We start from the raw sequence: 230,686 nt of genomic DNA, 5'->3' as shown, positions 1-230,686 counted from the left end.
GCTTACACATCGCCTTGGATAGTGAACACGAACAGTATTGAAGACACTTACGAGGTAAATGATGCCTCACAAATCATCTACTCTGGTGAAATGACACGCCGTACTTATGATTACACCGTACAAACAGCATTATTGTTTTATGGTCTGTTTGAGTTGCTTGCGGGTATGTTTGTCTGGACATCTCGTCTGTCTCCCACCATCCACCTTTCAACCTACCTTGCACGCAACAAACGTGCAGAGTGGAAGCCTCTTACGCCAAAGCGCTTTGCTTGGAGCTTAGGAATCACTTTGGTAACTTTATGTTTGGTGTTTTTCAACCCGGATGTATTCGCCAATTGGGTCAATGCGTTGTTCGGTGCTGAGCTCTTACCGACTACCTATAACTACATTCCCTATTGGTTTCCAGTGAATCTGGTTTGGGTTTGCATTGCACTCATGTGGTTTGAAGCTGTACTTGGGTTTTGTTTAGGTTGTAAAATACACAGTCTATTGGTTTGGATGGGCATCATCAAAGAACCTTGCTATGCTTGTCACAATATTGATTGGGATGAGATTAGACGTAAACACGAAGTAACATAATACGAAGTAATAACACAGAGACACATGACAACAAACAATACGCAACAACGCATCTTAGAAACCTCTGCCGAACTGTTCGCCTCAAAAGGCTATGATGCGTTGACCATGCGTGATATTGCTTCGGCATGCAATATCAAAGCCCCTTCGCTTTACAATCACTTCAAAGACAAGAATGAACTCTACCGAGCATCTTTAAAATATGTTTTCTGCAAAGAAGACAATGTACTGGTTGCTTGCCTGTCTTCGAGCCTCCCTGCAGATGAAAAGCTAGACCAATTCATTGCCCTGGCCTGCAACCAAATGGTGAGCAACCAGACTTTTCGTCAATTGTTTATCCGTGAGCTGTTGGAGCAGGATGAAGATCACCTGAAATTCCTAGCGGAAGATGTAATGTCGAATACTTGCCATGCACTGCATGCCGTTTTTACTGAAATTGATCCCGACTGTGACCCCCACTTTTTGACAACCAGTTTGATGGGGCTGTTGTTCTTTCACTTTCAAGTCAACCCTGTTCGCATCTACTTGCCGGGTGGCAGTAAAGAAGCTCAATCCACCGAGTATTTAACAAAAAGCATTCAACAACTCATGCGTCACAACCTAAACACTCAATAACCTTAACCCACAAGAGAAAAATCTATGTTTGCAGTTGTTATCACTTATAAATGCCCTATTGAAGATGTTGAAAAATATCATGCTGAGCACGTCGAATTTTTAAATAAACAATATGAAGCAGGTGTATTTATCGCTTCTGGTAGAAGGAACCCAAGAATTGGCGGCGTCATTCTTGCATCAGGAGTCGACAAAGAAAGCTTGGAAAGCATTCTGTCACTTGACCCTTTCAAACGAGAAGGTCTAGCTGATTATGATGTCATCGAGTTCATTCCAAGCAGAATGCAGCCTGGCTTTGAAGCTTTTGTAAAATAATCGCCCCCCATTTTCATCTATTCAAACTTTTGAAGGCATTTAGTCATCCGGACACGTTATGATAAACGCTACAAACAAAACCGGATGAAATAACATGAATACCAATCACAATGAAGTGCTGAGTAAAGTCCCAGAAGTCACACTTGTTTTCTGGATCATCAAAATATTTGCAACCACTCTGGGTGAAACTGGCGGTGATGCCCTTTCCATGTCTTTAGGACTCGGCTACCTGGAAAGCACTTATATCTTTGCAGGTGTGTTTATTATTGCCGTTGCCGCACAAATCTACTCAAAAGCATTTCATCCTGTCATCTACTGGATCACCATCATTGCCACCACGACTGTCGGCACCACTATGGCAGACTTTGCGGACCGTTCTTTGGGCATAGGTTATGCGAGCGGCTCAACCATTTTGTTACTACTGCTTTTAAGTTCACTGTTTATTTGGCGTAAAACACTGGGAACAGTTTCCATCAATAGCGTAAGTTCTCCTAAGTCTGAAGCCTTCTACTGGGTCACCATCATGTTCTCGCAGACACTGGGGACAGCATTGGGTGACTGGGTCGCAGATACGCAAGGGTTAGGCTATGAAGCCAGTATCTTTATCTTTGGGGGTGCGCTGGCATTGATTGCTGTTGCCTACTACAAAACCAAAATTTCGCATGTTGTGCTCTTCTGGCTGGCCTTTATTTTGACAAGACCATTGGGTGCCGTGGTCGGTGACTTCCTTGACAAGCCAGTAGCGAATGGCGGCTTGGAATTGAGCAGATTTTCAGCAACCGCCACACTCCTGTTGCTGATTATTTTCTTCCTGTTCGCCTTTAAGCAACGCGCAGCGAAAAGTAGTCACTAACCCCAACCTGGCAGATTTTTTATAAGACTTAACCCTCGGAAATTTCTCGGAAATAGGCTACCGGCGGTTTACCCAGTTTCTTACGAAACATGGCGATAAACGCGCTGGGGCTGTTATAACCCAAGTCAATCGCAACGTTAGTCACCGATTGCCCCTGCCCTAGTCGATCTATTGCTTCAATCAAGCGTAACTGATTGCGCCATTGCCCAAAATTCATTCCGGTTTCTTTATTGAACAACCTTGCCAAAGTCCGGCTGCTTGCCCCGACAAAAGACGCCCAGTCGTCCAAGGTTCGATTACTGTCAGGATTTTCCAATAATGCCTCAATCACCTTTTGAAGCCTTGGATCTTTTCCCATCGGTAAGTGCAAAGTTGTGGATTGTGCCTCTTTAAGCGTGTCCAAAATTACCTGCATGATTCGGTATTCACTTGAGTCTGGCTGATACTCGTTACCAATTGAAACCGCTTTCAATATCAACTCCCGCAGCAATGCCGAAACGTTAAACACGCAGACATTTCTGGGCAAGTTTTCGGTTGCCGAAGGGTCAATGAAGAGATTGCGCACCGAGACTTTATTCACTGCCAGTGTTTCATGCATAACGCTGGATGGAATCCACACCGCCTGTGTTGGCGGCACAATCCAAGTGCCTTCAGTTGTCAGCACTCTCACCACTCCATTGATGGCATAAATCAGCTGTGCCCTTGGGTGATTATGTAACCGGGTTCTTCTCGCCTTTTGCATTTCAACGGCACGCGCCAATACTGGCTTTGTCTCATCCAAATAATAAGACGCCGGAGAGGGTGGCTCTATGACCTGTTGTTCGTTTGTCACTTTTTCGACATTCATTGTCAAATTGTAGCAAGACAGACCGAAAGATTTTCGAGAAAATAATCATAACGATTATTGTTTGGAACCCTATCATGTCCTCAATCACTCAAACCCAACCAAATTACTTGTCCTTTTCCAGCTTGGTGACTTTGTTTGCAGCTATCCTGGGCATCACCATCATGTTTTTCCCTGTTTTAAACTTGCCTGTTGAACAGCGCCATGTTGCTGGATTGGGCATCATCATTATCAGCCTATGGGCAACCGCAAAACTCCCCGAACACCTGACTGCCGTCCTGTTTTTCCTAGTCGCGATGTTGATGGGACTTGGCACGCCAACTGTGGTATTTTCTGGGTTTTCCTCTTCGGCATTCTGGATGATTTTCGGCGGGTTAGTCATTGCCTCCGCGGTAAAAAATACTGGGCTGAGTGATCGTATCGTGCATAGCGTAGCAGACAAACTAAACGGCAGTTATGCACGTCTGGTCTTAGGTGTGATTGTGGTTGGTATCTTACTGGGCTTTGTCATGCCGTCTGCAACTGCACGCATTGCCTTGCTGATTCCCATCATTATTGTCATGTCAGAAGGATTCGGCTTTCACAGCGGTTCAAAGGGCAGAACCGGGTTAGTGCTGGCCGCCATTTTCGGGACTTTCTTCCCGACCTTTTCAGTACTGCCGAACAACGTCCCCAACATGGTTTTAGTGGGGAGTATTGAAACGCTTTACAACATCGAGCCGCTTTATGGGGAATACCTGATGTTGCACTTTCCAGTGCTTGGCGTGCTAAAAGCCTTGGTGATTTGGGGATTGATTGTCTGGCAGTTTCCAGACACGCCAAAGGCCTATGTTTCTCCTCACGAAACCACACCACCTTTCACTCGGGCACAGTTCAAAATGTCAGTGATTTTGGCTGTCACGGTCGGGCTTTGGTTAACGGATTTTATTCACCACATTTCTCCAGCATGGATTGCCGTGGGCGCAGCATTTTTATTGCTTCTACCGGGCTTTGGCTTGGTGAATGGCAAGCAATTCAATGATGACATCAAACTGCCGCCCTTCTTGATTGTTGCCGGTATATTGGGATTAGGCGCCTTACTGTCGAGCTCAGGACTCAGTAATGTCATTGCCCATCAACTGACGCAAACGTTACCCTTATCATCAGGACATGACTTCATGAACTTTATGTCCTTGGCATTAATGGCGATGACGACTTCCGTGGCGACCACTGCACCTGGTGTTCCAGCGGTACTAACACCACTTGCAGAACAATTGGCACACGCCGCAGGGCTGCCTTTAAACACAGTACTGATGACTCAAGTGCTTGGATTTTCCACCCCGATTTTTATCTACCAAGTTCCTCCTCTCGTCATAGGGATGCAACTGGCAGGGGAAAAGATGATTCATGGCGCAAAAATGGTGCTGATGTTGGCTATCACCAGCGCATTGGTACTGTTGCCATTGGATTACCTCTGGTGGAAACTGCTAGGCTGGATATAGATATCCACTAAATGTGATTGCCATAAAAAAGCCCGCGATTGCGGGCTTTTTGTTGATGCATTTCAGTTTAAGGCGTGACGATGTTAAACCAAAAGTGTTGATTTAAGTCATCCAAACTTGCAACGAAGTCAAGAAACTTGTCTGTGTCGCCATCAACCTTAATATCACCTGACTTAATAGCTTGCTGATACGTCATTTTGTTAGAGAGAATCTCATTCAAAACTTTGCGATCCATGCTTACTGTCACATCCGCTTTAGGATCTTGGTAATCAGCCCATTCGTTGAGTACGGAGTCCTTCAAGAATAGCGTATGCTTTTCTTTTGTATCAGGGATTTGCCAGTTAATAACAATATCTTTGCCCTTGGCTTTATCAACATCCAGTTCGACCCCCATGTAGGCAAATATCTGATCCAAAGTCATATTGGCAATAATGTCAGGTGAAGCGGTATTGGGTGCTGGTAACTCCTGAACACCTTTTCGCAACTCAGAAGCACCTGTTAGATAAAAATCACGCCAAGGTCCACTCTCTGCTTGATACCCCATTTGCTCAAGCGCATCCGCCAACAAGTTTTTTGCATCTTGGTTTTTAGGATCAGCAAATACGACTTGCTTAAGCACTGTAGCAGCCCAACGATACTTTCCTTTTTGAATCGCGTCATAACCAACTTGCATCATTTTATCTTTACCAAAAGCATCAACCATATCTCTGGCTTCTTGCTCTGGAGGCAAAGGATTCAAGTCCGCAGGGTTGCCGTTGAAGTATCCTAGATAGAAGTTGTAGACAGCCCGGACATTATGACTTTTACTCCCGTAATAACCATGTGAGCTCCAATCATCAATCAAAGCTTTTGGCAGTTTCACCATATCTGGCAACTCATTCATGGTGTAGCCCATATTGGCAAAATGCAATGTTTGGTCATGAATGGTTTTGTATAAATCTCTTTGCGACTCTATATGCTTAACCACATTTTCATTTCCCCAAGTCGGCCAATGATGCATGGCAATTTCCACTTGAACATCACCGCCAAATCTGCGCAAAACGTCATTTAGATAACCCGGCCATTTTTGTGCATCACGAGTTTTTGCGCCACGAAGAGAATAGAGGTTATGCATGGTATGACTTGAGTCTTCCGCAGTATTGACCATCTTAAACTGAGGCATATACCACATCATCTCAGACGGTGCTTCAGAACCTGGCGCCATAACGAAAATATATTTCAACCCATCTATCGTTCGGGTTTCACCGGTTTTTTGAATAAGGTCAGTTGGTTTGATTAGTGTAACCTCACCACTTGAAGTGGTGATTCCCAACCCTGCAGTGACTTGCCCTTCTGGGGACTTTGGCAGTAAGTTGCCATACATATAACTCGCACGTCTCGACATAGCCGTACCAGCCATAACATTCTCAGCAACAGCATCCATCGTAAACCCTTCCGGAGCATAAATATGCACCTTACCGGATTTCACATCGGCTTCTGAAACGACCCCTCTGATACCACCGAAATGATCAACATGACTGTGGGTAATGACAACCGCGACCACAGGTTTCTTAGGCCGATGTTGATAATATAAATCCAGGGCATATTTTGCTGTTTCCGCTGATACAAGAGGATCAAAAATTGTGATTCCTTTTTCACCTTCCACAATCGTCATATTTGAAAGGTCTGCACCACGAACTTGGTAGACGCCAGGTACCACTTCAAACAACCCGGAATACATCAACAATTCAGCTTGTCGCCAAAGGCTTGGATTAACCGTATCAGGTGACTTTGTTCCCTCTTTTATATAAGACAGGTACGCTCCTAAATCCCAAACAACATTTCCTTTGGCATCCTTTACAACACCATTATTGGGCAGCGGCGCAATAAAGCCTTTTTTCGCATTTTCAAAGTCTGTTTTGTTTGCAAACGGTAATGTTTTATAAAGTGCGTCATTCATTGATACCGTGTACTTAGACGCTGATTTAACTTCGTTATTTGTACTTATGTTTTGTATGGAAGATTCTGAAGCCGACTTAGAGTCATTGTTACAGCCTGACAGCAAAACCGGAATTATCATCAAACTTAATGCTGTTTTTTTCATGTCACCACCCTCTTGTTTTCAGTATTTGCAAGGATTACCTAAATCAAAGTAGAGCGAAGTCTAAGCCGCTTTCTAAAAATTTTTGGCAGACCTTATTCTGAGTATAGGCTTCTTTTTTAGCATTACTAATTAATTGTTTTTATTAACTTTTTATTAAAACTTGCTCAAAAAATTGAAACAATTAACACTATATCAATGAGCTTGTTTTTATAGAAACTTACTCTATAGCGGGCGATATCTGTCCTTGCCTAACATTTTTATTTGATGAATCTCATTGACGATTTTCAGCAATGCCAAGTCGGTTTCGTGATTCCAGTTCACCGCACAAGAAATTCTGAAAAAGTGATCGTATTTGTTGGTTGTGGAAAAAATCCGTCCCGGCGCAATACTGATTTGGTGTTTCATCAATCGATTCGCGAGCTCAAAGGTATCAACCTTAAAGGGTAGCTCTATCCACAATACAAAACCGCCTTTAGGACGTGTTACTTTAGTGCCAGTGGGAAACAGCTTGACGATTGCAGCCGTCATTCGCTCTACCGCATAGGCGTATTGACTGCGGATTTTACTCAGGTAGCGATCGTACTTGCCTGACTGAAGCACTTCTGCAACTGCCAATTGTGAAACAGAGGCTGTTGCCAAATTGGACACGTACTTGAAATACTCCAACTTGTCATAGTAGCGCTTTGAGACCACCCAGCCGACACGCAGCCCCGGCGATAAAGTTTTAGAAAAAGACGAGCAGTAAATCACCCAATCATCTTTATCAAACGCCTTCAGGGGTTTTGGTCTTGGACTTTCATGAGAAATTTCCCCATAAACATCATCTTCAATAATTGGAATCTCTCGTTTAGAGAGTAATTCAACCAACCGACTCTTTTTATCATCCGGCATGCTCAAGCCTAACGGGTTACTAAAACTGGGCACCAGCACGCAAGCTTTGATTGGCCATTGTTCGATTGCCATCTCCAATGCTTCTATGGACATGCCTGTATCTGGGTCTGTTGGGATTTCTATCGCCTTCATTCGAAGTGAATGAATGACCTGCAACAACCCGTAAAACGTCGGTGATTCAATGGCGATAACATCGCCCGGCCCCGCACAAGCTCTTAATGCAAGACGAATGGCTTCCTGACATCCGCTGGTAATCACAACCTGTTTAGCAGACACATCACAAGCGTTGCCCACCATTCGCCGTGCAATCTGCTTGCGCAACTCTGGCAACCCTGGTGGAAAAAGATAATCATTCAGAACAGCCATGTCGTTCTTTGCGGCTTGCCTTACCGCTTGAGCAATTAACTGAGTGGGTAGATAAGAGGCATCCGGGACTGCGGCACCAAATTGCATCATTTCAGGATTGTTAGTGGCTTTGACCAGATGCAACACCATCTCTTGCCCTGTCACGACAGTAGGCACGGCATCCGGCTCACTTTGCGATGGTCGGTCAATTTGCTCTTGATAAAGCCGTTTGACATAAAAGCCGGATTTGGGGCGTGCTTCTACATAGCCCATGGCTTCAAGTTGATAATAAGCCGACACCACTGTGGCAATGCTCACGCCCTGCTTCTCGGCAAACCGTCTTATCGGCATGAGCTTATCGCCGGGTTGATAAAGTCCATCGCGAATCTGTTTGGCAAGCTGTGTCGCCAATTTTTGATAGAGAAAATCCGCATTTTCATTCGGTTTAGAAAGCTTAAGGTTCATGACATCATCCAAATACCAGTACAGAATTTTTCAAAAATACCAGTACAAAACTATATAAAGCCAATCTGTACCGTAAAAATTTTATTTTTTTAAATCTGTATTTAATATATCACGACCGCTAGACTAAATATCTATGATTTTTAAGGAAAAATGCAATGTCGTATTGGAAAAAATCATTGTTGTGGTTATTCATCATTTCACTGTTGTTGTTTCTGTATTGGCAGGCATTTGTCGACCCAAGCCCCCACGTCGGCTACGCACTTCGTGAAAACTGGTGGTGGAACATTCATTAATTGACACAAATAGGAAAAGCGATGGAAGAATTTTGTTGGCTTAACGGAGACCTTGTACCTGTTGGCGAAGCACATATCTCAGTATTGGATCATGGCCTGCTTTATGGCGATGGTGTATTTGAAGGTATGCGAGTTTATAACGGCCGTACTTTTAGAATACGTGAGCACCTTGTTCGTTTACAGCAGTCCGCTCAGGCATTGAAGCTGGTCATCCCTTATACCCTTGATGTTCTGACACAGGCTTGCGAGGCCTTAATTACCGCCAACAAAATGGACAGCGGCTATATCCGTCTCGTCGTAACTCGAGGCGAAGGGTTTTTGGGACTTGATCCCAGAAACTGCGACACACCAAATGTTTTTATTCTGTATCGTGGCCTGAAAATGGGTGAAGACACTATTCAGCAACATGGCGCTAAATTGATTACCACTTCGGTTCGCCGTGCCCCATTGGATGTGCTTGATCCGAAAATCAAAACGCTTAATTACATCAATAATATTTTGGCTAAAATGGAAGCGAATCAGGCTGGCGCAGATGATGCCTTGATGCTGAACCATAGCGGACAAGTTGCCGAAGCAAGTGCTGCAAACTTGTTTATCGTCAAAAACGGCGTTTTGTCTACACCACCTTGCGAAGCTGGCGCTTTACAAGGCATTACGCGGGATGCCGTAATGGAATTGGCAATTAGGTCAAACATCGCTGTCGAAGAAAGCCCCATGAGTCTGTATGATGTTTACAACGCGGATGAAGCCTTCCTGACAGGAAGCGGTGCAGAGCTGATCCCTGTTGCACAAGTCGATGGACGCCAACTTCAGCATGCTGTCGGCCCAGTGTTTCTGAAATTGAAACTGGGATTTCACGAACTGACGCACAAATAGGATTCTCACTCAAACTTGGTGGAGATAACAAATGACTCAAGTCGAAAACTTTCAATGGCAAGCGCACTATAACCAGGCAATGAATCGTCAGTTTTATGCTACCTGTGCCGCCATGTCGGATGAAGCGCGAAAACGCGATATGAAAGCTTTTTTTGAGTCGATTCACGGCACTTTGAACCACCTACTGCTCACGGATAAAGTTTGGTTAGGTAGGATTGAAAGCCAGCCTTTTTCGGCAAGCAGTTTGCGTGAAATTCTCTATGAAGATTTTGACGAGCTACGTGCCGAACGCGAACGAACGGATGAACGCATTATGATGGTGGTTGGCAATCTCAATGAGCAGGAGTTGACTCGTGTGATTTCATACCACAGCATCATGACCAATAGCCCTCAGGCGTTTAGCCTTGGGCGAGTTTTCACCCACTTGTTTTTGCATCAAACCCATCACCGAGGGCAAGTTTCAACCCTTATCGGACAGCTTGGCTATGACTTCGGTGAAACCGATATTCTATGGATTGAGTAATAGCCTCAAGACCCCAACCTGGTAGATTTTAATGCTTGAAACTACTTTTCTACCGGGCGTTTTTGCAACTTTCTTTGTAGGGTTCGGCGGTGCATGTTCAACGCTTGCGCGGTTGCACTGACATTACCGTCATGCTCGACCAAAACCTTTTGGATGTGCTCCCACTCCAGACGTTTGACGGACATGGGTTGAAAATCTTCCGAGGGCTCATTTTCGATATCATTTTGCTCCAACACCGTTTCTTCAGAGGCTTCCAGCTTTAATGCCTTGATGATGTCCGATACGGATGCCGGCTTACACAAATAATCCATCGCGCCCAAGCGCATGGCTTCCACCGCAGAAGCAACACTGGCATAGCCCGTCAAAATCAGTACCTGACAGTCCGGTTGTAGCTGCAACAATTCTTTCATTAAGTTGAGTCCACTATGCCCGTCGATATTCAAATCCAATACTGCATAGTCGAATGTTTGCTCGCGAATAACCGCCAAAGCATCATCAGGTGTACGTGCCGATACAGCCGGAACATCCGCATGCTTCAAAGCTTGCTGTAGCACTCTTAGAAAGGTTTCATCATCATCGACGATTAAAATCGGAGAAGTTACCATTTCACTCATTGTCTTCGTTTGATTGATCTTTTAAAAATATCAGTTGTTTGGGAAGCTGTATCTCAGCTTTCAAACCGGCTTTATTATCTACTTCATCCACATAATTATTGAACGACAGTTTGCCGTGAAAGCGTTCAATAATCATGCGACTCAAGAACACGCCCATACCCAATCCATGACTGTTTTCCTGTGGCTGTTTGCCCAATAGTGATAGTTCAGACTCCGCCACCCCGCCGCCGTGATCTCGGATTGATATGAGCAAAGCACTATCCGTAACCTGCCAACTAATCAAAATGAAATCTCGACTATATCTTGCTGCATTGTCCAGTAAATTCAACAGCGCCAACTTGAGACTTGGGTCGGTTTGTAACACAAAATCTTCCATCGGTTTAAGCGCTTCGTCCACCTGAACTCTAAGCACGCTTTGTTGTTGAATCAACGCAAACTCTTGTTTTAACTCCGACAAGAATATCGGCAATTCAACCGGATTTCTTTGCGTCTGTTGCGCGTAATCGGCGCGATTTCTCAGTGTCTCAAGTGCACGGTTACACACTGCTAACTGCTCGGAAAAGGTCTCAATGTAATCTTTGCCTTCCGGCGTGCTGACTTCATGTTTCATCAATTCCGTCAGCAACGCCATGGTGTTAAGCGGTGTACTAAGTTGGTGTACGGATGACAATGCCAACCCGGCAATGGACATGAAATATTCGTTTTGCAGTGCCAGTTTTTTCTGGCGCTCCAAGATCGCTTTTTGTTTTTCCAGACGTTGCTTCAGAGGCAGAATGAACAACGCCAAGAACAAGACCAACAACATGAAAACCAATACAGAACCGTGAAGATACCAAGCGAAAAACGCTTGTAAACTCTGCACCTTCATCGACATGATCGGCACATAGTAAGTGCTCAGGAACACATAGAAGAATGCCGAAATGACCGCCAAGCCGATGAAGTATTGCAACGACAGCATCAACATGCCCAAAGCCAAAGGCAACAAGAGCAAGTTGATCAGCGGATTGATGGAGCCACCGGTTTCATAAAGCAAACCCGCATTCAGGAACATGGTCCAAACCAACAGCAGCAACCAACCACGCTTAAAGCCGGAAATATTGCTGTCTTGTAAACTGGGAAACGCTTTCAGAAAATAACTGCCAACCAATGTTGCCAACAACAGAGCAAACCAAATACCGGCATCAAGATGGGAATAATTGATTTCAAGGAAGAAATTAAACCAGAGCAGTGTTATCGACCAAATAACACACAAGAAAACCAACATCCCACTGAAGTATTTCTGTTCGTGGCTATAGTGTTTAGAGCGAAAAAAATTCACAAAGTTCAGAGTCAAAATGAGTTCTCTACCAGCGTCTAAGAATCAATTAATAGGTAAAGATTAGATTATAGTGCCAAGGACTGAATATGTCGGGCTAAATCCACTCTTTATTTAGGGTTTCATTATCCTTCATCCCACATGTCTTTTTAAGCCCTGCGTAGCGCCATTAAAAACAAAAAAACCGCCACTAGCACGCTATGGGCGGTTTTAAGGTTTGTTTGTCTAGTTGGTGTAGCAGGAAATAGTAACTATAGTTCAACTTTGAAAGTGTCAAAAAGCACATCCATCGCCATGTTTCTAGCGCCATGCGCAACAGCATCGTAAATATCCTTGTCTGTCCAATCCAGGTTTCTCAGTGCTTCCACATCGTCAGCATTAACGGATTTTGCCGCTTTGGTTGCTTTTAGCACAAACAGTAGCATTGCCTTGTCCTTTTCATTCAAAGGCGCATTTGATGCGTCAGCTTTGGTGGCGGCAATCTGATCTTGGGTAAACCCTGCTTTGTTGATTAATAGCGCCTCATTCAGATTAATGCAGTATTCGCAGGCATTGTCAGTTGAGACCAACATACGAATCATCGCCAACAAGGGAAATTTCAAGGTTTTGTGTTCCATGAAATAGCTGATGTTACGCCAGTTATCATCGAACAACTCGGGGCTGATGCTGTGCAGTTGAAAGCCATTCGGCACGCTACCGAAAGTCCAATTAATTTCATCATAAATTTCAGCGACTCTGCCAGTAGCCTTTTCAGGGGTAACCAAACTCAATAAAGACATCTTTTATCTCCTTTTAAGCACACAATTTAAACAATACCGACCGTCCGGTATGTCATTAAGTTCAAAAAAATGGCGAAGAACCTAGGTTCATTCACCATCGTTTTTCGACCTAAAATTACTGGTCGTTTTTCAAACCGGAAACATAGTCATGCAACCGATCAATGCAACTTGCCAACACCTCGGCAGATTGCATATTTTTTGCGGCACCGATGCACCCTTCAAAAGCAGCGAAAATAAATAATGCCGTATCCTTACAGTCAATGTCGGCGCGAATCTCACCTAACTTTTGGCTGCGTAGCAAAGCCTCTTCAACAATACCTTTCCAGATTGTTACGACTCTGACCAAATGATCTTTAAACTGCTCATCCAAAGGACTCATTTCTTGAATCAGGTTGTTCAACGGACAACCCAACTCCACACGAATCAAAGCCCGCTCTTTGGTTCTGTCGATGATTTCCAATAACGTCTGCAAAGGCGTATCAGAATTTTTCAAGGGGCTGAAAAAGCGTTCTTCCAAAGCGCGGTAAATCACCTCATCAATTACCGCCAACCCTAGGTCTTTTTTGGTCGGAAAGTGATGATACAGCGCCCCTTTGGTCAACCCCGTTTCAGAGAGAATTGCTGAAATACTCGCAGACTGAAACCCGCATTTATAAATTTCCTGAAATGCGCTATCCAGTAATTTTTTACGACTGTCATCTGATGTACTTTGTTTCATGCTTTCTATTACATACCGGTCGGTATGTTACTGTCAAGAATTTATTTTCTTCGGCCAGAGAATCATCACCAAGGCAGCCATAATAAACAGGATTCCAAACATCTCAAATTGATTTGGTCGCTCGCCAAGTTGAACCCATGCGCTTAATACGCCAATGGTCGGAATCAATAATGAACCAAACCCTGCAACCTTGGTCGGCAGGTTGTGCAATGCGTAAAACCAAAGTAACCAGCCCAATGCACCTGCGGGAATCAGATTGTAGAAAAGCACCCAACCTAAATGCAGGTTCCAATTAAAGTGCCAAGGGTCAAATAACATCGCTGCGGCTAAGATGACAATTCCACCATAGAGCATTTGCCAAGCGATGACATTGATCATGTCCAGTTTGTAGAGGTGGCCGTATTTCTTCTGCCAGATTGAGCCGCCCGCCCAGGTCAAACCAGACAAAACAGCCAATAGGCTAGATGCCATTGCCAAATGTCCTTCCCAGGGTGCAATCATCAGGAACAATCCAATAGCCGCCACTCCCAACGCCATCCACTGTAACCTTGAAAGATGATCATGCAGAAACAAATGCGCCATCAGCGTTAACCAAAGCGGCATCGTGAAAACCAATACGGCTGTTTCTCCTGCCGCCCCGCTTTTCAAAGCCCACATCATGAACCCGACAAACCCAGCAGTTTGCAGAACCCCAAGCGGCAAAGCAAATTTCAGTGGCGGTGGTGCCATGGATTTCCCCATTATTGGTAATAGGAGAATCAAGAATAAGGCAGGCACAATGGTTCGGATGGCGCCAAACCAGAGAGTTGCGATGTCTGACAAACCGCCTTTCATCACCACCCAGTTATAACCCCATAGCAATCCAAGCACAAACAACGCGAGTAATGGACGAAAAGCAACTTTCGGGGAGGACATATATAAACCCTTCTTTGGATTAAAGTAATCGCGGTAGTAGTAACAGCTGAAACCGCAAAGCCAGCATGCTCCTTGAATCAAGCAAGCTGCAAAATAAATAGTGTAGCATACGTTACATTTAGTAAACTAATGCTATATGAGCAAATGCTAAAATATTTTCACCCTACTCAACCAAGCCTTATAAAAATTCATAAAAAACTTTAATAATCATTCGCTTACAAATAGTTAAAAACTTCATTGACTAGAGTTTGCAACCCTTCTAACATGCTAGACAACACCACTAAAACCAAACAAAAAGTGAGGTCATAGTATGACTGTCAGAAAATCCATTCATATCCTTATGGGAACATTGCTACTACTCGGCCTCCTTTTCTCCTCTGCGCAAGCCTGTACCGGCATCCGTCTCGTCTCTGAAGATGGTGCGACCGTTTATGGTAGAACCAATGAATGGGGTGCCTTTGATCTCAACTCAAGAGTCGCCGCCGTTCCAAGTAACTATCATTTTAGAGGGTTAACGCCTGATGGCTTCAATGGCAAAAAATGGGGCGGAAAATATCGCTTTTTAGGGCTTGATGCTATTGGTAAAGATGTATTCATTGACGGTATGAATGAAAAAGGTCTCGCCGTCGGATTCTTTTACCATAAAGGCTATGCCCACTACATGAAATACCTCAAAGCAAAAGCCAACAACACCATCACTGCGACCGATATGGTGAGCTATCTATTGTCTCAATTCAAAAGTGTTGATGAGGTTGAAAAAGCATTAAAGCACGTACGCGTGGTAGCGGTGAAAGAAGCTTCTCTAGGCATTCCCGCCTACGCGCACTGGATGGTCACAGAGGCTTCTGGAAAGTCCATTGTTATCGAGTATCTGGATGGCAAACTGAAAATCTATCCTAACCCATTGGGCGTCATCACCAACAACCCAACTTACGATTGGCAAATGACCAACCTTTGTAATTACCTAAACCTAAGCATCAATCCAGCTCCTAACCGGAAAATAGCCGGCATAGAGTTTACGCCACTTAGTGGTGGAAGCGGTATGGTAGGACTACCGGGAGATTTCACTTCAACCTCTCGCTTTGTTCGTGCTGCGATCTGGTCGCATACGGATCAGCCGTTAAAAAATTCCAACGATGCAGTTTATGAGCTTTTCCGCATTCTTGATAATTTTAATGTGCCTTTAAAATCTGCCGAGGGCTCAGACAACAAAGACAAGAATGTGTCGGGAATGCGAAGCTCAACCCAGTGGACAACCGCTTGGGACCTTAAACACCAAGTACTCTTTTTCCATACTCAGTACAACCGAAGAGTTCAAGAAGTCGATCTTAATAAGGTTAAGTTTACGCCCAACAAAATCATCCATACGCCTATGGATCCGACAAAACAACAAGATATACATAACATCACGGCGAATCTGAAATAAGGCACTTTGACTGACATCGATAGATAATGGATATACTGTGATTTAAAACGATTTTTCCGCTTATCACCACCTTATCATGATCGCCACTTTTGCCATCATGTCACCAATTGGTTTAGCTTTGGGAACAGCGTTTTCAGCTTGATGGTGATCATTGCGGTTTGGGCTTAAAGATTGCAGTCATCATTTGAACTGCCGCAACAACCGCCCCCAATATCAAACCAACAACCAGGGTAAATAACAGCTCATAAACGATTGTCATCCAATGACTGTTTACTGCCAAAGCTTCATACCAATGGTGTAAAAATGCCAAGTGATGAACCAAAATACCACCGCCTACCAAGAACATCGCCACCATACCGATTACTCCCAAAGCCTTAATCAACTTGGGTGCAGCCACAACCAAACCTCTGCCAATAACATGCCATAGTTTTTGAAGGCTGCCCTTTCCTTCCGATTGCAGCATCGCAAAGCCAATATCATCCAGTCTGACAATCAACGCCACCACTGCATAGACCCCCAAAGTGACCGCGAAGGCAATTAAAGAAACCACCAGAGCTTGATAGACAAAACCCGCTTCTTGAACTGTGCCTAATACGATGACAATGATTTCAATCGACAAAATAAAGTCTGTGCGAATGGCGCCACGGATTTTTGCTTTTTCCCACTCTGCAGAGGTCTTTTTGGAAAACTTAGGGAACATGGATTCTTGCGGCTCTTTTTGTTTTTTATGCTTGCGATGCTGCCAATCGTGCAATAGCTTTTCAAAGCCTTCATAACAAAGGTAGGCACCCCCTATCACGAGAACAATGGGAATCAACCAAGGCATCAACGCACTGATTAACAAGGCAGAAGGCACGAGAATGACTTTATTGAGCAGCGAACCTTTTGCCACTGCCCAGATAATCGGCAACTCCCGCTCGGCTGCAACCCCGGAAACTTGCTGGGCATTAACCGCCAGATCATCTCCTAGTACACCGGCTGTTTTTTTGGCGGCTATTTTCGAGTAAGCCGCAACATCATCCAACAAACTGGCGATGTCATCCAATAAAACCAAAAGTCCTGCTGACATTTTTTATCCTCTGCAAATGCTTATGCACAGTGTAACTGATTCCAGACAAAATCTGCCAGGTTGGGGGTTAAGATAAAAGGCCATCGACAACCATGAATTTTATTTGTCGCGTCATCTTGTTTCTAATGATGCTTTCACTAGAATAGGCAGATTATTTTCTTGTTTGATGATCCAAACTTATGACACGTGCCCTGTTTATCAAAACTGCCATCTTCACATTGCTGTCCATCACCGCTTTTGCCGCCAATGCGGTGATTTGCCGCTGGGCATTAGATGACCAATGGATTGACCCAGTCAGTTTCACCAGTTTGCGACTGGGTTCCGGTGCGGTAATGCTATTTATCGTCATGGGTTGGTTTGCATGGCGAAAATCACGCCATCTTGCGACACCGGATGCCATGGCAACCACCGTTTCAAAAGGAAGCTGGAAAGCCGCCTTGATGCTATTTGCCTATGCAATTGCTTTCTCGTTCAGCTATGTCACTGTCACCACGGCGACCGGTTCTTTAATATTGGCTGCCATCGTGCAATTGACGATGCTAGGTTATGCTGTACGTGCGGGTGATAAGCTGCATGGCGCCGAGTGGATTGGGGTTGCGTTAGCTTTGGCAGGCTTGGCTTACTTGATGTACCCGAAACTGACTACCCCTTCCTGGTGGGGCTTGGTGATGGTGTTTATTTCCGCCTACAGTTGGGCGCTATATAGCTTGAATGGACGCAAATCTAAAAACCCGATGTCCGACACCGCCTATAACTTCTACCGTACCTTGCCAATGATTGCTGTTGCGAGCTTATTGGCGATGTTGTTTGAAGACCATGTTTATCTGACGCAATATGGTGTGCTGTTGGCGGTTATCTCCGGTGCTGTCACCTCTGGGTTAGGCTATATTCTTTGGTATACCGCCTTACCACACCTGTCGTCCAGCTTAGCGTCCGGTTCACAATTACTCATGCCGCTGATTGCCGCTTTCGGCGCAACCTGGCTGATTGATGAGCCTTTGACTGTACGCTTCTGGATTGCATCCCTATTGATGCTAGGTGGGCTAGCGCTAGTATTGATGGGCAGACACCAGCACCGTAAAGCGGCATTAAAGAACGCTTAAGACAATATGCTAGACATGCTGGAAACGTTGTTGCCACTTGGCTTTTTGGCGCGCCTTGTACCACTCATGATTCAGCAACAGTAGTATTGGGAAAGGAATCAACAACCACAGGTCTTCCAGAGGAACCGTGGCGGTATTGAACACGGTTTGCACTGCCGGTACGTAAAGTATCAACAGAATGAACACCCCTTCCATCATCACCCCGAACCAAATCATCTTATTGGTACGTGTCAGATTCCACATGGAGTCTTCCCAAGAACGCAGCGTGAAGACGTTTGCCATCTGACAGGTAATCGCTCCCAGCAAAGTCATTGTCATGGCTTGGCGGTGAAATTCGTTATCGATATTCAAATCACCATAAGTCCAACCGTTAAGAAACAAAAAGCCTAGGAACGCAAACATCGCCGCCGCGCCTTCAAACATCCCCGACATGAAATAGCCGCGCTTGAAAACCTCCCAATCCAGAATCTTCTCGTTGCGCCCAATGGGTGGACGTTGCATGATGTGTTTCTCCGGTTTTTCCGCCCCCAAGCCTAAACCGGGCAACTGGTCAGTTCCCAAATCAATCAATAGAATTTGGATCACCGATAACGGCATGGGAATCTTCAGGAAAAACTGCAACACATAGGGCACAATTTCCGGCACATTGGAGCTGAGAATATAGGTAGTGAGCTTTTTGATATTGAAATAAACCGTGCGCCCTTCTTCCACGGCCGAAACGATAGATTTGAAATTATCGTCCAATAGAATCATGTCGCCAGCTTCTTTGGCGACATCCGTGCCCGAGCCCATAGCAATGCCTATGTCCGCCTGTTTCAATGCAGGAGAATCGTTAACGCCATCTCCCGTCATGGCGACCACTTCACCATTTGCCTGCAACAATTCGGCAATTCGTAACTTTTGAGCAGATGCCATACGAGCGAACAACATATGTTTATGCTGTAGCTTCTGCTGCAAGATTCTATTGGAAAGATGCTCCAATTCAGGCCCGGTAATCACCTCATCGACATTCAAGCCAATTTGATGTGCTATCGCGCTGGCGGTAACCGGGTTGTCACCGGTAATCATCATAATGCGGATTCTGGCGGAGTAACATTGTGCAATCGCTTCTTTCACCCCCGCACGCGGCGGGTCGATAATGCCCACCAAACCAAGGAAAATCAGGTCTTCTTCTCCATCGCCGGGCTTCATAGCGATAGCCAATACTCGGTAAGACTGCTCAGCCAGCAAGCGATTTTTCGCCTCAATGCGCTCAATGGTTTCTTTGGTTAACGGAATCACAGCACCATCTTGCTCATACTTGCATAGCGGCAGAACACTCTCCATCGCCCCTTTCACAAAAAGCTGCTGTTCGCCATTAACACCCACCAATGTCGACATCATTTTGCGCTCTGAAGAAAAGGCATACTCCTTGAGCTTTTCCATTTCGGGCACTGCCCCCATCTTATTGGCAGCAACGACCAATGCCAACTCGGTCGGATCTCCGATTGCACTACGCTGCCCGACATTGACGGTAGCGTGCGTATTGAGTGCCGCAGCAGTGAGCAACTGCTGTAGATGCTGCTCACTGTCTTCGGAAACCTTGGTCTCGAAAGTCATCTCACCAGGTTGGAAGTAGCCGTTTCCAGACACGGAAACTTCACTGCCGTCTGCAAGATAAACAGTTTTCACCGTCATTTCGTTTTGCGTAAGTGTTCCGGTTTTGTCGGTACAGATAACCGTTGCCGAACCAAGCGTCTCAACCGAGTTGAGGTTTTTAATCAGTGCGTGGCGTTTCGCCATCCTTTGAGAAGCTAAAGACAACGATAAGGTAATGGTTGGCAACAGCCCTTCCGGAACGTTGGCAACAATCAAAGACAAAGCGAAAATCGCAGAAATCAGCAGCCCTCGGTCTGAGAACCATCCCAGGAGGAAAAACACCAAACCGGCAGCCAACGCCAATAAGGTCAGTATGGTGGTCATGTGTTTGATTTCTTTTTCAATCGGCGTTTCGGTGATAGCGACTTCTGCCGTCATACGCGCGATCTTCCCAAACTCGGTGGCATCCCCCGTGGCTGTCACCACTGCCAGACCATTACCATTACTCACCGAAGAACCGGCAAACACCATGTTTTTCGCATCCAGTTCACGCTTGGCGTCCCCCGCCGTAATTAAACGCTCCGAGGGAGTTGACTCACCATTCAACACCGAAAGGTTCAAATAGAGGTCATTGGATTCCAATAAAATACCGTCTGCGGCAACTTTCTCCCCTTCTTCCAAACGCAGGATATCACCGGGCACCACTTCAATGGCATCTATTACTTTCCAATCGCCGTCTCTTAACACATTGGCTTCGGACTTGATAAGTTTCAGTAAAGCTTCCATTGCCTTATCGGCTTTGAACTTTTGCCAAAAGGTAAAGGTGGCATTCAGGAATACTGCGGTGAAAATGGCATAGGCAAGAATATTATTACCTTCTCCCGGCTGAAAATGGTCTGCGACCAATGCCAATATGCCGGCGATTTCCAACAGAATCGGGAAAAACGAGACATACTCTTTCAAATACTCAATGCGATAGTCTTTTTTCTTTTTTTGACTGATTTGATTGAGACCAAAAGACTCGAGTCGTTTAGAAACTTCGTGCTTGGTAAGACCGGATTCGGAGGCTTGTAAGGTTCGTAGGATTTGAGCCTTGGGTTGTTGAAAAAGCATTCAGACGCCTCCTCAGCTTATATTTGCCAAGGATAAAACAGAATGCTGTTGATACTGGAGTCATCCGTCACTTGGTTCAACAGTTTTTGTGAATAATCCGACGCAGTATAAGCCGCCAGATCGTAATCGTTTTCCACCAGATAGTTATTGATACGTTCCGGACTAATTGGCTGCAGAACCTGCACGACATCCACTTCTTGGTTCAACATATTGGCGATTTGCATAAAGGGTTGCGATTCGTATTTCAAGCCGGACTTGGTTGAGGCATTTTGTGCCGAATGACTGTTTTGCAGATACAACTTGCCTTTGGCTTCATTCCCCATCACCAAACCTAACCATAGCAAATAAGCGTGCGGGTTGATGCGCTCGCCGGATACCAATAAAACACGTTGATAAGCACGAACCTGAGGTACGTTCTTCACCTTCACGACGGCGATATCGGTTTCCAAGCCGGCTCTGACGATTTTGTCACTGAATGAATGGGAGTTAGACAGCTTACGGGTAGCACAAAATAAGGTGTCGATAGAATAGAGCTTGGCATAATGCTGAAGCTGACTGATAACATCGCCCTCCAACATCACTGCTTCGGTTTTGACACCATTAGCTTCGGCGATTTCTTCCAGTGTAGCAATGGAGGATTCAAGCTTTTCCAACGACTCTTTGCCGTTGTCTATAAACAAGAAGCTCAAAGGCAGTTTGATTGCCTTGGCATAGGCGATTGCATAGAAACTCGCCGCTTCGGACAATAGAGAACCGTTTACCAAAGACACAACGCGCATAGCCGCCTCCTCTGCAATCTTTCCTCCATCTTAAAGGATAAGATTCCAACAACACAATATTGCAAGGAAGTTTTTCTATGACTTTTTGATGAAAATCTGCCAGGTTGGGGTAAAGAGCAGCCGGTTAGCTACTCTTTGTTAATGAAAGGATTATTCAACTAGATAAGACATTAAGTGAATATAAAGCTTTTCCAGTACTCGGATGTTGTATTCCGTCACCTCAACATCACAATCGGGGTGCGTCAATGCCTGTTTGTTCATGTGCCAGAAACGCTTACAAGTATGAATAGTCGTACACAACTCATAAGGTGTTGGATTTCCGACTTCCGCCCAATCGCCAGGCATCATGTCTACTTCTTTAAGCTTGAATGACACCACATTGCTCAGTGTCTTCTCATTTTGCGCAGAGGTCTTCCGACTTGGTGCAGAAGCTTTTTTATAAGCAGGCTTATAACTAGTGTCAGGTTCTCTTGCGTATGGCATAACTATCTCCTTGATTTGACGAGTGAAATCGACAATAGAGATTCAATTCAGGCTTCCCCGAAAAACCAACCGAATCTGTTACTAAAGTATCACAGCATTTAGTGTTCCAATATTTGGATTATCTATCGAATCGATAATCAACTATCTATCTGATATGCAAGACAGACTTGGCTTTTTGAGGTTTCTCACTTACACTTTTGTCTCATCAAACCTTATCTCAAAGGACGTTATATGGATATTTGGACAAAAGCATTTCTCTACGGTGGCGCAGCAATCGGCGCAGTGATGCTCATGGTGGTTATTATGATGCTCGGTCATGCCGAAAACGGCGTATTGACCGTTCAGAGCCTTGACCAGATGGCAGGCCCATTGCAGTCTTTCTATGCGTTCTTCAAATGGTTTGTCTATGCCTGGTTGATTTCTGCCGTGGTCGTCTTTGTACGTTTTATTCGCGGGCTATTCCGTTAAACTCAGCCCTCCCTCCTTGCTGCGCGAACAACCTTAAAGGCTGGTATAATTCGCGCTCAGACTCTCGTTAAGCAAACTATTCAGGACAACAATATGCAAATCCAATGGTATCCAGGTCACATGCACAAAGCGCAAAAGGAAGTGCGTGAAATCCTACCGCAAGTGGATTTGATTATCGAAGTGCTTGATGCGCGCATTCCCTACAGTAGTGAAAACCCGATGATTGCCGAGTTGCGGGGTGACAAACCTACCATCAAGATTTTCAACAAGTCTGATTTGGCGGATGATGAAAGGACCGAAGCTTGGCAAGCGTATTTTGAGCAACACAAAAACATCAAAACCCTAGCGCTGAACGCTCAACAGGCAGATCGTAAAACGCAGATTTTCGACTTGATCAATCGCATGTTCCCACGAGAGAAAGATTCCATCAAAGTGATTCACGCTTTGATTTTAGGGATTCCGAATGTCGGTAAATCAACCTTGATCAACACGCTTGCCAGTCGCCCGATTGCCAAAACAGGTAATGAGCCTGCTGTCACAAAAATGCTGCAACGCATCAAGCTTGAAGACAACATCACTTTATTCGACACCCCAGGGATGTTGTGGGCAAATATAGAAAACCCACACTCTGGCTATCGCCTGGCGATTACCGGCGGTATCAAGGAAACCGCTTTCGAGTTACCGGACGTTGCCAGTTATGCTGCGGAATACCTGCTGAAAATGTACCCGGACAGGTTGTTGGTGCGCTATCAACTCAAAGAACTACCTTCTTTGGATAACCCTTATGCCGATGTTGAGCTCCTTGAAGAGATCGGACGCATGCGTGGCTGTTTGGTGGGCGGCGGCAGAGTCGATATGGATAAGGTTTCACGCATTTTGATTACTGAAATCCGTGATGGCTATTTAGGTAAAGTGACTTTCGAATTACCAGACATGATGGAAGCCGAACTTCAGGAGGTGGAAGTTCGCCGTGCCGAAAAAGAAGCTAAGAAACTGGCACGAGAAGAAGCCAAAAAACAAAAAAAGAACAAACGTAACCGAAATCGCTAATCAGGAAAGCTTTCATGCTCAGTTATCTACACTCTTTTCATGCCGGTAATTTCGCCGATGTGCTTAAGCATATGGTGTGCGTTCATACCCTGCGTTACATGACGCAAAAAGACAAACCTGTTTTTTATCTGGACACCCATTCCGGCGCCGGCGCTTTTACTTTGAGTGATAACGAAGCGCAAAAAAACCGTGAGTATGAAAACGGCATCGGCAAACTCTGGGCACTAGATCGTGCAAACTTACCGGAAAGTATCATTCAGTATCTGGAAACCGTTGAGGACTTCAATACGGGTTCTGAACTCAGTCATTACCCTGGTTCACCTTGGTTTGCACAGCACCTTTTGCGGGATTATGACCGTCTTTCCTTGTTTGAACTGCATCCTCGTGAATATCAAACACTGAGCAAAAACTTCAAGCAGGATCGACGCATCCACATAGCCAATTCAAATGGCTTTCAAGCTTGTATCAGCCAGCTTCCGCCAAAAGAAAAACGTGGTTTTATCTTGATGGATCCGCCTTATGAAGTGAAAGATGACTATAAACAAACCGTTGAGTCTCTCATCAAAGCACATAAAAAATTTGCGACGGGAACCTATGCGCTTTGGTATCCAGTGGTGGAACGCCAACGTATCACTCAGATGGAAAAAGCATTTGTGAAAAGCGGTATTCGCAATATCCAATCTTTTGAGTTGGGACTGACCTCAGACAATGGTTCTCGTGGGATGACTTCAAGCGGCATGTTGTTAATTAATCCGCCATGGACATTGTATGCAGCCATGGAAGAAGCACTACCTTTCCTGGCAAAAGCTCTCGGTGGTTCTGATGGCGTCTATCGCATCCAACAACTGGTTGCTGAGTAAGACAGTCTAGAAGAATGATTTTAGATTAATGCTGGTCTTTTGATGAGCTATTGGCTTTTGACGACAGCATGTATTCATCTGCCAACTTGATCGCCTCTTCCGCACTCAAACCTTGATGCATAAAGTCATAGGCAATTTGCTGAGCTTCGGTCAAGAAACGGGTTTCAAAATCTGAAATAAGGGTTTTCCACGCCAAGCGATGCTGTTCAATATTTGGCGTATGCGCAAGCAGCTTGGCTAAAGTCGCAAAAGCAATCGTGCTTTCGTTCATCGTACCCAAGTGGCCTTTAAAAGCATCGAACTCTTTTTGAAGATCCGCCAACTTCAGTTCAGCCTTGGCACCGGTACGCATAATCGACTCGACATCGACAATAAAGCGCTCAATCTCATGCTGGTTTCGTTCGGACTGCGACACGGCAAGATTCAACGCTAAACTGGCTTCCTGAAAATCAGCTTCATCCTTTGACAGCTCGGAACCATCTTCAACAAAGTTGAACTCTGACAGTTTGGATGTCTGCATGGAGACAACCGCCGTTTGCGCATCAGTCATGACTAAACGGTGGTGTGCCAGTAATTGGTTGCTGGTCACTTTAGAAATATGGCAACCGCAAATGAACTTGCCATCGTCCATATCAGAAGACTGCAAGTGAATGACCTGCACCCCTTCCAAGCAATAGACTTCGTCCGTCTCAGTATTTTTGACTCTGAGACTGACTTCTTGGCTAGGTAAAAACAAATCCTTTGAATCGACGACAAATCCAAGCCCGGTTAAATTGACGTCAAAACCTTCAAATGGATCAGAAAAATCAACATCCTCGTGATCCGTTACCAAAAATGGTCGGAAGAAACGATGAGATTGTCTTTGCTCTAAATCCATTTGAATCATGGCGCTTACTCTTACTTGATACTTTTTTGAATGGCTTTATCGTAACCGAGTGCTTCACAATCTGCTTGAGGGATCCACCCAAGGCAACTTCTCACTCGAAGCGACTGATAATTACGCCATATTGGCATAACCGTCAAAATTCCCCAACAAATTTCATACCAATGCCAACCAATAGCAGACGGTTGTCTCGCCCACCATAGGTTGTTCACACCAAAATGCTTGGTTTTGAAAATCAAGTGAATTGCCAGTCGCCAGTATTTCAATCCAAAAGTCAGTTGTGCTTTATTCATATCAATGGCTCTTTAAATTATTTGGCTTTGTCTTTCGAGTTCATTTCGTTGAATTTAGCCATAAAGTCTTCCAACATCTTTTGGTCTACCATCCCGGTTCTTGCGGCAACCACTTCACCTTTAGGGGTCACCATATAGGTTGTCGGCAAACCTTTCAACGGACCAAATACCGTACTTCTACCATTCGCTCCACCCTTCTCACGAACGATAGGATAGGAAACCATTTGCTGGCGAGCGAAGTCTTGAACATGCTTAACATCACCCGTTTCATAGTTCACACCCAGCACTACCGCGTCTTTATCTTTGTGCTTCTCATAGAACATCTCCAACTCAGGGATTTCCATGCGACAAGGAGGACACCACGTTGCCCAGTAATTCACAATTATCCACTTACCTTTATAATCAGATAACTTAACTTCTTTTCCATCCAATGTCACAAATGCCGGATCATCCGATGAATCTGCTGCCAAAGCGTTGGTTTGCGACAATGCCATTACACCAAAAGATAACAATAGGGCTGATAAAGTTTTTTTCCAATATTTGGATGAAGCGTTAGAAAAGCTAGATAAGCCGACCGAATCCAGACCGTGCATTATGTTTCCTTCGTATGTTTATTTATCGTTTTCTATTAGCATATTTTACCCTAAATTCAACGTTCTAACCGCTGAATAAAGTCTGACTAATTCGTACTGAGCATAGCGCTCAGTCGAATTTAGGCATTAAGATTTGTTTTGCAAAAGGTAAGGTCACTCGGCGTTTTTGGACGATAGAGGCTTCAGCTAACAACCCCAGTACGGCGAGTAATTCCTGCAAGTTTTTGGAGTATTGTTTGATGAGATAATTACAAACTTCTACTGACAGGTGAAAGCCCAACATTTCCGCATGCTTCTGTAAGGCGTCAACAAGAGCTTTGTCAGTTGTGATTGACTCAAGCGGAATGGGTAAGACATTCACCATTGCTGATGCCAGTTCCTTGGTGATGATTGTCCATTCGTGTATTGGTTGATTAGATGCAAAAAACACGGCATGTCCCATGTTTTTAGACTTCATCAACAGATTGGCCAGCGCCAACTCCCAGTCTTCTTGCCCTATCACCAAATCAATATCATCAACACAAACCAGATCAACCTGTTCCATACCATCCAGCACCATCGGAACAAAAGGTAAGGTAACATCTCCCAAAGGCAGATAAACGCTAGCACCAAAAGACCGCACACTATTTTGTTTCGCAGCATCGGCCTGATTTTCTATTTGAAAACGACAAGCCGCCTGCAACAAATGTGTTTTTCCAACCCCCATAGGCCCAATAAAACAACAGGCCTTGGTTCCCAGCACAGAGCTTTCAGACGGTCCATGAGTGTTTTTATCCATACCACCCAGAGCTGACTGCAAGGCGCTCAACGTGTTTTGCAACCCTCCGCTTTCGCAAACATAAGTCGAGAAACGCGCTTCATCCTTAAGCTCAATTTTCAGCGGTAGTTGTGCATACATCATGGCGTTGTCACAGTGAAGATAGTTGGTATGGACATTGGTTTAAACTCGTCAAACATTCGACATTAAGGTGCGATGGATTCGCTTTTTGGCATGGTTTCTATAACAGCCCCTTCGGTTTGGACATCATTACCTTTTTCAAGCTGAGGACTTTGTGAAGCGGAATTACCGGAAGTCTGCCCAGGTGTCGCTAAAGGCGTGCTACTCGTTCCAGCGGGAGTGACTGTATCTGGCGCTACGCCTGTGTCGGATGAATTAACAGGTTGGCTAGGTTGGGCTTCTTCAGACCATTTTGCCTGAACGACACCGATAACCGTATCGTTATCAGTTACCAAAACATGTGGAATCTGCTGAATTTTGGTTAACAGGTTACTGTAAATACCTTGGTAAATAATTTCGAAGTTCGCCTGATTGTTTTGCAAGGTGTTCAATCTCACGGAATGGACGACCGGTTTTAGGTTGTTCAATGCGGCCTCTACCGACTCCAAATCCTCCACCTGCTTCACATTATCCAGCGTCAAGGTAAGTGATCCCAGAATATCGGCTTGAGCACGATAGCCTTGCGAATAGTAATCCAAGAGCCTTGCAAAAATGTCTTTCAAATTATCCATGGCAAGCGTATTGTCGGCTTGACCATCTAGAACTTTTTGACCCTGCTTGTCAAACAGCTCCCAATGAAAAGTTTTGTCACCAGTTTCCGACACTTCTTCCTGGTAGGTCATCAGGTAGTCCGCTTTAGCTTGAGACTCCAAAAATACAACCTGTTCAGGCGAAGCGTTTTGCAACGGGTAAATCCACAGAGAAGAAACCACTGCATCAGAAGGCTCCAAAACAGGTACTCCCATACGTTCCGCGGGCTTTCTGTAATCCAAAGCAGGATTATCTTCCAAAGCGTCAGAATTCAGATTGACTGTGTCGTTACCCAATTTCTGAGACCCGAACACCAAGGTGTTGGGACGATTGCTATAAGGCCACAGCACAAGATTGTGCTTCTGAAAATATTGGTAAATATGCTTTCTATCGAAGCTAAATTCTATTTGCGTTCCAACCGCAACCCCTTCTTGAACAATAGGTTGATAGCTATAGCGGCTCAACCAATCTTTAGGGTTTTGTAACAACTCTTGGAACTCGTCGTCGTCATTGATATCGAGACGCCCAGTCAAACGCATCAACTCCACACGTGAAGCTTCCGCCAAGGCTTTATCAAACTGGTCTTGCTTCGATAAATTGGCATCGGAATCCGATATTGGAATTTTGACATCGAAAAGCTCATCTCCGGCGTGCGCAGCACTCCCTACAAAAAAGGCAGACATGACGAATAACATCGCCACGACTTTTTGAACTCTTCTACAATTATTTTGCCAGACGCCAAGCATCAAAGTTTCCTGCTTATTACTTAAATTTTAGTTACAATATGTTATCCGATTTTTTGACACTTAATAATATTTAATAAACGCTTTTTGGGATGAGTTTTAAACTTAAGCTTGCCCCGAAAATCAACGCGATTAACAAGAAACATACGTATGACAACAGAAACCCAATCGATCAGTTATAAAGATGCCGGCGTAGACATCGACGCAGGTAATGCCCTAGTAGAAGCCATCAAACCTATTGCAAAAGCGACTCGTCGCCCTGAAGTATCAGCCTCTTTAGGTGGTTTTGGTGCTTTGTTCGAGCTTCCGATGGATAAATACAAACATCCACTTTTGGTTTCAGGAACTGACGGTGTTGGTACCAAGCTTCGTTTGGCGATTGAAAGTGGTAAACACGACCAAGTGGGTATCGATTTGGTGGCCATGTGTGTGAACGACCTGATTGTGCAAGGTGCGGAACCGCTATTCTTCTTGGATTACTATGCGACAGGGAAACTTGATATTGCCGTTGCAAAAGACGTTATTTCCGGCATCGGCGAAGGTTGTTTGCAGTCTGGTTGTGCGTTGATTGGTGGTGAAACTGCTGAAATGCCGGGCATGTACCCAGATGGCGATTATGATTTGGCCGGCTTCTGTGTTGGTATCGTGGAAAAAGCGGATTTGATTGACGGTACCAAAGTAAAAGAAGGCGACATTATGTTAGGCCTTGCCTCTTCTGGCCCTCACTCAAACGGTTATTCATTAATCCGCAAAATCATTGAAGTCAGTAAAGTTGACCTTCAATCGGATTGTGATGGTCAACCATTGATTGATGCATTGATGGCACCAACCCGTATTTATGTTAAGTCTGTATTGGAGTTAATGAAAAGCGTCGACATTCATGCCATTTCACACATCACAGGTGGTGGCTTACTTGAGAACCTACCTCGCGTTATGCCTGAGAATACTCTGGCGAAAATCGACACTTCAAGTTGGAAACGTCCTGCGGTATTTGACTGGATCCAACAGGCTGGGAATGTTGAATTCCACGAAATGCACCGTACGCTAAACTGTGGTATCGGTCTCGTGATTGTGGTTGACGCTACGGATAAAGATAAAGCCATAGCGGCACTCAGCCAAATGGGTGAAACAGTGGTTGAAATTGGTAAGATCGAAACATCAAGCCAAACTGAACCACACGTTGAATTGCTTTAATCCATCCGTTTAACCCAACTTGATATAACGCTAACGCATCGGTCTCTGGCCGATGCTAAACGGATATGACACAAACATCTCAAAGAACTCCTATCGCTGTTTTAATTTCAGGCAATGGCAGTAACCTGCAAGCCCTGATTGATGCACAGCCTCACTCTCACTACGACATCCAACTCGTCATTTCCAATCGTCCCAATGTCAAAGGTCTTGATCGAGCTAAATCTGCCGGCATTGAAACCTTAGTGTTAGACCATAAAGCCTATGACTCTCGTGAAGCCTTTGATCTGGCTATGATTGACGCACTGGATGCCAAGCAAGTGCAAGTGGTTATTTTGGCTGGATTCATGCGCATACTAACGTCAGCATTCACCCATCACTTTTTGGGACGTATGCTGAACATCCACCCTTCATTGCTGCCTAAATACCCTGGGCTTGATACCCATCAGCGAGCATTAGAGGCTGGGGATAGCGAACACGGTTTAAGTATTCATTTTGTCACTGCTGAACTAGATGGCGGCCCTGTTATCCTTCAAGCAAAAGTCACGATAGAGCAAAACGATAGCGTAGAAACCCTACGTCAAAAAATTCACACGCTTGAACACCAAACTTATCCTTTGGTTGCAGACTGGCTGGCATCTGGTACATTGACACTAGAAGACAATAAAGTGCGTTTTAAAGGCGAATTACTGACAGCACCGCTTGATTTCGCTGAAATCACGCAAAGAGAACGCTAGGCGGCACCATGTTTTTATTCAATAAACCCCATCACCTAACCCTCACTTTTTTAGCTTGCTTAGCCCTATTCTCTGCGCCATCTCGTGCGGAAACACTTTACCCTTTCAAAGCGACGTTCAATGTGCGCGTGTTTGGGTTTAACGTAGGCGAAGCCAAGCAGTCCCTAAGCTGCCAACAACAAAACTGCCTACTAACAAGTGAAGCCTCACCACCAAAATGGGCGCAGCGCTTTATCAACGAATCCGCTATCGAAAAAATCAAACTGATTCAGAACGACAAAGAGTTCAAATGGCTTGAGTACAAAAAGTATCTGACCCGCCATTATGATGACCACACCGTGCACAAAACCTACACCCTCATTCGCGACGATGCGAAACATCGTGTGCATTATGTGGAAGAAAACAAAAACTGGCCATTGCACAAACTGGTGTATGACACCATTTCCATTGCTTATGCAATCCAGTACCGTGTGCTCAATCATTTGCCACTCAATAACCTGTACTTCCAAGACAACAAGATACAACAAAAAATCCTGTTTTCGGTAACCAACCAGCCAGACGAAATTGATCTGGATTTTAAGGATGAGCTACAAACGAAGCGCTTTGAGTTCCATAATGATAAAATGAGCGTTAAATTATGGCTTGTACCGGAAATAAGAGATTTTCCCGGACAAATTGAAATTGAAAACAAAGCGGAAAAGAGAACAATTACGCTTGAATTAAACAGAGTCCCCGACTTTTCCAACTGATAGAAAAAGACTATGAAGTTAAGCGATAGAGATATTATCCAGCATTTAAAAATCGGCAAAATCGGAATCGAGCCTATGCCTGATCAGAGCAAAATCAAAGGCATTAGCGTCGATTTAAGGCTCGATAACAAATTTCGTGTCTTCAATGATCATACCGCCCCTTATATCGATCTGAGTGGTCCAAGCAATCAAATGCAAAAAATCATGGACACGATAATGGGCGATGAAATTACCATTGCTGAAGGTGACGCTTTCTTCCTGCATCCAGGAGAATTGGCATTGGCGGCGACATTTGAGTCCGTCTCTATTCCGGATGATTTGGTCGGCTGGTTGGATGGGCGCTCCAGTCTGGCCAGACTTGGCTTGATGGTACACGTTACCGCGCACCGAATTGATCCAGGCTGGAATGGACAAATCGTATTGGAAATATTCAACAGCGGTAAGCTGCCATTGGCACTAAGACCTGGAATGGATATTTGCGCCATCAACTTTGAAACCTTGTCCAGTGCTGCAATTAAGCCTTACAACAAACGCGCAGATGCAAAGTACCGCGACCAGAAAGGCCCAACTGCAAGCCGCATCACTCAAGATCAAGCTCGCAATATGGACGAGCGCCAGCTTGACCTACTAAGCTAAACGCTAACAAATAAAAATCAAGCTAAAATCTACCAGGTTGGGGGGTTACCTCCCTTCCAAATGCCAGCAACTCTAAAATTTAACCTTATGAGGACGTTACCATGAGCTTCCTAAAAAAAATATTCTCTTCCGCTCTCAGTGAACCTCTACAGAATGACTTGGAATCCGCCATTCACAACCTGAATATTGAAGGGGTTGATAGCTCTGTCTTTCATGACAAAATACTAAAAGATGCCAGTTTTAAAAAAGGTATTCTTAGCCTTGATATCAGCTTGCCTTTCGCTGCGCGCTCATTATGGCCTGCTCTGGAACAACAACTCAGTCATACGCTCCTTCAGAATGAAGAAGTTAAAGAAATCAAAGTCAGTTGGGCTACTGACATTATTACCCACCAAACTCAAAATCAGTCGCAACCACTGGCAGGGGTTAAAAACATCATTGCAGTGGCATCCGGTAAAGGCGGTGTTGGTAAATCCACAACCAGTGTGAACTTGGCGTTAGCACTTCAACAAGAAGGCGCAAAAGTTGGAATTCTAGATGCTGATATTTACGGTCCAAGCGTTCCGACAATGCTTGGTATTCACGATAAGCCACAGACATTGGATGGCAAAAGCATGGAACCTTTAGAAGCCCACGGCCTTAAGCTGATGTCTATTGGCTTTTTAATTGACCCTGCGGAACCAATGATTTGGCGTGGGCCTATCGTCACACAGACACTTATGCAGTTGTTGAAAGAAACAAACTGGTCAGACTTGGATTATTTGGTAATTGATCTTCCTCCAGGAACGGGAGATGTTCAACTTACCTTATCACAGCAAATCCCGGTGACGGGTGCGGTTGTGGTAACAACCCCACAGGAAATTGCTTTAATTGATGCTCGCAAAGGTTTGAAAATGTTTGAAAAAGTAAATATTCCAATTCTAGGCATTATTGAAAACATGAGTACACATGTCTGTAGCCAATGTGGGCATGAAGAAGCTATTTTCGGCGAGCATGGCGGTGCCACTCTGGCAACGGAATCCAATACCAAACTGCTTGGACAACTTCCACTAGACAGTCATATCAGAATTGGAATGGACACAGGAAAACCTGCACTGGTTGAACAACCTGCTGGAGAAATTGCCGGTCGTTACCGCCAAATGGCCTGGGCAATTGGCAGTGACATTGCTTTACAACGAAAAAGCTATGCATCAGTGTTCCCCAACATCGTGGTGGAGAATAGCTAAGACTTTAAGGCATTTGATGAGTGGATAAAAGAGATGTGGCATAGCCGCTTTCTTCTGAGAAAATCTGCCTAAAAACTCTAGGCTTCGTTGAGTGCCTCAGGTTGTTGCCAAACAAAAACGGCGGTTGCGGTTGCATTATCCAAGTCCAACGTCAGAGATTGACACAGTGCTTTCACCAACAGCAACCCTCTCCCGGAAAACGCGTTTTCTTTAGCTTCAGCCATTAACTGTTTTACACTCTGATGGTCATTTTCGGACTCGCTGAATGAAGAATGAGAAACTCGAATCTCTATCTCTCCAGAATGCTGACTTTTCGGAACCTGTTTGACACAGATGGTGATTTTACCGTCTTCCAACGTCGACAAACGTTGGTTCTTAAGTTCGCTAAACTTACTGAACCCGTCTGGTTGATCCTTAATGGATGAATCAAGATTCAATAAACCGTGCTCCACCGCATTGGCATAAAGCTCAGATATCACCAAGTACAAGTCTTCTTTAAAAGAAATCAACGGCTGCATGACCATAATGGCGTCCACAATCCCTTCTGTTGGATTGCCGTTAACGCGAATATTCTTATGACAAAAATCAAACGTTAACCGCCATTGTGTTGACGGCTTAACCTCAATATTAGATGACCTCAAAAACTTTTGTTTGTTCTCACTAAGAATCTCGTTCATTGATAACTTGATAATCGTAACATCATCTTCAAACAAAGGCTCGGCACTAAAGAGTTTTGCCGACTCGACCAAATCATTAATTGTAGGATTATCATGCGATGATATTTCATGGACTAGACGCTCTAAGCCAAACATTTTGCGCTTGGCATCCATGACCTCCACAATACCATCCGTGTACAAAAAGAAACAATCTTCTGGCTCCACCTCAACACGTAAGAAATCCAGCGACATCTCATTGGTATTCAAGATACCCAAAGGCGGTGAACTCGACGCATACTCCTCGGTTTCTCTTGTTTGAGTATTCAACTGGATAATAGGCTGCATACCGGCGTTAAAGATAGAAACCAACTTTCGATCCGGTTGAATCTTAACCATGATGCAACTGAAGAAAATATGCGTTGGCAGTATTTCTTCCAACTTGCTGTTGATAACACTCAACACCTCGGAAGGTGTACGCCCTCTTCGCACCATGGAATAGAAAACTTCCGCAACAGGAATCGCGCCGATTGCTGCTGGTAAACCATGCCCAGTAAAATCTCCCAGCAATACCAATACACTTCCAGAAGGCATCACTGTAGAAAGAAAGACATCTCCGTTAAAAATCGAAGCTGGCTTAATGTGTGTTTCCAAACCTGGAACCAACTTTCCAGGACCATGTACAAACTTCTCGAAAATACGCTCAGCAGAACGGTGTTCAAGCTCCAGGTTTTTGTGTAAAGAAGAAATGGTTTGATTCGACTTATAAAGCTCTGTCGTCAACTGTTTCATGCGCAATAGAGACAATATCTTGGCTAGAAACAACTGCTCGGAATAAGGTTTTTGCAAGAAGTCGTCAGCACCAACTTCAAGGGCTTTTTGTATCGCCTCGGAACACACTTCGTTCGTCAAGATAAAAACGGGAATCATTTGATTTGACGAGTTCGACTTAATCTTCTCAACCAAGTCGTATGCGCTCATAAAAGGCAAGGTTAATTCAGAAATAACCAGATCAACTGGTTCTGACTCGAAAATTTGATAGGCATCCAAACCATTGGATGCAAGCAGAACGTCATAACCGTTTTTTTCAAGAACGAGCTTTAAATAAAAACGGTTTGTTTCGGACGGGTCAACTACGAGAATTCTCAAAGCAGCCCTCTCAATTACTGCCAGCTAGACAATCGTGAACAATTGGTCAAATTTCGCCACCTTTAGAATATTCATTACTTCTGGAGTCACATTGGTAAACTCGATTTTCGCAGGATTACCGCCTGTTTTCTCTCGAAGCAACAACAACATACCAAGTGCCGAACTGTCCATATAAGTGGTCTCTGACAGGTCTATCACGAACTTGGATGCCGAATCTAAGTGCTCATTCAACGTCCTGTTGAAATCATCGTAGCAACTAATATCAAAATTCCCTTTAATGTAGATATTCACCACACCATCATTCACCTGAGTTTTTACACCCATGATTAAACCTCCCCTGTAGCACAATGCATTGTTTTGAGTGCGTAACGACACAATCCATTTTAACACCTGATAAAACCAAGGTTAATGCCGCTTTGGGTCATATTAAATCAGACTTATGCCGACTGCAATTAAAACTTCACCAAAAGTCACTCTTCAAACCATAGTTTTTTTGATTGCACCATGCGCAGCTTTAAGTATCGAAAAAAACCCTTACTTTCTGCTTCTTTTGGCAAAAAACGTCCTCAAAAAGCATATAATGTTTGTCCAAATTTTTAGATAAATGATTCAGAAAACAATGACACAAACAGCTAGCCGAAAAATCCTGATTACAAGCGCGCTTCCATACGCAAACGGTCCTATTCACTTGGGGCACTTGGTTGAATATATCCAAACCGACATTTGGTCTCGCTTTCAGAAAATGCGAGGAAACGAGTGTTATTACGTCTGTGCAGACGATGCTCATGGAACCCCGATCATGCTACGCGCACAAGCCGAAGGCATTGCGCCTGAAGAGTTGATTGCACGCGTCTCTGAAGAACATCAACGTGACTTTGCCGGCTTCAACATTGCTTTTGATCATTATCACTCTACGCATTCACCGGAAAACCGTCATTTTGCTAGCTATATCTATGAACAGCTAAAAGCAAAAGGTCATATTTCACGTAAAACAATTACCCAGTTTTATGACCCGGAAAAACAAATGTTCTTACCGGATCGTTTTATCAAAGGAACCTGCCCTAAGTGTAAAGCAGAAGATCAATACGGCGATAACTGCGAAGTTTGCGGGGCAACCTATAGCCCAACCGAACTTTTGAACCCAAAATCTGCTGTATCAGGCGCCACGCCAGTTGAAAAAGAAACTGACCATTTGTTCTTTGAATTAGATCACTTCGGCGACATGCTGAAAGAATGGACTCACAAAGGTCACCTTCAAACACAAATCGCCAATAAACTTGACGAGTGGTTTGAGTCAGGACTTCGTGGCTGGGATATTTCACGTGATGCCCCTTACTTCGGATTTGAGATTCCAGGTGAACAAGATAAGTTCTTCTATGTGTGGTTGGATGCACCAGTCGGTTATATGGCAAGCTTCAAAGCGCTTTGCGATAAGACCGGTATCAACTTTGATGACTTCTGGAAACAAGGCAGTGACGCCGAACTTTACCACTTCATCGGTAAAGACATCATCTACTTCCACGCTCTTTTCTGGCCTGCAATGTTATCCGGTGCGGACTTCAGAACACCAGATGCTATTTTCGCTCATGGCTTCCTGACGGTTGACGGACAAAAAATGTCGAAGTCCCGCGGTACATTCATCATGGCAAAAACCTACTTGGATCATCTGAATTCAGAATACTTGCGCTACTACTTCGCTACCAAATTGAACAGCCGCATCGACGATTTGGATTTGAACATAGAAGACTTCGTCCAACGCGTCAACTCTGATCTTGTCGGTAAAGTTGTCAATATTGCAAGCCGTTGTGCCGGATTCGTGGTGAAGAAATTTAACGGCAAATTGGCTGACGACTTTTCGGATAACGCCAAGTCGCTTTACCAGTCTTTTGTTGCTGAATCAGAAATGATTGCTTCACTTTACGAAAAACGTGAATACGGTCAAGCGATGCGCGAAATAATGGCATTAGCCGATAGAGCTAACGAATACATTGATGAAACAGCACCTTGGGTATTGGCAAAACAAGAAGGCAAAGAAGCTGAACTTCATGAATCCGTAAGTGTCGGCATCAACCTGTTCCGCGTACTGCTGACTTATTTGGCGCCCGTTCTGCCAGAAACCGCTGAAAAAGCACTCGGTTTCTTACAGCTCAACACTTTAGACTGGAATGCGATTGAATCGCCATTGATGGGTCATACCATTCAAAAGTTCCAACCACTAATGACTCGAGTTGAAATGGATGCCGTTGAAAAAATGATTGAAGATTCCAAACAAAGCATGCCTGCGGCTCAACCTCAAGCAACAGCGCCTGCAGCTGCAAACGCGGATATCGACCCTATTGCACCGGAAATCACATTTGACGACTTTGCCAAGCTGGATTTTCGTATCGCAAAAATCGTCAATGCTGAAGCAGTACCGGAAGCTGATAAACTATTAAAGCTGACACTGGATATCGGCCTGGAACAGCGTCAGGTATTTGCCGGTATCAAATCGGCCTATCAGCCTGAAGAGTTGGTTGGCAAGCTGACGGTCATGGTCGCCAACCTAGCCCCAAGAAAAATGCGTTTTGGCATGTCCGAAGGTATGGTCCTCGCTGCCGGTCCTGGCGGCAAAGACTTATTCATCTTAAATCCTGATGAAGGCGCTCAACCTGGAATGCGTGTAAAATAAGCTATTGCGGGCTTTCACTTAAGCTCGCCAATAATCTTTACTTATGCGTTGGTCTTTAAAATCTCAGCTGTTTCTGTGCAATTTTTTTGACTATACTGTGTTGTTTAAGCTTGCTTCGATAAGGCTTTAACGAACTTAAAGCAAATAACGACGGAATAATATGACAGAGTATTTTGTAATCCTAATCAGTACCATTTTGGTAAACAACTTCGTGCTGGTTAAATTCCTAGGGCTTTGCCCGTTCATGGGTGTTTCCAAGAAGACCGATGCCGCGGTCGGCATGGGCTTGGCAACTACCTTTGTTATGACGCTGTCTTCCGTTTTAAGCTACCTAATCAATACCTATTTACTGGTTCCCTTCCACCTGGAATTTTTGCAGACCATCGGTTTTATCTTGGCGATTGCCGCCGTGGTTGGTTTTACTGAAATGGCTATCCATAAAACCAGTCCAGTTTTATATCAAGTATTAGGCATCTACATCCCGCTGATTACCACTAACTGTGCTGTACTAGGGGTTGCCCTGTTGAATGTGGGCGAACGTCACAACTTCTTGGAATCTGCACTCTATGGTTTTGGCGCGGCAGTTGGTTTCTCTTTGGTCATGGTGCTATTCGCATCCATTCGCGAACGCGTTGAGTATGCAGATGTTCCTAAGCCTTTTCAAGGCGTTCCAATTGCTTTGATAACCGCTGGACTCATGTCCATTGCCTTTATGGGCTTTGGCGGTCTCGTCAAGTAAGGAAAAACACATCAAATGATTTCCGCCATACTGATTTTCTTAGGGCTTGCATTGGTTTTCGGCTTATTGCTGGGATTTGCCGCTGTCCGCTTCAAAGTTGAAGGCAATCCAATGGCGGATCAAATCGACAACATCCTGCCGCAAACGCAATGCGGACAATGCGGTTTTCCAGGCTGTCGCCCTTATGCGGAAGCGTTGGCAAATGGAGACTCCGAAGTGAATCTGTGTGTTCCGGGTGGACATGAAGTCATGATTCATATCTCGGAAATCACCAACCGTGAACCCAAAGAAATGGAAGAAGTTCCGGAAGCTGCAGAGGGCAAAATTGTCGCCATTATTGACGAAGACACCTGTATTGGCTGCGTCCACTGCATCAAGGCATGCCCTGTGGATGCAATTGTCGGCGCAACAAAACTCATGCATACCGTTATCGAATCCGAGTGTACCGGTTGCGAAAAATGTGTACCCGTTTGTCCTGTAGACTGTATCACCATGATTCCGATAGAGCCTACATTGCAAAACTGGAGCTGGGCAGAACCTGACCCAACGGCAAGTACTCGCCCGTTAATTGAGAAGTTTTCATGAAAGTCAGTTTCTTTAAATTTCTTGCCAAAATCTATCCTATGGCGAAGCGTCGACTTTATCGTTTCAGTGGTGGCGTTTTTCCTCGCTACAACAAAAGCTTGTCGAAACAGCACCCTATTCATAAGAGCTTTATCCCGGACGAGTTGATTCTGCCTCTTCACCAACACGTCGGTGTCGAGACTGAACCAAAAGTTCAGGTGGGTGACAAAGTTCTCAAAAACCAATGTCTTGCTGAAAGCAAAAAAGGTCTAAGCGCCCCAGTGCATGCACCGACATCCGGTGAAATCATCGCCATTGAGAATCGTACCCTTCCTCATCCATCCGGATTGACCGGGCTTTGCATCGTGCTGAAACCGGATTTCAAAGATGAGACCATTGATAACATTTTGAAAACCGATGGCAAAACACCATCGGATCCTAAAGCATTAAAAGAACTGGTTTACCGAGCAGGTATCGTGGGCATGGGCGGAGCCGGCTTCCCTACTTTTGCCAAAATACCGGATGAAAAAGGCAAAATCCACACCCTACTGGTCAACGGTGCTGAGTGTGAACCCTTTATCACCTGTGATGATATTTTGATGCAGACGCATCCTAAGGACATTATTCGTGGCGCGATGATTGTCGCCGAGGCTTTAGGTTGCGAGCGCATTATCTGCGGCATCGAAGACAATAAACCTGAAGCCATTGAGTGCATGCAGGCAGCCGTGGCAGAACTCGCCCCCCCCAACCTGGTAGAAATTCAACCTGTTCCAACGGTTTACCCGATGGGCGGACAAAAACAGCTGACACAGCAACTGACGGGTATTGAAGTACCTGCACATGCACATGCGGTCGACATCGGTCTATTGATGATGAACGTCGCCACCTTTGCTGCTATTTTTCATGCCGTACGTCACGGCAAGCCTTTGACATCACGTTATGTGACGGTTTCCGGTTTGGGGCTGAACCGCCCATTCAATATCGAAGCATTGATAGGAACGTCCTTTGAGGATTTAGTTGAGCTTGCAGAACCAAAAACCAAACTCAATTATCCCCTTGTACAGGGTGGCCCGATGATGGGCTTTGAAATGCCAAACAATCATGTACCGGTCATTAAAACCACTAACTGTATCCTGGCGAATCCACCGAAGCCCGCCGAAATGGTGATGCCTTGTATTCGCTGTGGAGAATGCATGGATGCTTGCCCGGTCAATCTATTGCCTCAACAACTGTACTGGCATGCTCGCAGTCATGAGTTCGACAAGGCAGAAAAACTCAATCTATTCGACTGCATCGAATGCGGATGCTGTAGTTTTGTGTGCCCAAGCCATATCCCACTCGTACAATACTACCGCTTTGCCAAAGGTGAAGTGAAAAAGAACAAGCAAGAAACTTTGTCGACCCAACGTGCGAAAGAACGTCATGAGGCAAAATTGGCACGTGAAGAACGCATCAAACAAGAGCGTGAAGCGAAACTGAAAGCCAAAAAAGAAGCCGTTAAGCGCAAAGCGGCAAGTGAAGCCGGGCAAGAAACTGCTACTCAAACGCCCGAGAAAAAAGCACCTGCTGCTGTGGTAGCCGCTAGAGCGGCGGCCGCTCGTAAAAAAGCTGCACAATCAAATGATGTCACAGCCACTGAAGAAATGAAAGTTTCTGCGAGCGAAAAACAGTCTGATGCACCGCTATCTGCAAGGGAAAAAGCAATTGCCGCAGCCAAGAAACGCGCGCAAGCCGCTACAGATAAATCTGAGTTGACACAAAATTCCTCTAGCTCCGATAAATCCGCTTCGCCTGCTATGTCCGCACGCGAAAAAGCGATGGCTGCCGCCAAAAAACGTGCACAGGCAGCTAAAAAGTCGGAAAGCATGGTTTCACAATCCGAAACCATAAAAGATGCCACACCAGATACTTCTGATGAGAATGAGCCAAAGTTGGATGCAAAGACCCGAGCACGTTTAGCGGCACAGAAGCGTGCTCAGGAAATGGCTGCAAAACATCAAGCACACACAGACCAAACGGAAATACCTACACAGCAAGAAAACACTGCGGAGGTGGAAGAAAAGCCAGTGGTCGACAAGCGTAAAGCAGCAATGGAAGCTGCGAAAAAACGTGCCGCCGCACGTAAGAAACCCCAGCCTGACAATACTGAAACATCAGGAAGTGATTCATGAGCGATAACTCATTATTTAATACCGCAACCTCTCCTTTTACGCATGATGTCGTTTCTGTGCGCAAAACCATGATTCAGGTGCAATATGCCGCCTTCCCAGCATTAATGGCGCATATTTACTTCTTTGGTTTTGGTATCATCATCCAATGGGCGCTGGCTGTTTTAACGCTTTTGGTTGTTGAAACGGCAATGCTTAAGCTTCGTGGTCGCCCAGTGATTCCTTATCTAGCCGATCTGAGCGGCTTGATTACCATCACCGGTATCGTATTTTGTATTCCGCCAGAAGCCCCTTGGTGGATCATTGTGTCGGGCGTAACCTTTGCGCTGATTTTCGGTAAGCATCTCTATGGCGGATTGGGCTACAATCCCTTCAACCCGGCTATGCTCGGCTATGCCTTCCTATTGATTTCATTTCCAGCGCAAGTCACCCAATGGACACTGCCTGCTGAAGTATCAGGGCATCACCTCAGCTTCATGGAATCCGCATCGGTGATTTTCTTCGGTCACGCGGATATTGCTATCGACCAAATCACTGGCGCAACCCCATTGGGAGAAGTGAAAACAGCGCTTTCTACAGGTATACCCGTCGGAGCAACACTGAACAGTGCCACTTTCGGAAAAGACGCTTTCCCAATTGGTTGGGGAGAAGTCAACTTGGCTTTCTTATTGGGCGGTTTGTGGTTGCTGTATAAACGTACTATCCGTTGGCAGTATCCAGTTGGCTTTCTTGGTGCATTGGCAACCATGGCGTTTATATTCCACCAAATCGACCCAAGTACCTATGCGCCAGTAAGCTACCACTTGCTCTCTGGTGGCGTAATGTTGGCGGCTTTCTTTATCATTACCGACCCGGTCACTTCAAGCACCACTCCAAGAGGGAGATTGGTCTATGCGATTGGCATCGGTATTATGGTGTATATCATTCGTAACTGGGGAGCTTTCCCAGATGGCATCGCTTTTGCCGTATTGATCTTGAACATGTTCGTTCCTTTGATTGACCAATACACAACACCGCGCGTATTTGGACACAAAAAATAGAGCTTTCACTATGACAGAGACAACGGAAACACCCAAAAACACTCAAAAAGCTTCTATCTTCCAGCAGATGTTTAAGTCTGCAAGAGTATTGAGCCTCTATGTGCTGCTCGGTGTTGGTTTATTGTTGGCGGTTAAATTTGTCACTCAAGAGTTGATCGACAACGCGGAAAAAGAAAACAAACAGGCGGCTTTTAACGAAGTGCTACCCGCATCCAGCTACGACAATGATCCTCTCAAAGACACCAAGAACCTCACCAATGAAGCCTTGTTGGGTTCAGAAACCCCTGTCACCTTCTATCGTGCTCGAAAAGACGGCAAACCTGCCGGCGTCATCTTCGAAGCGGTTGCACCTGACGGTTATAGCGGTAAAATCACAGTCTTGATAGGTGTGTATCCTGATGGTCGCATTTCTGGAGTGCGTGTTTTAAAGCACAAAGAAACCCCAGGTTTAGGCGATAAAATAGAACTCAGAAAATCCAACTGGATACTTTCTTTCAATGACATGAACCTTCGTGATGACAACGCTGCCAAGTGGCGCGTGAAAAAAGACGGTGGTATCTTTGACCAGTTTACCGGTGCGACGATTACGCCAAGAGCAGTCGTCAAAGCAGTGAGAAAAGCACTGACATTCGTCAATCAGCAAGGAGCAAAACTCTATGACTGACACTACGCAGAAAACTTCTTGGAGTGATTACTCCAAAATCGCCCGCAACGGCCTTTGGGACAACAACCAGGCACTAGTTGCCATGTTGGGGCTTTGCCCTTTGCTTGCCGTCACCAACAACACCGTCAATGGGCTTGGACTTGGACTTGCCACCATGGTTGTTATGGTGATTTCAAATGTTTTGGTATCACTGATTAGAAACCACGTTTCGCCGGAAATCCGCATTCCTATTTTCATTGCCATCATCGCTTCGGCAGTGACAATTATCGACATGATGATGAATGCTTACCTTCACACACTACACGGCATTCTGGGCATTTTCATTCCCTTAATTGTTACCAACTGTACCATTCTCGGGCGTGCTGAAGCCTATGCTTCCAAAAACCCAGTTGATAAATCTTTTATCGATGGACTTTTCATGGGGCTTGGTTTCACTGCCGTTTTAGTCGTACTGGGCGCGATGCGTGAGATTATCGGTAATGGTACTCTTTTCGATCAAATGAACCTGATGTTCGGTGACGCCGCTAAAGGTCTAACCCTTTATATGCCATCTGACTTTCACCCGATGCTGTTGGCAATTTTGCCCCCGGGTGCATTCATCGGCTTGGGTCTGTTGGTGGCGCTGAAAAATGCCATCGAGCAAAGACGTCTTGCAAAGAAAACCAATGCACTAGGTATACAAGTTGCAATCAACCAATCCTAATCTATGAATAAACAAAAACGCCTAGAGATTTTTCAACGTCTCGCTGAAGCCATTCCAAACCCGGAAACCGAGCTGAACTACTCTAACCCTTTCGAGTTATTGATTGCCGTTATTTTGTCGGCGCAAGCGACCGACAAAGGCGTCAATATCGCCACTGCCAAACTCTTCCCTGTCGCCAATACGCCAGAAGCGATCTATGCACTTGGTGAAGAAGGTTTGAAAGAATACATCAAGACCATTGGCTTGTTTAACAGCAAGGCAGCAAATATCATCAAAACCTGCAAAATGCTAATAGACCTTCACGACTCCGAAATTCCACAGACGCGAGAGGCGCTTGAAGCACTACCTGGCGTCGGCAGAAAAACTGCCAATGTAGTCTTGAACACAGCTTTCGGACACCCCACTATGGCAGTGGATACCCATATTTTCCGAGTCTCAAACCGCACAAAGATTGCACCGGGGAAAAATGTGCTGGAGGTCGAAAAGAACCTGTTGAAGTTCGTACCGAAGGAATACTTGATTCCCGCACACCACCTTCTGATTTTGCATGGGCGCTATACTTGCACTGCGCGCAAACCAAGATGTGGTGCTTGCTGCATTTATGACCTGTGCGAATACAAAGACAAAACCGAATAACAAAGGAACATGACCATGTGGGATGATCGTTACGCTGTTGAAGAGTATGTTTATGGCACTGCACCCAACACCTTTCTTGCCGAACATTTCCAGCAATTACCAAAAGGCAAAGTACTCTGTTTGGCTGAAGGAGAAGGTCGCAATGCCGTTTTTCTTGCTGAACAAGGCTATGACGTCACAGCGGTAGACAACTCTGCAATCGGGCTGGAAAAAGCACAAAAACTTGCCCAACAACGTGGCGTAGAAATCGAAACCATCGTTGCCGACCTTGGTAATTTTGACCTAGGTGAATCCAAATGGGATAGCATCGTGTCCATTTTCTGCCATTTGCCACCCGCCATGCGACAAGGTGTTCATGCACAGATCCCAAATGCACTGAAACCCAACGGCGTCTTTTTATTGGAAGCCTATTGTCCGAAACAACTAGAATACAAAACCGGCGGACCACAAGTCGTCGAGATGACCGTCAGCCTAAAGAATTTAGAAAACGAAATCCAAGGTTTGGATTGCTTAATGATGCACGAAACTGAAAGAGATGTTACCGAAGGTATTTTTCACACCGGATTGGGCGCTGTCGTCCAACTGATTGCCAAACGATAAGTTGCATCTCTTTGTCCACATGGCGCCTAAATAACGACACCATGTGCTTAACCTTGCAAGAGGAAACTTTATGAAAGCATTAAAGACTGTCAAAGGAACGATAGCGTCTTCTTTCTTCACCCTATCATTATGGCTATTTATCACGACGGCTCATGCCGATAGCTTGAAAAGTGCTCAAGTAAACTTCAAGCAGCAAATCTCTGAATTAGAATCCACCTTCGGTGGCAGACTAGGTGTCGCAGTTTGGGATGCAAGCAGCGGATTTCAACTACAATACCGAGGCAATGAACGTTTTGCCATGTGCAGTACCTTCAAGTTCCTGTTAGCCGCTTCCGTTCTTGCCAAAGTAGATGCTAAAGAAGAATCCCTAAATCGGGTTGTCACCTACTCCACTTCAGACCTGCTGGATTATGCCCCCATCACTCGAAAAAACCTTCGCAATGGCGAAGGCGAAATGACCATATCACAATTACTGGCAGCCGCACTTCAATACAGCGATAACACTGCCGCTAACTTGCTGTTTGAACCTGTTCGAGGCCCTCAAGGGCTAACGACCTTTATGCGTAGTTTTGGTGATAAGGAAACCCGTGTTGATCGCATTGAACCCCACCTCAACACCAATATACCTGGTGATGAACGCGACACCACAACGCCCAACGCCATGTTGAAAAGCATGAAAAAAATCCTTCTGGGACATGTGTTGTCAGAAGCTTCAAAAAATCAACTGACACAATGGATGTTGAATAACACCACCGGTGCCAATAAGCTTCGTGCCGGTATTCCAACCTACTGGCCTGTTGGCGATAAAACCGGTTCTGGGAATAATGGTGCCATGAACGACATCGCCATCATGTGGCCGGATGCCGATGACCCGATTTTGGTGGCGGTTTATTACACTGGCAGCAAAGAACCTTTTGAAACCAAAAATCATGTGCTTGAACAGGTGGGCAGAATTATCAGCCAACAGTTTTCGCCGCACTAACTATTCCAACGAGAAAGACCCCAACCTGGTAGATTTTCGATGTAAAAACTTCTTTGCGTTTAGAAGTGCGTAGCAAACCCTAGGACGAATAGTGGTTGCTACCTATGTTCAAGAATATGCGCGCCGTTAAATTTTAACGGCAATCAAATTACGCCACCATCCTAGTAGTCTTTATTGAACTCATCGTTCAAATCATCATCCAATTCATCTTCTAACCTATTTCCCAGATTATCATCAAAATCTTCAGCGAAGTCATCTTCTTCGTCATATTCATCATCGTCTTTGTACAAATCGTCATAACTTAGACCTTCTTGATTCATAAGGTCTTCTTCGTCATCGTAGATACCTTGATCCAGCATCTTTTGATATTCATCATACATTTCACCCATCACACGACTCCTTAATGAGCTTTAATCGACTATCGTCATAAATCACTAGCAAAAAAGCGTTCAAACACTTCTCCTCTAATATTTTACTCCTGAATATTTCTAAAAGTTAGTCTGACAATGTTCTGAATAAGATTAAAAAGTAATGGTCTGGCTTCTTTGAAACAATCTTCAAGTGCCAAAGGTCTGTCGGTAATACTAAAGATAGCATCAATGCCGAGTTTATGGATATCGGCAATCGGAAAATCAATGCCGCCGACAATACCGACAACGAATACATTGTATTTTTTGGCAAGCTTTGCAACCTCAACCGGCACTTTGCCGTATTGGCTTTGCTCGTTGAACTGACCTTCTCCAGTGATGACCAAATCGAACTGATGTGTTTGAAACTGTTGTTCCAGTTGTAGCAGTTCTGAAACGATTTTAAAACCAGAATTCAACTTCCCGCCAATAAGCATTAGCCCCGCACCCATTCCACCTGCTGCGCCCGCGCCGGCAAGTTCCGCAACCTCTAACTGCAAGTCCTTCTTGACCACGCGCGCAAAGTTTCGCAATCCCTGATCCAATAATGCCACTTCTTCCGAACTTGCACCTTTTTGTGGACCAAACATATAGGCCGCGCCCGTTTCGCCATACAGTGGATTGGAAATATCGCAAGCCACCTGAACGCTAATACTGTCTAAATCCAAGCTGCTCGGTGGAACAATGCTTTCCAGAGCCAACAGACCTTCGCCATCCAAAGAGACATGTTCTTTATTAGCGTTGAGGAATTGAAAGCCCAGTGCCGACAAACACCCAATACCGGCATCGGTAGTGGCACTGCCGCCCAACCCTAGAATGAAATGCTTGGCACCTCTGGAAAGCGCATCTTGTATAAGCTGGCCTGTGCCATAGGTTGAGGTTTTCATCGCCTTACGTTGTTTGGGTTTCAATAGCGGTAGGCCTGATGCGGCGGCCATCTCGATAATGGCAGTTTGGGATTCTTGAAGATAGGCATAGTTGGCGGTAATGGCTTTGCCAACCGGGTCTTGCACTATGGCAGAAATGCGCTCGGCACCGTCAAGACTGGATAGGGTATCGACCATACCTTCACCGCCATCTGCCATCGGTTGGCTGATAACGTCGGCTTGAGGATAAACACTTTGGATGGCTTGCGTGGCAACTTCACAAAAAGTAACCGCTTCCAAACTGCCTTTGAATGAATCAGGCGCAATTAAAATCTTCATAAACGATGCCTTTGCTTACAGTTTGTCAACTGTGGTTAAACCTAAAGGACACAGCCTGTAATCAACGATCAATCGTTATGAACGCTTGGGAACCAAGTAGACTTTTCGACTTGATGGTACAGATTACGGTATTCGTCTTTCAGGTTCTTTTCCAGTCCTTTGGATCGGGCTGGTTGACAACCGCCCATCTTGGCGATGCTCTGATAGACACGATTAACGATTTTCTGTTTCACGTCTCTGGGGTCGTTGGCGTCCTTCGACATATAGTTCATCATATAGTCGTTCATGGTGATACCGAATTTGTTCAAAAACAAACGGTTCACCTTGGACTCGTTATAGGCTGCACTCACCCCTCTGCATCGTTGGTTGAAGGTGTCGTACTCAATGGCCGCAGTGACCAGTTGAGTGTGTAAAGCTTCATTGCTTAATTCTGCTTGAATCTCAGGACTGACCAGCCCAAGAGGATGACTTTCCAATATTTCTTCCGCGGTGCTTTCTTGCGAGAACGTCGGTGAGGAAAACAGCGTTAAACCGACCATGACAGCGAAGAAATAGCGCACACGAAGACTCGTATGAATTATTTTTAACGATAACCAAGGTCTTTGTAACAAGAGCTCTCTCCCAGTTTGAATGCAAGTTTACGCGTATGAATGGTTCTGTTATTTCATCATTAATAATGATTTTAGCAGTTTCAGTTCAGTTTAACAGGTTCAATGTCAGTCTGCCGCATTGCCGATTACTTTCCAACCCGGTAGCGTAATTCGTTAAAATAGCGTTAATACCCACAGAGTTACAAGATTGAAATGATTTACACAACCGAAAGAGACCGCCTACGTCAATTTTACGTGGACACTTGGCAAAAGGCACGCAACAACGAGCCTCTGGATGCGATGGAAACCCTCGTCGCCCGCGTCATCGAAATGCACCCTGAATACCATGCCATGCTGACGAACAGTAAACACCTCGGCAACAACTATTTTCCTGAGATGGGCGAAACCAATCCATTTCTTCACATGGGAATGCACTTGGGATTGCAAGAACAAGTCTCCATGGATCGCCCGGCAGGCATTCAAGACGTTTACAAGAAATTAGGCGAGCGCCTAAGAGATGTTCATGAAACTGAACATGCCATGATGGAATGTCTGGCGGAAGCCATGTGGCAAGCTCAACGCAACCAAACTGAGCCAGATGAACAAGCTTATTTGAAATGCCTACAGGCACTGCTGGAAAACTAACCCTTTAGAGGAAACATCATGCTTCAGTCCCCTTTTAAACGAGCATTGAGAAACAGCTTGTTGATTATGTTCATTGTTGGCCTAGCGGTTCATCTGCAAGGCACAACAGTTGCGGCAAGCATCATGTCCATGATCTATGCGCTGGTTATCGTTTTTCCGATTTTATGGATTACTTATCGCTACACCCATCAAATTCGTGAGAAATATGAAGCTGAGCGCCAAGCCGAAGAAAACAAACAGGACAACATTAACGAAGCGCCTTAATCCATAGCACTCTTGCCTTTAAAATCTACCAGGTTGGGTATCAAACTTATTCCCCCCAACCTGGCAGATTTTGTTCAACTCATGCCCCCAAACCTCTATTTTGCCGATTTGCCTCTTTACCCTACTGAATTCTTCGGTAGAATACACGTTTTCTGGTGCTTGCTGTCTCATAGACATGCAGTTAAACGGGAAACTCGTGCGATAACGCAAAACCACATCAAATCGAGTGCTGCCCCCGCAACGGTGATAGAAAAGACCTGACAACAACCCATTGGAGTTGCTCACTAGAGCTTCCGAGAAGGGGTTAGGAAATTGTTCTTCAGCCCGGATACCGGCCAGAAAATAGGTCTACGTTTGTAGCCGAACTTTTGAACCGATTGCGGTGGGCAATACGGAAAAAGAGATTTTTTGTGTCGTCAGGCATTACCACTCTTTTTTGTTCGGGCGCTTGTCCCGAATCCGTTGTTGCCTTCGTATAAACATTACGAAGGAATTTTATGAACCCTAACAAAATGCGCTTAGCCAAAACGCCGATTGCGTTGGCTATTTTTTCAATTTGTTCTGCCAGCTTTGCTGCAGATGACAAGAACCTTGATTCGGTTATTGTGACTGCCAATAACACGCCTCAGAACATCGGAAGCGTCACCTCAAATGTCACGGTAATTACCGCTGAAGACATTGAAAACCACCAGTACCAAACACTGCAAGATGCCATGCGACAAGTTCCAGGCTTGACCACCTACTCAAATGGCGGCTTGGGAACGGCAACCAGTCTTTTCATGCGCGGCATGGGCGGAAAGAATATTCTCGTGTTACAAAATGGCATGCAGTTGAACGACCCGACACTCACAGACGGTACCACCAACTTTGCCAATATCATGTTAGATGACGTTGAGCGAATCGAGATTATCAAAGGTCCGCAATCCGGTGTTTGGGGTGCAAACGCCTCCGCCGGCGTCATCAACATCATCACCAAAAAAGGTGGCAAGCGCGCAAATGCAAATCTGGAGTTTGGTAGCAACAACCAGAAAAAATTGGCTGCCAGCTTGGGCGCAGCTAATGAAAAAGCCGATTTCGCATTAAACTTCAGCGACTTATCAAGTGATGGTTTTACCTCGATCAAAAAATACAAAACATCCGGTAAAGGTGATGAAAAAGACCCTTTTGCACAGCAGGAAGCCTCTTTCCGTTTAGGCATTAACTTTGCAAAACAACAGCGTTTGGAAACCTTTATCAAGCATAGCAACGGTGATTCTGAGTCGGATTACAGTACACCGAATACTTCTTCACACAGCACTTTTGAAAGCACGTTGAGACAGCTACGTTATTTGGCAACCTTCGGTAAAGTTGACACGCAACTTTATGCACAAGATTCCCACATTCGTAGAGAGTACCCTGCTTATTCTTCTGTTTACGAAGGTAAAGTGAATCAGTTTGGCGCACAGGCGGACTGGCATTATGCCGACAAACAACAAGCGAGTTTCGCGGTAGCTTCAAAACAGCTTGAAGATATTAAAAACAACAACAGCTATTACAACCGTTCCGCCGCAGTGAACAACACCAACCAATTGTTTGGTGAGAAATGGGTGATTACCGAAGCGCTTCGATACGATGAGTACAATCGTTTCGACAATAAGACGACGGGAAAAATCGGTACCAAATATCATTTCATCCCAGAAGTTTTCATCAGCGCTAACTATGGTACGGGCTACAATGCGCCATCACTCTACCAGTTGACCAATTTATCGACACAAACCACGCAACTGACACCTGAGTCCTCGACAGGTTATGATGCGACCTTGGGTATTTACGGCTTGGAGCTGACCTACTTCAATAACGAAATCAAAGATGAATTGGTAACAGATGGCAGCTACAAGTACTACAACCAGAAAGGCACCTCTAAGTACCAAGGCTTTGAAGCCAACTACAAACGAACACTGGATGCAATTGACAGTGATCTGTCACTGAACTTTACACAACAGACAGCAAAAGACAACGCTGGTAAGTGGCTGGCGCGCCGTCCTGAACAACAAGCAGGCTTAGGCTTTGATTACTATGGTTTAAGTCGTACGCATTTTGGTATCCAGACAAAATATGTTGGCAACCTGTATGACAAGGCGGATAAAAAAGGCGCGAATATCGGTAACTACAGCACCACAGATTTGGTCGCAGACTACCAATTCAACCCGCATGTCTCCATTTACGGTAAAGTACAAAATCTATTTAATGAAGACTACACACCGGCGGTTGTCAGCTACGAAAGCGATGGTGTCACGCCAAAGTATGTCTACAACAATGGCGGCACGCTTTTGTTCGTTGGCGTGCGAGGCAAACTGTAAATCGCAGAAGTTATGATGACGACAAACACTTCCTCCCAAAGCCCCAACCCTTCCCACTGTTTGATGGTGCAGGGTTGTACGTCTGACGCGGGAAAAAGTACGTTAGTCGCCGGACTTTGCCGCGTCCTGGCGCGGCAAGGTTTATCGGTTGCGCCCTTCAAGCCACAAAACATGGCTTTGAACAGCGCAGTCACAGAAGATGGCGGGGAAATCGGCCGTGCACAAGCACTACAGGCTTTTGCCGCCGGCGTGCCTACCAGCGTACACATGAACCCCGTTCTTCTTAAACCCAATTCCGATGTCGGTGCTCAGGTCATTATTCAAGGCAAGAGCATCGGCAACTATAACGCACTGAATTATCACGAATATAAACCCACTGCGGCCAATGCCGTGTTGGACTCCTTTGCCTGGTTACGCCATCGCTTCAGTTACATTGTTGCCGAAGGTGCCGGCAGTCCTGCCGAAGTCAATTTGCGCGAAGGCGACATTGCCAATATGGGGTTTGCCGAGTCCATCGACTGTCCGGTCATTCTAGTAGCAGACATCGACAAAGGCGGGGTATTTGCCCATATTGTCGGTACACTCGCCTGCCTATCTGACTCTGAACAAAACCGCATCAAAGGATTTGTTATCAACAAATTCCGTGGCGACTTAGCGCTATTGAAAGATGGCTTGGATTGGCTGGAAGCCGGAACAGGTAAACCAGTTTTAGGCGTGGTGCCCTATCTGCATGGTTTGTTTTTGGATGCGGAAGATGCCGTTGACTTTCAACAAACTGAAAAGCCTCAAACCACTCTCAGAGTCATAGCCCCGCTGTTACCGCATATCAGCAACCACACCGACTTTGCGCCTTTACAATACCACCCGGATATCCACTTTCAATGGGTTAAGCATAATGAAGCCATTCCGCCCGCTGATTTAATCATCTTGCCGGGAAGTAAGAATGTCGCATTCGATCTGCAATGGTTAAAAACTCAGGGATGGGAAACCCATTTGAACCATCACCTACGTTATGGCGGTAAGCTGATAGGCATTTGCGGTGGTCTACAGATGTTAGGACAAGCCATTCATGATTCTTACGGCATTGAATCTGAAAGTGGCGACAGCCAATCCGGGTTGGGGCTATTAGACTATGAAACAACGCTCATGCCGAAAAAGACCCTGAAAAATAGAACAGGCCACTTCATATCGGATGAAACAACGAAAGTTGTCGGCTATGAAATTCATTGCGGTCAAACCAACTTATCCGAACTCACTCCGGCCATCACTCTGGAAGACGGCAGTGTTGAAGGTGGTTTCAGTCAAGACAACCAAATTTTCGTCACCTATTTACATGGCGTGTTCGATCAATCATCCGCTATCCAATTTTTGATGAACTGGGTGACGGAATCAGACAATACTCCTGTGGCAACACAACCCGAACTTGACGCCGACCAACAGCGCCACGCACAATTAGAAGTATTGGCCAATACCTTGGAGGGTTGTTTGGATATGGACAAGTTATTAAATATACTGGGAGTACAAAGTGACCGATAAGAAAAATGCCTATCATAAAGTCCGTATGGAACGAAAAAAGACTCAGATTGATGCTTCCATCGCCAAAGCCAACATCGAAAAAGGAATTTTATTGGTCATCACCGGCAATGGTAAAGGTAAGTCGACTTCTGCATTCGGCATGGTAGCCCGAGCACTGGGTCATGACTTGAAAGTTGGCGTATGCCAGTTCATCAAAAGTCGTACTGATACCGGTGAAGAAGCCTTTTTCAGCGCCCAACCAAACTGTGAATGGCATGTGCTGGGTGATGGCTTCACTTGGGATACTCAAAACCGTGAACAGGATATCGCCACATCAGAACGCGGGTGGCAAATTGCAGAAAAAATGTTGTCAGACCCGTCCTATGACTTGGTGGTTCTTGATGAGCTGACTTATCTACTGAGCTATGATTATATTGACAAGCAACGGGTACTCAGCGCACTACAAGCCCGTCCTGAGATGCAACATGTAGTGGTTACCGGTCGTTCAGCCGCCGCCGAGCTAAAAGAGATTGCCGATACAGTTTCAGAAATACAGGAAGTCAAGCATGCCTATAAAAGCGGTGTCAAAGCGCAAATCGGCGTAGATTTCTGAGAAGGCAACGTCATGATCCTGTCTCGCCTGCCCGCCTTTTTGCTTTGCCTGTTATTGGTGATTTCCCCTCTTTCACAGGCCGGAAGTTTTAGAATTGTTTCGCTGTCCCCTCATCTGACCGAAATGGTCTTTTCCGCTGGCGCAGGTAAATATCTGGTCGGTGTTGACCGCTATTCAAATTATCCGACTTCAACAACTAAACTACCAAAGGTCGGCGATGCCTTTCACTTGAATTTCGAACAGATAGTCGCCTTAAAACCCAACTTGATTCTGGTTTGGCAATCTTCCATCAAACCACAAGATTTACAACGGCTTCGGGATTTAGGCTTGCGTGTTTTTGTGTCCAATATCCAGACACTCAATGACATCCCCAATGAAATCGAAGAAATCGGTCGCAGAGCGGGTACACAACGCCATGCTTTTTCGACTGCGGAAGAATTGAGACATCGCTTGACGTTTTTAAGACTGCAATACGCCTCAAAGAGACCCATTTCTGTGTTTTATGAAGTGTGGAATCAACCCCTTACCACCATCAATGGACAACAGTTCATTAGCCAGGGTCTGGCTCTATGCGGGGCACAAAATGTGTTTGCAGACCTGACACCCTTAGCGCCACAGATCAGTCGGGAGAGCGTCTTGCTGAAAAACCCTCAAGTGATTTTACTGGGCGGTGCCAAAGACAAACAGCCTTCATGGCGCCGTAATTGGCAAGCTTTCCCAATGCTACAGGCTGTTCAGCAACGTCAAATCATTGGGGTCAATAGCGATTTATACCAACGCCCGACGCAACGCTTTATTGAAGCCCTGCCTGAGCTGTGCAACCAAATAAATATTGCGAGAAAAGCCTATTCCCAAAAATAGACACTTGTCCGTTTAGGTATTTAGGACATATTCCAGAAATGGATAATGAGATATAGCGCGTAAATTGACAGCAAAACAATACTGAAAACCGTAATCGGTCTTAGCCCTTTCTGTTCAATAACAATGCCTTGCTGGCGTAATTTTCTTTGATGGAAATAGCGTTTGATCATCCAATAGCCAAACGCAATCAAACCAATTAGTGTTAAGAAATTTAGAAGTTTAGACATGAAATATTTTGTGTTTAAAATCTGCCAGGTTGGGGCATTTCCGTTATTCGAGTTTAAAGGTTATGCCTTTTCTGACATTAGTCGACGAACCTTATCCAGGTCTTTTTGAGTGTCCACACCAATACCGGCATCGCAAAGCGCGTCCAACACCAAAATTGATTCACCATGCCATAAAACACGCAACTGCTCCAAACGCTCTACATGCTCCAAGGCGCACTCCGGCCAGGCAACATAACGTTTAACGAACCCTGCACGATAGGCATACAAACCAATATGACGCTTATAATCCCAGTTCTCAGGTAAGGTTGGCGGCTCATTGGAAAAAGTATCTCTCGACCAAGGCATTGGCGCACGCGTGAAGTTCAACGCGAAGTTCTTTTGGTTACGAATCACTTTCACCGCATGAGGGTCGAAAACCGTTTCAACATCATCAATCGGCTCACAGAGCGTCGCCATTTGTACGCTTTCATGGGTAGACAGCCCATCTGCAACTTGGACGATTAATTCAGGCGGCAACATCGGTTCATCGCCCTGAACATTGACGATAATGTCATCATCAAAAAAGCCTAGCTTTTCGACCACTTCGGCAATACGTTCTGTACCGGACTGATGGCTCATGGAAGTCATGCAAACTTCTGCGCCAAAGGCTTCACATGCTTGCTTAACGGCTTCGGATTCTGTGGCGATGATAATACGCTCTGCACCAGATAATTTGGCTTGCTGCCAAGTCCATTGAATCATCGGTTTACCGCAGATGTCCATCAGAGGTTTGCCGCATAGGCGACTGGACTCATAACGAGCGGGAATAATGACAACAAACCCCATACTTAAGCGTGTTGCCCTTTTTGTTTACGATAGGCTTCCACTTCTTCCGGCACGAGTTCGCGGGCTTCGTTTTCAAGCATAATCGGAATACCGTCACGAACAGGATAAGCCAGATTAGCCGCAGTGGAAATCAGCTCTTGCTTGTCTTTATCAAACAACAGAGAGGTTTTGGTGACTGGACAGACCAGAATGTCCAAAAGTTTTGGATCCATGAAATCAACTCTTCCTTAGTTCGCTTATATTCGTTTTGTATTCTTTGCGTTTTTGCCCGTCTTGAAACCGGTTCAAAGACGACGTAATTTTTTGATGATTTGCTCGGCAAAAGGCTGACTGCACTGAGGCTTGATTTCCAAGTACCACCAATCATCTTCAGCAAATGCCACACATTTTACCGCATCTTTCTCAGTCATCAGTAACGGAATTGCTTCCTTTTGCTGTTTTAGCCACGAAAAATCTTTTGGTTGGTACGCCTGATGATCGGCAAAATCCCGAGACTCTACAATCGCCCCTAAGCGATTCAAAGCACGGTAAAAACGTGCCGGATTGCCTATCCCTGCAATAGCATTGACCGCTTGGTTTTTGAACGCTTCAAGTGACAAGGTTTTTTCCGGGTGCTTCACATTACGAAAACAAACTGGCGTCAAACGCATAATTTCAATGGTGTCGGCAATCGCTAAAGGATAGCGCAATGTGCCATTACTGACGATGAAATCCACTGTCTTAAGACGACGTTTAGATTCACGCAAAGGGCCTGATGGCAAACACATGCCATTCCCCAACCCTCTTTCGCCATCGACCATTACGATTTCCATATCACGCGCCATCGCATAATGCTGTAGACCGTCATCCGAAATAATCACATCGAGATGACCGCCTAGTGCCTTGACGTTTTGTTCAAGATATCGAATCGCTTCCACTCTGTTCGGTGACACCGCCATCGGTACTTTCGCCTGCTTGACGAGCATCACTGGTTCGTCGCCCACCCATTTCGGATCAGAATCCGGCGTAACCATTTGCGGCCAGGTTTTGGCTTTACCGCCATAGCCTCGACTCACGATTCCACAACTAAAACCTTGTTGCTGCAATTGCTCAACCAGCCACATGATAAAAGGCGTTTTACCGGAACCGCCCACGACGATGTTACCGACAACGATGACCTTCGCCTCAGTGACTTTTGGTGGATGCTGTGTTTCAAATGCTTGGAGACGGCGACGCGCCACACGGCAAACCAACCGGGAAATCGGCAACAGCAAACGGCTTTGCCAAGCAATGTGATTGTGATCGGCTCTCAGCCAGAAACTCGGCCAACTCATAAGATCCTCGGCGGTATGTAGTCATAAGGGAAAACGAAAAGATAGTAAAGCTTAATCGGTTGGCGATTATGGCGCTTTACATTGGTGATGATACCAAGTTTTATGGTCAATGCGTTGACGATTTTCGACTTGAAATTCATTTGGTGTCATTTTTAAGGTTATGGCGCCATTGCATGCCGTATTGAGCATGGCAATTCCCAATTTATTTATCCGCTCGACAACCGGTTTATTCGGAAAATGATAGCGATTCAAATACCCTGCTGAAAACAGTACCAACTTGGGTTGCACGGTTCCTAGCCAAACCAAGGATGTTGCCGTATGGCTGCCATGGTGACCAGCAACCAGCACCTCGGATTTCAACGCCATCTTTCCCTGCTTCCGATAGCGTTCAATCAAGTGCTGCTCAATCGTTTTTGAAGCATCTCCCATCACCATCATCGCTGTCTTGCCGGTTGAAACCCGTAACACGCAAGACGCATCATTATCATCAGGCGCGACTGCGCCCTTTTGCGGCGATAAAACGTCAAAATGAACTTGATCAAATATCCAGGATTGCCCCGCAAAACATGGCATGAATTGAGTCTTAATAGCTTCTTTTTGTAGCCTTCCATTTAATTTTTTTGGCTGCCCTAAAATGGCATGATCCACCTCTACGTTTTGCAATAGCGTTTGTGTTCCTCCTGCGTGATCCATGTCGGAATGGCTCACCACCAGTAAATCAACGCTGTTACGTTTTTCATGGGAGAGATAAGGCAATAGTGCCATACTGGCACCATCCAATGCTTCACTGAATTTAGGTCCGGTATCGTAAACTAACGTATGGTGACGCGTTTCAAACATCATGGCTTGCCCTTGTCCAACATCCAACAACGTCACTTTGACTTCTCCCGGCAACAATTCACTCTTGAATTGGCTGTAACCAACAGACACTAAAAAGAACAGAGCAATCATCATGACCGCACCAAGCCATCGATAAGATTCTCTCCAAGGGTATGTCTTTCCTTTAGAGCTGAACTCAGTTGGCCACTTAGTTGAAACCCAAAGCGCCAATCCAGCATAAAGACAAATCAGTGCAATCGGCGAGATAGCTCCCGGCATCCAATAAATTACGGCATGTTGGCCTAGCTTCAATATCTCGTTCAACCCCCACCAAAGCCATTGCCATAGTTCGTTATTCATTTCCATGACAAACTCGGCAACTCCGGGTAGCCATGCGCCAAACAACAGAATAAAAACCGCCGACAACATCAACAATGGTAGCGCCACCAGTGTGACTACTGGAACAGCTACTAAGTTAGCGAGAACACCAATGGTAGGCACTTGACCATAGAACAACGTCAATATTGGCGCCATCCCTAAAGTCAGTGCGAGTTGCAACAGTAAAAACTGCTGCCATGTCGCGCGTCCCTGAAAACCGGGAGAAGCGATAACCGCATAGATGATGGCGACGGCAATAAAAGACAGCCAAAACCCTTGGCTGAGTACTGCTCTTGAATCCGGTAACGTGATGAAAAATGCCGCCAGTGCCAGTGCCGCCCACACTTGGAAACGACGGCGAAACACGATGAAAATCAAGAGGATGAATACCATCAACCCTGCTCTCACCGTGGGTATGGCAAACCCGGCAAGTGCGATATACATAAATGCAAAACCACTGGCGCCAAGGCTTCCCCAAACCACTTTAGGCGTACGTGAAATACTCTGTCTTAAGGCGGACAGTGGCAAATACAAAACGAGCCATTTCCAAATTGATGCAAACAACCAAAATCCGATTGCTGCCATAATGCCGATATGCAATCCGGAAATCGCCATGAGATGGACAGTACCGGTTTGCCTGAAAACTTGCCATTGCGGTGCGGTAATCAGGGATTTATCGCCATAGAGCAATGCCCCGAAAACACCACCAAACGCACTATGTTGAAACCAAGGATTAAGTCTTTGCCAAATCCACTGCTGCAAGCTGAAGTTAGATGGCGGTGCCAACCGCTGTGCGGTAGCGAAGGTTCTCGCATTCAGTACATAACCAACCGCTTGAACATGCTGTTGGAATAAATAGGTTTCGTAATCAAACGCACCGGGGTTCAAGCTGAAATGATTTGGCTTGAGTTTGATATAAAAGCGCCACTTCTCGCCGGATTTCGGCAATGATGTCAGGCTGCTGGCAGTTTTATTAAAATACCAAGACAGCCGGATTCTGGATGAAAAAATCTGCCAGGTTGGGGGTAATGACAGCTGATTAATGCGAGACAGTTTCAAGGTGAATTGGACTTTTTTCTGACCGAAATCGGTTTGTTTTTCAGTGGACAAACCGACAATCTCGCCTTCCACCCAAACCTTCTGGTTAAACGCCGTTTCAGGGATTTTTATGGATGTATTTTCGACATAAAAGCTCAACAAAAATGCAATAAGTGCGCCGAAAATAAGCTGTATAATAATTTGGTTGAGCTTGGTAAAGAAAGAATACCGAGGCATTGAAAAACGCAATGCGCCAACAAATAACAATAGGGAAAGCGAGAACAAGCCCACGGTAACGCTTGTCCATGGCGGTTGAGACAGATGATAAATGCCGACTAATGCGCTGATAAACCCTAAAACAAAATAACGAAACATAAAAATTTTAGTAACTCGACCGCTATGCCGAAAAAACTCATCAAAAAATACGCGCCCAACCCTGAAAAAATTCGCCAAATAAAAGGCATTGGCTTTCTCGCCAAATGGATAGCAAACCCGAATTTATGGCACGTTCATCGTCATAATACGGCAAAAGCCTTTGCAAGTGGCTTATTTTGGATGTCGATTCCGATTCCCTCTCAGATGCTGACATCAGCCATCACCGCGATTATTTTCAGAGCAAACCTGCCGATCAGTGTCGCTTTGGTGTGGATTAGCAATCCTTTGACCATGCCGCCGATTTTCTATTTCAACTACTTGGTGGGAACATGGATTCTAGGAGATAAAGCACAGTCTTCGGAAGCTTTTGACTTGTCATTTGATGGTATATTGCATACCTTGGATCAGATTTGGTTACCGTTGTATTTGGGCAGTACGGTCGTCGGTGTTACGTTGGCTGTTTTCAGCTACTTCGGCATCCACATTTTCTGGCGTTGGCATGTCGCCAAATCATGGAAAATCCGTCGTCAGGAACGTCGCAAAAACCAGGAACAATAAAATTAGTGACCAAACCCTCTAGTCGGGTTATGGTCGAGTTTGACCTGCTTTAAATCAACGCTTAATCATCATGACTTTCGTCATGCTTTTCGTTCATTTTTTCCAGCGCTTTAATCACTCTATCGTTAACGCTGCCTTCCGGGAACTCACCCTTATCGTTGACTTTGCCAACAGGCATATCGGTAAACAAACCTAGCGCATCATCAATATGGCTCATCGCGTAAATATGGAATTGACCTGACTCCACCGCTTCACGCACTTCTGCGTTCAACATCAGGTGTTTGGTATTGGCTTCAGGAACAACCGCTCCCTGGGTTCCTGTCAGACCACGAGCCTTACAGACCTTGAAGAAGCCTTCGATTTTCTCATTCACGCCACCAATGGGTTGAATTTCACCAAACTGGTTTACCGACCCGGTAATCGCCAAATCCTGACGTAATGGGGTTTGAGAAATCGATGAAATCAATGCCAACAATTCTGCAGAAGAAGCACTATCCCCTTCAACGCCATCATAAGTTTGTTCCATAACGATAGAAGCACTAAAGCCCCACGCCTTGAACTTCATATAACGACCACGTAAATAGCCGGACAATATCAACATCCCTTTAGAATGGATGGGGCCTGCCATTTCAACTTCACGTTCAATATCCACCACCCCTTCATCACCTGATGAAGCCTGAGCGGTAATACGGACTGGCTGACCGAAAGATTGGCGTCCAACTGTCAATACCGTCAAACCATTAACCTGCCCAACATGCGAGCCTGTAACAGAAATTAACACCTGCTCTTCGATAATCGCTCGGTGGAAATAATCTTCCATCAACCCGGTATGGAAATCTCGTTGCAGAATCGTTGCTTCGATCGTACTTCTGGTGATTTCGGTTTCGTCATTTGCTCTGGCAAAAGCGTTTGCTTCGGCAAGCACATCACGTAAAATCGCTTTGTTGGTGTAAAGGCGGCTTTCCGACTCTGCCAGACGTGAAGCGTATTCAATCAATCTTTCATAAGCAGAAACAGAGACAGGTAAGTCATCCCAATCCTTGATTTCGTTTTCTAGCTGTTTCGCCAGCACCAATTCATGTTCTTCAGTACGTTCCAGCTCAACTTCAAACTCGACCTGCACCTTAAACAAACGACTGAATTGACTGTCGATTTCCTGTAATGCGTAGAAATGAATTGCACGCCCCAACAGAACCAAAGTGACATTCAAAGGATAATCCGGCAAATGGTAAGGCACTACACTGCTTGAAGACGGAATTTCAAACGTCAGTTTCTTACTCAATAATGCGGCTTTCAAGTTCGACCAGATTTCAGGGTCTTTCAGCAGAGATTCAACATTCAACAACAAGAAACCGCCATTCGCTTTTTGTAACAACCCGGCTTGATGGTTCATTGCCAACGTTAGGGTATCCGTTGCATTGGCACTGGCTGAATTGATGGTATAACCGAACAGTTTCGGCATACTGGCATTTTGTTCGTAAATAATCGGCGCATGCTTCAGACCGCTATGATCGACCAATAAATTCACTTCAAAAATCGAAAAACCGTGCTGTTCTGCCAACAGGTCTTCCATGGAATTCTGTGTGGTGCTGGTGACACTTTCACCGGACTGATCCCAAAACAGATGTAACTTGGAAATCACCGCATCTTTCAATGATTCCAAATATTGTTTTACAGAATCATTTTCTCCAAACTCCATCTTCAAAGCATCAGTCAATGGTGCCAGATGGTCGTTGGCAAAACGAGTGTTCAGCTTCTTACCAGCATCCATATATTCATGCTGCAAGAATGGGAAACGGGTCAAGCCTTTATTCAACTCTTCCTCAACTTGATCCAACGCTTCAAGAAAATGTTTTTGCAAAGGTTCTTCCAAATTCTTCAATTCGGACATACGCAATCGTTCGCCATCGACTACCGCCAACAAAACAAAGTTATTTTCAGTTTGCTGAATCTCAATACTCAACGACTCCGCTAACTCGAATGCCGGCGTCAACGCAGCTTCTTGCTTTTGTGCAAGATCATTTTCCAACTGCTGGTTTTTCAGCTGGTAGACATGCCCATCAAACACGACCGGCAACTGCGTTTTCAACTGCGTAATAAACTCTTCCATGGCCGCTTTAAAAGCATGCCCGTGTCCAGCCTTAAAATAAAGATACTGTGTCTTGTTAGACTCACTGAAATCGGACACCAAAACGACATCCTGCGGAATATCTCTTCTGGCGGCGGCATCACGTAACACGGATTTGGTCATGCCGATACGACCAACGCCAGGTTCCCCCATAATGAAAATATGATTCTGATTACGTTTGAGGTGCAACCCAAAATTTAGAGATTGATAGGCACGAGGATGAAAGCGTTTCATGAACGCATTGACATTCGTCTCTTGTTCTTCAAATTTTTCAGGGTTGATAGTGGTAAAACGGTAGAGTTGATCAGCAGAAAGTTTGCGCATAGTCGTCGATGAGTCAGTTTATATTCTATAAATATCCAAGCCGGATACAAGAATAGCACAAAAAAACCCGCTTGGATAAAGCGGGTTGTTTTTAATTAAAATAACTTAGATTGTGTTTGTTTCAGCCGATGAATAAACCGGCAAAACGATTCAAATAAAATCAATAAGTTACTGAATCAATACTCATCTCTCGGTGGATTCGCATGGATTTTGTGAATCGTCAAATCCGCACCTTGATGTTCTTCTTCTTCTGATAGACGAATGCCAAAGAACACATCAATTAACTTGTAAACGATGTATCCGCCAATCAAAGCAACGGCAACCCCCATCAAAGTTCCAATAAGCTGAGACATAAAAGATACGCCACCTAGACCACCAAGGGCCGTGCCTCCGAAGATACCAGCGGCAATTGCACCCCAAACACCACATAAACCGTGTAGCGGCCAAACCCCAAGAACATCATCAACTTTCAAAGTTTTTTGCGTCCAGACAAATGCCTTAACGAACAAAGCACCGGCAACCAAACCGATAACCAATGCGCCTAATGGACTCACCACATCAGAACCAGCACAAATCGCTACCAAACCAGCAAGTGGTCCGTTATGCACGAAACCTGGATCTTTGTCGCTCATGAATGTCGCAGCCAGGATTCCCCCGACCATCGCCATCAATGAGTTCATGGCAACCAAACCTTGAATGCCCGTGATTTGCTGTGCAGACATCACGTTGAACCCAAACCAACCAACGGTCAGAATCCATGCACCCAACGCCAGAAATGGAATGCTTGACGGTGGATACACTTGCTTAATGTTGCCATCTTTACCATAACGGCCACGTCTAGCACCCAGAACCATAATGGCTGTCAATGCAATCCAACCACCAACGGCGTGAACGACAATCGAACCTGCAAAATCATGAAAAGGTGCGCCATAGTTTGTTTTCAGCCAATCCTGGATACCGTAGTTACCGTTCCAAGCAATCCCTTCAAAAAACGGGTAAACAAAAGCGACGATAAAGAAGGTAGACAATAGAATCGGGTAAAACTTCGCACGCTCTGCAATACCACCGGAAACGATGGCTGGAATCGCCGCAGCAAACGTCATCAAGAAAAAGAATTTAACCAATTCATAACCGGACTTTTCCGTCATCGCCTTGGCAAGCTGTCCATCCAAGTTGAAGCCTAAGAAAACCCCATAAGCAACGCCATAACCGATAAAGAAGTAAGCAACGGTCGACACGCCTAAATCCGACATGATTTTGACCAGAGCATTGACTTGGTTTTTGTGTTGTACCGTTCCCACTTCCAAAAAAGCAAAACCGGCATGCATGAACAGGACTAAAATAGCCCCTAAAAGGATAAATAAGACATCTAAGCTGGTGGTTAAATGTTCCACGCGAACTCCTCGTTGAATCGAATAGAATTTTATAAAAACGTGAATTTTACCAACTCTGTCGCGTTAAGGGTCAAATTTGTCTCAGAAAAAACTAATGCACCATCAAACTGTTTTATCCAGACTCGATCATCCACGTTTTTCCGATAAGGGAATTGACGTTTGGATAAAGCGGGATGATTTGAACCACCCTACCATTCAAGGCAATAAATGGCACAAGCTGAAGCTAAATCTTCAGCAAGCGCGACTTGAGGGGAAAACAACACTGGTCACTTTTGGCGGCGCTTACTCAAACCACATTGCCGCAGTAGCCGCCGCCGGAAAAAATTTAGGATTTGAAACCCATGGTTATATTCGCGGCGAAGAGTTACGAGATACTCCGAATAAATGGAGTCTCACTCTCACTGAAGCTGCCCGTAAAGGCATGCTGCTACACTTTATTTCCCGTAGCGATTACCGGCTAAAACAATCTCCTGAGTTTTTATCGACCCTCAATACTTGCCACCCAAATGCCTACATCCTGCCGGAAGGCGGCACCAATGAACTTGCCATCCTCGGATTCAAAGAGATTTGTAAAGACCTTGAAACTCAATGTCCCGAGTGGACGCACCTCTATACGGCTGTCGGCACGGGAGGAACTCTTGCTGGGTTCATTACCAATACACAATATCAAGCTAACAGACAATTACTTGGTGTATCGACATTGAAGGATTCCAATTATCTGATTGAAGACATTTCCACTTGGGTTGAGAAGGCTTCGAATCACCAGACAAACGCCTGGAAACTTTTACAAGATTACCATGGCAATGGTTATGCAAAATCATCTCAAGACATGGAAGATACGGAAACCTGGTTTGAAGAGAACTTTGGCATCCTGCTTGATCCGATTTATACCCGAAAGCTGATTTTCGCCTTTCTTGCTGAATTGGATAAAAATCATATTCCTTCGGGATCAAAAGTCATTTTGTACCATTCCGGTGGACTACAAGGCAGAAAAACAAAGCATTAACCCTAGAGCACCCAGCCTCATAAAACCTTCTATTTTGAATTTGATTGAAATAAAGGTTATATTTCGCCCGTAAAATTAAGGCATTTCTAATTGAAACCGAATAAAATGCCTACACATAGCAAGTTTCATCAAACTTATTTGGACACAGTTGTTAGAGATCGCAGGACGCACATGCTCACCATAAAAGAACAAATAGAACATGCGAAAACGCTTTTTGAGATTGATAAGATTCCCGCACTTCCCAAGGAAATCCTCAAATTAAACGAGCTCCTGTCTGGACTACAACTTCCCGAAACCAATGAAATTGTCAAACTGATTTCTCAGAACATGAACTTGACTGCCGAAGTCATCAAAACTGCCAACTATCCCCTATTTTCCAAACACAGAGCAGCCGACGTCACCAGCATCCGCGATGCGGTTGACGTCATCGGCGTAAAAAGCCTGAAAAGCCTGGTGATGGGAATTTATTACAGCATGGAATATCTTGGTCGTGCCCGAACCGAAATTAACCAGCTCAGTTTGAACACCGCATCACTTTGCGGTTTTTTGAGTGAGCGTGTGATGCATATAAGATCTGACCAAGCTTACCTAGGCGGCCTGTTCTATAACTCCGGTTGCATTATTTTAGCGACCAAGTTCAAAGACTATGATGAAGTCTTTATGGAATGTTTAGCGGCACCCTATCACACCAAACAGATTGAGAACGAACGTTATACCTCAAGCCGAAATGTAGCGGGATTACTTCTGGCAAAGAAGTGGCAGTTGGGAAAATCGATGGGACATATCATCTACCAAGCGCACAAAAAGCATTTACCAGAAATAGAAGACGACAGTATCCGAACATTAGTCGCGCTGGTTCAACTCAGTGAGGCTTGTATTATCGAACATGAAATGCCGGAGTATTTCACCGAAGAAGTGGCTTTGATGCGTGAAAACGCCAATCAAGAATTGATGATAGCGGAAGAAGATATCCGCGAAGCCATTGACTACCTCTTCCCCCAACCTGGTAGTTTTTAATCGTTCGCACCGCCTGATAACAGCGATGCGAATCGAATCCTAGCTTTACAACTTAGCAATATATGCTGCGACAGACTTAATATCTTCTTCACTTAATTGCTGAGCGTTAGGAATCATCATTGAACTCATTGGACCGAATGACTTACCTGCTTTATAAGCCTTGAGCTTGGCAATAATATCATCTTTCTTCAGACCTTTTAGTTTAGGGCCCACTCCACCTTGACCATGATCGCCATGACAAGCTGAACAGGTCGCAAAAATTTCTTCTCCCGTTTTTACTGCTGGATGCGGTTCGTTGTCGATAGCGGTTTTCTCAGGTTCTGCCCTCTCAATATCTTCAGCAGGTGCCGTGGTTTCCGCAGGCTTAGCAGCCGTTTCATCTGTTGGCTTTTCTGGTTCACTCGTTGTCAGATTCTGGGTTTTAACATCCATCGTAGAAGTTTGCTCACCGTTTGGCGGCATCAAGTTCTGATCTGCGGTTGATGATTTCAAAGCCTCTGCTTGCTTAGAAGCATTTTCAGAGGAGGATGTTTGGTTATCAGAATGTCCACAACCAACCAATGCCACACTTGAAACACATAGTAAGGAAGAAAGAAAAAGTGTTTTTAACTTCATTTGAATTTCCTTGTTTTTTTTAACCCGATGTTTAATGAATTCCGTATCTTTTGGAATAAATTGCACAAAATACCGAAAGTTCCATTGGCATAGAACTCAAGCAACAAAATGTTCCATATTGTTTCAAGACTTGAATTCATTTAATATTCAGCCAAAATTCGCCTACATTAAGTCACGAAGTCATTGAATTTGCAAGCAATTAATCACACGTTCGCGTTTGAACTTCTTCTGCCACCTTTCAGCAGGATTTACCCCATTTTATTCGTGGGATTCAATTGACAAAATTCACTTTTGTGGTATTATAAATAATAATTATTTTTATTTACTTTAACCTTATTTAACGCCGACGTTCACGTCCGGTTTGGAATAGTGCTTTTATGCCAGACAAAAACGCCATTCGACTAGATGAATGCCATCAGGATCAGACCTGTACTATCGTTGCCCTTACTGGCGACCTAGAGACTAAACTTCACCTGGTAAACCTTGGATTTCATACCAACAGCCACATAAAAGTTTTATTGGTACGTGGAGATAGCTACATCTTAACCGTGGATGGTAGCCGCTTCGCCGTCGATAAAAAAATCGCTCATTTTATTAAGGTTCACCCTCTGTCATGACCGTTACTGATTTACCCATTGCTAATGTTGCAAAAAATTATCAACATCAAATCGCCCTAATTGGAAACCCAAACTGCGGAAAAACCACCCTGTTCAATCGTCTGACCGGCTCTCAGCAAACAACGGGGAATTGGCCAGGAGTAACGGTTGAGCAAAAAAACGGGCAATTTGCAATAGGCTCAGAAAAATACAAGCTTATCGACTTGCCGGGTGTGTACAGCCTAGAAAATTCTTCCCGCTCTGGTCTGGATGAAAAAATCGCTCGCAACTTCCTTCAATGCCAGCCAGCAGAATTAATTTTGAATATTGTCGATGCCACCAGCATTGAACGTCAGCTATTTTTAACAGCGCAATTGTTACACATGGGCTTGCCGGTCGTGGTCGTGCTCAATCGTATGGACATGTTGCACGAACGTCATTTGTCTATTGATATCGACACCCTTTCAGAAAAATTGGGCTGCCCAGTCATCCCGATTTCCGCTTACTTCAATCAAGGCGTTGACGAGCTTAAAGAACAAATTCCAGAGTTGCTAAACAAGCGTTCTAACTTACATTTCGATCTACCGGACATGTTGCATGAATGCGTGCATGACATCCGTAACTTGCAACCACACACGAACGAATCCTGCTGGAAGACGTTGCAAACCCTGCTCAAGCCAGAGCAGGCACCCTTAGAGTTGCGCAGCTATGCGATGGCATCGAAAAGAAAGTTGGAAGAACATTATGAAGAAGACCTGGCGATTGTCGCTACTGACCTTTACTTCCAATTTGCACATGATGCAACCCATGCCAGCTTGACTCATACTGATCAATTTACCCGTAACACGACGGATATTTTGGATAAATGGGCGCTGCACCCGGTTTTGGGAATGCCAATTTTCCTAACCGTCATGTACTTGGTATTTGCCCTCTCCATAACGCTGGGGAATGCGTTTTTGGACTTTTTCGACCAAGGCGCTCAAGCCATTTTTGTCGATGGCCCTACTCACTTACTACAAGCTATCTCCACGCCTGAATGGCTGATTACCCTTCTGGCAACGGGTATCGGTGGTGGTATTCAAGTGGTTGCTACGTTCATTCCGGTTATCGGTGCCTTGTTCCTTTTACTGTCGATTCTCGAAGAGACGGGCTATATGCAACGTGCCGCGTTGATTATGGATCGTTCCATGCGTCGAGTCGGCTTATCCGGACAGGCTTTTATTCCGCTGGTTATCGGCTTTGGTTGCAACATTCCGGGCGTCATGGCTAGCCGAGTCCTGCCTGACGAACGTGACCGCATCATGACCGTGATGATGACACCATTCATGTCTTGTAGTGCCCGTTTGACGGTTTATGTGCTCTTTGCGACTGCCTTTTTCTCAGACCATGCAACCCTGTTGGTTTTCTCACTTTACTTGGTGGGGATTGTTGCTGCGGTACTGACCGCTCTGGTTCTGAAGAAGACATTGCTGCCTGGCGAAGCGCCTAGTCTGTTGATGGAACTGCCTATTTATCACAAACCGGCCTTCATCAATGTAGTGCTGAATTCTCGAAACAAACTTAGAGGCTTCATTACCGATGCCGGTAAAGTCATTATCGTCGTCGTGCTGCTAATTAACTTCTTCAACAGCCTAGGAACCGACTGGACTTTCGGTCATGAAAACCAAAACAACTCGGTTTTAAGTGAAGTCGCCAAAGTCACCACGCCAGTATTCGAACCACTTGGTGTGACGGAAGACAACTGGCCGGCAACGGTTGGATTGATTACTGGTATTTTGGCAAAAGAAGTCGTTGTCGGCTCTTTGGATGCACTTTATCAGAGCAAAGAAGAAAACAAATCCACAGAAGACAGTTATGACTTTATCGGTGCAATGAAAGGTGCTTTTGCCACTATCCCTGCAAATATCACCGGCATCTTCACTAACTTGGACGATCCTCTAGGGTTGGAAGCGCTTAAACACGTAGAAAACACTCAAGAAGCTGCTCAAGAGTTGGATGTAAATGTCAGCACTCTACAAAAAATGCACCAGCATTTTGGTGGTGAGGTTGCTGCTTATGCTTACTTGCTGTTGATTCTGCTTTATTTCCCTTGTGTGGCGACTGTCGGTGCCATCAAGAAAGAACTCGGTTGGAAATGGGCGATTATGAGTGGTAGTTGGAGTTTATTCCTCGGCTATACTGTAGCGGTGAGCTTCTATCAAATCATGACATTCATGGAGCATCCGCAATACTCCCTCGCGTGGCTGTCCGCTATCGCCTTGGCATTTATTGGTTTATACTTAACCTTGAAGCGTATTGGTATGCAAAAAACCGCGCCCACGAAAAAAGTAGCACAGCACTAGCCAGTGCACTGCTGCTAAGTCAAAGGAGTCTAACTATGATTCTTTTAGAAATGAAGCGTTACATTCGCGAACATCAACAGGTCAGTACCGACGATTTAAAAAATCGGTTTGACCTTGACGATAACGCGTTGCAAGGCCTGCTTACGCCATTGATTGAGCAAGGTCATGTTCAATTGGTATCTTCAGACGGTGAAAGCTGCTCAACCGGCAACTGTAATAGCGGTTGTAGTTCTTCTGCCAAAGAAATGGTTTATTGGACTGCCAAACGCCTAAAATCTCTCAATATCGCTGTTCAGGTTCAACTTTAAGCGTTAATTTGACCAAATGTGTGCGATTAAAGCTGTCTAAAACATCATTTTAAAATAAACGTTTGATTTAATTTGACTTTCATAGAATAGATCTTATACTGTCACTCACAGGAAGAAATTGCCTTTGTTTACCTAGTTCTACCTCTCGTTTTCGTTGTGTTAGTCATAATTCTCCGTCCCGAAATAGAAAATCAGTACCAAAAAAATTTTTTCCTTATGTCCTTAGAAGATCTTAGGACGCGTTTAGTAATTTTATTTTTATAGGAAAAGCATTATGTCTACTACACAAACTGGAACAGTTAAGTGGTTCAACGAATCTAAAGGATTTGGTTTCATTCAACAAGAAAATGGTCCAGATCTTTTCGCTCATTTCAGCGCAATCTCTGGTTCAGGATTCAAAACTTTGGCTGAAGGTCAAAAAGTTGAGTTCACTGTTGGTCAAGGCCAAAAAGGTCCTCAAGCAGAAAACATCGTAGCGCTATAATCTAGCCCGACGTTTAAGCTTATAAAAAAAGCGAGCTTTGGTTTTCCAAGCGCTCGCTTTTTTGTATCTACTAAAAATACCTTCAACACCCAACCTGGCAGATTCTTGCCACACTTCTATTAGAATTCTTTGAGTTGTTTTTCCAAGCGCTGAATAGAAACCGGCTTTAGGGTTTTCATCGGCTGTGCAAATAATGAAACGCGCAACTCCTCCAGCATCCAACGAAAATCTACCAGGTTGGGGGCATTGGCATAAGCAGGTTCTTGAGCCAGTTTTTCATAAGAATCCAACAATGGCTGAATCTGACGAATCGCCACTTGATCCTTCGCTGGGTCCAAATCGAGTTTTTCCAAACGTTTTTCCAACCCTTGTAAATACCTCGGCAATTGTGCCAACCATGTTTCCGGCGTGGTTCTGACAAAGTCTTTGGAAATCAAGCCATCCAACTGATGTTGAATATCAGCAATAGACGCCAGCCAACGTGGATTGACCTTGCCTTTGACCTGTTTAGCTATTTTCTGATGAGCCGTCAAAATCTCACTGACTTGTTTCGCGACTTTTTGCCCTTTCTCCACCCATTGGCTACGCACCAGTTCAAGCGTCTGCTCAAACTCCGATTGCTTACGTATAGCTTGTGGTTCTGGTACCAATTGCGCCAACGCACGGTCAATAATCTGCTGCGTCAAATCCTGACAGGTGCCATAAGGCGCATAGCACAGACAAGCTTTTTGAAGGGGAAGCTGTTTGAAGAGGTATTTTTGTTTATCCGTCAGCAGCTGCTTTATCAATGTCAGAACGGCATCACCATGCGTTTGCTGTGCTGTCGATTCATCGCCAATCAATGCGATTTCAAAACCATCTGACGTCGTTTGTAACGCAGGATAAACCACCATTTCCGCACCAGATTTTCCCGTTGCCAAGGTTTGAGTTTCTGCCAAATCACCAAAATTCCAAGTTTCGACTTTTTGATTTTCGGTTCTCGCGGCTCTACCAGCTTGGCCTTGATGTTTTTCAATCAACTTATCAACCAAGTGTAGGTATTCGGCTTTGATCTTTTCAAGATCGGAACCTTCCGCCAAGAGCTTGCCTTTTTCATCTTCCAGTAAATAATAAGGCTTCAAGTAATCCGGCAACTCGACGGCTTGGAAGTCATTCACAGATACTTTATCCGCCGCGCGGCGATTGAGCGCCCACACCAACTGACTAAGGAAAGGTTCAGCAGCAACACTCCCCTTATGACGTTTCTCCGGCGACATTTCCTTCAACGCCAACTCAGCATAGTTCGGCGCGGGAATAAACTGTTTACGAAGCCCTTTTGGCAAGGCTTTGATGTAGCAGGCGACCTTCTCTTTGATCAAGCCCGGCGTCAACCATTCAAAATCTTCCGACTGAACCAAGTTCAAGTTTGATAGCGGAATATGCACCACCATGCCATCTTGCATTTTGCCCGGTTCAAAGCGGTAATCCACATCCAGCTGAATGCTGTTCTGTAAACCAATCTGGTCAGGAAATTCCACATTTAAACTACTGTCGATGGATTGCTTCAGCAAAAACTCGCGCGTCAAAAATAACGATTCAATCAACTCAGGCTGTTTTTGTTTGGTGCTTTTCACCCACTTTTCAAATGCGGGCTGACTGTAAATGTGCTCAGGAATTTTGTCTGCATAAAAGTCATACAGTACATTGTCATCTACCAGAAAATCCAGGCGACGAAGCTTGGACTCTATTTGCTGGATTTCAGCAATGAGCTTTTGGTTGTGCACAAAGAAATCGACACGACAATGCATGTCTCCCTCCACCAAACCATGGCGCAGAAAAATCTTGTGGGCTTCTTTTGGATTGATAGGTCCGTAGTTGCACTGGCGACGATTTACAATCGGCAAACCATAAAGGGTAATGGATTCATAAGCGCCCACCTGCCCTGCTTTCTTCTGCCAATGCGGATCAGCGTAGCTATGCTTAATCAAATGCTTGGCGAGACTTTCTACCCAGCGAACATCAATGGTCGCATTGTTTCTGGCGTAAAGTTTGGTGGTTTCGACCAGCTCACCAGATAACATCCATTTGGGTTTACGTTTGAATAACACCGAGCTTGGATGGATAAACAGTTTAGTATTACGCGCGCCGAGATAAGTGTTTTCATCATCTCGCATGGCGATATTACCGAGTAAACCGGTCATTAGCGCGCGATGTACGGCAATAGAATGTAAGTCAGACAAGCGCTCACCGACCACTTTTCCGTGTTGAGATACTTCTTCATAAAGATGCAAATCGCCAACCTTGGTACCGATGCGTTTCAAGCTGACTTCTAACTGGTAAAACAAATCATGCCACTCTTTCATTCGCAGATAGGACAGGTAGTTGGTTTTACACAATTTACGTAATTTGTTCTGGCTCAGGTGGCGGCGTTGCTCTTCATAAAAGTGCCAAAGATTGAGGTAAAACAGAAAGTCCGAGCGTTCATCTTCAAAGCGTTTATGCGCCTGATTCGCAGCTTGACGGTTGGACTCGTTCATATCTCGTGGGTCTTGAATACTGAGTGCCGACGCAATAATCAGCACTTCCGCCAACACATTGTTTTTTTGGCCTTCCAGCACCATTTTCGCCATGCGAGGATCAAGCGGCAACGTCGCCAACTGCTTACCGGATTCGGTCAGTTGCCTTTGCTCATCCAATGCACCGATTTCCTGTAACTGACGGAAACCATCATTGACTGCTTTGTCTTCAGGCGGTTCGATAAACGGGAAATGTTTGACTGCCCCTAAACGCAACGTCGCCATCTGCAAAATGACCGATGCCAAAGACGTACGGTGAATTTCCGGCGGCGTAAATGCCGGTCTTGCCTGAAAGTCTTCCTCATCATACAAGCGAATACACACACCGGAAGATACGCGTCCACAGCGCCCTGCTCTTTGGTTGGCAGAAGCCTGGGAAATCTTTTCAATCGGCAGACGTTGTACTTTTGAGCGCACACTGTAACGGCTGATGCGCACTTGTCCCGGATCAATGACAAACTTGATGCCCGGCACGGTTAAAGAGGTTTCCGCAACGTTAGTCGATAAAATCACTCGACGTTTTTGCGAGGTTTGAAATACCTTGTTCTGCTCAGCCATCGATAGGCGAGCATAAAGCGGTATGATCTCGGTATTTTTCAGGTTTTGCTTACGTAGGATTTCAGCGGTTTCTTTGATGTCTCGCTCACCGACTTGAAACACCAACACATCACCAAACGGGTCTTCCAACGCCAACTCATCTAGCGCATGAGAAATTGCCAGTGGAATGTCCTGTTCATATTCGTTGCCGTCATCATCTTCGAGTTTAATCAAAGGCCGGTAACGAATTTCCACAGGGTAAGTTCGGCCACTGACCTCCACGACAGGAGCGCCTTTGAAGTAATCGGCAAAACGCTGGGTATCAATGGTCGCTGAGGTAATCACCACTTTTAGGTCAGGACGCTTGGGCAGCAGTTTCTTCAATATCCCCAATAGGAAATCGATATTGATTGAGCGCTCGTGTGCCTCATCAATAATGATAGTGTCATACTGGTTAAGAAAGGGATCGTTTTGGACTTCCGCCAATAGGATCCCATCCGTCATCACTTTAATCAGGCTTTGTTGATGCACCTGATCATGAAATCGAACCTGATAACCAACCAACTGCCCGATGGATGAACCTAGCTCTTCTGCTATACGCTCTGCAACACTGCGCGCCGCCAAACGTCTCGGTTGGGTACAACCGATGCGCCCGAAAATTCCTCTTCCCGCCTCCAAACAAATTTTTGGAATTTGCGTGGTTTTACCGGAGCCGGTCTCCCCTGCAATCACTACAACCTGATGTTGCCCAATCAGTTTTCTAAGCTCTTCTCGACGCTTGGCAACGGGCAGGTTTTCGTCGAATTCAATCTTAGGCACTGCCTGACGATTAGCCGCCACCGACTCACGAGAGCGTTGCCATTTACTGACAAATTTCTGCCAGGTTGGGGTTGCCTGCAAAACTTCTTTTTGCGCGTCGTCCAAGGTGTTGGGCTTGAATCTTTCCCATTGTTTTTGCAGGGCAAAACGATCCCTCGACAAGACCTCTGTTAAGGAATCGATAAAATCGTGATTCGACATTTTGAGAAGCGCAGAACTATCAGACATAAATATGGGGTGGTAAAGTGACTTTAAAACCAGAAAAACAAAGCCAGAAAACAATTGGCATACCGAATAATCTTAGCGCGCATTTTACGCTAGATAGACCGCGAAGACCAATTTTGCGCAGTGATTCTGCCCGTGCAGTTCTTAAGCAGCCCGTTCTCGACAAAATTTGGGTAGAATTCAGCTATTAAGAATATTCCGGAAGACAATGATGAACGATACTTCTCAAACATTCACTAAAGTCAAAGCTCGCCATATCCTCGTGGCCGATGAAGCGCTGTGCAACTCACTTAAAGCACAAATTAACAGTTTTGAAGATTTTGATCGGCTAGCAAGAGAATACTCCACCTGCCCTTCTGCAAAAGTTGGCGGTGACTTGGGGATTTTCGGTAAAGGCGTGATGGTTCCGGAGTTTGACGAAGTAGTATTTTCAGCACCACTAAACGAAGTACAAGGTCCTGTCAAAACCCAATTTGGGTATCATCTTATTTGGATAACAAACCGAAAATAACATTGTCGCAAAGTGTTGACCAAAGCCAACATTCCGCAACATTTTGCAGCGATTTTCTTTGACATTGCTATACATTCCCTCCCCAAAAAAACACAAAAGCGATTGTTTTTATTGGACATTTTCTCTTTGGCACCCTATTAGCGTTTACTTATACACGTTATTAATGCAATAATAAGAATCTTTATAGAAAAAAATTGACTCTCGTGCCAATGGAGGACAAGATGAAAATTCGTCAACTGTTTGATTACGAAACCTGGACTTACACCTACTTGCTATGGGATGAAGACACAAAAGAAGCTGCCGCCATTGACTCGGTTGCTGAACAGGTCGAACGTGATATCCAACACATCGAAGAACTGGGATTGAACGTTAAGTATTTGCTTGAGACCCATATCCATGCCGATCACATTACCGGTGCAGGTCCAATTCGCAAGCACACAGGCGCAAAAATCGTCGTACACAAAAACTCTGGTTCGGAGTGTGCTGACATTCTTGCCGAAGAAGGCGACAGCTTCATGCTTGGACAACAATCTATTCGGGTACTGCACACGCCAGGCCACACCAATAATGACATCACCTACCAAATCGACGGTGCCGTCTTTACAGGGGATACCCTGTTGGTAAGAGACTGTGGTCGTACCGACTTCCAATTAGGAAGCAATGAAGCCATGTATGAATCTCTGACAGAGAAGCTTTTCAAACTGTCACCTGACACCTTGGTTTTCCCTGCTCACGATTACAAAGGGTTTTCACAGTCGACTATCGGTGAAGAGATTGAGTACAACACAAGAGTGGGCAAAGGTAAGTCTTATGAAGACTTCGCGGTGATTATGGACAACCTTAATCTACCCAACCCAAGAAAAATTGACATCTCAGTGCCTGGCAATATGCAGTGTGGTAATGTCGCTTAGCTTGCAACATGTCAAGCCCAGGTACCCAACCTGGCAGATTTTGTTTTCAAAATCTTCATAAAAAAAGCCCCGCGTTGCGGGGCTTTTTGTCGCTATGTTTTGAAAGGCTTATGCAACTTCCAAAACTTCTACTTTGTAGTTCAAGGTTTGATTCGCCAATGGGTGGTTACCATCTAGGAAAACTTTGTCTTCGTCGATTTCTACAATGCGGAAAGCGATGATTTCACCATCAGGGTCTTCCGTTTCGACAACTTCACCAACCTTGATTTCAACATTGTCATCAAAGTTTTCAGGAGAAGCATAGACGATCAAGTCCTGACGCGTTACACCATATCCTTTCTCGGGTGGAATGGTGACCTTAGCTTCAAACCCTGGCTCTTCACCTTCTAGCAACTCTTCCAACCCTTCGATAATCTCACCTTCACCATGTACATAATGAACTGGCTCACCACCGAAGGTAGAATCCAATAGTTCACCTGACTCATCGCGTAGCTCATAATGAAAAGTAACTTCACTACCGTTTTTAATTCTCATGAATCTGTCCTTTATTCTCCAACGCCGTATCCGAAATGTCAGATGAACGTCTTCTTTATATTTCCTTCAACAAAAGGATGTTGAGTTACAATAGCGCATATTCTAACCGAAAGTGACTGTGAGTCTATTAGAAATGCGTCAAATCATAATGGATACGGAGACCACCGGTCTTGACCCGAAAAGCGGTGACAAAATCATCGAAATCGGTGCCGTGGAACTCGTCGAAAGAAAACTGACCCACAAAAATTATCATCAATATATCCAGCCTGAGCGTGATGTGCCAGAAGATGCGATCGCCGTACACGGTATCACCAACGAATTTCTTGAAGATAAGCCTATTTTTTCAGATGTTGTCGATGACTTTATGGCGTTTGTCGCTGGTGCTGAGCTGATTATCCATAACGCACCCTTCGATGTCGGGTTCATCAACCATGAACTGTCTCAATTGAAGAATAACCGTTGGGGCAAAATTGAAGATCACTGTACCATTACTGACAGTTTGAAAATGGCGCGTAAGTCCTTCCCTGGGCAGCGCAATACGTTGGATGCCTTGTGCAAACGCTTCGGTATCGACAACTCCAACCGAACGCTCCACGGGGCTTTACTCGACTCCGAAATCCTAGCCGACGTCTACCTGGCGATGACAGGTGGACAAACTGCCCTATCACTCCATGAAGAATACGAAGGCAATGTATCAGGCAACGTTGTACAACTGGATGTCAATCGACCGAAGTTAAAAGTGCTGAAAGCAACCGATGATGAACTGATGCGCCACCAACAAAAGTTGGAAGCGATCAGTAAAAAATTTGGTGAAACGCTTAGCTGGTAGAAACTAGTGGTAACGGGTAGTGGCTGACAACCAAGGTGGTCAGTGACTAAAAGTTCATTGCGAACTATTTGGAACTGGCCTGCATTGCAGGTTCTTTTTCATTCAATACCAAGGCAGACGGTGATACCTTATCACCGGGCTTCAAATCTGAAATCAGCACTAACGACGGATCCAGCCTGACATTAAACCAACTCATTCCCCAATGAACATGCGGCCCAGTCGCTCGACCCGTTTGCCCGACTTCACCGATAACCTGTCCTTTTTTCACAAAGTCGCCTTGTTTAACAAACACCTTATGTAAATGCATCACTGTTGAACGTAATCCATAACCGTGATCAATCATCACCGTATGACCACTCAGCACCATGTCTGCACTCAAGGTAATTTTTCCATCTGCCGGTGCATGCAATGGCGTGCCTTGCGGTGCGGCGATATCAACCCCCAAGTGAGGGGCTCGTGGTTTGCCATTCAAAATGCGTTGGCTGCCGTAAATCCCGCTAATTATTCCTTTAGTCGGCCAGTCAAATCCGCTGTCGAAATAAGGCGTTGGTAGATTGATTTTTCTCGCCGCTTTTGCCTCGGCAATGTCACGATAGATCAACTTCAAAGTAGCTTTATCAGGTGACACTTTGTTTTTAGGCAAACCATTGATGCGCTGAACCGTATAACTGCGCTTGGCAATTTTTAACGTTTGTTTTTGCTTTTTGCCATCCGACTCAATCAGCGTTAGTGTTTGCTTAACCCCATCGTTTCGAGAAAACCCGATCAGTACACGACCTTCTGCATCCGGCTTAAGCAAGTGATGTTTGTAACTTACTTCATAACCAGGAGAGACTTTGAGTATGACAAACCCACCCTGTTCCAAAGTTCCTTTTTCAACTTCAACACCGGGTGTTTGCGCAAAAACCGCCTGGCACAGCGCCAAGCCTGCGACAAAAATCGTTTTCTTCATATAAGACAAAAATCCGTTGTTATGCATTCGATAATTCATCCATTGCGAGGTTGGCCAACTCATCCGCACGCTCGTTTTCGGCATGCCCTGCGTGCCCTTTTACCCAAGCCCATTCCACTTGATGCTGCAGAATGGCTTCGTCAAGTTGTTGCCATAAATCCTGGTTTTTGACAGGCTTTTTCGCAGCCGTTCGCCATTGGTTCTTTTTCCAATTTGGAAGCCATTGCGTAATGCCATTTTTAACATATTGAGAGTCAGTTGTCAGTAGGACTTTGCATGGGCGCTTCAACGCCTTCAAGGCTTCGATTGCTGCTGTCAGTTCCATGCGATTGTTGGTGGTATCCTTTGCCGCGCCTTTTAATTCTTTTTCATGTCCGCCCATTCTCAGCAGCGCTCCCCAACCACCAATTCCGGGATTACCTCGACATCCGCCATCGGTAAAAATTTCGACTTGTTGCATCTTCTATCTCTTAAATTTTGGTTATTAACTCGTTTTCTTATCATTCACACTTGAAGAACGATGGTGTACTTCAGAGTTGGCAATTACCCGCCCTTTTTTCACTGTTTGCCAAGGTGCGAAGCGCCAGTTCAATCCTACCGGCGTTGGCGAGCCGACTTTTTTCCTGGCAACAATACAGTAAACATTACCCAAGTCCAAACCAACTTTATCCATCCAGTGCTCCAATATCAGTAGAAAACTACTAGGTTGGTAATTCTCAATATCCTTTGTGACACAGCTCAACGAGCTATAGGAAATTTTCTGGATTTCGTAGCCCAACACATTTAGCCAATCAACAACTCGGCTTTCTTTAACCAAATTGGCTCGCTTGAAAATTTGACTGTTTTCTCCAAACTTTTGACGTATGACATGACAACCAAATGGGTTGAAACCGGTAATCAAGACATGCCCTTCAGGAACAAGCATTTTATCCACCTGCCTTAGCAAGTGATAAGGATCGGAAACGGATTCCAGCGTATGCGGTAACAGCACAGCATCAATCGAATCATCCTTGAACGGCAGATAATTCAAATCCGTGAGTACGAATGCTTGGACTTTCTCCGAGGATAAATGTGATGGCCTAATCGCATCAGCAAACACCTTGCGACTAACGCGGCTGTTTTGTACAAGATCGTCCTCACAACTGATGCCCAGCTGCAATAGATAGTAACCAAATACTTTTTCTAAACTACGCTCAAGCAACAGCTTCTCGTCATTTAGAAGAGAAAGTCCCTTCGGAGTCTTATAAAAACGTGACAAAAATGTCTGGAACGTCGGATTCTGCATGAACATCTGTCATCAGATTTGTTAGAATTCTGTGATTATAACAGCTATAAAGGTCTGGAATGAACATCATTGGTTTGCCTACTGATTACGACAATTACATCTGGGTGATTCGCTCAGACGATGCCAATGTTCGTGAGGCTTGGATTGTCGATCCCGGCGAAAGTCATCGCGTTGTTCCTTACTTCCAGGAAAATCAGCTTTCTCTTGCCGGTATCTTGTTAACCCACCACCACTATGACCATGCTGATGGTATCCAAGATGTATTGAAAGCGCTTGGTGATGCGTCAGTGGTCAGCAACCCGAGAGGTCCATACAAACATGTGACCTATCCGGTTTTGGAAGGTGACAAGGTTCAAGTGCTTGATAAAACATTTGAAGTCTTGGAAATCCCCGGTCACACACATGAACATGTGGCATTTTATCACCCGGAAGCTTTGTTCTGCGGTGACGTCCTCTTTACAGCGGGTTGCGGCAAAACCTGGACGCAATCCCCCAAACCGATGGCCGAGTCTCTACTACGCTTAAGAGACCTGAACGATGACTGTTTGATTTACTGCGGACATGAGTACACCTTTGCCAACATCAACTTTGCCGCCATCGCCGAACCAGACAATGAAGCGGTTCAAAAGCGTAAGCAAGAGGTCTGGGAAAAAACCAAAGCCGGCATTCCCTGTGTACCAGAAAGATTGGGTGTTGAGAAGCAGACCAATCCATTTTTACGCTTTGATACAGAAAATTTAAAAGAAACCCTTATCAAACGACACCAATCCTTTTATAATTTTAAGTTGGATTCGAATGCTAATCTTTATGCAACTCTGCGTTCGTGGAAGGATTCGCTCGATAAGACCGGCATTTTAGAGTCTGGATTGGACTGATTTTTAAACTATGAGCTTTGTTCAAAAATATTTTTTTCTGTTAGGTTGTTTGGTTTTACCATTCGTTATGAATGGCTGTGCCTTAACACCTCTAAAATCAGAACCAAACGCCAGCGGGCAGACATCTAACTCAGGTGATGGTGACGCTACGACTGCTGAAAATGACGACGACGCAGATCCAAAACTGCCTATCGCCATGCCATCTGAAATGGATGATGCCGAAAGCTTGAGCTTTGAGCAAACCATTCAAAAAGCCACACTGGAAAAATACGACCTTGCTGAAACCGACACGCAGCGCCTAAAGAATTTTGTACACGCCCCAAACACTGAAGAAAACGACAACTTGTGGGAAGTACTTAGCCACAACTTCTTTCTAGCGCCTGCGCATGCAGAAGAATACAAGTCCTATATTGAATACTATCTAAAGCGCCGTAAATATCTAAAACGCGTTTCGATTCGTGCCAAACCCTATCTCTACTACATTTTGCAGGAAATCAAAAAACGCAAAATGCCGTATGAAATCGCATTATTGCCGGTTATCGAAAGTGGTTACTACCCATTTGCCCGCTCTTACGTCAGTGCTTCTGGTCTCTGGCAGTTCATGCCATCTACAGGACACCTTTACGGCCTACAGCATAACTGGTGGTATGACGGTCGTCAGGACATCTATAAGAGTACTCAAGCTGCCTTGGATTACCTACAGCAACTTTACGTCATGAACGACTATGATTGGTTATTAGCCCTTGCCTCGTACAATGCCGGATTGGGTAATGTACTGAAAGCCCAAAGAAAATATTTGAAGAAGCACTCTAACGGCAACCCTAACTTCTGGAACATCCGCCGTTATTTACCTCAAGAAACCAAACGCTACGTTCCTCAACTATTAGCCATTGCCTACCTAATTGACCACCAATCCGAATACAACATTCACTTAGAACCCATTGAGAACGCGCCTTACTTTGATGACTTAAAGCTAACACAGCAAATCAACTTAAGAAACGTTGCCAAAGCAACGCAAACGGATCTGCAACTGCTAAAAGTTTTGAACCCTGGTTTCCTTCGCGTGGCAACCCCCCCCAATGCCAAGCATCGTTTACTGTTGCCGGCTGACATTGCCAACGATTTCAGAAAACAATACGAAGACAACCCTGAAAAATTCAAAGTCAATTGGGCGAGACATGTCATCAAGCCAGGCGAGAGTTTGTTAGTCATTGCACACAAATACCACACCTCAGCGAGCGAGATCAAAAAGCTGAACGGCTTGAACAACAACTTGATTCGCGCAGGTCACACCTTGCTGATCCCAGTTCCTAAAAACCAAATTACCGCCGTCCGTCTAGCCGAAAATAAGAAAAAACCCTATAAGGGAAATAAGTATTACCATACCGTCCGCCCTGGTGAGAGCTTGTGGACGATTGCCCGTTACTACAATGTTTCAACAAGAACACTGTGCGAATGGAATCGCATTAGTATCCGCACACCACTTCGTAAGGGACAGAAGCTCGAAATACGCTCAAACAAATATGGTAAAAAGTTTACTTACACTCTGAAAAAGGGTGAGAGTTTGTGGATTGTCGCGCAGAAATACTCTGTTACCACAACTGAATTATGCAACTGGAACGGGCTCCGGAAGTCACAGGTTGTTCAACCTGGAACGAAGCTAGACGTCTGGGTTAAAAGTTAGCGTGATTGTTAAGCAGATTATCGAAAGTACTCTCAAAAGAAATGCTGCTTCACTCTCCCTACTGCTAACGATTGCCGTTTTTTCGGTTTTCCTCTCGACAAACACCTACAGCTCTACCGGCAACCTAGATAGAAGCAAGCTCACAAAAGATCAAAGAGATTTCCTGAATGGCTACGAAGCCATCAAAGCAAATGATCGCCCATTGATAGCTTTCTACAAAAAAGAGCTACAAGATTATGTGCTCTACCCCTACTTATCTTATTTGGACATCAAATACCATCTCAAGTCCACTCCAGAATCGCAGATAGACCACTTTCTAGAGCGTTACCCAAACAGTACTCTCACCCCCTTCTTGATTAAGCACTACCTAGAATACCTCGGAAAAAACCATTACTCGGAACGCTATCTCAAATATTACAACCTGAGACCACAAAGCGATTCCAAACTACAGTGCTACTACTTTGATGCTCGCATCAGACTGAATCAGACCGATGATGTATTGGCACTTGGCGCTCGTTTTTGGCGTAGTCAGGAAAAGCTGCCCCACACCTGTCGCCTACTCGAGAAGGAACTTCATAAAGCCAATCGCATTACCGGCTCTATGGTATGGGAACGCATCCAACTCAATATGCTAAAAGGACACTTGATCCAATCCACGAGACTGGCAAGGCATCTTTCTCCACAAGGTAGAAAAACGCTCAAGTACTGGATAGCCGTTTATCGTTCCCCGGAAAAAGTCACTGAAAACATGCCTAGTTATGTGCCTGCAGTGATTCGGAAACCCATTTTTAAACAGGGGGTTACCCGTTTATCCTATTCCAATCCAAAACTGGCCATGCACATGCTCCAGCATCGTTCTGAACAATACGGACTTAGCCGTCTGGAACAACAAAAGCTTTCCCGCCAGATTTCATTGCGCTTTGCTTACCAATATATGCCAGAAGCCCAAGGCTACCTCAGAGATTTGGATCAAGCCGTTCAAAGCGAGAAAGTCATGAACTGGCGCCTACAACTTGCCATCCGTCACTCCAACTGGATTAACTACCTTGACCTGTATGATTTGCTGCCAGACGATATGCAGCAACAAAATCGCTGGCGCTATTGGAAAGCGCGTGCTTATGAATCTCTTAACGAATTCAGACAAGCTAAGCCGATATTTCAAACACTGGCGAAAGAACGCAACTTCTACGGTTTCATGTCTGCTGACAAACTCAACCAGCCTTACCGTTTCAACCCTGCGCCTGAAAAGTCATTTGATATGGACAAACTCACGCAAAAATACCCTCAACTCAACGCCATTAAAGAGTTGATTGCCATTCATTGGACGCACAGTTTAAAACGTGAGTGGTATCACCTGCTACAGCGTGTCGAGCCGAACGATATCGAAGCTGTCGCAAACTACATGTCAGACTCGCAACAACATCACCTCGCCATCCAGACCATTGCCAAAGCAAAAATGTGGGACGACTTAGAGTTACGCTTCCCAACACCTTATAGACAACCTGTTTTAAATGCCGCTAAAAAGCATACAGTTGACCCTGCTTGGGTATACGGCGTTATGCGACGAGAAAGTGCCTTCTCCCCTACCATTAGCTCTCACGCTGGTGCGACAGGTCTAATGCAACTATTGCCTAACACTGCTCGCTATATTGGTAAGAAAATCGGATTTAAACGCAAACAATACACGCATCTGACAAATGCAGAGTCAAACATACAGCTTGGCAGTGCTTACTTAAGCTATCTGGAAGATAAGTATGATGGTAATCGCATTTTAGCGACGGCTGCCTATAACGCAGGACCGGATAGAGTAGACAGCTGGATTCCAAAAGATATGCAAATCTCGGCCGATCAATGGATCGACACCATTCCCTTTACCGAAACACGAGATTACGTCAAAGCCGTCATGGAATACACCACTATTTTCAAATCGGTTTTAAGCAAGCACTATGATCGCCTGCGAAACTTCATGAAGCCTATTGGCTCAGGCAATAACAAATTAGTCGCAACTAACGATAAGAATTGAGGACTGGTAAATTTTAGATAAAAAAAAACCCTAGGGACAAACTAGGGCTTAAATAAAATTATTTCTTGAATTATTTAAGAAATAATCAGAGGAGGATACTCATGAAGAAACATGAATAAATAAAGTATATGAGTTTTCTCTTATATTGTCAAACATTAATATGTAAAAAAGTTATTAAAAATTATAAACTTACTTAATGCAAAACCATATTTTTAAAAAGGTTTTTACTATAAAATGCTTATAGACAGAGGCTTAGCGAGCCTGGCGATTGTTAAATTTTTATGATTTTTTTATCAAAAAAATATTAATCACACTTTTCTCCAAGTAGTACCTTGAGGAGAATCTAGCAACTCAATTCCTTGCGCTAACAATTCATCACGAATTTGATCCGAACGAGCAAAATCTTTATTCTTTCTTGCTTCCGCGCGCTCATCAATCAAAGACTGAATCGCATCATCCGTCAAATCTGATTGTGAAGGCTGAGATTTAAAGAATACAGTTGCATCCTGCTCCAACAAACCAATTTGGTTCGCCAGTTTTTTCAACAAACCGCCCAACGTTTCAGACTTGGTCTTATTCACTTCTTTCGCCAACTCAAACAACACTGCCATCGCCTGAGGGGTATTGAAGTCGTCGTTCATCGCATCGTTGAATTCAACTTCATAGTTTGTACCCTCTTCGGCGGCGGTCAACTGTTCTGGCGTAAAGCTTTCCAATGCCGAATATAAGCGCGACACACTGGACTTCGCGACTTCTAAATTATCTTCCGAATAATTCACAGGGCTGCGGTAATGACTCGCCAATAGGAAATAACGGATCACTTCCGGGTGATACAACTTCAACACTTCACGAATGGTGAAAAAGTTACCCAAAGACTTGGACATCTTCTCGTCATCCACGCGTACAAAACCACAATGCATCCATGTATTCACATAATGCTCGCCCGTCGCACATTCCGACTGAGCGATTTCGTTTTCATGATGCGGGAAACTCAAATCCATCCCCCCACCATGAATATCGAAGTGGTTGCCTAGACATTTGGTAGACATGGCCGAACATTCTATATGCCAACCCGGACGCCCTTCTCCCCAAGGTGAAGACCAAGCCGGTTCGTTTTCTTTTGAAGCTTTCCAAAGCACAAAATCCAAAGGATCTTTTTTAACTTCATTCACTTCGACGCGAGCACCGGATTCCAAGTCATCGATGTTTTTACCCGACAAGCGGCCATAGTCTTCATCAGACTTCACATTGAAATAAACATCACCGTTTTCCGCTGGATAAGCATGCCCTTTTTCAATCAACGTCGAAATCATGCTCTCAATATCTTGCATGTGCTCTGTCGCAAGTGGCTCGATGTCGGGACGTAAAACATTCATCGCCGCTTCGTCTTCGTGCATGGCATCGATAAAACGACCCGTCAAAGATTGGATGCTTTCACCATTCTCCAATGCACGCTTAATGATCTTGTCATCGATATCGGTAATATTTCGCACATAGGTCACGTTATAACCCAACGCTCTCAGGTGGCGCACAACCGTATCAAAAACGACCATGACACGTGCGTGACCGATGTGACAATAATCGTAAACCGTCACCCCACAAACATAGATACCGACTTCATTGTCGTGGATCGGTTTAAAGGTTTCTTTTTGACGGGTTTCCGTGTTGTAAATCTGTAAGGACATGCTGTTTCCTGTATTTCAGAAAAGTTGTCAGGCGTGTAGAAAACACGCCTTCCAGTGAATCATAGACTTATTGAGCTTGCGTCCAGGTGTCGCGCAAGCCAACTGTTTTGTTGAAGACCAATCCTTCTGACTTGTTGTCACGGCAGAAGTAACCTTCTCGTTCAAACTGATACGCGACTTCCGGGACAGAATCTGCCAGGTTGGGTTCAACAAACCCTTGCATTATTTTCAAAGATTCTGGGTTCAATACCGACTCAAAGTCTTCTGACTTGCCAGGGTTTTCAACGGTAAATAAACGATCATACAGCCGGAACTCAGCCGGAACGGCTTTAGTCGCCTCAACAAAGTGAATAACCCCTTTCACTTTACGTCCGTCTGCTGGGTTTTTACCCAGGGTTTCCGGGTCATAAGAACAATAAAGCGTGGTGACATTGCCTGCTGCATCTGTCTCGAATCTTTCCGCTTTAACGATATAAGCGTTACGCAAACGTACTTCTTTGTCTATCGCCAAACGCTGCCATTTCTTATTTGGTGCTTCTTCAATGAAGTCCGCTCTATCGATGTACAGCTCACGGCTAAAGAAAATCTCACGTTTGCCCATCTCTTCATTCTGCGGATGAACTGGCGCTTGAATCGATTCAACCTGACCTTCAGGATAGTTTTCGATAATCACCTTGATTGGGTCGATAACGCCCATTGTTCTCGGTGCAACCACATTCAAATCATCACGAATAGACGCTTCAAGAATGCTCATTTCCGTCATGCTGTCGACTTTTGAAATCCCGATACGTTCTGCAAAGTCACGTAAAGACGCAGGCGTATAGCCACGGCGACGCATACCAGAGACTGTCGGCATACGAGGATCGTCCCACCCAGAAACCAGCTTATCGTCAACCAACTGGTGCAGCTTACGCTTTGACATCACGGTATAAGCCAAGTTCAATCTTGAGAACTCATATTGATGTGGACGATCCGGCTTGTTAAAGTCGTCCAAATTATCCAGCACCCAGTCATATAAACGACGGTTGTCTTGGAACTCCAACGTACAAAGCGAGTGGCTAATACCTTCAATCGCATCGGAAATGCAATGCGCAAAGTCATACATAGGATAAATACACCAAGCATCGCCTGTTTGATGATGTGTTTCGAAACGAATACGGTAGAGCGTTGGGTCACGCATGCACATGAAGCTAGAAGCCATATCAATTTTGGCACGCAGCACGCACTCACCTTCTTTAAACTCACCTTGGCGCATCTTTGTGAACAACACCAAGTTTTCGTCTGCAGAGGTATCACGGTATGGGCTGTTTTTGCCCGGCTCTTTCAAAGTACCACGCGCTTCACGCATCTCTTCTGGTGAAGAAAAATCAACATACGCCAAGCCTTTGTTAATCAACTCGACGGCATAGTCATGAAACTGCTGGAAATAGTTTGACGAGTAACGCGGCTCGCCTTCCCATTTAAAGCCAAGCCAAGCAACATCACGCATGATGGACTCAACATACTCGATATCTTCTTTGGTAGGATTGGTATCATCAAAGCGCAGGTTACAAGCGCCGTTATAGTCTTCCGCCAAGCCAAAGTTCAAACAAATCGACTTTGCATGGCCGATGTGCAAGTAACCGTTCGGTTCAGGTGGAAAGCGCGTATGAACGTGATCGTGCTTGTGTGAGGCTAAGTCTTCGTCAATGATATGACGGATGAAATTGGTCGGTTTATCGATTGCTTCGTTTTGACTCATTATGCAAAAACCCTTTACTCCAATCCTTTTGAATTTTCGATGCTGATTAATAATCGAAAAATTATAGCATTATCAGCCGCGGCAAAGCGGGTAATTCATGTTAGAATCACACCAATTTTATGCCTCGACGGCAGCGCGAAGTCATTCATAAAACTTCACAAGCTCGTCGACTCTCGCATGACAATTTTCTCAACGAACTTCGGCACTCAAACCGAATGCGACCGCTACGAGGAACGCTTATGACACAACCAGTGAAACAACACTCTTTGCTAAACAGACGCGTACTGTTTACCGGACTCTTCTCAACATTCTTTGCTTTAGCAACACTTGGCTTGATGTTCTCACCCTTTTCAAAGGCCAATGCAGATGGCAGCGCTTATGACAACGTCAAAACCAATCCTCATGTTCTGATTCAAACCAACATGGGTGACATCACCGTTGAGCTGTTTCCAAACAAAGCACCTAAAACGGTCGCCAACTTCCTACGTTACGTGAACGAACACTTTTATGATGGCACCATCTTCCATCGTGTCATTCCTAACTTCATGATTCAAGGTGGTGGGTTTACAACGGATCTACAGAAAAAGCCAACCCATGAACCGATTCCAAACGAAGCGGACAACGGCTTGCGTAACCGCATCGGCACCCTTGCGATGGCAAGAACCAATGACCCTAACTCGGCAACAGCACAGTTCTTCATCAATGTGGCGCAAAACACCTTTTTGGATTTCCGTGAAAAAACTGACCGTGCTTGGGGCTATGCCGTATTTGGTCGCGTGATCAAAGGCATGAAAGTCGTCAACCATATTCGCATGGTCAAAACCGGCTTCAAAAACGGTATGGGGGATGTACCGAATAACCCAGTGGTTATTATCAAAGCAACACAAATTCAATAATAGCTGGCACCCCCAACCTGGCAGATTTTGTTGAAAAACAAAAATCTGCCACTACTAACTATTCGACAACTTTAAAAAGACAACTTAGAAAAAGAAGAAAGGAAACAGCATGACTCAAGTCACCTTCAAAACCAACATGGGCGACATCACTGTCGAAGTCGATTACGAAAATGCACCCGTCGGTGCAGAAAACTTTGTGCACTATGCAATGGAAGGATTCTATAACGGTACCATTTTCCACCGAATCATTCCAGGCTTCATGGTGCAAGGTGGCGGTATGCTTCCAGGCATGGAAGACAAACCTTCAGGTGACCCTATTGAAAACGAAGCGGACAACGGCTTGAAAAACGTACGTGGCTCTGTCTCTTATGCGCGTACCATGGAACCTCATTCAGCAACCACTCAGTTCTTCATGAACTTGGTTGATAACGCTTTCCTGGATCACACGTCAAAAGACGTTCACGGTTGGGGCTATGCCGTATTCGGTAAAATCGTTGAAGGCATGGATGTGCTAGATGCCATGGCAAAAGTTGCAACAACCAGCCGCCGCGGTCATCAGGACGTACCTGTAGAAGACATTATTGTTGAAAAGACCATCGTAAAAGAAGACGACTAACCTCTTCGAAGAAAGTGCTTGGTGGCAAACCGAGCACTTCTCCCATCTCGCAACTTAACTTTTTCTGTTTCTCAGGCTAGAATGCTTAGAATTCCAGCTAAAGACAATCATTACATGCCCTTTTCTCTGATTACCGCTGATATCCATTTACAACCGGATGAAACCCACCCGATCAACCAAGCGTTTTATCGTTTCTTAGAAGAGGATGCGCCGCAAGCGGAAGCCTTGTATCTGATTGGTGATATTTTTGAAATGTGGGTGGGTGACGACGTTGGCTTGGAAACCTTTCCCAAAGCGATTCAACACCTCTCTGACCTGGTAAAAAAAGGCACTCGCGTGTACTTAATGTTCGGCAATCGTGATTTTCTGATGAAATCTGCCTTCTGGAAGGCAACTGGCATTCAACCGCTCAGCGACCCCAACCTGGTAGATTTTTATGGTGAAAAAATCCTGCTGAGCCATGGCGACAGCTTGTGTATTGACGACAAGGAATATCAAAAGATGCGCCGCTGGTTCCGTAATCCGGTCATTCAATGGTTGTTTTTGTGTTTGCCAAAAGCCAAGCGTCTGGCAATTGGCGAAAACATGCGAAAGAAATCTCAGCAGTACAATCAGAATAAAGCGGACAACATTATGGATGTGAATCAGGGCGCTGTAGAAAGCCTGTTGGCTCGCTATCCGGAATGCAATCACTTGGTTCACGGCCACACGCACCGCCCTGGAGAACAAACCTTTATGGTCGAAGGTGTAGAAAAGCACCGTTGGATATTGGGAGACTGGCGCCCAGAAACCCAATTACTTAAGGTCACTGAACGCCCAGGACAATCGCCTGAAATTGAATGGCTATTCTTAAACGGAAATTAAGTTCCCGAGACCTAGAGTTCCAGTTTCAAAAACTTGAAGGTCAAAGCCCCATCAGGCTCTAGTGAAAAGCGAACCTTTTCTTTCACCCGCCCTTCTTCCTGCGTGCCGGAGCATGTCCAGCCGATTTGCCAATCATAGGAATAATCACAACGGAAAAGATTGTCTTTCACGTAAACCACATCATCTACCGTCAGGTTGCCGGCATAGACCGCTGCTTGGCTGATATGTGACATATCCTGAACCATCTCAGCTTCTAGCTCAGCCTGTTCCATTTGCGCCAATTGTTTGGTAATACAGACCTTCAACCTTGCGACTAATGACGCAATGTACTCTGCTTGTTCGTATGAAGTCGACAAGACATCCGTCTCGCTGACCAATTGCATGCAATGAAGTTTCATAGAAATGCACTCACTAATAATACTGAGTGCATGATACTGAAAATGACGCTGAATTACAGGAAAAGCTTAGTGAAAAGCAATGCTTGGGAATGCTTGTGATTAAACCGTAACGCTCTCTTTGTCGTCAGCTTTAGTACTCACATCGTCTTGAGATTCGCCTGCTGGCTCATTTGAAAATGCCGCTTTGGTATTGTGATCAATATCTACCCAGCGTAACAGTTTCATCTTGCCTTCAGTGGTTTCAACAATCGCCGTGCAGCTTTCCACCCAATCACCACAGTTGTAGTAATCAATCCCCTCGATATCACGAATCTCAGGATGGTGAATATGACCGCAAACAACCCCTTGGTAACCGTGCAAATGACAATCTTTCACTACCGCTTCTTCATAAGCGGTGATAAACGCCACGGCAGATTTCACCTTTTGCTTCACATAAGAAGATAGCGACCAATAGCGCATACCAAACAACTGGCGAACCTTGTTAAAATGGGTGTTGAAACGCACCAAGGTTTCATATCCCCAATCTCCAAGCACCGCCAACCATTTACGGGTTTGCACTACACTGTCGTACTTATCGCCATGAACCACAAGTAGGCGATCGCCATTCACACAACGATGTTCTGTCTGATCGGTCAGTAGAATGTTTCCGAAATCGATACCGGAATAACGACGTAAAAATTCGTCATGGTTTCCCGTGACGAAAATCACTTTTGTGCCACGTTTGGCTTTCGTCAAAATACGTCGAATAACGTTAGTGTGTTCTTGGGGCCAGAAGATGCGTTTTCTCAAACGCCAACCGTCGATGATGTCACCAACAAGATAGAGTGTCTCGCAATGATTATATTTGAGGAAATCGGCCAAAAACTCGGCTTTCGCCCCTTTGGAACCCAGATGCACATCCGAGATGAATATGGTTTTATAATGCTGATGATGGTGCGTATTTTCCGCAACAATCAAATCGTCTTTAGCAATGGAAGCCATCCAGTCTGGCATACTATCGAGTTTTTGTCGGTCTTGCATTATCCACACTTCCTCAATTATTTGCGTCAGTCTAACCATCAAAAGTTGCATTTTCATCACAGTTAAATGTCGGTTAGATGACAACAACAACTTTGTTGAAATCGGTTTCATAAATCTTTCATTTCTTAGTGTATTTTTTCGATTACCTTACCCACCTAACGCGAACTCAAGAAAAGAATAATAAGATGCATGTTGAATCCCCTATTCGTAAATTTGCCTTAATCACTGATGCCTGGACACCACAAGTAAATGGAGTCGTCACCACCCTGACTCAGATGGTCAGAGAACTTGAGCAAAAAGACATTACTGTCGAGGTGTTTCAGCCCAACGATTACAAATTTTTTCCGATGCCGACCTACCCTGAAATCCCGGTTGTCTGGTCAGCTGAGAACCTTGAAAGACGCCTGTTGGATTTTCTTCCTGATGCCATTCATATCGCTACCGAAGGTGGTTTGGGATGGCGTGCTCGCAACATCTGTTTGAAACACAAACTGCCGTTTACCACGGGTTACCACACCAAATACCCTGAGTACATTCATCAGCGTTTTCCCGTGCCGGCGAGTTGGATTTATTCCTTATTAAGACGCTTCCACAACAAGGGGCAGATGACTTATGTCCCTTCAGAGTCAACACTTAAGGAGCTGAAAGAACATGGTTTCAAGTCTTTGACCGTTGTCACCCGTGGCGTCGATACCGATACCTTTAACCCAAACCGCCGTATTGAAATGGATTTTCCTAAGCCTATCTATCTATCGGTTGGCCGCGTCGCGCCGGAAAAAAATCTGGAAACCTTTTTGGATTTAGATCTACCCGGTACGAAGGTGATTGTCGGTCGAGGACCGATATTGGAAGAACTCCAAGAACGCTATCCTGATGCGGTTTTTGTCGGCGCCAAATTCGGTGAAGAATTGGCGACCTATTACGCCAGTGCAGATGTCTTTGTATTCCCATCCCTAACCGATACTTACGGCGTGGTAAACATTGAAGCCATTGCGTGTGGATTACCGGTTGCCGCCTTCCCGGTGACAGGGCCAAAAGACATCATCACCCAAGGGCTGAACGGCTGGATGGACAATGACCTTAAAGTCGCCGTTGAAAAATGTTTAACGCTAGATCGCAGCCAGGTTGCGGACTCTATCGGCGGGTTGACTTGGGATGAAGCGGCAGATCAATTCCTCAGCAATCTGAGCTATATTGACTGGAACGAAGACTGATTTTTTTGTTGATGCAAGCCGAAGATGTTTTTTCGGTTTCGCTGTCATATTCCCATCACAAATTCGTCATATAACTTCTTTGTTTTGGTCACGGTTTCTTCATATTTGACGGTTAAGTTATTGTCTAATGCAATTTAGATGAAAGTGAGAACCATGAGCTTATCCAGCCCAACCGTTGAAACCGGCTTAGAAACCACCCCTGAAAACGAACAACCAACCAAAGCGACTAAAGAACTACTCAAGTCCGCTGTCAACAACACCTCCATTTTCAGCCGCAAAGGCTTGTTGGACAGACTGTTTACCAAATGGTTCGATCGTTTGGTCTACCCTCAAATCTGGGAAGACCCTGAAGTAGATATCCAAGCACTAGGGTTAGACGAGCATTCTCACGTTTTCACCATTTCTTCCGGTGGTTGTAACGCATTGAACTACCTGACGGTAAAACCAGAATCCATTACGGTTGTTGACCTTAACGAAGCGCATATTGCTTTAATCAAACTAAAGCTAGCGGCGATTCAACACTTGGAACAAGAAGCATTTTTTGACTTCTTCGGTAAAGCTGACCTTACCAAGAACCTAGATACCTACTACGGTAAGCTTTCTCAACACCTAGATGAAAAGACTCGACAATATTGGGAAACCAAAGAAAACTTCTGGTCAAAACCTCGCATCCACTATTTTACAGATGGCTTTTACCGCCACGGTTTGTTGGGGCGTTTTATCGGCTTGATTCACTGGGTATGTAAACTCTACGGTTATGACATCAGCAAAGTGATGCTAGCGCACACTGCCGAAGAACAGCAAGCTCTCTTCAACGAACATGTCGCACCCGTATTTGAAACACGTCTATTGAAATTCCTATGTAGCCGTTCGATTGTCATGTACAGCTTGGGGATCCCACCCGCTCAATTTGATGAGATGGACAAAGAATCCAAACAGATGAAGCTAGGCATGCACGAGTTGATGAAAGAGCGTGCTCGACGTCTAGCATGTGATTTCCCTCTGGAAACCAATTATTTCGCATGGCAGGCTTTCAATAGAAGCTATGACTTAAAACGTCGTCTTGCGGTTCCAAGATATTTGATGGCTGAGCACTATGACACACTTCAGCAAAATCTGGATCATGTTGCCGTCTTCCATCAATCCATGACAGACAGACTAAAAGCCATGCCGGACAATAGTTTGAGTTCTTATTTGTTCCTGGATGCACAAGACTGGATGGATGAAAACCAATTGACCGAACTATGGCAAGAAGTCAACCGTACTGCCATGCCAGGTGCTCAAGTGGTCTTTAGAACCGCAGGTGAAGTGTCTCCTTTGGAAGACAAGCTTCCAGAGCACATTCTTGCACCATGGAAAACCGACATCGAACAAAACCGTGCTTGGACATTAAAAGATCGTTCAGCAATCTACGGTGGTGTCCATGTCTATCATCACCAGTAAACACCCTCTTTTGAACGATAAACATGATGCAGCGCTTACTAGCGCTCATCATGAACCTGAGTTGAATACTTCAGCCATTGAGTTCCTATCTAGCCTGCAGGCTGAAAAGTATGTCGATCTCATTCGCCAAACGCCAATAGACAACATTCAAACCGACTATAAGCTGGTAACCATAGGCAACACCCTCTTGCCGATGAGCATCAATGATACCGAGTATGAAAACAGCTATGTCTGCTCGCCTTATACTGCTTATATCAGCTATGCAAAAGACGAACTGGGGTTGCTTAACAATCCTCTACTTCAAGGCTTGATTGGCACAGGCATGAGTGTTGCCGGCAGCTTTCTGAAACTCGCTAAGCTCAACCGTACCTTGTCGTTGAATAATTGGCTGGTATCGACCAATCTATTGCCCAAGCTCAACCCTTATGAGCTGAATAAAACCACACAACGTCTGATTAAAGATTTCCCAACCCACTCGTTGAGTATTCGTTCTTTAAATGCGACTCACAATCCTGTCTTGATGCAAACGTTATCCGATCAAGGTTGGTTATTGATTCCAGCACGTCAGGTCTATTTGTTCGAACCTCATCAAACCTGGTGGAAACGTAATCACACTAAAAAAGATCAATCCTTACTGCGTAAAGTCGAAGCTGGCAAAACGTCTTTAACCTGGCTTAAGCCAGAAAGTTTGAAGCCTCATCACTTTGCAGAAATCGCACAGTGTTTTCATAAACTTTTTATTGAAAAACATTCACGTTATAACCCGCAGTTTGACACAGATTTCTTAAAGGCCATGCATGACAATGAAATGGTTGAATTCCACAGTTTCACTGATGAAACCGGGCGTATCATCGCTTCCATCGGATTGTTTACCCAACAGAATATCATCACCACACCGATTGTTGGCTACGACACGGATTTACCGCAAGAGTTAGGACTTTACAGATTGCTGATGGCGGTATTATTACGCTTAACGCATGAGCGTAAGCAACCGATGAATTTGAGTTCTGGTGCAGGTGGCTTCAAAAGAGCGCGCGGCGGTGAGCCGACACTGGAATACACAGCCTTTTACTGCCGCCATTTACCTTGGCATCGCAGAGTGATTCACTCAGGTTTTTCTGGGCTGGTGAATCGTTACGCACCGCAAATGTTTGAACAACACCAGATTTAAACTGTTACTTAAGATTGATTTGAGTTTTGCTGTACGGGCTTGTGGGCTTCTATAGTGTCAGTTTCATCAGCAGGTTTTTCTTTCTTAGCTTGTTTGCCCGTCCAAACATAATGCACTAACCAAGCCAAGATTGCCAAAACCGCAATACCACCCAATAGCCACATTTCATATTTCTTGATTTCGCCCATCACACTTTCAACAACCTGACCGAACAGGTAACCCAAAGTACCGACGGTAATCGCCCAAATCAAAGCACCAATCATATTCAAAATCAAAAAACGCACTGGCGATATGCCGCTTGCGCCTATCGCAAAAGGCGTCACACTTCTCAGCCCATACAAAAAACGAAATCCCAAAATCAGTGGTACCTGATGACGGTGTAATAAATCAAAGACCTTTTTGGTCGGCTTGTGCCAGCGTGGGCGCTTCTCGATAAAATCCATGCCCTTTGCTCGCCCGATATAGAAATAAAGCTGATCACCACTCAAAGAACCGATAAATGCTACTGCGATGACGGTTGTCAGATCTAGGTAACCACTGTGGGCGGCCAAACCACCTAATACAAGAATGGTTTCCCCTTCTAAAAAAGTACCCACGAGAATGGCCCAATAGCCATATTCCGAAATAAGAGACGTTAAAGACATAGTTATGAATGAAATTCTTTATATGAAGGTTAAATGTAGGTTACGCAAGCACTACAGCTTTGTAGCATTCGGGACAGTCTACCGCAGAATTACGACAAGATGATGACCAGAAATTGAATTTACCCGATTTAACGCACTTAGTAAGGAATCTTATCGGTTTTTTGCTTCCACTCTTCAAAAGGTTTGATCGCTTCATCCGCCAAGAGTCTTAATGTTGGAATGACTCTTTCTTCAACGGGCTTAGGAATTTCCCGGTAAAGCATTTCATCGTCAAAGCCGATATCCGCAGCATCTTCACGGGAGTTGGCGTAGTAAATCTTATCCAACCTAGCCCAATAAATCGCGCTCAAGCACATCGGACAGGGTTCGCAACTGGTGTAGATTTCACAACCGGATAAATCGAATGTTTCCAGCTTTTGACACGCTTTGCGAATGGCATCCACCTCGGCGTGCGCAGTCGGGTCATTGCTTGATGTTACTTGGTTAAACCCTTCCGCAATGACGTCACCGTCTTTTACAACCACCGCACCAAAAGGTCCGCCAAATCCGGCTTCCATCTTTTCTGCGGATAGCTGAATCGCTTTTCGCATTAAGGATTGTTCAGAGACACTAAAGCCTTGCTCACATTTACACATAGGTTTTCTTTCCAACTACTCTATGACTAGCTTTCACTCAAGATACTATTTTCGACTCAGAGACGAAAATTCAAAATATGAGGGATATTCTACAATCAACTCGCAAAGATAAACGGACAATCACCATAAAAGGCAAACGTAAGGAAGTTAAGGAAATAATTGGTACGACCGAGTGGACTCGAACCACCGACCCCCACCATGTCAAGGTGGTGCTCTAACCAACTGAGCTACGGTCGTATAGAGAGGAAAATAAATGGTACCAGTGGGCGGACTCGAACCGCCACGGTGTCACCACCAACGGATTTTGAATCCGTCATGTCTACCAATTTCATCACACTGGCATGTAAAGAATGGAGCGAATTATAGAGAGTCTAAGACATGAAGTCAAACGATTATTCGCACTCTCCTCGCCATTTTCGGGAATTTATTTGACTCTTGAACTTAAGTCTTTGATTTTGCGAATCCATGGCGAAATACTAAATTTCGACTTATAGGTGCTGGCGGCATTTTCTGCCTGTTGGCGAGTAGCGTAACTACCGGTTACCAAGACATAGTTTTGCTCACCATTTCGTTCCTGAGGAATGATTTTAGTGCCCTGCAATCCTTTGTTCTCAACAACCTTTTGAATTGAAGCACGGTCGCCCATACTGGCTAGCTGAAGGGTAAAGTTAAATGCTGGTTGTGACATCAGCCATTTGACGTCTTGCGTATAGTTTTTCAGTGGTGCTGCAGCGGCCTTTGGCTTCTCTGGTGCTGATGGTTGTTTTGGCTCTGGTGCTTTTTGCACTAGGCGAACCACAGGCTGATCCATCGGCTTGACGGTTGGTGCTTTAGGTTCTGCAACCTGTTCATCCGCTTCTTCTTTGCTGACGGTGACTTTTGACTGAGTTTCCTCATCTTTGGCTTTCGCAGGTGTAGCATCGTCGTCGTTCATCGTCAGGTTCAGGTGTTTGAGGATTTTTTCCAATTTGGCATCAATACCTTTGGTGTACTCTTTAAGCTTGGCATCTAGCACATCCGTGGTGACGACATTGTTTGGCAACTGAGCCGTGCCGACAACGGCAACACTTTGCTTGGACATCTTCTCTTGAAGGGATTTAAGCTCTTTTTCCAATAACGCTACACGGTTCTGTAAGTCTTCAAACATTTGCCCCTTGCCGCTTGCTGCTACGTCTGTCTGTAGTTTCTCAACAGATGCCTTGAGCTCTTTGATCTCTTTCACCGCATCGACTTTGTTCGCCATAACGGTTTTCAGCTCGTTATGGATGCTGGTATAAGCGATATATAACACGCCGAGAATCGTCAACAACAACGCCAACATGATAATCACGCCGAAAAACGATGCGCGATTGTTTTTAGTTTGATTGGCTTTGCTGTCTTTTCCGGAAGCCGGAGCAGATTGCTGGGATTGTGAGGTACGGGTTCTAGGATTATTCGGCATAACTTCCTCTGCGGCGTTTAGCCAATCTTGTAGGGTATGTTCTGGGGAGTCTTCACCGCCACCACGTGTTGATGACATGGTCTGCGCTTGGGTTTCGATTGCTTTGAGCAATTCGGCTCGTTCTTTTTCGAGCTCAGAGATGGTTTGGGCCATTGATGTTCAAAACTTCTATATTGAATTAACTGCAACTATTGTAGAATGTACCAAAGATTTTAATCAATGGAAATAGAAGAAAAACTTTCTTTACGATTTCTTCGTATTTCAAGCAATTAAAAGATTTCGGCAGAAACTTATGTGCCGTTTGATCATAATAATAGAGGTGTTTTTGTGCATAGCATAGGGATGGAAGAAGTCACTTCCGCTTTAGGCATTACGTTTGGCCTGTTGGTAGCATCCATATTAATCGTTGGCGTATCCGTTTGGTGGCTGTACCGCGTCTTTAAAAACAAAGATGAAGTCGCTGAAGATATGGAAGATAAGCCGACTGAAGATTAACACTTTGACATATAAAGCGGTCAGAATTGATCGCTTTAAATAGCCCGCTAAGCTAGCTACTTTAGCTATCCCTCTACTTTTCCGTCTAAATAGACCCAGTGATGGTTCTCATCACGAATGAAGTCACTGACTTCCTCCATGACACCTGAATCCAAGACCTTTCCAGATTGATCTTTCACTTGATAATGCGCTTTAAAATGCACTTTTCCAGTGTCATCAAACGGCATACCCCGCTGTGTTGCAACGATTTCAAGCCCTGTCCAAATGAGGTTTGATTCCAAGTCCAGTGATCCCAACCTGGTAGATTTTGCCCAAGTGTTTTGTAGATAGTCCGTGAGCCCTAGTGCATAAGCAACATAACGTGAGCGCATCAGCTGCTCTGCGGTAGCAGGCCAACTTTGAGATAGATGATAAGGTTGACAGCAGTTTTCATAAAGTTGCCCGGAACCACAAAGGCACGCCTTGCCTGTTAAGTCATTCAACTTGTTCACACCAACTCCCCTTTTCTGCTCAGGTGGCGAATCAAGTGCGCTACTTTGATTTGCAACGCAACTGCCGAGAAGACGAACCCCAGCAAAATGCCTATCCAGAAACCTGCAACCCCCAAAGGCGCATTGTAAGGAGAACCGAACGTCAGCAGATAACCACCACCGAGCCCAACAACCCAATAACCAAACAAGGTAATCCACATCGTGGTATGCGTTGAGTGTAGCCCTCTGAGCGCGCCTGCAGTGGTAACTTGAATAGCGTCAAACACCTGATACAAAGCGGCAATGACCAGCAAGCTCATCGCTAACTGAATCACCTGAGTATTCTCGGTATAGAGTTCAATAATTGGTAGTCTTAAGAAATAGGTTAATAGTGCTGTCACAATCGCAACAAGAATGGCAAAAATCACCGCAGAGTAAACTCTTGTTTCCACTTCCAGTCGGCTGCCTTTACCATAAGCCTGCCCACTTCTAATTGCCGCGGCTAATGAGATACTGATGGGTAACATGAACGCCAAAGAGGAATAACTCAACGCGACTTGATGCGCAGCAATCGCTAACGTACCGAGCTTAACGATCAAAATGGCGATTAGGCTGAACAAGCTAGCTTCAAACAACAAGGCTAAGGAGTTAGGCACCCCAATCGCCAACATAGACCGAATACGGCCTTGCCATTTGGGCGGGTGGAATTTGCTTAAGTCCATTTCCTGTCGTTCTGGATTGCGAGCCAGACGTCCGTACACAAACCACAATGCCGCCAACAACATACACCACATGACAATTGAAGAGGCAATACCGCACCCTGCCGCACCGTAAGCTTTTATCGGCCCCCAACCATAGATGAAAAGCGCATTAAGAGGAATGTTCAGTACCAGTGCGCCGAGGCTGATAACCATTGTCGGCATGGTTAGACTGAGCCCTTCCCAAAAGAAGCGATAGGCAAAGTAAAACCCTAGCCCTGGAAGCCCCCAGGCAATGTAATCCAGATAATCATCCGTTAGATGAAACACTGGTGGCGATAAAGGAAGAAACTTTAAGAAAAGGTCTGAATAGGTTAAGACTCCCCACATCAGAAGTCCTATGGGAATCGATAACCAAATGCCTTGTGAAAGGTATTCTCCTAGAGATTGAAAATCGCCTTTGGCTTCCAGCTTGGCAACCAAAGAAGTCAACGACATCAATATACCAATGGCAATCATCATTACTGGGAACAACACGCTACTCCCTAACCCTATTGCGGCGAGATCGTTGGTACCCACGCGCCCCGACATAATGGTATCGACAACGCCTAACCCCGTGACAGCGAGTTGTGCAATCAGGATAGGCACGAAAATCGTGATGAGTTTTCGGGTTTCCTTCAAAAAGGCATCAAAGGAAAAAGTCAGTATCCCATTCATGTAAACCTCAAGAGGGATTAAGAATGTGGCTTGTCAGAGTCGTGCTTGCGAGAATCGGGCTTAACGGAATGCGGCTCTTCGTCATGCGCTTCCATCCAGTAATTCTCACCTAGGCTAGGATCCGGCATTTGATCTTCTTCTGAAGTGTTGTCGAGCTTTTCGATCATTTGCGGCCAAAGCATAATCACAATGAATTTAAGCAACCAATAAACCATGGCGTAAATGACAATGCCGAATATCAATACGATTGGCAGACCCAGCAACAAATCAATAAACAATGACTGACCGCTTAAGAAATTTTGCAGGAAAGATTTTTCAACGAACGCAAAATACAGCCAATAGACAACCGGAGCCATACTCGCCAGCCACACCCAAAGGTTCAGAGGGTAGATAATTTTGGAGTTACGAAATAAACAAAACATGGCTTCTTTACCAATCGCTAAAAATCAAAATAAGGGGTTCAGTTTCTGAAAAAACAACCATTGCAGAGCAATAATGGTGCTGGCAACATTGAACTCGGCTTTCTTGAGTTTTTGTTTCGCCTCTTCAAAAGAATACTGGATGATGCGAATATCTTCACCTTCGTGTTCCAACCCGGCATATTCCGGCAACTGGGTCGAATCAATGTCAGCCGCATAAAGATGCAGAATCTCATCACTGCCGCCTGGGCTAGGGTAAAAACGACAAACGAACTCAAACTCTGCAGACTCAACGCCCGCCTCCTCTTGCGCTTCACGCTGACAGGCATCCAACGCCTCTTCACCCTCGTCAATCATACCTGCAACCGGTTCAATCAACCAAGCTGTGTGTGATTTCTCAGCTTCTCTACCAAGCCCTGCTCTGCCAAGCGCACCGGCTCGGCATTGCTCAATCAACACGACCTTCTCGGCTTTGGGATCATAAAGCAGCACAATGACGGCTTCACCGCGACCAAACAATTCTCTTTTCAGCACAGGTGACCAACCACCGCGATAAAGCGTATGGCGGAAAGTGATTTCATCTATCTTGAAAAAACCATCAAAGTGACGACTTTCGGAAATCAACTCAAGCTGTTTTGTCATGCTTTGCTCTTTTATTATTTTTTAAACTTCAATTTTTTTAAACTTCAATTTCTATACGCGGTACACGAGGCGTTACCTGACATAACAACTCATAACCGATGGTGCCGCATTTTTCGGCTACTTCATCAACGGTTACGCCCTCACCCCAAAGAATGGCTTCATCACCCATGCGAATTTGGTCGGCAATCTCGGTGACATCGACGGTAATCATATCCATCGACACTCTTCCGGCCAAGGGTACTTTGCGGCCACAAATCCAGACAGGCGTTCCCGCCGGCGCATGTCTTGGATAGCCGTCACCATAACCGACAGCAACCACCGCCAGAAGTGTTTTTTGTTCTGCTTGCCAGGTATTGCCATAGCCGACGGTTTCTCCAGCATCCACCCACTTTAGGTTCATCACTTTTGATTTAAGCACCATGGCCGGTTTCAAATTTACCGTCTCATCTGAACCTTCAACACCTGCGCTGGCACCATACAGCATAATGCCAGGACGAACCCAATTCATGTGGGTTTGCGGAAAGCGCTGGATACCGGCTGAATTGGCAATACTTTTAGGCGCTTGAAAGCGCTTGTCAATTTCCAACAGACGATTAAATTGCTTCATGGTGAAAGCTTCATCTGTATCCGCACTGGAGAAATGCGACATCAAATGGATTTGAGTCGAGCACTTCAACTGTGACAACCGCTCGGCTATCGCATCACTGTCCTCAGGATAAAACCCAAGACGATGCATGCCTGTGTCGAACTTCAGCCAGATTGAAATATGTTGTGATGCATCCAACGACATCAACCAGTCCAACTGATGAAACGCGTGTACCGCAATGTCCAGTCGGTGGTTAAGCGCTTGAATAACTTCCGCTTCGGAAAACAAGCCTTCCAGCAACACAATGCGATGTAAAAATCCGGCTTGACGCAAAGTAATGGCTTCATCGATAGACGCCACGCCATAGGCATCACAAGCAGAAAGCGCATTCGCCGCACGTTGAATACCATGCCCGTAACCATTGGCTTTAATGACAGCCATCACTTTAGATGAAGGCGCAAGTTTTCTCACCTGCTGCAAGTTATGTTTTAAGGCGGCTAAGTTGATAATGGCTTGCGCGGGACGGTAAAGCGTCATAGTGTCGTCCGAGATTGTGAAGCTTTTCGCTCTTTCGGCTTAAGAGTCGCTAACTTAATAAGGATCATCATCCAAATCCATATGGGCGAAGTTCTCAAACTTGGTGTACTTACCAAGGAAGGCCAAGCGCACGTTTGCCAAAGCACCGTTACGGTGTTTCCCAAGAATAATTTCCGCAGTACCTTTGTCTTGGGTATCCGGGTTATACACTTCATCACGATAGATGAAGATGATCAAATCCGCATCCTGCTCGATGGCTCCGGATTCCCTCAAATCTGCCATTTTCGGACGTTTGTCCGGGCGGTTTTCCAAGTTACGACTCAACTGAGACAGGGCAATAACGGGTACATTCAACTCTTTGGCAATGGCTTTCAAACCACGCGAAATTTCGGAAATCTCGTTTACACGGTTGTCGGTATTGGTGGAACCGCGCATCAACTGCAAGTAATCGATTACGATCAAACCGATACCCGTGACATGACTTTCAGGGTTTTCCTTACCTTCTGCCACTGCTTGTTTATACTGCTCATCACGAATGTCTTTATCAATACGACGAGCGCGCGCTCTCAAGTCGGTAATCATCAGCGCAGGCGTATCATCAATATACATTTTGGCTTGAGACAATACTGTCACTGCACGGTTCAGGCTGGTGAAATCTTCCGGTTCAAAGTTCCCTTTACGAATTCTTTCCGCATCGATATGACCGATAGAACTGATCATACGCAGCACCAACTGCTCGGCAGGCATCTCCATACTGAACACTGCGACAGGCGCAAGGCTTTTAACCGCGGCATTTTCCGCAATGTTCATCGAGAAAGTGGTTTTACCCATCGAAGGACGCCCGGCAACGATAATCAAATCACCGTTTTGCAAACCGGAAGTCACACCGTCAAACTCGGCCAAATGGGTTTCCAGACCAGTAATCGAACCATCCGAATTGAAACGCTGGTCAATGGTATTGACCGCTGAACTCAACAATGAAGTAAGGGTTTGGTATTCTCTTTGTTCACCAGCGCCATGCTCGGCAATACCCATGATTTTGCGCTCGGACAAGTCCAAAATCTCGCGAACATCACGACCTTGTGGGAAATAGCTGGCTTCGGAAATTTCATTGGATGCGTGAATCAATGAACGTAAAATGGCTTTCTCACGCACGATATCCGCATAGAAGTGGATGTTGACGGCGCCTGGCGTATTCGTCACCAAATCCATCAAATACTGCTTATCACCCGCGTCCTGTAACTTACCGGTGGAGTGAAGCTTTTCCAGAACCGTTACCAAATCAAATGGCTTACCGGCTTGATGCAACTGGGTAATTGCCGCATAGATAACTTGGTGCTGCTGAGTGTAGAAATCCTGCTCATGCAACTGGACGGCAACATCCTCAAACTTCTCATTATCAAGCATCAAGCCGCCGATAACGGACTGCTCTGACTCTATGGAATGAGGTGGGGTTTTAAATAAGGATTCTTCTGACATCGATTCTGAAAATTGTTATAGGTTTATATATCCCATTTCCAGGATAAAAAAGAAAATCTATTATAACCGCGGGAACAAAAAATTTGAGATTCTTGTTACTGAATTTTATCCCGCGTCATTACTTACCCCCCAACCTGGCGGATTTTGACAATGCTCTCTGGATTTTAGGCATAAAAAAAGCGAGGACAAGCCTCGCTTTTTTTAGTTGATTAGTAATTAAGCTTCCGCAGTCGCTTTTACTTCAACAGTGATAGATGCAACTACATCAGAATGTAGCTCAACATCGATTTCGAAAGTACCAACGTGACGTAGTGAACCTTCAGGCATACGTACCGCTTTACGCTCAACATCGAAACCAGCTGCTTGCAATGCATCAGCAATGTCAGCAGTACCAACCGAACCGAATAGTTTCCCTTCGTCACCTGCAACAGATTCGATAGAAACAACTGTTCCGTTCATTTTTTCGAAAATTGCTTGTGCAGCAGCTAGTGCTTCGGTAGCTTGTTTTTCAAGCTCAGCACGACGCGCTTCAAACTCAGCAATGTTGTCTTTAGTTGCTGGTTTCGCTTTTCCTTGTGGAATTAGGAAGTTACGCGCGTAACCAGATTTAACAGTAACTTGGTCACCCAAGCCACCTAGTTTTTGTACTTTTTCAAGCAGAATAACGTTCATCGCTCAAACCTCTATTTAATCTTAACTATCTTGCGACCAACGGCTTTTGATATCTAACCAAGTATCTATCAAGCCTATTGTCGCCAAAATCAAAATCGTTTGTGGAAACAGAAACAATAATACGTAAAGGCCAACTAACCAGCCATTTCCCATTTTCTTAACCGCTACCGCATGGTGTGCTATCGCTAGGCCAGGGAACATCAACCCTGCCATCATCACGCCTGACAAGTCCTGAACTATTCCTGACTTGAACACAAGTCCGGCAACCGCCAGCACCACCGCCAAATACGCCAAGTTCTTAGGCAATCGAATCTGATAAAAATCCTGTTGAAATTGACCAGGATGATACAACCTGCCTTGCCACCATCTACCCAATAACAGGATAGAGAACCACAGTACGACCATAAACATGGCCAGCAACATGGTCGCCACTTCTGACAGGGTTGCAATCACGTCTGCCGGCGCTTCTACCCCTGCTTCTTTCACATAAGGTAATAACGCCGTATTCATCATGTTCGACCACCAAGCAGTTGTATCCCCCACCATCATATGGAAAGTGATAACCACTGCACCGGTCATTAACATACCTAAGCTTAGCGCCGATGTTAATGAATTGGTGCTTCTCAACACCCACGCCATCAACCAAACCGGCACCATATACTCCACAATAGCGACTATCGCCGGCAACGATGCGCCTAAAAACGCTTGTGTTGCCACTAAATTGATCGCTACTGCTGCAGTTAAAACTTTCAACCCTTCGCCAGAACCGACTCTCAATGTCACCAGTGCGATAACCGCACCAAGCAACATTCCCACCGGACCGAACCAAACGGTCAAAAGCGCTAAAATTGCTGTCGCTATGTAGGCCGGAAGTTGACCCTTCATGACATAGTTAGCAATAAATAGCATAGGACTTCCTATTGTTTCCTTTCAGCCAAACTTATTTATGCTGATCTGTGTAAGGTAACAACGCAATATAACGAGCACGCTTGATAGCAGTAGCAAGCTGACGTTGGTATTTTGCGCTTGTTCCAGTGATACGACTTGGAACGATTTTACCTGTTTCAGTAATATAGCTTCTTAAAGTATCTAAATCTTTGTAATCGATTTCTTTAACGCCTTCTGCAGTAAAACGACAGAATTTTTTTCTTCCGAAATTTCTAGCCATTGTTTTCAACTCCTCTACGCTTGTCTTCTTTGTAGTTAGCCATTACAGAAGGCTCTGTAACTGCTTCGTTACGCTTGATAAACATATTACGAAGAACTGCATCGTTGTAGTAGAACAAGTTTTCCAACTCACTAAGAGTATCTTGATCACACTCGATGTTCATTAGAACGTAATGCGCTTTGTGGACTTTGTTGATAAGGTAAGCTAATTGACGACGTCCCCAGTCTTCCAAGCGGTGGATAGAACCACCTTTCTCTTCGATTACACCACGGTAACGCTCGATCATTGCTGGCACCTGTTCACTTTGATCAGGGTGCACTAAAAATACGACTTCATAATGACGCATTAATGGATCTCCTTATGGATTAATAAAAAAGCCTCCCAACTCACGAATCAATGTGGATTCAGGTCAGTGAAGCAAGGAAATTCAGATATGTATGCTCTGAAAGGGCGAGATTATACGACTTTTTATTGGAATAACAAGCGAAAATCGCTGGTTTTTAAGAAAAAACAAGAAGATAGTGATAACAGGAAAGAGAAATTTGATGCTGGTTGGCAAAACCAAAAATCTACCAGGTTGGGGCTGGTAGATTTTCATGAAATGAAAGCTTAAAACTCCATTTCTTCCTTAATTTGATCAACCCATTGGTCGACACGTTCAGCGGTCATTTCTGGCTGCTGGTCTTCATCAATCGCCAAACCAACGAAGAACTCACCGTCTTCGGTAACCGCTTTTGATTCATCGAACTGATAACCGTCTGTTGACCAATAACCAACTGGAATCGAGCCATTTTCCAATGCAACGTCATGCATAAGTCCCATCGCATCCAAGAAATATTCTGCATAATCCGCTTGGTCACCCAAACCGAAACAAGCAACTTGTTTGTTGGTGAAATCGACTGACTTGAAGTCATCCCAGAAGTCATCCCAGCTGCTTTGCAGTTCACCATAATACCAAGTCGGCTGACCTAGAATAATTTTGTCGTACTTTGCAAAATCCGCAGCACTTGCAGAAGCGATATCGTAGACATCAACCTTGTCAGCACCGATTTTGTCTTTAATCATATCTGCGACGCGTTCAGTGTTTCCAGTATCAGTACCGTAGAAAAGACCGACTTGAGCCATAATCAATCCCTTTTTATTTAAGATTATTTCAATTTAAACAATATAAAATGCATTAAGCAATGCACACTGCCTAATCTTTGCTTTAAAATTAGTTTAAAAGCATTTCTTTCAAATTTTGCAAAATATTAGCATAACAATTATTAATTGCGACTTAAAAAAATTTATACCCTAGAATGAGTACGGTTAATCCAGATTCAAACTTTGAACCGGTAGATTGTTTTAAATGCCGACACTTTTTTGTCACTTGGGATAATGCAAAACCCAAGGGATGTCGTGCGTTTGGCTTTAAGACACAAAAACTGCCAAGCGTCGTGGTCTATGAAACCTCGGGAGAACCCTGTATGCGGTTTGAGCCGAAAACAGACAATTCGCCAACCTCACCTTCAAAGAAAAATAACAACGGCGGCGGCTGGATTGCTTAACCATTTAAGCCTTAGTATCCGATGATCGAATTGCCGCCCACATGAAATAAGGGCCGGGATCAGTTTTTCTGCCGGGTGCAATATGCTCATGCCCTGTCACCGCATCCTTCGGAATAGAGGGATAGGCTTCCATAATCGCCTGAACGGCTTTTTTCAGTGCTGAATATTGTGATGCGGTATAAGGCGTGTGATCCGTTCCTTCCAGCTCAATGCCTATCGAAAAATCATTGCACTTATCTCGCTCTTGATAACGAGAAACCCCTGCATGCCACGCTCGCAAATGAAAAGGCACAAACTGAATCACCTCACCTTTTCGATTGATAAACAGATGGGCAGAGACCCTCAATCCTTCTATCGTCTTGTAATAAGGATCCTCTTCAGGATTCAGTCGATTGGTAAAGAGCTGCTCAACGCCTTGCCCACCAAATTGACCCGGCGGCAGACTGATGCCATGAACCACAATCAAATCAATCTCTGTCCCCTCTGGACGCTCGTCACAATTCGGGCTGGGAACAAAATTGGCCTGCTTTAACAAGCCGGTTTCCAAGTCTACTTTCAATACCATTCCAAAACTTTTAGATACAGGGTTTAAAACAATCATTGTACACAGAGTTACTTTCTTTGCTAGATTTCACACATTGATTGCTCACTTCCAATCGTTCACAACCACACTTTTAAATACTGAAAACGGTTTTATTTAATGTAAAAATATTTAAGTCTGATAGCGTTCAAAATCAGTATTCAACGTCCTTCTCAGGTACAATATTCCAAAACAACTTACACACAATAACTTCATGCCTGAATTAGATTACTTCCAACACCTTGAGCTAAATATTGAAACTGCATTAAAAGAAGACATTGCCACTGGTGACTTAAGTGCTTCTCTGATTGCTGCGCAGCAGCAAGCCAAGGCACACATTATCACCAAGGAAGATGCGGTTATTTGTGGAAGACCATGGTTTGATGCTGTTTTCAAACATTTAGACCCGGCAACCGAAATCGTTTGGCACTGTAAAGAAGGTGAATCTGTCAAAGCTGGCACGATATTGTGTGAATTGAATGGCAATGCCAGAATCTTATTATCCGGCGAAAGAAGTGCTTTGAACTTTTTACAGACGCTTTCGGCAACTGCGACTGAAACTGCACGTTATGTCGAGAAGCTACAAGGTTCTCATACGCAATTACTGGATACGCGAAAAACATTGCCGGGATTACGCCTAGCACAAAAATATGCGGTACATTGTGGTGGTGGAAAAAACCATAGAATCGGGTTGTACGATGCTATTCTACTGAAAGAAAATCATATTATGGCGGCGCACGGCATTCAAAACGCTGTTTACTCTGCCAAGCAGTTATACCCCAATACCACAGTAGAAGTTGAAACTGAGACACTGGATGAAGTCAAGCAAGCCTTGGAAGCAGGTGCGGATATCATTATGCTGGATAACTTCAGTCTTGAGATGATTCGTGAAGCTGTTCAAATGAACAATGGGCAAGCCAAACTTGAAGTCTCCGGCAACGTCGAATTGGAACAACTTTCTACGCTTGCTAGCACGCAAGTCGACTTTATTTCTACCGGCGCTATTACAAAAAATATTCGCGCCGTGGATTTATCTATGCGATTCGAGTTCTTGTAACTCAGTCTTACCGATAAATACCGAACTCACAGACCTAACTTTGCACAATTAAACCGCTTCAAGACGGTAACTTTTGACATTATCATTAGTAATCAATACATTAAATGATAAAGTTAAAATCAACTTAATTACACTTTCAAACCATTAACTAGGAAAAACATCTTTATGGCCGATCAACATATGTTCGTTAAAATCGTCTCGATTCTGATTTTAACGGTCGTGCTGATTTCTATTTCCCGCAGAGCCCATATCCCGGCAATATTGAACTATATTGCTGTTGGCGTGGTCGTAGGCCCTTTTGGGCTTGGATTTATCCACAGTGAGGAAAATGTTAAGTTTCTCGCCGAATTCGGGGTGGTTTTCCTATTGTTCGCCATTGGTTTGGAATTCTCTTTGTCGCAGATGATCGCGATGCGAAAAGCTGTTTTCGGACTGGGCGCTATGCAGGTTTTCGTGACTGGTCTCGTGGTTTATCTGGTGTCTCATTTCGGTTTTGGGTTGAACTTTGAAACCAGCTTCGTCATTGCCAGTGCCTTTGCCTTATCTTCAACGGCAATCGTTATCAAACAGCTAACTGAACAATCCGAAATTCAAACACGCCATGGTCGAGCAACCGTTGGTATCTTGATCTTCCAAGACATCATGGCAATCCCCTTATTGATTTTGATTCCGGCATTAGCTTCCGCAACAGGTGACGGCTTAGCCGCGGAGCTTGGTGTTTCGCTAGTAAAAGGGCTTGTCGTTGTTGTTGTTATTCTTTTAGTCGGACGCTACATCCTGCGCCCTATTTTCCATGAAGTTGCCTCTTCAAAGTCACAAGAACTGTTTACGCTAACGGTTTTGACCATGGTACTAGCCGCGGCGGCATTTACCGAAGAAATGGGCATTTCCATGACACTAGGGGCTTTCATGGCGGGGATGATGTTAGGTGAGACAGAGTATCGCCATCAAATCGAGGCAGACATTCGTCCCTTCCAAGATATTTTGCTTGGGCTGTTTTTCATCACAGTGGGGATGATTATTTCGCCTGAACTGGTGTTGGAACATTTCGTTTCCGTCATTCTGATTACATTTGGCATTATCCTGCTGAAAGTAGCCGCTATCTTCTTTGTGATGAAGTATGCAAAACACCCTGAAGGCGTTGCATTGAGAACAGCTCTTTCTTTGGGGCAAGTTGGTGAATTCGGTTTGGTGCTGATTACTCTTGCACTATCTAACAACTTACTTTCTTTAGAGCTCAGCCAGCTGGTGCTGACCGCGGCGGTATTGAGCATGATTGCCTCACCTTTCATCATCAAATTCAATGGCACCATTGCCAAAACCGTTTGCAAGGAAAGTTATAGCTCCAATTTCGCTGACATCGAAAAAACCATTGAAGAAGACTCTAAATTCCTTAAAGATCACGTGGTTATTTTGGGCTTTGGACGTGTGGGACAAACCACTGCCAAGTTCCTAGAGAAGTCTCACCAACCTTTCGTTGCGCTCGACATGGATATACGTCGTGTACAAGAAGCCGCGCAAAGTGGTGAACGTGTCTACTTCGGGGATTCCGCTAAAGAAAGCGTGTTGCATGCCACAAACATTCATAATGCAAAAGTCGCGATCATCAGTTTCCATGACTATCATGCGGTCATCAAAACGCTTAAGACGTTGAAACATGTCGCACCGGATCTACCAGTATTGGTGAGAACACAGGATGACACCCACCTACAAGAACTGATTGCCGCAGGAGCCACCGAAGTTATTCCAGATACCTTTGAGTCGAGCATCATGTTCGCTTCACACTTGCTTCTGATGCTAGGTCACCCGCCCAGTCAAGTCATTAGACAAACGAGAGAGGCTCGCAAGAATCGCTATGGTCTGCTGGAAGGGCTTTATCCCGGTGAAACGGACATCACCCCTTTCGACCAGTCTCAAACGGGTCAGATCATTCAGTCGATTTATATCAACGAATCTGCTTATGCGGTTGGCAAGACACTTGAGGAATTGGATTGTGAAAACTTCAATGTCACATTGAAATCGGTCAAACGTGGACACGTTCGTGGTGACGATCCTGACCCGAAAACCATGGTCAGAGTGGATGATGCCTTAATCATTCAAGGCCTTCCTGAAGAGGTTGAACGTTGTGAAAGCTTTATCAATAGCGGCCTGAAATAATTTAACGATCACTTAGAACATTTAATCAAACTTTAAAAGGTTTAATCAGCATCTAACCAGATCAGGGTCGCCATGCGGCCCGTCTCTCCATCTCTACGATAAGAGTAGAATAATTCCTGCTGTGCATAGCTGCACAACCCACTTAAAGAAACCTCACGGACACCACATTCATGCAAGATAAAATCTGCCAGGTTGGGTAAGTCCGCAAAATATTTCGAAGGGTCTGCTTCCGATTGTTTAAAGAAGTCCAGAGCGCCCACACGTTTTTCAACGAAAGCATCCAATACCTCTCCACCTACCTCAAAAAAAGACTGTGAAATTGCAGGACCAATCCATGCCTGCAAACATTGAGATTCAACAGGAAGCTTTGCTAGGGTATTCTCAATAACCCCCTCTGCCAGCCCTCTCCAACCGGCATGAATGACAACTACAATTGATGCGTCATCGTCTACCAAAATAATTGGCAGGCAATCAGCTGTCATAACCGTTAGCACCTGACCTTTTTGCTGTGTCCAAGCTGCATCAGCCACTGGCTTTTGATCACTTAATGCGTCCGAAAAAGCGACCGCGACTGTTGTATGCTGCTGATCAAGCCAAAAGGGTTCTGAAGGAAGGTTGAGTGTTTCTTTTAGTTTTTGACGATTAGCATGAACAGCTGCCATATCATCGTGAACATGCGAGGCAAGATTGAAAGACTCGTAAACACCTTCGCTCCGCCCTGACAAGCGAGTGGTGCAAAAGGCTTTTACTTTATTGGAAACTGTCCAATTTGGTTGGACAAGCGTTAAATCCTCAATCTGCAATATCGGCATCGGTGACCCACTCAACTTCTACGCCGTTATCATAGTCGTAGTCATACTCGTCATAACCATGAAACTGAGCTTGGAAGTCATCCATATCGTCTCGAAGCATGTCGATCAAATCCAACATATCGTCAGGCATCGGTGCCTTCCACTTCATCAGCTTACCGCTAATCGGGTGAGTTAAACTGAGCATTCCGGCATGTAATGCTTGGCGCTTGAAGTTACGAAGATAATCAACAAACTCCGGCATCATACTTTTTGGAATGCGTAAGCGCCCGCCATAAACCGGATCACCAACCAAAGGAAATCCGATAGAAGACATATGCACGCGAATCTGGTGAGTACGTCCTGTTTCCAACTGAACACGGACATGAGTATGCTCTCGAAAACGTTCCAACACACGATAATGGGAAACAGCCGTTTTCCCCCCAACGCTCAAAGCCGCCATACGCTTACGATCCGTTGGGTGTCTACCAATATTTTTGGTTACCTTACCACCGGAAATGACCTTTCCAACCACAACGGCATCATAAACTCGCTCTACCGCATGACGCTGAAGCTGCTCAACCAAATGCGTCTGGGCAGGAACAGTTTTGGCTACTACCATCAAGCCGGATGTATCTTTGTCTAACCTATGAACGATCCCCGCTCGTGGCACTTCCCGTAGCGCCGGAGAATAAAACAACAAGCCATTCAGCAATGTGCCATCAGGATTTCCTGCGCCAGGGTGAACCACCATTCCTACAGGTTTGTTGATAACCAGGATATCGTCATCTTCATAAATAATATCCAGCTCCATTTCTTGGGCTTCATAAACGACTTCGTCATCCAGCTCTGCTTGCAAGACCACTTTTTCACCACCCAATACTTTGAAATTTGGCTTTTTCTGAACCTTGCCATCCAACGTCACATTACCGACTTTGATCCAATCCTGAATTCTATTACGGGAGTAATCTGGATACAGCTCAGCAAGGACGGCATCCAATCTGGATGAAATCTTGTCTAATGGGATGGTGGTGGTTAATTCTTGTTGCGTCAAAGTCGTTCCTTCTTACATCAATATCTTATTGTTAGAGACATCATGACAAAGTTATTAAGAGGCACCGAATAGTCTATGACTATTTTTAGCCTGTGCTATAATTTGTGTTTTGCATATTCTAACCGAATTCTAACCAACTAGACTAAATGAACTCACTATCGATGCGTTTCCGCAGCCCGTTGAAAACCTTCCTGATTCTTTCTCTATTGCTTTCCGTTTTTGCGCTTAACGGTTGCTCTTCATTAGTTGAAAAAGACGAATCCAAATGGACGGTTAAAGAATTTTACGATCACGCAAAAGAAGCCTACAACAGCGAGCAATGGGAAACAGCAATCAAGTATTATGAAAAATTGCAGTCTTACTTCCCGTATGGAAAATATGCTGAGCAGTCTTATTTAGAGCTTGCCTACGCTTACTACAAATACGACGAACCGGAATCTGCTAAGCGAGAATTAGCCGAATTCATTCGCCTATATCCTAAACATCGCGCTATTCCCTATGCACTTTACCTGAAAGCACTAGCAGCAGACTCCATCAATAAAAGCTGGTTTGATAGCTGGTTGACCGACCCTGCTTACCGAGACATGGCTTCAACAGAAGATGCGTATCAAGACTATATGGAGTTGATTAACCGTTTTCCAACCAGCAAATATGCCGCTGCATCTAGAAAACGCTTGATTATTCTACGCAACCGCCTAGCGCGTCACGAGTATCAGGTCGCCACTTATTACTACAAGCGTAAAGCTTACTTGGCAGCAGCAAATCGCGCAAGACTGGTTGTCACCAACTACCCTAGATCAATTGTTAACATGGACTCTTTGATTCTCATGCGAGACAGCTATCAGAAACTGGGCATGAAAACCAATGCTGACAATGTCCAAAAAGTTATCGACTTTAACCAGAAGCGTAACAAGAATTCAGAACTAGATAGCGCAAACCAGGACGGCGCTTAAACACCTCTATTTAAGCGTTTTCAGACTTGTATAGAAAGGCTTCCATTTCAGGAGCAGGTATAGGTTTCGAGAAGAAGTAGCCTTGAAGATAATCAACGCCCAACTCAGATAATAGCTGACTATGAGCTTCGGTCTCAACCCCTTCAGCAACGACGCTTAAGCCCAAGCTTCGTGCCATGGCAACGACCGCCTTACTGATTTCTAAATCATTGAGATCCGAGATAATATCCTTCACCAAAGACTGATCAATTTTGATCTTATCTACTGGGAACTTCTTTAGATAACTGAGTGATGAGTACCCGGTTCCAAAGTCGTCAATCGCAATACTGATACCGCGCTTTCTGACAGAATCCAACAAGGAGATAACCTCCTCCGCATTTTCCATCAAATAACTTTCCAACAGTTCAAACTCAAAGTGACTGGTCAATCCTTGATCTTCTATCATCCCCATTAATTCATTAATGTGTTTATGGTTGAATTCTCTACCGGAAAGATTGATGGAGACTCGATGCAGGGGAAGGCTTTTAGCTTTAAGGTCATTCAAGAACTGCAAAGTATGCTCAACCACTATGCAAGAAATTTGAGGAATCAAACCGGCTTCTTCCGCTAAAGGAATAAATACCGTTGGCACAATCAAGCCCTTTTTGGGATGGTGCCAGCGAATCAATGCTTCCATAGAATGGATAGTTCGACCATCCGCTTCCATAACAGGTTGATAAAATACTTCAAATTCATCATCTCTAACAGCTCTATGCAGATCCCTTTCAAGTTGCACTTGCTCTTGTACCTTATCTGCCATTTGCGGTGTAAATACCGCGAAATTCTTATCTTTCGACTCTTTGGCTGCATACATCGCAGTATCGGCACGTCTCATCAACTCAGAAACAGTATCACCATCACCCAATGGGTAGGCAAAACCAGCACATGCACGTATAAAAAATTCTGCGTCGTTAAAACTGAATGAAGGATTTAGTACGATCTCAATTTGTTGCGCCAAAGCTTCACAAGCCTGAAGACTTTGAGGACTTTCAATGGCTATGGCAAACTCGTCCCCAGTAATACGGTAAACGCCTAGAGCAATATTACAGCTTGTGGATAGACGCTTCGCCACTTGAGACAAAACATAGTCCCCTGTCTCATGCCCATAGGTATCATTCACTGATTTAAAACGATCCAAACCAACAAAGACCAGAACAAACTCTTTTCCTTGCGCCATGAAAGTGTTCAAATCCAACTGTAACTTTTCACGGTTAGACAATTTTGTTAAGGAATCAAAGTAGGCAGCATCAACTAAGCGCTTTTCAAGCTTTTCACGTTTTAAAATAATACTCACCAGAAAGCTACAGGTATCCAGTAGACGGCGATGAAATAAGGAAGGCGCGCGTGTTTCAAAGCTGGTTAATGCAAAGGTTCCTACCAGCTCATTCTTTTCCGTTCTTACTGGAACAGACCAACAGGCTCTTAGCCCGAAATCTTCCGCGATAGGCATTAAGTCTTTCCAGCGGTCATCGGTAAAGGTGTCGGTTACAAAGGCTGGTTTTTCTCTATAGACTACGTTGCCACAAGAGCCGGAGTTTGGTCCTGGTTTCAGGCCATTTAGACGCTGAATCCCTTCTGGCGGAACACTCGGAGCACAATAAACAAACAGTTCGTCATGCTTCAATAACATTACGGAAGCGACGGAATTGGGTAGGATTTCTTCTGCGAGCTTACAGATTTTGTCGACAACATCGTAAGCATTTCTTGTGATGACAATATCTTCGAGCACATCACGCTGCAACTGTAACAACAGCTCCGTTTGCTCTAGGGATACGGAATCCGATGGATCGATCGGGCACTGTGGATCATTAAGATACTGAATTGCTCTCTTAGAAACCCTCTGGTCGATCATAACAAAATCTCACTCCCGATATTGGTTTGTGATTGGATAACGCCTGTCTCTGCCGAAAGCTCTTTTGGTGATCTTCACGCCAGGCGCCGCTTGTCGCCTTTTATACTCGCTACGATTAATCATTCTAACAACAGATTCCACTTGTTTGGCTTCAAAGCCGAATTCCTCTACAATTTGTGTAGGTGATTTATCGTATTTTACATAGTTCTCAATGATTGAATCAAGAATATCATAGTCTGGAAGCGAATCTTGATCTTTTTGATCAGGGCGAAGCTCCGCGGAAGGTGGTCGAGTAATGACTCTTTCCGGGATTACTTGAGATAAGGTATTACGATACTTCGACAAGCGATAGACCAACGTCTTTGGAACATCTTTCAGTGGTGAAAAGCCGCCAACCATATCACCATACAAGGTAGAGTAGCCCACTGCCACTTCAGACTTGTTACTGGTCGCCAACACCAATTTACCAACTTTATTGGAAATCGACATCAACACAGTTCCACGAATTCTCGCTTGAAGGTTCTCTTCAGTCAAATCAGGTTCATAGCCTTCAAAACGAGTGGCTAATGCCGACTCGAACGCGTTGTACATATCTTCGATTGGAATCGAATGATAATGCACACCAAGAGCATCTGCTTCCAATTTTGCATCTTCAATACTGATGTCGGCGGTGTAACGGAAAGGCATCATCACTGCCTCGACTTTATCTGCACCCAGCGCATCAACTGCAATCGCCAGTGTTAGAGCAGAATCAATACCTCCCGAGAGTCCAAGGAGCGCACCATTGAACCCATTCTTTTGAATGTAATCGCGAACCCCCATCACCAATGCTTGGTACACTCGCGCTTCATCTTCATAAAGCTCCGCTTGTTCGCCCGGCATAATGGCAACAGAGTTACCCTGTTTTAACAAAGTGACTGGGGTCAAAGCTTCTTTAAACTCAGGCGCTTGAACTTGCACTTCGCCCTCGGCACAGGTTGCGAAAGAACCGCCGTCAAACACCAGTTCATCTTGCCCACCGATTTGGTTAACATAAATCACGGGTACAGAAACTTCTGAAATGCGGCGTTTCACGACATCAATTCGGTCTTGGTGTTTTTCAGAAAAGAATGGTGAAGCATTCAAGATCAACAACGCTTCCGCGCCAGAAGCCACTGCTTGGCTGGCTGGTGAAATTTTCCAAATATCTTCGCAAATCAACAAACCAAAGGACACGCCTTTGTAAGTCACGACACAAGATTGATCGCCTGATTCGAAATAGCGCTTTTCGTCAAATACGCTGTAGTTTGGAAGGTTTTGTTTGATATAGCTGGCTTGGATTTGCCCCTTTTCAATCCATGCAGCCATGTTGAATCGTTCACCCAAGTCGTCCATCATTGGATAGCCAATGACCACCACCACATCTTGTACCGCTTCACAGATTGTAGACAGCGCAGCATCTACCTGAATGTAAAGCGCTTGCCTAAACAACAAGTCTTCTGGCGGATAGCCAGTAATGGTCAGCTCGGGGAAAACGACAATATCAGCTTCATGTTGTTGCTTTGCTTGCTGAGCAGCCTCGATAATCATGTGCACGTTGCCATCAATATCCCCAACTATTGGGTTGATTTGCGCCATGACAATCTTGATTTGTTCAGACATCGCTTTGCCTCATAAATACCGACACTTGATTCAATTAAGCCAATCGCTTTTCGATTGCCGATCCTAGATCCGCAGGTGAACGTACCACCGTCACACCTGCCGCTTCTAGTGCTGCAAACTTAGCTTCTGCTGTGCCTTTTCCACCGCTCACAATGGCACCGGCATGTCCCATACGTTTTCCTGCAGGTGCTGTAACACCGGCAATATAGGCAACAACCGGTTTGGTGACATGCTCTTGTATGAATTGTGCAGCATCTTCTTCTGCTTGACCACCAATTTCACCCACCAAGATGATGCCTTCAGTTTGAGGGTCTTGCTCAAACAGACCCAGGCAGTCAATAAAGTTCATACCTTGAATCGGGTCTCCACCAATCCCAACGCAGGTTGACTGTCCCAAACCATTTTGCGTGGTTTGATGAACCGCTTCATAGGTCAAAGTCCCTGAACGGGAAACAATACCAATCTTCCCGGGAAAGTGAATATGTCCAGGCATAATGCCTATCTTGCACCCTTCTTTACCGTCGCCAGGGGTAATCAAGCCTGGGCAGTTCGGTCCAATCAGGTAAGCGTCAGACTTATCCAATACCGCACGCACCTTCAACATATCATTTACCGGAATACCTTCGGTAATACAGGTAATCACCTTGATACCGGCATCAATGGCTTCAATAATTGAGTCGGCTGCAAACGCAGGTGGCACATAAATCATCGATGCTTCAGCACCCGTTTGAGCAACCGCTTCCTTTACTGTATTGAAAACCGGCAAATCAAGATGGGTCGTTCCACCTTTACCAGGCGTCACACCGCCAACCATTTTGGTTCCATAGGCAATCGCCTGTTCGGAGTGGAAGGTTCCTTGTTTCCCAGTGAAGCCTTGGCAAATAACTTTGGTGTTGCTATCAATCAAAATACTCACTAGATAGCTCCCCCGTCTTTTGCTGCGGCAACCACTTTTTGCGCTGCATCCGCCAGTCCGTCTGCTGTAATAATGCTTAAACCGCTTTTCGCCAGTTTTTCTTTTCCTAATTCCACATTCGTTCCTTCCAAGCGTACGACCACAGGAATGGTTAAGCCAACTTCCTGCACCGCTTGAATGATACCGTCCGCAATTAAATCACAACGGACGATACCGCCAAAAATATTTACCAAGATAGACTTCACGTCAGGAGAAGACAAAATCAATTTAAACGCTTCTGACACCCGCTCCGGCGTTGCTCCGCCACCAACATCCAAGAAGTTCGCCGGCTCCCCGCCATTCAGTTTAATCAAGTCCATCGTGGCCATTGCCAAGCCAGCACCGTTTACCATACAACCGATATCACCTTCCAAAGCGATATAGTTCAATTGGTGGTCCGCCGCCTTGGCTTCACGCTCGTCTTCTTGAGTTGCATCGCGCATCGCAACCAACGCAGGTTGGCGATACAACGCATTTGAATCAATGTTGATTTTCGCATCCAGTGCAATCAAATTGTTTTCCGAAGTCACCACCAAAGGGTTGATCTCTAGTAAGGCAATGTCTTTATCCAGCGCCAAACGATACAAGCCTTGCATCACGCCCATCAGTTGTTTGAACGCAGTACCTTGAAGGCCTAGTGCAAAACCAACTTCACGGCACTGGTAAGGCATCAAACCAACGGTTGGATCGATATGAACGGTCAGAATTTTTTCAGGCGTCGCTTCGGCAACAGCTTCAATATCCATTCCACCTGCTTCAGAAATAATGAACGTATGCGTTTTGGAGACACGATCTACCAATAAGCTCAAATACAATTCTGTTTGGATATTAAGCGTTTGCTCAATCAGCAATGAATGAATAGGAAGTGCTTTACCCGCGGTTTGAATAGTTGCAAGAGAGCTGCCCAACAACTGCTCAGCGACTTGATGCGCTTCTTCTCTAGAGGCTACCAGCTTCACACCACCCGCTTTACCACGCGCACCGGCATGAATCTGCGCTTTCACTACCCACTGATCTCCGTCAACTTCGGTCAGTGCTGCATCAAGCTGAGCCATGCTCGAAATCATAACGCCTTGAGGAATGGGGATTTGGTAATCGGAAAACAAAGATTTTGCTTGGTATTCGTGTAAGTTCATTCGGTGCCTTAATCCAATAATAGCCAATTAAAAATAGCTGACGACTCCCTTGATATTATTACTTACCGTAACCAATTGAAAGCCGTTTTATAATATTTAAATGTAGCGGATCATTTTAAAGTTTTTATCGGAAAATTGCATTAAAAATAGCCCGTTTTAAAGAGGCTTACACCCCCAACCTGGCAGATTTTTACACTATTTCCATCAACATCCGATGCATCAGAAATGCTTTTCAGTCAGAACGTTTGTTTCACCTTCAGTACGCGCAATAATAACTGCGCCAACAGAATCACTGAAAACATTCACTGCCGTTCGCATCATATCCAACAAACGATCGACGACCAACAGCAACCCTATCGCCTCTGCCGGCAGCCCTACCGCTACGAGGATGATACTGATTGCCACCAAGCTTGCAGAAGGAATCCCGGCAACGCCGATAGAGGTTGTCAAAGCGACGATCACAATCAATAACTGTGTCGACCAATCCAAACTGATACCAAACATCTGTGCGATAAAGATAGCCGCAACACACTCATAGAGCGCCGTGCCATCCATATTCACTGTTGCGCCCAACGGCAAGACAAAACTCGAAATCCGGTTGGAAACCCCAGCACGTTTCTCGACGGACTCAATCGTCACTGGCAAGGTCGATGAAGACGAGCTGGTTGAAAACGCCGTCAACAACACCGGCGCCATGGCTTGATAATGCAACCAAGGATTCTGCACTTTACCGATGGTTTTCAACAAAATTGGCATCACCACAAACAAGTGCACACCGAGTGCCAAAGTAACCGTTAGGAAGAACATAGCGAGGTTTTCAAATTGATCGAACCCGGTTTTCGCGATAGAGGCCGCTACCAAACCAAACACCCCAATAGGCGCGAATTTCATTACCCACTGGGTAATCAACATCATCACTTCAAATACACCATTCCAGAATTGTGACAAGGTTTGCTTAAAGTCGGACTGGATTCGCGTCATAAAATAGCCGAACAACAAACTGAAAAAGATCAAGCCAAGCATTTGCCCTGTTGCCGCAGCATTGACGACATTTACGGGAATCATTCGCAAAAAGACCTCAACAATGTCGCCTGCGGATTTGCCTTGAACGGCCTGCATAACCTCTGCATCGGTATGAAGAACGGGAACACCATTTCCAGAAACGCCCGGATGAATTACATTCACCAACGTCAGCCCCACAATAATGGCTATGGATGATGTCATGAGATAATAACCAACAGTTTTTGCACCCAATCGTCCAAAACCACCTTGTGAACCGATGTTTGCCACACCGGTGATAATCGCAGACACCACCAAAGGCACCACAATCATCTTCAATGCATTCAAGAACAAAGTTCCGATAAAAGTAAAAACCGATAACCACAGCACACCAAAAATCGCTTTATCTGTTCCTGCCCAACTGCCCATCAGTGCGGCAAGCATCAGTGCGATCAGGATTTGCCAATGTAATGCGATTTTCATACTTTTCTCCGAACAATTTTCGCTCTTAAAAAAAAAGTACCCTAAGGTACTTTTTTCAACAATATTAACTTGTCACATCATTGCAAACAAGCTTTACAGAACCTGTTCTTACATATCAGGACATTGATACCAAGATTGGTAAGGCCCCATGTTATAGACTTCATCAAACCCTAGTGACAACAAAATCTGCATTGCCATGTGTGAACGTTGCCCAGAACGGCAAAATACAATAACCGGGATATCCTTATCTAACATACTGTCACCAACTTGATCAATGTCCTGCAAAGGAATATTGACCGCACCAGGCAGTTTGCTCATGGAAAACTCTTCTGGTGTTCTTACATCAACAAATTGTGCACTCTTTTCTTTAATGAGTCGTTTGGCGTCTTCACACGAAATAAACATTTTACGTCTCCAACCTAATTTTTATTTTTTTCTTTAATTTTTAATGCTTTGATTATTTACAAAATTATCCCTTATCCGCCTGTAAAAAACTAGGCTAACAAGTGAAACACTGCCCAAATAATGATTATGCTATAACAAGCTGCGATTATGTCATCCAACATAATCCCCAGGCCGCTCGCTACCTTTCTATCTGCCCAGCTAATAGGCCAGGGTTTTACAATATCGAAGAAGCGAAAGGCAACAAAAGCAAATACCCAATATTGCCAACTTTGCTCAGGCAAAAACAGTAATACCAGCCAAATGGCGACAAACTCATCCCAGACAATTCCGCCATGATCATGAACACCAGACCAGTCAGCGGATTTTCCGCAAATGAAGCTACCCAGGAACAACCCAGTAACGGTCAAACTCCATGCAAGAGCAGAGTTCCAAAGCATTAATGGCAAAAAAACCAAACCACCGAACAATGTCCCAACCGTTCCCGGCGCTTTTGGTGAAAGCCCTGAGCCCAAGCCGTACCCTAGAAATAAAACAGGGTTTTTCAACAAATCTTTAAACGTCGGGGTTCGAGTCATTCGTAGAGCCTTTGTTAAAGCTTAATATAAAAAAACCGCCTGTTATCCCATGAGATAAACACGCGGTCTTTCCATGTTTAAATACTTATTTTAAACGTCTTTTTGCAGCCGTTCTCAAACGTAGTGCATTCAACTTAATGAACCCTTCTGCATCTTTATGGTTGTAAGCGCCACCATCTTCTTCGAAAGTGGCAATGGCTTCATCGAACAAACTGAACTCAGATGAGCGACCAACCACAACAACGTTACCTTTATAAAGTTTCAAGCGAACTTCGCCTGTAACAAATTTTTGTGATGCATCAATCAATGCCTGAAGCATTTCACGCTCTGGTGTAAACCAGAAACCGTTATAAATCATTTCCGCATACTTAGGCATCAACTCGTCTTTCAAGTGTGCCGCGTTACGATCCAAAGTCAAAGACTCCATCGCACGGTGCGCTTTTAGCATGATGGTTCCAGCTGGTGTTTCATAACATCCACGCGCCTTCATCCCAACAAAACGGTTTTCAACGATATCATCACGACCGATACCATTTGCACCGCCAACTTGATTCAAATATTCCATCACCGTCGCAGGTGACATTTTTTCACCATTGATTGAAACGATGTCACCTTTCTCAAACCCGATGGTTAGATAGGTTGCTTCATCCGGTGCGTTCTCAGGAGAAACCGTCCACAACCACATATCTTCTTCAGGTTCATTTTCAGGGTTTTCGATAATGCCGCCTTCATAAGAAATGTGTAGCAAGTTGGCATCCATTGAATAAGGTGATTTCTTACCTTTTTTCTTCTCAATGGAAATGTTGTGCTCTTCAGCATAAGCCATCAATTTTTCACGCGACAACAAATCCCACTCACGCCAAGGCGCAATCACTTTTACATCTGGCATCAAAGCATAGGCATTCAACTCAAAACGAACTTGGTCATTTCCTTTACCTGTCGCCCCATGAGAAATCGCATCCGCGCCGGTTTCTCTTGCGATTTCAACCAAACGTTTTGAAATCAATGGACGTGCGATAGACGTTCCTAAACGGTACTCACCTTCGTAAATGGCATTGGCGCGCATCATAGGGAAAACAAAGTCACGGGCAAACTCTTCACGCAAATCTTCAATGTAGATTTCCTTGATTCCCATCGCTTCAGCTTTTGCACGTGCTGGCTCCACTTCTTCACCTTGCCCAATATCCGCGGTGAAGGTAACAACCTCACACTGATATTCTTCTTGCAACCACTTGGCGATAATTGAAGTATCCAAACCACCTGAATAAGCTAAAACGACTTTTTTAACTTGCGACATTTTGTTTTCCTTTGAAATCCCTGCGAAATATATAGTTCTGTTAAACGCGCGAATTATACATTAAAATCGGTTTATTTTCTCAATTACCTGGAATGATTCACCGGGATTACCAACAAAGATTACAGAATGAGTTTGATTGATTTTATTAAAGTCTCGCCGCAATACATTTTGCCGCAACACCTTGCTTCCAAGGCCATGCATTGGTTCATGCGAATTGAGCAACCGTGGGTGAAAAACACCACCACCAAATTGATGATTAAGGCATTTGATATCAATGTCGAAGAAGCCGAGTATGAAGATTTGGACTACTACGCCAACTTCAACGCATTTTTCACCCGTGCTTTGCAACCTGGTGCGCGCCCGATCGACAGCACGCCAGATGCTTGGTGTAGTCCAGTGGATGGCGTTGTCAGCCAATCCATGCCAATCAACGGCAACCGTTTGGTACAGGCAAAATGCCACGAATACACCTTGGAAGCTTTAGTGGGTGGCGATATCGAATACGCCAAACAATTCCAAAATGGAGATTCTGCGGTTATCTACCTTTCGCCTAAAGACTATCACCGTATTCACTGCCCGACCAATGCAACATTACAATCAATGACCTATGTACCGGGCGACCTGTTTGCCGTTAACCCATCTACCGTTCGTACGGTTGAAGGTTTGTTTGCCAGAAATGAACGTTTGGTACTGCGCTTTGAAAATGAAAATGGGGCTTTCTGCCTAATCATGGTAGGCGCAATTTTCGTTGGCAGCATGGAAACCGTGTGGCAAGGAAAAATTACACCGGATTATCGTCCAACCATTGAGCATTGGGATTATTCGGATCAATTACTTTCCTTTGCCAAAGGTGATGAAATCGGCCGTTTTAACATGGGTTCTACCGTTGTTTTACTCACAACCGAAGGGCAAATGCCGGATCTGGGCAAAATTCCAGAAAATACGCCTGTTAAAATGGGTCAACATCTGGCAAACTATGCAAAACCGAACTTTTAAGAAAATATGACAAAAGTCTTGAAACCGAAATTTACTCAAAAGGATTCAGCATGATGAAAATGGTAACTGCGATTATCAAACCTTTCAAATTAGACGATGTCCGTGAAGCACTACACGACATTGGCGTACATGGCATGACGGTGATTGACGTCAAAGGCTATGGTCGTCAAAAAGGTCACACTGAAATGTATCGTGGTGCGGAGTACGTTGTTGATTTCCTTCCTAAACTAAAATTGGAAATCGCCATTGCAGAAGACAAGGTCGATCAAGTTATCGAAGCGATTACAACCACTGCACAAACTGGTAAGATCGGTGATGGTAAAATCTTCGTTACACCTATTGAACAAACCATCCGTATCCGTACTGGTGAAACAGGTCCTGAAGCGCTTTAATTCGCAATCAAAACCTGTAAAAAAGCCCGCCTAAGCGGGCTTTTTTGTTTATGTATTTTTTGCTCATAACTTCTAATGAACCATCTCATCAAACGCTTTTGCCAACTCAGGGTTAGCCTCCACTTCTTCTTGAAAAGGTATTTCCTCTTCAAATCGAAACACATTTAACTCAATCGCAAAAAAGCACAGTATCCACAATAGCGCATCATAAAAATCCAGCCATGCGCCTTCGTAATTCTCCATCCCCCACAGCAATGCAATCACAATCAACGCTGCATACATAACAATCTTCAAGGCATTTCTCAGCCACCATTCCCACTTACGGTAATACCCTGGGAAATACACGTCATATTCCAACGCGATCACCACGCCTAACCATATCCAACTGTTGTACATATCCAGGCGGCCATTTTCAGCGATATAGCTTGCCGTGCTGTACTCGATAGCAGAAGCCACCACAAACACATAAGCAACTAACCTGACTAGGTGAATGCCATACTTCTTCCACTTAGACAGCGCTGGCTTGCCCAATTGAGAGGTTTCCCACTCGAACAATAGTAGCAAGACCACCCATGCCAAGGAGTCGATTCCTTCAACCAAAGTTTGCTCCGTGAAAAACAGGTAAACGTTAATCGACAGCAACGCATAAACCGTCCACTTAAAATAAGGAAAAACTTTATAAACCCAAGAAGTTTTGGCAAAAACGAAATGCATTCAACACCTCACACGGAAAGTACACCCAGAAAGAAATTGGGCCAGGATCAGAATGTGCAAAGTTTACTGGAAATGCTTAAAAAAAAGCTATGAAAAAATGCGGGAGAGAAAGAAAAATAATGAAAATCTACCAGGTTGGGGGCAAACAGATTCACCTACCCAACCTGGCAGATTTTAAGAACTTATTGGCAACTAGGCTGCATCGACATGCCAAGTATTTTCATCCGAGGACTTTCCTCGCCAAGGCATAATCCACATCTGATACAAAGAAGTGAAAATCATAATGGTTGAAGCCAAACTGTAGCCAAAACCGCCAATGATGACAAACCATGCGAATTCAGGGTTCCACTTAGTTAGCCACCAAGACGCCACATCCACCACCAAGAAGGCAAATGGAATGAAGACAAGCGTGCCTTTCACCCAACGGTTCCAGCCGACAGTCATGGAAAAAATCAGTCCCACAAAGAAGAAAATAAATGAAATCCCAAATAAGTGAATATGTGCAACGCGAACCATGGACGCTTCAGTTGCACCATGATCCACTTTGGCAAAGAGCTTGATAACATCATACTTCGGAAGATCAGGAATGCCCGCTAACTTACCGTGACACTTTGCACAGTATTGGTCGACGATCGGTTTGATTTTAGGTTCCCATTCTGATTTTGGCGCCCCATCACGTGCCCACTGAATCAATGTAAAACGTTCTTGTGGCGGTGCATTCATTTTCATCGAACCATTCAGCTTAGCTTCCAGTGTGGTGCCCGTTTGATTTCCGTAATAACTGTAAACAATATCATTCACCGACAAACCAAATTTGCCATCGGCCATACCGTGAGTCAACATGATCTGTGCGCCAGCCATCAACAACCCTAGACCGGTGACCATTAAATACCCTGTAAACAATGTTTTTACAGGAAACGACAAACTTGGCAAATTGAGCCATGAAGTTTTATCCACTTATCCTCTCTCCCGAAGTATTAAATAATTATTATTAGTTGATATAGATCAAGCGCCAGTTTAAGTCGATTCCGTAAAAAAACTAATCAATAATTTTTATTTTGAGAAATACAAAAGCCTGATATTTTCTACAGGCTTTAACCCGCCTGGCTTTCTTCTTCCAAAAGCCTTGTCACAACGCGTCAATCTCAAATCTTTCTCCAGGTTTTTATGCTGCTTGAATCATGAGCAATCAAAATAAATGTGATTTTTTACGTTTTTATTGGCGAATGTTTTTCAGGGGGTAGATGGATAAGCATCGTCAGATTTTCTTCAATGCATTCTATGATTCATCGAACAACTATCAGTTCGGCATCAACTTTAGCGCACAGCTTCTGTGATAATTGGATTAGCGCCAAATAGTCGCGCCAACTTGGTTGATTTGGGAGGTTCTGTTGGTTGATTCCGCTAGGGGAATCACTTCCCAATCCCATGAAATTTCTGCTTCCGGTAACGGGACATCCCATGCAGGATCAAATCCATCAACCTGATTGCCTGAAACATCATACTCCGTTATCCAACGGTCAGAAATCAAACACTTAACGCCAGAAAAACCATTCAGCAAGGCAAGATGCTGCTCGACCATTTCCGTGCCGAATTTTCCTGCCGCTTCGGTTTGAAGGTTATGCTTCTTCATCAACCAACTGATAGGTATCAAAGGTAATTGGGTCGTGAGATTCAGAGAAACCACACAGTCGATCTCCTCAACTTTATCCAGCCAAGGCAATGATCGGTCACAATGCATTTTCCCCTGAAAAACGTGCTCAAGGCACCCCGTTACATCCGCTTCAATGAGCACGACATTTTCAAAGGTAGCAGCCTGTTTTCTGGCCGACCTCAGAAACACCAGATCAACAAGGTAAACCTGCTCAAATTGCTCCGATAGCGTTGACAGAGGGATATCTTTAAGCGAACCTGCCCCCAAGATAAGAATGCTGCGTTTTTGTTCGCACTTGACGACGGCTTTTAAAATCGCCTGCTGGCAATATTCGAAATGCGATTGCCATTGATGCTTGCACCGATGGTAGCGTCCATCCATGGCAATGGCTTCGTAGAGAAACCCCATTTTTCGAACCCAAGGGACAAAATATGGGGTGGTAAAGAATTGAAACAGCGCTTTTAACACACTATACCTTTAAGTATGCGCCGACACCGGCTAGCCATTAATCAGAAGATGGCAATTCATCACGCTCTTCCAATGCTTGAGTCTTTCTGGTCAAAGTGTTTCGCCCCCAACCCAGCAATTGCGCTGCCTTCTGACGATGATTCATGCTGGCACGCATCGCAGCATCAATCAACACTTTCTCAAACATCGGTTCGGCTTCGGTGTGTAAACCACTTTTACCGGATGCCAGAAATGCTTCTGCCCAATGTTGTAATGGCGTTTGCCAATCGTCTGTACCGTTGCTACCAGAGGCAGACTCTGTGACCGTGCCGGATTTCAACTCCAATGGCAGGTCTTCCATATGCACAGTTTTATCTGGTGCCATAATCGTCAACCAAGTACACAAACTGCGGATTTGACGTACGTTACCCGGCCATGGTAAGCCTTCAAGGTATTTCTCTACTGGACGGCTCAGTTGTTTTTCTTCCAAGCCATAAGTTTTGGCCTCTTCAGATAGGTAATAACGCAAGATAGGAATAATATCTTCTCGACGCTCGCGCAATGCCGGAACTTTTATGCGAATAACGTTCAAACGATAAAGCAAATCTTCACGGAAGCGCCCTTGTTTCACAAGCTCGCGCATGTTTTGGTGAGTCGCTGCGATAATACGCACATCAGTTTTGATTGGTGTTTTGCCGCCGACGCGATAGAAAGTTCCATCATTTAAAACACGCAATAGACGCGTTTGTAAATCTACCGGCATATCACCGATTTCATCCAAGAACAGCGTACCGCCATTCGCTTCCTCAAAACGCCCTACACGTTGTGTCAAAGCCCCCGTAAAAGCACCTTTTTCATGACCGAAAAGTTCAGACTCCAGCAAATCACGAGGAATCGCCGCAGTATTGATGGCAACAAAAGGTTGGTTCGCCCGACTACTCAATTCATACAACGCTCTTGCAACCAACTCTTTCCCCGTACCGGTTTCGCCGTTGATTAAAACGGTTACATCCAATTGGGATACACGCCCCAAAATACGAAATACTTCCTGCATCGATGGTGCAGAACCAATGATGTTCAAAGGCTGTTTCGTCGTTTTCGTTTTTCTTGGTTTCTTGCCACCCGATAAATGGCGTTTAATCGCGCGGTCAATAACCGTTAAGGCATCATCAATCTCAAATGGTTTCGGCAAATATTCAAAAGCACTGCTTTGCAAAGAGCGTACTGCAGTATTCAAGTCAGCATGAGCGGTCATGATAATCACAGGAATTGACTTATCAATCTGATGAATCTCTTCCATGAACTCCAAACCACTCATTTCCGGCATACGGACATCCGAGATAACGACTGTCGGCGGTGCTTTGTCGATATTTTTCAGTGCTTCCAGAGGAGACTCAAATGCATGAACCTCATAAGATCGATCTTCCAGAGCTTCATTCAACACCCAACGAATTGATGCGTCATCATCAACAATCCAAACAACGGGTTCTTGAAATTCAGACGTATTTTGATGATTCATAGTTTTTCCTGATGACTAATTTTTTGTGCTTCTTCTCTATTATGATCGAAAGGCAAGTAAATATTAAAAACAGTATTTCCTGGTTCGCTCTGCGCAACGATCAAACCACCATGCTGACGTACGATATTCTGAGAGACCGGCAAACCTAGCCCCGTCCCCTCTTTTTTACTGCTAACCATTGGGTAGAAAATCGCATCAAAGACTTCAGGATCAATTCCGACTCCTTCATCAATCACACTGATTACCGCTACCAATGGGTAGGTTTTGGTTCCCAAGGTAAATTTCGACTCAACGCGTGTTCTAATGGTCAACAACCCGCCATGATCTTCCATAGCTTGAATACCGTTTTTGACCAAATTCAACAGTGCTTGAACCATGGCACCGAAATCCATTGAAATCTCTGGGATACTCGGGTCATAATCAAGTTTAACAGCAACGTTTTCTGGCTTTTCGCCATTGATCACTTCCAACACATAAGCAATCAATTCGTGAATATTGTGAGGTTCTTGTTCATCATTGCCTTTTGGCCCAAGCATCCTATCCACTAAGCTTTTCAGGCGATTCACTTCATTGGAAATAACATCCAAAAACTTTTCGGCTTTTTCATTGTCTGGAAAACGCTTTCTCAATAACTGTGTCGAGCCATAAATACCCGCTAAAGGGTTCTTAATTTCGTGAGCCAGCGTTCTAACCAACAGGTTTCCAGCTTCATATTGATGCCAACGTTCGTCTTCTTCCGCAATACGATGATGACGCTCAGTATCGTAAAGTTCGATCAGCCAACCATCTTCATTATCCATCTCATAGTAGGAAATAGTACAGGTCACATGCGATTTCTGCCCATCCGGCAAGCGAATACTATATTCATGAATGGTTAATCGTCCTGTTCCACAAGCATGGATATCATCCAATAGTTTCGGCAAAATATAACGCCAGTTTACACCGATAACTCGATACTGACTCAATTGCAGTAATTCTGCCGCCGCAAGATTGATAAAACCGATGTTTTCGTTTTTATCAATCCATACCACCGCGGTCGTCAAACCGGAGAGTATTTCCGATTCCGAAACATTTTGCTCAATCTTGTTAAAGTTCAAAGCACATCACTCCTAAACATCAGCGTACAAAAATTGACTGCGCCAAACGAAAATCCAATGCATGGGAATCGTTTTCCACTTCTATCGAAAGTGGACCGTCGAATGGCGCTTTTTCGTGTACTTTGACCTTTGCATTGCGAGTCAACCCAATGGAAGACAGATATCTTAATTCTTCAGGGGTTCGGTTTTGAATACGCACCACAGTCTTCAACTCCCCAACCGTTACCTCAGACAAACTTTCACCGCTTTCGCCGGACATTTTTCCCTCTTCATTTGGGATTGGTGAACCATGAGGATCTCGGGTCGGCCTCCCCAACGCATCCCACATGCGGTTTGTTAGACGGTTAGAGACTGCATGTTCAAGCACTTCTGCTTCCGCATCAACCTCATCCCAGGAGTAACCAAGCTTTTCCACCAAATATTGTTCCAATATCCGGTGTTTACGAATCATATTCAGCGCGATCTTATTGCCTTCTTCCGTCAGCATCACGCCATAATAAGGCTCATAGCGAATAAGCGCTTTATCCGCGAGCTTCTTCAACATATTGGAAACGGAGGCTTTAGAAATTGCCAAACGCTCGGCGATGGCCGTCGTGCTAACCCCCTTGTCGGCGTTTTCCGGTAAGGATTCTTCTAGCTTATAAATGATTTTCAAGTAATCTTCAAAGGCTTTGCTGGTCAAAGCAATCTCCTACCAAATAACAGCATAAGCTAGGAATGCGCCACATCGCTTGCCATCATGGATTTCACCACCGAAGGGTCAGGAAAGGCAAACACGTACAGCACCGCGAATATGATCAAAAAAACAAATCGTCCTACGCCTGCAAAGCGAATGGCAGGATGCGAAATAACTGCAAACCCCAATGCACTAACAACGCCACCCCAAGCGGACAAGGTAGCTGCCAGCATCGCCATTAGCGCGCCAAAAGCCATCAAATAATAATGCCATGTAAATTTTGCTTTTTGGGCATTCATTGGTAATATCCTTTCCCAAATTATGACGATTTCCCGAACCAATATGCAACCGCCACAATCAGCGGTAATACGGGAAGTTTAAACACTATGCACTATTTTAAAACAAAGTTATTCAAAAAAGGGGCATTTATGCAAAATCCAATCATTGTTGTCGGTATGGGAGAGCTAGGGAGCGTCTTCGCTCGCGGGTTTCTAAAACTGGGTTACCCGGTGCAAGCCGTTAACCGTCAACAATCCATGCAAGACATTGCTGAAAGCATCCCCAATCCTGTCGCGGTTTTAATTGCTGTCGGTGAAGCCGACATTCATCAAACATTGACGGACTGTCCAGCACAATGGCAGGAAAAAACCATCCTGCTACAAAATGAACTTTTGCCTCGTGACTGGGAAGCAACCAACATCAAAAACCCAACGGTTATTTCCGTTTGGTTTGAAAAGAAAAAAGGCATGGACAGCAAAGTCGTGCTGCCGTCTCCAGTGTTTGGTCAACATGCCAAACTGGTGTTTGATGCTCTGGCAACCTTGGATCTACCTTGTGTGCAACTCGACTCTGAAGAAGAATTACTGTACGAATTGGTTCGAAAAAACCTGTATATTCTGACAACCAATATTGCTGGTTTGAAAGTTGGAGGGAATGTTTCTGAATTGGCCGAAAACCATGCCGACGTCATGAATTCAGTTGCGCAAGACGTTTTAGATATCCAAGACACCCTAACCCAATCTAAACAACCAAGAGAACCATTAATTGAAGGTATGCTGGAAGCATTTGAAGGTGACCCACAACATGGCTGCATGGGTCGCTCTGCTCCAGCACGCTTGAAGCGTGCATTAGGCTTTGCTGATAAAGCAAAGCTTGATGTTCCAATCTTAAGAGAAATTCAAAACACGCTTTAATTTTCTCTTAAAATCTGCCAGGTTGGGTGGCTGATTACTTACCCAACCTGGTAGATTTTTTTGCATCAAACACAGGCAAATCTTTGCGGTTAAGCAACTTGTGAAATATTAGAAGTTTGGGAGAGTAAATGGTGGGTCGTGCGCGATTCGAACGCGCGACCAATTGGTTAAAAGCCAACTGCTCTACCAGCTGAGCTAACGACCCATTTTGAAATTATGCGAGAGCATAAAGAAAGTGTGATTCCAGGCGAATGGTGGGTCGTGCGCGATTCGAACGCGCGACCAATTGGTTAAAAGCCAACTGCTCTACCAGCTGAGCTAACGACCCTCTCTGGAATGGGGCGTATTATACAAGCTGAAAACGAATTGGCAAGACATTTTAGCCATCTTTTGACAATCTTTTTGTGATTCAATGTGAAATCAAAGGCTTGTCTGTTTCAGACAAAATCCGCAAACATCTGAGCAACAGATTATTAAGCGGAATAATACTGTGTCGGGTCTGCTACACCAGCGTCTGAAAAGCCTTGTTTTCTTAGACGGCAAGAGTCACAAACACCGCAAGCTTCGCCCTTATCATTCGCTTGGTAGCATGAGACGGTTAAGCCATAATCCACACCTAGCGAAGCACCGGTTTGAATGATTTCGGCTTTAGTCATGGAAATCAATGGCGTTTCGATATGAATCTTGTGTCCTTCTACCCCTTTCTTGGTCGCCAGATTTGCCATCTTCTCAAAGGCTTCGATGTATTCGGGGCGACAATCCGGATAACCAGAATAATCCACCGCATTCACGCCGATAAAGATGGTGTCGGCGTCAATAACTTCCGCCAACCCGAGTGCATAGGATAGGAAAATGGTATTACGCGCCGGTACATAGGTCACAGGAATGGTGTTTTCTTCAACACCACCTGTTGGTACATCAATATTGTTATCGGTCAGTGCTGAGCCCCCTATCGCGTTCATATTCATTTGCATGACACGATGCGAAGCCACCTGACACGCCTCGGCAATGCGAGCGGCAGCTTGTAGCTCCACCTGATGGCGCTGACCATAATCAAAACTCAAAGCATGACATTCATAGCCCTGTGATTGAGCAATGGCCAGAACAGTGGTTGAATCAAGACCGCCGGATAATAAAACAACAGCGCGTTTGTTGAGTGTAGTTGGTTCCATGTTTAAATCTGTAGAATTTGTTATGTATTTATTTGCCAAGCGTCTCTAAGCGTTTTTTCGCTTTTGCCGCCATTTTTGACTTAGGGTATTGCTTGACCAGTTGTTGATAAGCCGCTTTTGCATCTGCTGGCTTGGATTGGTTGGCATAAGTATCCCCCAATCGCAATAGTGCCGCAGGTGCCTTTGAAGAATCAGGATAACTTGCCGTCACATCTTGGAATGCTTTGATTGCGTTATCGTTTTGCTCCAACACCAGATAAGATTCCGCTGCCCAATAGGATGCATTACTGGCCAAGACACTTTTTGGATATTTGCTACGGAAGTCCGCAAATGCTTTCGCCGCCCCTTTGTATTGGGAGGATTTAATCATGGCAAATGCATCTTGGTAAGCCGCATTTTCCGCTTTGGTTGCCGCATGTGTCACAATCGGTTTAGCAGTATCATCAGAAGCTTTTTTAGTCGCCTCAGCCACTGGCTTAGCGTCCTTAGAAGAGGTCGTTTTTGCCACAGCAACCGGTGCTACCACTTTCGCGGTTGGTTTAGCACCGGTAGCAGCAGGCGCAGTCGTTGACGCCGCAGTTTGTGGTTGGCTAGCCGCAGCGCCTGTGCCCACATCTGCGCCAACGTCTTCGTCGCTATCTGCTTGAGTACCTTGAGCCTGCTGCTGAGCGGTTGACTCCAATTTACTCAACCGGTCATCCGTTTCTTTATAACGTTCATCCTGTTTTTTGGTGAGCTGATCCATTTTATAATTCATACGATCAATCAGATCATGCAAATCCTGAATTTCACGCTCTTGCTCACCAAGTTGACGACTGAGTTGAATCAGAACCGGGTTATTCGCCATACGCTCCAAACGCGCAACACGATCCTCAAGAGATTGTTCCTTGGCGAAGGCTTGTACGGAAAACAGAGAAAGCAGTACAACCCCTAAACCACTTAAGACTAAAGCATTCCCTTTTTTACCCATCATTCTGTTCCTATCCTGCTGTCAAAACGATTAACGTTTATTGTTTGATTTCAATCTGAACGCGGCGGTTTTTTTCCCATGCGGCTTCAGTATGACCATCTACTGCCGGTTGTTCTTCACCCATGGAGACCACATCAATTTGCGCCTGAGATACCCCATAAAGCATCATGACTTGAGCCACCGCTTTGGCGCGTTTTTCACCTAATGCAAGGTTATACCCCGGTGTACCACGCTCGTCGGTATTACCGATTAATTTTACAGATTCTTGCGGGTTATCCACCAAAATTTTTGCATAGTACTTGGCGATATCAACTCCTTTGTCATCCACTTCAGACTGGTCGTAACCGAAATAGATGATTGGCTCGTAAACCTTTTCTTGCTCCGCGCCATTTTGACCTGCTTGTTCACCGTTCAGGTTTGAGCCGTTGATATCTTGGCCGTTCAGACCGTTCGCACCACTGGCCCCAATTACTTCAACGCCTTTCTTTTCATCAGCAGCTGAAGAACCTGCCGCGCCACCTTCCTCTTGAGAAGCTGCGGTGTCATCGCCTGCACCCGACGACTTTTTAGGCAGGGTGCTACAACCACTTAAAGACATGACCGAGAAAATGGATAAAGCACCAATTGCCATCAAGGTTTTACTGGCGGATTTCGCTCCAAAAATTTTTGTCATCATTTGTGTTTGCATACTCTTCTCCCGTTTCATCTTCTTCGACAAATTGTCGGCGGTTATTCGTTGCTATTCGCTATCGAGGTAAGGCCCCCATGAAGGCGCTCTTACTTCTCCATCTTTGACGCTCAACACCTGCGTCACACTGTTATCAATGGAAACGACCGCTAGGCGAGCCTTGTCGTTTTTATTCATCGCATAAAGAATCATTTCACCATTCGGTGAAAAACTTGGCGACTCATCCAGATACGTTTTGGTGATCACACGGAAATCATTGGTGTAAAGATCCAACAAACCTATTTTAAAACCATTGGTATCACTATTACCGCCATTAACCATGGCAACATAACGTCCATCCGGTGAAGCCGCAGGGTTGGCGTTATAACTACCGACAAAAGAAATTCGGCGAATCTCACCAGTATCCAAGAACACTTGGAAAATTTGCGGCTTGCCTCTGCGATCCGAGTTAAAGAACAATGAGTGACCATTCGGAGCCCAAGCTGATTCTGTTTCGATGGCCAAATTGCGTGTAAGTCGTCTTAGCTTGCCGGTTTGCATATTCATGACATAAATATCCGCAGAGCCGTCTTTGGATAACGTCAAAGCCAATTGTTTGCCATCTGGTGACCAAGCTGGCGCTCCATTAATCCCTTTGAACTGCGCGATAATCTTACGCATCTTGCCGTCTAAGCTCTGTAAAACAATTTCAGAACGTCCGTTTTCAAAGGAAACATAGGCGAGTTTCTTGCCGTCAGGCGACCAACTTGGTGACATAATTGGTTCTGAAGATTTCAAAATCGGTTGTGCGTTGTAGCCATCAGAGTCGGCAATTTCCAAACTATACTGTTTTTTGCCATCAACTTTTCTAAGCGTGACATAAGCGATCTTGGTGTTATAAGCACCACGAATACCGGTCAATTCTTTGTACAACATGTCGCTGATTACGTGTGCTACCTGGCGCAATAATCTTGCCGGGATATTCGTCCACTTTTTACCAATCACCTGTTCTTGACGCAGGATATCGACAAAACGCATTTCAATGTCATAGTTCCCTTGTGCGTTTTTCTTGATGCTGCCAATCAACATATTGTCCGCACCCAATGCTCGCCAATCCGGGTAATTGATATCTTCCAGCTTTGAAGGTCTCGCTGGCAGTTTTGCATCGTCAATCGGACGAAACTTCCCACTTCGATAAAGGTCAGAACCAATAATCTGAGCCAAATTTTGAGGTGGCGCATCATTCGGATCATTCCATTCGAAAGGCACTATCGCAATCGGCGCCGCGTTGTCGGAGCTATGGTCGATTTCGATTGTCAAATCCGCTCTGGCGATGGAAAACCAAGCGAATAAAAATGCAAATGTAATGAAACGATATTGACGATTTATGCGGTACAAGGACATAACACTCTCTTAAACTGTTCTGATAATGGTTCTTAACAGATTTTAGGGTTTGAATTTAAACTGAATGTTTCGGTCAAACACTTCTTTCACAGGAGGCTGCGGCAAAGGTTGTGAACGCAACACAGCACTTTCAGCATCCTTTCTGAACTGCGCATTTGCAAACTGATTACAGTGGTCGACTTTTACACTACTGACCATGCCGTTAGGCGTTTGAGTAATGCTGATAACACATTCTGCCTTATCGGAAATTCTGGCAGCAGTGCGCCATTTTTGCCTTACATTTGAAGCAATGGAATTAACATAAACCTCTTTCAAGTTTTGCAATTCCTTGGCTTTGGCTTGCTCACGTTTTTTGGATTCTTCAGCAGCGATCTGCTGCTGAATTTGTGCTTCCTGCTCTTCCTGCTCTTTTTGCAAACGCGCTTTCAAAGCTTCTTGTTCCAGCAGTTTTTTCTCTTCCGAATGTTTCTTGATTTGCTCTTGTAGCGCTGCTTTTTGAGACTCTGCTTGAGCGACAAGCTTCGCGGCTTCCTGACGTTGTTTTTCCGCCAGCATTGCTTGTTGCTTGGCTTTGTCAGCTTTTTCCGCTTCAGCAATGGCTCGTTGCTTTTCCGCCTCGACCTTTTGTTTTTGGATTTCAGCCAACTTAGCCGCTTCTTCCGCTTTACGCTTCTCAGCTTCAGCTTGAAGTTTGGCCTGCTCTATCTTCTTACGCTCGGCATCTTTCTGTTGTTGCAACAACGCAATACGGCGTTTTTCTTCTTTTGTTTGCGCTGCCAACTCTTGCTGCTGGCGTTTCTTATCAGCTTCCTGCTGTTTGACCTTGTCCAAAGCTGCCTGTACGGTTTTCGCATCTAACAAGGTTGTTTTCATCGGCTGCATTTTTTCAACCGTGTTTTTTTGGTCTACCGCATTTTCATCAGGAGACGTCAAAGTCACCTTGATGGTGTTGTCATCGGGAGTCATGAAGTTTTGATAGGAAAGTCCTAGCAAAATAATGATATGTAGCAGTATCGCCAATGCAAACGCTACAGGGTGTCGTGAAATAAATCGAATCATAATGCTGTTTTCTGAAACCTATACACAATTATTGTTCAGGTTGCGTCACCAAGGAAACCTTATCAACACCGTTAGCTTTCAACGTCACGAACAATCGCATAACGTTTTGGTATGGCGTTAACTTGTCACCTTGAATGGTAAATAGTTGGTCTGGGTGCAACTGTGATCGTGCCACGATTTGTGCTGCAATCTCATCAAAACTCAAAAGCGTTTTCGTGTCATCCGAGGTTTTGTAATACCCTTCTTTGGTCACAGTAATGACAAAAGGCACCTGATTGGAAACTTTGTTTTTGCTTTTGTTGACGATCTTCGGTGTCTGTGGCAAATCCACCGTCACCGCTTGCTGTACGATTGGCGCTGTAATCATAAAAATAATCAGCAGAATCAGTGTCACGTCGATATAAGGCACGACATTCATCTCTGACATCAATTTTTTACGGTGACCACCCCTTAGACTTGAACGCATTGACATAATAACTCCGTTATTCCTTGTCTTTTGCGTGTTCAGCCATATGTGCCTGACGTTGGATAATCGTCAAGAACCCTTCGGCAAAGTTTTCATATTGCGTGATCAACTTATCCGCTTTGACTGTCAAACGGTTAAAAGCGACCGATGCTGGAATCGCGGCAAACAAACCGATTGCCGTCGCAATCAACGCCTCGGAAATCCCAGGTGCAACAGTTGAAAGTGTGGCGTTTTGTACATCACCCAGTGAAGAGAATGCATGCATAACCCCCCATACTGTTCCGAAAAGCCCGATATAAGGTGAAGAAGACCCTACCGTTGCCAAAGACGCAATGCGGTTTTCCAAAATCTCAGCCTGCTTGGTAAAAGCGACTTTCATCACACGCTGTGTTCCTGTCACCAAATCTGAAGTATCGGTAACACCTTGCTTCTTAAGACGTACAAACTCTTTAAACCCGGCATCGAAAATCAATGAAGAACCTGTCATCGGCACTTCACCGTTATTCAACTGGGTATAAAGTGTTGAAAGTTCTGGTGTATTCCAAAACAATTCATCAAATTCGTTAGCGGCTTCTCTGGCTTTTTTCAACTGAAAAGATTTCGCAAAGATAATCGCCCAAGACATAATCGACATCGCCAGCAACAATGCCATGACACCTTGTACAACCGGGCTGGCATTAAAAACCAATTCTGTTAAAGACAAACTATCACTCATTCAATCCAATCCTTTTTCAAACTAATGCGTTTCGAATAATGCTTTACTCAAACAATTCTTTTTCCGGGTTTTCTAACCCCAAGTGGGTATAAGCATGACCTGTGACGACACGACCGCGCGGTGTTCTCACTAAAAAACCATGCTGAACCAAAAACGGTTCTATCACGTCTTCGATGGTGCCACGCTCTTCTCCCAACGCCGTCGAGATACTGTCAATACCCACCGGGCGCCCTTCAAACTTATGAATCAACAATTCCAAAAGACGGCGATCCATCTTATCCAATCCTAATGGATCGACTTCGAGCAGATTCAATGCGGCATCGGCGATTTCTGCGGTAACAATACCATTGCCCTTCACCTGCGCGTAATCACGCACACGGCGCAACAAACGGTTGGCGATACGAGGTGTTCCTCTGGAACGCTTGGCGATTTCAATTGCCCCTCTATCATCGGATTCAATCCCTAAGATATTCGCAGAGCGGCGGATGATTTGAGACAACTCCTCCACCGAATAAAATTCCAAACGTTGTACGATACCGAAGCGGTCTCTCAGCGGAGACGTCAGCAACCCTGCACGCGTGGTGGCACCAACTAAGGTAAAAGGGGGAATATCAATTTTGACGCTTTGCGCAGCGGGGCCGTCGCCGATGACGATATCGATCTGAAAATCTTCCATCGCAGGATAAAGCACTTCTTCAACAATCGGGCTCAGGCGGTGGATTTCATCCACGAACAATACATCATGCGGCTCTAAGCGCGTTAAGATTGCTGCCAAGTCACCCGGCTTTTCAATGACAGGACCTGAAGTTTGACGCAGTGTCACCCCCATTTCCTGAGCGATGATATGCGAAAGTGTTGTTTTTCCTAGCCCTGGCGGACCATAAAGTAGCACGTGATCCAAGTGTTCGCCGCGCATCTTTGCCGCAGAAATAGACAGTTGAAGCTGGTCACGAACAGCTTGCTGGCCGATATAGTCGGAGATGATTTGAGGACGGACACTTGGAGACACATACATGTCTTCTTCTTGAGCTTGACCTCCGACAATTCGATCCGTTTCAATCATTCGTAATGAGTCCTTTATTCCGTCTTCTATTTTGCGTGTTGATTCTCATTTAACAGGCATCAATTATAAACATTTATGCCGTGATATTTGAGGCGAATTTTATGACAAAAAAATGAAGACAAGCCTAAGAATAGGTAGTAAAACCTATCTTTTCCATGCCCCAACCTGGCAGATTTTTATCTAAAAAATATTAAAGCTTGATGGACTGTAATGCTTTACGGATTGTCTCTTCCGTACTCAGCCCTTCTGGAACGGCTTTGACCATTTGTTCTGCTTGTGCAGGTTTATACCCAAGGGTAATCAGTGCCTGCACCGCCGTTGATGTAGCACTGTTCGTTTGCACCGATGCCGTGGCGACAGAAGCATTAGATTTCGTCAAGCCCATCCAAGCATCGCCCTGCCAGCCTTTCAAACGATCGCGCATCTCAATCACCAAACGTTCCGCTGTCTTTTTTCCAACCCCTGGAATCTTCGTCAATGCAGCGGTATCAGCGACTTCCACCAATCCGACAAACTCATTAACCGTCATCGCCGACAAGATGCCAATCGCCATCTTAGCGCCAATACCATTAACTTTAATCAGCTCTCTGAACAAGCTTCTTTCCAACTCCGTCGCAAAGCCGAACAGCAACATAGCGTCTTCACGTACATGCATATGTGTGACCACCGTAACCTGTGCACCAAGCTCACCCAGCGCGTAGAAAGTCGACATGGGTGCCTCAACCTCATAACCAACGCCATTGACATCAATCAACAGCATTGGTGGTTGTTTTGCATGGAGTTTACCGGATAAAAAGCCAATCATATCTATTCCTAAAATTTAATCCTGGAATCTTACTCTTAAAATTTCGTTCCCTTGGAAATATCTTCGGGGTTGATTCCCAAGGTCAGATAACGGTCATGACACAAGGCCGCCGCTAAAGCATCCGCCGCATCTTCCTGCGGGGTTTCCGAGAGTTTTAACAAGGTCTTCACCATATATTGAACCTGATCTTTGTTAGCGTGACCGTTACCAACCACGGTACTTTTGATCTGGGTCGGAGTATATTCCATAATCGGCACATTTTTCATCGCCGCGGCGCAGAGTATTACCCCTCTCGCCTGTCCGAGCTTGATAGCAGAGTTGGGGTTTTTGTATACGAAAACTTTCTCGATCGCCATAACATCAGGCTGATATTGATCGAGAATCTGCATTACCGACTCAAAAATGGTTTTTAAGCGCTCTGCACCTGAGAGCTTTTCGACACGGATGACACCGCTAATCAGATAGTTAGGATGATAGCGCCCTGATTCAATGAGTCCGAATCCCGCTTTGCGTGATCCCGGGTCGACACCTAGTATACGTTGAATCTTCGGCACTTATTCTCCTGTTTAAGGCTATTTGTTCGCCTTCACCAAACCTGCTTGTCTGGAAAACTCTAGCATACGGTTTACCGATGCCAAAGCTTTTTGGCGAATGTTCTCTTCAATCAGGATTTCACCTGTGCTGTCACGAAGACAATGATAGAGATTTTCCAAGCCGTTCATGGCCATCCACGGACAATGTGCACAACTGATGCAGTGCCCATCTTTGCTCGCAGTCGGCGCAACAATCAGTTTTTTCTCAGGCGCCAACTGCTGCATCTTGTAGAAAATCCCCAAGTCCGTCGCGACAATAAACTCTTGATCCGGCAAATCCCTCACCGCTTCAATCATGACACGCGTCGAGCCAACTACATCCGCCAAATCAACCACTTCTTCAGGCGACTCAGGATGCACCAATACCTTGGCATCAGGATGTTTTTCTTTCAGGCTTTTCAACTCGTACACCTGGAATTCATTATGAACAATGCACTGCCCCTGCCATAGAATCATATCCATGCCGGTTTCTTTCTGAATCCAGTGACCCAAATGACGATCAGGCGCCCAAATAATCTTTTCACCCTGCTCTTTCAGATGGTTGACGATATTCAGGGCATTACCCGATGTCACCACCCAGTCAGCAATCGCTTTAACTTCAACACTGGTGTTGGCATACACCACCACTTTACGGTCAGGATATTGTTTGCAGAACTCGGCGAACTCTTTCGCCGGGCAGCCGATATCAAGAGAACAGTTCGCCTCCAAATCCGGCATCAGAATTGTTTTTTCCGGGCTCAACATTTTCGCTGTCTCGCCCATGAAACGTACCCCGCAAACCACCAAAATATCGGCATCGGATTGCGCGCCGAAATTTGCCATTTCCAAAGAGTCTGCTACTTTCCCGCCAGTTTCTTCCGCCAAAGCTTGCAGCTCCGCATCGACATAATAATGCGCAACGATTTGAGCATTCTTTTCTTTCAACAAAGCTTTGATTTTGGTTTTGAGAGAGTCGCGCTCTGCTTCGCTGAGAAGTTTTGCAGGCGTAGCGGACTGCGCTAATTGGTTAATACTATTAACCAATTCAAGCGGAACGGATTTTGCCAAGCCTGAGGCTTGTTGCGTAGGAGATAATTCCGACATAGTTCTTCCAAGTGAATAAACTTAAGGCGTAAATGTCATTCACGCCTTTGATTAATTGTATGCCCTTTCCGTGATTTGGAGAGGTTTTTAGATAACGGGTATTGTGCGCTTAATCGCGTGCTGGCTTACGGAAACGCAAATCCAAATCTGCCAATTGTCCATCATCAACCACACCTGGTGCTTCAGTCAGCATACAAGCAGCAGATTGTGTTTTCGGGAAGGCAATAACATCACGAATCGAATCACGATTCGCCATCAACATGACCAAACGATCCAAGCCGAATGCCATACCCGCATGCGGAGGACAACCATATTTTAAAGCGTTCAATAGGAACCCGAACTTATCTTTGGCTTCTTCATCTGAGATGCCTAGCATCTTCAAGACAGCAGCTTGCATTTTGGTGTCATGGATACGCACTGAACCGCCACCCACTTCGATACCGTTGATAACCAAATCATAAGCGCGAGACAACATCAGCTCTGGCTTGTCATGATTCAAAATTTCTTCTGTTGTGGCTTTAGGCTGCGTGAATGGATGGTGAATTGCAGTCAATCTAGCGGTTTTCTCATCCATTTCAAACATTGGGAAATCAACTACCCAAACTGGCGCCCATTCTTTTTCGATCAAGCCAAGATCTTCACCCAGCTTGCAACGCAATGCACCCAATGCTTCGTTAACGATCTTCGCGTTGTCCGCGCCAAAGAATACGATATCACCATCTTCCGCGCCCACACGCTGCATGATTTCCATCGCTTGATCAGGGAAGAATTTAACGATCGGAGACTGCAAACCATCCAAGCCTGCCGCAAGATCGTTGACTTTGATGTACGCTAAACCTTTTGCACCATAGATGCTTACAAACTTGGTGTAATCGTCGATTTCCTTACGGGAAAGTGTACCGCCTTGTGGCACACGCAATGCCGCAACACGACCCATAGGATCTTTTGCAGGACCAGAGAATACTTTGAACTCAATATCTTGCAACAAGTCAGCCACATCAACCAACTGCAAAGGAATACGCAAATCAGGACGATCGATACCGTACTTCTCAATCGCTTCAGAATAAGGCATACGAGGGAACTCATAGTCGAAATTCACATCAACCGCTTCACGGAAAATGGTCTTTGCCAACCCTTCCATCATGTCCATGACTTCTTCTTCCGTCATGAATGAGGTTTCGATATCCAACTGAGTGAATTCTGGCTGACGGTCTGCACGCAAGTCTTCATCACGGAAACAACGCGTGATTTGGTAGTAACGGTCAAAACCAGACATCATCAACAATTGCTTGAACAACTGAGGTGACTGAGGCAATGCAAAGAATTTATTTGGATGCGTTCGGCTAGGCACCAAATAGTCACGCGCCCCTTCCGGCGTAGATTTGGTTAGGATTGGCGTTTCCATATCCATAAAGCCGTTATCATCTAGGTAACGACGCATAGAACGTGTCACTTTATAACGGGTTTTCATCGCTTGCTGCATTTCATCACGACGCAAATCCAAATAACGATAAGTCAAACGCACTTCTTCCGAAATATTTTTGTCGTCCAACTGGAAAGGAATCGGATCAGAAGCACTCAGGATTTCAATGCTATCCGCAACAATTTCAACCTTACCTGTCACCATCTTAGGGTTGATGGTTTCCGGTGTTCTCGCGCAAACCTGACCTTCCACTTTCAACACATACTCTGAACGCACTCTTTCCGCTTTAGCAAATTTGTCCGCATCATCCGGATTTACCACTACCTGCACCAAGCCGCTACGGTCACGTAAGTCGATAAAAATAACGCCACCATGATCTCGGCGTCTATGCACCCAGCCGGCAACTGTGACTTTTTGACTTTCTAAGACTTCTGTAACTTGTCCACAGTAGTGTGTACGCATCATGTGTTTTTTACCTTTAAATTGAAAATTGTTTTTAATAAAATTTATTTTTCGCTTGTCGGCGCTAGATTCTGTTCAGGGATGGCAACTTCCGGTGCGACGTCTGGTACAACTTCTGGCACCTTCTTCCACGGCGGAACAACTACCCCACCTGATATCACCATTTTCAATGCATCATCTACACTCATATCCAGTTCGAGAATTTCATGTCGAGAGGCAATAAGAAAAAATCCTGAAGTCGGGTTTGGCGTAGTCGGCACAAACAGGTTCACAGCATCAATCAACCCTGTTTTCAATTGCGCTTCACCATGGGTACGACTGGTTTGAAATGCCAAGGTCCACAGGCCTTCACGTGGATACTGAATCAAATACACCTTTTGGAAAGTTTCCGCGCCAGAGCCAAACAATGCTTCCGCAATCTGCTTGACTGCCATATAAATTGAACGCACCAGCGGAATTCTTGCCAGGAACTTTTCCCACCAACCATATAGGTAACGACCAAAGAAATTGGCGACCAACATTCCCGTAATCAAAATCAACAAAAACGATAGGATGACGCCAAAACCTGGAATTTCATATCCTAGCCAGTATTCCGGGCGAAGGTGTCTCGGCAGCAAAACCAAACTCTTATCAAACAGATTGACCAGAAAAATCAACGCCGCAATCGTGACACCCAAAGGCAGCCACACAAGCAATCCAGCAATTAAATAACGTTTAATCAGAGACATGGCTAAATGAATTCAAAACCCGAAAACAAAACTCGAAATAAAAAGAATGGCTTATTATATAAGAATTGAATGGTTTTATCGAAATTAAAGCATTCATTTATGGCTTGGGCATCCAACCGAAATATTCTAAGATGACAAGTATTGAGATTCACAAACAATATCTGGCAAAGTTACCCACAAAAACACCGACATGACTTCAAACTCAAACCTAACTATTTTCATTACTGGCTGTTCTACCGGCATCGGTCATTACACCCTTAAAACCCTTCACGCCAAAGGCTATCACGTTATCGGTAGTTGCCGGCAAGAAGAAGATGTCGCCAAAATCCGCCAAATGGGCATTAACTGTTTGAAGTTGGACTTAGCCGATTCGGACTCTATCCATCATGCTGTTGATGAATTACTCACAATGGCCGAGGGTAAAATTGATGTCTTGTTCAATAACGGCGCTTTCGGGTTACCGGGTGCTGTGGAAGATTTATCTCGCGATGCATTACGCTACCAGTTTGAAACCAATGTGTTCGGCACACAGGAATTGACCAATTTACTGGTGCCGGTCATGCGACAAAACGGCGGTGGCAAAATCATCTATAACAGTTCAATTCTGGGGTTTGCCGCTATGGCGTACCGCGGTGCATACAATGCGAGTAAATTCGCAATTGAAGGCTTGGCAGATACCTTAAGACTTGAGCTTAAAAAAGACAACATTCACGTGAGCTTGATTGAACCGGGGCCAATTTTATCAGAGTTCCGCGCCAATTCATTCAAGCAGTATCAGCGCTGGATTGCCGGCAAACCAAGTGCACACCAAGACAGTTACGACTCAATGATTCAGCGGCTTGAAAAAGAAGGTGCCGCAGCGCCTTTCACACTTGGACCTGAAGCAGTCAGTGATGTTGTTGAACGAATCATTTCCGCCAACAAACCCAAGATTCGCTACCCGGTAACCATCCCCACCCATCTGTTTGCTTGGCTGAAACGAATCCTCCCCAATCGCTGGTTAGATGTACTGCTTCTCAAGGCAGGCGGTAACGGAAAGCGCTGACAATGATAGGCGGCATAATGAAACACTCCCTGCTTATCCTGCTAATAATCAGTGTTCAGTTGTTTTCTTATGCTCATGCCAGCGAACTTCAAACACCTTCAACTCCTGTACAACCCACACCGGGCCCAGAGGTAAAAGGCGAAAAAACGCCTGAACATGTCCGCCCGAAAATCGGGCTGGTGCTCGCTGGCGGTGGCGCTAGAGGGCTTGCCCACATTGGAGTCATCAAAGCGTTAGAAGCCAGACACATTCCTATCGACTATATCTCTGGAACCAGCATGGGCGCATTGATAGGCGGTCTCTATGCTGCAGGTTTACCCATTAAGCAAATAGAGCACTTCGTTACCCATGTCGACTGGGAGCAAACTTTCAATGACGATCCAAAACGTTACTACCAGTCGTTTCGACGTAAGCAACAGCAGTTTGGTTACTACATCAAAGGCGAAGTCGGCATGCATGACTGGACTTTCCGTCTGCCCAACGGCTTGATTCAAGGACAGAAACAAGACGTCCTACTGGAAAGCCTGTTGCTCAATACCGCGCCGTCGGAGAACTTTGACAAACTCCCCATTCCTTTCCGAGCAGTTGCTACCGATATTGCCACAGGTCAAAGCGTTGTTTTAAAACAAGGAAACCTGTCTCAAGCATTGAGAGCTAGTATGTCTGTACCGGGTATTTTTGCACCGGTTAAAATCGGAAAACACCTCTTGGTGGACGGAGGCATTACCGACAACACCCCCATTGACGTGGTACGAAAGATGGGCGCAGACATTGTTATCGTTTCCGATATACATGACGAGCGAGCACACCGTGACAAACTCAAAAGCTTTGTCGACATCACCAATCAATTGATTACCGGTCTAACACTCAACAACAGCTTGCAACAGCTTTCTACACTGACTTCGAAAGATGTCCTGATTTGTCCTGACTTAACTGGGTTCACCTCTACTGACTTTGACAAAAGCATCTTATTTATCGAACGTGGCGAGCAAGCTGTAACCAAGCATGATAATGCACTAAGAAAACTGGCACTGCCTGAGCCTTACAGTCCACCTAACGAACATCGCAGTCATTCTTTGCTTGTCAAAACAATCGAACTAGACAATAAAACAGGCATTGCTAACAACGTTATCCTGCATTATATCCATCAGAAAACCGAACGACCGCTAGACAGAACCCAACTGGAAACGGATCTCTCATATCTGTATGGTTTGGGTTTTTTCAAAAATGTCAGTTATGACTTCATCAACCACGAAGGTCAAGGAAAGTTGGTGATACATACTTCCGAACCTGAGTGGGGACCAAACTTCTTTAAACTCAAATTTAACCTGGCTTCAAACCTTGGAGACGACACCCAATTCAACTTGGGCTTCAAACACACCTACCAGCCAGTGAATGATATGGGGGCTGAATGGAAAAATGAATTACAGATCGGTGAGATTCAACATGCACGCACTGAGTTCTACCAGCCCATTACCCAAGGACAACGTCTTTACGTCAAACCCTTCGCTGATTACCAGGACGAAAACTACCTTTATAACAATGCATCTTTCGGAACCTTCTCTATTGCTCTAGATAAAAAGCGCATACAAACCGGCTTGGAACTTGGCGTTAACATCACCACCAACAACAGACTGTTCACCCAGTATTACTATGAAAGTGGTGAGTTGGTTATCGGGCACAAAACCTCAAAAGAAATCCGCGACAAATACCACCAAACCGCCACCACCGTCGGGCTTGCGCATGACACACTAGACCATGTCGCTTTCCCAACATCCGGTACGCTGCTATATTACGGTTTTTCGGGCATTTCCAGCAAATATGAACCTTCATTGGAAAGCCACACGGATGTTTTCAAGCTCTCGAGCTACCGCTCTTTTCACCGACATACCTTCAATTTCTATGCGGAATACACCGATATGAACGGCCCTATCGGTTTTGAGAGTAGTCAGTTTTATACTTTGGGTGGTTTCCAGAGGTTATCCGGATTTCGTCAAAACGAGTTGATAGGTAACCAGATCGTCTTTGCTCGATTGAAGTACATCTACCGCCTGCTGGGTGAAAGCAACTCCGTATTTCACTTTCCGCTTTATCTGGGTGCTACCATGGAAGCCGGGAATGTATTTGGTAGCTATACAGCGCCAGAGAAAATCGACTGGGATAAGACTAAACAAGCTGTCAGTGTTTTCCTCGGCATGAATACGCCTTTAGGACCTGCATATCTTGCCTACGGATATCACAATCCAAGTAAGCAATCTATTTACTTCTATTTTGGAAAGAGCTTTGACTAGCGCTTGTTAAGAGAATTAATCTGGCTTAAATGAAAGACCCCAACCTGGCAGATATTTGTGTGAAATCTGCCAGGTTGGGGTGAAAGATAGTAGCGAGATTAAGATTAATCTTCTACTTCAACGTTGTGATAGATTTCCTGAACATCATCAAGGTCGTTCAACAAATCCATAAACTTCTCAAAAGTTTCTAACTCTTCGCCTTGCAGCAAAGTGTAGGTTTGAGGAATAAAAGTGATTTCATCGGTTTCAAACGCCACACCCGGGAAAGTGTCCATCAATGCCGTTCTTGCCTTGAAGTATTCTGTTGGTGGGGTCAATACGCGAACCAAACCTTCTTCCGACTCAACATCCGACACATCAACATCCGCTTCCATCAAAGCTTCCAATACCGCGTCTTCATCGTCATGCTTGAACTCGAACACTGCACGGTGGTCAAACATATGTGCGGTTGTGCCCTGCGTACCCAACTTCGCTTTAATTTTGTTGAATACCCCCCTGACTTCGCCAAACGTACGGTTGTTGTTGTCGGTTAGACAGTCAACAATCATCATACAGCCGCCTGGACCGAACCCTTCGAAACGAACCGTTACGAAATCTTCACCACCTGCACCAGAAGCCTTTTCCAGCGCTTTATCAATAACGTGTGCAGGCACTTGGTTTTGTTTGGCTTTTTCAATCAAATGGGACAATGACAAATTAGCCGTCGGATCTGTCCCGCCATTTTTGGCGCTAACGTAAATTTCTTTACTGAACTTTGAGTAGACCTTCGCTTTCATATTGGAGGTCTTTGCCATGGAATCCTTACGGTTTTGATAGGCTCTTCCCATCTGATATCACTCTCTTTCGAATAAAAAATTATTAGGGGTTAATTGGGCAGGCATTTTACTGAGATGTGCAAGTTTTGTCTATCTGTTAGCACTCATTACCAACGTAAATCGGCGATTTATAAGCAGAAAAGACTCTGGAAGCTAAAAACGGGCGTAAAAAAAACCACTCATAATGAGGGTATTATGAATGGCTCAATGGAGGTGATAATGACTAAAAAAATCAGATACTATCGTTGCATATTAAACATCCAGATGAACCTCGCATAAATTCAAAAAGATGCAACAGATAAACTCTTGATTAAGTTAAAAAAATCCCGCACAAAACAATCATTCGCTTTGTGCGAGCAAGGCACTCTAACTTAACACTTATCATATAACAATCGACATGCCTAAAACTAAATAAACATTTAAATTCAACAACTTAAATTAAATTTATACTTTTTTCAATCATTTTCCCTCAATAATTTTGTAATATTTGCTTCATGGTTATGCATTCGTGTATTAAAGCGGTGCAAAGCTGATTAAGGTGTAAACGGCGCCCACAGAGCAGAAACACTATCAACGGATTCCGGCATCAACCAAATAGATTGATACGGCTGAATCACGTACTTCTCTTCTTGACTACTAACCCCTTGATTATCCAATAGGTTCACCCAGTAATTGTGTCGCTCTATGCCCGCTATCTCAGATAAGTTCAATATTTTGATGTCATTCGTCAGGTTGTGAATTGCCAACAACGGGAAAACTAACCCCTCCCCATCTCTCCATAACGCAAAGAAATCACTTCCCAAATCAACAATCTGCTGCGGTGTATCTGGATGGAATGCTTTATGTTTTTTACGTCTTTGCAGAATATTCGTCAGACGCTTAATGACCTCAGCATTAGAAGTTCTACCACTTTCGATCAATGCTTGAAGGTATTCATAGTCCCACTTACGACGGTTGATGGAACGCGTTCGCCCTGTTTTCTCAACCCCATCCAAGTCATTGGGTGTCGCCACCAAGCTATGAACATAAAATGCGGGAATTCCCTGTAAGGTCATCATAATATTCTGGGAACAAATAAAACGATCCACCTGCCATTGATCCGGTCCATTGGACATATGCGTTTCGCGGAAAGCACTGAACAAAGCGATATTGATTTCATAAGGGCTTTCCGTACCATCAGGGTTACTTTTCATGGATACGAATCCACCCAAACGGTGCATACCGGTAATCAGATCATCCACTTCACGTTTTGGCAAAATACCTTCAATTGGGCGCACGCCAATTCCATCATGTGAAGCGGTAAAGTTTAAGAAAGTACAACCTTCCGGCGGTTCACCCAACTCACTCGCCCATTGCGTCAGATACTGCCCGTCACCACGGTGCAGCGCATGCAACACCAATGGCGCCAAAGCAAATTGGTACACCATGTGGGCTTCATCCTGGTTACCGAAATACGACAGGTTTTCCTGATGCGGCACATTGGTCTCTGTCAGCATAATAGCTTCAGGGCGCGCCACGGACATAATGTCTCTAAACAATTTCACGGCAGTATGGGTTTGCGGCAAGTGAATACAGTTACTTCCCAACTCTTTCCACAGGAAAGCAATGGCATCCAAACGAATCAGACGCGCCCCTTTTTCCAGATACATCAAGAGCACTTCGACCATCTTGATCAAGACTTCCACTTCTTTAAAGTTCAAGTCAATTTGATCGGAGCTGAAAGTCGCCCAAACCATCTTGCGTCCACGGTGTGTATAGGCTGGAACCAGTAGCGGAGAGTTTCTTGGACGCGTTACTTGAGACACATCCTCTTTACCTTCCATTTCAATAAAGAAGCGATTGTAGGGCTCCCTGTCCGCCTTATAGTCGGTAAACCATAAGCTTTCACGAGAGACGTGATTCACAACAAAATCGAACATCAAATCATAAGCTTCTTTCAAGCCTTCGACATGTTCCCAATCGCCCAAATCAGGATCGACCATTTTATAGTCGATAACCGAAAAACCATCATCCGAGCTGTAAGGAAAAAACGGCAGGATGTGAACAGTATTGATGGCATCTTTGATATGCGTCTGTAAAAACTTCTTCAAAGTTTCCAGTGGTGCCAAATCTTCTTGTAGGAACGTATCGCCATAGGTGATCAACAACGCATCTTCCTGACTCCAACGCTCTCCTTCGAAGTTTGACTTAGGAAAGGCTTCTATCATTTCGACGATACGTTGGTAAGCATAAGCCGCCTCTTTTTCAGGATAGAGTGATTGCAGTTTGGTTTCTATCTGACGAAGCGTTTCATTACTCATACTTTCTCCGGTGCGTTTCTATACATTTAGTCTATTTAATCCAATTAGGCGTTATCCAACTCTACAGCCAATTTGATCTCTTCGAGAATGGTCGGGCAAGCACTGACAACACGATTCCAGTTCGGCATAAACGGCATTTCTCCCGGGTTGTCGATAAAACCGACGCCGGCATCCATGATGTTTTTCGCGAACAATTCAATCACCTTCTCTTCCGAGTGCAAATCCAACCTTAAACCGTTCATCTCCGCATCGAATGCATAGGATTCAAGCTGATCCAATGCCGTTCGGTAATACTTGGCGCGAATCGTTCTCAAGGTACTGCGAGAAAACTCATGTCCTCTCACGGCCAGTTTTCTGAATAGCGATTTGGCAATATCCTGACTCATTCGAGACAACCCAGCCGTTTTGTCTTCAAATGAAACATTCTGATGTTTATGATCGTAAACATCTGCAATGTCCACTTGGCAAATACGGCGATTTGAATAGTTTCTCAAGACCTCCGACATCACCCCGATTTCCAAGCCCCAGTCGTATGGAATGCGAATTTCTTTCAAACAATGAACATCCATCGCAAACTCACCTGCCAACGGGTAACGGAAGCTGTCCAGATAATCCAATAAGGCATCATCTCCCACGACACCTTTCAAGGCACGTAACAGCGGCGTCACCAACAAACGCGAAGCCCGACCGTTAAGTTTGCCATCTGCATATCTTGGGTAATAACCCTTTGAGAAAACAAAGTTAAATGTCGGGTGAGCCACAGGGTAAATCAAACGTGCCAACAAGCTTCTGTCATAGGTCAGTACATCGCAATCATGCAGGGCGACCGCCTCCACTTGATCTGACGCCAAAACGTAGCCATAGCAGTTCCAGACATTACTGCCCTTCCCTCGTTCCAATGGTGCTAGGTCTTGTTCTTTCAGCTTGGCAGTCATGGCTTGCATACGAGGACCATCATTCCAGACAATTTTGACATTCCCCAATTCAGCGAAATATTCCTTGGCAAAAGCAAACTGCTCAGCATTGGCTTTGTCCAGACCGATAACAATCTGACTGAGATATGGCACTTTTTTCAATTCGCTCACGATGTGTTTCAGCGCAGGCCCTTCAAGCTCGCTGAATAAGGATGGCAGGATAATACCGAGTGGTTTGGATTGACTGAAATTGAGAAGCTCTCTTTCCAACTCTTCAACCGGCCTATCCGTTAGATTATGAAATGTCGTTACTGTTCCGTTTTGAAAAAAATCACCCATAACTCAAAGCTCCTATGCTTTTTCACTTTAACTACTTCGCCATTTATAACCCTACAATCGACTCAACAGCTTTCACCCAACCTAGTGGCGCATGATCTTCAACATAAATCGCACCTGCCACCTCCAGTTTTTCACCCGAAGCCGCCGGCAAAACCACCGCGGTATCGGCATAATTCAACATCGCCAAATCATTATCACTGTCACCCAATGCAATAATTTTGCATAGACTGCCACAACTGAAATATTCCTTATTCACCAAGAGTTGCATGGCATCGGCTTTGTCATGCTTGCCCATCACATGGTAAAAACGTCCACCTTTCTTCAGGATCAAATCTTCTTTTTCCAACTCGATTTCAAACTGCTCTAAAGCCTCTGGTGAATCCTTCCAAATAATCGGTTCGGTTACTTCACGCTCTTTTGCCAATGCAGCCTCTTTGACCTTCAAACCGGTTTTGTTCATCACTTCTGCCACCGTCCAGTCGCCAAAACCTTCAAAATCCCAATGATGTGACTTCCTCAAGTGCTTCAAATAAGAGCGGATTTCGCTATAGGGCCTGCCAATCAATATTTTTTTAGGCCCTTCATGGGAGGGCAATAGCACCACGCCACCATTTTCTGCAATAACAGGCGGATCAAGCTTCAGCAGTTCTTGCCAACGGGCCAGTTCATCCAATGTCTTGCTTGAATTCAAGATCACCGGAATCCTCATCTCCTTTAGCTTAACCAGAAGTGGACAAATCCCCTGATAATCATAGTTATGATGATTCAGTAGAGTTCCATCCAAATCGGTGAAAATAACCATTTGACTCATAAACGCCAATTCCTAATCAAAGCGGGAAGTGCTTCACTTGAAGCTTTAATTTTCCGGCTTCTTAATGACAAACTTGTTATAAAAGGCCAGTGACAAAATAATCAATGCAATCCCAACAATCAAATACAGGGCGTACAGCATTTGAGCCGGATCGTTCAGTGCCACCTTAAAGACCACCATCAACGCCTCTATCGACAAGGCAATAATGATTGCCGTCAAAAACTTTGCCAGCAAACGAGCGTCGTCTTTTTTGTCAGAATATGCCTTAAAGAATACTTCCCTTTCCAATAGGGTTTTCGCCAAATCGAAAATCGCCAAGCCCATCGTCAGAGAAATGATCGGTTTGAAAATACTCTCTAGGCTATATTGTTCGAGGTGATTCAACTGAATCACATAATCATAGAAGGCATAGCCTATCGACATAATTGAAAAGAACATCAACGACAGACCTATCACCAAATAGAAGCTCTTAGTGACCAAGTTAAACAATTGGTGGCGCTCCACCAACCCAAAGCGGGTCAACAAGGTCGGTAGATTAAAGTCGAAAAAGTAATAGTAATCGCCGTCCGCAATCATGACAGTCACGCACGACTCACCTGTTGCAGAACTGATATAGGGTTCACTAATGGAAACCAATTCATCACGAGATTTAACTTTAGAAACCAAGTAATCCCGGTTTTTGCCCACCGCGGACTTGTTGGTCTTGTTCTTGAAGACATTCGGTGAAATTTGGACAAACGACTTGTCGGTGATATACACCAGTTCAAGGCTTGGTAGAATGGAGAAGAAACCTTTCATCCCGACGACATGAGGCTGCAGGCATTGCCCGTTGTTTCGAATGGTTTCGATCAGAAACTTTTCGATTTCAACCCGGTGGTCTTGATAAAGATTAATAAATTCCTGCATAAATCTCCCCTTTTACCCTATCAAAGCGAGAAGGAGACCTGTTCTTAAATTTATGTTATATATCAGCAATTTATTATGAAATTTAGCGAACAAAACCTAGCAATTATGACAAGGCATTTGTTCGATTTTGGTGCATATCTATCTTTGCCTTAAAGCCCACACAAAAGATAGGTTAAACCGATATCTGAACGCTCTCTGTAGATTTGTCGACATAGCTGACATCAAAGCATGCGACAAAGGGGTTTTCATTGATATACACCACTTTTGAAACCGTTAGACATAGCTGCATATCTATCAATGACCGGTAAGGCTCCGAAACATACAACCTTCCCGGAGACTGTATCGCCTTGACGAAATAACGGCGATTCTTCCAGCACAGACCTTTACCTTTCTTCAACACACTAACTTGTTTGACTTTGTCTTCGACATTGTACTCATCGCTGACCTGATAACCTTCTTGATCCAAGATAAAAAACCTTTTCACAAAAGATAACGTCAGCAATTTTTCCATCTGTAGTTCAAGTTCCGCCAAGTTCGGCATGCCCAGGAAACTTTCAAATAAAGTTTCGTATCCTTTCCTCTGAATTTGTTTTAAGAATGCTTTTTCTTCAATATAAGCCGGGTATTGCTCAGTCACTTCCTTAATGCAAGACTCACCTTGCTTGATGCGATCCAACAACTGGCGAGGGCGTGCAAAATAAAAACCTTGAACCAAATCAACGCCAATGTCCATCGCCAACAGCGCTTGCTCTCTATTTTCGACACCTTCCAGCAGGCAGATACTGCCTGCTTGCTTAATAAGATTGGTCAGATTACGTAGCACACTTTGGCTTCTTAAGCTCTTAGTTGCTTCAAGCAGCACTCCTCGATCCAGCTTAACGATATCTGGTTGCGCCTTCCAGATACGATCCACATTCGAATGTCCGGCACCAAAGTCATCCAAGGCAATCAAACACCCCAAATCTCTAAGTGTGTTAATGACTTTATCAAACAACCCTTCGTCTTTGATCTCGCTTTCAACAACCTCAATAACCACTTCATGGCCTTGCATCTTGAGATCTTTGAGAAATTCGGAAATGTACAAGTCACCCAAAGAGGTCACACCTTCAAAATCCAGATTTAAAAACATCCAATTATCCGGGCGCTTCAATTTTGCCCAGTTTTCAAAATGCATACGATTCAATTGGTGGCTGAATTCGGCTTGTGTTAAGCCCTCCGGCACTTCCAAGCAATTATAGACAGGTACCTGAAAGCCATTTTCCAACGAACGCCCTCTTACCAAGGCTTCCGCACCAACGCAAGCCTGATTAGAAAAACTATATATCGGTTGAAAAACTGAATACAGCTTGTTTTCCAGGGTGTTTAACGTCGACAGTTCCGACGGGTCTATTTGATCCATATCCAACCTATTTAAATTTTCCATAATTTATAAACCTGTCTACTTAACGACCAAACAAACCAACGGAATTCCGCGCCCATTATTATTTTATTTAGAGACAAAAACGCATTTCAGATGAAATGCGCCTTCCGTATCAAATCAAGCTGGTAACTGCTTGTTTAAACACTTGTCATCGTGTTTTCTAATGCCGCAACAACGTCGCATATTTCATGCGCAATCGTTGAAATTTTCTTCCCCTGATCCATCGCCATTTTTCGCATAGTCTTATAGGCCTGATCTTCCGACATATTTTTATGTTCTATCAACAGACCTTTGGCTTTCTCAATAATTGCTCTTTGTGACAGCTTATCCTTAACCTGCAACAATTCTTTCTTCACCGCTTGGCATGCATTGAAACGCAGCATTGCCACTTCGACAATCGGTTTCAATCTGGAAACATCCTTTCCTTCCACTATATAAGCGGCCACACCAGCTTTTACTGATTGCTCGATAACTTTGCTATCACGCTCTTCACTAAAGCAAATAACCGGCTTTGGACAATATTCATTTACCAAGCTAAACTGTTCAAAGAGTTTCGCAGTTGGTTTTTTAACATCCAATACCATCAAATCGACCGGCATTTCATTTAGCGCTTTCAAAATGTTTTGCTCTATTGGCAATACTTTTACTTGATCTGCACCAATTGAAACCAGTCCTGCCTCAAGCTCGCTAACGTCATCGCCATCCGAGACAATCAATACATCAAACTTTGAACGCATCTTTGCACCTCCGAACTAAATGTCGCCTACTGGTAACAATTAACATTCCAAATACTATTTATAGAAATTAATCAAGGACTTAATATTTTTTATGAGAAAGTAGGTGTTGCAAATAAAACAGGAATGAACCAAATTGGTTCATGAATGAAGCGATATTTTTACGCCCATAAAAAGAAAAATAAGCGTCATTTTATATGAAAAAATACAAGTAACCAGATGAAAAACAAGGAAATAATTTCGAAATATAATTAGTAAAAACACTAAATATTGATACTAAACAACGGACGATAAACAACACCACTTGATGACGACTCACTACTAAACACCGAGACTGAATCAACTACCAAATGAACCTCGTTATTTTGATGCCACTCTACCCCTGTTATATCAAACCCTTTCAAAGGCTTGCCCTTATGACGAGCAAGCGTGATATGCGGTAAAAAGGGTAAATCTGGCGCATCAAACCCTAACCTCATCAGTCCAGCATTGACTCTATCCGCCATGTCTTGCAATGCCTGAGAGTTTTCAAACGCCAATGTCACCACCCTCACCTTATCATCACTAGGTAAAAGATTTAACTTCTTACTCCCCACACTCAGAGCTTTGCAGTCAGATACCCAACCTGGTAGATTTTCAATTATGCTCTCAACCTGAGCAGCCTCAACCTGCCCCAGAAATCGCAGCGTTAGATGAAAGTTGTATGGTTTTGTCATGCGCCATCTTTCCCCTAAAAAAGGATCCGCATTATGCTGCCAAGACAACATAGCATCTTTCAATTCACCATCACAAACTTCAATACCGATAAAAATGCGCATAAACTTACTTAAATTAACATCAATTAGTTTTGTTTTAGAGATTCCATTAATAAGATTTATTAGATATAAATTATATTTATAATTATTATCAATTCTTCATTTAAACCTATTTCATAGCCCGAACAATTAGGAGGCTAGCATGCAACAGCAGTTCTTCCAGGAAAAGTTTCCAATCTACAAGATTCAGTTTAACAAGTCCGAATCGAAATTCGCTACTGTAGACGACATCATTGCACAACTGCGGTCAGAAATCGAAGCCAACCCAAAAGCGATGCTGATCGCCATTTTCGACCACTACAGCCACACACAAAGCATTGAAGGTGACATCCGTGGAGACATCAAAGACGCCAAAAACATTATCTTCTGCTTCGGCATGAAAATCCCTAACCCCGAAGTTTTGGCAGTACGTCCGCGCTCTATTGCTGTGGTTGATCTAGGCGATTCGTTTATGGTCAGCTTTATGGAACCACCCATGCAAGTCGCTACCGACTTTATGGAAGACTGGTGCAAAGCGCTAGTGAAATAAGCAACACTAAAACAAAAAAGGTCAGCAATGCTGACCTTTTTTATTTCCATTTAATGCCTAAGCCTCTGAAACAACAACCCTGTTTCGACCTTCTCTTTTTGCTTGATACAACGCCTGATCTGCTCGATTCAATGTCACCTTATAGTCTTGATCCGCTAAGGCACACGACATACCAACACTAAACGTCATTCTTTTATTAAGCGTAGAAGGCGAACGGTACAATGCATGCAAATCCATTACCCATTTCTCAGCGTCTTCCAGGGAAGTTTCCGGCATCATCACCATGAACTCCTCACCTCCCATTCGGCCAATCAAGTCAGATGAACGAATAGACGTCTTTAAGTAGTTTGCCACATGGACAAGCGCCTGATCTCCTATTTCGTGACCATACTCATCATTGATGGACTTAAAGTAATCTATGTCAATAATCGCTATACACAAGGGAGTGTCGTGACGTCTGGCATAATCATGGTATTTAGGTAGTTCATTATCCAAGTACCTTCTATTACCAATGCCCGTTAACGCGTCTGTCAGGCTTTGCTTTCGTATTTTGTCCGTCAACATCATGAGTTGTGACTCCATGATGTAATGCGCTGTCAGGTCTTTAAAAACCCAAACCAACCCCACATACTTACCGTCTTCAAAAATTGGAATAAAATCCCTTTCCAGAAACTTGTCCCCCACCATTTCAACCAATTCATGACGGACAGGTTCTTTATTCCTCAATATTTCGTTTTTTCTTTCAATAAAGAGTTCGGGGTCTTTAAATAGATGCTTTGATTGCTGTGCCGAATACGCACAATCAACGCCAATAATCTCTTCGGGTGATGCTGTGATATTGAACAAATCACAAAAGGCTTGGTTCGCTAGGGATATCTCACCATTCTCGTTCTCAACAACAATGGCATCGTTCATGTTTTCGATGAATGTCTTAAACCTATAACAATCTGAAGAGCTAAAATCCACGCCTAACTCCTTTTGAGGTGGCTTAGTTTCTGAAAAACCATATTAGCACAACTTTGACAGAAGCAAATACAATGAAATTTATAGGGAAAAGGGTTTATTTGAGAGACAACAATGGAATAAATAATTACCCTAAGTGACTGATTATAAAACTAAGATAAATGGCGCGCCCGAAGAATGTCAAACAACAGTCCAGCCTGTAAAAATAAGTATTATTTTTCATAATGTTACAATAAAACACTGTCTCACAAAGTCCCATGAAGCCCATTGAAATACCGTAAATTTTACGGTATCTTTTACGGTATCTAACAACATAGGACGGCACAGATGAAACGAGCATTAACAGATGCCAAAGTAAAAAACCTAAAGCCGAAAGACAAAGCTTATAAAGTAACTGATGGGGGTGGTCTTTATGTTTATGTCACAAAGGCAGGCAGTAAATCTTTTCGCTTTGATACAAGCTTAAAAGGAAAGCGCTTTACATTAACTTTTGGCACTTATCCCGAGATATCTCTAGCTTATGCCAGAGAAAAACATGACAATGCACGAGCCTTAATTGCCAAAAAAATCGACCCAAGAGAAGCAGAACAACAAAGAGATTTAAAAATTAAGCCCTTCAGCTTTTACGCATTAGAAATGCTTAACACCCAGGAATTACGCCCTACTACTGCAAAAAAGAAATTGGCAAAAATGGAACGCCATTTATTCACCCACTTAGATCAAAAACCTGTCACAGAAATAACAGCCGTCGATTTATTGAACCTACTCAAACCTATTGCAGATGCCAATAAGCGAGAAACAGCTAAAGACCTTGCAACCTATTGCCGACAAACCTTTAATTATTTACTTAGTTTACAGTTAATAAGTAACAACCCAGCTGCCACCATTGCCGATCTATTACCAAAACCGAAAAAGTCTCAAAACTTTGCCCATATTACAGACCCGAAAGATTTTGCCAACTTTCTCAAAGGCCTTGATATGTATAGCGGCGACTATTCCGTAAAAAAGGCTTTACAGTTTGCCTCATTATCAATGCTAAGACCGTACAACATTCGTTTTTTGCGTTGGGAGTATATCGACTTTAAAGAGAAGCTAATCACCATTCCAGCCGATGAAATGAAAATGGACAGACCACATAAAGTACCACTATCTGAACAGGCATTAACCATTCTTAAAGACATGAAGCAACTTACTTCAAACAATGAGTTCGTTTTTCTCTCAGCTTGCGGCCAAAGAACGGGCAAACCAATGAGCGAAAACACACTAAATCAGGCCGTTATTCGCATAACAAACCCAAATACAGGAAAACCTATTGGCAGAGGCATTATGACATCACACGGCTTTAGACACACAACCAGCACATTTTTAAACGAAATGGGGTTTAGTGCGGACGCCATCGAATTACAGCTAGCACACGCCTCTCAGGATCGAATCAGGGCAACCTATAACAAAGCTGAGCTTATGCCAGAACGAATGAAAATGATGCAAGCATGGGCAGATTATCTGGGCGCACTAAAAAGCGAGTCTAATATTATTCCGCTTAAACACAGTGTTTAATCACAATGAAAGAAAATCTACAAAAAAATCTTATTGAACGATTGGAATCATCTTTGATAACCATGCTTGAAAGTCATTATGGTGACTCTAGAAAATGGGAAACAAACCATTTTAAGCATTATCGACAATACATTACTTGCATGGTTACACAAGTAAAGGAAATGACTGATGAAGATTTTCTAGGCAATCCTGAACACCACCGTCTGAGACTGGGAATCGAAATAACGGAATCTCTAGCCCTAGCAATAGATGATTCCGACATTCATCCTAATGCAAAAAAAATGCTATTTGAGATACTTCACGAAAGAGCAATAAACTTTGAGGAAGAACTGATAAAAAAACGCTTTCACAAAGGCAGAGGCAAGCCGCAACAAACCTATATCCAAAACTTTATCTGCTACCTACATGAACACTTAGGAAGCTATGAAAAGGCAGTTGCATATACTTTAGACACCCCATACATCTATAAAGACCAAAAGAGACCAGATTTTGAAACCCTCCTACGGGAGAATAGAAAATACAGGAATACGCACAATTAACAAGGGGCTTAAAAAAGATTTTTACCCCCCTAACATTTCAATATCTCAATCCATAAAATCGACTCCGTAGCACAGATAAAACTATATTTGATTTATAAAATTTCTATGGAGTCATATCATGCAAAAATTATTAAGACTTAAACAGGTCATGGCTGAAACAGGCCTTAGCCGTTCATACGTTTACGCTCTTTCCAAGGATGGAAAATTCCCTAAACCCGTCAAACTTTCAGAAAAATCAGTCGCCTGGATTGAAAGTGAAATCAAAGAGTGGATAGATCAGAAAATAATTGACCGAAACCAAGGCTTGGCTTAAAAAATAGCCACATAAGCATCACAAATTAGTGAACATTGAATTGATGGACAACTGGAACAATCCAGAAGCATTTTCTGATATAGAGACCAGAAATAGCACCCCTCGTCCTCAAATTCTTAATGAGATCATATCAGGCATCTACATCCCTTTTGATTGGTACAAAACCAATTATGAGGGAAAGCCTGCTCTAGTCCTCAAACTTTATGGAAAAACATCTAATGAAGAAGTCGAATTATTTTTTAATAACTTTACGCTTTCCAAAAACAAAAAGAATTACAAAACAGAACGCACAAAATCAAAATTTGCTTGCACCTATCGTCTCTGCTTTGGAATGGTAAATAATGACCGGTTCTCGAAGTCTGAACAGTTAATTCAACATTTCGTAGATATTCAGCCAGAACTTAACTGCAAGGCTAAAATACAATTCAGAGCAAAGAATCATGACAGCTTTTATTGTGTCAAAGAGTTTAACCCATGCTCACCAGTTTATGATGATGCTTACTCAAAAAGAGGTGTACTTATAAACAGAAAACGAGGTGCATATAACTCACAACCTGGAAAGAAACTGGAAAACATCAGGAAAGAAGCTGGAAAACATCAGGAAAGAAGCTGGAAAGAGAAACAGACCTCAAACCCGCATAAAAACTTGGTTTGTACTGGTCAAGCAATTTCGGACACATCACGTTTATAATTTTCATATTCAATAGGACTCATGTCACCATTGCTTGTATGAAGCCTTTCTAAGTTGTAATAACGCATATACGCTTTCACATCGTCAATCATATGCTCATGGTTAGGTTGATGTACTTTGAGCAGCCAGTCATGCTTTAAACTGCCAAAGAACCTTTCAACCACGGCATTATCCCAACACGCGCCAACATCGCCCATTGAGGCTCGGATTTTGAATTGTTTCAGCTGCGCTCTAAATGCGTCACTGGTGTATTGTGATCCACGATCACTATGGAAGATCACCCCTTTGGGCGGCTTTCTAAGCCAGTAGGCTTGCTTGAGCGACTCAAGCACGAGTTCGGTGGTCATGCGCGGGCTGATTGACCAACCGATAATCCGGCGTGAGTACAAGTCCATCACCACGCTCAGGTATAGCCAACCCTGTGCGGTTTTTAAATAGGTGATATCACCGGCCCACACTTGATTCATGCCTGTGGGGTTAAAGTCCATGTTCACAAGGTTATCTGCCACAGCGTGGCTTGGGTCCCGTTTTGTGGTGACTTTGAATGCAACACGCTGTTCAACCTTTAGGTTTAAGATTTCCATTAACTTGATGACTTTGTGGCGCCCAACCTTAAAGCCTTCTTTACGTAATCGCTTCATCAGTTCTCGTGAACCGAGACTGTTTCGACTGGCTATAAAAAGGGCTTTAGCTCGCCGATACAGTCGCAGTTGTTCTTCGGTAATAATAGCCTTGGGACGCTTGATCCAATCGTAATAGCCGGAGCGGCTAAAACTCATCACCTTACAGCTTAATTTAACCGAGTAGCCTTCTTGCGCCAACGTATGGATAAACTCAAATCCTAGTGCATTTCTCGGGCGAAGAAGGCTGAGGCCTTTTTTAAAATGTCTTTTTCCATTCGAAGCCGCTTGTTTTCAGCTCGCAGCTTTTTGAGTTCTTCACGCTCATTATCGCTTAAGGCCGCACCATTGGTTTGCGCTTCAAGCTTGTCTTTCCACTTGTAAAGCAAGTTTGGATTAACGCCTAGCGCTTGCGCCGCTTCAGCAACGCTATAACCTTGTTCAGTGACAAGCGCGACCGCTTCTTGTTTAAATTCTTTGGTGTAAGTTTTATAAACTCGCTTCTGATTCATAACCACTCCTAGATTCGACAACATCTATTGTCTCTCATTGAAGTGTCCGTTTCCATTAGACCAGTTCAGTTAGTAACAACATTTCATCTACTAATTACTTGCTAATAGCTAATGAGGTACTAGCTAATAACGCTTCCTTATCTAATAAAGAATATATGGTTAGAAATGAAAGTGGCGGCTTTGACTTCATCCAAATGCCAAATGAAACAATGGATGAATTGTTTGACCGTGTTTTAGATACAACTTGGTAGAAGTTGAAAGTAATGTGTAACACTAATCTACTAGACAAGGTTTTACTGCTAAACTAAAACCAATAAGTTAAAGTAATAACAAGTATATTTTCCATTGGCTAAAACATGAAAAAAATCATTTTGATATTGTTAGGCTTTTCTATCTCTTACTCCTCAAATCTTTTTGCATCCGAGAATGTTCACATTTGTGCTAAATACCACACTCAAGACGGCTGGTCACACGGCTATAGTGTTAACGCAACATTCATAGATGGTTCTGAATTAAATCTCAAAACAAGCTCTTTCAAGTACAACTCTTTATACAAGTACATAGTAATTTTTTGGAAACCTAATGAGGCTAGTGTTATAAAAATGGATTTCCCGTTTCTCACGCCAGTTGGCGTTAATGGTTATGATCAAAATGGAAGGCAATGGGAAGTATCTAATTCGAACTTATGTTATTAATTCTTGCTCTAGCTTCTTGCGAAAAAAAGAGGACAAACCACAATAAGCACAAGCAATGTTGCGACACTAATTAAAAGAAAAATAAGAAGAGAAGGTTGCACACAATATGAACCCACTATCTGTTTTTAAGGACGAAGCAATATCATGTGGCTAAAAAAAGTTTTTAAAATAATCTTGTTTATTGCCTTATTCACTATGACTTTTATTGCTTTCATAATTGGATATAACAAGTATCAAGAGAGTAAACGTGAAGCCGCTGAATTAGAATTTCACGCAAAAGCTCCTTGGAAGTGGCATAAAAAATTGGATGGGGTGCAGATTCAGACGAAGAACGGGAAGAGCACTTTGCGGAAAGTCTACCTGAACCAAAAGTTAGTAGTTTTTGCAACTTTGGATGACAACTACAAATTAATTGCGACAGCTGTTTTTGAGCAGAAATGTCGACCGAATTCCCTTATTGTTACTACGCAAAAATTTTCATCAGGGGAGCAAAAAATTCTCAGGTGCTTGAGCAGTGGTGCAGGCTTGTTTTATTCAACAACATTTGCAAACACATCACAAAATTATGACATCACTTGGGATGAGGATTTAGATGGATTTAAAGTTCATACGGACTTTTCTTTTTGGAACTTCGACAAACTAAGACAAGAAGTCACCATGAACAAACAGTTTGACATAATAAAGAATAAATGAGTGGTTATAAAAAATAGCATCAACTAATACACTTAAGATAGCCAACACAAAGGCTCGAACTCCCTAAAAAGCTAATCTTTATTCCCACCCACAACAACTTTAAAAGTTTCTTGCGACCATAAAAAGAGTTTTCAGAACAACATACGCAAGCATTTTGCGACACGATAAAAAGAACAATTCCCAATAAATGAACAAAGAAAAATAAGACATCCTCAAAAGGTTGGAAAAGCAAAAATTTAGACTAAAAAATTCTTAAACTTTATATTACCTAAAAATCGTCCAACAGAATAAATGGGAGCTCGTGGATAATGATACAAGAAACACAGCAATTGATTGATGCCATTACTAGTCTGAAGCCAGAAAGCAGTTTCACTAAAGACTATTTTTTTCCAATAGCTAGTGCTTTTTTCTCATCTATGCTGGGCGCGGGTATTGCGTATGGCACTCTAAAACATCAAGAATACCTTCAAATAGAAAAAGACAAGCTAAATATTGCAAACAAGTGGATGCTTAATATTTCTGATGCCCTCTCCGCTTTAATAGCCATCAAGGCTAACTACATAGGAAAACTGAAGGACGACCCTATTCAAAGGATAGCTTGCATTAAACAAGCTATAAATATATATAAATATTTCGAAAATGATATACATGAACTATCTTTCATAATTCCCTCTTCAATTGAGGAACAGGAACAGCAAAACAATAAATGGTCTCGCATTGCTAAAATACAATCAATGACAGCCAACTACAATCTAGCTCTCGAAGTTTGGAAAAAAAGAGATGAGTTATACGAAGAGTTTGGAAATCTATTGATGGCAAAGCACGATAACAATGCATTTGCTGAAATCACCCTAAAAAGCGCCATCGAAGATACAAACCAAACCATTGTAGCCAAGCTAATTGAGGTAAATGAAAGTGCTATAACTATGACCGACGAGCTTATAATTCAGTTTCTTGATTTTTCAAAGAACTTTCCAGCGTATGCGGAAACAAAAATCGATACAAAGAAACTTAAACGCTATGGACGAATCATCCGACACCAAGACCAAGATATCTATACAATTGCAGAATCGCTCAAAGAAAGATCACCTAAAGTTAATCTTACTGAAATGAATGAATTATTGAAAAAAACTCAAAACTAGCAATATTAAATCATCAGCCCTTAAAACAAAATACGGTATTTTTTACGGTATCAAAAAAAATAAAAACAAAAAAAGTCTTTAAATAACAACCTGATAAATAATGTAAATGGCGCGCCCGAAGGGAGTCGAACCCCTAACCGCTCGGTTCGTAGCCGATAAAACAATACTTTAAAATCAATTACTTACAATTACTTTTCCCACAAGTTTGGCCTGTTTACCCCCTTTTTATATGCGGTTTCAAGCAATTCTTGTGGGAAATTTTTTGCACTAAAAACCATGGCTTAAAAGCCCACCAGTATCGACCATCAAATCTGTCTTTCTATCAGTCTCAACTCGAGCAATTTTCACCGGCTTATCAGAGTCAATTTTCAAGTGTACTGTGGACTGTGATTTTGTTGCTGTATCATTCTGGCCATTAATTGATACATTGTTATTTGCAAGCGTTGTGCCTGAACCTGGATTAAGCGGTTGTACTTTTGCCAGAGGTTTGGCATTTTCTGATGATGGTCCATTTAGTGCCAACTGGATCCCATGCTTTTTATAGCCGGCCATTTTCTTATCAAGGTCTGATAGGAATTTATTTGTGCCAGAGATACCTCCGGCAATACTATCCGGCAGCATTGATTTAGGAATTTTAGACAGTAATCCAAACAACCATTTAACTGGCTTGATAACGCTTGAGATGATAACGCTTCCAATAGTTAAAAAACCACCAACTAATCGTCCTGTAAACCCGATCATACCTTTTCCAATATTAGTCAAAACTGACCAAACACCATTGATGATGTTTCGGAATTTTTCTGACTTGTGATAGGCATAAATCAAACCGGTAACCAATGTCGCAATAGCCGCAACAACTAAACCGATCGGATTAGATGCCATGGCAGCATTCAGAGCAATCATTCCTATTTTCAGCATGGTTATTCCAAGGATAACTTCAGGTAAGTGGTTGTTAAGGAATACAAAGGCTCCACCAACTGATGTCAATACGGTAAAAATCTGCATGAGTACGATTTTCACTCTCTCAATGGTATTTTGTCTCCAGTCTGCATTTTTGAACTGTGTCAAAAACTGATTAAGCAGTGTTGTCACTTGTCTAAGTACCGGTGCGACTGCAGCATACTTGATTGACTTCCATACCTCTGCAATTTTTTGCATGGCATCGTCATAGGCCTCTGCTGATTTAGCGTCTTTTGTTGTAACTCCTCCACCAAGTGCGTTGTATTCTTTTCTAGCGTCTGAAAGGCCTTTAGTGCCCTCTTTAAGCATGATAAGCATTCGGCGTCCATCCTGACCGAATGCAGCATCAGCAAAAGCCATTTTCTGTTGGTTAGTTTTAAGCTTAGAGAACGTTTCAAGAATCTTTTGATAGGCTTCATCTGTTGTTTTAGCCATTTTCAACTGTTGATACAGTGGGCTTTTGCCTTGCTTCAAGAATGATCCAAGCGCACCGGCGCCAGTTGTCTGTAAAACACCTAATCGTTTAGTGAAACGAATGAATGATTTATCAAGTGTTTCATTTGCAATACCGGCATGCTCTGCCTGAGATCGATATACTTGCAGTTCTTCAACCGGCATATTCAGGTTTTGTGCCGTCTTTGATAGTTTATCCATCTCTTGTGCTGTGCTATTAACACCAAAAGCCCAACCACCAAAGATTCCGCCGAACACTAGAGCCTGATTTTTTAGGTTACCAAATGAGAATGGCTTAGATATTTTATCTCTAGCCTTTTGAATTAGGTTATACCGTCCTTTCAGGCGATTTAACACTGAGATTGACTTATTGTTTTCTCTGTTTAGACGTGATTCTTCAGCAGTTAAGTTTTTGGTATTTACACCTGCTTTTTTTAGGGCCTGCCCTGTTTTTTTCAACACCTGCAGATAACCAGTTCCATTATCTTGCAGATCGCGTAATTTTGCTTGCTGCTTGTTGTATTGTGCTGTCAGTGCTGCACTAGGTACCTTTGAACTCTTAATTCTATTTTCAAGTTGTGCCATCTTTTCTTGAGCCGCATTAATGGCATCTTTGTTTGCCATATACTGCTGTTGCACTTTTTTCAAAGACTGAATATTTGAAATAGCGTCAGCATTGCTTTTCATTGCTTTTTGAACAGCTCGAATTTTTGTTGTAAACTGACCATATTCACCGGACATTTGTTTAACTGGACCAGATACCTGGTCAATAATGCCCATTACGACAGAAAGGTTCAATTTAGCCATGGCTTATTCCTTATTCAGATCGTTAAAATCTTTAATTCTTGGCGTTATCATCTTCGTTGCTATGATATTTTTTGCCGTATTTCCAAAATTGCTAGTTATCCCTGGCGTAATTCTATTTTTTTGGGGTACTAAAAAAATCGCTGACTATTTCAATGGCGTAAATACAAAAAAGGCGGATTAATCTTCATCCGCCTCTTCATCCGCTTCATTGCTTCTTGATGGACTATTACGATCTGCCGCTTTATCTCTCCACATAGCTAATTCATCAAGTTTGAACCTATCCAAGCAAAATGGATCCCAGTGAAAAACCGTGGCGATGTCTGCGTAATAATCCTCTACTGTGTCATGACAAAGAACTAAACCGTTACGAAAAAACCCACAACAGTAATACACACCTTCAAAAGATCTGATACCTTGAGTTTATGCATATCTGTTTTAGTTAAGTTTGAAATACGCGGTACCAGTTCAAACATAGTGTCCATGTCCTGTGCCATTACCATAGAAAGCTGAAGGCCGCGCAAACTACCAGAATCTGGTTCTTTGATTTCAACCGTTTTAAGTGCGGATTTTTCATCCCCTTTTACTTGCTCGATCGGAAAATCAAGTTCAACTGTTTCTGTTTTCTTTTCCATCAACTTAACCCTTTGCTTTCGCTTTTTTAAGGTCAGTTTTAACGCCGGCCTTATCGTTGTACTTCAATGCCTTCTCTAAGCTGTCAATGGCAACCTTGTTGTCATCACGTGCTAATGCCAATCTTCCATGGCAGACGTAAAGTTTTGACTTAACAGCATCGTTTGTGATGACTTTCCCAGATTCAAGCATGGCGATCGCACCATTCAGATATGATTCATCAAAATCTGCACCTGACTTCATGCCTGCTGCAGTAAAGTCTTGAACGCTATCAAGATATAACGTAGCAAAGTCTCTGCTGAATGGTTCTTCAGTTGTCAGGCCTTTTTCAACACCTACCAACATATCAGCTTGAACAGGTTCAAAGCCTTCAACATCAAGGCGCCACATGATCCACCAGAATACGAGTTTTTGACCTGCAAAGCTGCCATAGTCTTTCATGATTTCCATGACAGGCTGACGGTACTTCTCGATTAACTGCTTTTTCAGTTCATCTCGGTCTTTGTGATCAGGAATTGCTCGTAATGCTGTCAAATCTGCATCTAAATCAGTCGATGACTTAGCAAGATCAGCCTGTGTTAATACTGGTTTTTCAACAGTACCTGTTTCAAGTGATTCTGGCTGTTTTTGTTCAGCTTCTTGTTGAAGCTGTCTCATTTTGCGTTTGTGTGCTAATGCAATGCTCATACTACCTCCAGATTATTGTCTAACCAGTTTTTTGCCCATAAAGATGACTTCCAAGTCACCTTCATTGGTATCAACTTCAAGATCATTTGATACCCATGCGCCAGTTAGTACGAAACTTTGACCGTTATTTGTATGTAAAACGACGGTTTCATTTGAGAACTCCCCTAGAGCATCCTTGTCTACAGCATCAGAATCTGCCAAAGTGCAGGTAATGGTAGGAACATTCTCATTTTTTTCAGTGTGGCCAAGAACACCACCATTACCGAATACTGCACCTCGTGTTTTTTTTCCAAACTTGTATTTGGCACCAGGCTTTACCGGTAAACGACCAAGGCTACCGGCATCAATAAGTGCTTCACTTGTGATAATTCCCATAGGTTTACCCCTTATCCTTCATTAATTTTTACGAAAACGAATCTTGCCGGCGTAGATCATGAAGCCATTCACAAAGATCGGCTCATCTACCAGGTTAATTCGATTCGGGTTATTAGGATCGATTTCGACATACATGGTGTCTTTGTAGTTGTCGGAATCCTGAACGATAGCGGCATATTCCATTTCAAGATAAAGCGCAATCAATGTTCCTCTAATAATTGATGGTGTTACAACCGCTTGACCTGGTGCAAAATCAGTACCATCTTTTGCCAGTTTATGGCGAGGGTACTTGCTTAAAATTTCACTGCGTTGACGTGCACGGACATACATTGCAGTGAAAACCGTCTCAATATCCAAGTAACTATCATCGGCAACACCTGCAGCATTTTCCTGATACATAGTGATGGCACGTTCGATAAAAATTTCTTTTGCATTATTGGTTCGGTATGTAGACATGCCTGAATACAAAAGCAAGTTGCGTTCGCTGTAGATCCACTCTGTCGAAGCACTTGAGTAAAGCCCCATCAATTGCAGGGTTTGAACTGGCCTTGCAGGGTCAATTGAAACACTTTTGCTTACTTGTCCGGCATAAGCTGCTGCAACTTCATAGTCTTCAACTGCATCACCATTAATATCAGCAACGCTATTGATAGACATAACTGTGACAAATGGCGAGTTTTTTGATGTTCCAAAGGTAACAAGATTTGCATTCGTATCTTTCTTAGCAGCGTATGCCTCACCAGGGATTTGCTGTAATGCAGAAAAACGGTCCTTCAAGAAGACATCAAGCGCGTTTAGCGTAGTGTCATCAGTGTATTGGCAGATAATGTGATGAAACTGCTTACTACCGATAGCGGATAATGCTGCGGAAATATCCGGCGTTACCTTATCCAATGCAATAGCAGACATCGGAAGTACCTTGTTTTGATCATAGAATCGAGAAGCCATCTTATAGATTGGGCTATCAGCACCAAAATGTGTTGCCGCATCATCTGGCAAGGTAGTTTGCGTTAAAATATTGATTGCTACATCACCGCCGGTACCGATATCACCCAGGATCAAAACTTCCTGTTGATCTTCGGCGTTATTTGCCAGTGAGTTATCAATCTCAATATAGGCACCAGGAATACGAGTATTCGCCGGAACTTCATTAAAACTAACACCGCTCATTCAGATGTCTCCTTCTTAATTGATTTTATGATAACAACGTCACCGTCTTTCAGGCGGCGAAGCCAGTATTCATCGCGTGGTTTTTCTTCACCCGCCTCATCTAGCGGATCGCGTGTTTTTGGATCCAAGACCTGAAGACCTTTTTTTGCTGGCTTGATCTTAAATGTTTGTCCTGTCATGGCTTAATCTCCATAGCTTTGATGATTTTTGTTGTAATTTGCTTCTCGAGTTCTTGCGTCCAACCGATAAATGTTCTTTCTGGCATTCTCACCTGCATTTTTCGTTTAACGCCGCCTTCCCACTGATTGGTTTTTGAGTTGAACCAACCATGCATTCTTGTTGGAAGCGTTACGGTTTCACCATCGTTATGAACCTTTGCAATCTTTCCGGCTAAACCGGCAAGGCCAACCTCAAAACCATTTTCATCAGACATTGCTTTCATCATTCTTGAGAACCCCAAGAACATGCTTAAACGAGAGTGTACTTTCCCGCTTTTTGATGCCTCATACTTGCGCTTTCTTCGTGGTTTGTATGACTTACCATAAATGTCTTTCTGTTCACGGATCTGTTCGTGGAAATAGCGCCTAGTTGTGTTGGCTAGGTCTCTATTTAGTTTTTTTCGTTCTGATGCAGGCAAATCAACGCTTTTAAGCAACTGCAGTACTTGTTCTGGCGTTGAAATGTTTTGCATCAGTTAGTCAACTCTGTGTCTTGTGTTACCGCGTCGAATTCAAGCAATTCACCAAATGATTCTGGCTCTTTGTAATTAGTCTCTATGGACATTTTCACGCCGCCAATATCCCACTTCCCTGTTTCACTTGGTACAAATTTGCAGGTCTCTTTAAACTGAATTTTGTACCCTATGTCATACTTTCCACCATCAAGCGGCTGGCAAAAAAACTGCGGTTTATCGAGTTTTTTTCCATCTCTACCTGGATCATAAATTTGCAACCATGACAGCACCAAAGCATCAAGTACGTTTGGATCCATTCGGACTGATGACATCTCAAAATTTGCGATGTACGTTCTCTCGAATCCATCCTCTTTGAATGTCATTGTTGTGGTTAACTCACCGTCTTCAGCCCAACTTTCTAATCTTTCAGGCGGCACACCATTCTTAATAAGGTGATCTGTAAGTCCTTGCAAAAAGTCCATTTCAAACCACCTTCATGGTGTAACCAGTGCTATCTGGTTTTAACTGATCAATAGCCCGTCTAAACATATCAAGCAAGTGATCCTTACGCTCTATCAATGCTTGCTGACGGTCTGCACCATCTTTCGTTGCATCAGTTGCCATCCTATTACCTATAAGATTTGATGCAGTTAGGCAAAAAACAGCTTGTTGGTAAAGTGTCGCTGCCGTTGTGTCATCACTGAATATTGTTTGTGACATAGCTTCCAGTGTTGAATAGGTAGAAACAAGCAATGACAGTTCTTTATGGATCGAAACACGATCAACTTTCATTTGTTGCAATATTGCCTCTTCTGAAAACGTGTCTTTAAAGGCAAACATTTGCTGAAAATCAGCAATCTTTAAGCTTGGGAAAAACGCGGTTGCCGGCAAATCAGAACTGTAGTTTCCAGTTGTATCACCTGTATATGTCGCCATGCTCTTTCCAAGGTTAAAGGTTAAAAAAGCGGGCTTATGGCGTCCAAAAAGACTTCAACAAAGTTCGGTCAATTTGGACACCAACACCCACGGAGGAGGTAGAAGTTAATACCAGGCTGATGTAGCTTCGTTCCACAACTTAACGTTTTTGAACTCAATAGCTGCCATTTTTCCTAGCTTCTCGATTACGTAGTCCATGTTTTGAGACTGGAAAGTATCAACACGGTCATAATCAGGGTTATCTTTTACACGACGACGCATTGTTCCATTCTGTTCGTAGATTGATAGGTTACTGAAAGATGTAACTACAATTCCGCGACCTGGGAACTTTGGTGTTTTATAGGCAGGCAACCCGCCATAAGTTCCAATGACCTGCATATCTTCGATTTTTGATTTTTCAGATGGCGTATTGCCATGATCCGAATAGAACTTAGCTTTTTCATAACCAAGTAACTCAGAACCGATAATGACTACTAAATCTTCATCATCTTCAAATTCTGTATCAATCATTTGCTTGACATCATTCACCAACAAATCAAGGTTTTTGAAGTCAGTAGCATTTGCACCACCATCAACACCTAGACCGATACGGATCTCACCAGGTGTCGTGCCTTCAGAAAGGAAGTTTTCTGCATATTGCTCACGCAACTTCTGCAACCATCCTTTTTTGACATCTTCACCTTTTGTATAGGTATTCGGATCTGTGGTTGCGGCTTCAGACTCACCGTACCAACCGATCTGAATTTTGTTCAAGGCAATCAATTTACGGATTTGCTCTGCAACGATTGATTTGAAGTTTTTCTTGTGTGCCCAGGCATCCATTTTCGCGTAAGAAAGGAATGTATCCGAGTTTGTTTGTGTACAGTTATAGTCTGTACCAGACATACTAGTAGGATCACGAGGAACACGAGGATTAGCAGATGTGTCAGTTCTGCCCATAATCATGCCGGATGCATCAAGACCAATTGCTGTACCACTTTGTTGGTCAACAGTAATCGTGTTGATCTTGTCTAGGAAGTCGATCTTTTCCTTAGTAGCCGCGATGATTTCCTGGTGTTTTGATGGTGTTACAGCAAATGTTTGTGTTACATCTTCGACACCATACTGTTTAGCCATTGCTGCAGACAATGCATTAAACTGAAGTCGGGTATTTTGATTCATTTCTTTGTTCCTTTTATGAGTTCAAATAAAGTTGACTGTTATTACAAGCAACCAGACTCTTCGTCTGCAGATGCACCATTTGCAGGTTGACGTGCAGGCTCATCTGTTTGGGCTGAGAGTTTCGTAATAAGGTCATTCACTGTCTTGTTAGATTCAGCAAACGCCTTAACTGCAGTGTTCAATGCAGTTGTCAATTCCTGCATTTCTTCTTTAGTTGCAAACTCTTTGTCACCTTTTTCAGTGGCATTTTCTTCTGTGCCATGGTTGTTATTTTGTGCAGTATCTTCTTGGTTTCCACCTGGTTTTCCTGCAGTTAATTTTTCTGTCAACTCAAGCAAAGCCTCGGTGGTCTTGCTCTGTTCTTCAGCTACTTTTGTTAGCAATGCTTGTGTTTCTTTACTCATTGATTCTTCCTCATTGGTAAGTGATAACAGTTTTTTGAAGATGTTCTTTTCTTCTTTTGAAGATCCTTCAATAACTTCATCTGTTGAGTAGAAGTTTGAATCTGGATCATTAGAAGAAAGTTTGATAATTGATGTTCCAAGGCTTGCTGGCTCATCTGTTAATGCTAGGCCGGTAAGGTAATAACGGCCTGTGTTGGCAAAGTTCGGTCGGATTTCACATGAAGTGTGAAGTTTTTGACCTGACTGGATAACAGACAACATATAAGCATTTGGCTCCAACATTGCCTGAAGTTCAGTTACGCCATTATTTTCAACAGCCTGCAACTCAAGAACAGATCCGAATTTTGTTGCAAACTTGGCATGGTCGATATTGATGCGGGCGTTGTACTTTTTCTGATCATAGTCTTCAGCCATTTGTTTGATCATTTCTGGAGTGATCTCACGCTTATCAGCAGTAAAACCAGATGTGAGAATAACCAGCCAACCAAGTTTCAACATTTCAAATTTCCTCTTATCGAAAAACTGTGTTTTATTCGTTAGGCCTTAGTATCTGACGAGCGATAAGAGATTGAAACTGAATGACTTTTTAAATCTGCATCTTAAAAGACGGACAAGAATATATAAGTGGTGTTTCGTTGCATAATTCAGGCATGGATAACGCAATCGAAGAAACGATTTTATATTCACAGGAACAGACAAAAGCACTGGCTTTATATCTGCAACAGTTGAATACACGTGAAATAGCTGACCGTATAAAGGTAGGTCAGAGAACTGTACAAATTTGGATAAACAAATTCAAGTGGAAGCAACTACGAGATGATTCACCAACTGAATTAGCAATTAGACAACGTATTGCTTACTTGCTTTGGCAGGATCCAAAATCAGATTCACAAATGCGTGAACTTGATATGTTGCTAAAGCATAACCTTGGTGATCCACAGAAAAAGAATAACAAAGCTAAGGATGGTTCAAATCGTGGTAGGCCATCTAACAAAGTTAAAAATGATGTGTCTAGCATTACTAAAGAAATGTTGGATGAGTACCGAGAAAAGACATTTTTCGAGTATCAAAAACAGGCTTGGCGTGTAAAAAACAACCCTCTTTTAAGTTGGGTACGATTCTATTTGAAGTCTCGCCAGATCGGTTTGACATACTATTTCGCGTACGAAGCTTTTGAAGATGCTGTATTGACAGGTGATAACCAGATTTTCATATCAGCATCAAAGAAACAAAGCGAGATCTTTAAAAATTACATCAAAGACTTTGCCATGGAACTCGGTGGTATAGAGTTGAAAGGAAAAGATGAGTATCAGCTTGGAAATGGTGCCACGTTGTACTTCTTGTCGACAAACTCAAGAACATCGCAAGGGTATCACGGTCATTTGTATGTTGATGAAGTTTTTTGGATCAATAAATTTGCTGAGTTGGATGATCTTGCCGGTGGTATGTCAATTCATGAGAAATGGAGAACGACTTATTTGTCGACACCATCAAGTGTTGCTCATGAGGCTTATCCGAAATGGTCTGGTACCAAAGAGCAGAATATCGACATAAGCCATAAGGCATTGAAAAAAGGTGCCATGGGTATTGATGGAATTTACAGACAAATCATCACTGTAAAAGATGCGATTGCCGGCGGCGCAAATTTCTTCAATATGAAGAAAATTGAAATGCGATACCCGATTAAAGAAGTATTCGATAGCCTGTTCATGTGTAAATTTAGAGATGACTCTAAAGCAGCATTTGCATTGAAAGAGTTGATGGCATGCAAGGTTGACACGGATAAATGGAAAGACGTAGACCTTGAAAGCAAACGGCCTGTTGGAAATACACCTGTTTGGATTGGTTATGATCCTTCAGGTATGCAAGATGAAGCTGCAATTATTGTCGCGATACCACCGACGACTTTAAAAGGTAAATTCAGACTGATTGAAAAAATTAGATTGAAAGGCGTTGTTTATGAAGACCAGGCAGATGAGATTAAAGCATTAACTGAGAAATATAACGTCACTGAAATTGCGATTGATGTGACAGGAATCGGTGGTCCTGTATGCAAGTTAGTTGAAAAATTCTTCCCGCGTGTAACGCCAATCATCTACAGCATTAATACAAAATCGAACATGGTTTATAAGGCCAAGCAAATTTTTAACGATGCAAGGGTTGAGTTTGATGCTGCGTGGGATGACTTAGTTCATGCGTTTTTGATGATTAAGCGAGTTGTTACACCGAAGAGTAACCAGGTTACATTTGCCGCGACCAGGACAAAAGAGAACTCTCACGCAGATTTAGCAATGGCTGCAATGCACTTATTCTCGCTTGAGCCAATGGATAGTTCTTTTGAAACAAAATCGACTGTTAAGGTCATTTAAAAGGAAATAATATGAGCGTAAAATTTGGCGATCCGGTATCAGTACGAAATGAAAGCATATTGGATTATGCTGAAAGTGCCTTGTTTGATGGCTACTATGAACCACCGATATCACTAGAAGGTCTTGCTCAATCAACCAGAGCAAACTCTACTCACAGTTCTGCAATATTTGCCAAGCGCAATCTTCTATTAGCGGTCATGCAAATAAAATCAAAAGATCTATTATCAAGAAAGGATTTGAAAAACTTCATTCTTGATTTCAGAACTTTTGGAAACGCTTATCTGAATATCATCAGAAATGGATTTGGAAAAATAGTCAAACTTAAACACTTGCCGGCGCTCTATATGAGACGTGAAGAGGATCTTGAATCACATTCATTCAGAACAAGCAACCAAACCGTCTACTATCCTCCAGGTACTGTTTGGTCATTCAATGAATATGATGTCACGCAAGAAATCTATGGCGTACCTGAGTGGTTCGCAACGCTAAGTGCTGTTTGGTTGAACGAAGACGCTACCCTATTTCGCAGAAAATACTACATGAATGGCGCACATTCAGGGTTCTTGCTGTATATGAACAATGCCAACTTATCCGATAAAGATGAAGAGGAAATTATAAAGGCATTGAACTCTCAAAAAGGACTAGGTAATTTCAAGAACCTGTTTATTAACGGTAAAGGAAAAGATACCGACAAAACAAAGCCTGAATTGATACCCGTTGGAAAGATAGATGCTCGAGATGAGTTCTTGAACATTAAGAACGTATCAAAGGGAGACATTCTAACCGCGCATAGAATACCGCTTGAATTGATGAGTGTTGTACAAGATGGTTTCAATACATCAACAGACTTGAATAAGGTAGACAGGATCTTCTACAAGAATGAGTTGTTGCCGATCGCGGAATCTTTAATCGAAGTAAATGATGAACTCAGAATTGACTTATTGGACATCAACGAATATCAAGCGGTTGAATAGGCTTCTAACCTTTTTGGGGTTTAAAAGTGCCAAAAAGTGTAATTAACGGTTTTTTTAAATGCAAGTAGTTGATAAATAAAGGATTTAAAATTACAAAAAAGTGTAATTATTTGTAATGAAAAATTACACTTTTTTATAAGTATATGATTTGTTTAAGTTTTTTTACTGTTTTGTTTTTAAAATAATTACACTTTTAAAGTGTAATGTGATTACAGTTTAAATACTTGATAATTACTATTAAATTACACTATTTTTTTTTAGATATTCTTTTTATAAATCATTTGGTTATGTTAAAATTTATGCTGTAAAAAGTTAAAAATTACACTTTTTATTAAACACCCATGCCGTGGAATTTTTCAATAGATTTCACCTAGCCGAAGGTATGAGAAGTTAGCCGATTTTAAAGGATGGTTTCTTATGCTTATACGCTGCCCGCTTTGTCATTCAAAAGCAAGAATAGCTGCATCAGAACAACTTACATCAAGCACAAGATACATTTACATTCAATGCTTGAATATAAGATGCTCTGGAACATTCAGGGGTTACCTTGAAATTCAAGAAATCATCAAAGCACCGGATACTGGTTCGCAACCACCTGATCCGACGAAACAACCCGAATTAGCAAACAACCCTGATCAAATGGATATTTTTGGTGAAACTACCGAATATAGGCTAGTTTCAGAGGTTGCAAACGTCTAAAAACACTTCGCTTCACCATTTCGCTCTTTTTGTAAGGACTTTTTGAGCGGAGGAGGAGGGGAGCGGAATCGAGGACGTTAGCATTGACGGGGAAAAACGCGAGATGATAAGGCTTGAAAGCCACTGTTTATAAGGGTTTCACGTATGTGGGAAACAGAGTTTGAAAAAGCGAAATGGAATGGTATAGAGTTCAACCTGCTTTCAACAGGTAAGAACCAAGGTCGCCGCCTGCAAGTTAGCGAGTACCCTGGATCTGATGAACCAGACATTGAAGACCTTGGTGCTAAGACACCAACAATAAATATTAAAGCTATTTTCGTTGGCCCTACCTCACTTAAAGAAGCAAATAACTTCATCAGCATTCTTGAATCAGAACCAAACGGAAAAATTGAACACCCATACGAAGGTGAACTTGATCTGGTTTATGAAGATAGCAGCATCAGCTATTCAACACTTGAGCAAGGTGCTGCCGTTGTCGACATAAAATTCTATAAGGCTGGAAATCCAACAGAAATTACTGACTTCTACCCTACAACCACAGATGACTTGACTAGTTCAGTTATTGAGAAGTCAGCAAATCAGTTTGTATCAGACGTCGACAATGCATCTCCAGATGAAATAAATACTATTCAGTCTGAGTTCACTAGTTTCATTTCAAGCCTTCAAAGAATTGCTGAACGTGTTCAGGCGCCTAATGATGTAATGGACCAGATCCATACTCAAGTCAAAACAGCAACATCTGCTATTTCAACCATTGCAAATGAACCTCGCACATTCTTGAATACATTCGTGGCCACACTGCAAGGTATTTCAAACGAAGTAAATGCGATCACTATTCAGGATCAAACCAATCCTGATAATCCACTATTGATTACTGTTTCACCAGAGCGTGTTGCTCAATATGAATTTAAGAATACAGAGGATAGCAGTACAAATAATCACATAAAACTTTTGGCAACAACTGCAAGTATCAACACAAACAGATATTTAATGGCCATCAATCAAAGTGGACAAGATGGTATTTATCAATACAGTGCAGATACAGTTTTACTCGAGATATCTGCATTAAATGACCGCGTGTCTTCTCGCATTGATGAGTCAACACAAAGTGCTACATATGAATCACTTGATTTACTAGATGCACTTCAACAACTCAGCGTTAATATTTCTGATCAAAAAACAAAGGTTGAACAACTGATTGAATCAATGAAAACAAAGGACCAGTTTTCACCGGTTCCACTTTTGTCTTTATCACAAGAACTTGGATCCAAAACAACAACCATGCAATCGCTAAATTCCATCACTCACCCACTATTTGTTAGTGGACAAATCAGGTGGAAAGAAGATGTCTAAACTCAATTTATTCATCAACAACGAACTGGTAAAACATACATCTTTATCAGTGACATTCAGTATTGAACAGCTTGCACACACCTTCGCTGCAACCATAAAAAAAATGAAGGTAAAGCAACCACTTCCTATTGAAATAAAACTGGACAATACAACTATTTTTAAAGGCCAGATTGATGAACGAGACAGATCAATTGACACTAGCGCAAATAAGATGTCTATTTCTGGTAGATCCTTATCAGCAAACCTCATTGATAGCCGAATTAAGATCAATGCAATCTATACGCAAAACTTACTTCAGATCCTAAAGCAGATTGTTCCTAAGTTTGGTCTTGGCGCAAAATCAGATGTAACTAAATTGCCACTAGTACCAGAGTTCCAGTTGAATGCAGAAAGCCCAATACCAGGGCTTTCACAAATTGCAAAACAACAAAAGCTTATGCTGATCGAGAGAGATGGAAACCTAGTTATTCAACAGCCTGGTCAATTCAAGGTAACTAATTTAAAACTGACAGAAGGGATTAACCTAAAAACTATCAATGTAAAGGAATCATTCGTAGACCTCTTCTACCACTATGAAGTGCAAGGTGCATGGGATGAATCCTATGCTGTTGTTAAATACGCAGGCGCTAATACCTGCAGAGAAAAAATAATCATATCGGATAAATTGCAAAACCAAGAAAGCTGCAAGCTTCGTGCAGAATATGAACGTGACCTAGCTATCGCAAAAGGACTTCATGTATCTGGAACAATACCAGGTCTTCACTCAAATATGACCGGAGAAGAATTAAACAAGTTGATCCAGGTTGATATACCAAGCGATGAAATAAATGAACAGCTTTTGATTAAGACAATAACCCTATCTGAAACAGGTACTACAAGAAATACACAGATAGAGTTTATGAGGCCATTCCATGAGTGATCGTATTGAACAAATTATCCAGCGTTTAAAGCTGATTTTCGGTACTGGAATCACGCAGCGTGCAACCACGTTTATTGTTCAGTTGAAAATGGCTACCGGTGTGGTGAATGATCGCATAAAGCGTGTACACAATTATGGATTTATGAGCCGGCCACTTGAAGGTAGTAAGGCTTATACCCTATTTGTTGCCGGAGACACCTCAAGAGGTATTGCTGTTTGCATTGAAGATGAACGCTATCAAATGGAATTACAACCAGGTGAAGTTGCCATTCTTGATAACAAAGGAAACTTAGTACATTTCACAGATCAAGGGATCAAGGTAAAAACACCATTTACGGTTGATATTGAAGCAACACAGAACGTCAATGTAACTTGTGAAAATGCCACGGTAAAAGCTACAAAAACCACTATCAATTCAGAAACAGAGATCAACGGAAAAACCACCATAAACAATGATCTTGAAGTGAATGGAAAGGCAACTGTTACTGATGTTTGTTCGGTTGGTGGACTAGCCGCTGCCGGAGGTGGTGCAGTTCAGGCTGAAGGTGGTATGGATATGATAGGCGGTGACATCACTGTCGATGGAATAGGCGTGAAAGGTCATCACCACGAAGATTCTCTTGGTAATCCAACTTCACCATCTTTGCCATAGCGAGGAAGAAATGAGCGATAACAAATTTGAGTTTTCAGCATTGTATGAGCCACTGTCAACACAAATAGGTCTAAGGCATGCCATATTGCAAAGCCTACTGAATTTCGGTAAGGCTCATGCAAACGATGATCTTGAACCTGACAAAAGCAAACGCGGATGGTGGGCAAATGAATTTCTATCTGGAGTTGACTGCAGGGACTGGACTTTAGAAAGATCAAAGCAAACTGATGAGACAAAAAGTAAAGCAATTCACTACACAAAAGTAGCACTTGATTGGCTAATAACGAATGACAATGCAAAAGCGATCGATGTCACTGCATATTACGATAAAGACTGGCTCATTCGTGTCATCACAGTAACCCTAAAAGACGGAACAAAATTTGAGGTGAAAGTATGAGTACAAAACCAAGTCTTCAAACTCTGATTGATCGCGCCAAAGCATCTATTATTCAGAAAACTAAAGCACAAAATCCTGCAACAGATGCCATTGCCGCTGCTTTAGGCGGTGGAACTTATAGTCTTTATGCCTATCAAGATTATTTAGCAAAACAACAGCACCCAAGTTCATGTGATGAAGATTGGCTATATGTCTGGGGTGCCAGATTAAAAGTAACCAGAGTTCAAGGAACCTATGCAACTGGAACAGTCGTTTTCTCAGGCCTTACGAATATCGTTAGCATACCGGCTGAAACAATCATCAAAACTCAAAGTGGTGTTGAATACGAAGTCACTGCAGAAACACAATCAGACCAACCGGTACCAGTTCAATGCCTATCTTCAGGAACAACCGGAAATATCGCTGCAGGTGTCAGTCTATTTTTGGTAACTGCGGTAACCGGTTTGGATCCAGATTCAATTACATCGAATGATATTAGCGGCGGAACAGATATTGAAGATATTTCGCACTATCGTACAAGAGTTGAAGCTGCTTATAACGAACGTTATGCCGTAGGTCGCCCTGAAGACTATAAAATTTGGGCGATTTCATCTCATCCAGATGTAGATTTCGCAAAAGTTGCAGATTGCTTCCCTGATGCTGGAAATGTAACCGTTTATATCGGACAGAAAGAAAATGATCCGGTCCTAACAGATGGCGTTAAAGATGCAGCGCAAATATTTATTGATAGTCAGCGAATTGGCGGTGTCATCGTTTATGTTCTACATATAAGCACAAATTCATTATCTGTCACTCTTGCAGATGTCAGCGATGTAACAACAAGACAAAGCATTGAACAGGCACTACAAACCTACATAAATGATCGCATGGGTGATGATGATCCTATAACACCTGGTCAACTGGTAATTGAGATCTCTAAAATAACTGAAACATTCAGTCTCATTTCACCAACAACATCTGTAACACCTGCAAAAAGTGAAGTCATTACGTTTGGAGGTGTTACATGGCAGTAGATACACAGGAATATACACTTCAAGACTACCGTAATGCCGTAGAAAAGCTTTTTCCACCTGGTAAATATTGGGAACAACCAGAGGATGATAGTGATTTGGATAACCTCTACTGGGCAATCGCTCAAGAGTGGAAAACCACAGCAGATGAACTAAAAACAAACATTTTATTTGGTGCTAATAATACGCTGTTTGGTTGGAAAATTTCAGACTATCAAAGACTATTAGATGAGAACGGTATTGATGGAACAGTATTCGATGATAAATCAATGCCAAGCTACATTTATTTCAACATCAATAACCTAGAAGACTCACTAGCAGTGTTCAACCAGGTAAATGAACTCAATCTATCTAATATACGAGTTGTATGGATGAAAACAGGCTATCTAGGCCTTATTGGAACTTGTAGAACAATGATCTACAGAAGACTAGAAGCAATAGAAGCCCCATATTCTGGAGGCATAGGATTTGAAGGGTTTTCTAGACCTATGAACTTTTTAAGATTAACCGCAACAGAGGCAACATGATATGTCAGCTATTAGTTTAATTATTACCGATGCAGGTCGTGCAGAAGTCATCAATGCAGACAATACAGGTACCGGTCCTGTTGTCTTATCACAAATTGCTTTCGGAAGTGGAACAAACGCAAGCGATCCTTCACAAACAGAACTTCAAAATGAATTTAAACGTCTAAACAGTATCAGTGGTTTAGCTGTATCTGCAGACACTATTCATGTAACCGTTCAAGACTTGACAACAGATGCATATAGTTTCAGTGAATTTGGTGTATTTACTGACAGTGGTACTCTATTTGCAGTTTACTCAGCACCAAGCGATATCATGCAAAAGTCAGCAGATGGAACACTAAATATGGCAGTTGACATTGTGCTTGGAACACTGGATGCAAAAAATCTGACGTTTGGTGATACTTCGTTTTCAAATCCACCGGCGAGTGAAACGGTTAGCGGTGTGATGAAAATCGCAACGCAACAAGATGCATCGGATCTGTCAAATGATACAAAGGCAATGACCCCTTTAAAAACCAAGCAAGCTATTGATGCTGCAAATCCACTAAGCGCAACACACAAAATCGTAACCGTTGATACCGTGGTTGCTGCTATCAAAATGATCTAAGGAACCATCATGATTAACACACCAAAAATGCTTCAAACCAAGCAAGACATTGATAATGCTATTGCCAATGCAGGCACAGCGATTGAAAAGGCGAAAATCATCGACTTTTTGAACGGCTTAATCGAGAGCGCCTATCAGTATGACTTTGATAGAAATCTTGGTGATACTGAGTCGCCAGATGGCGCGGAGCCTGATTATATCGTCGTTGAAAACACAGATATGAAAACCAATGTCACTACACGTCAGCAATTAAAGCGTGCAGAGAACACTACTGCACGACTTTTCAACCTTGGCTATCAAGTAGCTGACGTTCAATCCTTAATTATCAGCTTGGAGGCATAGCATGCAATCAGGAGATTATTCAATTATCCCAGCGATGGCCGCTGGTTTTATCAGCCTACAAGGTCAAATCGCCAAAAACGCAGATAACACACTCTCCATCCCAGAAGGTATGGTGAATATCGGCGGTAATGGCTATGGCTATATTTTGCAGGCTGATGCTGCATTTGACCCATATAATTCTGCCAATACAGATGCATCTTATTCCGGCGTAATACTTGGTGATGATATTTACATTTATGCTTGCCAAGCAGCAGGCTCACCTTATGCAAAATTGGTTTGCTCAAAAAATGCAACCTACCCTACTGGATATGATGCTACCAATTCGCGAAAGATTGGCGGCTTTCATGTCGGTCGAACCCGACCAATTGCCAACCGATTTGATACTGCTTATGTGCCAACGGTTGAAATCGTACCAAACTCTGTTTGGGATGAAGGACATAGACCTGAAAGCTTAACAGAAGGCATGGCAGAGATTGCACCTGGACTTTGGGCATCTATTTATCTTTTAAGCGTGGTATCTGGCACTTGGCCTGACGTTAGGTTTGGCAGCGTGTATGGCGCAACACCTGTACGCTCAGCTGGTGGATATTGCGAAGCTGACTTGAATAAAGGGCTGCGTGCCAGCGGCTACTTTGAGCCGACTTATGACGATTGGAAAATCGGCGCTTATGGCGCACCACAAGGTAATGATGGTGATAATACATTGGCATGGTCAATGACATCGAACACCGGTCCATGCACTACCGGTTATGTTGAAAAGGCAGTCTCCTGCCAAAACATAGTCGATACCTCTGGCAACCTTTGGGAAAGACTTTGCCATAACTTCGACCAGGTTGGCACCTACAACTGGGATACCAGTGTTGTTAATACTGGTCAAGATGCTGCTTATGGCCGTGGCGCTGTTTACCACTCCGCTTGGCGCTACGCTCTCGCTGGCGGCAATTGGAATGAGGGTGCTCGCTGCGGCTCCGCTTGTCTCTACTTGAATGCCGGTGCCTGGTCTACCGCTGGCTATGTTGGTGTGCGCGGCTTCAGTCGATCCCGTCGCGCATGATGCCATCTCAAGACGGCCACGGCAGTGGTCGTCATCAAATTTCAAGAAATAGCCAAGACTTAATTACTAGGTCTTTGGCGAAAAGATTAATCACCAAAACCCTACCCATGCTGGACAGAGTGCATCGCGCTCAAAGGTATCGGTACGTGTCAAGATTAGAAGGAGTGATGCATGAAGTTTTAAAACTATCAATAGAAGCGCCGAGAGCAAAGACCATCACCAAGTGCGCAGCACTGGTTGATAGCATTGATTTACTGCATGATATGCTTGAGATTGGCGCAGCTAATAAGTTGATAAAAGGCGGCTATATAGCATCTATCATGCAACCAAAATCAGATGAACATCCGGGTGGTGAATTATGGCAGTTAGCCGCTATATCAAGGTCTATGCTTAACAAGGCAAAAACGAAGAAATAGGATGGTATGGGTTTCGTAAGCTACGCTATCGCTGGCGGCAATTGGAATGAGGGTGCTCACTGCGGCTCCGCTTGTCTCAACTTGAATGCCAATGCCTGGAATACCAATGGCAATGTTGGTGTGCGCGGCTTCAGTGATGCATTATCTAATAGAGAGAGTCTTGTTTTACAGGCTACCTAGAATCCTATGGATCAGCCATGCCATCCTGGCCACATGGTCAAATATCAAAAACCGATAGCGTACCGCATGTACCACACAAGCCGTGCGCTATTACAGAGCAATAAAATGACACTTATCGAACAAATAGCCGACTGGGATAACCTACTACTCGCCTACCAAAAAGCCAGAAAAGGAAAATCCGGCATCAATGAAGTAGAAAGATTTGGCGCCAACCTTTGGCTTAATCTCGGTAATATCCAGCTACACCTATTAAGCGGCACTTACCAGATAGGCACATACCGAGAGTTCGTAGTTTACGAACCCAAGAAAAGACAAATACTCGCTGCACCTTTTAGGGATAGAGTAGTTCAACATGCCATGCTCAATATTCTTGAAGCACAATGGGATAAAAGACTGATTGATGACACCTACGCCTGCCGAAAAGGAAAAGGCACACACCAGGCGGCAACCCGCATTCAACACTGGCTGAAAGGCATGGCAAAAAACCAATCGCTTGAAAACATCTGGATAGTTAAAACCGACTACAGCAAATACTTTCAAAGCCTGAATCATGACATACTGAAACAAGTAGCAGCAAAAGGCATCGACTGCCAACTTACGCTAAAAGCAATATTTAACATCATAGACAGCGTGCCATCACCCGGCATGCCGGTTGGCAACCTGCTATCACAATGGTTGGCGAATCTAGTCGGAAATATCATTGACCAACACGTAAAGCGCAATTTACGAGTGAAACGCTACTTGAGATACATGGACGACTGCGTGGCAATATTTGGCTCAAAGATAGAAGCGCAACTCTACTTTGCCGAACTCTCAAAACTCAGCGAAAGTCTTGAGCTTAAATTCTCAAAAGTCAGCATACATAGAGCAACACAAGGCGTGAATATGGTTGGCTATCGCATCTGGCCAACCCATAAGCTACTGAGAAAACGCGCAATAGTACAGTTCAAACGCGACATCAAGTTCATCAAAAAGCACTACCAGAACCCAGAGCAACAAGCTAAACAAATCAATAAGCGCACCAAAGCGTTTATTGCTCATTCTAAACATGCGGATGGCGCAAGACTACTTAATAAGCTTGTAAACTCTAGTTTTAACAAAGCCATTTAAAAACTTATTAAATTGATAAAAATCAAATATTTATAAAGAATTAACTTAACAGTTAAACAGGTGCCAACATGACACAACAAACAGACAACGAACAACCAAAAAGCCCACGGATGGAAAGGCACGTGCAAACTATCCTTGTCAGCATCATTACAGCCGCAATTTTGTGGTCTGCAGTCAAACTCACTTCATATCAAGAACTATTCGGAAGACTTGATGAGCGTATTATCGCACTCAGTAATAAGCTTGATGATGTCGTCAAAATGCGAAACGATGTCGAAAGCCTAAAGGTGCGCGTTTCAATCCTTGAATCAAACAAGAAAGAACACCGGTGATGGACGAGGTACTCGACAGCGTAACCCAGCATGAAGGCTTTAGAGAAAAGCCATACATTGACCCTTTGGTCATGCGCGAGATTCCACATACCGAAAAGGTAATCATACTCAAATGGTTTGACCGTCTGAAAATCACTTTCGGCTATGGCATGACATTCATCACCGAAGAACAAGCAAGAATGTGTACGGCCATGATGCTGTACGATATCCGTCATGAGTTAGCCAGACGGAAGTCTTTTTTCACTTCCATGCCAATCAAAGCCCAGGACATTTTTGTCGAGATGGCATATCAGATGGGAATTGAAGATTTGATGGACTTCAAAAATACATGGCGTTATGCAGAACTTGGCCAGTGGGAAAATGCAGCCAATGAAATGCTTGATTCAAAGTGGGCTAGAGAGCAAACACCAGATCGAGCAAAGCAACTATCAGACAAACTTGCAGCACTTGGAGAAGACAATGCCTGACGAAACATTAACACAAGGACCACTTCGTCCACTGCCATCAGAGCAACCAAAAATACCGGCGTTTCCGGCAACCTATTGGGTACACCGTCGCGCACTAGCATACGCAAGCCTTGCTTTTGGTGCTATATATGCCATAGCTTGCCTTCTGGTGTACCACTTCACCACGGTGAAAGACTTCCCATTCGTAGGGGTTTCCGTCATTCTTTACCTGTTTCTTTTGGTGCCGATCATCATCTACATGACCGGCGCGAACCGTGAAGATCTCACCAAGATTCAGGGCATTATTGAGATTTTGAAAAAATGATTATTGAATGGTTAAAAGCCCGAGCAAAAATAATCGGCGGTATCGCCTTAATAATCGCCATTACACTGGCAGCACTGAAAATCTACCAGGTTGGGTATAGCAGCGGTTTTGATGCCAGAGACAAAACTGCCAAAGAAGACCAAATCAAAGAGCAAAAAGAAAAGCTGGCCAGCATCAAAAATGCCATTGACCAGGCAAACGAAATTAACCAGCAAAACAATGAGATCTCACAGCAATTTTGGGCAGATAGGCAAGCAGAAAAGCCACAAGCTCAAGCCATAGAACAAAAGGTGACAAAGTATGTTGAAGACAAAGCAAAACAAACTCCAAAAGCTGGCGATTGCAATACTGGTGACATCAGCACTGACGAGCTGCGCATCCTCCAAGACCTTACCAGATTCGCAAACGGAACAAAAACTGCAGATGATGCAAAACCAGGTGGATAATTCATGGCTGTTGCCATGTGCGGATCTGCCAATGCCAAACAGCACAAAAGACACCGACCACCTGCTATGGAAAAAGGCAGTTATCCTTGAGTATAAGGATTGCCGCACTAGGCATAACGCCCTGATAAAGACCTACAAAAAGCCTCAATAATAGGCTTTTTTATTGGCACCAATTTGTTTTCGTTCCGCCTTCGTATGCTACTGCAAGCTTTCTCTGCAGTAGTTCTTCAGCAAGACTTTTTCCGTCGACATAAACATCGGCTACCAGGCGAAAGTATTTTCCACGCATGATGTTCTTCAACTCGATTACCTTTGCCGATCTAAGCTGACTAACGGTGAACTGTTTTGCTTGTCTTGCAAGATCCTTTTCAAACTGACATTTCCCTCTCATTTCCGGCGTATCGGCGCCATTCAATCTGATTGGAATATGGTGGCCAACGACTGCAGGCCAACCATTGATATTTACACGAAATGTATCACCGTCATAAATGCTTGTAACTTCACTTACCATGGCACTTCCATAAGTTTTTTCAGTGGCAAACGAACCCACTGAAATAACCATTAAAGCCATGGCTAAAAGTAAGCGCATTAGAAATGCCCAGCCTGGTAGTTTATATGCACTGCACTTGGTGAATATCTTGCAACACCTATAGGGAGCCAAATTTCTTTTCCAGTAGGTGTTTTATTTGGAGAAATCATAGTCGCTGAAACTCGAATACTAAACCCTTTGTCATCAGGTGACTGTCCTATTTTGACAAGATACTTTATCGAATTCTTAGCAATACTAAGAATCATATCTCTATCAAACATCATCCTATCAACCATGTACTCTTTACGATGGTCTGGAATGACATTCAACCTTATCACTAGCAAATTGTCTTTTAGCTTATCCATGTCGATTGATACCTTATCAACCCGACCTTTCATATAACTCATGTCTTTAGGCAAAGAGTTTTTCAATACTGCATTCAAGTCTATACCAGCAGTTTCAAGATACGCTTGCTTAACCGTATCATTAGATACGGCGTTTTTCTGTGACTGTTCATCTTCGGAAACCGATGCAACTGCAAACATCAACATAAAGAACAGTGCTAATAAAAAAAAGATGATGGCAACAGTAACCCACTGCGCTTTTCTACTCATATTTGTCGCCCTTGGTATAAATTTTGTTAATAAAAAGTTGGCAAAGTGTCTAAATTGCTATTGCAGAGTTTCTCGTTGACCCATAGCCATAATCTCAAGCCGTTTGCTCCGACGTAGACAAATCCCGCAGCTTTTTCTCTTCAGGTTTTATCTGGTCACTACCAGTATTTTCAGGCATATCATCCAGCATCAAATACATGGTGTACTCAGGGAATGACTCGCAAACTTTTTTGACGGCATCAAATGCCGGCTGTCTATCGCTATTTTCGTAATTGATGATGCTTCTTTTTGGAATACCAGTCTTTTCAGCCAGTTCACTTTGAGATAAGTTTTCGGCTTCTCGTATCAATTTCAGCTTTTCATTAAATTTTTTGTTTGACATCCTGTTACCTCTTTCGGTAATATCTAAAACAGTTACCGCATACGGTAATAATTTAATGGAGCCGAACCCATGAATATTTCTACCACTCACACACAGAACAACTGCAAAACAGCCATTCAAAGCATGGTTAATGGTTTTTTACGTGTGGGAAAACAAAAGACTTCCGCAATCGCTGCAGACCCGCTAGGAACGGATCTAAGGTGTGAGAATGAAGTCCACTGCTTTCTGTTTGCGAATGCTTTTTCTCCAACGATTTTGGCATTCTCAATCTACTTGGTATTGGGTTCGGCTCCAGTTTCCAAAAAAGTAGTGGGCTTCATTGTCACACTTTTTTTCTAGTTTCGTCAATGCATAAGGGGCTGTCATGTCACAACAAATACTGTCAATTCATGCCATCGAATCTCACCTTGAGATGCTGAAGAACAAGCAATCAGAACTGAAAAACATCAAATTCTCTGATCTACGCGATCTAAACCAAGCTTTACCAATCATTGCAGATTTGTATGACCTAACAGGTCAAATCAAAGCGTTCAATGCCATCTTAAATGGCATACCAACTATTCAGGAGTAAGCCATGCGCCATGAAATTTCCTACATTGTCGACGGCGATTTAAAAGATAGATATGAACCTAAAGCAAACCCGCTTTCATGCTTTAAAGATCAGTGTGATATGCGCCGCCATTCTTACCAAGAAAGCATCAACTATCGTGCGTTTAGCGATAAAAACGATCATTCATTCAATCTTTGGTCAGAACTGTTGGAGTTTTTAAACGGTGATTCTGATGGCGAGAAGATCCATACCATCAGAGGCTATGTTTTCGGCAACCGCCGGAATGTTTTTGTCGAGTTAAAAGCAATAGAAGAATAAAACAATGCAATCAAACCAATACCATCCAATTGACTATGATTCGGTTGTCGATCGCTTAATTACTGATTTCAGTTTCAAGCGTTCTGGCAAACACCTTTCACAAGGGCGATGCCCTGAATGCGGTAAAAAAGAACTTCATACCCACGTTGAAAAACCATTTTCTATCAAATGCAATCGCATCAATAACTGTGGATATGAAGAAACGATCAAGGATCTATACCCTGATCTGTTCGAGCATTTCACCAAGAAATACCCGCCGACTGCAGATGACCAAAACATCACCGCTAAACAATATCTAAGCATTGCACGTGGGTTTGATGTCTCTAAGCTTGAAGGATGGTTCGAGCAAGGTTTGATGTTGCATGATAAAACCCATGTCACTACAGCCACGGTAAAGTTTTGGCTAGACAAAAAGAAAACTGTGTCCTGGGAACGTTTGATCGATTACACAGATGCAGACAATTTCGATAAAAAAGCCCACTTTAAAGGATCATATAGCGGCCTTTATTGGGAACCTCCAACACAAAAGCACATCGACCCTGAACGTCCACTCTATTTGGTTGAAGGCATTTTCGATGCAATCGCATTATGGTTCTGCGGTGTCCAGGTTGTCAGCATTATGTCATCGAATAACTGGCCAGAAGAACTGACAAAAAAACTTAAGTCAAACCAGATTGTCATATGGGCATTGGACAATAACAAAGCCGGCATCAATGCCGCCAAGAAATTCCACAAGACCAGTACAGAACGCGGTTATCAATCATTCATTGCCATACCGGACAACACAAAGGACTGGAACGATATTTACAAAATTCGCGGTGAAGATGGCATGCACGATGTCATGGATAAAGCCCTATGGAATGGCGCGGCAATCCAAGCGCCGACAGCCGGTGACACCGCCGCCATCTATGTCGCACAAACCCGTAGGCCTTACCGCATATTCCAAAAGAACAATGCCTATTTTGAAGCCAAATACAGCCGCAATAAGCTGGAAAAAGACGTAGGCGACAAAGACGACCCTGAAATGCTTAACAGCTACTTTAACCGAGACACGCTTGAAGTGCTGATGGACGATAAATTTCTAAGCCAGATCAGAAGCGCGATCTCAATCGAGAAGCTATCCAACTGCGTGGCAAAGTTTGAATACCAACAGGTTGACCAATACAACGACCAGGACAGATTGAACTATTTCGAGATCTCATACGAGAACGGATCGCCAAAGTCTACCATCAGCATTCCTGGTACCGCCCTTGCGGATGCCGGATCATTCAACCAGGCACTATTGCGCCATACACCTGGTGCGCGTTTTACCGGTGGCAAGGCTCATATAGAACACCTACATGAAAAGGTCTGGTTTTATAAGCCGGCCAAAGAGGTTAAAACTCTAAATTTCATCGGCTACGACAAGATCAGTGGCACCTATGTCTATAACGACACGGCATTCCTAAACGGCAAACGCGAACAGATCAATAAGCAAGGTTTCTTCGATATCAACCGCACCACAGCAATCAAAACAGTCAATAAGGACACTCGCCTTAAAATATCAAATAGGTTCAATGCCAATACCTTCCTAAACCACTTTCAAGGTGCATACGGTGAACGTGGTCTGCTTGTTTTAGCCTGGTGGGTTGGATCCTTATTTGCAGAACAGCTTCGTGATCACTTCCAGGGCTATCCATTCTTTGAACTGCAGGGTCAGGCATCATCAGGTAAGTCGACATTAATCAAGATCCTATGGAAGCTATATGGCCGCTCTGACTATGAAGGGTTTAACCCGCTTAACTCATCATTCAGTGCTATCGACCGTAACTTTGCCAAAGTATCAAACCTACCGGTTGTCTTGATCGAGTCAGATGCCAACGATGACCAGCGCAACGGCAAGAAATTCAACTGGGAACACATGAAAAACGCCTATACCGGTGAACCTCTCAAAGAACGTGGTATTCAGAACGGCGGGAATGAAACGGTATTCAATCCATTCAGGGGAACCCTAATGGCAGCACAAAACACAGCGATTGAAGGCTCAGAAGCTATCCTATCGCGTTTCATTCACCTACCGCTTGACAGAACACATCATCTACCAGGTGGTAAAGACCATGCAGAGGCTTTGGCTAGAACTGACGTTGAGGACCTATCCGGATTCTTGCCATTCATGCTGCAGCATGAGAAAGCCTTTGTTGCAAAGATAATCGAGCGCACACCGGTTTACTACAAAGACATGGATGGCCTGAAACTGCGCATCGATAGGATCCGTGACAACCACGCCATGCTTGCAGCTATATTGGAGACATTGGCAACTATCTTGCCGATAGACAAAGACCTAATCCCTGCCGCCTACTCACTCATTCGACAACGTGCGGTGCAACGTCAGCTTGATACCCAGGTCGATCACCCTGCTGTGCATGCCATGTGGGACATTTATGAATTTCTCAATATCAAGGAAGACAGCAACGATTATGGCGGCGTGAAGCAATTCATCAACCACAGTAAGAACACAGACACCATTGCCATCAACCTGGTTCATTTTGAGCGCGTCTGTAGAGATCAAGGTGTCAAAGCACCTGACATCACAGAACTAAAGCGTCACATCAAGCAATCTCACAGACACAAATTCAAGGAATACGCAGTGGTTAATTCAGGCATACAGGAAGGCAAAAGCGTCCGCTGTTACATATTTGAGGAGAAGAAATGATGAAACAAGGTGATCTATTCGGAACTAAGCCAAAAGCACCCTATTTGAAGCGTATGACGGTTATTGATGCCGGTGAGGTTCATGGTGTTAATAGCGTCCGTTATCAGTGTTTTTGCTGCAACCTTGAAACTAGCTGGATGGTAGAGAAAACCATCACTAAAGCAAAGCGAGGTATTCCATGCCTACAGTGCAACCAAGACAAACTCAGAATCCTGCACTTGAACCTAAAAGAACAATGGTGGAATGAGATCAATTCCGGCATCAAAACACTTGAGTACAGACTAAGAAATCAATACTGGTTTAAACGACTGGTAGGTAAGCAATACGACTTTGTTTTCGTAAAGCTTGGCTACCCATCAAAAACACAGATTGACAGGATCATAGTGTTTGTCTGGAATGGCTACTTTCCAATGATAGTAAAACACCCAGAGTTCGATGGAAAACAAGAAGTCTATGCCATCGATCTAACTGAAAGAGTTTGGGGAATCTAACTTAATAAAACATCCATAAACAATGCGAGGTAGAAGTAAATGAACCCACAAACCTATGACGACAAACTGGCAGATAGAGCGCGCCGTCTTGAAGAACTGGCTGATGATGAAAACGACATCATCAAAGACTTTCTGGATGAGGCGGTAAGCCTGAATCTTATCGGCCTTGTTCAATTCGCAAAATTAACCGAACTACTTGAATCAAAAAAAGGAGTAACACATGGCAACAAGAAAGATTAACGACCTAGCAGTGGCGATCGAGACTTATAAGGATCCGCAAACAGGGCTGGATAAAAACAAGTACCTGAATATCGGCGTAGAGATGGAAACCGATGACGGTGGCCGTTTCATTATCCTTGAATCTCATATCAACCTGGCAGCATTACCACGTAAACCAGGTAAGTCCGGCGTGATGGTTTCAAAATATCCGGTTGACGGCCGTAACGATAACAACGGCCAACAGCAAACACCACCACAGCAACATTCTCCGCAAACACAAACATACGTGTGGCCACACAATAACCAACCGATGACACCGCAAGAAGTCAGCCGGTACCAAAACCAACAAATCAACCCACCGCTATTTCACAACGATCAATGGTCATGGTCAGACGGCCAACAAATGACACCAAACGAAATAGCACACTTTTCAGCGCAACAACCGCGCTAACCAAGCCTGGTAGATAAGGAGCAAATCATGCAGCTAGTAGAAGCAGTAATTAGAAAGGATGGTATTCAACTGACCATACCAACTGACTATTTGAAGCGTCAATTTTTTGCCGGAGTAACAACAAATGATAGAGCAATTATCACTGATGAAAATGACATGCTTCATTATTTTTGCAAGCAATTTGAAAACTTTGATGATGATGCAAAGTTTGGACGATTTATTGACTCTGTTTGTTCAGAAGCAATAAACAATGGCGAAACATTCTTAGAGCCGGTAGAGGAATAGACCATGATCGACCTACTTCAATATTTAGGCGCACTCTGCGCCATCATTGGATCCATTTGGTTGACTCACAAGCTACCAGGATTCACCTATGGATGGGTGGCCTTTCTACTCGCTAGTGTGTCGATGGCAATTTTCTTTTTATACAAAGAACTCTACCCTGCTTTCATCATGGAACTGGTCTTTGTCTATTCAAACCTTGTCGGCATCAAGACATGGATATTCAAGAAGGCCTGATCGATGTCGAATAGCTTCCTTGTGTCATTTGATGATTTGCAGATCTGGACGGGCTACAATAGAAAAGCAGACATCATTAATTGGCTTGAAAATAAGCATATACCCTATGAGGTTGCGTTTAATGGAGAGCCGATAACGACACATCAAGCTATAAACAAAGCATTGCTAGGAGAGCCGAACCATGAGCAATGGAACTTCGATACGGTGCAAGCGCGCACCTAAATACTGTTATTTTAGAAAAGGTCGCTGGGTTTATTACCCTTCTATACCTGGACAACCACGAAAAGAAATAACGCTTCAAAAAAATAAAAAACCTCTACGAGAAGACACTCCGTGTCATGTCCTTCATGAAATGATTCATGAAATGTTAGAGGCGCCATCAAAGACTATTCAAATTCTTTTAGATAAATACTTGAACAGCACACACGTTCAAGGATTATCTCAATCAACAAGGGATGGATATAGTTTCTATTACAAAACAATTACTGAAATGAAAATGTCAAATGGTAAAACATTTGGTGAGATGCCTTTCGGAATCGTTACACCCGGGACAATAAGAACTTATCTTGATATTAGGGTTTCACAAGGTGTCACAACTGGTGCAAATAGAGAAGTTGAATTACTTAGCGCTGCTTATAATTGGGCATACGAAAGAGACATTGCAACAAAAAACCCATGTGAAGGCGTTCGCCATAACTCTGAAAAACCACGTGAAAAATATATTGAAGATGATGAATATGAAGCCTTGCTTGAAGTTACTGAAGGAAAGCCGCTCAATATTGCTGCAGAGATTACCTATCTATGTCGAGCAAGGGGATTTGAGGCCTGGGATATAACGCTAGATAAAATAGATGACAATAAAGGGATATTCATTCAAAGGACTAAAGGATCTTTGCCAGAATGGACAACATGGACACCACGACTTCGATCAGTCATTGATAAAGCACTGAAGCTTAGAAAGAAAACACAGTCTGAATTGAAGCGCAAAGGTAAAGCCGTTCCATTAAATAATCATCTATTGATCTCACAGGATGGGTTGCCATTCAATAAAAGTTCAAGGTCATCTGCATGGCGATCAGCGTATGCAAAATTAGTAAAACTTGGAAAAGCGAGTAAGGATCCAGATAAACGGTTCACGTTTCATGATATTAAGGCAAAAGGTGTGAGTGATCATGCGCTGAATGAATCAGGCCATAAATCAGAAAAAGCAAAGGCCGTTTATATGCGAAAAGTGAAAGAGGTTGAAGCTACAAAATAGACTAAAATTCTATTTTTTTGTTCAATTTTGTGGGAAATCTTGTGGGAAAATGCAAATATAAGTAAATGGTGAAACGCTTGAAACCCGCATGGGTAATGGCGCGCCCGAAGGGAGTCGAACCCCTAACCGCTCGGTTCGTAGCCGAGTACTCTATCCAATTGAGCTACGGGCGCTTATTGAGAACTTTGTAACGAAGGTTCAAAGTAAGCTGTGAATTGTAAGGATTTTTGACGTTGCGTCAAGTTTTCTTCCAATTCGGTTTGTTCCTATTTCTCGTTGCGAAGCATTGAAAAATGGCGGTGGACTAGGGATTCGAACCCCAGGTAGGCTACTAACCTACAACGGTTTTCAAGACCGCCGCCTTCAACCACTCAGCCAGTCCACCGGAACAGGTGCGTATTATAGAGTGTGGCAAAATAATTGCAAGCAAATAACGCACTTTTTTGAATTTTTATTACAGGCTTGATTAAAGCGTTTCAACCCCACCAAGATAAGGTCTTAATGCGGTTGGTACAGTAACACTTCCGTCTGCATTCTGATAGTTTTCCAAAACGGCAACCAACGTACGCCCTACCGCCAAACCAGAGCCGTTTAGGGTGTGTACCAACTGAGGTTTGTCTTGACCGCTTCTATAACGCGTCATCAAGCGTCTTGCTTGGAAATCCTCGAAGTTAGAGCAAGAAGAAATCTCACGATAAGCAGATTGTCCCGGCAACCAAACTTCAAGGTCATAGGTTTTGGCAGATGAGAAACCGATGTCGCCAGTACAAAGCGCCATTACACGATATGGCAACTCTAGCTTTTGTAGAATCAACTCGGCTTGCTGCGTAAGCTCTTCCAACGCTTGGTAAGACGTTTCAGGCTCAACCACTTGTACCAACTCGACTTTCTCAAACTGATGCTGACGAATCAGGCCTTTGGTGTCTTTACCATAAGAACCTGCTTCAGAGCGGAAACATGGCGTGTGTGCGGTAAATTTCAACGGCAATGCGGCTTGATCGATGATCTCGTCACGTACTAGGTTGGTAACAGGCACTTCCGCGGTTGGAATCAAATATAAATCACGGTCAGAGGTATCATGCTCTTCATGCTTGTCGATTTTGTACAGGTCCGCTTCAAACTTTGGTAACTGACCGGTACCGCGCAAACTGTCTTGGTTTACCAAGAATGGCACATAGACTTCTTCATAACCCGCTTCCGCGTGCGTGTCTAGCATGAACTGGGTAATGGCGCGTTGTAGCTTTGCCATTTTCCCTTTTAGAACTGAGAATCTTGATGAGGTGATTTTCACAGCTGCATCATTGTCATACCAACCACGTGCTTCGGCAAGATCAACATGATCTTTCACTTCAAAATCAAACTGTCTTGGCTCACCCCATTGGCGTACCAATACATTGTCATCTTCACCACCGCCGATTGGCGTACTTTCGTGAGGAAGGTTTGGAATACCTGCGTAAATATCTTCTATTTGCGATTGGATAGCGTGACTGGCTTCTTCGGCTTCTTTCAAACTATCGCCAAGATTCGCAACTTCATCCAACAATGGTTGAATGTCTTGTCCAGATGCTTTGGCTTTACCGATTTCTTTGGAACGGCTGTTGCGTTGCGCTTGCAATTCTTGTGCTTTGACCTGCAAGTCTTTACGCTGCACTTCAAGCGTTTGGATATGGGCAACATCCAAATCATAGCCACGTGTTTTCAGTTTTTCCGCGACTTGTTCCAGTTCTGTTCTCAGTAGCTTTGCATCTAGCATGGTAATCTCTTAGTTTTCTTTCTATTTTTAATTAATAAATTCTTAATGGGCGTATTGTAAGTGAGCTTTAAGCATCTGCCAATTGAATGTCAGCAATCAATTCATTGGCAATGGCTTCCAGTGCCTCTTGAATGTCGTTACGATTCACATCCAACGGAATCTTCAGCGATAGCTGAGCCTTGAACAACTGCTCTCCAGACATACTGGCTTCAATCACTTCAGACTCCAAACTCTCAACGCTGCCGCCAAGTCTTGCCAAAGCATCCGTTAGGCGATGGACAATACCTGGACGATCTTGCCCAATCAACTCAATGTCGTATCGTTTGAATGCATGAGCAGCTGTTTCGGGTTCAGACACTTCATACATCACTTTCAGCCCTAGGTTTTCGGACTCAAGCGCCTTGGTAAAGCCTTCAACTTGCTCTCTAGGCAGATCAACACGTAGGATGCCGGCGAATTTACCCGCCAAGCTTGCCATGCTACTTTCCACCCAGTCGCCATGATAGCTGACAATCAGTTTGGATAATGCCGCGACCAAGCCCGGAGAGTCTTCACCCAACACACTGACTACAATCGATTGTCTCATCTCATCACCTCTTGTTTTTGTATTGGGACGTTACTCATAAGCCGATACTGGCAAACAAGAGCACACAAGATTCTTATCACCATAAACGTTATCGACCCTTGCCACCGGTGACCAGTATTTTTCACGCTTCAAGCTTTCCAACGGATAAGCCGCCTGTTGTCTTGAGTAACTGTGCGCCCAGTAATCGCCTGTGACTTCCAGAGCGGTATGAGGCGCATTCACCAATGGATTATCTTCCGCAGTAAACTGCCCTTCCATCACTTGTGCGATTTCGTATTTGATTTGAATCATAGCGTCACAGAAACGATCCAACTCCACTTGTGATTCCGACTCGGTCGGCTCAATCATCAAGGTTCCTGCAACTGGGAACGACATGGTAGGTGCGTGGAAGCCATAGTCAATCAAACGTTTGGCAATGTCATCGACAGTAATGCCTGATTCTGCTTTGATTGGACGTAAATCAACAATACACTCATGAGCAACATGACCGTTTTTGTCGGTATACAAAATCGGGAAATGCGGCGCCAAACGATGCGCAATATAGTTGGCGTTCAAAATTGCATTGGCAGTTGCTTGGTACAGCCCGGTTTTACCCATCATGGCGATATACATCCAACTGATTGGCAAAATCCCTGCACTTCCCCAAGGAGCGGCAGAAACCTGTCCTACACTTGAATCCTGCTTAGGCGTGCGCGGCAAAAAAGGTGCAAGATGTTTACCCACACCGATTGGTCCGACACCTGGCCCACCGCCACCATGTGGAATGGCAAAGGTTTTGTGAAGGTTCAAGTGGGAAACATCACCACCAAATTCACCCGGTGATGAAACCCCAACCATCGCATTCATGTTGGCACCATCGATATAAACCTGTCCACCTTGTTGGTGTACCATGTCACAGACAGTTTTCACATCTTCTTCAAACACACCATGCGTTGAAGGATAGGTAATCATAATCGCAGAAATATTTTGCCCGTGCTGCTCACACTTGGCTTGAAGATCAGCAAGATCAATATCGCCTTTTTCAGACGTCTTAACGACCACAACCTTCATCCCTGCCATGTGTGCAGAGGCAGGATTGGTTCCGTGAGCGGAGGCTGGAATCAAACAGATATCACGATGCCCTTCGCCACGGCTTTCATGGTAAGCTCGAATCGCCAACAAACCGGCATATTCGCCTTGTGCGCCTGAGTTAGGTTGTAGGGAAACCGCATCATAGCCTGTGGCTTCGCAAAGCATGCGCTCCAAGTCTTCAATCATTTGCTGATAGCCTTGCACTTGGTGCAAAGGGGCAAAAGGATGGATTCCGCTGAATTCTTTCCAAGATACCGGCATCAATTCTGCAGCAGCATTCAACTTCATGGTACAAGACCCTAGCGGAATCATTGCTCTATCTAGCGCCAAATCCTTATCGGCAAGATGACGCATGTAGCGCATCATTTCCGTTTCAGAGTGATAACGGTTAAAGACTTCATGCGTTAGAAAATCTGATGTGCGCTGTAGTTTTGCTGGTAAAGCATATGGCGTGTTATCCGCAATCTCCGTAGATGCTTTCAACACACTCAATAGGGTTGTAACATCTTCTAAAGTCGTGGATTCATCAAAAGATACCCCAATTAGCGTATCGTTAATTTTTCTTAAGTTATAACCTGCTTGCTCAGCTATTTGCAAAGTCGCATCAGCAGAAGCGACTTCAAAAGAGACCGTATCAAAGTAAGTGGTATTTTGAACCTTGATGCCTGTTTTATTGAGCGCATCAGCAAAAGCTGCGGTTAGCTGAAAGACTTTATTGGCGATACGTTTTAGACCTTCTGGCCCATGATAAGCAGCGTAAAAGCTCGCCATCACCGCCAAGAGTGCTTGTGCGGTACAAATGTTACTGGTCGCTTTTTCGCGACGGATATGTTGCTCACGCGTTTGTAGTGCCAAGCGATAAGCCGGATTGCCTAAACGATCGACAGATACCCCAATCAAACGCCCCGGCATGGAACGTTTAAAGTCATCTTTGGTTGCCATAAAGGCAGCATGTGGTCCGCCATACCCTAAAGGCACGCCAAAGCGTTGTGAGTTACCAATGGCGACATCCGCCCCCATTTCACCTGGGGATTTCAACAACGTCAGTGCTAGCAAGTCTGTTGCAACGGCAACCAAGGCTTTCTTTTCATGCGCTTCATCGATAATGGCAGATAGCTCTTTTACATCACCATAGGTACCCGGATATTGCAGCAAAACACCGAACAATTCCAAGTCTGCAAACCCGTCTTCTGGATTGCCAACCACCACTTCAATACCCAATGGTTCAGCACGGGTTTTCAGTACTTCAATATTTTGCGGATGACAATCTTCTGCAACGAAAAACACATTGCCCTTCGATTTTGACATGCGTTGACATAAAGTCATGGCTTCGGCACAGGCTGTAGCCTCATCCAACATGGAAGCGTTGGCAAGCTCCATGCCGGTCATATCAGCAATCATGGTCTGAAAGTTCAACATGGCTTCCATTCGACCTTGAGAGATTTCCGCTTGGTAAGGTGTATAGGCTGTGTACCAAGCCGGATTTTCCAATACGTTACGTAGCACCACCGGCGGCGTTAGGGTATTGTAGAACCCCATGCCGATAAAAGATTTAATCGTTTGATTTTGGCTTGCCATAGCCTTGAGTTTTGCCAAAGCATCATGCTCTGACAAACCTTCACCAAGCGCCATCTCAGACTGACGACGAATAGACTTAGGTACCACCCCGTCCAAAAGCTGCTCAAGAGAGTTATAACCTAATGCAGACAACATTAATTGTTGTTGCTCGTTATTTGAACCAATGTGACGCTGACTAAAATTATCGGTCGTCATCAAGTCTGCAATTTTTCCGCTCATAATCTTCTCTTAATCAATTTGCTGTCAGTACATATTACTTAATGAGAGTCGAGTTACTCGATACAAGCTTGGTAAGCTGCTTCATCCATCAAATCTTCCAACTCTGATTCGTCAGCGATTTGAACTTTGATAAACCAACCAGCGCCCATTGGGTCTTCGTTGACCTTTTCAGGTTCATCTTCCAAAGATTGGTTTGATTCGATGATTGTTCCAGAAACAGGTGCAATCAAATCTGAAGCGGCTTTTACAGACTCAATAACTGAAACAGCTTCGCCCTTGGTAATTTCAGAACCTTCTTCAGGCACTTCAACGTAAACTAGGTCACCTAGTTGTTCTTGAGCGAAATCCGTAATACCGATAGTCGCTGTACCATCACCATGAATTTCAATCCACTCGTGATCTTCTGTATATTTAATTTGACTCATCACTTATCTCCTCTGAATCAATAAACTGTTCTATTAAATTGTTTTAGCGTGCTGGTTGAATTTATCATCGAGCACCGCGGTAATAATTTTGTTTAACAAACGGCAAAGGCGTTATCTCAACAGGAATCGCCTTACCTCTAACCATTGCAAATAACGGTTGTTGACCTTGAGCTGCATCCTTATCCAATAACGCCATCGCTATCGGCACATTCAAACTAGGGCCAAAACCACCACTCGTCACGATACCGACAAGAGTTTCACCTTCTGTAACGATTTCCGCGCCATCGCGCACAGGCATCTTCCCTTGCGGTAGAATCGCAACGCGTTTGCGCGGTGCGCCAGACAGCATTTGCCTGCCAATCACATCCGCCCCCGGGTAACCACCTGCTCTGGCACCATCTGGACGTCTTGCTTTGGAAATTGCCCAGTTCAAACTGGCTTCAATCGGCGTGATTTCAGTTGTCAGCTCATGTCCGTACAAGCACAATCCGGCTTCCAATCGCAAAGAATCACGTGCGCCTAAGCCAATCCACTCCACAGCGTCTTCTGCCAATAGCATTTTTGCCAAGGCAACGGCTTGATCATTGGCAACAGAAATTTCAAAACCATCTTCACCGGTATAGCCGGAACGTGTCACAAAACACTTAATACCACCAATCTCCAAAGATTTGGCTGTCATAAATGTCATGGATTGTGATTCTGGCGCTAGCTTTGCCATCACATTTTTAGCTTCCGGGCCTTGCAAAGCCAACAAGGCTTTATCATCCAATACTTCCACTTCGACTGAGCCATCAAGGTTGGCTTTCAGGTGCGCAATATCCTGTTCTTTACAGGCTGCATTGACGACCAAAAACAGACCATCTTCAACACAAGTGACCATTAAGTCATCCAGCACGCCACCCTTATCGTTGGTGAACAATGCATAGCGCTGTTTCAATAATGACAGGTCAATAATGTCGACTGGCACCAGCGCTTCTAATGCTTGGGCTGCTTTTTCACCCTTGAGCTTGACCTGTCCCATGTGAGAAACATCAAACAAACCCGCTTTTTCTCGCGTATGCAAATGCTCCTTTTTAATGCCCATCGGGTATTGCACCGGCATATCGTAACCCGCGAAAGGAACCATTCTGGCACCTGCTTCGACATGAAGGTCGTAAAAAGGGGTTTTTAGAAGGTTGGTGGACTCTGTCATGGCGTCTCTCTAACTGACGTTAATTTGCGAAAATTTGAAGTCAAAAGTTTATCAAAATGTGAACTTATGGAGAAAAAATATTCGTTAAATTCTTTAGGGTTTCTTGTTGAAAACTTCTCAACAGAAACCTTCATTTACAACAAGAACTGTTTGCCTGACCAAACACCAAACCAAACCATGTAAACACACAGCACGACATTGGCGACAATGTTCATCATCGCTTTTTCAAACAAACCTTCCTGTAAGAACAGCAGGGTTTCAAAAGCGAATGTCGAAAACGTTGTAAAAGATCCCAGAAAACCAACAATCAATAACGCACGCCACTCAAGGGCAAGCTGTAATTTATCAATCATCAAAATCGTTAAAAGCCCGATTAGAAAAGAACCCAAGGCGTTTACCGTCAAAGTTCCCCAAACGAAATCACGCCCCCACCAGGCATACATCTGGTTCGACAGCAAAAAACGGGACATGGCACCAAACGTACCTCCGATCCCGACAGCGAGTAATTGCATCAAGTGAAAACTTTGCACAAAAATTCTCCTAATCTATTTCAATCTGTACTATGTCAATCTATTCTAGTTTTGTATTCAGCGACTTATGGTCGTCTTTTTTGTGGTGACTGCAAATTCATTTGTTTGAGTCGAGTCATTTTCTCGCCAATTTTTATCTCCAACCCTCTCGGCACTGGCTGGTAGTAATCGCGTTCCGGCATGTCTTCGGGGAAATAGCATTCTCCCGCAGCAAAGGCTTCAGGTTCGTCATGCGCATAACGGTAGCCTTCGCCATAATCTAGGTTCTTCATCAATTTGGTCGGCGCATTGCGCAAGTGCAATGGCACTTCGGAGGTACCATGCTCCTGAATGTCTCTTACCGCAGCTTTATACCCCATGTAAACGGCATTGGACTTAGGGGCGACCGCAAGGTAAACCGCCGCTTGTGCCAACGCCAATTCACCTTCTGGAGAACCGAGTCGTTCATAGGCTTCCGCCGCATCCAAGCACAAGCCTAAAGCTTTCACATCAGCATTACCAATATCTTCACTCGCCATGCGAATCAATCGTCTGGAAAGATAACGGGCATCAACCCCTGTTTCCAACATTCTCGTCAGCCAATATAATGCAGCGTTTGGATCTGAGCCACGTATGGATTTATGCAATGCGGAAATCTGATCATAAAACAACTCACCGCCTTTGTCTTGACGGCGTACACCACCCTGCACGACTTCTCGGCAATGGTCGGCAGTCAGCACCACCCGACCTGGCAGATTTTGCTCGGCGAAATCGACCGCCTGCTCCAACATATTCAATAAGCGTCGTGCATCGCCATCCGCATATTGCACCAACAACTCCTCGGCTTGTGGTTCCAATTCAAGGGTTGTACCCAGGTCTTCACTCAGAAGTTCAATGCCGCGTTGCAATACTTGCATCAAATCTTCTTGTTCCAGCGGTCTCAACACATAGACACGTGCTCGTGAAAGCAAAGCGTTATTAAGCTCAAATGACGGGTTTTCTGTCGTCGCCCCGATGAAGATGAAGGTGCCATCTTCAATATAAGGTAAAAACGCATCTTGCTGCGCTTTATTGAAGCGATGAACTTCATCAACAAATAACAAAGTGCCTTGATTAAACTGCGCTTGGTGAAGCTTGGCTTGCCCAACCGCCTCACGTACTGATTTCACCCCATCCAGTACTGCAGACAAACTGATGAACTGTAAATCCGATTGCTGCGCGATTAATCTTGCCAGCGTGGTTTTGCCTGTGCCCGGCGGCCCCCAAAAAATCATGGAGTGCAAGCGACCAGAATTTAACAGTTTAGACAAGGCACGATTCGACCCGAGCAAATGCTTTTGCCCGACGTAATGTGCTAGCTCGGTTGGTCGAAGCCTGTCGGAAAGTGGCTTATAGCTCATGTCTATTTTAGATTATTGACCTGCTGCCCAATGACATCCACCCCTTCTGGTGGGCTGAAATCAAACTGGTTGCTGGCGATGTTAACGTTTTGCTGAATATCGGTAAACTTCACCTTGGTGATGTTGTCCATGCTCTGATACATCCAAATCTGAACCAACTTATCCCCTTTGATGGCGACTTCCAAACTTTGGAAAAAAGTCGAATCTTTAGGCGTCAGATTATACCAGCTAATGCCGTCTTTAATGCTCTCAGGCAAAACATTGAAGTTACTTTCGATATTGTCGTTATACAGCAACCAGCGTAATGGAAAGTCGGACTGAACCGATGTCAATGGACGCACGGTAACCTGGTCAATATCCGGTTCAAACACCCATAGGTTCAGGCTGTCAGAAATAATCTCCTGACGATCTGGTTTCTTATAAACCCAAATCAGCTTCCCAGGGCGGGACAACACAACATAACCTGTGGATTTGTTTTCTTGAAACAGCTGTTCATCAGGCTGGGTTTGGATGAAGTTGGCTTTAAAGGTGTGAAGGTTTTCCAAAAAATGGTGCAGGGTTTCTATCTTGGATTTTGGCGACTCTGCCAGTGCCTGCCAACTACTGGCCACTAAGACAATAAAACCCAACCAAGTTAAAAACTGCTTTTTCATATTTTCTTCTTCACACGTTTGTATTCAAAAATCTACCAGGTTGGGGTACCCGGTATTTCACTAAAAATTAAATCGGGAACTTTACTGTGGCGATTTTGGCGCAAGAACGTCACGGTTACCATTGGATTTCATTGACGAAACCACACCGGAAGACTCCATTGCCTCAACGATTCTGGCAGCGCGGTTATAGCCGATTTTAAAGTGGCGCTGCACCAAAGATACGGACACACGCTGATTGTCAGTCACAAAGGAAACTACTTGATCATAGAGCAAGTCCTGCTCGGCATCCTCACCCAACAAATCTCCACCATCGGCTGATGTCGGCTGAGTGATGCTTTCCAAATACTGTGGTTCACCTTGAGACTTCACGAAATCGGCGACGCGATGCACTTCTTCATCAGTCATGAATGCACCATGCACCCGGCGTGGATTACCACTCCCCGGCGGCATGAACAGCATATCCCCCATTCCCAGTAGTTGTTCAGCGCCACCTTGGTCAAGAATGGTTCGGGAGTCGATTTTGGTGTTGACCATAAAAGAGATACGGGTCGGAATATTGGCTTTAATCAAACCAGTAATAACATTCACAGAAGGTCTTTGGGTTGCCAAAATCAGGTGAATACCCGCGGCACGTGCTTTTTGTGCGATACGCGCAATCAGCTGCTCAACTTCTTTACCCACCACCATAATCATGTCGGCGAACTCATCAACCACCACCACAATAAAAGGTAATGGTTCCAACGTTGGCGGTTTTTCACCCAACTCATGACCAAAGTTTGCCGCTTGCTGATACAACGGATCAATCAAAGGCTCACCTTTTTCGATAGCGCCGCGGACTTTAGCATTGAAGCCAGCAATATTTCTCACTCCAAGCTTCGCCATGAGTTGATAGCGACGATCCATCTCAAACACACTCCAACGCAAGGCATTTGCCGCTTCCGACATGTCTGTGACCACAGGGGTCAACAAATGAGGAATATCTTCATAGATGGAAAGCTCAAGCATTTTTGGGTCGACCATAATGAGGCGAACCTCTTCTGGCGTACTTTTATACAGCAAGCTCAGAATCATACTATTGACCCCGACCGACTTACCGGAACCCGTGGTACCCGCCACCAACAAATGCGGCATCTTGGCAATATCTGCCACAACTGGCTTACCGGAAATGTCTTTTCCTAAAGCAACCGTCAGAGGAGATTTAGAAGTTTGAAATTCTTCAGAAGAAATCACTTCACGGAAGCTCACCACTTCACGCTTTTCATTCGGAATTTCAATCCCAACAACCGCTTTACCTGGAATAACATCAACTACACGTACTGACTTCACTGAAAGTACACGAGCCAAGTCTTTCGCCAGATTGGAAATTTGACTAACCTTCACGCCCGCTGCCGGCAACACCTCGAAACGGGTCACGACTGGCCCTGGTTGAACAGCTTCAACCTTAATGGAAACACCAAACTCTTCCAGGCGTTGTTCAAGCAAGAAGGATAACGATGTCAGCTCTTCAGATGAAAAGCCTTCTTCAGAGTCTGGGATAGGATCTAATAAATCCACACCAGGCAAATCGCCGCCTTGGTGTACAGGCACAGTGATATTTGAAGAGGCTTTACGACCTACTTTTAGAGAAGCGCTACTTTCAGACAATTCGTCACCAATAGCGATCTCATGATCGGCTGCGGTAGACATTTTTTCCTGCGGCTTTTCAAGCACAGCCAAGGTTTTGGTTTTAACTTTTTCTGCCAGCTTACCAACCAATGGGCTTCTAACCTTTTGCTCATGTTCATTTCGTGATGCAATAACCGGAAAAGACGAGTCAGCTGACGCTTTGCCTTCAGTCTTGGAAGAGACATTGCCCCACAATGCTTGAAGATGCGGCTTAACTTTATTGATCAATACCCAACTGATTTGCCCGGTTTTATCCAGAATAGTCATCCAGGACAACTGGGTGAAAAGGCTGATACCAACAGCGAAAATGACCAGTAAAAATAATGTTGTACCCAACAAGTCAATCGCGGACACCAGCACATTACTGACTTCGTAACCTAACACCCCACCACCGGAATAAGGCAGCTTGAGGAACCCAAGGTCAGGAGACAGGAACAGTGTCGATAGCGCAGAGCCAGATACAATCAAAAGAATTAGCCCGGTCAGACTTAGCCCGAAGTGCAAGTAGTCGGTATCACCTTCAGAACGGATTTTCAACGTCACCATTCCCGCCATGAAAATACCAAATGGAATCAAAAAGCCGAACAATCCAAATAGATATAGCAAAAGCGAAGCAATCCAAGCACCGGTTCTGCCACCGTAGTTTTGGATGTTTTGTGATGAAGAAGCTGTTTCAAATCCAGGATCAGACCCGTTGTAACTGAACAATACTAAAAACAAAAAGAAAGACACACCGATGCACGCCAATACAATTGCATCTTTCATTATCCAATGAAAGCGCTGTGTAGGCGCATCTGAGCTTTCGCCACTTTTTCTGGAAAGGTTCGATTGAGAATAATCAGGCATGTTTTTTTTCAAATCACTTAGTCGCTTGAAGGTCTTGTCGAGACACTCATTCAGCCAGGTTAAAAATATGCTTCTATGTTAAAAAAGGTTTTATGGAAATACCCTTGAGAGAATCATAATTCATTAACCTGCCACTATAAAAACTGCTAGAATTTTAGCACAAAAGCACAGAGTTTAATCTCAGATTCACTCAGTCTACTACTAGCGCCCTTGATGGTTAGCAAAGTGTTATGTTCAGTCATGACATAAAGGGTCCATCAGATCGAAATGCGGTCTAATGGCAAAGTATTCAAGCTAGTGTAGCATCAAAAAATAGAGGTACCAATTAATGGCAGCAAAACATTGTAAACTACTCATCCTCGGTTCAGGACCTGCTGGTTATACCGCTGCGGTTTATGCAGCACGTGCCAACTTGGAGCCAGTTATCATTACTGGTCTACAGCAAGGCGGACAACTCACCACAACTACAGAAGTCGATAACTGGCCTGGAGATGTTGAGGGATTGACTGGACCGGATTTGATGGTACGTATGCAAAAGCACGCCGAACGCTTTGGAACCGAAATCCTTTTCGACCACATTCACACTGCTGACTTGAAAAATCGCCCTTTCAAACTAACAGGGGATGCAGGTGAATATACCTGTGATGCATTGATCATCGCAACGGGTGCTTCTGCAAAGTATCTAGGACTGCCTTCTGAAGAAGCTTTCAAAGGTAAAGGGGTATCAGCTTGTGCAACTTGTGATGGCTTCTTCTATCGTAATCAAAAAGTCGCGGTTGTTGGTGGTGGAAACACGGCCGTTGAAGAAGCACTTTACCTTTCTCACATTGCTGCAGAGGTGACCGTCATTCACCGTCGCGACTATTTTTCATCTGAAAAAATCTTGGCTCAGCAGCTGATGGACAAAGCTGAAAACGGCAACATCAAAATTGAGTTCCACAGCGAAATCGACGAAGTGCTAGGTGACAACATGGGCGTTACAGGCTTGAGATTGAAAAACACTCAAACGGGCGATACCAAAGAAATTGATGTTTCTGGGGTTTTCATCGCCATCGGCCACACACCAAATACCAGCATTTTTGAAGATCAAATGCTGATGGATCATGGTTACATCAAAGTACAAAGCGGCTTGCAAGGCAATGCTACGCAAACCTCTGTTGAAGGGGTGTTTGCCGCTGGGGATGTTATGGACCAAGTCTACAAACAAGCCATTACTTCAGCAGGTGCAGGCTGTATGGCAGCACTTGATGCCGAGAAGTATCTAGATCAACTTGAAGCGAAAAAATCCTAGCCCCAAAAGGGTTTGAATAACGCTACATCTTCTTGTATAGTCAAGTCTAGTTTAAATCTGCCGGCTCAATCTGGCAGATTTTAATCACAAATAAATCCAAGGATTGATATGAAACACACCGCCTTAATTTCAATACTCACAACTTCTTTGCTTGCCCCTTCCGCTTTTGCTGCGAATGTTGATTTAAAAACTGCAAACCAAAAAGCAAGCTACGCTCTGGGAATTGACTTGGCAAAAAGCTTTGAGAAACAAGGCTTGGAAGTCGACTCAAAAGCATTGATGCTGGGTCTGACCGATGTTATGAACAAAGAGAAAATCCGTTTAACGCCAGAAGAAATGCAGCAAGCTGTAGAAACGGTTAAGCAGAACCTAATCAAAAAGCAAATGGAAGCCCGCAAAGCTTTAGGCGAAAAAAATGCTAAAGCAGGTCAAGCTTTCTTGGAACAAAACAAGAACAAGCCTGGCGTTAAAGTGACTAAAAGCGGTCTTCAATATGTTGTATTAAAAGCAGGTAAAGGTGCCCCTCCAACGGATAGCGACTACATCACTGCCAACTACGAAGGAACAGATATCGACGGAAAAGTGTTTGATAGCTCATATCAACGTGGCACACCGATTGAAATCCAAATGCACGACGTGATTGCTGGTTGGGGGGAAGCGCTGAAGATGATGAAGCCAGGCTCTAAATGGAAAATCTTTGTTCCACCTTCATTGGGCTATGGTTCAAAAGGTGCTGGGAAAGTGATTGGACCAAACCAAACACTGATCTTTACAATCGAAATGATTACCTATAGTAAAGACAAACCCAGTCACTAAGCTTTCTCTTACTCCCGCATACAAAAAAGCCCCAAAATTTGGGGCTGTATTATGTTCTAAATACCAAGGGAGGATTGTTGATGTTTTCAACAGCCGCCCATATTAAGTTACCGCATTATTTTTTACTAATATAATATTCTTTTATAACTATAGATAAAGTTGATATATAGGCTTTATTTTCCCGCTTCCACATCAAACAATCGGTAAAATTCATAGGCTGGCGTTTCATACGGATGAGCCTCAAGAAGCACTTTTAGAGCAATTTTTGCAAAAGATTCTTCCAATACCATCTCAACTTTATATTCATTGACTGTTTCAACAGTACCCTGCTGCCCTAAAAAAGGCTGACTCCCTTCCATCGGTCTAAATTGTCCTTGCCCTTGCACTTGCCAACAACAACTATCATAATGTCCTATCTTGCCGGCACCGACTGAAAACAAGGCTGACTTAACCTGCTCCAAATGGGAATTGGGAACAAAAAACGTTAACTTTAACAAACCGAATCTCCCTCGTTAAAACGAATAGCAGATACAATATACAAAAAACCTAGGATACTTGATATGCAATCTATGAAACTGATTTTGATTACCTATGCCACTATCCTTGCTCTCGGCATTCTTTCTATAGTGACAAAAGTACACTACTTTGCCAATATCGCTGGTTTCATCGCCGCGATTGGTTTTATGTTGGTCTTTTTCAAGGACCCTTCATCAAAAGATGACGGTAACTCAGAAGTAGCAGCTAAAGTTGCCACCTATAAGAAATATTGGTATGTCGTATTTGCGACAGGTTTGTTTTTCAGTTTGATCTTCGGAACATTCTGGAACTCTCAAATGGGCGGCATGTAAGCCCCCCATCATTTTCTAGCCATAAAAAAGCCCGCACTAGGCGGGCTTTTTTATTGTCAGAAACTTACAAGATTAGAAAAGATCAACTTCTCCCTCTTCCATCGTTGAAGACGTCACGCGCTTCATACGCTGAGCTTCAATTGCTTCTCTTTGGCTGTGAATCTTGGCTCTGAAAATCGCCATTCTTTCTTTATATTCGTCATAGCTCACAGGTGGCTTATCCTTATCCTCTTCAACTTGCTTGTTAATCTCTTCCGAGAAAGAATGCAAGTTATCCAAGTGATGCATAATTTGCTCTACTAACTGACGAACAATATCTTCAAACTGTAGTGAACGCATTGCATTGGATACAGAAACTTCGATTTCCGAAATAATACCAGAGACATCACCTAGCTTACCAGAGATACCTGTGTTCATGGATTCCAAGTCCGTCAACAAACCAGTAACCTGGTCTTTTGAACTATTGGCTTCTTGAATGTCTTTGGCCGCAGTATCGCTCACCAACTTACGAACATGATCAACTGTTTGCTTTGCCTTCTCTGCTTGCTTACGAATCTGTTCGTTCAACAAGTTAGAGTTAAGTGATAGTTTTCGAACTTCATCTGCAACAACGGCAAACCCTCGACCAGCTTCACCCGCTCTTGCCGCTTCAATTGCCGCATTCAACGCCAACAGGTTGGTTTGGTCAGCAATCCCTTTTACATCTTCCAATAAGATAAAGATAGATTCGATTTGCTCAACCATGTTATCGATCTTACTAACCGTTTCATTACTGCGCTGACTGGAAATAGTGAGCAGTTCAATCAGATAGCTCAACAACGTTTTGATTTCTTCAGAGAACTTCTGAATACTCATCCCTTCAGAAGAGCCGCCACCCAAGTTGTCGATCAAAGACAGAACCAAGTTGTATTCCGCTTGTGTCTGCTCATGCAGCCCCATGAAGCTATCGTTCAATGTCTCGATGGCTTCTCCAACTAGTGTCTTAACCTGTGTCAATTCACCTCTAACCACTTCAACCTCTTGTCCCATTACGGAGTCAATATCTGCCAAAATGGTTGCCAGCGTGTTTTCAATAAGGTTGATTTCAGCATCAGGAACCGCACCACCACTTACTTTAACAGGCTCTGCGGACGTCGCAGAAACGACGTGCGTGGTTTTATCGGCAGAATTTGCCGCAAGAAGTGTCCAAGTGATGGACACAGTAAATAGGAAAATCACCCCTATATAAGGTATGACGGTAAAGGATAGGCCTACACCAACCAATGTAAGCAACCATGCAATCCAATAACGCTGTAAAACTAGTAACATACTGAGCCCTTATATCGACATTAACTATGCTTTGTGTAAAGCAGGCATTATGCCAAATAAAATCAATGCCAAACTTATTTGACCCAACTGAGAATTTTTTCCGCAACCTTATCTAGTGGCATCACTTCTTCTGCCGCACCGATTTTGGTTGCTTCACCCGGCATTCCCCACACCACACTGGTTTTTTCATCCTGAGCAACTGTGTGAACACCTATCTCTCTTAACTCTTTCAACCCTTGCGCGCCATCTGCGCCCATTCCCGTCAAGATCACCCCAATTGCATTGGTTCCAACGGTTTGCAACACACTTCTAAACATAACGTCTACAGAAGGCTTATGACGGTTCACTGGTGGGCCGTCATTTAAACGACAAATGTATTTAGCACCTTGTTTCTCGACAAGTAGATGGCGGTCACCAGGTGCGATATAGACCCAACCTGGCAGAATTTCCTGCCCATCTTCCGCTTGCACCACTCTCATTGCCGCAATCGTGTCCATACGATTAGCAAATGGCAAACTAAATGCCGCCGGAATGTGCTGGGTGATAACAATTGGTGGCGTATTTTCCGGTAAACGCATCAGCACTTCTTTGATGGCTTCTGTTCCCCCCGTCGAAGCACCTAAGGCAATGACTTGGTGTGTTTTACCAAAACTCTTGGGAACAGGTTTAGATGGAATAATCGCATCGACGTTCAACTTATCAGGCACTCTATCTGCCTTAGCTGCCAAGTTGGGTTTGAATGCTGGCTTGGAATTCAAGTTCTGAACATAACGCTCATATTGTCTAACCAATTGTTCTTTTGAAACTTTCGCTGCAATTTTGACTTTACGGCGAATCTCCAACGAGTAGGCTTCAAAGGTATGCTCTAAATCAATTTTGGGTTTGGTAACGAAATCTACCGCTCCAAGATCCAGTGCTTCAAATGTGATGTCAGCACCTTTTTCCGTCAAGGTGGAAACCATCACCACCGGCATAGGATGTAATCTCATCAAATTTTTTAGAAAGGTCACACCATCCATACGCGGCATCTCAATATCCAGCGTCAACACATCCGGACGAAGCGTTTTGACTTTTTCTCTCGCGTCATAGGGATCTGATGCCGTCCCCACTACTTCAATAAAAGGATCCGAGTCGAGCATATCTGACAACATCTGCCTTACCAATGAAGAGTCGTCAACTATCAGTACTTTTACTTTTGACATACTGCCACCCTGCTTTTCATTATTCTTGTTCTTCTATTCTTGGTCTTATTTAGGATTGCTAATCCTATTTTCTGTCTCAATCTTTTTTCTGGTAAATCGTTTTTCCGAGCAATTCAAATCGATCACAGACTTTATATAATGATTCCGAGTGTCCTACAAACAAATACCCCTTTTCCCTCAATAGATCAGCATAGCGATTAAACAGTTTGGACTGCGTTTCTTTATCAAAATAAATCACCACATTACGGCAAAAAATGACATCTATCTGATCTTTAATAGGCCATTCGTTCATGAGGTTAATTTGTCCAAACTCAATAATGGATTGGAGGTCAGGTTTCACTTTGACATAGCCATCATTACTCCCCTTACCCCTCATAAACCAATTTTTCTTTCTGGTTTCGGACACACCCTTGAGTCTATCAATTTTATACACACCATTACTAGCCGTATTGACCACATTTGTATCCAAATCGGTTGCGATCACTTTTGCATCCCACCCAGGAGGCACTGCTTCTTTCAGAACAATTGCAATTGAATAAGGCTCTTCGCCTGTTGAGCAGCCCGCTGACCAAACACGAATTTTTTTGGTCGTCTGGTTTTTCTGCAACAGTTCGGGAATGACTGTTTCTGCCAAAAACTCGAAATGATGATTCTCTCTAAAGAAAAATGTAAGGTTAGTGGTAATGGCATTGATAAGATGAATGAACTCCGCTTCCCCTTGAGCTTCAACGTAATTCAGATATTCATCAAAAGAATCTTGTTGCAAAAAGCGTATACGCTTTGCCAATCTATTATAAACCAGGTTCTTTTTAGACTCATTCAGATCAATTCCAGCAAAGTTATAAACCAGGTTTTTGACCCTTAAAAAATCTGTTTCCGTATATTCAAACTCTCTTTCCGAATTCATCTGCCACCTTTTTCACGAACTAATGCCTTCCGAAATCCATTCAGAATTTTCTTTTCACACGCGCATCATCTATGATTAGATTATATAAAACAAATAGGCTTGAACCTAACTAAATTCACTCGTTTCTGTATGAAAACACTATGGCGATAACACCACCGAACAATCCATCAGCAACCGACACGCTATCTTCCTTGGCAAAATTAGGGGCAACAGGAAAAGGATTGCAAATTTCTGTTGGGCAAACGCTGGCTGCAACTGTGCTGAAAGTGAGCAATGGACAAGCCTTACTGAACGTTGCTGGGCAAACCTTTGCCGCAAAAACATCTCCGGAAATGCCTCTCATTGAAGGACAGCAACTACAAGCCAAAGTCACCCAAATCAAACCCAATGTTGTACTGACTTTTTCCAACAATCAAAACCAACCGGCTCAGGTGAGCTCCGACAAGATACTACAACAGGTTCTTACGCAAATACTTCCGGATCAGACCTCAGTTTCTCAAGGCTTAACTCAACTGGTCCAATTGACTCAAACTGGTGGCTTGCCAACTATCATTCAGACTTATCTATTTAAGTTATTTGATGGCCTCTTCAAGCTATCCGATAAAGTCAAAGTCGAAGAATTTAAAGCGGCTCTGCTCAGCAGCGGACTTTTTCTGGAAAATAGTTTGGCAAAAAATAAAAAGCCTTATAGCAATGATTTTAAGGCGCACTTGCTCAAATTACTGGATATCATTCGTAACGAACCTACCCAATCACCTGAGCTTAAATCTCTGGCAAAAACACTACATCAACTCCTAAACAAAGTCACTCATCAGCAAATTCAAGCGATTGAAAATCCAAATGCATGGAATATTCAACTTCCCACGTCTCCTAACAATCTCCCTTTGATCGAATTTCAACTGGATATCAGGAAAACCACAGGACAACAAGATGGCATCTGGGAAACCATTATTTCTCTAGATATAAGCGACATGGGCACAATGGTTGCTAAGTGCATTATGCAAAATGAAGAGTTTGGGTTTCAGTTTTGGACAGAACAGACTGAACTAGGACAAAGAATTGAAGATAACTTGAGCGGTTTCAGAGAGCAGCTAAGGCAGAACGGCCTTAGGGTGAAACACATACTGATGAATGCGCAAAAACCTGAGGTCAACCCAATGGCAACGAAAATTGCGTTGATTGACATTAGAGTTTAAAACCTTTATTTAAAAGGTTTAAATGCACCTTTCCATCGAGAAAACAACAACATACTTTTATCAATGCATTAATTTAGGTGTTAGAAGATGAAATATCGTATAAATTGGGCTAGACCTTTTGAGATAAATCGGTTAACTTTTACCCATTAATGAAATGATTTCGGGTACTAAAGGTGGTTTATGAGTACAGAAGAAGAAAATAATTCTAGCCAGTATGAACCTTCAGATGGAAATGATGAGCAAATCCTGAGTTTTGTTCTTGGTGGAGAGGAATATGGCGTCGATATCCTCCGAGTCCAAGAAATCAAAGATTGGGAAAAAACCACCGGTATTCCGAACTCTCCAGATTATGTCATGGGTGTCATAAACCTAAGGGGCGCCGTAGTTCCTGTCATTGATCTTCGTGTAAGATTCGGCCTGCCAAACGTCACTTATGACGACAGTACCGTTGTCATTATCCTTAGATCCAACGATGAAAACACTGGCACACAAAAAATTATCGGAATTGTTGTCGATGGTGTCTCGGATGTGCACACCCTAGATAGCAACACGATTCAAAGCGCACCGGATATCAATGGTTCCATTCATTCAGATTATGTGAAAGGACTGGCGACTGTTGCCGAAAAAATGGTTATCGTCCTGAATGTTGATCAGTTGATCACACAAGGGGTATTGGCAGCTATTAAAAAAAACTTGCGTATTGAAGAATAACGTTATAATTATTCTTAATAATCTAAAAAATTTTTTGAGAGGAAAACAATGTCTAAAATTCTCGCAGTAGATGATTCTAAATCAATGCGTCAAATGGTGAGCATGTCTCTAAAATCTGCTGGCCATGATGTCACGGAAGCTGAAGATGGCGCTATGGCACTCGATATTGCGAAACGCGAACAATTCGATCTGATTGTTACGGATATCAATATGCCGAACATGAATGGAATCGAGCTTATCCAAGCGTTGAGAGTTTTACCAAACTACAAGTTTACGCCTATTCTGTGTTTGACTACGGAATCCTCTGGCGATATGAAACAAAAAGGTAAGGAAGCGGGAGCAACTGGTTGGATCGTTAAGCCTTTCAGTCCAGAAAAACTACTGTCAGTTATTACACGCGTTCTATAAGCGTATCACCTTTTTTTCAGAACTGGAGAAGAACGTCATGAGCGAAACTACTATCACTCTTCCAGAAAGTCTGACGATTCACCACATTGAAGGTCAGCTTGGTGATTTAAGACTGGCCTTTCAGTCCGATGCTGAAACTTTTAATTTGGAAGGTTCAAAAGTTGAAACCATTGACACCTCAGGTTTGCAATTATTGCTTGCACTGATTAAAAGCGCGCAAGCAAATGATAAGACAATCCAGTGGACAACCCCTTCAGAACAATTGACCACTAGCGCAAGCAAACTTGGCTTGAGCGAAAAATTAATGCTTTCCTAAACCCCTCTCGGGTCTCTATCAGAAATTAAATTATTGCCGCTATAGATCTCTATAGCGGCATCATTCACCAAGCACACCTTTTCAAACCACCAAAAGGAAACGCTGTTTTGGAAAAAGTCACGCTAGACAAGTCTGTTGCTATTTCGCTTGAGTATGATGGTAAGGGAGCGCCAACGGTGTCTGCAAAAGGCTATGGATATGTTGCTGAAGCAATCATCCAGATAGCCAAGGAAAACGATATCCCTATCACTTCGGATGAAAATTTGGCTGCTCTACTGTCTCAGGTAGAGCTAGATAGTGAAATTCCAGAATCGCTTTATGAAGCAGTGGTTCAAGTTTTGATTTTTGCCTATCAAATTTCCGGCAAACAACCAGAACTTAAACCTTAAACATGCTGTCAACGTCCACCAGAATAATAACATTTCCGTTAAAGTGCGCGATACCCTGAAGGTATCTCGAAGCGCCCTCTTTGGTAGCTGACATCGACTCAAATTGTTTTTCAGGGATATCTTTTACTTCCAAAACACAGTCAACCAACATACCCACTATATTATCGTCATCAAGTTCAACAATAATGATTCTGGAAAGGTCATCAATTGCCTTAGGAGAAATGCCATAGGATAGACGAGTGTCCACTACGGTAACAATGACACCACGAACATTGATAACACCTAGAACATTGTAGCCAGACCCCTCAACTTTACGGATTGAGCCAACCCTCAATACTTCACGGATTTTTTTAACATTGATGCCGTAAATCTCGGAATCCAATTCAAATAACACACAACGAATGCTTGGACCAGAATACTTTTCCTGATCTTCTTCGCTCATAAGCGTTAGATCAAAGTCTTTGTTTTTGTTTGCTGCTACTAAAGCCATGTGTATCCTTCCTTAATATTGAAAACGTTGAATGACACCTGGTAAATCCAGAATCAAAGCAATATTTCCATTACCCGTGATGGTAGCACCGGCATAGCCTTCAATATGCTTCATCATTACACCCAGTGGCTTGATTACCACTTCTTCCTGACCATTAACCTGATCAACAACAAATCCTGCACGCTGATTACCTATCGACACGATAATGACCTTATCTCCGTCATAAGTGGTCTTGTCACACTCAGGAGACAGCCATTCCGAAAGGAAAATAAGCGGGATACTTTTTTCGCGTAAGCGAACCATCATCTGACCATCAATTTTATTCGTTTGATCAGAATCAAAATCGAAAATTTCTTGAACACTCGTTAATGGAATTGCATAACTGTCTTCACCGAAAGAAACCATCAATGTTGGTAAGATAGCCAATGTCAAAGGTACACGAATATTAATCTGCGTCCCTTTACCCAAAACAGAGTGGATATCGATACTACCGTTCAGCTTGGTAATCATGTTTTTTACAACATCCATACCAACGCCACGGCCGGAAATATCGCTAATCGTTTCAGCTGTCGAAAAGCCCGCTGACATGATTAATTCAAACGCAGCCTTATCATCCAACTGGTTTGCACTAACTTCATCCATCATACCTTTTTCGACGGCTTTGCGTCTCAACACATCAGGATCCATCCCTTTCCCATCATCGGTAATCGATAGAAGGATATGATCCCCTTCCTGTTCAGCGGCAAGAATGACCGTACCCTTTCTCGGCTTGTTGGCGTTTTCACGATCACTAGGCATTTCAATGCCATGGTCAACGGAGTTTCTCACCAAGTGGACCAATGGATCTGCCAGTGCTTCAACAAGGTTTTTATCAAGATCTGTCTCTTCCCCTTGCAGTTCAAGCTCTATTTCTTTACCAAGCTTTCTTGCCAAATCTCTGACAACACGAGGGAAACGGCCAAATACTTTTTTAACCGGTTGCATACGTGTCTTCATGACAGATGTTTGCAGGTCCGTGGTAACGTGATCCAGATTCCCTACGGCATTCGATAACTCTTCTTGTGCATCTTCTAAAGATTTCAATGTCAAAAGACGGTTACGGACAAGCACCAACTCCCCCACCAAGTTCATAATCTCGTCCAAACGACGCGTGTCAACACGAACGGTAGATTCTGCGGCAGCTTTCGAAGGCTTATCCTCACCCTTGTCACCATCATCTTCTTTAGCAGCAGGTTTAGGGGCTGGAGCAGGTTGTGGCGCGGCAGCAGGTTTAGGGGCTGGAGCAGGTTGTGGCGCGGCAGCAGGTTTAGGGGCTGGAGCAGGTTGTGGCGATTCAGCCGGGGCAGAAGGTTCGTCTAAACCAAGCATATCTCTTTGATTCAATAGAGCTTCAAATTCGTCATCGGTAATATCCCCATCAGGATCAAGACCTTCTTCTAATTGAAGTTTTACACCGGAAGCCGAAGTTGCTTCTGGTTCTTCATCAGCAGATATAGAAAGTGAATCGCGTTGATTCAGCAATGCTTCAAATTCATCGTCACTAATATCACCGTCAGGATCGACACCTTCGGCAAGTTGAAGCTTCACTTCAGGCTGTGACGGGGCAACTTCCGCCTCTGGAGTGGCAATTTCTTCCTCATGAGACGCCGTAGCAGCTTGGCCACGCCATAAAGCATCTAACTCGGCGAGTAGTCCGTCGTCTGCTTCTTCAAGCTCACGGGCGCCGTCTTTCAATTGCTCAATATAGTCTGAAATCACATCGAAAGCACGCATGATAACGTCACTAGCAACATTATCATAAGCAACTTCATCATTTCGGATTTTGTCAAAGACGTTCTCAGCTCTGTGACACACCTCAATCAAAGGTGTCACGCCCAAAAAGCCTGCCCCGCCTTTAATGGTATGAAAGCCTCTAAAAATGGCATTCAGTAAATCAGAGTCTGTTGGTGAATTGGCCAGATCGGTTAATTGCTCATCCAGCTGTTCTACCAGCTCTGATGCTTCAATTAAAAAATCCTGTAAAATTTCTTCATCCACAATTCATACCTCGTCTAGGTGCCTGTCAACATAGTGACTTATTTTCTGATAATTAAATCTAGAAAACTTTAAGCAACGAGCATGCCAGCCCAAATTACAACCCCAGATCACCTAGAAGGTCATCCACATCATCCTGAGAAGAAACTGAATCTTTCTTACTGGACTTAGTAACGTTAGGGCCAATTCCCTTCATTTCATCGGCATGGCGTTGCTCATCGGACGTTTCTAACCCAGTAACGCTATCCAAATCAACGCCTGCATTGAGAATAAGCTCATTCAGGTTTTTTTCCAAGCTGGTCACTAAATCAACTATGCGATTCAGCACTTGCCCTGTTAAATCCTGGAAAGACTGGGCAACCATAATATCTGTCATTTGTGTTTGTACGGTGGACAAGGCTGCTAGAATGGATTCATCAGTGATTTTGGACTCCAACGATTCAAGTTTCTCCAACACCGATTCTGCAGTTTCAAGTGTTTTGTTACTGGCTTCTTCGGTGGCTTCAATAACATATTTCAGTCTTTCCGAAGCATCCGGCAAGTCATGCTTGGTGTGTTTTAAGATTATTGTGTCATTTCCAAAGCTTTCCAGAGATTTATGTAAGCCCGCCGATAATTCTTTAACTTCATTCACTAGGCTTTCATTTTTCATCTTCACCAAGTCATCAATAATGGATGCGGCTTCTTGATAATTCTTGTCTTTAATCGACTTTAACAAAGACTCCACTTGAGCAACACTAATGTTTTCCATTTTTTCCCCTCTTTGCTAAAAAAAAAGCCTTATATAACTTAAGTTATATAAGGCTTTTAATATTATATTTATGAGCTTCCGTTAGCCGGCATTGGTTTTCTTACGTTCTTCAACTCGCTCAAAAATCTTCTGAATTTTCGCGTTCAGAGTCGCAGCAGTAAATGGCTTAACAATATAACCATCCACACCTGCCTCAGCCGCTTCAAGGATTTGGCTTCTTTTCGCTTCTGCTGTAATCAACAGGAATGGCGTATCCTTTAATTTTGCATCCGCACGAACATGTCTTAGCAAATCAATACCAGTCATTTGAGGCATGTTCCAGTCACTGACGATGAAGTCGTACTTGCCCGTTTGAATCATAGGCCAAGCATTAGCACCATCGTCTGCTTCATCAAACTTGCTAAACCCTAGTTCTTTCAGCAGGTTTTTAACAATTCTTCTCATCGTAGAAAAATCATCTACCACCAAGATGTTCATATTTCTATCAATTTGCATCGTTTATTCCTTCAGTTTAATACTGATATTCCTTCAATTCTAAATCCAATCATCCAAGCGTGCTTTAAGACGCTTTATCGCTTGACTGTGAATCTGGCTGACACGAGATTCGCTTACGTCCAAGACTTCACCGATTTCTTTTAGGTTCAACTCTTCATCATAGTAAAGAGCCATCACCAGTTTTTCTTTTTCAGGCAGATTCGCAATTTCTTGCGACAGTGCCTTATGAAACCCTTCTTCAGAAATCTCAGCCAACTGAGACTTCATTTGTCCAACCATTCTGTCTTCAGAAAGCTCATCATGATCGGGCTCATCAATGGACAGCAATTGTACTGAATTCGTGTCCTGAAGAATATGGTAATAGTCATCTAAACTGATTTGCATTTCTTCAGCGATTTCAGGGTCTTTTGCTTCCCGTCCTTGCTTCGCCTCGATTTTAGCAATCGCATCGGATACTTCTCGAGACTTACGGTAAACAGACCTCGGTGTCCAATCTCCGCGGCGAATTTCATCTAACATCGCCCCACGGATTCTAATTCCAGCATAAGTTTCAAAGCTGGCGCCTTGACTCGCATCAAACTTTTGCGCCGCTTCAATCAATCCAACCACACCTGACTGAATCAAGTCATCTACCATGACACTATCAGGTAAGCGACCTTTTAAATGATAAGCAATTCTATTGACAAGCGGCAAAAACTCTTCAATATCAATCGGTTGTCCGGATTGTTTTTGAATATTTGCATAAATTTGCGTGCCTGTCATGAATTAACCCAATCCTTGATTAACTATTTTGCGATTGAAACAATCGCTCGACAAAAAACTGCAAATACCCGGTAATTCCCGTTGGTATCGGCCAGTTATTTATTTCTGCCGCGATCTTTCTAAACGCTTTTGCCGATTCACTATTCGGCTTAGCAATCGTTACAGGTGTTTGGCGCTGAATCGCTTCTCTCAAATCATGATCGAAAGGAACGGTTCCTAAATAATCAATGTAAACATCTAAGAACTGTTCACATACTTTTGAGAATTTATCATAAAGCATTAAGCCATGCTTCTCGGTGCGAACCATATTCGCCAGTAACTTGAACTTTGTTAGATTATATTCTTTACTTAATACTTTTATCAACGCGTAAGCATCCGTCATAGACGCCGGTTCATCATTTACAACCACAATTACGTCTTGAGATGCTCTACAAAAGCTTACCACGCTATCTGCAATACCGGCCGCTGTGTCAATAACCAAAATATCTAAGAAACCGTCAATCTCGGAAAATGCGTTGATAATCCCCGCATTTTCAGCAGTCGACAATTGAGCCATACGTTTGACGCCAGATGCCGCAGGAATCACTTTAATTCCGCCAGGAGCGTCCACCATTACTTCACGTAACGTCTTTTCTCCATCCAACACATGCGCAAGGTTATATTTGGTTTGCAGACCCAGCATGATATCGACATTCGCCAACCCCATATCCGCATCCATCAATAAGACGCGATTACCTAGCTGAGCCAGTGAAACAGATAGGTTAACAGACACATTCGTTTTACCAACCCCTCCCTTACCACTTGCAACCGCGAGTACTCTAACCGGCTTTGGAGGTCTTCCCGAAGTCTTTTTCGGAGCGCTCTCTTCACTTACCGGAGCGCTGGTTTGGCTGGATTGCATGGCTCTTAAGCCCGCTGCTTGATCATTGTGCATCTGAAATATCCTTACCCATTCCTAAACGAAATGCCACTTCTTCTTCATTTACTGATTTTTGCTGTCCTAAGACCATGGCTTTATCAACTAAATCTCTTATTTTTACTGGTTCCAAATCTTCTGGAACTCGCTGTCCATTAGACACATAGACTGGCGGCAACTTATGTTCAATCAACACCGTCAAAATATTACCCAACTGCGTTGCTTCATCCAGCTTTGTCAAAATACAGCCTTTTAAACCAACTTTGCCAAAGGCGCTAACAATGTCCTTCATTACGCTCAACTGTGTTGCTGCAGACATCACCAAATAATTTCGTATCGTCTCCAGCCCCATTTTTGTTTTAGTTGGCTGCTGTTCAATTAATGAGTCTTTTTGGCTTAGACCCGCTGTATCAATCAATATCAATTTTTTACTGGTCAAGGATGCCAGTAAATTTAACAGCTCGCCTTCTGAAGCAGCGACATAAACAGGAACACCCAACAAATCTGCAAACGTCTTAAGTTGAGCTTGTGCTCCTATTTTATAACAATCCGTCGTAATCAATGCTAATTGGCTAGGACTGTTCCTCATCACAAAGCGGCTTGCCATTTTTGCGATAGTAGTGGTTTTCCCAACACCGGTGGGTCCTACCAGAGCAACCACCCCACCCATGTCTACGACATCTCCCATACCAGTTGGAATGCGTCTTTCCAATTCGACCAAAACTTCAGACCAAGAATTATCATTGAGGCTTTCGAGCCCACTAACCAGTTCTTGTGCTAAATCCCAACCAATACCAAGTTGTACTAGGCGCTTCAGTAACCTGACTTTTTCAGGTTCCATTTTTTCCGAATGGTTCCAAGCTAGCCCTGCCAATTGGTCTTTTAACATGGTTTTGACAGCCTGGAGTTCAGTTGCCATTTTCTGTATTTCTTGGTTTTCTTTGCCAAATCCTTGCCCGCTTTGATGACTCAACTCAGGCGAAGTAAAACTCGCTCTCGCCCCCTGTTGCAAAGGAGCTTCTTGCTTCATTGACGATTCCGGATCAATAGCAGCAACAATTTCAACGCCCTCATCTGTATTTCGCGTTGACATAATGACAGCATCGTCACCCAGCTCATCACGAACCAGCGCCATCACTTGTCGCATATTTGGTCCCAGATAACGTTTAAGCTTCATCTAGCCTCCTTGCCCCACATTTGCAACCACGCTAATCTGACGGTTTTCCGGCACTTCGGAATATGCCAAAATATTTAAGCTAGGCAAGCTAAACTTAAACAACCTAGCCAACTGCGCTCGTATTTGCGGTGCGACCAGTAGCACGGCTGCTTGGCCTTCCATCTCGACCTTTTGTGACTCTTCTTTTAGAGTATTATGCAATCTTTCAGCCAAGCCAGGTTCAATCGCTAACTGTCCTTCTGGAGAACCCTGAGATGCCTGTAGCAACAATTGTTCCAAACTCGGATCCAGTGTAATGACTTTCAACTCGCCCTCAGGACCTACAAGGTTTTGAATAATCGAACGTCCCAATGCAGATCGCACTTGAATCGTTAGCAAACTAGGATCTTGAATTTTAGCTGCACTTTCTGTCAAAGTTTCCAAAATCGTTCTCAAGTCTTTAATGGAGACTTTCTCTTCCAGAAGATTCTGCAAGACTTTCACCACAACCGATAGCGGTAACTTATCTGGAATCAACTCACTCACCAACTTAGGTGAAGATTCTTTGAGTTTATCCAAGAGTTTTTGTGTTTCATCATACCCCAACAACTCTGCTGCATAGTCTTGGATAACTTGACTGATATGTGTCGCCACAACCGTACTTGAATCCACCACAGTATAACCCAGTGCCTGTGCTTGCTCACGATCCGACGGGGAAATCCAAACCGCATCCAAACCAAATGTCGGGTCTTTTGTCGGAGTTCCTTGAATCTCGCCGAAAACTTGTCCAGGGTTAATTGCCAGCTCTTTATCCGGAAAAACTTCACCTTCACCTGCGGAGACACCTAATAGCATAATTTTATAGTTGTTCGGCGTAAGATCTAGGTTATCTCGAATATGGACAGGCGGAACCAAAAACCCAAGTTCTTGAGATACTTTTCTTCTGACCCCTTTGACGCGTTCTAGTAGCTGTCCGTTTTGGGCTTGGTCAACCATGGGAATCAAACGATAGCCAACTTCAAGACCCAGCACATCAACTGCCTGCACATCATCCCAGCTCAACTCTGATGCTTGCTCCGGCGTTTCAGATTCACTTTCATTCAGCAGCTCTTCTACAGGGGGTGTTTCTAATTGTTTCTTGTGAATTAAATATGCGCCCACACCTGAAATCGCTGCAAATGATAAAAAAGCGACATTCGGCATTCCTGGAACCAAACCTAGAACGCCAACGATACCCGCACTCATTCCCAACGCCTTTGGATTGGCAAACATCTGCAATTGGACCTGTTGGGACATATCTTTCTTTTCGCCCGATACACGGGTAACGATAATTGCCGTTGCAGTAGAGAGTAACAATGAAGGGATTTGCGCGACCAAGCCATCCCCTAGCGTCAAAATAGTATAGACATGGGTTGCATCGCTGAATGACATATCATGTTGACCAACACCAATTGCAAAACCTCCCAGCAAATTGATAAATAGAATGACAATCCCTGCAACCGCATCCCCTCTTACAAACTTGCTGGCACCATCCATTGAGCCATAAAAGTCGGCTTCTGTCGCAATTTCAAAACGACGTTCCTGCGCCTGTTCTTGCGTGATCAACCCAGCATTCAAATCAGCATCAATTGCCATTTGTTTACCTGGCATAGAATCCAACGTGAAGCGCGCACTTACTTCGGCAACCCTACCGGCTCCCTTGGTTATAACCACGAAGTTAATGACAACAAGAATCGCAAAGACCACCAAACCGACAGCATAGTTACCACCGATAACAAACTCACCAAAGGACTCGATAACATAACCAGCCGAAGCACCACCATTGTGACCTTCCAGCAAGATGACACGAGTTGAGGCAATATTCAAAGACAACCTGAACAAAGTCGTTAACAGGATTATGGTTGGGAAAATTGAAAATTCGATTGGGCGTTTGGCGTACAAGGTCACCATCAGAACAACGAGTGACAAAGCGATGTTAAAAGTAAAGAAGACATCCAAGAGGAAAGGCGGTAGCGGCACAACAACCATTGCCAAAAGTGCCAGAATAGCGACAGGTATCCCTAATCCATTTTTGAATGATTGTTTTATCTGATTGAGCAGCTGAGTAAAATTCATCTAATGGTTATTCTTCTAATTCTCGTTCTCTACTCTCTGAGGTTTGCTCAGTTTTCATTCCTTCGGGAATAGGTAAAGTTTCAAAATCCATTTCTTGCGGCATTCGGCCATCTCTTAGCTGATAGACATAAGCCAGTACCGCTGCAACCGCTTTAAATAAGTCATAAGGAATCGGTCGCTCAACTTCTGCATTATAGTATAAAGCACGAGCTAAAGGAGGCGCTTCTATCAATGGAATATTATGTTCCGTTGCCAGCGTTCTGATTTGGGTTGCCATAAAGTCAGCACCCATTGCCAAAACCATTGGTTCCTGCATTTCATCAGCGTCATATTTCAATGCAACGGCAAAGTGCGTCGGGTTGGTAATAACGACATCCGCCTCAGGAACACGCTGCATCATACGTTTTTGAGACATTTCCCTTTGCAACTGGCGAATACGTCCCTTAACTTCTGGACTCCCTTCCTGTTGCTTATGCTCTTCTTTCACTTCTTGCTTGGTCATTTTCAGCTGCTTAATGTGTTGGTACATCTGAAAAGGCACATCAATTGCAGCAATGATGATAAGCGAAAGACTGACAAAAATAAAAGCCTCAAGAACCAGTTTTGCAGAGTGTTCCATGGCTATTTTCAAGGGTTCCATACCAATGGAAACCACTTCATGGTAAGTGTGCCATAGGAAATAAGACGCAACCGCAGAAACCAACGTAAACTTCAACAATGCTTTAATCAACTCAACCAAAGCGTTCATTGAAAACATACGCTTGATACCGCTGATTGGATTCAATTTGCTCAATTTAGGCACTAATGCGTGAGTACTGAAATTCCAACCGCCCAGCAACATAGGTGAAACAATCGCCACCAACATCATCAAAGTCAAAAAAGGTAATGACATATAAATCGATTCTAAAGCCATACCAAGTATGCGGTTTGTGAGCAGGCCTATATCATACGCATGACCTCGATCCAGTTGAAATCCTTGAATCATGATTTCTTCAAACCGAACCACCATGAAATGACCGAAAAAATAGAGAAATAAAGCTGCAGACAAGGTCATCAACAGTGTAGATAACTCTCTTGACCTCGGAACCTGACCTTTCTCCCTAGCTTCCCGGAGCTTTTTATCGGAGGGGTCTTCCGTTTTTTCTGTGCCGTCTTCGTTCTCAGCCATCCAAAACCCTTAAGTAACTCTCTACTTGCTCAATGCTAAACTTTCAATCAAGTCGTGGGCTGCTACCATCAAGTTTTGCATGGTAGGCAACAACAAAGGGGTGATAAAAATCAACATAATCAACCCTGCCAACAGCGTAATTGGAAAACCAACCGCAAAAATATTCAGTGCAGGTGCAGCACGCGCTACCACGCCGAAGGAAATATTCACTAACAGCAATGCAGTTACCAACGGTAGCGCCAATAACACACCCGATTCAAACATTGTGCTACCAAAACCATAAATCTGTTTCAGGCTCATGGAATCAAAAAAGTGCAATCCGACAGGTAACGTTTGGAAACTGTCCAGAACCATTTTAAAAATCAAAACATGACCATTCATCAACAAGAATAACAGAGTCGCGACAATTGTAAAATAACGACCGATAATAGGGGTATTAACCCCAGTTGAAGGATCAACCATTGTCGCCATTGCCAAACCCATCGCCATGGAAATCAAATGACCCGCAATAACAAACGCTTGGAAAATAACGGCAAAAATAAGACCTATTGCCAACCCAATACCAAATTGCTGCACAATCAGTAGCACACCATGCCAGGTAAAAGGATCAATTGGAGCTGGAAGCGGCAACGAAGGCGCGACCGCCAGAGTGATAAAGACCGCGAGCATCAAGCGGATATTGACGGAAACATAGCTTGCGGAAAATAATGGCATAAGCATGAGCATGCCAGTAATACGGACAAACGGCCAGAAATACAGGCCTAGAAGTCGAAGAAAATCATCGTAGTTGAACGTCAGCATGGCGCTAACCAATCAAGGCTGGAATGTTTTGGAAAAGCTCTTTAGTAAAAGAAATCAACGTCGTCAACATCCACGGACCGCCTACTACTAGAACCACCCCTACTGCGGCAACCTTAGGGATAAAGCTCAAAGTCATTTCGTTGATTTGCGTTGCGGCCTGAAACATCCCTACCAACAAACCGACAGCAAGCGCTGGCAATAACAGTGGTACGGAAAGCATCGCGACCACTTCCAACATTCTTTGACCAAGCGTCAATACAAATTCAGGTGTCATCAACTACCTCCTGCGACGACAAAACTATTCGCCAAAGTTCCCATAATCAAAGCCCAACCATCAATCAAAACAAACAGCATGATCTTAAAGGGCAACGAAATAATCATCGGTGACAACATCATCATCCCCATCGCCATCAACAACGTCGCGACCACCAAATCTATGATTAGGAAAGGAATAAAGATCATAAACCCTATTTGAAAGGCTGTTTTCAACTCACTGGTCATAAATGCTGGAATCAAAACTTTAAAGGGTACGGTCTGTGGATCTTTCAACTCGACATCCGCCATTTGGGCAAACATTCCCAAATCCGCCTCTCGCGTTTGCTCAATCATAAATTGATGCAAGGGTTTTGCGCCAATATCAAGCGCTTCTTTGAATTTGATTTGCTCATTCAAATACGGCGTTACGGCATCTTTATAAATTTTATCAAGCACCGGAGACATGATAAACAAGGTCAAAAACAAGGCTAAACCAATCAACACTTGGTTAGAAGGTGTCGACTGAACCCCTAACGCCTGCCTCAATAGCGCAAGCACCACAATGATTCTTAAGAACGAAGTCATGGCAATCAACGCTGCCGGTAACAACGTCAAACCTGTCATCAACAATAGAATTTGAATCGTTAAGGTATAGTCTTGGTTACCTTGCGCATCCGTTTGAACAGTAAAAGCTGGAATACCTGGGTCAGCGCCCGCAATCATCGGAAATAGAAGGGTAAAAACAAATAGTAAGAAAGGTAATCGTTTAGTCATTTTCCAGCTTTTTTCTATTGGCTAGGGCTTCTTGAAGCCGTTGGGCAAAGGCATTATTCATCGGAGCCGACTCTTGCACATCAATCGGTTCTTTCAACTCATGTAACAGGGAGATTCGGCTCGAAGTGACGCCAATCAATAACTGCTCTTTACCAACTTGTAGCAGCAAAATTCGTTCTCTCTGTCCAACCGCCATATTACCAAGAACACGCATATCCTTGCTAACCAAGCCATTGACTTTACCTAAACGTTTCAGCATCCATGCACCTGCAAAGATAACCAAAATAATAAAAGCGAGGGATACGAGGATTTGACCGAAATAACTTGTCGGTTCAATACCTTTTGATAGTGTTGTTGGCTCAGGTACTGCGGCATAAACATTTGCCGAGAACCATGCGAAAGCAAACACCCCAACCTGGCAGATTTTTCTTACAAAAACAATCATTAATCGATTCATAGATTGCATTGTATTAAATCTTATCGAAAAGTGTAAGCGGAATCCTTCAGAGATATTTTCAATGAAACGCATTCATCGACTTTCAGCAACGACAAATGCAATCGCGTAGTGCTTTTCATCACTAATACTGATTGACCAGTCGGTTATTTGACGTGACTCGGAATGTTCAAGTGTTTTGCCATGCAAAAGGACTTGTGGTTGACCTAGATCAGTATGACCGACCGTCATCTCGGAAAAGCAAACACCTTGTGTAAATCCTGTACCCAAAGCTTTTGCAATCGCCTCTTTTGCCGCCCAGCGCTTTGAAAGATACACAGCAGGGTGCATCTGAGCTGCAAACTCTTTCATTTCGACTTTGGACAAAATTCTACGGGCAAAACTCTCCCCTCTTTTGTTTAACAAAGAGGAGATTCTTTCAATTTCAACAATATCTGTTCCAATTCCGATAATCATCTTGCTGCCAAACCGCCATCAACCTAAGTAAGATTGGCGGCTTTCGACCATGATGCGTTTCATCTCTCTCACCGCTTCAGGCAAGCCTGAAAACATTGCTTGAGCAATGATTGCATGACCGATGTTCAATTCTTCAATATCTTGTATTGCGGCAATGGCTTGCACATTGTGATAATGAAGCCCGTGCCCTGCATTCACCACTAACCCCAAAGACTTTGCCAAGGCGGTCGCCTGTTTGATGCGTTCCAGCTCAGCCGCAATTTCAGTTGGGTCGGTCAACTCCGCATAAGTACCGGTATGAATTTCAATAACAGGCGCGCCAACCGCTTTTGCCGCTCTGATTTGAGTTTCATCCGCGTCAATGAATAAGGAAACACGCGTTTTATTGGCCGCTAACTTTCCACAAACCTCTGTCAACCATGGTTGCTGAGAAGCGACATCCAAACCACCTTCCGTTGTCAACTCTTCACGTTTTTCCGGAACCAAACAGACGTCTTCAGGACAATATTGCAACGCAATAGCCACCATCTCTGGTGTAGCGGCCATCTCTAAATTTACTTTGGTTTGTCGCGACTCACTGATACGTCTCACATCGTCATCTTGGATATGTCGTCGATCTTCTCTCAAGTGAAGCGTGATACTATCTGCACCCGCCATTTCTGCATCCAACGCTGCTTTGACAGGATCCGGGTAACGTGTCCCTCTCGCCTGACGAATGGTTGCAACATGATCAATATTCAATCCCAAATAAATCGGATTCATTTCTATTCCTTCTTACCTCAGTGTAGACCTATTTTACTTACCTAATTCCCCTGAAATAACGCACGGGTTTGGATAGGTTTATTTCCCAGGTAATAGGCCAATACCTGTCTGAAAAATTGTTTGATAGCATTCGCACAGTCCGGAGAATAATCTTCCGCCAAAAATCGCAAAATGCATCGTCCCGAAATTGTCGTCCCTTGAATTTCAACCAACCCAGAAAGCTCAACAAAACCGAGTTCCGGTACAAATTTATATTGCTTGCCTTCATCAATCTCATTACCCGCCGCATCGCTGGACAAATCAAAACCATAGCCCAAGTCATTCAACAGTTGAAACTCGAATTGTCGTAATACCCACGCTTGCTCATTGCGGTCTTGTGCCCTTGCCAAACCAAGCAAAGCTTGCTGATAATCTTCAAAAATGGATTCAGAGGTCACGCGAGGATAAAGCAGACGATATAACAGCTCATTCAGGTATAGCCCGCAAATATTGGCATCGCCAACTAAGGGGAAACGTACTGATGCAGGTTCCAATAATCTCAGGTTAACCAAGTCGGATTGATGTACCGAACGCTCCGCCCAACTGATATTAAGACTTTGAAATGGCTGCAACCAAGCTTGCTTAACACGACTAGACTTAGAGTTGCTACGAACACCCTTCACAACCGCATTTTGGCGGCCTTTTTCCGCAGTTAAAAAAGTGACCAACAAGCTGGTTTCACGGTAAGGTCTTTTGTGCAATACATAGGCTTGCTGCTGTATTTCTAAAGCCAAAGCCTACCCTCTCAGCCGTCAATTGATTTCGTCGGTATAACCCAAACTCGCCAGAGCACGATCGTCATCTGCCCAATTTTCTTTGACCTTCACCCACAATTCAAGGTGAACGCGACTATCCATCATCTTCATCAAATCCTTTCGAGCTTGAATACCGACCTGCTTGATCAGCTGCCCTTGCTTACCGAT

247 protein-coding genes, 6 tRNA genes and 1 riboswitch (2 of these 254 running past the window's edge) are annotated in these 230,686 nt (G+C 43.9%); of the genes, 108 read left to right on the top strand and 145 right to left on the bottom strand.

Going from position 1 to position 230,686, the window contains the following annotated elements:
• From HVMH_RS05495 to HVMH_RS05480, 4 genes are all read left to right on the top strand, one after another.
• A protein-coding gene (locus HVMH_RS05495; RefSeq protein WP_051622953.1) for a DUF4395 domain-containing protein crosses the window boundary here: on the top strand, positions 1–579 show its 3' portion. It extends 135 nt beyond the left edge of the window; 579 of the gene's 714 nt are visible here — the last part of the coding sequence; its start codon lies off the left edge, out of view; its stop codon occupies positions 577–579.
• Between the two features lie 24 nt (positions 580–603).
• Positions 604–1,191: a TetR/AcrR family transcriptional regulator gene (locus HVMH_RS05490; RefSeq protein ID WP_029908728.1), complete on the top strand. Its 588-nt coding sequence runs from the start codon at positions 604–606 to the stop codon at positions 1,189–1,191.
• A gap of 24 nt (positions 1,192–1,215) precedes the next feature.
• A complete protein-coding gene (locus HVMH_RS05485; RefSeq protein WP_029908726.1) occupies positions 1,216–1,503 on the top strand; it encodes a YciI family protein in 288 nt (95 codons plus the stop codon).
• A gap of 94 nt (positions 1,504–1,597) precedes the next feature.
• Positions 1,598–2,356, top strand: coding sequence for a COG4705 family protein (locus HVMH_RS05480; RefSeq protein ID WP_029908724.1), 759 nt, complete (start codon positions 1,598–1,600; stop codon positions 2,354–2,356).
• A gap of 28 nt (positions 2,357–2,384) precedes the next feature.
• Here HVMH_RS05480 and HVMH_RS05475 read toward each other — a convergent pair whose 3' ends face one another.
• Positions 2,385–3,203 (bottom strand): AraC family transcriptional regulator, encoded by an 819-nt coding sequence (locus tag HVMH_RS05475; protein ID WP_051622952.1) that lies wholly within the window; start codon positions 3,201–3,203, stop codon positions 2,385–2,387.
• A gap of 74 nt (positions 3,204–3,277) precedes the next feature.
• Here HVMH_RS05475 and HVMH_RS05470 point away from each other — a divergent pair, with 74 nt between their 5' ends.
• Positions 3,278–4,681: an SLC13 family permease gene (locus HVMH_RS05470; protein ID WP_029908720.1), complete on the top strand. Its 1,404-nt coding sequence runs from the start codon at positions 3,278–3,280 to the stop codon at positions 4,679–4,681.
• A gap of 67 nt (positions 4,682–4,748) precedes the next feature.
• Here HVMH_RS05470 and HVMH_RS05465 read toward each other — a convergent pair whose 3' ends face one another.
• Together HVMH_RS05465 and HVMH_RS05460 are read right to left on the bottom strand one after the other, a co-directional pair.
• A complete protein-coding gene (locus tag HVMH_RS05465) occupies positions 4,749–6,764 on the bottom strand; it encodes an alkyl/aryl-sulfatase (RefSeq protein WP_155837644.1) in 2,016 nt (671 codons plus the stop codon).
• Between the two features lie 222 nt (positions 6,765–6,986).
• On the bottom strand, positions 6,987–8,465 hold the full coding sequence (locus HVMH_RS05460; protein ID WP_051622951.1) for an aminotransferase-like domain-containing protein: 1,479 nt from the start codon (positions 8,463–8,465) through the stop codon (positions 6,987–6,989).
• A gap of 155 nt (positions 8,466–8,620) precedes the next feature.
• On the opposite strand from HVMH_RS05460, the gene HVMH_RS05455 reads away from it, so the two are divergent.
• Genes HVMH_RS05455 through HVMH_RS05445 form a run of 3 tightly spaced genes read left to right on the top strand, consistent with a single transcriptional unit; the run spans position 8,621 to position 10,157 of the window.
• Positions 8,621–8,758, top strand: a complete 138-nt coding sequence (locus HVMH_RS05455; protein WP_155837643.1) for a hypothetical protein — start codon at positions 8,621–8,623, stop codon at positions 8,756–8,758.
• A 21-nt stretch (positions 8,759–8,779) separates the two neighbouring features.
• Positions 8,780–9,634, top strand: coding sequence for a branched-chain-amino-acid transaminase (gene ilvE, locus HVMH_RS05450; RefSeq protein WP_029908713.1), 855 nt, complete (start codon positions 8,780–8,782; stop codon positions 9,632–9,634).
• Positions 9,635–9,665: 31 nt separating this feature from the next.
• Entirely contained in the window at positions 9,666–10,157 is a 492-nt protein-coding gene (locus HVMH_RS05445) for a DinB family protein (protein ID WP_029908711.1), read from the top strand.
• Positions 10,158–10,198: 41 nt separating this feature from the next.
• Here HVMH_RS05445 and HVMH_RS05440 read toward each other — a convergent pair whose 3' ends face one another.
• The 5 genes from HVMH_RS05440 to HVMH_RS05420 form a co-directional block, all read right to left on the bottom strand.
• A complete protein-coding gene (locus HVMH_RS05440) occupies positions 10,199–10,771 on the bottom strand; it encodes a response regulator transcription factor (protein ID WP_029908709.1) in 573 nt (190 codons plus the stop codon).
• Positions 10,764–12,023, bottom strand: coding sequence for a sensor histidine kinase (locus HVMH_RS05435; protein ID WP_162178144.1), 1,260 nt, complete (start codon positions 12,021–12,023; stop codon positions 10,764–10,766). The genes HVMH_RS05440 and HVMH_RS05435 overlap by 8 nt, the downstream gene beginning before the upstream one ends.
• Before the next feature lie 314 nt (positions 12,024–12,337).
• Positions 12,338–12,865, bottom strand: a complete 528-nt coding sequence (locus HVMH_RS05430) for a carboxymuconolactone decarboxylase family protein (protein ID WP_029908706.1) — start codon at positions 12,863–12,865, stop codon at positions 12,338–12,340.
• Between the two features lie 115 nt (positions 12,866–12,980).
• Complete coding sequence (locus HVMH_RS05425; protein WP_029908704.1) at positions 12,981–13,583, bottom strand: TetR/AcrR family transcriptional regulator; 603 nt, start codon at positions 13,581–13,583, stop codon at positions 12,981–12,983.
• Between the two features lie 33 nt (positions 13,584–13,616).
• A complete protein-coding gene (locus HVMH_RS05420; protein ID WP_029908701.1) occupies positions 13,617–14,498 on the bottom strand; it encodes a DMT family transporter in 882 nt (293 codons plus the stop codon).
• A gap of 310 nt (positions 14,499–14,808) precedes the next feature.
• Here HVMH_RS05420 and HVMH_RS05415 point away from each other — a divergent pair, with 310 nt between their 5' ends.
• Positions 14,809–15,924 (top strand): linear amide C-N hydrolase, encoded by a 1,116-nt coding sequence (locus tag HVMH_RS05415; protein WP_029908700.1) that lies wholly within the window; start codon positions 14,809–14,811, stop codon positions 15,922–15,924.
• Between the two features lie 148 nt (positions 15,925–16,072).
• On the opposite strand, the gene HVMH_RS05410 is transcribed toward HVMH_RS05415, so the two are convergent.
• Positions 16,073–16,993, bottom strand: a complete 921-nt coding sequence (locus HVMH_RS05410) for a DUF808 domain-containing protein (RefSeq protein WP_029908698.1) — start codon at positions 16,991–16,993, stop codon at positions 16,073–16,075.
• Positions 16,994–17,172: 179 nt separating this feature from the next.
• Here HVMH_RS05410 and HVMH_RS05405 point away from each other — a divergent pair, with 179 nt between their 5' ends.
• On the top strand, positions 17,173–18,096 hold the full coding sequence (locus tag HVMH_RS05405) for a DMT family transporter (RefSeq protein ID WP_029908696.1): 924 nt from the start codon (positions 17,173–17,175) through the stop codon (positions 18,094–18,096).
• A 9-nt stretch (positions 18,097–18,105) separates the two neighbouring features.
• On the opposite strand, the gene HVMH_RS05400 is transcribed toward HVMH_RS05405, so the two are convergent.
• From HVMH_RS05400 to HVMH_RS05390, 3 genes are all read right to left on the bottom strand, one after another.
• The gene (locus tag HVMH_RS05400) at positions 18,106–20,787 is read right to left on the bottom strand and encodes a cation-translocating P-type ATPase (RefSeq protein WP_029908694.1); all 2,682 of its coding nucleotides are present in this window, start codon (positions 20,785–20,787) and stop codon (positions 18,106–18,108) included.
• A 17-nt stretch (positions 20,788–20,804) separates the two neighbouring features.
• Complete coding sequence (locus tag HVMH_RS05395; RefSeq protein ID WP_029908692.1) at positions 20,805–21,566, bottom strand: universal stress protein; 762 nt, start codon at positions 21,564–21,566, stop codon at positions 20,805–20,807.
• A 150-nt stretch (positions 21,567–21,716) separates the two neighbouring features.
• Positions 21,717–22,049: a hypothetical protein gene (locus HVMH_RS05390; protein ID WP_029908690.1), complete on the bottom strand. Its 333-nt coding sequence runs from the start codon at positions 22,047–22,049 to the stop codon at positions 21,717–21,719.
• Positions 22,050–22,280: 231 nt separating this feature from the next.
• On the opposite strand from HVMH_RS05390, the gene HVMH_RS05385 reads away from it, so the two are divergent.
• From HVMH_RS05385 to HVMH_RS05375, 3 genes are all read left to right on the top strand, one after another.
• Positions 22,281–22,517, top strand: coding sequence for a hypothetical protein (locus HVMH_RS05385; RefSeq protein ID WP_029908688.1), 237 nt, complete (start codon positions 22,281–22,283; stop codon positions 22,515–22,517).
• Positions 22,518–22,610: 93 nt separating this feature from the next.
• Positions 22,611–23,567, top strand: coding sequence for a ribosome biogenesis GTPase YlqF (ylqF, locus tag HVMH_RS05380; protein ID WP_029908686.1), 957 nt, complete (start codon positions 22,611–22,613; stop codon positions 23,565–23,567).
• 14 nt (positions 23,568–23,581) lie between these two features.
• Complete coding sequence (locus tag HVMH_RS05375) at positions 23,582–24,427, top strand: 23S rRNA (adenine(2030)-N(6))-methyltransferase RlmJ (RefSeq protein WP_029908684.1); 846 nt, start codon at positions 23,582–23,584, stop codon at positions 24,425–24,427.
• Positions 24,428–24,452: 25 nt separating this feature from the next.
• Here HVMH_RS05375 and HVMH_RS05370 read toward each other — a convergent pair whose 3' ends face one another.
• The 5 genes from HVMH_RS05370 to HVMH_RS05350 all read right to left on the bottom strand — a co-directional run bounded on the left by HVMH_RS05370 (position 24,453) and on the right by HVMH_RS05350 (position 28,419).
• On the bottom strand, positions 24,453–25,313 hold the full coding sequence (locus tag HVMH_RS05370) for a hypothetical protein (protein WP_029908683.1): 861 nt from the start codon (positions 25,311–25,313) through the stop codon (positions 24,453–24,455).
• 11 nt (positions 25,314–25,324) lie between these two features.
• Positions 25,325–25,603, bottom strand: a complete 279-nt coding sequence (locus HVMH_RS05365; protein ID WP_029908680.1) for a hypothetical protein — start codon at positions 25,601–25,603, stop codon at positions 25,325–25,327.
• A gap of 17 nt (positions 25,604–25,620) precedes the next feature.
• Complete coding sequence (locus HVMH_RS05360; RefSeq protein WP_051622950.1) at positions 25,621–26,196, bottom strand: TlpA disulfide reductase family protein; 576 nt, start codon at positions 26,194–26,196, stop codon at positions 25,621–25,623.
• A 109-nt stretch (positions 26,197–26,305) separates the two neighbouring features.
• Positions 26,306–27,097, bottom strand: a complete 792-nt coding sequence (locus HVMH_RS05355; protein WP_051622949.1) for an HdaA/DnaA family protein — start codon at positions 27,095–27,097, stop codon at positions 26,306–26,308.
• A gap of 62 nt (positions 27,098–27,159) precedes the next feature.
• On the bottom strand, positions 27,160–28,419 hold the full coding sequence (locus tag HVMH_RS05350; RefSeq protein WP_232087830.1) for a DUF2066 domain-containing protein: 1,260 nt from the start codon (positions 28,417–28,419) through the stop codon (positions 27,160–27,162).
• 198 nt (positions 28,420–28,617) lie between these two features.
• Between HVMH_RS05350 and purM the strand changes: the two genes are divergently transcribed.
• The 5 genes from purM to apbC all read left to right on the top strand — a co-directional run bounded on the left by purM (position 28,618) and on the right by apbC (position 33,006).
• The gene (gene purM, locus HVMH_RS05345) at positions 28,618–29,661 is read left to right on the top strand and encodes a phosphoribosylformylglycinamidine cyclo-ligase (RefSeq protein ID WP_029908670.1); all 1,044 of its coding nucleotides are present in this window, start codon (positions 28,618–28,620) and stop codon (positions 29,659–29,661) included.
• Positions 29,662–29,726: 65 nt separating this feature from the next.
• Entirely contained in the window at positions 29,727–30,395 is a 669-nt protein-coding gene (gene purN / locus HVMH_RS05340; protein ID WP_029908668.1) for a phosphoribosylglycinamide formyltransferase, read from the top strand.
• Between the two features lie 8 nt (positions 30,396–30,403).
• Positions 30,404–31,144 carry a DUF3108 domain-containing protein gene (locus tag HVMH_RS05335; protein WP_029908666.1) on the top strand — a complete coding sequence of 247 codons (741 nt, stop codon included), beginning with the start codon at positions 30,404–30,406 and terminating at the stop codon, positions 31,142–31,144.
• Positions 31,145–31,156: 12 nt separating this feature from the next.
• Positions 31,157–31,780 (top strand): dCTP deaminase, encoded by a 624-nt coding sequence (gene dcd / locus HVMH_RS05330; protein WP_029908664.1) that lies wholly within the window; start codon positions 31,157–31,159, stop codon positions 31,778–31,780.
• 101 nt (positions 31,781–31,881) lie between these two features.
• The gene (gene apbC, locus HVMH_RS05325; protein ID WP_029908662.1) at positions 31,882–33,006 is read left to right on the top strand and encodes an iron-sulfur cluster carrier protein ApbC; all 1,125 of its coding nucleotides are present in this window, start codon (positions 31,882–31,884) and stop codon (positions 33,004–33,006) included.
• A 77-nt stretch (positions 33,007–33,083) separates the two neighbouring features.
• Here apbC and HVMH_RS05320 read toward each other — a convergent pair whose 3' ends face one another.
• Positions 33,084–34,808 carry a PP2C family protein-serine/threonine phosphatase gene (locus HVMH_RS05320; RefSeq protein ID WP_051622948.1) on the bottom strand — a complete coding sequence of 575 codons (1,725 nt, stop codon included), beginning with the start codon at positions 34,806–34,808 and terminating at the stop codon, positions 33,084–33,086.
• A gap of 24 nt (positions 34,809–34,832) precedes the next feature.
• A complete protein-coding gene (locus HVMH_RS05315; RefSeq protein ID WP_029908658.1) occupies positions 34,833–35,132 on the bottom strand; it encodes an STAS domain-containing protein in 300 nt (99 codons plus the stop codon).
• Positions 35,133–35,427: 295 nt separating this feature from the next.
• On the opposite strand from HVMH_RS05315, the gene metG reads away from it, so the two are divergent.
• The 10 genes from metG to bla all read left to right on the top strand — a co-directional run bounded on the left by metG (position 35,428) and on the right by bla (position 45,572).
• A complete protein-coding gene (metG, locus tag HVMH_RS05310; RefSeq protein WP_029908656.1) occupies positions 35,428–37,476 on the top strand; it encodes a methionine--tRNA ligase in 2,049 nt (682 codons plus the stop codon).
• A gap of 160 nt (positions 37,477–37,636) precedes the next feature.
• Positions 37,637–38,215 (top strand): electron transport complex subunit RsxA, encoded by a 579-nt coding sequence (gene rsxA, locus HVMH_RS05305; protein ID WP_029908654.1) that lies wholly within the window; start codon positions 37,637–37,639, stop codon positions 38,213–38,215.
• Between the two features lie 15 nt (positions 38,216–38,230).
• Positions 38,231–38,800 (top strand): electron transport complex subunit RsxB, encoded by a 570-nt coding sequence (gene rsxB, locus HVMH_RS05300; protein WP_029908652.1) that lies wholly within the window; start codon positions 38,231–38,233, stop codon positions 38,798–38,800.
• Positions 38,797–40,950 carry an electron transport complex subunit RsxC gene (gene rsxC / locus HVMH_RS05295; RefSeq protein ID WP_029908649.1) on the top strand — a complete coding sequence of 718 codons (2,154 nt, stop codon included), beginning with the start codon at positions 38,797–38,799 and terminating at the stop codon, positions 40,948–40,950. The genes rsxB and rsxC overlap by 4 nt, the downstream gene beginning before the upstream one ends.
• A complete protein-coding gene (locus HVMH_RS05290; RefSeq protein ID WP_029908647.1) occupies positions 40,947–41,987 on the top strand; it encodes an RnfABCDGE type electron transport complex subunit D in 1,041 nt (346 codons plus the stop codon). The genes rsxC and HVMH_RS05290 overlap by 4 nt, the downstream gene beginning before the upstream one ends.
• Positions 41,988–41,997: 10 nt before the next feature.
• Positions 41,998–42,651 carry an electron transport complex subunit RsxG gene (gene rsxG, locus HVMH_RS05285; protein ID WP_029908638.1) on the top strand — a complete coding sequence of 218 codons (654 nt, stop codon included), beginning with the start codon at positions 41,998–42,000 and terminating at the stop codon, positions 42,649–42,651.
• Positions 42,644–43,354, top strand: coding sequence for an electron transport complex subunit E (locus tag HVMH_RS05280; protein WP_029908636.1), 711 nt, complete (start codon positions 42,644–42,646; stop codon positions 43,352–43,354). The genes rsxG and HVMH_RS05280 overlap by 8 nt, the downstream gene beginning before the upstream one ends.
• 3 nt (positions 43,355–43,357) lie before the next feature.
• Positions 43,358–43,990 (top strand): endonuclease III, encoded by a 633-nt coding sequence (nth, locus tag HVMH_RS05275; RefSeq protein WP_029908634.1) that lies wholly within the window; start codon positions 43,358–43,360, stop codon positions 43,988–43,990.
• A 15-nt stretch (positions 43,991–44,005) separates the two neighbouring features.
• The gene (locus HVMH_RS05270; protein ID WP_029908632.1) at positions 44,006–44,590 is read left to right on the top strand and encodes an SAM-dependent methyltransferase; all 585 of its coding nucleotides are present in this window, start codon (positions 44,006–44,008) and stop codon (positions 44,588–44,590) included.
• Positions 44,591–44,660: 70 nt separating this feature from the next.
• On the top strand, positions 44,661–45,572 hold the full coding sequence (bla, locus tag HVMH_RS05265) for a class A beta-lactamase (RefSeq protein WP_051622946.1): 912 nt from the start codon (positions 44,661–44,663) through the stop codon (positions 45,570–45,572).
• Between the two features lie 161 nt (positions 45,573–45,733).
• Here bla and HVMH_RS05260 read toward each other — a convergent pair whose 3' ends face one another.
• The 3 genes from HVMH_RS05260 to HVMH_RS05250 form a co-directional block, all read right to left on the bottom strand.
• On the bottom strand, positions 45,734–45,961 hold the full coding sequence (locus HVMH_RS05260; RefSeq protein ID WP_029908627.1) for a hypothetical protein: 228 nt from the start codon (positions 45,959–45,961) through the stop codon (positions 45,734–45,736).
• Between the two features lie 83 nt (positions 45,962–46,044).
• A complete protein-coding gene (locus tag HVMH_RS05255; protein ID WP_029908626.1) occupies positions 46,045–47,184 on the bottom strand; it encodes a glycerate kinase in 1,140 nt (379 codons plus the stop codon).
• 68 nt (positions 47,185–47,252) lie between these two features.
• Complete coding sequence (locus HVMH_RS05250; RefSeq protein WP_155837641.1) at positions 47,253–47,795, bottom strand: hypothetical protein; 543 nt, start codon at positions 47,793–47,795, stop codon at positions 47,253–47,255.
• A gap of 192 nt (positions 47,796–47,987) precedes the next feature.
• On the opposite strand from HVMH_RS05250, the gene HVMH_RS05245 reads away from it, so the two are divergent.
• The 6 genes from HVMH_RS05245 to HVMH_RS05220 all read left to right on the top strand — a co-directional run bounded on the left by HVMH_RS05245 (position 47,988) and on the right by HVMH_RS05220 (position 54,011).
• Positions 47,988–48,419: a DUF1841 family protein gene (locus HVMH_RS05245; RefSeq protein WP_035628791.1), complete on the top strand. Its 432-nt coding sequence runs from the start codon at positions 47,988–47,990 to the stop codon at positions 48,417–48,419.
• Positions 48,420–48,437: 18 nt separating this feature from the next.
• A complete protein-coding gene (locus tag HVMH_RS05240; protein ID WP_029908619.1) occupies positions 48,438–48,683 on the top strand; it encodes a hypothetical protein in 246 nt (81 codons plus the stop codon).
• Positions 48,684–48,819: 136 nt separating this feature from the next.
• A riboswitch (cobalamin riboswitch) is annotated at positions 48,820–49,037 on the top strand.
• 143 nt (positions 49,038–49,180) lie between these two features.
• A complete protein-coding gene (locus HVMH_RS05235; protein ID WP_029908617.1) occupies positions 49,181–51,022 on the top strand; it encodes a TonB-dependent receptor plug domain-containing protein in 1,842 nt (613 codons plus the stop codon).
• Between the two features lie 12 nt (positions 51,023–51,034).
• Positions 51,035–52,558, top strand: a complete 1,524-nt coding sequence (locus HVMH_RS05230) for a cobyric acid synthase (RefSeq protein WP_232087821.1) — start codon at positions 51,035–51,037, stop codon at positions 52,556–52,558.
• On the top strand, positions 52,548–53,150 hold the full coding sequence (cobO, locus tag HVMH_RS05225; protein ID WP_029908614.1) for a cob(I)yrinic acid a,c-diamide adenosyltransferase: 603 nt from the start codon (positions 52,548–52,550) through the stop codon (positions 53,148–53,150). The genes HVMH_RS05230 and cobO overlap by 11 nt, the downstream gene beginning before the upstream one ends.
• A 12-nt stretch (positions 53,151–53,162) precedes the next feature.
• Complete coding sequence (locus HVMH_RS05220) at positions 53,163–54,011, top strand: cobalamin-binding protein (protein ID WP_035628790.1); 849 nt, start codon at positions 53,163–53,165, stop codon at positions 54,009–54,011.
• Between the two features lie 20 nt (positions 54,012–54,031).
• Here HVMH_RS05220 and HVMH_RS05215 read toward each other — a convergent pair whose 3' ends face one another.
• The 5 genes from HVMH_RS05215 to HVMH_RS05195 form a co-directional block, all read right to left on the bottom strand.
• Positions 54,032–54,238: a hypothetical protein gene (locus tag HVMH_RS05215; RefSeq protein ID WP_029908610.1), complete on the bottom strand. Its 207-nt coding sequence runs from the start codon at positions 54,236–54,238 to the stop codon at positions 54,032–54,034.
• 60 nt (positions 54,239–54,298) lie between these two features.
• Positions 54,299–55,063 carry a 3-deoxy-manno-octulosonate cytidylyltransferase gene (kdsB, locus tag HVMH_RS05210; RefSeq protein ID WP_029908608.1) on the bottom strand — a complete coding sequence of 255 codons (765 nt, stop codon included), beginning with the start codon at positions 55,061–55,063 and terminating at the stop codon, positions 54,299–54,301.
• Between the two features lie 2 nt (positions 55,064–55,065).
• Positions 55,066–55,275, bottom strand: coding sequence for a Trm112 family protein (locus HVMH_RS05205; protein WP_029908606.1), 210 nt, complete (start codon positions 55,273–55,275; stop codon positions 55,066–55,068).
• Between the two features lie 72 nt (positions 55,276–55,347).
• A complete protein-coding gene (gene lpxK / locus HVMH_RS05200; protein WP_029908604.1) occupies positions 55,348–56,376 on the bottom strand; it encodes a tetraacyldisaccharide 4'-kinase in 1,029 nt (342 codons plus the stop codon).
• A 66-nt stretch (positions 56,377–56,442) separates the two neighbouring features.
• Entirely contained in the window at positions 56,443–58,986 is a 2,544-nt protein-coding gene (locus HVMH_RS05195; protein ID WP_029908602.1) for a DNA internalization-related competence protein ComEC/Rec2, read from the bottom strand.
• Positions 58,987–59,010: 24 nt separating this feature from the next.
• Here HVMH_RS05195 and HVMH_RS05190 point away from each other — a divergent pair, with 24 nt between their 5' ends.
• Entirely contained in the window at positions 59,011–59,544 is a 534-nt protein-coding gene (locus HVMH_RS05190) for a DUF2062 domain-containing protein (RefSeq protein ID WP_029908599.1), read from the top strand.
• Between the two features lie 61 nt (positions 59,545–59,605).
• Here HVMH_RS05190 and HVMH_RS05185 read toward each other — a convergent pair whose 3' ends face one another.
• A complete protein-coding gene (locus tag HVMH_RS05185; protein WP_029908597.1) occupies positions 59,606–61,996 on the bottom strand; it encodes a Lon protease family protein in 2,391 nt (796 codons plus the stop codon).
• 176 nt (positions 61,997–62,172) lie between these two features.
• Entirely contained in the window at positions 62,173–63,390 is a 1,218-nt protein-coding gene (locus tag HVMH_RS05180) for an ammonium transporter (protein WP_029908595.1), read from the bottom strand.
• Positions 63,391–63,484: 94 nt separating this feature from the next.
• Between HVMH_RS05180 and HVMH_RS05175 the strand changes: the two genes are divergently transcribed.
• The gene (locus HVMH_RS05175) at positions 63,485–64,396 is read left to right on the top strand and encodes a 1-aminocyclopropane-1-carboxylate deaminase/D-cysteine desulfhydrase (RefSeq protein WP_029908594.1); all 912 of its coding nucleotides are present in this window, start codon (positions 63,485–63,487) and stop codon (positions 64,394–64,396) included.
• A 105-nt stretch (positions 64,397–64,501) separates the two neighbouring features.
• Positions 64,502–65,413: an HDOD domain-containing protein gene (locus tag HVMH_RS05170; RefSeq protein WP_029908592.1), complete on the top strand. Its 912-nt coding sequence runs from the start codon at positions 64,502–64,504 to the stop codon at positions 65,411–65,413.
• Positions 65,414–65,458: 45 nt separating this feature from the next.
• Here HVMH_RS05170 and HVMH_RS05165 read toward each other — a convergent pair whose 3' ends face one another.
• Positions 65,459–66,028 (bottom strand): c-type cytochrome, encoded by a 570-nt coding sequence (locus HVMH_RS05165; RefSeq protein ID WP_155837640.1) that lies wholly within the window; start codon positions 66,026–66,028, stop codon positions 65,459–65,461.
• A gap of 377 nt (positions 66,029–66,405) precedes the next feature.
• Between HVMH_RS05165 and HVMH_RS11920 the strand changes: the two genes are divergently transcribed.
• From HVMH_RS11920 to HVMH_RS05145, 4 genes are all read left to right on the top strand, one after another.
• A complete protein-coding gene (locus HVMH_RS11920; protein WP_029908588.1) occupies positions 66,406–66,645 on the top strand; it encodes a FeoA family protein in 240 nt (79 codons plus the stop codon).
• Positions 66,642–68,966, top strand: coding sequence for a Fe(2+) transporter permease subunit FeoB (gene feoB / locus HVMH_RS05155; protein WP_051622943.1), 2,325 nt, complete (start codon positions 66,642–66,644; stop codon positions 68,964–68,966). Before HVMH_RS11920 ends, feoB begins: the two co-directional genes overlap by 4 nt.
• Positions 68,967–69,001: 35 nt before the next feature.
• Complete coding sequence (locus tag HVMH_RS05150) at positions 69,002–69,274, top strand: FeoC-like transcriptional regulator (RefSeq protein ID WP_029908584.1); 273 nt, start codon at positions 69,002–69,004, stop codon at positions 69,272–69,274.
• 274 nt (positions 69,275–69,548) lie between these two features.
• A complete protein-coding gene (locus tag HVMH_RS05145; RefSeq protein ID WP_029908582.1) occupies positions 69,549–69,758 on the top strand; it encodes a cold-shock protein in 210 nt (69 codons plus the stop codon).
• Positions 69,759–69,877: 119 nt separating this feature from the next.
• Here the strand turns inward: HVMH_RS05145 and hrpA are convergent, their stop codons facing one another.
• Positions 69,878–73,870, bottom strand: a complete 3,993-nt coding sequence (gene hrpA / locus HVMH_RS05140; RefSeq protein WP_029908580.1) for an ATP-dependent RNA helicase HrpA — start codon at positions 73,868–73,870, stop codon at positions 69,878–69,880.
• A 235-nt stretch (positions 73,871–74,105) separates the two neighbouring features.
• Here hrpA and HVMH_RS05135 point away from each other — a divergent pair, with 235 nt between their 5' ends.
• Positions 74,106–74,405 carry a peptidylprolyl isomerase gene (locus HVMH_RS05135; RefSeq protein ID WP_051622941.1) on the top strand — a complete coding sequence of 100 codons (300 nt, stop codon included), beginning with the start codon at positions 74,106–74,108 and terminating at the stop codon, positions 74,403–74,405.
• A 221-nt stretch (positions 74,406–74,626) separates the two neighbouring features.
• A complete protein-coding gene (locus tag HVMH_RS05130) occupies positions 74,627–75,316 on the top strand; it encodes an MBL fold metallo-hydrolase (RefSeq protein ID WP_029908576.1) in 690 nt (229 codons plus the stop codon).
• Between the two features lie 108 nt (positions 75,317–75,424).
• Here the strand turns inward: HVMH_RS05130 and HVMH_RS05125 are convergent, their stop codons facing one another.
• Complete coding sequence (locus HVMH_RS05125) at positions 75,425–75,850, bottom strand: FKBP-type peptidyl-prolyl cis-trans isomerase (protein WP_029908575.1); 426 nt, start codon at positions 75,848–75,850, stop codon at positions 75,425–75,427.
• A 133-nt stretch (positions 75,851–75,983) separates the two neighbouring features.
• On the opposite strand from HVMH_RS05125, the gene dnaQ reads away from it, so the two are divergent.
• Complete coding sequence (dnaQ, locus tag HVMH_RS05120) at positions 75,984–76,679, top strand: DNA polymerase III subunit epsilon (RefSeq protein ID WP_029908573.1); 696 nt, start codon at positions 75,984–75,986, stop codon at positions 76,677–76,679.
• A 64-nt stretch (positions 76,680–76,743) separates the two neighbouring features.
• Here the strand turns inward: dnaQ and HVMH_RS05115 are convergent, their stop codons facing one another.
• From HVMH_RS05115 to HVMH_RS05105, 3 genes are read right to left on the bottom strand one after another with little or no spacing between them, the layout of a single operon-like run.
• Positions 76,744–77,694: a M23 family metallopeptidase gene (locus HVMH_RS05115; protein ID WP_162178142.1), complete on the bottom strand. Its 951-nt coding sequence runs from the start codon at positions 77,692–77,694 to the stop codon at positions 76,744–76,746.
• Positions 77,651–78,091 (bottom strand): ribonuclease HI, encoded by a 441-nt coding sequence (gene rnhA, locus HVMH_RS05110; RefSeq protein WP_029908569.1) that lies wholly within the window; start codon positions 78,089–78,091, stop codon positions 77,651–77,653. Before rnhA ends, HVMH_RS05115 begins: the two co-directional genes overlap by 44 nt.
• A gap of 24 nt (positions 78,092–78,115) precedes the next feature.
• Entirely contained in the window at positions 78,116–78,916 is an 801-nt protein-coding gene (locus HVMH_RS05105) for a class I SAM-dependent methyltransferase (protein WP_029908567.1), read from the bottom strand.
• A 59-nt stretch (positions 78,917–78,975) separates the two neighbouring features.
• On the opposite strand from HVMH_RS05105, the gene gloB reads away from it, so the two are divergent.
• From gloB to HVMH_RS05090, 3 genes are read left to right on the top strand one after another with little or no spacing between them, the layout of a single operon-like run.
• Positions 78,976–79,791: a hydroxyacylglutathione hydrolase gene (gloB, locus tag HVMH_RS05100; RefSeq protein WP_029908565.1), complete on the top strand. Its 816-nt coding sequence runs from the start codon at positions 78,976–78,978 to the stop codon at positions 79,789–79,791.
• A 10-nt stretch (positions 79,792–79,801) separates the two neighbouring features.
• A complete protein-coding gene (locus HVMH_RS05095; RefSeq protein ID WP_051622939.1) occupies positions 79,802–81,475 on the top strand; it encodes a LysM peptidoglycan-binding domain-containing protein in 1,674 nt (557 codons plus the stop codon).
• Position 81,476: 1 nt separating this feature from the next.
• Positions 81,477–83,498, top strand: a complete 2,022-nt coding sequence (locus tag HVMH_RS05090) for a lytic transglycosylase domain-containing protein (RefSeq protein ID WP_155837639.1) — start codon at positions 81,477–81,479, stop codon at positions 83,496–83,498.
• Positions 83,499–83,806: 308 nt separating this feature from the next.
• On the opposite strand, the gene cysS is transcribed toward HVMH_RS05090, so the two are convergent.
• Together cysS and glnS are read right to left on the bottom strand one after the other, a co-directional pair.
• Positions 83,807–85,183 carry a cysteine--tRNA ligase gene (gene cysS, locus HVMH_RS05085; RefSeq protein WP_029908559.1) on the bottom strand — a complete coding sequence of 459 codons (1,377 nt, stop codon included), beginning with the start codon at positions 85,181–85,183 and terminating at the stop codon, positions 83,807–83,809.
• A gap of 67 nt (positions 85,184–85,250) precedes the next feature.
• Entirely contained in the window at positions 85,251–86,924 is a 1,674-nt protein-coding gene (gene glnS / locus HVMH_RS05080) for a glutamine--tRNA ligase (protein WP_029908557.1), read from the bottom strand.
• A gap of 239 nt (positions 86,925–87,163) precedes the next feature.
• Here glnS and HVMH_RS05075 point away from each other — a divergent pair, with 239 nt between their 5' ends.
• The 3 genes from HVMH_RS05075 to HVMH_RS05065 all read left to right on the top strand — a co-directional run bounded on the left by HVMH_RS05075 (position 87,164) and on the right by HVMH_RS05065 (position 89,300).
• Positions 87,164–87,820: a peptidylprolyl isomerase gene (locus HVMH_RS05075; RefSeq protein ID WP_029908554.1), complete on the top strand. Its 657-nt coding sequence runs from the start codon at positions 87,164–87,166 to the stop codon at positions 87,818–87,820.
• Positions 87,821–87,929: 109 nt separating this feature from the next.
• Positions 87,930–88,436: a peptidylprolyl isomerase gene (locus HVMH_RS05070; protein WP_029908552.1), complete on the top strand. Its 507-nt coding sequence runs from the start codon at positions 87,930–87,932 to the stop codon at positions 88,434–88,436.
• Positions 88,437–88,550: 114 nt separating this feature from the next.
• Entirely contained in the window at positions 88,551–89,300 is a 750-nt protein-coding gene (locus HVMH_RS05065) for a UDP-2,3-diacylglucosamine diphosphatase (RefSeq protein ID WP_029908550.1), read from the top strand.
• Between the two features lie 11 nt (positions 89,301–89,311).
• On the opposite strand, the gene HVMH_RS05060 is transcribed toward HVMH_RS05065, so the two are convergent.
• Entirely contained in the window at positions 89,312–89,698 is a 387-nt protein-coding gene (locus HVMH_RS05060; protein ID WP_155837638.1) for a hypothetical protein, read from the bottom strand.
• 99 nt (positions 89,699–89,797) lie between these two features.
• The gene (locus tag HVMH_RS05055; RefSeq protein WP_332102810.1) at positions 89,798–90,829 is read right to left on the bottom strand and encodes a UDP-2,3-diacylglucosamine diphosphatase; all 1,032 of its coding nucleotides are present in this window, start codon (positions 90,827–90,829) and stop codon (positions 89,798–89,800) included.
• 74 nt (positions 90,830–90,903) lie between these two features.
• Here HVMH_RS05055 and HVMH_RS05050 point away from each other — a divergent pair, with 74 nt between their 5' ends.
• The 3 genes from HVMH_RS05050 (at position 90,904) to HVMH_RS05040 (ending at position 94,546) form a co-directional block, all read left to right on the top strand.
• Positions 90,904–91,932 carry a glycosyltransferase family 4 protein gene (locus tag HVMH_RS05050; protein ID WP_051622938.1) on the top strand — a complete coding sequence of 343 codons (1,029 nt, stop codon included), beginning with the start codon at positions 90,904–90,906 and terminating at the stop codon, positions 91,930–91,932.
• Between the two features lie 153 nt (positions 91,933–92,085).
• Positions 92,086–93,375, top strand: coding sequence for a DUF3419 family protein (locus tag HVMH_RS05045; protein WP_029908542.1), 1,290 nt, complete (start codon positions 92,086–92,088; stop codon positions 93,373–93,375).
• The gene (locus tag HVMH_RS05040; protein ID WP_155837636.1) at positions 93,356–94,546 is read left to right on the top strand and encodes a GNAT family N-acetyltransferase; all 1,191 of its coding nucleotides are present in this window, start codon (positions 93,356–93,358) and stop codon (positions 94,544–94,546) included. The genes HVMH_RS05045 and HVMH_RS05040 overlap by 20 nt, the downstream gene beginning before the upstream one ends.
• Positions 94,547–94,554: 8 nt before the next feature.
• On the opposite strand, the gene HVMH_RS05035 is transcribed toward HVMH_RS05040, so the two are convergent.
• The 5 genes from HVMH_RS05035 to HVMH_RS05015 all read right to left on the bottom strand — a co-directional run bounded on the left by HVMH_RS05035 (position 94,555) and on the right by HVMH_RS05015 (position 97,419).
• Positions 94,555–95,190 carry a DedA family protein gene (locus HVMH_RS05035; RefSeq protein ID WP_051622937.1) on the bottom strand — a complete coding sequence of 212 codons (636 nt, stop codon included), beginning with the start codon at positions 95,188–95,190 and terminating at the stop codon, positions 94,555–94,557.
• Positions 95,191–95,327: 137 nt separating this feature from the next.
• Positions 95,328–95,825, bottom strand: coding sequence for a nucleoside deaminase (locus HVMH_RS05030; RefSeq protein WP_051622936.1), 498 nt, complete (start codon positions 95,823–95,825; stop codon positions 95,328–95,330).
• Between the two features lie 160 nt (positions 95,826–95,985).
• A tRNA-Val gene (locus tag HVMH_RS05025) sits at positions 95,986–96,062 on the bottom strand.
• A 17-nt stretch (positions 96,063–96,079) separates the two neighbouring features.
• A tRNA-Leu gene (locus HVMH_RS05020) sits at positions 96,080–96,166 on the bottom strand.
• Positions 96,167–96,249: 83 nt separating this feature from the next.
• Positions 96,250–97,419, bottom strand: coding sequence for an SPOR domain-containing protein (locus tag HVMH_RS05015; RefSeq protein WP_029908535.1), 1,170 nt, complete (start codon positions 97,417–97,419; stop codon positions 96,250–96,252).
• Between the two features lie 141 nt (positions 97,420–97,560).
• Here HVMH_RS05015 and HVMH_RS05010 point away from each other — a divergent pair, with 141 nt between their 5' ends.
• The gene (locus tag HVMH_RS05010) at positions 97,561–97,761 is read left to right on the top strand and encodes a hypothetical protein (protein ID WP_174403342.1); all 201 of its coding nucleotides are present in this window, start codon (positions 97,561–97,563) and stop codon (positions 97,759–97,761) included.
• 65 nt (positions 97,762–97,826) lie between these two features.
• On the opposite strand, the gene HVMH_RS05005 is transcribed toward HVMH_RS05010, so the two are convergent.
• From HVMH_RS05005 to rpsF, 10 genes are all read right to left on the bottom strand, one after another.
• A complete protein-coding gene (locus HVMH_RS05005) occupies positions 97,827–98,252 on the bottom strand; it encodes a YchJ family protein (protein WP_029908533.1) in 426 nt (141 codons plus the stop codon).
• Positions 98,249–99,646 carry an MATE family efflux transporter gene (locus HVMH_RS05000; protein WP_029908531.1) on the bottom strand — a complete coding sequence of 466 codons (1,398 nt, stop codon included), beginning with the start codon at positions 99,644–99,646 and terminating at the stop codon, positions 98,249–98,251. Before HVMH_RS05000 ends, HVMH_RS05005 begins: the two co-directional genes overlap by 4 nt.
• Positions 99,647–99,663: 17 nt before the next feature.
• Entirely contained in the window at positions 99,664–100,068 is a 405-nt protein-coding gene (locus HVMH_RS04995) for a hypothetical protein (protein ID WP_051622935.1), read from the bottom strand.
• 24 nt (positions 100,069–100,092) lie between these two features.
• Entirely contained in the window at positions 100,093–100,707 is a 615-nt protein-coding gene (locus HVMH_RS04990; protein WP_029908527.1) for an NUDIX domain-containing protein, read from the bottom strand.
• Between the two features lie 37 nt (positions 100,708–100,744).
• Complete coding sequence (gene alr / locus HVMH_RS04985; RefSeq protein ID WP_029908525.1) at positions 100,745–101,830, bottom strand: alanine racemase; 1,086 nt, start codon at positions 101,828–101,830, stop codon at positions 100,745–100,747.
• A gap of 54 nt (positions 101,831–101,884) precedes the next feature.
• The gene (dnaB, locus tag HVMH_RS04980) at positions 101,885–103,309 is read right to left on the bottom strand and encodes a replicative DNA helicase (protein ID WP_029908524.1); all 1,425 of its coding nucleotides are present in this window, start codon (positions 103,307–103,309) and stop codon (positions 101,885–101,887) included.
• Between the two features lie 216 nt (positions 103,310–103,525).
• Complete coding sequence (gene rplI / locus HVMH_RS04975) at positions 103,526–103,981, bottom strand: 50S ribosomal protein L9 (RefSeq protein ID WP_029908522.1); 456 nt, start codon at positions 103,979–103,981, stop codon at positions 103,526–103,528.
• Positions 103,982–104,002: 21 nt separating this feature from the next.
• Complete coding sequence (locus HVMH_RS04970; RefSeq protein ID WP_029908520.1) at positions 104,003–104,890, bottom strand: DUF2232 domain-containing protein; 888 nt, start codon at positions 104,888–104,890, stop codon at positions 104,003–104,005.
• A gap of 31 nt (positions 104,891–104,921) precedes the next feature.
• A complete protein-coding gene (gene rpsR / locus HVMH_RS04965) occupies positions 104,922–105,149 on the bottom strand; it encodes a 30S ribosomal protein S18 (protein ID WP_029908518.1) in 228 nt (75 codons plus the stop codon).
• Complete coding sequence (gene rpsF / locus HVMH_RS04960) at positions 105,142–105,495, bottom strand: 30S ribosomal protein S6 (protein WP_029908509.1); 354 nt, start codon at positions 105,493–105,495, stop codon at positions 105,142–105,144. Before rpsF ends, rpsR begins: the two co-directional genes overlap by 8 nt.
• Positions 105,496–105,561: 66 nt before the next feature.
• Here rpsF and HVMH_RS04955 point away from each other — a divergent pair, with 66 nt between their 5' ends.
• Positions 105,562–105,762: a hypothetical protein gene (locus HVMH_RS04955; RefSeq protein ID WP_155837634.1), complete on the top strand. Its 201-nt coding sequence runs from the start codon at positions 105,562–105,564 to the stop codon at positions 105,760–105,762.
• Here HVMH_RS04955 and HVMH_RS04950 read toward each other — a convergent pair.
• On the bottom strand, positions 105,759–106,274 hold the full coding sequence (locus HVMH_RS04950; protein ID WP_029908505.1) for a flavodoxin: 516 nt from the start codon (positions 106,272–106,274) through the stop codon (positions 105,759–105,761). The genes HVMH_RS04955 and HVMH_RS04950 overlap by 4 nt on opposite strands.
• A gap of 426 nt (positions 106,275–106,700) precedes the next feature.
• Positions 106,701–107,261, bottom strand: coding sequence for a 1,6-anhydro-N-acetylmuramyl-L-alanine amidase AmpD (ampD, locus tag HVMH_RS04945; protein ID WP_029908503.1), 561 nt, complete (start codon positions 107,259–107,261; stop codon positions 106,701–106,703).
• Between the two features lie 229 nt (positions 107,262–107,490).
• Here ampD and nadC point away from each other — a divergent pair, with 229 nt between their 5' ends.
• Both nadC and HVMH_RS04935 read left to right on the top strand, forming a co-directional pair.
• Complete coding sequence (gene nadC, locus HVMH_RS04940) at positions 107,491–108,333, top strand: carboxylating nicotinate-nucleotide diphosphorylase (RefSeq protein WP_029908502.1); 843 nt, start codon at positions 107,491–107,493, stop codon at positions 108,331–108,333.
• 165 nt (positions 108,334–108,498) lie between these two features.
• A complete protein-coding gene (locus HVMH_RS04935; RefSeq protein WP_029908501.1) occupies positions 108,499–110,490 on the top strand; it encodes a monovalent cation:proton antiporter-2 (CPA2) family protein in 1,992 nt (663 codons plus the stop codon).
• A 41-nt stretch (positions 110,491–110,531) separates the two neighbouring features.
• Here the strand turns inward: HVMH_RS04935 and pgeF are convergent, their stop codons facing one another.
• Both pgeF and rluD read right to left on the bottom strand, forming a co-directional pair.
• Complete coding sequence (gene pgeF, locus HVMH_RS04930; protein WP_029908500.1) at positions 110,532–111,302, bottom strand: peptidoglycan editing factor PgeF; 771 nt, start codon at positions 111,300–111,302, stop codon at positions 110,532–110,534.
• A complete protein-coding gene (gene rluD / locus HVMH_RS04925) occupies positions 111,283–112,332 on the bottom strand; it encodes a 23S rRNA pseudouridine(1911/1915/1917) synthase RluD (protein WP_029908499.1) in 1,050 nt (349 codons plus the stop codon). The genes pgeF and rluD overlap by 20 nt, the downstream gene beginning before the upstream one ends.
• 146 nt (positions 112,333–112,478) lie before the next feature.
• Between rluD and HVMH_RS04920 the strand changes: the two genes are divergently transcribed.
• Positions 112,479–113,285, top strand: a complete 807-nt coding sequence (locus HVMH_RS04920; RefSeq protein WP_232087820.1) for an outer membrane protein assembly factor BamD — start codon at positions 112,479–112,481, stop codon at positions 113,283–113,285.
• Between the two features lie 10 nt (positions 113,286–113,295).
• On the opposite strand, the gene HVMH_RS04915 is transcribed toward HVMH_RS04920, so the two are convergent.
• The 8 genes from HVMH_RS04915 to HVMH_RS04880 form a co-directional block, all read right to left on the bottom strand.
• Positions 113,296–115,176, bottom strand: a complete 1,881-nt coding sequence (locus HVMH_RS04915; protein ID WP_029908496.1) for a bifunctional diguanylate cyclase/phosphodiesterase — start codon at positions 115,174–115,176, stop codon at positions 113,296–113,298.
• 9 nt (positions 115,177–115,185) lie between these two features.
• On the bottom strand, positions 115,186–116,817 hold the full coding sequence (locus tag HVMH_RS04910; protein ID WP_029908494.1) for an NAD+ synthase: 1,632 nt from the start codon (positions 116,815–116,817) through the stop codon (positions 115,186–115,188).
• 34 nt (positions 116,818–116,851) lie between these two features.
• The gene (sucD, locus tag HVMH_RS04905) at positions 116,852–117,733 is read right to left on the bottom strand and encodes a succinate--CoA ligase subunit alpha (RefSeq protein ID WP_029908493.1); all 882 of its coding nucleotides are present in this window, start codon (positions 117,731–117,733) and stop codon (positions 116,852–116,854) included.
• Positions 117,733–118,908 carry an ADP-forming succinate--CoA ligase subunit beta gene (sucC, locus tag HVMH_RS04900; protein ID WP_029908490.1) on the bottom strand — a complete coding sequence of 392 codons (1,176 nt, stop codon included), beginning with the start codon at positions 118,906–118,908 and terminating at the stop codon, positions 117,733–117,735. The genes sucD and sucC overlap by 1 nt, the downstream gene beginning before the upstream one ends.
• Positions 118,909–119,127: 219 nt before the next feature.
• Positions 119,128–120,390 (bottom strand): dicarboxylate/amino acid:cation symporter, encoded by a 1,263-nt coding sequence (locus HVMH_RS04895; protein ID WP_029908489.1) that lies wholly within the window; start codon positions 120,388–120,390, stop codon positions 119,128–119,130.
• Between the two features lie 108 nt (positions 120,391–120,498).
• Positions 120,499–120,795, bottom strand: coding sequence for a rhodanese-like domain-containing protein (locus HVMH_RS04890; RefSeq protein WP_029908486.1), 297 nt, complete (start codon positions 120,793–120,795; stop codon positions 120,499–120,501).
• A gap of 89 nt (positions 120,796–120,884) precedes the next feature.
• Positions 120,885–121,370, bottom strand: a complete 486-nt coding sequence (locus HVMH_RS04885; RefSeq protein ID WP_029908484.1) for a phosphatidylglycerophosphatase A family protein — start codon at positions 121,368–121,370, stop codon at positions 120,885–120,887.
• 85 nt (positions 121,371–121,455) lie between these two features.
• Positions 121,456–122,667 (bottom strand): argininosuccinate synthase, encoded by a 1,212-nt coding sequence (locus HVMH_RS04880; protein ID WP_029908482.1) that lies wholly within the window; start codon positions 122,665–122,667, stop codon positions 121,456–121,458.
• Between the two features lie 126 nt (positions 122,668–122,793).
• On the opposite strand from HVMH_RS04880, the gene asd reads away from it, so the two are divergent.
• Positions 122,794–123,663 carry an archaetidylserine decarboxylase gene (gene asd, locus HVMH_RS04875; RefSeq protein WP_029908480.1) on the top strand — a complete coding sequence of 290 codons (870 nt, stop codon included), beginning with the start codon at positions 122,794–122,796 and terminating at the stop codon, positions 123,661–123,663.
• Between the two features lie 53 nt (positions 123,664–123,716).
• Positions 123,717–124,055, top strand: coding sequence for a P-II family nitrogen regulator (locus HVMH_RS04870; protein WP_029908478.1), 339 nt, complete (start codon positions 123,717–123,719; stop codon positions 124,053–124,055).
• A 72-nt stretch (positions 124,056–124,127) separates the two neighbouring features.
• On the opposite strand, the gene HVMH_RS04865 is transcribed toward HVMH_RS04870, so the two are convergent.
• The 7 genes from HVMH_RS04865 to HVMH_RS04835 all read right to left on the bottom strand — a co-directional run bounded on the left by HVMH_RS04865 (position 124,128) and on the right by HVMH_RS04835 (position 130,461).
• Positions 124,128–124,769: a hypothetical protein gene (locus tag HVMH_RS04865; RefSeq protein ID WP_029908476.1), complete on the bottom strand. Its 642-nt coding sequence runs from the start codon at positions 124,767–124,769 to the stop codon at positions 124,128–124,130.
• A 192-nt stretch (positions 124,770–124,961) separates the two neighbouring features.
• Positions 124,962–125,726 carry a hypothetical protein gene (locus HVMH_RS04860; RefSeq protein ID WP_029908474.1) on the bottom strand — a complete coding sequence of 255 codons (765 nt, stop codon included), beginning with the start codon at positions 125,724–125,726 and terminating at the stop codon, positions 124,962–124,964.
• A gap of 388 nt (positions 125,727–126,114) precedes the next feature.
• Complete coding sequence (locus HVMH_RS04855; protein WP_155837632.1) at positions 126,115–126,831, bottom strand: hypothetical protein; 717 nt, start codon at positions 126,829–126,831, stop codon at positions 126,115–126,117.
• A 97-nt stretch (positions 126,832–126,928) separates the two neighbouring features.
• Positions 126,929–128,389: a nitrogen regulation protein NR(I) gene (gene ntrC, locus HVMH_RS04850; RefSeq protein WP_035628784.1), complete on the bottom strand. Its 1,461-nt coding sequence runs from the start codon at positions 128,387–128,389 to the stop codon at positions 126,929–126,931.
• Positions 128,386–129,486 (bottom strand): nitrogen regulation protein NR(II), encoded by a 1,101-nt coding sequence (gene glnL, locus HVMH_RS04845; protein ID WP_051622933.1) that lies wholly within the window; start codon positions 129,484–129,486, stop codon positions 128,386–128,388. The genes ntrC and glnL overlap by 4 nt, the downstream gene beginning before the upstream one ends.
• Before the next feature lie 19 nt (positions 129,487–129,505).
• On the bottom strand, positions 129,506–130,168 hold the full coding sequence (locus tag HVMH_RS04840; RefSeq protein WP_029908466.1) for a metal-dependent transcriptional regulator: 663 nt from the start codon (positions 130,166–130,168) through the stop codon (positions 129,506–129,508).
• A gap of 29 nt (positions 130,169–130,197) precedes the next feature.
• Entirely contained in the window at positions 130,198–130,461 is a 264-nt protein-coding gene (locus HVMH_RS04835; RefSeq protein WP_029908464.1) for a hypothetical protein, read from the bottom strand.
• Between the two features lie 129 nt (positions 130,462–130,590).
• Here HVMH_RS04835 and HVMH_RS04830 point away from each other — a divergent pair, with 129 nt between their 5' ends.
• A complete protein-coding gene (locus HVMH_RS04830; protein WP_029908461.1) occupies positions 130,591–131,355 on the top strand; it encodes a hypothetical protein in 765 nt (254 codons plus the stop codon).
• Positions 131,356–131,484: 129 nt separating this feature from the next.
• On the opposite strand, the gene HVMH_RS04825 is transcribed toward HVMH_RS04830, so the two are convergent.
• The 15 genes from HVMH_RS04825 to HVMH_RS04755 form a co-directional block, all read right to left on the bottom strand.
• Positions 131,485–131,560 (bottom strand) — tRNA-Lys (locus HVMH_RS04825).
• A 47-nt stretch (positions 131,561–131,607) separates the two neighbouring features.
• A tRNA-Lys gene (locus HVMH_RS04820) sits at positions 131,608–131,683 on the bottom strand.
• Between the two features lie 145 nt (positions 131,684–131,828).
• On the bottom strand, positions 131,829–132,527 hold the full coding sequence (gene queC, locus HVMH_RS04815; RefSeq protein ID WP_029908459.1) for a 7-cyano-7-deazaguanine synthase QueC: 699 nt from the start codon (positions 132,525–132,527) through the stop codon (positions 131,829–131,831).
• A 28-nt stretch (positions 132,528–132,555) separates the two neighbouring features.
• The gene (gene ybgF, locus HVMH_RS04810; protein WP_081822673.1) at positions 132,556–133,500 is read right to left on the bottom strand and encodes a tol-pal system protein YbgF; all 945 of its coding nucleotides are present in this window, start codon (positions 133,498–133,500) and stop codon (positions 132,556–132,558) included.
• Between the two features lie 34 nt (positions 133,501–133,534).
• The gene (locus HVMH_RS04805; RefSeq protein ID WP_051622931.1) at positions 133,535–134,185 is read right to left on the bottom strand and encodes an OmpA family protein; all 651 of its coding nucleotides are present in this window, start codon (positions 134,183–134,185) and stop codon (positions 133,535–133,537) included.
• Positions 134,186–134,236: 51 nt separating this feature from the next.
• Positions 134,237–135,568 carry a Tol-Pal system beta propeller repeat protein TolB gene (tolB, locus tag HVMH_RS04800; RefSeq protein ID WP_051622930.1) on the bottom strand — a complete coding sequence of 444 codons (1,332 nt, stop codon included), beginning with the start codon at positions 135,566–135,568 and terminating at the stop codon, positions 134,237–134,239.
• 42 nt (positions 135,569–135,610) lie between these two features.
• Positions 135,611–136,627, bottom strand: coding sequence for a cell envelope integrity protein TolA (gene tolA, locus HVMH_RS04795; RefSeq protein ID WP_029908451.1), 1,017 nt, complete (start codon positions 136,625–136,627; stop codon positions 135,611–135,613).
• A gap of 28 nt (positions 136,628–136,655) precedes the next feature.
• Positions 136,656–137,099 carry a biopolymer transporter ExbD gene (locus HVMH_RS04790; protein ID WP_232087819.1) on the bottom strand — a complete coding sequence of 148 codons (444 nt, stop codon included), beginning with the start codon at positions 137,097–137,099 and terminating at the stop codon, positions 136,656–136,658.
• 10 nt (positions 137,100–137,109) lie between these two features.
• Complete coding sequence (gene tolQ, locus HVMH_RS04785) at positions 137,110–137,808, bottom strand: protein TolQ (RefSeq protein ID WP_029908447.1); 699 nt, start codon at positions 137,806–137,808, stop codon at positions 137,110–137,112.
• Positions 137,809–137,851: 43 nt separating this feature from the next.
• Positions 137,852–138,871: a Holliday junction branch migration DNA helicase RuvB gene (gene ruvB / locus HVMH_RS04780; RefSeq protein ID WP_029908445.1), complete on the bottom strand. Its 1,020-nt coding sequence runs from the start codon at positions 138,869–138,871 to the stop codon at positions 137,852–137,854.
• 190 nt (positions 138,872–139,061) lie between these two features.
• Positions 139,062–139,676 (bottom strand): Holliday junction branch migration protein RuvA, encoded by a 615-nt coding sequence (gene ruvA / locus HVMH_RS04775; protein ID WP_029908444.1) that lies wholly within the window; start codon positions 139,674–139,676, stop codon positions 139,062–139,064.
• Positions 139,677–139,711: 35 nt separating this feature from the next.
• Positions 139,712–140,230, bottom strand: coding sequence for a crossover junction endodeoxyribonuclease RuvC (gene ruvC / locus HVMH_RS04770; protein WP_029908442.1), 519 nt, complete (start codon positions 140,228–140,230; stop codon positions 139,712–139,714).
• Positions 140,231–140,248: 18 nt separating this feature from the next.
• Positions 140,249–141,352 (bottom strand): quinolinate synthase NadA, encoded by a 1,104-nt coding sequence (gene nadA / locus HVMH_RS04765; RefSeq protein ID WP_051622929.1) that lies wholly within the window; start codon positions 141,350–141,352, stop codon positions 140,249–140,251.
• A gap of 109 nt (positions 141,353–141,461) precedes the next feature.
• Positions 141,462–143,237, bottom strand: a complete 1,776-nt coding sequence (gene aspS / locus HVMH_RS04760; protein WP_169736214.1) for an aspartate--tRNA ligase — start codon at positions 143,235–143,237, stop codon at positions 141,462–141,464.
• A gap of 44 nt (positions 143,238–143,281) precedes the next feature.
• Positions 143,282–143,965 carry a DUF502 domain-containing protein gene (locus HVMH_RS04755; protein ID WP_051622928.1) on the bottom strand — a complete coding sequence of 228 codons (684 nt, stop codon included), beginning with the start codon at positions 143,963–143,965 and terminating at the stop codon, positions 143,282–143,284.
• Positions 143,966–144,155: 190 nt separating this feature from the next.
• On the opposite strand from HVMH_RS04755, the gene HVMH_RS04750 reads away from it, so the two are divergent.
• Together HVMH_RS04750 and HVMH_RS04745 are read left to right on the top strand one after the other, a co-directional pair.
• Positions 144,156–145,010, top strand: coding sequence for an SDR family NAD(P)-dependent oxidoreductase (locus HVMH_RS04750; protein ID WP_029908434.1), 855 nt, complete (start codon positions 144,156–144,158; stop codon positions 145,008–145,010).
• Positions 145,011–145,027: 17 nt separating this feature from the next.
• The gene (locus HVMH_RS04745) at positions 145,028–147,301 is read left to right on the top strand and encodes a patatin-like phospholipase family protein (protein WP_029908433.1); all 2,274 of its coding nucleotides are present in this window, start codon (positions 145,028–145,030) and stop codon (positions 147,299–147,301) included.
• Positions 147,302–147,405: 104 nt separating this feature from the next.
• On the opposite strand, the gene HVMH_RS04740 is transcribed toward HVMH_RS04745, so the two are convergent.
• The 8 genes from HVMH_RS04740 to thpR all read right to left on the bottom strand — a co-directional run bounded on the left by HVMH_RS04740 (position 147,406) and on the right by thpR (position 156,358).
• Positions 147,406–148,128, bottom strand: a complete 723-nt coding sequence (locus HVMH_RS04740) for a YebC/PmpR family DNA-binding transcriptional regulator (RefSeq protein ID WP_029908431.1) — start codon at positions 148,126–148,128, stop codon at positions 147,406–147,408.
• 521 nt (positions 148,129–148,649) lie between these two features.
• Positions 148,650–150,416 carry a sugar phosphorylase gene (locus tag HVMH_RS04735; protein ID WP_029908427.1) on the bottom strand — a complete coding sequence of 589 codons (1,767 nt, stop codon included), beginning with the start codon at positions 150,414–150,416 and terminating at the stop codon, positions 148,650–148,652.
• A 44-nt stretch (positions 150,417–150,460) separates the two neighbouring features.
• Complete coding sequence (locus HVMH_RS04730; protein WP_029908425.1) at positions 150,461–151,669, bottom strand: glycosyltransferase family protein; 1,209 nt, start codon at positions 151,667–151,669, stop codon at positions 150,461–150,463.
• A 43-nt stretch (positions 151,670–151,712) separates the two neighbouring features.
• Positions 151,713–152,480 carry an HAD-IIB family hydrolase gene (locus HVMH_RS04725; protein WP_029908423.1) on the bottom strand — a complete coding sequence of 256 codons (768 nt, stop codon included), beginning with the start codon at positions 152,478–152,480 and terminating at the stop codon, positions 151,713–151,715.
• A gap of 45 nt (positions 152,481–152,525) precedes the next feature.
• Positions 152,526–153,386: a hypothetical protein gene (locus HVMH_RS04720; protein WP_029908421.1), complete on the bottom strand. Its 861-nt coding sequence runs from the start codon at positions 153,384–153,386 to the stop codon at positions 152,526–152,528.
• 172 nt (positions 153,387–153,558) lie between these two features.
• Positions 153,559–154,809 (bottom strand): sensor domain-containing phosphodiesterase, encoded by a 1,251-nt coding sequence (locus tag HVMH_RS04715; RefSeq protein WP_081822670.1) that lies wholly within the window; start codon positions 154,807–154,809, stop codon positions 153,559–153,561.
• Positions 154,810–154,943: 134 nt separating this feature from the next.
• A complete protein-coding gene (locus tag HVMH_RS04710) occupies positions 154,944–155,543 on the bottom strand; it encodes an ANTAR domain-containing response regulator (protein ID WP_051622926.1) in 600 nt (199 codons plus the stop codon).
• A gap of 260 nt (positions 155,544–155,803) precedes the next feature.
• Positions 155,804–156,358: an RNA 2',3'-cyclic phosphodiesterase gene (gene thpR, locus HVMH_RS04705; protein WP_029908415.1), complete on the bottom strand. Its 555-nt coding sequence runs from the start codon at positions 156,356–156,358 to the stop codon at positions 155,804–155,806.
• Positions 156,359–156,497: 139 nt separating this feature from the next.
• On the opposite strand from thpR, the gene HVMH_RS04700 reads away from it, so the two are divergent.
• Positions 156,498–156,884, top strand: coding sequence for a DUF6858 family protein (locus HVMH_RS04700; protein ID WP_029908413.1), 387 nt, complete (start codon positions 156,498–156,500; stop codon positions 156,882–156,884).
• Positions 156,885–156,941: 57 nt separating this feature from the next.
• Here HVMH_RS04700 and HVMH_RS04695 read toward each other — a convergent pair whose 3' ends face one another.
• On the bottom strand, positions 156,942–157,850 hold the full coding sequence (locus HVMH_RS04695) for a sensor domain-containing diguanylate cyclase (RefSeq protein ID WP_051622925.1): 909 nt from the start codon (positions 157,848–157,850) through the stop codon (positions 156,942–156,944).
• A 324-nt stretch (positions 157,851–158,174) separates the two neighbouring features.
• On the opposite strand from HVMH_RS04695, the gene HVMH_RS04690 reads away from it, so the two are divergent.
• The 4 genes from HVMH_RS04690 (at position 158,175) to HVMH_RS04675 (ending at position 160,947) form a co-directional block, all read left to right on the top strand.
• A complete protein-coding gene (locus HVMH_RS04690; protein ID WP_029908410.1) occupies positions 158,175–159,404 on the top strand; it encodes a tyrosine-type recombinase/integrase in 1,230 nt (409 codons plus the stop codon).
• 5 nt (positions 159,405–159,409) lie between these two features.
• On the top strand, positions 159,410–159,943 hold the full coding sequence (locus tag HVMH_RS04685; protein WP_029908408.1) for a hypothetical protein: 534 nt from the start codon (positions 159,410–159,412) through the stop codon (positions 159,941–159,943).
• Positions 159,944–160,061: 118 nt separating this feature from the next.
• On the top strand, positions 160,062–160,256 hold the full coding sequence (locus HVMH_RS04680; protein WP_029908406.1) for a helix-turn-helix transcriptional regulator: 195 nt from the start codon (positions 160,062–160,064) through the stop codon (positions 160,254–160,256).
• A gap of 40 nt (positions 160,257–160,296) precedes the next feature.
• On the top strand, positions 160,297–160,947 hold the full coding sequence (locus HVMH_RS04675; protein WP_174403345.1) for a hypothetical protein: 651 nt from the start codon (positions 160,297–160,299) through the stop codon (positions 160,945–160,947).
• Here HVMH_RS04675 and HVMH_RS04670 read toward each other — a convergent pair.
• A protein-coding gene (locus HVMH_RS04670) for an IS3 family transposase (protein WP_155988733.1) occupies positions 160,917–162,079 on the bottom strand; the annotation gives its coding sequence in 2 pieces (ribosomal slippage) (positions 160,917–161,815 and positions 161,815–162,079; 1,164 coding nt in all). The two genes, HVMH_RS04675 and HVMH_RS04670, sit on opposite strands and share 31 nt — an antisense overlap.
• Positions 162,080–162,918: 839 nt before the next feature.
• Between HVMH_RS04670 and HVMH_RS04665 the strand changes: the two genes are divergently transcribed.
• The gene (locus HVMH_RS04665; protein ID WP_029908402.1) at positions 162,919–163,467 is read left to right on the top strand and encodes a hypothetical protein; all 549 of its coding nucleotides are present in this window, start codon (positions 162,919–162,921) and stop codon (positions 163,465–163,467) included.
• Between the two features lie 308 nt (positions 163,468–163,775).
• Complete coding sequence (locus HVMH_RS04660) at positions 163,776–164,609, top strand: hypothetical protein (protein ID WP_051622924.1); 834 nt, start codon at positions 163,776–163,778, stop codon at positions 164,607–164,609.
• A gap of 267 nt (positions 164,610–164,876) precedes the next feature.
• Here HVMH_RS04660 and HVMH_RS04655 read toward each other — a convergent pair whose 3' ends face one another.
• From HVMH_RS04655 to HVMH_RS04600, 12 genes are all read right to left on the bottom strand, one after another.
• The gene (locus HVMH_RS04655; protein WP_029908398.1) at positions 164,877–166,829 is read right to left on the bottom strand and encodes a hypothetical protein; all 1,953 of its coding nucleotides are present in this window, start codon (positions 166,827–166,829) and stop codon (positions 164,877–164,879) included.
• A gap of 177 nt (positions 166,830–167,006) precedes the next feature.
• Positions 167,007–167,222 (bottom strand): GpE family phage tail protein, encoded by a 216-nt coding sequence (locus HVMH_RS11860; protein WP_155837630.1) that lies wholly within the window; start codon positions 167,220–167,222, stop codon positions 167,007–167,009.
• A complete protein-coding gene (locus HVMH_RS04645) occupies positions 167,186–167,461 on the bottom strand; it encodes a phage tail assembly protein (RefSeq protein ID WP_029908394.1) in 276 nt (91 codons plus the stop codon). Before HVMH_RS04645 ends, HVMH_RS11860 begins: the two co-directional genes overlap by 37 nt.
• A gap of 4 nt (positions 167,462–167,465) precedes the next feature.
• Complete coding sequence (gpM, locus tag HVMH_RS04640) at positions 167,466–168,146, bottom strand: phage terminase small subunit (RefSeq protein WP_029908392.1); 681 nt, start codon at positions 168,144–168,146, stop codon at positions 167,466–167,468.
• A 12-nt stretch (positions 168,147–168,158) separates the two neighbouring features.
• Positions 168,159–168,521: a phage tail tube protein gene (locus HVMH_RS04635; RefSeq protein ID WP_029908390.1), complete on the bottom strand. Its 363-nt coding sequence runs from the start codon at positions 168,519–168,521 to the stop codon at positions 168,159–168,161.
• 21 nt (positions 168,522–168,542) lie between these two features.
• Positions 168,543–169,691 (bottom strand): phage tail sheath subtilisin-like domain-containing protein, encoded by a 1,149-nt coding sequence (locus HVMH_RS04630; RefSeq protein WP_029908388.1) that lies wholly within the window; start codon positions 169,689–169,691, stop codon positions 168,543–168,545.
• The gene (locus HVMH_RS04625; RefSeq protein WP_029908387.1) at positions 169,688–169,870 is read right to left on the bottom strand and encodes a DUF2635 domain-containing protein; all 183 of its coding nucleotides are present in this window, start codon (positions 169,868–169,870) and stop codon (positions 169,688–169,690) included. The genes HVMH_RS04630 and HVMH_RS04625 overlap by 4 nt, the downstream gene beginning before the upstream one ends.
• Positions 169,867–170,382 (bottom strand): phage virion morphogenesis protein, encoded by a 516-nt coding sequence (locus HVMH_RS04620; RefSeq protein ID WP_051622923.1) that lies wholly within the window; start codon positions 170,380–170,382, stop codon positions 169,867–169,869. The genes HVMH_RS04625 and HVMH_RS04620 overlap by 4 nt, the downstream gene beginning before the upstream one ends.
• Complete coding sequence (locus HVMH_RS04615) at positions 170,382–170,846, bottom strand: phage tail protein (protein ID WP_051622922.1); 465 nt, start codon at positions 170,844–170,846, stop codon at positions 170,382–170,384. The genes HVMH_RS04620 and HVMH_RS04615 overlap by 1 nt, the downstream gene beginning before the upstream one ends.
• 1 nt (position 170,847) lies before the next feature.
• The gene (locus tag HVMH_RS04610) at positions 170,848–171,300 is read right to left on the bottom strand and encodes a head completion/stabilization protein (protein WP_051622921.1); all 453 of its coding nucleotides are present in this window, start codon (positions 171,298–171,300) and stop codon (positions 170,848–170,850) included.
• Between the two features lie 105 nt (positions 171,301–171,405).
• On the bottom strand, positions 171,406–172,461 hold the full coding sequence (locus tag HVMH_RS04605; RefSeq protein ID WP_029908380.1) for a phage major capsid protein, P2 family: 1,056 nt from the start codon (positions 172,459–172,461) through the stop codon (positions 171,406–171,408).
• A gap of 41 nt (positions 172,462–172,502) precedes the next feature.
• The gene (locus tag HVMH_RS04600; protein WP_051622920.1) at positions 172,503–173,363 is read right to left on the bottom strand and encodes a GPO family capsid scaffolding protein; all 861 of its coding nucleotides are present in this window, start codon (positions 173,361–173,363) and stop codon (positions 172,503–172,505) included.
• 137 nt (positions 173,364–173,500) lie between these two features.
• Between HVMH_RS04600 and HVMH_RS04595 the strand changes: the two genes are divergently transcribed.
• The 19 genes from HVMH_RS04595 (at position 173,501) to HVMH_RS04505 (ending at position 187,023) form a co-directional block, all read left to right on the top strand.
• On the top strand, positions 173,501–175,234 hold the full coding sequence (locus HVMH_RS04595) for a terminase large subunit domain-containing protein (RefSeq protein WP_197942632.1): 1,734 nt from the start codon (positions 173,501–173,503) through the stop codon (positions 175,232–175,234).
• An 11-nt stretch (positions 175,235–175,245) separates the two neighbouring features.
• The gene (locus HVMH_RS04590; protein WP_029908374.1) at positions 175,246–176,208 is read left to right on the top strand and encodes a phage portal protein; all 963 of its coding nucleotides are present in this window, start codon (positions 175,246–175,248) and stop codon (positions 176,206–176,208) included.
• 417 nt (positions 176,209–176,625) lie between these two features.
• Positions 176,626–176,907, top strand: a complete 282-nt coding sequence (locus HVMH_RS11915; protein WP_029908372.1) for an ogr/Delta-like zinc finger family protein — start codon at positions 176,626–176,628, stop codon at positions 176,905–176,907.
• A gap of 144 nt (positions 176,908–177,051) precedes the next feature.
• A complete protein-coding gene (locus tag HVMH_RS04580) occupies positions 177,052–178,260 on the top strand; it encodes a DNA circularization N-terminal domain-containing protein (protein ID WP_029908369.1) in 1,209 nt (402 codons plus the stop codon).
• Complete coding sequence (locus HVMH_RS04575) at positions 178,253–179,179, top strand: phage baseplate assembly protein (RefSeq protein WP_029908368.1); 927 nt, start codon at positions 178,253–178,255, stop codon at positions 179,177–179,179. Before HVMH_RS04580 ends, HVMH_RS04575 begins: the two co-directional genes overlap by 8 nt.
• Positions 179,172–179,831: a phage baseplate assembly protein V gene (locus tag HVMH_RS04570; protein WP_051622919.1), complete on the top strand. Its 660-nt coding sequence runs from the start codon at positions 179,172–179,174 to the stop codon at positions 179,829–179,831. The genes HVMH_RS04575 and HVMH_RS04570 overlap by 8 nt, the downstream gene beginning before the upstream one ends.
• A 10-nt stretch (positions 179,832–179,841) precedes the next feature.
• Positions 179,842–180,228 carry a phage GP46 family protein gene (locus HVMH_RS04565; RefSeq protein ID WP_029908364.1) on the top strand — a complete coding sequence of 129 codons (387 nt, stop codon included), beginning with the start codon at positions 179,842–179,844 and terminating at the stop codon, positions 180,226–180,228.
• On the top strand, positions 180,225–181,241 hold the full coding sequence (locus tag HVMH_RS04560) for a baseplate J/gp47 family protein (RefSeq protein ID WP_029908361.1): 1,017 nt from the start codon (positions 180,225–180,227) through the stop codon (positions 181,239–181,241). Before HVMH_RS04565 ends, HVMH_RS04560 begins: the two co-directional genes overlap by 4 nt.
• Entirely contained in the window at positions 181,232–181,765 is a 534-nt protein-coding gene (locus HVMH_RS04555) for a hypothetical protein (protein WP_051622918.1), read from the top strand. The genes HVMH_RS04560 and HVMH_RS04555 overlap by 10 nt, the downstream gene beginning before the upstream one ends.
• A 1-nt stretch (position 181,766) precedes the next feature.
• Positions 181,767–182,372 carry a phage tail-collar fiber domain-containing protein gene (locus tag HVMH_RS04550; protein WP_051622917.1) on the top strand — a complete coding sequence of 202 codons (606 nt, stop codon included), beginning with the start codon at positions 181,767–181,769 and terminating at the stop codon, positions 182,370–182,372.
• Between the two features lie 9 nt (positions 182,373–182,381).
• Positions 182,382–182,714 carry a hypothetical protein gene (locus tag HVMH_RS04545; protein WP_029908356.1) on the top strand — a complete coding sequence of 111 codons (333 nt, stop codon included), beginning with the start codon at positions 182,382–182,384 and terminating at the stop codon, positions 182,712–182,714.
• Position 182,715: 1 nt separating this feature from the next.
• Positions 182,716–183,768 (top strand): phage major tropism determinant, encoded by a 1,053-nt coding sequence (locus HVMH_RS04540; protein WP_051622916.1) that lies wholly within the window; start codon positions 182,716–182,718, stop codon positions 183,766–183,768.
• Positions 183,769–183,914: 146 nt separating this feature from the next.
• A complete protein-coding gene (locus HVMH_RS04535; RefSeq protein WP_155837629.1) occupies positions 183,915–184,184 on the top strand; it encodes a hypothetical protein in 270 nt (89 codons plus the stop codon).
• A 6-nt stretch (positions 184,185–184,190) separates the two neighbouring features.
• The gene (locus HVMH_RS04530; protein WP_155837628.1) at positions 184,191–184,364 is read left to right on the top strand and encodes a hypothetical protein; all 174 of its coding nucleotides are present in this window, start codon (positions 184,191–184,193) and stop codon (positions 184,362–184,364) included.
• 105 nt (positions 184,365–184,469) lie between these two features.
• On the top strand, positions 184,470–185,474 hold the full coding sequence (locus HVMH_RS04525; RefSeq protein WP_029908352.1) for a reverse transcriptase domain-containing protein: 1,005 nt from the start codon (positions 184,470–184,472) through the stop codon (positions 185,472–185,474).
• Positions 185,475–185,542: 68 nt separating this feature from the next.
• On the top strand, positions 185,543–185,806 hold the full coding sequence (locus tag HVMH_RS04520; protein WP_029908350.1) for a hypothetical protein: 264 nt from the start codon (positions 185,543–185,545) through the stop codon (positions 185,804–185,806).
• Positions 185,806–186,273 (top strand): lysozyme family protein, encoded by a 468-nt coding sequence (locus HVMH_RS04515; protein ID WP_029908348.1) that lies wholly within the window; start codon positions 185,806–185,808, stop codon positions 186,271–186,273. The genes HVMH_RS04520 and HVMH_RS04515 overlap by 1 nt, the downstream gene beginning before the upstream one ends.
• Positions 186,266–186,577, top strand: coding sequence for a hypothetical protein (locus HVMH_RS04510; RefSeq protein ID WP_029908347.1), 312 nt, complete (start codon positions 186,266–186,268; stop codon positions 186,575–186,577). Before HVMH_RS04515 ends, HVMH_RS04510 begins: the two co-directional genes overlap by 8 nt.
• Positions 186,574–187,023 carry a hypothetical protein gene (locus HVMH_RS04505; RefSeq protein ID WP_029908345.1) on the top strand — a complete coding sequence of 150 codons (450 nt, stop codon included), beginning with the start codon at positions 186,574–186,576 and terminating at the stop codon, positions 187,021–187,023. The genes HVMH_RS04510 and HVMH_RS04505 overlap by 4 nt, the downstream gene beginning before the upstream one ends.
• Before the next feature lie 160 nt (positions 187,024–187,183).
• On the opposite strand, the gene HVMH_RS04500 is transcribed toward HVMH_RS04505, so the two are convergent.
• From HVMH_RS04500 to HVMH_RS04490, 3 genes are all read right to left on the bottom strand, one after another.
• Positions 187,184–187,612: a thermonuclease family protein gene (locus HVMH_RS04500; protein WP_029908342.1), complete on the bottom strand. Its 429-nt coding sequence runs from the start codon at positions 187,610–187,612 to the stop codon at positions 187,184–187,186.
• Positions 187,612–188,166: a hypothetical protein gene (locus HVMH_RS04495; RefSeq protein ID WP_029908340.1), complete on the bottom strand. Its 555-nt coding sequence runs from the start codon at positions 188,164–188,166 to the stop codon at positions 187,612–187,614. Before HVMH_RS04495 ends, HVMH_RS04500 begins: the two co-directional genes overlap by 1 nt.
• Before the next feature lie 94 nt (positions 188,167–188,260).
• Entirely contained in the window at positions 188,261–188,548 is a 288-nt protein-coding gene (locus HVMH_RS04490; RefSeq protein WP_035628779.1) for a helix-turn-helix transcriptional regulator, read from the bottom strand.
• A 69-nt stretch (positions 188,549–188,617) separates the two neighbouring features.
• Here HVMH_RS04490 and HVMH_RS04485 point away from each other — a divergent pair, with 69 nt between their 5' ends.
• The 11 genes from HVMH_RS04485 to HVMH_RS04435 are packed head-to-tail and all read left to right on the top strand — an operon-like array spanning position 188,618 to position 195,046.
• Complete coding sequence (locus tag HVMH_RS04485) at positions 188,618–188,887, top strand: hypothetical protein (RefSeq protein WP_029908339.1); 270 nt, start codon at positions 188,618–188,620, stop codon at positions 188,885–188,887.
• 25 nt (positions 188,888–188,912) lie between these two features.
• Positions 188,913–189,119 carry a hypothetical protein gene (locus HVMH_RS04480; protein ID WP_029908337.1) on the top strand — a complete coding sequence of 69 codons (207 nt, stop codon included), beginning with the start codon at positions 188,913–188,915 and terminating at the stop codon, positions 189,117–189,119.
• 3 nt (positions 189,120–189,122) lie between these two features.
• Positions 189,123–189,416, top strand: a complete 294-nt coding sequence (locus tag HVMH_RS04475) for a hypothetical protein (protein WP_029908335.1) — start codon at positions 189,123–189,125, stop codon at positions 189,414–189,416.
• Positions 189,417–189,420: 4 nt separating this feature from the next.
• Entirely contained in the window at positions 189,421–192,108 is a 2,688-nt protein-coding gene (locus HVMH_RS04470) for a toprim domain-containing protein (protein ID WP_029908332.1), read from the top strand.
• Positions 192,105–192,599 carry a hypothetical protein gene (locus tag HVMH_RS04465; protein WP_051622915.1) on the top strand — a complete coding sequence of 165 codons (495 nt, stop codon included), beginning with the start codon at positions 192,105–192,107 and terminating at the stop codon, positions 192,597–192,599. Before HVMH_RS04470 ends, HVMH_RS04465 begins: the two co-directional genes overlap by 4 nt.
• Before the next feature lie 39 nt (positions 192,600–192,638).
• Positions 192,639–192,839: a hypothetical protein gene (locus HVMH_RS04460; RefSeq protein ID WP_029908330.1), complete on the top strand. Its 201-nt coding sequence runs from the start codon at positions 192,639–192,641 to the stop codon at positions 192,837–192,839.
• The gene (locus HVMH_RS04455; protein WP_029908329.1) at positions 192,820–193,269 is read left to right on the top strand and encodes a hypothetical protein; all 450 of its coding nucleotides are present in this window, start codon (positions 192,820–192,822) and stop codon (positions 193,267–193,269) included. The genes HVMH_RS04460 and HVMH_RS04455 overlap by 20 nt, the downstream gene beginning before the upstream one ends.
• 27 nt (positions 193,270–193,296) lie before the next feature.
• Positions 193,297–193,554: a hypothetical protein gene (locus HVMH_RS04450; protein WP_029908328.1), complete on the top strand. Its 258-nt coding sequence runs from the start codon at positions 193,297–193,299 to the stop codon at positions 193,552–193,554.
• 3 nt (positions 193,555–193,557) lie between these two features.
• Complete coding sequence (locus HVMH_RS04445; protein WP_029908327.1) at positions 193,558–193,788, top strand: hypothetical protein; 231 nt, start codon at positions 193,558–193,560, stop codon at positions 193,786–193,788.
• Between the two features lie 3 nt (positions 193,789–193,791).
• Positions 193,792–194,010: a DUF4224 domain-containing protein gene (locus HVMH_RS04440; RefSeq protein ID WP_029908326.1), complete on the top strand. Its 219-nt coding sequence runs from the start codon at positions 193,792–193,794 to the stop codon at positions 194,008–194,010.
• Positions 193,970–195,046: a site-specific integrase gene (locus tag HVMH_RS04435; protein WP_155837627.1), complete on the top strand. Its 1,077-nt coding sequence runs from the start codon at positions 193,970–193,972 to the stop codon at positions 195,044–195,046. The genes HVMH_RS04440 and HVMH_RS04435 overlap by 41 nt, the downstream gene beginning before the upstream one ends.
• A 96-nt stretch (positions 195,047–195,142) precedes the next feature.
• Here the strand turns inward: HVMH_RS04435 and HVMH_RS04430 are convergent.
• From HVMH_RS04430 to HVMH_RS04380, 11 genes are all read right to left on the bottom strand, one after another.
• A tRNA-Arg gene (locus HVMH_RS04430) sits at positions 195,143–195,219 on the bottom strand.
• 121 nt (positions 195,220–195,340) lie between these two features.
• Positions 195,341–195,431 (bottom strand) — tRNA-Ser (locus HVMH_RS04425).
• Positions 195,432–195,512: 81 nt separating this feature from the next.
• On the bottom strand, positions 195,513–196,799 hold the full coding sequence (gene serS, locus HVMH_RS04420) for a serine--tRNA ligase (protein ID WP_029908323.1): 1,287 nt from the start codon (positions 196,797–196,799) through the stop codon (positions 195,513–195,515).
• 67 nt (positions 196,800–196,866) lie between these two features.
• Positions 196,867–197,385 (bottom strand): glycine cleavage system protein R, encoded by a 519-nt coding sequence (locus HVMH_RS04415; protein ID WP_029908321.1) that lies wholly within the window; start codon positions 197,383–197,385, stop codon positions 196,867–196,869.
• Between the two features lie 30 nt (positions 197,386–197,415).
• Positions 197,416–200,253, bottom strand: coding sequence for an aminomethyl-transferring glycine dehydrogenase (gene gcvP / locus HVMH_RS04410; RefSeq protein ID WP_029908318.1), 2,838 nt, complete (start codon positions 200,251–200,253; stop codon positions 197,416–197,418).
• A 53-nt stretch (positions 200,254–200,306) separates the two neighbouring features.
• Complete coding sequence (gene gcvH / locus HVMH_RS04405) at positions 200,307–200,678, bottom strand: glycine cleavage system protein GcvH (RefSeq protein ID WP_029908316.1); 372 nt, start codon at positions 200,676–200,678, stop codon at positions 200,307–200,309.
• A 64-nt stretch (positions 200,679–200,742) separates the two neighbouring features.
• Positions 200,743–201,870 (bottom strand): glycine cleavage system aminomethyltransferase GcvT, encoded by a 1,128-nt coding sequence (gene gcvT, locus HVMH_RS04400; RefSeq protein ID WP_029908314.1) that lies wholly within the window; start codon positions 201,868–201,870, stop codon positions 200,743–200,745.
• Positions 201,871–202,004: 134 nt separating this feature from the next.
• The gene (crcB, locus tag HVMH_RS04395) at positions 202,005–202,400 is read right to left on the bottom strand and encodes a fluoride efflux transporter CrcB (RefSeq protein ID WP_232087817.1); all 396 of its coding nucleotides are present in this window, start codon (positions 202,398–202,400) and stop codon (positions 202,005–202,007) included.
• A 65-nt stretch (positions 202,401–202,465) separates the two neighbouring features.
• Positions 202,466–203,779, bottom strand: coding sequence for a replication-associated recombination protein A (locus HVMH_RS04390; RefSeq protein WP_029908311.1), 1,314 nt, complete (start codon positions 203,777–203,779; stop codon positions 202,466–202,468).
• A 2-nt stretch (positions 203,780–203,781) separates the two neighbouring features.
• On the bottom strand, positions 203,782–204,432 hold the full coding sequence (gene lolA / locus HVMH_RS04385) for an outer membrane lipoprotein chaperone LolA (protein WP_029908309.1): 651 nt from the start codon (positions 204,430–204,432) through the stop codon (positions 203,782–203,784).
• 81 nt (positions 204,433–204,513) lie between these two features.
• On the bottom strand, positions 204,514–206,943 hold the full coding sequence (locus HVMH_RS04380; protein WP_029908307.1) for a DNA translocase FtsK: 2,430 nt from the start codon (positions 206,941–206,943) through the stop codon (positions 204,514–204,516).
• 328 nt (positions 206,944–207,271) lie between these two features.
• On the opposite strand from HVMH_RS04380, the gene trxB reads away from it, so the two are divergent.
• Positions 207,272–208,234 (top strand): thioredoxin-disulfide reductase, encoded by a 963-nt coding sequence (trxB, locus tag HVMH_RS04375; protein ID WP_029908305.1) that lies wholly within the window; start codon positions 207,272–207,274, stop codon positions 208,232–208,234.
• 108 nt (positions 208,235–208,342) lie between these two features.
• Entirely contained in the window at positions 208,343–209,050 is a 708-nt protein-coding gene (locus HVMH_RS04370) for an FKBP-type peptidyl-prolyl cis-trans isomerase (protein ID WP_029908303.1), read from the top strand.
• 173 nt (positions 209,051–209,223) lie between these two features.
• Here the strand turns inward: HVMH_RS04370 and HVMH_RS04365 are convergent, their stop codons facing one another.
• Complete coding sequence (locus HVMH_RS04365; RefSeq protein WP_029908300.1) at positions 209,224–209,547, bottom strand: NGG1p interacting factor 3 protein, NIF3; 324 nt, start codon at positions 209,545–209,547, stop codon at positions 209,224–209,226.
• Positions 209,548–209,610: 63 nt separating this feature from the next.
• On the opposite strand from HVMH_RS04365, the gene HVMH_RS04360 reads away from it, so the two are divergent.
• Positions 209,611–209,898, top strand: coding sequence for a hypothetical protein (locus HVMH_RS04360; protein ID WP_232087816.1), 288 nt, complete (start codon positions 209,611–209,613; stop codon positions 209,896–209,898).
• A 72-nt stretch (positions 209,899–209,970) separates the two neighbouring features.
• On the opposite strand, the gene HVMH_RS04355 is transcribed toward HVMH_RS04360, so the two are convergent.
• The 3 genes from HVMH_RS04355 to HVMH_RS04345 all read right to left on the bottom strand — a co-directional run bounded on the left by HVMH_RS04355 (position 209,971) and on the right by HVMH_RS04345 (position 213,315).
• Positions 209,971–211,206, bottom strand: a complete 1,236-nt coding sequence (locus tag HVMH_RS04355; protein ID WP_029908296.1) for a methyl-accepting chemotaxis protein — start codon at positions 211,204–211,206, stop codon at positions 209,971–209,973.
• 74 nt (positions 211,207–211,280) lie between these two features.
• Positions 211,281–212,408: a protein-glutamate methylesterase/protein-glutamine glutaminase gene (locus HVMH_RS04350; RefSeq protein WP_029908294.1), complete on the bottom strand. Its 1,128-nt coding sequence runs from the start codon at positions 212,406–212,408 to the stop codon at positions 211,281–211,283.
• 76 nt (positions 212,409–212,484) lie between these two features.
• Positions 212,485–213,315 (bottom strand): CheR family methyltransferase, encoded by an 831-nt coding sequence (locus tag HVMH_RS04345; protein ID WP_029908292.1) that lies wholly within the window; start codon positions 213,313–213,315, stop codon positions 212,485–212,487.
• 140 nt (positions 213,316–213,455) lie between these two features.
• On the opposite strand from HVMH_RS04345, the gene fliK reads away from it, so the two are divergent.
• From fliK to HVMH_RS04320, 5 genes are all read left to right on the top strand, one after another.
• A complete protein-coding gene (fliK, locus tag HVMH_RS04340; RefSeq protein ID WP_029908290.1) occupies positions 213,456–214,511 on the top strand; it encodes a flagellar hook-length control protein FliK in 1,056 nt (351 codons plus the stop codon).
• 180 nt (positions 214,512–214,691) lie between these two features.
• Positions 214,692–215,222: a chemotaxis protein CheW gene (locus tag HVMH_RS04335; protein ID WP_029908288.1), complete on the top strand. Its 531-nt coding sequence runs from the start codon at positions 214,692–214,694 to the stop codon at positions 215,220–215,222.
• Between the two features lie 48 nt (positions 215,223–215,270).
• On the top strand, positions 215,271–215,630 hold the full coding sequence (locus HVMH_RS04330) for a response regulator (RefSeq protein WP_029908286.1): 360 nt from the start codon (positions 215,271–215,273) through the stop codon (positions 215,628–215,630).
• A gap of 37 nt (positions 215,631–215,667) precedes the next feature.
• Positions 215,668–215,946 (top strand): STAS domain-containing protein, encoded by a 279-nt coding sequence (locus HVMH_RS04325; RefSeq protein ID WP_029908284.1) that lies wholly within the window; start codon positions 215,668–215,670, stop codon positions 215,944–215,946.
• 107 nt (positions 215,947–216,053) lie between these two features.
• Positions 216,054–216,335, top strand: coding sequence for an EscU/YscU/HrcU family type III secretion system export apparatus switch protein (locus HVMH_RS04320; RefSeq protein WP_029908282.1), 282 nt, complete (start codon positions 216,054–216,056; stop codon positions 216,333–216,335).
• On the opposite strand, the gene HVMH_RS04315 is transcribed toward HVMH_RS04320, so the two are convergent.
• The 17 genes from HVMH_RS04315 to era all read right to left on the bottom strand — a co-directional run.
• A complete protein-coding gene (locus tag HVMH_RS04315) occupies positions 216,325–216,825 on the bottom strand; it encodes a chemotaxis protein CheW (protein WP_051622914.1) in 501 nt (166 codons plus the stop codon). The genes HVMH_RS04320 and HVMH_RS04315 overlap by 11 nt on opposite strands.
• A gap of 12 nt (positions 216,826–216,837) precedes the next feature.
• Positions 216,838–218,862: a chemotaxis protein CheA gene (locus HVMH_RS04310; protein WP_029908279.1), complete on the bottom strand. Its 2,025-nt coding sequence runs from the start codon at positions 218,860–218,862 to the stop codon at positions 216,838–216,840.
• Between the two features lie 94 nt (positions 218,863–218,956).
• Positions 218,957–219,610 carry a protein phosphatase CheZ gene (locus HVMH_RS04305; protein ID WP_029908277.1) on the bottom strand — a complete coding sequence of 218 codons (654 nt, stop codon included), beginning with the start codon at positions 219,608–219,610 and terminating at the stop codon, positions 218,957–218,959.
• Between the two features lie 81 nt (positions 219,611–219,691).
• On the bottom strand, positions 219,692–220,105 hold the full coding sequence (locus HVMH_RS04300; RefSeq protein WP_428829658.1) for a chemotaxis response regulator CheY: 414 nt from the start codon (positions 220,103–220,105) through the stop codon (positions 219,692–219,694).
• A 39-nt stretch (positions 220,106–220,144) separates the two neighbouring features.
• On the bottom strand, positions 220,145–220,867 hold the full coding sequence (locus tag HVMH_RS04295; RefSeq protein WP_029908273.1) for an RNA polymerase sigma factor FliA: 723 nt from the start codon (positions 220,865–220,867) through the stop codon (positions 220,145–220,147).
• 19 nt (positions 220,868–220,886) lie between these two features.
• On the bottom strand, positions 220,887–221,801 hold the full coding sequence (locus HVMH_RS04290; protein WP_029908271.1) for a MinD/ParA family protein: 915 nt from the start codon (positions 221,799–221,801) through the stop codon (positions 220,887–220,889).
• Positions 221,791–222,960: a flagellar biosynthesis protein FlhF gene (gene flhF / locus HVMH_RS04285; protein ID WP_029908269.1), complete on the bottom strand. Its 1,170-nt coding sequence runs from the start codon at positions 222,958–222,960 to the stop codon at positions 221,791–221,793. The genes HVMH_RS04290 and flhF overlap by 11 nt, the downstream gene beginning before the upstream one ends.
• On the bottom strand, positions 222,961–225,054 hold the full coding sequence (gene flhA, locus HVMH_RS04280; protein ID WP_029908267.1) for a flagellar biosynthesis protein FlhA: 2,094 nt from the start codon (positions 225,052–225,054) through the stop codon (positions 222,961–222,963).
• 7 nt (positions 225,055–225,061) lie between these two features.
• Positions 225,062–226,222, bottom strand: a complete 1,161-nt coding sequence (gene flhB, locus HVMH_RS04275; RefSeq protein WP_051622913.1) for a flagellar biosynthesis protein FlhB — start codon at positions 226,220–226,222, stop codon at positions 225,062–225,064.
• A 21-nt stretch (positions 226,223–226,243) separates the two neighbouring features.
• Positions 226,244–227,023, bottom strand: coding sequence for a flagellar biosynthetic protein FliR (gene fliR / locus HVMH_RS04270; RefSeq protein ID WP_081822790.1), 780 nt, complete (start codon positions 227,021–227,023; stop codon positions 226,244–226,246).
• Between the two features lie 4 nt (positions 227,024–227,027).
• Positions 227,028–227,297 (bottom strand): flagellar biosynthesis protein FliQ, encoded by a 270-nt coding sequence (gene fliQ, locus HVMH_RS04265; RefSeq protein ID WP_029908261.1) that lies wholly within the window; start codon positions 227,295–227,297, stop codon positions 227,028–227,030.
• Positions 227,297–228,052, bottom strand: a complete 756-nt coding sequence (fliP, locus tag HVMH_RS04260) for a flagellar type III secretion system pore protein FliP (RefSeq protein ID WP_029908258.1) — start codon at positions 228,050–228,052, stop codon at positions 227,297–227,299. Before fliP ends, fliQ begins: the two co-directional genes overlap by 1 nt.
• Positions 228,045–228,518 carry a flagellar biosynthetic protein FliO gene (fliO, locus tag HVMH_RS04255; protein ID WP_232087815.1) on the bottom strand — a complete coding sequence of 158 codons (474 nt, stop codon included), beginning with the start codon at positions 228,516–228,518 and terminating at the stop codon, positions 228,045–228,047. The genes fliP and fliO overlap by 8 nt, the downstream gene beginning before the upstream one ends.
• 63 nt (positions 228,519–228,581) lie before the next feature.
• Positions 228,582–228,962 (bottom strand): holo-ACP synthase, encoded by a 381-nt coding sequence (gene acpS, locus HVMH_RS04250; protein ID WP_029908255.1) that lies wholly within the window; start codon positions 228,960–228,962, stop codon positions 228,582–228,584.
• Between the two features lie 18 nt (positions 228,963–228,980).
• On the bottom strand, positions 228,981–229,724 hold the full coding sequence (gene pdxJ, locus HVMH_RS04245; protein ID WP_029908253.1) for a pyridoxine 5'-phosphate synthase: 744 nt from the start codon (positions 229,722–229,724) through the stop codon (positions 228,981–228,983).
• A 41-nt stretch (positions 229,725–229,765) separates the two neighbouring features.
• A complete protein-coding gene (gene recO / locus HVMH_RS04240) occupies positions 229,766–230,497 on the bottom strand; it encodes a DNA repair protein RecO (RefSeq protein WP_029908251.1) in 732 nt (243 codons plus the stop codon).
• 18 nt (positions 230,498–230,515) lie between these two features.
• Positions 230,516–230,686: the final stretch of a GTPase Era gene (gene era / locus HVMH_RS04235; protein WP_029908250.1), read on the bottom strand. The gene runs 744 nt beyond the window's last position; only the last 171 of its 915 coding nucleotides appear in the window; its start codon lies beyond the right edge, outside the window; the stop codon is at positions 230,516–230,518.

Origin of the sequence: Hydrogenovibrio marinus (assembly GCF_013340845.1) — a bacterium.
Classification (GTDB): Bacteria; Pseudomonadota; Gammaproteobacteria; order Thiomicrospirales; family Thiomicrospiraceae; genus Hydrogenovibrio; species Hydrogenovibrio marinus.
This window is presented reverse-complemented; position numbering and strand designations above follow the sequence as displayed.

Excerpts from the sequence above, each read along its gene's own strand:
- HVMH_RS04510 (WP_029908347.1), top strand. The coding sequence starts at position 186,266 with ATGCCTGACGAAACATTAACACAAGGACCACTTCGTCCACTGCCATCA.
- HVMH_RS04665 (WP_029908402.1), top strand. The coding sequence starts at position 162,919 with ATGTGGCTAAAAAAAGTTTTTAAAATAATCTTGTTTATTGCCTTATTC.
- HVMH_RS04545 (WP_029908356.1), top strand. The coding sequence starts at position 182,382 with ATGATTAACACACCAAAAATGCTTCAAACCAAGCAAGACATTGATAAT.
- HVMH_RS04540 (WP_051622916.1), top strand. The coding sequence starts at position 182,716 with ATGCAATCAGGAGATTATTCAATTATCCCAGCGATGGCCGCTGGTTTT.
- HVMH_RS05105 (WP_029908567.1), bottom strand. The coding sequence starts at position 78,916 with ATGCAGAATCCGACGTTCCAGACATTTTTGTCACGTTTTTATAAGACT.
- fliP (WP_029908258.1), bottom strand. The coding sequence starts at position 228,052 with ATGACTAAACGATTACCTTTCTTACTATTTGTTTTTACCCTTCTATTT.
- HVMH_RS05245 (WP_035628791.1), top strand. The coding sequence starts at position 47,988 with ATGATTTACACAACCGAAAGAGACCGCCTACGTCAATTTTACGTGGAC.
- HVMH_RS04290 (WP_029908271.1), bottom strand. The coding sequence starts at position 221,801 with ATGCACAATGATCAAGCAGCGGGCTTAAGAGCCATGCAATCCAGCCAA.
- HVMH_RS04645 (WP_029908394.1), bottom strand. The coding sequence starts at position 167,461 with ATGGAAAAGAAAACAGAAACAGTTGAACTTGATTTTCCGATCGAGCAA.
- HVMH_RS05425 (WP_029908704.1), bottom strand. The coding sequence starts at position 13,583 with ATGAAACAAAGTACATCAGATGACAGTCGTAAAAAATTACTGGATAGC.
- HVMH_RS04830 (WP_029908461.1), top strand. The coding sequence starts at position 130,591 with ATGCAAAATCCAATCATTGTTGTCGGTATGGGAGAGCTAGGGAGCGTC.
- gcvT (WP_029908314.1), bottom strand. The coding sequence starts at position 201,870 with ATGACAGAGTCCACCAACCTTCTAAAAACCCCTTTTTACGACCTTCAT.
- ruvA (WP_029908444.1), bottom strand. The coding sequence starts at position 139,676 with ATGATTGGCTTTTTATCCGGTAAACTCCATGCAAAACAACCACCAATG.
- HVMH_RS04370 (WP_029908303.1), top strand. The coding sequence starts at position 208,343 with ATGAAACACACCGCCTTAATTTCAATACTCACAACTTCTTTGCTTGCC.
- HVMH_RS04505 (WP_029908345.1), top strand. The coding sequence starts at position 186,574 with ATGATTATTGAATGGTTAAAAGCCCGAGCAAAAATAATCGGCGGTATC.
- HVMH_RS04490 (WP_035628779.1), bottom strand. The coding sequence starts at position 188,548 with ATGTCAAACAAAAAATTTAATGAAAAGCTGAAATTGATACGAGAAGCC.
- HVMH_RS04295 (WP_029908273.1), bottom strand. The coding sequence starts at position 220,867 with ATGACAGGCACGCAAATTTATGCAAATATTCAAAAACAATCCGGACAA.
- lpxK (WP_029908604.1), bottom strand. The coding sequence starts at position 56,376 with ATGAGTTGGCCGAGTTTCTGGCTGAGAGCCGATCACAATCACATTGCT.
- HVMH_RS05170 (WP_029908592.1), top strand. The coding sequence starts at position 64,502 with ATGCCTACACATAGCAAGTTTCATCAAACTTATTTGGACACAGTTGTT.
- ntrC (WP_035628784.1), bottom strand. The coding sequence starts at position 128,389 with ATGAATCATCAAAATACGTCTGAATTTCAAGAACCCGTTGTTTGGATT.
- rsxA (WP_029908654.1), top strand. The coding sequence starts at position 37,637 with ATGACAGAGTATTTTGTAATCCTAATCAGTACCATTTTGGTAAACAAC.
- HVMH_RS05165 (WP_155837640.1), bottom strand. The coding sequence starts at position 66,028 with ATGAAGTTAAAAACACTTTTTCTTTCTTCCTTACTATGTGTTTCAAGT.
- gcvH (WP_029908316.1), bottom strand. The coding sequence starts at position 200,678 with ATGAGTCAAATTAAATATACAGAAGATCACGAGTGGATTGAAATTCAT.
- HVMH_RS05490 (WP_029908728.1), top strand. The coding sequence starts at position 604 with ATGACAACAAACAATACGCAACAACGCATCTTAGAAACCTCTGCCGAA.
- HVMH_RS04465 (WP_051622915.1), top strand. The coding sequence starts at position 192,105 with ATGATGAAACAAGGTGATCTATTCGGAACTAAGCCAAAAGCACCCTAT.
- HVMH_RS04605 (WP_029908380.1), bottom strand. The coding sequence starts at position 172,461 with ATGAATCAAAATACCCGACTTCAGTTTAATGCATTGTCTGCAGCAATG.
- HVMH_RS04565 (WP_029908364.1), top strand. The coding sequence starts at position 179,842 with ATGAGCGATAACAAATTTGAGTTTTCAGCATTGTATGAGCCACTGTCA.
- HVMH_RS05475 (WP_051622952.1), bottom strand. The coding sequence starts at position 3,203 with ATGAATGTCGAAAAAGTGACAAACGAACAACAGGTCATAGAGCCACCC.
- HVMH_RS04920 (WP_232087820.1), top strand. The coding sequence starts at position 112,479 with ATGAACTCACTATCGATGCGTTTCCGCAGCCCGTTGAAAACCTTCCTG.
- dcd (WP_029908664.1), top strand. The coding sequence starts at position 31,157 with ATGAAGTTAAGCGATAGAGATATTATCCAGCATTTAAAAATCGGCAAA.
- HVMH_RS05195 (WP_029908602.1), bottom strand. The coding sequence starts at position 58,986 with ATGTTTCGTTATTTTGTTTTAGGGTTTATCAGCGCATTAGTCGGCATT.
- HVMH_RS05410 (WP_029908698.1), bottom strand. The coding sequence starts at position 16,993 with ATGTCAGCAGGACTTTTGGTTTTATTGGATGACATCGCCAGTTTGTTG.
- HVMH_RS04355 (WP_029908296.1), bottom strand. The coding sequence starts at position 211,206 with ATGTTACTAGTTTTACAGCGTTATTGGATTGCATGGTTGCTTACATTG.
- HVMH_RS04805 (WP_051622931.1), bottom strand. The coding sequence starts at position 134,185 with ATGCAAACACAAATGATGACAAAAATTTTTGGAGCGAAATCCGCCAGT.
- sucC (WP_029908490.1), bottom strand. The coding sequence starts at position 118,908 with ATGAACTTACACGAATACCAAGCAAAATCTTTGTTTTCCGATTACCAA.
- serS (WP_029908323.1), bottom strand. The coding sequence starts at position 196,799 with ATGCTAGATGCAAAGCTACTGAGAACAGAACTGGAACAAGTCGCGGAA.
- dnaB (WP_029908524.1), bottom strand. The coding sequence starts at position 103,309 with ATGTCAGAAGAATCCTTATTTAAAACCCCACCTCATTCCATAGAGTCA.
- bla (WP_051622946.1), top strand. The coding sequence starts at position 44,661 with ATGAAAGCATTAAAGACTGTCAAAGGAACGATAGCGTCTTCTTTCTTC.
- HVMH_RS05035 (WP_051622937.1), bottom strand. The coding sequence starts at position 95,190 with ATGTCTTTAACGTCTCTTATTTCGGAATATGGCTATTGGGCCATTCTC.
- asd (WP_029908480.1), top strand. The coding sequence starts at position 122,794 with ATGAGTTTGATTGATTTTATTAAAGTCTCGCCGCAATACATTTTGCCG.
- HVMH_RS05485 (WP_029908726.1), top strand. The coding sequence starts at position 1,216 with ATGTTTGCAGTTGTTATCACTTATAAATGCCCTATTGAAGATGTTGAA.
- HVMH_RS04755 (WP_051622928.1), bottom strand. The coding sequence starts at position 143,965 with ATGTCTCTGATTAAACGTTATTTAATTGCTGGATTGCTTGTGTGGCTG.
- HVMH_RS05460 (WP_051622951.1), bottom strand. The coding sequence starts at position 8,465 with ATGAACCTTAAGCTTTCTAAACCGAATGAAAATGCGGATTTTCTCTAT.
- HVMH_RS04305 (WP_029908277.1), bottom strand. The coding sequence starts at position 219,610 with ATGGAAAACATTAGTGTTGCTCAAGTGGAGTCTTTGTTAAAGTCGATT.
- HVMH_RS05440 (WP_029908709.1), bottom strand. The coding sequence starts at position 10,771 with ATGAGTGAAATGGTAACTTCTCCGATTTTAATCGTCGATGATGATGAA.
- HVMH_RS04515 (WP_029908348.1), top strand. The coding sequence starts at position 185,806 with ATGGACGAGGTACTCGACAGCGTAACCCAGCATGAAGGCTTTAGAGAA.
- purN (WP_029908668.1), top strand. The coding sequence starts at position 29,727 with ATGACACAAACATCTCAAAGAACTCCTATCGCTGTTTTAATTTCAGGC.
- HVMH_RS04325 (WP_029908284.1), top strand. The coding sequence starts at position 215,668 with ATGAGCGAAACTACTATCACTCTTCCAGAAAGTCTGACGATTCACCAC.
- HVMH_RS05015 (WP_029908535.1), bottom strand. The coding sequence starts at position 97,419 with ATGGCCCAAACCATCTCTGAGCTCGAAAAAGAACGAGCCGAATTGCTC.
- HVMH_RS04885 (WP_029908484.1), bottom strand. The coding sequence starts at position 121,370 with ATGACTCGAACCCCGACGTTTAAAGATTTGTTGAAAAACCCTGTTTTA.
- HVMH_RS04735 (WP_029908427.1), bottom strand. The coding sequence starts at position 150,416 with ATGAGTAATGAAACGCTTCGTCAGATAGAAACCAAACTGCAATCACTC.
- HVMH_RS04610 (WP_051622921.1), bottom strand. The coding sequence starts at position 171,300 with ATGGCGACATATACAGGTGATACAACTGGAAACTACAGTTCTGATTTG.
- HVMH_RS04530 (WP_155837628.1), top strand. The coding sequence starts at position 184,191 with ATGGGTTTCGTAAGCTACGCTATCGCTGGCGGCAATTGGAATGAGGGT.
- tolB (WP_051622930.1), bottom strand. The coding sequence starts at position 135,568 with ATGTCCTTGTACCGCATAAATCGTCAATATCGTTTCATTACATTTGCA.
- metG (WP_029908656.1), top strand. The coding sequence starts at position 35,428 with ATGACACAAACAGCTAGCCGAAAAATCCTGATTACAAGCGCGCTTCCA.
- thpR (WP_029908415.1), bottom strand. The coding sequence starts at position 156,358 with ATGCGCATTTTTATCGGTATTGAAGTTTGTGATGGTGAATTGAAAGAT.
- HVMH_RS04390 (WP_029908311.1), bottom strand. The coding sequence starts at position 203,779 with ATGAGCTATAAGCCACTTTCCGACAGGCTTCGACCAACCGAGCTAGCA.
- HVMH_RS05365 (WP_029908680.1), bottom strand. The coding sequence starts at position 25,603 with ATGAATAAAGCACAACTGACTTTTGGATTGAAATACTGGCGACTGGCA.
- glnS (WP_029908557.1), bottom strand. The coding sequence starts at position 86,924 with ATGAGTCAAAACGAAGCAATCGATAAACCGACCAATTTCATCCGTCAT.
- HVMH_RS04330 (WP_029908286.1), top strand. The coding sequence starts at position 215,271 with ATGTCTAAAATTCTCGCAGTAGATGATTCTAAATCAATGCGTCAAATG.
- rpsR (WP_029908518.1), bottom strand. The coding sequence starts at position 105,149 with ATGGCTAGAAATTTCGGAAGAAAAAAATTCTGTCGTTTTACTGCAGAA.
- HVMH_RS04525 (WP_029908352.1), top strand. The coding sequence starts at position 184,470 with ATGACACTTATCGAACAAATAGCCGACTGGGATAACCTACTACTCGCC.
- ylqF (WP_029908686.1), top strand. The coding sequence starts at position 22,611 with ATGCAAATCCAATGGTATCCAGGTCACATGCACAAAGCGCAAAAGGAA.
- HVMH_RS05370 (WP_029908683.1), bottom strand. The coding sequence starts at position 25,313 with ATGATTCAAATGGATTTAGAGCAAAGACAATCTCATCGTTTCTTCCGA.
- HVMH_RS05360 (WP_051622950.1), bottom strand. The coding sequence starts at position 26,196 with ATGCACGGTCTGGATTCGGTCGGCTTATCTAGCTTTTCTAACGCTTCA.
- HVMH_RS05270 (WP_029908632.1), top strand. The coding sequence starts at position 44,006 with ATGTGGGATGATCGTTACGCTGTTGAAGAGTATGTTTATGGCACTGCA.
- HVMH_RS04655 (WP_029908398.1), bottom strand. The coding sequence starts at position 166,829 with ATGGCTAAATTGAACCTTTCTGTCGTAATGGGCATTATTGACCAGGTA.
- HVMH_RS05470 (WP_029908720.1), top strand. The coding sequence starts at position 3,278 with ATGTCCTCAATCACTCAAACCCAACCAAATTACTTGTCCTTTTCCAGC.
- rsxC (WP_029908649.1), top strand. The coding sequence starts at position 38,797 with ATGAAAGTCAGTTTCTTTAAATTTCTTGCCAAAATCTATCCTATGGCG.
- HVMH_RS05060 (WP_155837638.1), bottom strand. The coding sequence starts at position 89,698 with ATGAAACTTCATTGCATGCAATTGGTCAGCGAGACGGATGTCTTGTCG.
- HVMH_RS05420 (WP_029908701.1), bottom strand. The coding sequence starts at position 14,498 with ATGTCCTCCCCGAAAGTTGCTTTTCGTCCATTACTCGCGTTGTTTGTG.
- HVMH_RS04745 (WP_029908433.1), top strand. The coding sequence starts at position 145,028 with ATGAAACACTCCCTGCTTATCCTGCTAATAATCAGTGTTCAGTTGTTT.
- HVMH_RS04315 (WP_051622914.1), bottom strand. The coding sequence starts at position 216,825 with ATGGCTTTAGTAGCAGCAAACAAAAACAAAGACTTTGATCTAACGCTT.
- trxB (WP_029908305.1), top strand. The coding sequence starts at position 207,272 with ATGGCAGCAAAACATTGTAAACTACTCATCCTCGGTTCAGGACCTGCT.
- HVMH_RS05150 (WP_029908584.1), top strand. The coding sequence starts at position 69,002 with ATGATTCTTTTAGAAATGAAGCGTTACATTCGCGAACATCAACAGGTC.
- fliQ (WP_029908261.1), bottom strand. The coding sequence starts at position 227,297 with ATGACACCTGAATTTGTATTGACGCTTGGTCAAAGAATGTTGGAAGTG.
- HVMH_RS05220 (WP_035628790.1), top strand. The coding sequence starts at position 53,163 with ATGATCCTGTCTCGCCTGCCCGCCTTTTTGCTTTGCCTGTTATTGGTG.
- HVMH_RS04710 (WP_051622926.1), bottom strand. The coding sequence starts at position 155,543 with ATGCGTTCAAAGTTTGATGTATTGATTGTCTCGGATGGCGATGACGTT.
- HVMH_RS04555 (WP_051622918.1), top strand. The coding sequence starts at position 181,232 with ATGGCAGTAGATACACAGGAATATACACTTCAAGACTACCGTAATGCC.
- HVMH_RS05455 (WP_155837643.1), top strand. The coding sequence starts at position 8,621 with ATGTCGTATTGGAAAAAATCATTGTTGTGGTTATTCATCATTTCACTG.
- HVMH_RS05335 (WP_029908666.1), top strand. The coding sequence starts at position 30,404 with ATGTTTTTATTCAATAAACCCCATCACCTAACCCTCACTTTTTTAGCT.
- HVMH_RS04680 (WP_029908406.1), top strand. The coding sequence starts at position 160,062 with ATGCAAAAATTATTAAGACTTAAACAGGTCATGGCTGAAACAGGCCTT.
- HVMH_RS04335 (WP_029908288.1), top strand. The coding sequence starts at position 214,692 with ATGAGTACAGAAGAAGAAAATAATTCTAGCCAGTATGAACCTTCAGAT.
- HVMH_RS05390 (WP_029908690.1), bottom strand. The coding sequence starts at position 22,049 with ATGCCATACGCAAGAGAACCTGACACTAGTTATAAGCCTGCTTATAAA.
- HVMH_RS04995 (WP_051622935.1), bottom strand. The coding sequence starts at position 100,068 with ATGTTTTGTTTATTTCGTAACTCCAAAATTATCTACCCTCTGAACCTT.
- apbC (WP_029908662.1), top strand. The coding sequence starts at position 31,882 with ATGAGCTTCCTAAAAAAAATATTCTCTTCCGCTCTCAGTGAACCTCTA.
- HVMH_RS05055 (WP_332102810.1), bottom strand. The coding sequence starts at position 90,829 with ATGAAACCGATTTCAACAAAGTTGTTGTTGTCATCTAACCGACATTTA.
- nth (WP_029908634.1), top strand. The coding sequence starts at position 43,358 with ATGAATAAACAAAAACGCCTAGAGATTTTTCAACGTCTCGCTGAAGCC.
- gcvP (WP_029908318.1), bottom strand. The coding sequence starts at position 200,253 with ATGAGCGGAAAAATTGCAGACTTGATGACGACCGATAATTTTAGTCAG.
- HVMH_RS05125 (WP_029908575.1), bottom strand. The coding sequence starts at position 75,850 with ATGAGAATTAAAAACGGTAGTGAAGTTACTTTTCATTATGAGCTACGC.
- dnaQ (WP_029908573.1), top strand. The coding sequence starts at position 75,984 with ATGCGTCAAATCATAATGGATACGGAGACCACCGGTCTTGACCCGAAA.
- HVMH_RS04560 (WP_029908361.1), top strand. The coding sequence starts at position 180,225 with ATGAGTACAAAACCAAGTCTTCAAACTCTGATTGATCGCGCCAAAGCA.
- tolQ (WP_029908447.1), bottom strand. The coding sequence starts at position 137,808 with ATGAGTGATAGTTTGTCTTTAACAGAATTGGTTTTTAATGCCAGCCCG.
- rplI (WP_029908522.1), bottom strand. The coding sequence starts at position 103,981 with ATGAACGTTATTCTGCTTGAAAAAGTACAAAAACTAGGTGGCTTGGGT.
- fliK (WP_029908290.1), top strand. The coding sequence starts at position 213,456 with ATGGCGATAACACCACCGAACAATCCATCAGCAACCGACACGCTATCT.
- HVMH_RS05315 (WP_029908658.1), bottom strand. The coding sequence starts at position 35,132 with ATGGGTGTAAAAACTCAGGTGAATGATGGTGTGGTGAATATCTACATT.
- HVMH_RS05000 (WP_029908531.1), bottom strand. The coding sequence starts at position 99,646 with ATGAATGGGATACTGACTTTTTCCTTTGATGCCTTTTTGAAGGAAACC.
- HVMH_RS05040 (WP_155837636.1), top strand. The coding sequence starts at position 93,356 with ATGTCTATCATCACCAGTAAACACCCTCTTTTGAACGATAAACATGAT.
- HVMH_RS05145 (WP_029908582.1), top strand. The coding sequence starts at position 69,549 with ATGTCTACTACACAAACTGGAACAGTTAAGTGGTTCAACGAATCTAAA.
- HVMH_RS05400 (WP_029908694.1), bottom strand. The coding sequence starts at position 20,787 with ATGCTTTTTCAACAACCCAAGGCTCAAATCCTACGAACCTTACAAGCC.
- HVMH_RS05430 (WP_029908706.1), bottom strand. The coding sequence starts at position 12,865 with ATGTCTTTATTGAGTTTGGTTACCCCTGAAAAGGCTACTGGCAGAGTC.
- HVMH_RS04720 (WP_029908421.1), bottom strand. The coding sequence starts at position 153,386 with ATGCAGGAATTTATTAATCTTTATCAAGACCACCGGGTTGAAATCGAA.
- HVMH_RS04725 (WP_029908423.1), bottom strand. The coding sequence starts at position 152,480 with ATGAGTCAAATGGTTATTTTCACCGATTTGGATGGAACTCTACTGAAT.
- HVMH_RS04950 (WP_029908505.1), bottom strand. The coding sequence starts at position 106,274 with ATGGCTCAAGTCGGTCTTTTCTACGGTACTGATACTGGAAACACTGAA.
- ilvE (WP_029908713.1), top strand. The coding sequence starts at position 8,780 with ATGGAAGAATTTTGTTGGCTTAACGGAGACCTTGTACCTGTTGGCGAA.
- ampD (WP_029908503.1), bottom strand. The coding sequence starts at position 107,261 with ATGGTATTGAAAGTAGACTTGGAAACCGGCTTGTTAAAGCAGGCCAAT.
- HVMH_RS04625 (WP_029908387.1), bottom strand. The coding sequence starts at position 169,870 with ATGACAGGACAAACATTTAAGATCAAGCCAGCAAAAAAAGGTCTTCAG.
- HVMH_RS05445 (WP_029908711.1), top strand. The coding sequence starts at position 9,666 with ATGACTCAAGTCGAAAACTTTCAATGGCAAGCGCACTATAACCAGGCA.
- HVMH_RS05290 (WP_029908647.1), top strand. The coding sequence starts at position 40,947 with ATGAGCGATAACTCATTATTTAATACCGCAACCTCTCCTTTTACGCAT.
- HVMH_RS05205 (WP_029908606.1), bottom strand. The coding sequence starts at position 55,275 with ATGGATCCAAAACTTTTGGACATTCTGGTCTGTCCAGTCACCAAAACC.
- aspS (WP_169736214.1), bottom strand. The coding sequence starts at position 143,237 with ATGCGTACACACTACTGTGGACAAGTTACAGAAGTCTTAGAAAGTCAA.
- HVMH_RS04700 (WP_029908413.1), top strand. The coding sequence starts at position 156,498 with ATGCAACAGCAGTTCTTCCAGGAAAAGTTTCCAATCTACAAGATTCAG.
- HVMH_RS05115 (WP_162178142.1), bottom strand. The coding sequence starts at position 77,694 with ATGAGTTGGCCAACCTCGCAATGGATGAATTATCGAATGCATAACAAC.
- HVMH_RS04690 (WP_029908410.1), top strand. The coding sequence starts at position 158,175 with ATGAAACGAGCATTAACAGATGCCAAAGTAAAAAACCTAAAGCCGAAA.
- HVMH_RS05095 (WP_051622939.1), top strand. The coding sequence starts at position 79,802 with ATGAGCTTTGTTCAAAAATATTTTTTTCTGTTAGGTTGTTTGGTTTTA.
- flhB (WP_051622913.1), bottom strand. The coding sequence starts at position 226,222 with ATGGCTGAGAACGAAGACGGCACAGAAAAAACGGAAGACCCCTCCGAT.
- flhA (WP_029908267.1), bottom strand. The coding sequence starts at position 225,054 with ATGAATTTTACTCAGCTGCTCAATCAGATAAAACAATCATTCAAAAAT.
- hrpA (WP_029908580.1), bottom strand. The coding sequence starts at position 73,870 with ATGTCGAATCACGATTTTATCGATTCCTTAACAGAGGTCTTGTCGAGG.
- HVMH_RS05075 (WP_029908554.1), top strand. The coding sequence starts at position 87,164 with ATGACACAACCAGTGAAACAACACTCTTTGCTAAACAGACGCGTACTG.
- HVMH_RS04895 (WP_029908489.1), bottom strand. The coding sequence starts at position 120,390 with ATGAAAATCGCATTACATTGGCAAATCCTGATCGCACTGATGCTTGCC.
- HVMH_RS05375 (WP_029908684.1), top strand. The coding sequence starts at position 23,582 with ATGCTCAGTTATCTACACTCTTTTCATGCCGGTAATTTCGCCGATGTG.
- HVMH_RS05465 (WP_155837644.1), bottom strand. The coding sequence starts at position 6,764 with ATGAAAAAAACAGCATTAAGTTTGATGATAATTCCGGTTTTGCTGTCA.
- HVMH_RS04495 (WP_029908340.1), bottom strand. The coding sequence starts at position 188,166 with ATGAGTAGAAAAGCGCAGTGGGTTACTGTTGCCATCATCTTTTTTTTA.
- HVMH_RS04855 (WP_155837632.1), bottom strand. The coding sequence starts at position 126,831 with ATGGGGTTTCTCTACGAAGCCATTGCCATGGATGGACGCTACCATCGG.
- HVMH_RS05050 (WP_051622938.1), top strand. The coding sequence starts at position 90,904 with ATGCATGTTGAATCCCCTATTCGTAAATTTGCCTTAATCACTGATGCC.
- HVMH_RS04970 (WP_029908520.1), bottom strand. The coding sequence starts at position 104,890 with ATGCTATTTATTGCTAACTATGTCATGAAGGGTCAACTTCCGGCCTAC.
- rsxB (WP_029908652.1), top strand. The coding sequence starts at position 38,231 with ATGATTTCCGCCATACTGATTTTCTTAGGGCTTGCATTGGTTTTCGGC.
- HVMH_RS04990 (WP_029908527.1), bottom strand. The coding sequence starts at position 100,707 with ATGACAAAACAGCTTGAGTTGATTTCCGAAAGTCGTCACTTTGATGGT.
- HVMH_RS04740 (WP_029908431.1), bottom strand. The coding sequence starts at position 148,128 with ATGGGAAGAGCCTATCAAAACCGTAAGGATTCCATGGCAAAGACCTCC.
- HVMH_RS04890 (WP_029908486.1), bottom strand. The coding sequence starts at position 120,795 with ATGTTTATTTCGTGTGAAGACGCCAAACGACTCATTAAAGAAAAGAGT.
- tolA (WP_029908451.1), bottom strand. The coding sequence starts at position 136,627 with ATGATTCGATTTATTTCACGACACCCTGTAGCGTTTGCATTGGCGATA.
- HVMH_RS05350 (WP_232087830.1), bottom strand. The coding sequence starts at position 28,419 with ATGTTATTCGTCATGTCTGCCTTTTTTGTAGGGAGTGCTGCGCACGCC.
- HVMH_RS04475 (WP_029908335.1), top strand. The coding sequence starts at position 189,123 with ATGCGCCATGAAATTTCCTACATTGTCGACGGCGATTTAAAAGATAGA.
- HVMH_RS04910 (WP_029908494.1), bottom strand. The coding sequence starts at position 116,817 with ATGTCTGAACAAATCAAGATTGTCATGGCGCAAATCAACCCAATAGTT.
- pdxJ (WP_029908253.1), bottom strand. The coding sequence starts at position 229,724 with ATGAATCCGATTTATTTGGGATTGAATATTGATCATGTTGCAACCATT.
- HVMH_RS05185 (WP_029908597.1), bottom strand. The coding sequence starts at position 61,996 with ATGCGCAAACTTTCTGCTGATCAACTCTACCGTTTTACCACTATCAAC.
- HVMH_RS04415 (WP_029908321.1), bottom strand. The coding sequence starts at position 197,385 with ATGAGACAATCGATTGTAGTCAGTGTGTTGGGTGAAGACTCTCCGGGC.
- cysS (WP_029908559.1), bottom strand. The coding sequence starts at position 85,183 with ATGTCCTTACAGATTTACAACACGGAAACCCGTCAAAAAGAAACCTTT.
- HVMH_RS04520 (WP_029908350.1), top strand. The coding sequence starts at position 185,543 with ATGACACAACAAACAGACAACGAACAACCAAAAAGCCCACGGATGGAA.
- HVMH_RS05070 (WP_029908552.1), top strand. The coding sequence starts at position 87,930 with ATGACTCAAGTCACCTTCAAAACCAACATGGGCGACATCACTGTCGAA.
- HVMH_RS04580 (WP_029908369.1), top strand. The coding sequence starts at position 177,052 with ATGTGGGAAACAGAGTTTGAAAAAGCGAAATGGAATGGTATAGAGTTC.
- HVMH_RS05045 (WP_029908542.1), top strand. The coding sequence starts at position 92,086 with ATGAGCTTATCCAGCCCAACCGTTGAAACCGGCTTAGAAACCACCCCT.
- HVMH_RS04550 (WP_051622917.1), top strand. The coding sequence starts at position 181,767 with ATGTCAGCTATTAGTTTAATTATTACCGATGCAGGTCGTGCAGAAGTC.
- HVMH_RS04345 (WP_029908292.1), bottom strand. The coding sequence starts at position 213,315 with ATGAATTCGGAAAGAGAGTTTGAATATACGGAAACAGATTTTTTAAGG.
- feoB (WP_051622943.1), top strand. The coding sequence starts at position 66,642 with ATGACCGTTACTGATTTACCCATTGCTAATGTTGCAAAAAATTATCAA.
- fliR (WP_081822790.1), bottom strand. The coding sequence starts at position 227,023 with ATGCTGACGTTCAACTACGATGATTTTCTTCGACTTCTAGGCCTGTAT.
- HVMH_RS04480 (WP_029908337.1), top strand. The coding sequence starts at position 188,913 with ATGTCACAACAAATACTGTCAATTCATGCCATCGAATCTCACCTTGAG.
- flhF (WP_029908269.1), bottom strand. The coding sequence starts at position 222,960 with ATGAAGCTTAAACGTTATCTGGGACCAAATATGCGACAAGTGATGGCG.
- HVMH_RS04500 (WP_029908342.1), bottom strand. The coding sequence starts at position 187,612 with ATGCGCTTACTTTTAGCCATGGCTTTAATGGTTATTTCAGTGGGTTCG.
- HVMH_RS04790 (WP_232087819.1), bottom strand. The coding sequence starts at position 137,099 with ATGTCAATGCGTTCAAGTCTAAGGGGTGGTCACCGTAAAAAATTGATG.
- HVMH_RS04630 (WP_029908388.1), bottom strand. The coding sequence starts at position 169,691 with ATGAGCGGTGTTAGTTTTAATGAAGTTCCGGCGAATACTCGTATTCCT.
- HVMH_RS05385 (WP_029908688.1), top strand. The coding sequence starts at position 22,281 with ATGGATATTTGGACAAAAGCATTTCTCTACGGTGGCGCAGCAATCGGC.
- HVMH_RS04435 (WP_155837627.1), top strand. The coding sequence starts at position 193,970 with ATGAGCAATGGAACTTCGATACGGTGCAAGCGCGCACCTAAATACTGT.
- HVMH_RS04880 (WP_029908482.1), bottom strand. The coding sequence starts at position 122,667 with ATGTCGCAAGTTAAAAAAGTCGTTTTAGCTTATTCAGGTGGTTTGGAT.
- HVMH_RS04485 (WP_029908339.1), top strand. The coding sequence starts at position 188,618 with ATGAATATTTCTACCACTCACACACAGAACAACTGCAAAACAGCCATT.
- HVMH_RS04350 (WP_029908294.1), bottom strand. The coding sequence starts at position 212,408 with ATGTCAAAAGTAAAAGTACTGATAGTTGACGACTCTTCATTGGTAAGG.
- HVMH_RS04450 (WP_029908328.1), top strand. The coding sequence starts at position 193,297 with ATGCAGCTAGTAGAAGCAGTAATTAGAAAGGATGGTATTCAACTGACC.
- ruvB (WP_029908445.1), bottom strand. The coding sequence starts at position 138,871 with ATGATTGAAACGGATCGAATTGTCGGAGGTCAAGCTCAAGAAGAAGAC.
- HVMH_RS05065 (WP_029908550.1), top strand. The coding sequence starts at position 88,551 with ATGCCCTTTTCTCTGATTACCGCTGATATCCATTTACAACCGGATGAA.
- HVMH_RS04685 (WP_029908408.1), top strand. The coding sequence starts at position 159,410 with ATGAAAGAAAATCTACAAAAAAATCTTATTGAACGATTGGAATCATCT.
- HVMH_RS04835 (WP_029908464.1), bottom strand. The coding sequence starts at position 130,461 with ATGAATGCCCAAAAAGCAAAATTTACATGGCATTATTATTTGATGGCT.
- rsxG (WP_029908638.1), top strand. The coding sequence starts at position 41,998 with ATGACAGAGACAACGGAAACACCCAAAAACACTCAAAAAGCTTCTATC.
- HVMH_RS11920 (WP_029908588.1), top strand. The coding sequence starts at position 66,406 with ATGCCAGACAAAAACGCCATTCGACTAGATGAATGCCATCAGGATCAG.
- HVMH_RS04575 (WP_029908368.1), top strand. The coding sequence starts at position 178,253 with ATGTCTAAACTCAATTTATTCATCAACAACGAACTGGTAAAACATACA.
- alr (WP_029908525.1), bottom strand. The coding sequence starts at position 101,830 with ATGACGCTTTACCGTCCCGCGCAAGCCATTATCAACTTAGCCGCCTTA.
- HVMH_RS04460 (WP_029908330.1), top strand. The coding sequence starts at position 192,639 with ATGAACCCACAAACCTATGACGACAAACTGGCAGATAGAGCGCGCCGT.
- HVMH_RS04600 (WP_051622920.1), bottom strand. The coding sequence starts at position 173,363 with ATGTTGAAACTTGGTTGGCTGGTTATTCTCACATCTGGTTTTACTGCT.
- HVMH_RS04360 (WP_232087816.1), top strand. The coding sequence starts at position 209,611 with ATGCAATCTATGAAACTGATTTTGATTACCTATGCCACTATCCTTGCT.
- HVMH_RS04870 (WP_029908478.1), top strand. The coding sequence starts at position 123,717 with ATGAAAATGGTAACTGCGATTATCAAACCTTTCAAATTAGACGATGTC.
- nadC (WP_029908502.1), top strand. The coding sequence starts at position 107,491 with ATGCCTGAATTAGATTACTTCCAACACCTTGAGCTAAATATTGAAACT.
- HVMH_RS04570 (WP_051622919.1), top strand. The coding sequence starts at position 179,172 with ATGAGTGATCGTATTGAACAAATTATCCAGCGTTTAAAGCTGATTTTC.
- HVMH_RS05135 (WP_051622941.1), top strand. The coding sequence starts at position 74,106 with ATGAACGATACTTCTCAAACATTCACTAAAGTCAAAGCTCGCCATATC.
- HVMH_RS04635 (WP_029908390.1), bottom strand. The coding sequence starts at position 168,521 with ATGGGAATTATCACAAGTGAAGCACTTATTGATGCCGGTAGCCTTGGT.
- HVMH_RS05280 (WP_029908636.1), top strand. The coding sequence starts at position 42,644 with ATGACTGACACTACGCAGAAAACTTCTTGGAGTGATTACTCCAAAATC.
- pgeF (WP_029908500.1), bottom strand. The coding sequence starts at position 111,302 with ATGCCGATATTGCAGATTGAGGATTTAACGCTTGTCCAACCAAATTGG.
- HVMH_RS04445 (WP_029908327.1), top strand. The coding sequence starts at position 193,558 with ATGATCGACCTACTTCAATATTTAGGCGCACTCTGCGCCATCATTGGA.
- HVMH_RS05230 (WP_232087821.1), top strand. The coding sequence starts at position 51,035 with ATGATGACGACAAACACTTCCTCCCAAAGCCCCAACCCTTCCCACTGT.
- HVMH_RS04440 (WP_029908326.1), top strand. The coding sequence starts at position 193,792 with ATGTCGAATAGCTTCCTTGTGTCATTTGATGATTTGCAGATCTGGACG.
- HVMH_RS04590 (WP_029908374.1), top strand. The coding sequence starts at position 175,246 with ATGAGCGTAAAATTTGGCGATCCGGTATCAGTACGAAATGAAAGCATA.
- HVMH_RS04715 (WP_081822670.1), bottom strand. The coding sequence starts at position 154,809 with ATGGAAAATTTAAATAGGTTGGATATGGATCAAATAGACCCGTCGGAA.
- HVMH_RS04660 (WP_051622924.1), top strand. The coding sequence starts at position 163,776 with ATGATACAAGAAACACAGCAATTGATTGATGCCATTACTAGTCTGAAG.
- fliO (WP_232087815.1), bottom strand. The coding sequence starts at position 228,518 with ATGCAATCTATGAATCGATTAATGATTGTTTTTGTAAGAAAAATCTGC.
- HVMH_RS05405 (WP_029908696.1), top strand. The coding sequence starts at position 17,173 with ATGACACGTGCCCTGTTTATCAAAACTGCCATCTTCACATTGCTGTCC.
- ybgF (WP_081822673.1), bottom strand. The coding sequence starts at position 133,500 with ATGATGGGTAAAAAAGGGAATGCTTTAGTCTTAAGTGGTTTAGGGGTT.
- HVMH_RS05030 (WP_051622936.1), bottom strand. The coding sequence starts at position 95,825 with ATGTGTAAATGTGAGCAAGGCTTTAGTGTCTCTGAACAATCCTTAATG.
- HVMH_RS04620 (WP_051622923.1), bottom strand. The coding sequence starts at position 170,382 with ATGCAAAACATTTCAACGCCAGAACAAGTACTGCAGTTGCTTAAAAGC.
- queC (WP_029908459.1), bottom strand. The coding sequence starts at position 132,527 with ATGGAACCAACTACACTCAACAAACGCGCTGTTGTTTTATTATCCGGC.
- gpM (WP_029908392.1), bottom strand. The coding sequence starts at position 168,146 with ATGAGCATTGCATTAGCACACAAACGCAAAATGAGACAGCTTCAACAA.
- HVMH_RS05130 (WP_029908576.1), top strand. The coding sequence starts at position 74,627 with ATGAAAATTCGTCAACTGTTTGATTACGAAACCTGGACTTACACCTAC.
- rpsF (WP_029908509.1), bottom strand. The coding sequence starts at position 105,495 with ATGCGTCATTATGAAGTCGTATTTTTAGTGCACCCTGATCAAAGTGAA.
- HVMH_RS05415 (WP_029908700.1), top strand. The coding sequence starts at position 14,809 with ATGACTGTCAGAAAATCCATTCATATCCTTATGGGAACATTGCTACTA.
- HVMH_RS11915 (WP_029908372.1), top strand. The coding sequence starts at position 176,626 with ATGCTTATACGCTGCCCGCTTTGTCATTCAAAAGCAAGAATAGCTGCA.
- HVMH_RS05190 (WP_029908599.1), top strand. The coding sequence starts at position 59,011 with ATGCCGAAAAAACTCATCAAAAAATACGCGCCCAACCCTGAAAAAATT.
- HVMH_RS05235 (WP_029908617.1), top strand. The coding sequence starts at position 49,181 with ATGAACCCTAACAAAATGCGCTTAGCCAAAACGCCGATTGCGTTGGCT.
- HVMH_RS05480 (WP_029908724.1), top strand. The coding sequence starts at position 1,598 with ATGAATACCAATCACAATGAAGTGCTGAGTAAAGTCCCAGAAGTCACA.
- HVMH_RS05255 (WP_029908626.1), bottom strand. The coding sequence starts at position 47,184 with ATGAAGATTTTAATTGCGCCTGATTCATTCAAAGGCAGTTTGGAAGCG.
- acpS (WP_029908255.1), bottom strand. The coding sequence starts at position 228,962 with ATGATTATCGGAATTGGAACAGATATTGTTGAAATTGAAAGAATCTCC.
- HVMH_RS05260 (WP_029908627.1), bottom strand. The coding sequence starts at position 45,961 with ATGGGTGAAATGTATGATGAATATCAAAAGATGCTGGATCAAGGTATC.
- HVMH_RS05175 (WP_029908594.1), top strand. The coding sequence starts at position 63,485 with ATGCACCATCAAACTGTTTTATCCAGACTCGATCATCCACGTTTTTCC.
- HVMH_RS04470 (WP_029908332.1), top strand. The coding sequence starts at position 189,421 with ATGCAATCAAACCAATACCATCCAATTGACTATGATTCGGTTGTCGAT.
- HVMH_RS04615 (WP_051622922.1), bottom strand. The coding sequence starts at position 170,846 with ATGGACTTTTTGCAAGGACTTACAGATCACCTTATTAAGAATGGTGTG.
- nadA (WP_051622929.1), bottom strand. The coding sequence starts at position 141,352 with ATGTCGGAATTATCTCCTACGCAACAAGCCTCAGGCTTGGCAAAATCC.
- kdsB (WP_029908608.1), bottom strand. The coding sequence starts at position 55,063 with ATGGGGTTTGTTGTCATTATTCCCGCTCGTTATGAGTCCAGTCGCCTA.
- HVMH_RS04380 (WP_029908307.1), bottom strand. The coding sequence starts at position 206,943 with ATGCCTGATTATTCTCAATCGAACCTTTCCAGAAAAAGTGGCGAAAGC.
- HVMH_RS05240 (WP_029908619.1), top strand. The coding sequence starts at position 48,438 with ATGCTTCAGTCCCCTTTTAAACGAGCATTGAGAAACAGCTTGTTGATT.
- HVMH_RS04750 (WP_029908434.1), top strand. The coding sequence starts at position 144,156 with ATGACTTCAAACTCAAACCTAACTATTTTCATTACTGGCTGTTCTACC.
- HVMH_RS04865 (WP_029908476.1), bottom strand. The coding sequence starts at position 124,769 with ATGCATTTCGTTTTTGCCAAAACTTCTTGGGTTTATAAAGTTTTTCCT.
- rnhA (WP_029908569.1), bottom strand. The coding sequence starts at position 78,091 with ATGCAACAAGTCGAAATTTTTACCGATGGCGGATGTCGAGGTAATCCC.
- HVMH_RS04730 (WP_029908425.1), bottom strand. The coding sequence starts at position 151,669 with ATGGGTGATTTTTTTCAAAACGGAACAGTAACGACATTTCATAATCTA.
- HVMH_RS04935 (WP_029908501.1), top strand. The coding sequence starts at position 108,499 with ATGGCCGATCAACATATGTTCGTTAAAATCGTCTCGATTCTGATTTTA.
- HVMH_RS04455 (WP_029908329.1), top strand. The coding sequence starts at position 192,820 with ATGGCAACAAGAAAGATTAACGACCTAGCAGTGGCGATCGAGACTTAT.
- HVMH_RS04300 (WP_428829658.1), bottom strand. The coding sequence starts at position 220,105 with ATGCAAATTGATAGAAATATGAACATCTTGGTGGTAGATGATTTTTCT.
- HVMH_RS04915 (WP_029908496.1), bottom strand. The coding sequence starts at position 115,176 with ATGATCGACCAGAGGGTTTCTAAGAGAGCAATTCAGTATCTTAATGAT.
- lolA (WP_029908309.1), bottom strand. The coding sequence starts at position 204,432 with ATGAAAAAGCAGTTTTTAACTTGGTTGGGTTTTATTGTCTTAGTGGCC.
- HVMH_RS05215 (WP_029908610.1), bottom strand. The coding sequence starts at position 54,238 with ATGTCTAAACTTCTAAATTTCTTAACACTAATTGGTTTGATTGCGTTT.
- gloB (WP_029908565.1), top strand. The coding sequence starts at position 78,976 with ATGAACATCATTGGTTTGCCTACTGATTACGACAATTACATCTGGGTG.
- purM (WP_029908670.1), top strand. The coding sequence starts at position 28,618 with ATGACAACAGAAACCCAATCGATCAGTTATAAAGATGCCGGCGTAGAC.
- HVMH_RS05355 (WP_051622949.1), bottom strand. The coding sequence starts at position 27,097 with ATGATGTATGCACAACTACCGCTGAAAATTGAGCTTAAGGATGAAGCG.
- HVMH_RS05395 (WP_029908692.1), bottom strand. The coding sequence starts at position 21,566 with ATGCGCGTTGTGTCTTTGGTAAACGGTTCTCTATTGTCCGAAGCGGCG.